The 187,812-nt window shown below is 57.7% G+C and carries 158 protein-coding genes, 1 rRNA gene, 1 pseudogene and 1 other annotated feature; of the genes and pseudogenes, 68 read left to right on the forward strand and 92 right to left on the reverse strand.

Translation table 11 applies throughout. The annotated features are described in order from the left end of the window. Positions 1-107: 107 nt before the first annotated feature. From B5F35_RS18625 to B5F35_RS01205, 4 genes are all read right to left on the reverse strand, one after another. Positions 108-983 carry a hypothetical protein gene (locus tag B5F35_RS18625; protein WP_162611287.1) on the reverse strand — a complete coding sequence of 292 codons (876 nt, stop codon included), beginning with the start codon at positions 981-983 and terminating at the stop codon, positions 108-110. A 728-nt stretch (positions 984-1,711) separates the two neighbouring features. Beyond that, on the reverse strand, positions 1,712-3,532 hold the full coding sequence (locus B5F35_RS01195) for an ABC transporter ATP-binding protein (RefSeq protein WP_087237274.1): 1,821 nt from the start codon (positions 3,530-3,532) through the stop codon (positions 1,712-1,714). Next, on the reverse strand, positions 3,522-5,348 hold the full coding sequence (locus tag B5F35_RS01200; RefSeq protein WP_087237276.1) for an ABC transporter ATP-binding protein: 1,827 nt from the start codon (positions 5,346-5,348) through the stop codon (positions 3,522-3,524). Before B5F35_RS01200 ends, B5F35_RS01195 begins: the two co-directional genes overlap by 11 nt. Before the next feature lie 315 nt (positions 5,349-5,663). After that, a complete protein-coding gene (locus B5F35_RS01205) occupies positions 5,664-5,912 on the reverse strand; it encodes an AbrB/MazE/SpoVT family DNA-binding domain-containing protein (RefSeq protein WP_087237278.1) in 249 nt (82 codons plus the stop codon). Positions 5,913-6,087: 175 nt separating this feature from the next. Here B5F35_RS01205 and B5F35_RS01210 point away from each other — a divergent pair, with 175 nt between their 5' ends. Beyond that, positions 6,088-6,420: a helix-turn-helix domain-containing protein gene (locus B5F35_RS01210; RefSeq protein ID WP_087237280.1), complete on the forward strand. Its 333-nt coding sequence runs from the start codon at positions 6,088-6,090 to the stop codon at positions 6,418-6,420. Positions 6,421-6,528: 108 nt separating this feature from the next. After that, complete coding sequence (locus B5F35_RS01215; RefSeq protein WP_087237281.1) at positions 6,529-7,170, forward strand: rhomboid family intramembrane serine protease; 642 nt, start codon at positions 6,529-6,531, stop codon at positions 7,168-7,170. 60 nt (positions 7,171-7,230) lie between these two features. Here the strand turns inward: B5F35_RS01215 and B5F35_RS01220 are convergent, their stop codons facing one another. Beyond that, positions 7,231-8,310 carry a lysylphosphatidylglycerol synthase transmembrane domain-containing protein gene (locus B5F35_RS01220; protein WP_087237283.1) on the reverse strand — a complete coding sequence of 360 codons (1,080 nt, stop codon included), beginning with the start codon at positions 8,308-8,310 and terminating at the stop codon, positions 7,231-7,233. Between the two features lie 256 nt (positions 8,311-8,566). On the opposite strand from B5F35_RS01220, the gene zapA reads away from it, so the two are divergent. The 14 genes from zapA to B5F35_RS01290 all read left to right on the forward strand — a co-directional run bounded on the left by zapA (position 8,567) and on the right by B5F35_RS01290 (position 23,555). Further along, entirely contained in the window at positions 8,567-9,082 is a 516-nt protein-coding gene (gene zapA, locus B5F35_RS01225) for a cell division protein ZapA (protein ID WP_087237285.1), read from the forward strand. An 8-nt stretch (positions 9,083-9,090) separates the two neighbouring features. After that, positions 9,091-11,163: a peptidase U32 family protein gene (locus tag B5F35_RS01230; RefSeq protein WP_087237287.1), complete on the forward strand. Its 2,073-nt coding sequence runs from the start codon at positions 9,091-9,093 to the stop codon at positions 11,161-11,163. Positions 11,164-11,188: 25 nt separating this feature from the next. Then, complete coding sequence (gene dut / locus B5F35_RS01235; protein WP_087237289.1) at positions 11,189-11,653, forward strand: dUTP diphosphatase; 465 nt, start codon at positions 11,189-11,191, stop codon at positions 11,651-11,653. Next, entirely contained in the window at positions 11,650-11,916 is a 267-nt protein-coding gene (locus B5F35_RS01240; RefSeq protein ID WP_087237291.1) for a DUF4321 domain-containing protein, read from the forward strand. The genes dut and B5F35_RS01240 overlap by 4 nt, the downstream gene beginning before the upstream one ends. Positions 11,917-11,929: 13 nt before the next feature. Continuing rightward, positions 11,930-12,505, forward strand: coding sequence for a Maf family protein (locus B5F35_RS01245; protein WP_087237293.1), 576 nt, complete (start codon positions 11,930-11,932; stop codon positions 12,503-12,505). 159 nt (positions 12,506-12,664) lie between these two features. After that, entirely contained in the window at positions 12,665-13,678 is a 1,014-nt protein-coding gene (locus tag B5F35_RS01250; protein ID WP_087237295.1) for a rod shape-determining protein, read from the forward strand. Between the two features lie 638 nt (positions 13,679-14,316). Beyond that, positions 14,317-15,303 (forward strand): rod shape-determining protein MreC, encoded by a 987-nt coding sequence (gene mreC, locus B5F35_RS01255; RefSeq protein ID WP_162611288.1) that lies wholly within the window; start codon positions 14,317-14,319, stop codon positions 15,301-15,303. Further along, complete coding sequence (locus B5F35_RS01260) at positions 15,300-15,809, forward strand: rod shape-determining protein MreD (RefSeq protein WP_087237299.1); 510 nt, start codon at positions 15,300-15,302, stop codon at positions 15,807-15,809. Before mreC ends, B5F35_RS01260 begins: the two co-directional genes overlap by 4 nt. A 13-nt stretch (positions 15,810-15,822) precedes the next feature. Further along, the gene (locus tag B5F35_RS01265) at positions 15,823-17,994 is read left to right on the forward strand and encodes a peptidoglycan D,D-transpeptidase FtsI family protein (protein ID WP_087237301.1); all 2,172 of its coding nucleotides are present in this window, start codon (positions 15,823-15,825) and stop codon (positions 17,992-17,994) included. 181 nt (positions 17,995-18,175) lie between these two features. Next, on the forward strand, positions 18,176-18,922 hold the full coding sequence (locus tag B5F35_RS01270; RefSeq protein ID WP_087237303.1) for a nucleotide-binding protein: 747 nt from the start codon (positions 18,176-18,178) through the stop codon (positions 18,920-18,922). 37 nt (positions 18,923-18,959) lie between these two features. Next, a complete protein-coding gene (mgsA, locus tag B5F35_RS01275) occupies positions 18,960-19,364 on the forward strand; it encodes a methylglyoxal synthase (protein ID WP_087237305.1) in 405 nt (134 codons plus the stop codon). Positions 19,365-19,698: 334 nt separating this feature from the next. Then, on the forward strand, positions 19,699-20,991 hold the full coding sequence (hisS, locus tag B5F35_RS01280) for a histidine--tRNA ligase (RefSeq protein ID WP_087237549.1): 1,293 nt from the start codon (positions 19,699-19,701) through the stop codon (positions 20,989-20,991). A gap of 133 nt (positions 20,992-21,124) precedes the next feature. Then, a complete protein-coding gene (gene aspS / locus B5F35_RS01285) occupies positions 21,125-22,921 on the forward strand; it encodes an aspartate--tRNA ligase (RefSeq protein WP_087237307.1) in 1,797 nt (598 codons plus the stop codon). 1 nt (position 22,922) lies between these two features. Further along, entirely contained in the window at positions 22,923-23,555 is a 633-nt protein-coding gene (locus tag B5F35_RS01290; protein ID WP_087237309.1) for an epoxyqueuosine reductase QueH, read from the forward strand. Positions 23,556-23,760: 205 nt separating this feature from the next. On the opposite strand, the gene B5F35_RS01295 is transcribed toward B5F35_RS01290, so the two are convergent. Beyond that, positions 23,761-23,967, reverse strand: a complete 207-nt coding sequence (locus B5F35_RS01295) for a helix-turn-helix domain-containing protein (protein ID WP_087237311.1) — start codon at positions 23,965-23,967, stop codon at positions 23,761-23,763. Between the two features lie 121 nt (positions 23,968-24,088). On the opposite strand from B5F35_RS01295, the gene B5F35_RS01300 reads away from it, so the two are divergent. After that, positions 24,089-24,556, forward strand: a complete 468-nt coding sequence (locus B5F35_RS01300; protein WP_087237313.1) for an SLOG family protein — start codon at positions 24,089-24,091, stop codon at positions 24,554-24,556. 74 nt (positions 24,557-24,630) lie between these two features. On the opposite strand, the gene B5F35_RS01305 is transcribed toward B5F35_RS01300, so the two are convergent. The 18 genes from B5F35_RS01305 to B5F35_RS19125 all read right to left on the reverse strand — a co-directional run bounded on the left by B5F35_RS01305 (position 24,631) and on the right by B5F35_RS19125 (position 40,387). Next, on the reverse strand, positions 24,631-25,359 hold the full coding sequence (locus tag B5F35_RS01305) for a hypothetical protein (protein ID WP_087237315.1): 729 nt from the start codon (positions 25,357-25,359) through the stop codon (positions 24,631-24,633). Then, the gene (locus B5F35_RS01310) at positions 25,356-26,540 is read right to left on the reverse strand and encodes an AAA family ATPase (protein WP_087237317.1); all 1,185 of its coding nucleotides are present in this window, start codon (positions 26,538-26,540) and stop codon (positions 25,356-25,358) included. Before B5F35_RS01310 ends, B5F35_RS01305 begins: the two co-directional genes overlap by 4 nt. A gap of 190 nt (positions 26,541-26,730) precedes the next feature. Continuing rightward, entirely contained in the window at positions 26,731-28,068 is a 1,338-nt protein-coding gene (locus B5F35_RS01315) for a S1 RNA-binding domain-containing protein (protein ID WP_242969352.1), read from the reverse strand. Positions 28,069-28,108: 40 nt separating this feature from the next. Continuing rightward, positions 28,109-28,291: a hypothetical protein gene (locus tag B5F35_RS19115; RefSeq protein ID WP_242969353.1), complete on the reverse strand. Its 183-nt coding sequence runs from the start codon at positions 28,289-28,291 to the stop codon at positions 28,109-28,111. 28 nt (positions 28,292-28,319) lie between these two features. Beyond that, positions 28,320-30,224 carry a VirD4-like conjugal transfer protein, CD1115 family gene (locus tag B5F35_RS01320; RefSeq protein ID WP_442856414.1) on the reverse strand — a complete coding sequence of 635 codons (1,905 nt, stop codon included), beginning with the start codon at positions 30,222-30,224 and terminating at the stop codon, positions 28,320-28,322. A gap of 14 nt (positions 30,225-30,238) precedes the next feature. Further along, positions 30,239-30,793, reverse strand: a complete 555-nt coding sequence (locus B5F35_RS19540; RefSeq protein ID WP_442856407.1) for a hypothetical protein — start codon at positions 30,791-30,793, stop codon at positions 30,239-30,241. A gap of 189 nt (positions 30,794-30,982) precedes the next feature. Beyond that, positions 30,983-31,237 (reverse strand): hypothetical protein, encoded by a 255-nt coding sequence (locus B5F35_RS19545; protein WP_442856408.1) that lies wholly within the window; start codon positions 31,235-31,237, stop codon positions 30,983-30,985. Positions 31,238-31,508: 271 nt separating this feature from the next. Then, positions 31,509-32,171, reverse strand: a complete 663-nt coding sequence (locus tag B5F35_RS01330; protein ID WP_087237320.1) for a DUF6100 family protein — start codon at positions 32,169-32,171, stop codon at positions 31,509-31,511. Between the two features lie 3 nt (positions 32,172-32,174). Then, the gene (locus B5F35_RS01335) at positions 32,175-32,702 is read right to left on the reverse strand and encodes a DUF5697 family protein (protein ID WP_087237321.1); all 528 of its coding nucleotides are present in this window, start codon (positions 32,700-32,702) and stop codon (positions 32,175-32,177) included. A 140-nt stretch (positions 32,703-32,842) separates the two neighbouring features. Then, positions 32,843-33,331 (reverse strand): TraG/VirB4 family ATPase, encoded by a 489-nt coding sequence (locus tag B5F35_RS19550; protein WP_442856409.1) that lies wholly within the window; start codon positions 33,329-33,331, stop codon positions 32,843-32,845. Further along, positions 33,276-35,900, reverse strand: coding sequence for a VirB4 family type IV secretion system protein (locus B5F35_RS01340; RefSeq protein WP_442856410.1), 2,625 nt, complete (start codon positions 35,898-35,900; stop codon positions 33,276-33,278). Before B5F35_RS01340 ends, B5F35_RS19550 begins: the two co-directional genes overlap by 56 nt. Positions 35,901-35,930: 30 nt before the next feature. Beyond that, a complete protein-coding gene (locus tag B5F35_RS01345; protein ID WP_087237323.1) occupies positions 35,931-36,482 on the reverse strand; it encodes a hypothetical protein in 552 nt (183 codons plus the stop codon). Continuing rightward, a complete protein-coding gene (locus B5F35_RS01350; RefSeq protein WP_087237325.1) occupies positions 36,483-37,277 on the reverse strand; it encodes a hypothetical protein in 795 nt (264 codons plus the stop codon). It lies immediately after the preceding gene. 11 nt (positions 37,278-37,288) lie between these two features. Then, positions 37,289-37,999: a hypothetical protein gene (locus B5F35_RS01355; protein ID WP_087237327.1), complete on the reverse strand. Its 711-nt coding sequence runs from the start codon at positions 37,997-37,999 to the stop codon at positions 37,289-37,291. A 37-nt stretch (positions 38,000-38,036) separates the two neighbouring features. Further along, positions 38,037-38,435 (reverse strand): fimbrial protein, encoded by a 399-nt coding sequence (locus B5F35_RS01360; RefSeq protein WP_206423990.1) that lies wholly within the window; start codon positions 38,433-38,435, stop codon positions 38,037-38,039. A gap of 256 nt (positions 38,436-38,691) precedes the next feature. After that, complete coding sequence (locus B5F35_RS01365; protein WP_087237329.1) at positions 38,692-39,243, reverse strand: hypothetical protein; 552 nt, start codon at positions 39,241-39,243, stop codon at positions 38,692-38,694. Between the two features lie 12 nt (positions 39,244-39,255). Continuing rightward, positions 39,256-39,960, reverse strand: coding sequence for a MarR family transcriptional regulator (locus B5F35_RS19120; RefSeq protein WP_242969354.1), 705 nt, complete (start codon positions 39,958-39,960; stop codon positions 39,256-39,258). Further along, positions 39,944-40,387 (reverse strand): hypothetical protein, encoded by a 444-nt coding sequence (locus B5F35_RS19125; protein WP_242969355.1) that lies wholly within the window; start codon positions 40,385-40,387, stop codon positions 39,944-39,946. The genes B5F35_RS19120 and B5F35_RS19125 overlap by 17 nt, the downstream gene beginning before the upstream one ends. Positions 40,388-40,769: 382 nt before the next feature. On the opposite strand from B5F35_RS19125, the pseudogene B5F35_RS01375 reads away from it, so the two are divergent. Then, positions 40,770-41,249, forward strand: a pseudogene (locus B5F35_RS01375) (lysine--tRNA ligase); the annotation flags it as partial. Between the two features lie 83 nt (positions 41,250-41,332). Here B5F35_RS01375 and B5F35_RS01380 read toward each other — a convergent pair. The 10 genes from B5F35_RS01380 to B5F35_RS01425 all read right to left on the reverse strand — a co-directional run bounded on the left by B5F35_RS01380 (position 41,333) and on the right by B5F35_RS01425 (position 59,261). Further along, positions 41,333-42,253 carry a type I phosphomannose isomerase catalytic subunit gene (locus B5F35_RS01380; RefSeq protein ID WP_087237333.1) on the reverse strand — a complete coding sequence of 307 codons (921 nt, stop codon included), beginning with the start codon at positions 42,251-42,253 and terminating at the stop codon, positions 41,333-41,335. A 7-nt stretch (positions 42,254-42,260) separates the two neighbouring features. After that, entirely contained in the window at positions 42,261-43,952 is a 1,692-nt protein-coding gene (locus tag B5F35_RS01385) for a phospho-sugar mutase (protein WP_087237553.1), read from the reverse strand. 545 nt (positions 43,953-44,497) lie between these two features. Continuing rightward, positions 44,498-47,101 (reverse strand): glycoside hydrolase family 3 C-terminal domain-containing protein, encoded by a 2,604-nt coding sequence (locus B5F35_RS01390; RefSeq protein ID WP_087237335.1) that lies wholly within the window; start codon positions 47,099-47,101, stop codon positions 44,498-44,500. 19 nt (positions 47,102-47,120) lie between these two features. Continuing rightward, a complete protein-coding gene (locus tag B5F35_RS01395) occupies positions 47,121-48,935 on the reverse strand; it encodes a beta-N-acetylhexosaminidase (protein WP_140401117.1) in 1,815 nt (604 codons plus the stop codon). 51 nt (positions 48,936-48,986) lie between these two features. Beyond that, on the reverse strand, positions 48,987-52,088 hold the full coding sequence (locus B5F35_RS01400) for an alpha-mannosidase (protein WP_442856411.1): 3,102 nt from the start codon (positions 52,086-52,088) through the stop codon (positions 48,987-48,989). A gap of 28 nt (positions 52,089-52,116) precedes the next feature. Continuing rightward, positions 52,117-53,106, reverse strand: a complete 990-nt coding sequence (locus tag B5F35_RS01405; RefSeq protein ID WP_087237339.1) for a glycoside hydrolase family 130 protein — start codon at positions 53,104-53,106, stop codon at positions 52,117-52,119. A 29-nt stretch (positions 53,107-53,135) separates the two neighbouring features. Continuing rightward, on the reverse strand, positions 53,136-55,538 hold the full coding sequence (locus B5F35_RS01410) for a glycoside hydrolase family 38 N-terminal domain-containing protein (RefSeq protein WP_140401118.1): 2,403 nt from the start codon (positions 55,536-55,538) through the stop codon (positions 53,136-53,138). A gap of 163 nt (positions 55,539-55,701) precedes the next feature. After that, the gene (locus tag B5F35_RS01415; RefSeq protein ID WP_087237343.1) at positions 55,702-57,246 is read right to left on the reverse strand and encodes an ABC transporter substrate-binding protein; all 1,545 of its coding nucleotides are present in this window, start codon (positions 57,244-57,246) and stop codon (positions 55,702-55,704) included. Positions 57,247-57,322: 76 nt separating this feature from the next. Then, on the reverse strand, positions 57,323-58,276 hold the full coding sequence (locus tag B5F35_RS01420; protein ID WP_087237345.1) for a carbohydrate ABC transporter permease: 954 nt from the start codon (positions 58,274-58,276) through the stop codon (positions 57,323-57,325). A 19-nt stretch (positions 58,277-58,295) separates the two neighbouring features. Beyond that, on the reverse strand, positions 58,296-59,261 hold the full coding sequence (locus tag B5F35_RS01425) for an ABC transporter permease (protein ID WP_087237347.1): 966 nt from the start codon (positions 59,259-59,261) through the stop codon (positions 58,296-58,298). A 381-nt stretch (positions 59,262-59,642) separates the two neighbouring features. Between B5F35_RS01425 and B5F35_RS01430 the strand changes: the two genes are divergently transcribed. Beyond that, a complete protein-coding gene (locus tag B5F35_RS01430; RefSeq protein WP_162611289.1) occupies positions 59,643-60,671 on the forward strand; it encodes a LacI family DNA-binding transcriptional regulator in 1,029 nt (342 codons plus the stop codon). Positions 60,672-60,734: 63 nt separating this feature from the next. Here the strand turns inward: B5F35_RS01430 and B5F35_RS01435 are convergent, their stop codons facing one another. The 4 genes from B5F35_RS01435 to B5F35_RS01450 form a co-directional block, all read right to left on the reverse strand. Then, positions 60,735-62,087, reverse strand: a complete 1,353-nt coding sequence (locus B5F35_RS01435) for a sulfatase family protein (protein WP_242969356.1) — start codon at positions 62,085-62,087, stop codon at positions 60,735-60,737. Between the two features lie 126 nt (positions 62,088-62,213). Then, positions 62,214-63,764, reverse strand: coding sequence for an extracellular solute-binding protein (locus B5F35_RS01440; RefSeq protein ID WP_087237353.1), 1,551 nt, complete (start codon positions 63,762-63,764; stop codon positions 62,214-62,216). 79 nt (positions 63,765-63,843) lie between these two features. After that, positions 63,844-64,710 (reverse strand): carbohydrate ABC transporter permease, encoded by an 867-nt coding sequence (locus B5F35_RS01445; RefSeq protein WP_162611290.1) that lies wholly within the window; start codon positions 64,708-64,710, stop codon positions 63,844-63,846. Between the two features lie 37 nt (positions 64,711-64,747). Beyond that, on the reverse strand, positions 64,748-65,695 hold the full coding sequence (locus B5F35_RS01450) for an ABC transporter permease (RefSeq protein ID WP_087237357.1): 948 nt from the start codon (positions 65,693-65,695) through the stop codon (positions 64,748-64,750). Between the two features lie 320 nt (positions 65,696-66,015). Here B5F35_RS01450 and B5F35_RS01455 point away from each other — a divergent pair, with 320 nt between their 5' ends. Beyond that, complete coding sequence (locus B5F35_RS01455; protein ID WP_087237359.1) at positions 66,016-68,175, forward strand: AraC family transcriptional regulator; 2,160 nt, start codon at positions 66,016-66,018, stop codon at positions 68,173-68,175. A gap of 60 nt (positions 68,176-68,235) precedes the next feature. Continuing rightward, positions 68,236-68,874 carry a hypothetical protein gene (locus tag B5F35_RS01460; RefSeq protein WP_087237360.1) on the forward strand — a complete coding sequence of 213 codons (639 nt, stop codon included), beginning with the start codon at positions 68,236-68,238 and terminating at the stop codon, positions 68,872-68,874. A 125-nt stretch (positions 68,875-68,999) separates the two neighbouring features. Here B5F35_RS01460 and tnpA read toward each other — a convergent pair whose 3' ends face one another. The 10 genes from tnpA to B5F35_RS01510 form a co-directional block, all read right to left on the reverse strand. Continuing rightward, complete coding sequence (gene tnpA, locus B5F35_RS01465; protein ID WP_087237362.1) at positions 69,000-69,467, reverse strand: IS200/IS605 family transposase; 468 nt, start codon at positions 69,465-69,467, stop codon at positions 69,000-69,002. Between the two features lie 204 nt (positions 69,468-69,671). Beyond that, on the reverse strand, positions 69,672-70,049 hold the full coding sequence (rplL, locus tag B5F35_RS01470) for a 50S ribosomal protein L7/L12 (RefSeq protein ID WP_087237364.1): 378 nt from the start codon (positions 70,047-70,049) through the stop codon (positions 69,672-69,674). 65 nt (positions 70,050-70,114) lie between these two features. Next, positions 70,115-70,651, reverse strand: a complete 537-nt coding sequence (gene rplJ, locus B5F35_RS01475) for a 50S ribosomal protein L10 (RefSeq protein WP_087237366.1) — start codon at positions 70,649-70,651, stop codon at positions 70,115-70,117. A 48-nt stretch (positions 70,652-70,699) separates the two neighbouring features. Further along, positions 70,700-70,846: a sequence feature (ribosomal protein L10 leader region), on the reverse strand. A gap of 43 nt (positions 70,847-70,889) precedes the next feature. Then, complete coding sequence (rplA, locus tag B5F35_RS01480) at positions 70,890-71,582, reverse strand: 50S ribosomal protein L1 (RefSeq protein ID WP_087237368.1); 693 nt, start codon at positions 71,580-71,582, stop codon at positions 70,890-70,892. A gap of 56 nt (positions 71,583-71,638) precedes the next feature. Then, positions 71,639-72,064 carry a 50S ribosomal protein L11 gene (rplK, locus tag B5F35_RS01485; RefSeq protein WP_087237370.1) on the reverse strand — a complete coding sequence of 142 codons (426 nt, stop codon included), beginning with the start codon at positions 72,062-72,064 and terminating at the stop codon, positions 71,639-71,641. Positions 72,065-72,198: 134 nt separating this feature from the next. Then, positions 72,199-72,720 (reverse strand): transcription termination/antitermination protein NusG, encoded by a 522-nt coding sequence (nusG, locus tag B5F35_RS01490; RefSeq protein ID WP_087237372.1) that lies wholly within the window; start codon positions 72,718-72,720, stop codon positions 72,199-72,201. Positions 72,721-72,757: 37 nt separating this feature from the next. After that, positions 72,758-73,030, reverse strand: coding sequence for a preprotein translocase subunit SecE (gene secE, locus B5F35_RS01495; protein WP_087237374.1), 273 nt, complete (start codon positions 73,028-73,030; stop codon positions 72,758-72,760). Positions 73,031-73,051: 21 nt separating this feature from the next. Next, positions 73,052-73,201: a 50S ribosomal protein L33 gene (rpmG, locus tag B5F35_RS01500; protein ID WP_087237376.1), complete on the reverse strand. Its 150-nt coding sequence runs from the start codon at positions 73,199-73,201 to the stop codon at positions 73,052-73,054. Positions 73,202-73,368: 167 nt separating this feature from the next. Next, positions 73,369-74,616: an MFS transporter gene (locus tag B5F35_RS01505; RefSeq protein WP_162611291.1), complete on the reverse strand. Its 1,248-nt coding sequence runs from the start codon at positions 74,614-74,616 to the stop codon at positions 73,369-73,371. Positions 74,617-75,135: 519 nt separating this feature from the next. Next, positions 75,136-75,942: a DUF7674 family protein gene (locus B5F35_RS01510; protein ID WP_087237380.1), complete on the reverse strand. Its 807-nt coding sequence runs from the start codon at positions 75,940-75,942 to the stop codon at positions 75,136-75,138. A gap of 294 nt (positions 75,943-76,236) precedes the next feature. On the opposite strand from B5F35_RS01510, the gene B5F35_RS01520 reads away from it, so the two are divergent. The 6 genes from B5F35_RS01520 (at position 76,237) to B5F35_RS01545 (ending at position 82,135) form a co-directional block, all read left to right on the forward strand. Further along, positions 76,237-77,292, forward strand: a complete 1,056-nt coding sequence (locus B5F35_RS01520; protein ID WP_087237384.1) for a D-alanine--D-alanine ligase family protein — start codon at positions 76,237-76,239, stop codon at positions 77,290-77,292. Between the two features lie 14 nt (positions 77,293-77,306). Next, positions 77,307-78,119, forward strand: coding sequence for a glutamate racemase (gene murI, locus B5F35_RS01525; RefSeq protein WP_087237386.1), 813 nt, complete (start codon positions 77,307-77,309; stop codon positions 78,117-78,119). 297 nt (positions 78,120-78,416) lie between these two features. Next, positions 78,417-78,677, forward strand: coding sequence for a hypothetical protein (locus B5F35_RS01530; RefSeq protein ID WP_087237388.1), 261 nt, complete (start codon positions 78,417-78,419; stop codon positions 78,675-78,677). A 33-nt stretch (positions 78,678-78,710) separates the two neighbouring features. After that, on the forward strand, positions 78,711-79,217 hold the full coding sequence (locus B5F35_RS01535; RefSeq protein WP_087237389.1) for a YwiB family protein: 507 nt from the start codon (positions 78,711-78,713) through the stop codon (positions 79,215-79,217). A 22-nt stretch (positions 79,218-79,239) separates the two neighbouring features. Further along, positions 79,240-80,931, forward strand: coding sequence for an arginine--tRNA ligase (gene argS, locus B5F35_RS01540; RefSeq protein WP_087237390.1), 1,692 nt, complete (start codon positions 79,240-79,242; stop codon positions 80,929-80,931). A 22-nt stretch (positions 80,932-80,953) separates the two neighbouring features. Beyond that, a complete protein-coding gene (locus B5F35_RS01545) occupies positions 80,954-82,135 on the forward strand; it encodes a homocysteine S-methyltransferase family protein (RefSeq protein ID WP_087237392.1) in 1,182 nt (393 codons plus the stop codon). 64 nt (positions 82,136-82,199) lie between these two features. On the opposite strand, the gene B5F35_RS01550 is transcribed toward B5F35_RS01545, so the two are convergent. Then, a complete protein-coding gene (locus B5F35_RS01550) occupies positions 82,200-85,280 on the reverse strand; it encodes a bifunctional diguanylate cyclase/phosphodiesterase (protein WP_162611292.1) in 3,081 nt (1,026 codons plus the stop codon). Positions 85,281-85,596: 316 nt separating this feature from the next. Here B5F35_RS01550 and B5F35_RS01560 point away from each other — a divergent pair, with 316 nt between their 5' ends. The 3 genes from B5F35_RS01560 (at position 85,597) to B5F35_RS01570 (ending at position 88,676) form a co-directional block, all read left to right on the forward strand. Then, positions 85,597-86,718, forward strand: coding sequence for an SLC13 family permease (locus B5F35_RS01560; protein ID WP_087237398.1), 1,122 nt, complete (start codon positions 85,597-85,599; stop codon positions 86,716-86,718). A 257-nt stretch (positions 86,719-86,975) separates the two neighbouring features. After that, a complete protein-coding gene (locus tag B5F35_RS01565) occupies positions 86,976-88,076 on the forward strand; it encodes an NCS2 family permease (RefSeq protein WP_242969357.1) in 1,101 nt (366 codons plus the stop codon). Positions 88,077-88,127: 51 nt separating this feature from the next. Continuing rightward, positions 88,128-88,676 carry a phosphoribosyltransferase family protein gene (locus B5F35_RS01570; protein WP_087237400.1) on the forward strand — a complete coding sequence of 183 codons (549 nt, stop codon included), beginning with the start codon at positions 88,128-88,130 and terminating at the stop codon, positions 88,674-88,676. A gap of 60 nt (positions 88,677-88,736) precedes the next feature. Here B5F35_RS01570 and B5F35_RS01575 read toward each other — a convergent pair whose 3' ends face one another. Then, positions 88,737-90,809, reverse strand: a complete 2,073-nt coding sequence (locus B5F35_RS01575; protein WP_087237402.1) for an elongation factor G — start codon at positions 90,807-90,809, stop codon at positions 88,737-88,739. 462 nt (positions 90,810-91,271) lie between these two features. Here B5F35_RS01575 and B5F35_RS01580 point away from each other — a divergent pair, with 462 nt between their 5' ends. Further along, entirely contained in the window at positions 91,272-92,579 is a 1,308-nt protein-coding gene (locus B5F35_RS01580; RefSeq protein ID WP_162611293.1) for a H(+)/Cl(-) exchange transporter ClcA, read from the forward strand. A gap of 391 nt (positions 92,580-92,970) precedes the next feature. Here the strand turns inward: B5F35_RS01580 and B5F35_RS01590 are convergent, their stop codons facing one another. The 4 genes from B5F35_RS01590 to B5F35_RS01605 form a co-directional block, all read right to left on the reverse strand. Further along, positions 92,971-95,631: an Ig-like domain-containing protein gene (locus B5F35_RS01590; RefSeq protein ID WP_087237408.1), complete on the reverse strand. Its 2,661-nt coding sequence runs from the start codon at positions 95,629-95,631 to the stop codon at positions 92,971-92,973. Positions 95,632-96,063: 432 nt separating this feature from the next. Continuing rightward, a complete protein-coding gene (fba, locus tag B5F35_RS01595; RefSeq protein ID WP_087237410.1) occupies positions 96,064-97,002 on the reverse strand; it encodes a class II fructose-1,6-bisphosphate aldolase in 939 nt (312 codons plus the stop codon). A 176-nt stretch (positions 97,003-97,178) separates the two neighbouring features. After that, complete coding sequence (locus tag B5F35_RS01600) at positions 97,179-97,964, reverse strand: DNA-3-methyladenine glycosylase family protein (protein WP_087237412.1); 786 nt, start codon at positions 97,962-97,964, stop codon at positions 97,179-97,181. Next, positions 97,961-98,671, reverse strand: a complete 711-nt coding sequence (locus B5F35_RS01605) for a DUF6062 family protein (RefSeq protein ID WP_087237414.1) — start codon at positions 98,669-98,671, stop codon at positions 97,961-97,963. Before B5F35_RS01605 ends, B5F35_RS01600 begins: the two co-directional genes overlap by 4 nt. Positions 98,672-99,242: 571 nt before the next feature. On the opposite strand from B5F35_RS01605, the gene rlmB reads away from it, so the two are divergent. Further along, entirely contained in the window at positions 99,243-100,037 is a 795-nt protein-coding gene (gene rlmB / locus B5F35_RS01610; RefSeq protein WP_087237416.1) for a 23S rRNA (guanosine(2251)-2'-O)-methyltransferase RlmB, read from the forward strand. Positions 100,038-100,069: 32 nt separating this feature from the next. After that, entirely contained in the window at positions 100,070-103,780 is a 3,711-nt protein-coding gene (locus tag B5F35_RS01615) for a hypothetical protein (RefSeq protein WP_087237417.1), read from the forward strand. A gap of 108 nt (positions 103,781-103,888) precedes the next feature. On the opposite strand, the gene B5F35_RS18360 is transcribed toward B5F35_RS01615, so the two are convergent. From B5F35_RS18360 to leuC, 4 genes are all read right to left on the reverse strand, one after another. Then, positions 103,889-105,961, reverse strand: a complete 2,073-nt coding sequence (locus tag B5F35_RS18360) for an Ig-like domain-containing protein (RefSeq protein WP_140401119.1) — start codon at positions 105,959-105,961, stop codon at positions 103,889-103,891. Between the two features lie 396 nt (positions 105,962-106,357). Next, the gene (locus tag B5F35_RS01625) at positions 106,358-108,328 is read right to left on the reverse strand and encodes an alpha-L-arabinofuranosidase family protein (protein WP_162611294.1); all 1,971 of its coding nucleotides are present in this window, start codon (positions 108,326-108,328) and stop codon (positions 106,358-106,360) included. A 160-nt stretch (positions 108,329-108,488) separates the two neighbouring features. Continuing rightward, complete coding sequence (gene leuD / locus B5F35_RS01630) at positions 108,489-108,974, reverse strand: 3-isopropylmalate dehydratase small subunit (protein WP_087237423.1); 486 nt, start codon at positions 108,972-108,974, stop codon at positions 108,489-108,491. A 12-nt stretch (positions 108,975-108,986) separates the two neighbouring features. Further along, positions 108,987-110,249 carry a 3-isopropylmalate dehydratase large subunit gene (gene leuC / locus B5F35_RS01635; RefSeq protein ID WP_087237425.1) on the reverse strand — a complete coding sequence of 421 codons (1,263 nt, stop codon included), beginning with the start codon at positions 110,247-110,249 and terminating at the stop codon, positions 108,987-108,989. A gap of 174 nt (positions 110,250-110,423) precedes the next feature. Between leuC and B5F35_RS01640 the strand changes: the two genes are divergently transcribed. Next, positions 110,424-111,038, forward strand: coding sequence for a Crp/Fnr family transcriptional regulator (locus tag B5F35_RS01640; RefSeq protein WP_162611295.1), 615 nt, complete (start codon positions 110,424-110,426; stop codon positions 111,036-111,038). A 197-nt stretch (positions 111,039-111,235) separates the two neighbouring features. On the opposite strand, the gene B5F35_RS01645 is transcribed toward B5F35_RS01640, so the two are convergent. From B5F35_RS01645 to B5F35_RS01655, 3 genes are all read right to left on the reverse strand, one after another. Continuing rightward, positions 111,236-112,003 (reverse strand): hypothetical protein, encoded by a 768-nt coding sequence (locus B5F35_RS01645; RefSeq protein ID WP_087237429.1) that lies wholly within the window; start codon positions 112,001-112,003, stop codon positions 111,236-111,238. Positions 112,004-112,082: 79 nt separating this feature from the next. After that, positions 112,083-112,739 carry an HAD hydrolase-like protein gene (locus B5F35_RS01650; RefSeq protein WP_087237430.1) on the reverse strand — a complete coding sequence of 219 codons (657 nt, stop codon included), beginning with the start codon at positions 112,737-112,739 and terminating at the stop codon, positions 112,083-112,085. Between the two features lie 5 nt (positions 112,740-112,744). Continuing rightward, positions 112,745-113,131, reverse strand: coding sequence for a thioesterase family protein (locus B5F35_RS01655; protein ID WP_087237432.1), 387 nt, complete (start codon positions 113,129-113,131; stop codon positions 112,745-112,747). Positions 113,132-113,558: 427 nt separating this feature from the next. On the opposite strand from B5F35_RS01655, the gene dusB reads away from it, so the two are divergent. From dusB to B5F35_RS01685, 5 genes are all read left to right on the forward strand, one after another. Next, on the forward strand, positions 113,559-114,566 hold the full coding sequence (gene dusB, locus B5F35_RS01665; RefSeq protein ID WP_087237436.1) for a tRNA dihydrouridine synthase DusB: 1,008 nt from the start codon (positions 113,559-113,561) through the stop codon (positions 114,564-114,566). Between the two features lie 72 nt (positions 114,567-114,638). After that, positions 114,639-116,312, forward strand: a complete 1,674-nt coding sequence (gene ilvD, locus B5F35_RS01670) for a dihydroxy-acid dehydratase (RefSeq protein WP_087237438.1) — start codon at positions 114,639-114,641, stop codon at positions 116,310-116,312. A gap of 102 nt (positions 116,313-116,414) precedes the next feature. Then, entirely contained in the window at positions 116,415-116,933 is a 519-nt protein-coding gene (locus B5F35_RS01675; RefSeq protein WP_087237440.1) for a hypothetical protein, read from the forward strand. A gap of 13 nt (positions 116,934-116,946) precedes the next feature. Continuing rightward, positions 116,947-117,564, forward strand: coding sequence for an RNA polymerase sigma factor (locus B5F35_RS01680; protein ID WP_242969358.1), 618 nt, complete (start codon positions 116,947-116,949; stop codon positions 117,562-117,564). Beyond that, positions 117,548-118,171: a hypothetical protein gene (locus tag B5F35_RS01685; protein ID WP_140401120.1), complete on the forward strand. Its 624-nt coding sequence runs from the start codon at positions 117,548-117,550 to the stop codon at positions 118,169-118,171. The genes B5F35_RS01680 and B5F35_RS01685 overlap by 17 nt, the downstream gene beginning before the upstream one ends. 271 nt (positions 118,172-118,442) lie before the next feature. On the opposite strand, the gene B5F35_RS01690 is transcribed toward B5F35_RS01685, so the two are convergent. The 6 genes from B5F35_RS01690 to B5F35_RS01715 all read right to left on the reverse strand — a co-directional run bounded on the left by B5F35_RS01690 (position 118,443) and on the right by B5F35_RS01715 (position 124,503). Next, positions 118,443-119,981 carry a DUF4340 domain-containing protein gene (locus B5F35_RS01690; RefSeq protein ID WP_087237446.1) on the reverse strand — a complete coding sequence of 513 codons (1,539 nt, stop codon included), beginning with the start codon at positions 119,979-119,981 and terminating at the stop codon, positions 118,443-118,445. After that, positions 119,982-121,622 carry a motility-associated ABC transporter substrate-binding family protein gene (locus B5F35_RS01695; protein WP_087237448.1) on the reverse strand — a complete coding sequence of 547 codons (1,641 nt, stop codon included), beginning with the start codon at positions 121,620-121,622 and terminating at the stop codon, positions 119,982-119,984. A 16-nt stretch (positions 121,623-121,638) separates the two neighbouring features. Then, a complete protein-coding gene (locus tag B5F35_RS01700; RefSeq protein ID WP_087237449.1) occupies positions 121,639-122,343 on the reverse strand; it encodes an ABC transporter permease in 705 nt (234 codons plus the stop codon). After that, positions 122,340-123,350: an ABC transporter ATP-binding protein gene (locus B5F35_RS01705; RefSeq protein WP_087237451.1), complete on the reverse strand. Its 1,011-nt coding sequence runs from the start codon at positions 123,348-123,350 to the stop codon at positions 122,340-122,342. Before B5F35_RS01705 ends, B5F35_RS01700 begins: the two co-directional genes overlap by 4 nt. A gap of 335 nt (positions 123,351-123,685) precedes the next feature. After that, positions 123,686-123,844: a rubredoxin gene (gene rd, locus B5F35_RS01710; protein WP_087237453.1), complete on the reverse strand. Its 159-nt coding sequence runs from the start codon at positions 123,842-123,844 to the stop codon at positions 123,686-123,688. 95 nt (positions 123,845-123,939) lie between these two features. After that, entirely contained in the window at positions 123,940-124,503 is a 564-nt protein-coding gene (locus B5F35_RS01715) for a phosphatase PAP2 family protein (RefSeq protein WP_087237455.1), read from the reverse strand. Between the two features lie 341 nt (positions 124,504-124,844). On the opposite strand from B5F35_RS01715, the gene B5F35_RS01720 reads away from it, so the two are divergent. The 5 genes from B5F35_RS01720 (at position 124,845) to fucO (ending at position 131,672) form a co-directional block, all read left to right on the forward strand. Then, positions 124,845-125,123 (forward strand): zinc-ribbon domain containing protein, encoded by a 279-nt coding sequence (locus tag B5F35_RS01720; protein ID WP_087237457.1) that lies wholly within the window; start codon positions 124,845-124,847, stop codon positions 125,121-125,123. Positions 125,124-125,346: 223 nt separating this feature from the next. Continuing rightward, positions 125,347-128,607, forward strand: coding sequence for a DNA translocase FtsK (locus B5F35_RS01725; protein ID WP_242969359.1), 3,261 nt, complete (start codon positions 125,347-125,349; stop codon positions 128,605-128,607). A 134-nt stretch (positions 128,608-128,741) separates the two neighbouring features. Further along, on the forward strand, positions 128,742-129,752 hold the full coding sequence (asnA, locus tag B5F35_RS01730) for an aspartate--ammonia ligase (RefSeq protein ID WP_087237458.1): 1,011 nt from the start codon (positions 128,742-128,744) through the stop codon (positions 129,750-129,752). Between the two features lie 43 nt (positions 129,753-129,795). Next, positions 129,796-130,398, forward strand: coding sequence for a TetR family transcriptional regulator (locus tag B5F35_RS01735; RefSeq protein ID WP_087237459.1), 603 nt, complete (start codon positions 129,796-129,798; stop codon positions 130,396-130,398). A 122-nt stretch (positions 130,399-130,520) separates the two neighbouring features. Next, positions 130,521-131,672, forward strand: coding sequence for a lactaldehyde reductase (fucO, locus tag B5F35_RS01740; RefSeq protein ID WP_087237461.1), 1,152 nt, complete (start codon positions 130,521-130,523; stop codon positions 131,670-131,672). A 419-nt stretch (positions 131,673-132,091) separates the two neighbouring features. Here fucO and B5F35_RS01745 read toward each other — a convergent pair whose 3' ends face one another. From B5F35_RS01745 to B5F35_RS01755, 3 genes are read right to left on the reverse strand one after another with little or no spacing between them, the layout of a single operon-like run. Further along, a complete protein-coding gene (locus B5F35_RS01745) occupies positions 132,092-133,429 on the reverse strand; it encodes a hypothetical protein (RefSeq protein ID WP_087237463.1) in 1,338 nt (445 codons plus the stop codon). Further along, positions 133,426-134,469, reverse strand: a complete 1,044-nt coding sequence (gene mnmA, locus B5F35_RS01750) for a tRNA 2-thiouridine(34) synthase MnmA (protein ID WP_524535721.1) — start codon at positions 134,467-134,469, stop codon at positions 133,426-133,428. The genes B5F35_RS01745 and mnmA overlap by 4 nt, the downstream gene beginning before the upstream one ends. Continuing rightward, positions 134,466-134,954, reverse strand: a complete 489-nt coding sequence (locus B5F35_RS01755; RefSeq protein WP_087237467.1) for a hypothetical protein — start codon at positions 134,952-134,954, stop codon at positions 134,466-134,468. The genes mnmA and B5F35_RS01755 overlap by 4 nt, the downstream gene beginning before the upstream one ends. Positions 134,955-135,212: 258 nt before the next feature. Between B5F35_RS01755 and B5F35_RS01760 the strand changes: the two genes are divergently transcribed. Next, positions 135,213-136,277 (forward strand): CpXC domain-containing protein, encoded by a 1,065-nt coding sequence (locus B5F35_RS01760; protein ID WP_087237469.1) that lies wholly within the window; start codon positions 135,213-135,215, stop codon positions 136,275-136,277. Positions 136,278-136,283: 6 nt separating this feature from the next. Continuing rightward, complete coding sequence (asnB, locus tag B5F35_RS01765) at positions 136,284-138,116, forward strand: asparagine synthase (glutamine-hydrolyzing) (protein ID WP_087237471.1); 1,833 nt, start codon at positions 136,284-136,286, stop codon at positions 138,114-138,116. A gap of 563 nt (positions 138,117-138,679) precedes the next feature. Here asnB and B5F35_RS01775 read toward each other — a convergent pair. After that, complete coding sequence (locus B5F35_RS01775) at positions 138,680-140,332, reverse strand: Na/Pi cotransporter family protein (RefSeq protein ID WP_087237475.1); 1,653 nt, start codon at positions 140,330-140,332, stop codon at positions 138,680-138,682. Between the two features lie 318 nt (positions 140,333-140,650). Here B5F35_RS01775 and B5F35_RS01780 point away from each other — a divergent pair, with 318 nt between their 5' ends. Together B5F35_RS01780 and trxA are read left to right on the forward strand one after the other, a co-directional pair. Continuing rightward, complete coding sequence (locus tag B5F35_RS01780; protein WP_087237477.1) at positions 140,651-142,177, forward strand: glycoside hydrolase family 32 protein; 1,527 nt, start codon at positions 140,651-140,653, stop codon at positions 142,175-142,177. Between the two features lie 93 nt (positions 142,178-142,270). Then, entirely contained in the window at positions 142,271-142,582 is a 312-nt protein-coding gene (trxA, locus tag B5F35_RS01785; RefSeq protein WP_087237479.1) for a thioredoxin, read from the forward strand. Between the two features lie 94 nt (positions 142,583-142,676). On the opposite strand, the gene B5F35_RS01790 is transcribed toward trxA, so the two are convergent. From B5F35_RS01790 to B5F35_RS01800, 3 genes are read right to left on the reverse strand one after another with little or no spacing between them, the layout of a single operon-like run. Further along, positions 142,677-143,930, reverse strand: coding sequence for an ABC transporter permease (locus B5F35_RS01790; RefSeq protein WP_087237481.1), 1,254 nt, complete (start codon positions 143,928-143,930; stop codon positions 142,677-142,679). Continuing rightward, positions 143,927-144,616, reverse strand: coding sequence for an ABC transporter ATP-binding protein (locus B5F35_RS01795; protein WP_087237561.1), 690 nt, complete (start codon positions 144,614-144,616; stop codon positions 143,927-143,929). The genes B5F35_RS01790 and B5F35_RS01795 overlap by 4 nt, the downstream gene beginning before the upstream one ends. A 29-nt stretch (positions 144,617-144,645) precedes the next feature. Next, a complete protein-coding gene (locus B5F35_RS01800) occupies positions 144,646-146,481 on the reverse strand; it encodes an efflux RND transporter periplasmic adaptor subunit (RefSeq protein WP_162611296.1) in 1,836 nt (611 codons plus the stop codon). A 225-nt stretch (positions 146,482-146,706) separates the two neighbouring features. On the opposite strand from B5F35_RS01800, the gene B5F35_RS01805 reads away from it, so the two are divergent. Together B5F35_RS01805 and B5F35_RS01810 are read left to right on the forward strand one after the other, a co-directional pair. Next, a complete protein-coding gene (locus B5F35_RS01805; protein ID WP_162611297.1) occupies positions 146,707-147,327 on the forward strand; it encodes a potassium channel family protein in 621 nt (206 codons plus the stop codon). Positions 147,328-147,347: 20 nt separating this feature from the next. After that, positions 147,348-148,028 (forward strand): potassium channel family protein, encoded by a 681-nt coding sequence (locus B5F35_RS01810; protein WP_087237487.1) that lies wholly within the window; start codon positions 147,348-147,350, stop codon positions 148,026-148,028. A 360-nt stretch (positions 148,029-148,388) separates the two neighbouring features. Here the strand turns inward: B5F35_RS01810 and B5F35_RS01815 are convergent, their stop codons facing one another. Then, a complete protein-coding gene (locus B5F35_RS01815) occupies positions 148,389-148,643 on the reverse strand; it encodes a helix-turn-helix domain-containing protein (RefSeq protein ID WP_087237488.1) in 255 nt (84 codons plus the stop codon). A 102-nt stretch (positions 148,644-148,745) separates the two neighbouring features. On the opposite strand from B5F35_RS01815, the gene B5F35_RS01820 reads away from it, so the two are divergent. The 7 genes from B5F35_RS01820 (at position 148,746) to B5F35_RS01850 (ending at position 155,218) form a co-directional block, all read left to right on the forward strand. Beyond that, the gene (locus B5F35_RS01820; RefSeq protein WP_087237490.1) at positions 148,746-149,099 is read left to right on the forward strand and encodes a DNA-processing protein DprA; all 354 of its coding nucleotides are present in this window, start codon (positions 148,746-148,748) and stop codon (positions 149,097-149,099) included. 62 nt (positions 149,100-149,161) lie between these two features. Further along, on the forward strand, positions 149,162-149,941 hold the full coding sequence (gene rfbF, locus B5F35_RS01825) for a glucose-1-phosphate cytidylyltransferase (RefSeq protein WP_524535722.1): 780 nt from the start codon (positions 149,162-149,164) through the stop codon (positions 149,939-149,941). Next, a complete protein-coding gene (locus B5F35_RS01830; protein WP_087237492.1) occupies positions 149,938-150,882 on the forward strand; it encodes a glycosyltransferase family 2 protein in 945 nt (314 codons plus the stop codon). Before rfbF ends, B5F35_RS01830 begins: the two co-directional genes overlap by 4 nt. Before the next feature lies 1 nt (position 150,883). Further along, complete coding sequence (locus tag B5F35_RS01835) at positions 150,884-152,086, forward strand: glycosyltransferase family 2 protein (RefSeq protein ID WP_087237494.1); 1,203 nt, start codon at positions 150,884-150,886, stop codon at positions 152,084-152,086. Continuing rightward, positions 152,083-152,907 carry a radical SAM protein gene (locus B5F35_RS01840; protein ID WP_087237496.1) on the forward strand — a complete coding sequence of 275 codons (825 nt, stop codon included), beginning with the start codon at positions 152,083-152,085 and terminating at the stop codon, positions 152,905-152,907. Before B5F35_RS01835 ends, B5F35_RS01840 begins: the two co-directional genes overlap by 4 nt. Next, entirely contained in the window at positions 152,901-153,695 is a 795-nt protein-coding gene (locus B5F35_RS01845; protein WP_087237565.1) for a radical SAM family protein, read from the forward strand. The genes B5F35_RS01840 and B5F35_RS01845 overlap by 7 nt, the downstream gene beginning before the upstream one ends. Continuing rightward, complete coding sequence (locus B5F35_RS01850; RefSeq protein WP_162611298.1) at positions 153,692-155,218, forward strand: aldo/keto reductase; 1,527 nt, start codon at positions 153,692-153,694, stop codon at positions 155,216-155,218. Before B5F35_RS01845 ends, B5F35_RS01850 begins: the two co-directional genes overlap by 4 nt. A 14-nt stretch (positions 155,219-155,232) precedes the next feature. Here B5F35_RS01850 and B5F35_RS01855 read toward each other — a convergent pair whose 3' ends face one another. From B5F35_RS01855 to B5F35_RS01880, 6 genes are all read right to left on the reverse strand, one after another. Next, complete coding sequence (locus tag B5F35_RS01855) at positions 155,233-155,484, reverse strand: fatty acid kinase subunit FakA-related protein (RefSeq protein ID WP_087237567.1); 252 nt, start codon at positions 155,482-155,484, stop codon at positions 155,233-155,235. Between the two features lie 338 nt (positions 155,485-155,822). After that, positions 155,823-156,809 carry a diaminopimelate dehydrogenase gene (locus tag B5F35_RS01860; RefSeq protein WP_087237500.1) on the reverse strand — a complete coding sequence of 329 codons (987 nt, stop codon included), beginning with the start codon at positions 156,807-156,809 and terminating at the stop codon, positions 155,823-155,825. Positions 156,810-156,853: 44 nt separating this feature from the next. Beyond that, positions 156,854-158,878, reverse strand: a complete 2,025-nt coding sequence (locus tag B5F35_RS01865) for a S1C family serine protease (protein WP_087237503.1) — start codon at positions 158,876-158,878, stop codon at positions 156,854-156,856. An 11-nt stretch (positions 158,879-158,889) separates the two neighbouring features. Further along, positions 158,890-160,419: a sensor histidine kinase gene (locus B5F35_RS01870; protein WP_087237505.1), complete on the reverse strand. Its 1,530-nt coding sequence runs from the start codon at positions 160,417-160,419 to the stop codon at positions 158,890-158,892. 2 nt (positions 160,420-160,421) lie between these two features. Continuing rightward, the gene (locus tag B5F35_RS01875; protein WP_087237506.1) at positions 160,422-161,111 is read right to left on the reverse strand and encodes a response regulator transcription factor; all 690 of its coding nucleotides are present in this window, start codon (positions 161,109-161,111) and stop codon (positions 160,422-160,424) included. Positions 161,112-161,321: 210 nt separating this feature from the next. Beyond that, the gene (locus B5F35_RS01880; protein WP_087237508.1) at positions 161,322-162,251 is read right to left on the reverse strand and encodes a PepSY domain-containing protein; all 930 of its coding nucleotides are present in this window, start codon (positions 162,249-162,251) and stop codon (positions 161,322-161,324) included. A 349-nt stretch (positions 162,252-162,600) separates the two neighbouring features. On the opposite strand from B5F35_RS01880, the gene B5F35_RS01885 reads away from it, so the two are divergent. Then, a complete protein-coding gene (locus B5F35_RS01885) occupies positions 162,601-163,467 on the forward strand; it encodes a DegV family protein (protein WP_162611299.1) in 867 nt (288 codons plus the stop codon). Between the two features lie 72 nt (positions 163,468-163,539). Here the strand turns inward: B5F35_RS01885 and B5F35_RS01890 are convergent, their stop codons facing one another. After that, positions 163,540-163,920, reverse strand: coding sequence for a helix-turn-helix domain-containing protein (locus tag B5F35_RS01890; RefSeq protein ID WP_087237512.1), 381 nt, complete (start codon positions 163,918-163,920; stop codon positions 163,540-163,542). A gap of 119 nt (positions 163,921-164,039) precedes the next feature. Between B5F35_RS01890 and B5F35_RS01895 the strand changes: the two genes are divergently transcribed. Further along, positions 164,040-164,552: an SLOG family protein gene (locus tag B5F35_RS01895; protein WP_087237514.1), complete on the forward strand. Its 513-nt coding sequence runs from the start codon at positions 164,040-164,042 to the stop codon at positions 164,550-164,552. Here B5F35_RS01895 and B5F35_RS01900 read toward each other — a convergent pair. From B5F35_RS01900 to B5F35_RS01910, 3 genes are all read right to left on the reverse strand, one after another. Next, positions 164,539-165,126 (reverse strand): GNAT family N-acetyltransferase, encoded by a 588-nt coding sequence (locus B5F35_RS01900; protein ID WP_087237516.1) that lies wholly within the window; start codon positions 165,124-165,126, stop codon positions 164,539-164,541. The genes B5F35_RS01895 and B5F35_RS01900 overlap by 14 nt on opposite strands. Positions 165,127-165,222: 96 nt before the next feature. Continuing rightward, complete coding sequence (locus B5F35_RS01905; RefSeq protein ID WP_087237518.1) at positions 165,223-165,804, reverse strand: family 43 glycosylhydrolase; 582 nt, start codon at positions 165,802-165,804, stop codon at positions 165,223-165,225. 77 nt (positions 165,805-165,881) lie between these two features. Beyond that, the gene (locus B5F35_RS01910) at positions 165,882-166,829 is read right to left on the reverse strand and encodes an L-lactate dehydrogenase (RefSeq protein ID WP_087237520.1); all 948 of its coding nucleotides are present in this window, start codon (positions 166,827-166,829) and stop codon (positions 165,882-165,884) included. A gap of 372 nt (positions 166,830-167,201) precedes the next feature. Here B5F35_RS01910 and B5F35_RS18365 point away from each other — a divergent pair, with 372 nt between their 5' ends. After that, complete coding sequence (locus B5F35_RS18365; RefSeq protein ID WP_140401122.1) at positions 167,202-167,405, forward strand: hypothetical protein; 204 nt, start codon at positions 167,202-167,204, stop codon at positions 167,403-167,405. Positions 167,406-167,599: 194 nt separating this feature from the next. Here the strand turns inward: B5F35_RS18365 and B5F35_RS01915 are convergent, their stop codons facing one another. The 3 genes from B5F35_RS01915 to carB all read right to left on the reverse strand — a co-directional run bounded on the left by B5F35_RS01915 (position 167,600) and on the right by carB (position 173,518). Continuing rightward, positions 167,600-169,411 (reverse strand): MutS family DNA mismatch repair protein, encoded by a 1,812-nt coding sequence (locus tag B5F35_RS01915; RefSeq protein ID WP_140401123.1) that lies wholly within the window; start codon positions 169,409-169,411, stop codon positions 167,600-167,602. A 118-nt stretch (positions 169,412-169,529) separates the two neighbouring features. Beyond that, positions 169,530-170,069 (reverse strand): rubrerythrin, encoded by a 540-nt coding sequence (gene rbr / locus B5F35_RS01920; protein WP_087237524.1) that lies wholly within the window; start codon positions 170,067-170,069, stop codon positions 169,530-169,532. 224 nt (positions 170,070-170,293) lie between these two features. Then, positions 170,294-173,518, reverse strand: a complete 3,225-nt coding sequence (carB, locus tag B5F35_RS01925) for a carbamoyl-phosphate synthase large subunit (RefSeq protein ID WP_087237525.1) — start codon at positions 173,516-173,518, stop codon at positions 170,294-170,296. Between the two features lie 494 nt (positions 173,519-174,012). Here carB and B5F35_RS01935 point away from each other — a divergent pair, with 494 nt between their 5' ends. Then, the gene (locus B5F35_RS01935) at positions 174,013-174,462 is read left to right on the forward strand and encodes a SpoVA/SpoVAEb family sporulation membrane protein (RefSeq protein ID WP_087237529.1); all 450 of its coding nucleotides are present in this window, start codon (positions 174,013-174,015) and stop codon (positions 174,460-174,462) included. Between the two features lie 238 nt (positions 174,463-174,700). Further along, positions 174,701-174,964 carry a hypothetical protein gene (locus tag B5F35_RS01940; RefSeq protein WP_087237531.1) on the forward strand — a complete coding sequence of 88 codons (264 nt, stop codon included), beginning with the start codon at positions 174,701-174,703 and terminating at the stop codon, positions 174,962-174,964. 3 nt (positions 174,965-174,967) lie between these two features. Here the strand turns inward: B5F35_RS01940 and B5F35_RS01945 are convergent, their stop codons facing one another. Both B5F35_RS01945 and B5F35_RS01950 read right to left on the reverse strand, forming a co-directional pair. Next, a complete protein-coding gene (locus B5F35_RS01945; protein ID WP_087237533.1) occupies positions 174,968-176,374 on the reverse strand; it encodes an MATE family efflux transporter in 1,407 nt (468 codons plus the stop codon). Positions 176,375-176,991: 617 nt separating this feature from the next. Then, the gene (locus B5F35_RS01950) at positions 176,992-177,183 is read right to left on the reverse strand and encodes a hypothetical protein (protein ID WP_087237535.1); all 192 of its coding nucleotides are present in this window, start codon (positions 177,181-177,183) and stop codon (positions 176,992-176,994) included. Positions 177,184-177,364: 181 nt separating this feature from the next. Between B5F35_RS01950 and B5F35_RS01955 the strand changes: the two genes are divergently transcribed. The 4 genes from B5F35_RS01955 to B5F35_RS01970 all read left to right on the forward strand — a co-directional run bounded on the left by B5F35_RS01955 (position 177,365) and on the right by B5F35_RS01970 (position 181,051). After that, positions 177,365-177,856 carry a tRNA (cytidine(34)-2'-O)-methyltransferase gene (locus B5F35_RS01955; RefSeq protein WP_087237537.1) on the forward strand — a complete coding sequence of 164 codons (492 nt, stop codon included), beginning with the start codon at positions 177,365-177,367 and terminating at the stop codon, positions 177,854-177,856. A 459-nt stretch (positions 177,857-178,315) separates the two neighbouring features. Further along, positions 178,316-179,872, forward strand: a complete 1,557-nt coding sequence (gene rny / locus B5F35_RS01960) for a ribonuclease Y (RefSeq protein ID WP_442856413.1) — start codon at positions 178,316-178,318, stop codon at positions 179,870-179,872. A gap of 54 nt (positions 179,873-179,926) precedes the next feature. Beyond that, positions 179,927-180,697, forward strand: a complete 771-nt coding sequence (locus B5F35_RS01965) for a TIGR00282 family metallophosphoesterase (RefSeq protein WP_087237539.1) — start codon at positions 179,927-179,929, stop codon at positions 180,695-180,697. Between the two features lie 93 nt (positions 180,698-180,790). Further along, positions 180,791-181,051: a stage V sporulation protein S gene (locus B5F35_RS01970; RefSeq protein ID WP_087237541.1), complete on the forward strand. Its 261-nt coding sequence runs from the start codon at positions 180,791-180,793 to the stop codon at positions 181,049-181,051. Between the two features lie 96 nt (positions 181,052-181,147). Here B5F35_RS01970 and B5F35_RS01975 read toward each other — a convergent pair whose 3' ends face one another. Next, the gene (locus B5F35_RS01975; RefSeq protein WP_087237543.1) at positions 181,148-181,399 is read right to left on the reverse strand and encodes a helix-turn-helix domain-containing protein; all 252 of its coding nucleotides are present in this window, start codon (positions 181,397-181,399) and stop codon (positions 181,148-181,150) included. A 213-nt stretch (positions 181,400-181,612) separates the two neighbouring features. On the opposite strand from B5F35_RS01975, the gene B5F35_RS01980 reads away from it, so the two are divergent. Beyond that, on the forward strand, positions 181,613-183,094 hold the full coding sequence (locus tag B5F35_RS01980; protein ID WP_087237545.1) for an MORN repeat-containing protein: 1,482 nt from the start codon (positions 181,613-181,615) through the stop codon (positions 183,092-183,094). A 21-nt stretch (positions 183,095-183,115) separates the two neighbouring features. Further along, positions 183,116-184,417 carry a ComEC/Rec2 family competence protein gene (locus B5F35_RS01985; protein ID WP_087237547.1) on the forward strand — a complete coding sequence of 434 codons (1,302 nt, stop codon included), beginning with the start codon at positions 183,116-183,118 and terminating at the stop codon, positions 184,415-184,417. A gap of 280 nt (positions 184,418-184,697) precedes the next feature. Here the strand turns inward: B5F35_RS01985 and B5F35_RS01990 are convergent. Then, positions 184,698-187,530: ribosomal RNA gene (locus tag B5F35_RS01990) — 23S ribosomal RNA — on the reverse strand. Positions 187,531-187,812: the final 282 nt, after the last annotated feature.

Genomic DNA, 187,812 nt, shown 5'->3' on the forward strand with positions numbered 1-187,812 from the left:
GTTTCTTTGATTTTTACCTCTAACGCTTTTCGCTCTTTGCCTTTGAAAAGCCCCTTTGTATCGGCAAGCTGCTGTTTCAACTGCGGCAGAACTTTGTCCTGCAAGGTTTAGTTGTTGCGCACGATGACGCCGGGCAGATCCCCTCCATCCTTGTTCAGCACCAGGATGCCGGTGAGAAGGGATTTGCTCTGCTGATACGCAATCGTACTGGTAACAGGGACGCCCTGCCAGGAGGAATTGGCTCCGTCGTTCATCAGGCGGGCGGGATCCTCCTCCCAGTTCGTCACCTCCAGGTTTTCCACAATAAAATGGCTCGGGTTGTCGATATGGACGACCGCCGCGTCCTCCTTCGATTCACTGGGCGCCGCGTACATCCACGGGTTGCCGTTTCCGTTGATCACCGGGTTGGGATCGGATTCGTCCCCGTAGCGCCCCAGAACGACCGGATTTTCCTGCGTTCCGGTGGGATTGATGAGATGGAGCTTTTCCCCATTCCACACGCATCCCGCCTTGAGCAGAAGCTTTCCTCCCGCCGTCAGCCGCAGGGATTCCACGTTTTGAAAGGTCCGCCACGCCTGATCGGGCGAGGTGCCGGAATTCGAGTCGTCTCCCTGCGCCGCGTCGATATAGAAGGTCTCGCCGCTCACCGTCACACCCGGCTCGGTCATGTCCATGGCCGCCATTGCCGTTTCCAGATCGCGGAGCGCCCCTGCGATTTCCTCCTGTGTGGTGTTCACGTTATCCGGGTTTGCCGTGTCCGCCAGCGCCTCACCGGCCGATACCGCCAGGCGCAGATTCTCTATCGCTTCCTGGGTGGAGCTTCCGGGAGACGACAGCATGGCCTTGGCCTGTGTCAGCTTCTCCTCCAGCGCTGTATAATCGGCGGCCGGCACAATCCGCACATCGTCCAGATAAGCCGTGCCGGTGTTGGCTGTCGCCCAGGTATACACCACGGTCTTGTCGCCGGAGCCGTTTTTCCACATGGTGAACCGTTTGGCAACGGGAATCCAGACCCCTGTCTCCTGCTGTGTGGCGACAGCCGCCTGGGGATCGCCGTTTTTCCCCTCGTTGCGCTGCACCCCACGGAGTAGGAACCGGCCTGCGTTTGATAGATTTGGGCTGTGAGCCAGTAGGACTGCCCCTCGGTGAGGGAAACCTCCTGCATCACCTGTGAGCCGTTTCCCTTGGGCGTTTCCTTCAGAAACCAGTCTCCCTCCGCCGGCAGCACATTCCCGTCGCTCTGCACAACCTCCATCACCGCGCCGCCGCTGGTGCACCAGGAGTTTTTCTGCCAGCCCGAATCCAGCACGCCGGTCTCGAAGCCTCCGTTGGAAACTCCCTCCGCCCGGCTTGCCGTTTCGGAATACGCCCGCTGGGGTACGGCGAAGATCACGGAAGTGAACGCCACCACCACCGCCAGCACACTGGCCAGTCCCTTTCTCGCGGCTGTTTTTTTCACAAAATCACCATCCTCTTTTTTTCGGCCTCCCACGCGCGGAAGGGCCGTATGATCCCTGCCGGAAGCCGTCCGCCCGCTCCAACGGGCAGGAGGCGGACGAATGGCTCTCCTTGCTCTCATTATACAGGATGGTTTTCATAAGATATATGAACAAAGGCTCTTGCTTTTGGACAGTTTATAAAATTCCGGATGCTTTTTTCATCCATGCTGATTTTTTTCCATATTTCCCCGTAAAAAGACGGGGGTACAGGCTTACGCGCCGCTTTCGCAGGCGTCATGTGTGAACTGCTGCAAATACAGGTCGCGGTAATAGCCCTTTTTGCGCAGCAGCTCCTCATGCGTGCCGCTCTCTACAATCGTCCCGTCGCGCACCACGAGAATCAGGTCGGCGCGGCGGATCGTGGAAAGGCGGTGCGCAATGAGGAAGGAGGTGCGGCCGCGCAGAAGCAGCTCCGTCGCCTTCTGGATCAGCTGCTCGGTCTGCGTGTCGATGGAGCTGGTGGCCTCGTCGAGCACAAAGATGCGCGGGTTCGCCAGCACGGCGCGGGCAAAGGAGATCAGCTGCTTTTCGCCAGTCGAAAGACGATCGCCGCCCTCGCCCACGTTGCTCTCATAGCCGTTTTCCAGCTTCGCCGCCACCTGGTCGGCGGAGACCGCCTTCGCCGCCGCGATGACCTCCTCATCCGTCGCGTCCAGACGGCCGTAGCGGATGTTCTCCATCACGGTGCCGGAGAAGAGGTGCGGGCTTTGCAGCACATAGCCGATGCTGCTGTGCAGCCACAGCTGGCTGCGCTCACGGTAATCCTTGCCGTCGATCAGCACCTGTCCGGCCGTCGGCTCAAAGAACCGGCACGCGAGGTTCACCAGCGTGCTCTTTCCCGCGCCTGTCTCGCCCACGATTGCGATCGTGGACCCGGCGGGGATTTTCAGGTTGAAGTGGCTCAGCACGTCCTCGTTGCCGTCCGGGTAGCGGAAGGAAACGTCGCGGAATTCGATCTCGCCGCGGATCGGCTCCCAGTTTTCGCGCCTGGCCTCAAAGGCCGTGCCGTAGCGCTCGATCACCTCGGGGGTATCCGTGATCAGCGGCTTTTCGTCAAGAAGGCCCATGACGCGCTCGATATTCGCCTGGAGCGACAGGATATCCGCGATATTCCGCGCGATCTGCTGGATCGGCTCAAAGATGCCCACCGCATAGGAGGTGAAGGCCGAGAGCGTGCCGATCAGCAGAAGATCGGAGAGCACCAGCGAGCCGCCGCGCGCGAGGACGATCGCCGTGGTCAGCGAGCTGAAAAACATGACCAGCGGGATATACACGGCGGACAGGCGCGCCGCCTTCACGGACGACACGCGCATGTCCTGCGTCACGGACTCAAACTCGCGGCAGTTCTGCTCCTCGATGACAAGCGTTTTCGATGTGCGCGCGCCCATGATTCCCTCGTTGTACGCGCTGGTGATCCGCGAATTCATCTTGCGCACGCGGCGGTTCCAGCGCAGGATGCGCTCCTGGAACCAGCCGGTCAGCAGCGAAATCACCGGCACGATGAGGATCACCGTCGCGGCCAGGCCGGGATTGAGGAAGAACATCGCGATGAACACGCCGAGTACATAGAAGATCGCCCACAGGATATCCACCATATTCCACGCGATCATGCCCGCGATGCGGTTGGTGTCGCTCATGATCCGGGAAAGCAGATAGCCCACCGGCGTGACGTTGTAATAGGAAAGCGAGAGCGTCTGCAAATGCACAAAGCAGGCGCGCTTCATATCCCGCCCCAGGCTCATCTCAATGCGCATGGAACGGCGTGTGAACAGGATGACCGCCAGTGTTTGCAGCACGATTACCCCGGCATATGCCGCCGCGAACCACGGCAGGCCGGCAGCGTCTCCCGTCTCAATGAACTCGTCGATCGCATACCGCTGGAACAGCGGCAGGGCAATGTCGATGCAGGCGCACACAAGGTTCAGCGCCAGCACCGCTAAAATCAGCTTGCGGTAGGGCTTCAAAAAGGGAAACAGCTTTTTCCAGGACGACCACTCAAAGGATTTGGTATATTCCTGCTCATCATACCCCATGGCTTTCGCCTCCTTCCTCCTCACGCAGCAGCTCGCGGTCGGCGGCCGCTGTCTGGATGTCGTATGTTTCGCGGTAGATCCCGCCGAGCGCCAGAAGCTCCTCGTGCGTGCCGATCTCCGCGACTCTTCCGTTTTGCAGGACCAGAATTTGATCCGCCTGCATCAGCGTGGTCACGCGGTGCGAGATCAGAATGACCGTCGCGCTGCCCTTCGCGTCGTGCAGGGAGGCGCGGATCTGCGCGTCCGTCTCCGCGTCCACGGCGGAGAGCGAATCGTCGAAAATCAGGACGGGTGCGTCCTGCATCAACGTGCGCGCAATCGCGACGCGCTGCTTCTGCCCGCCGGAAAGCGTCACGCCGCGCTCGCCCACGATCGTATCGTAGCCCTCGGCGAATTCCAGAATCGCCTCGTCCACATGGGCCGTACCCGCGTGGCGGCGCACCTCCTCGATGCTCGCGCCCGGGCGCACCGCCGCGATGTTCTCCCGGATGGTGCGCGAGAACAAAAATGGCTCCTGGAGCACCATGCCGATGTTCCGCCGCAGGTACGGGCGGCTGATTTTGGAGAGCTCCACCCCGCCGATTGTGATCTTCCCGCCATCCTGCGGCAGCTCATAGAGCCGGTCGAGCAGGTGCATCATGGTCGACTTGCCGCTTCCCGTGCCGCCGAGGATCGCGAAGGTTTTGCCCGCCGGGATCGTGAAGCTCACGTCGCGCAGGATAGGCTGCTCACCGTAGGAGAATGAAACATGGTCAAACACAATGTCCTTATCCATCGGCGGGGTCTGCGCGTCCGGCGGCTCCTGCTCCGTCTCGGAATCGAGGATGTACGCGAGACGGTCGATCGACACGCCCGCCTTACTCATCTCCGAGAGGATACGTCCCAATCCGCGCACCGGCCACACCAGTGACTGGTTGTACGACACGAACGCCAGAAATTCACCGAGCGTGATTTCCCCGTTCACCGCCTGCGTCACGCCGACGCAGATCACCGTAAGAATCTGCAATCCCGTGATGAGATCGCCGATTCCCCAGTACGCGCTCAGCAGCCGTCCCAGGCGGATCCAGAGCATCGCCCAGCGATCGTTTTTCTGGTCAAAGCGCTCCACCTCATACTTTTCCCGCCCGAACGCGCGCACCACGCGCACGCCCGTCAGGTTTTCCTGCACCGCCGCGGAAAGCTCGCCCTCGGCCTCGTCCGCCGTGAGGAACCGCTTCGCGATTTTGGAATAAAAGAATCCCGAATACAGCAGAATAACGGGCAGGAAGCCGAGCGCTATCAGCGAGGTTTTCCAGTTCATGGAGAACATCACGGCCAGCGAAAAGACCACCAGGAACACGATGCGGAACACCTCGAGCAGCTGGTTTGTCACAAAGTTGCGCACCACCTCCACGTCCGACGTGCACCGCTGGATGATTTCGCCGGTGCTGTGCTGGACGTGCCATGCGTAGGGCAGGCGCTGGATATGCCGGTACAGCCCGTCGCGCATGGATTTCACAAAGCTCTCCGAACCCTTGGCCGTGGTCATGCGGCTGCCGTAGGTGCACAGCCCGGAGAACACCGCCACCAGCAGCAGAAAGCCCGCCGCGGCGAACAGCTGCACCATCGGCTCCGCCTGTGTCAGCCCTGGAGCCAGCAGCGTCACCACCTCCGGGAACGGCTCACCGCCAAGCACACAGTCCACGGCCACGCGGACCACCTGCGGCGTCAGCGAACCCAGCACCGTGTTGCACACGGAGAACAGCAGCGTCAGCGCGAAGATCCATGCATAAGGCCGCAGAAAGCGCCAAATCAGCGCGCGTTTTGTCTCTTTCAAAAAATCCCCTCCTCTTTCGTTTCACCGGCGCTTTCCTGTGGAAAACGCAAAAAAAGCGCCTCCGGCCCGAGCCGGAGGCGCTGATCCGCACAGAATACACCCCGTTACAGCAGACGGGGGCGGCACGCGGACAGACATCTCCCAAAAAGCCCGGATCTTTTGTTGTTCCGATACGTGATACGATTCTTACCGATCATTCTGTCCGCCTCCTTTCTGTATTGTGATTTCTTTTTTGTCATAATAGCAAGACAAGGGTAGTATACCGCCTGCATTTGTGAAAGTCAAGGGGGATTTCCAAAAAAATATGCGAGCCTTTTATCTCAGCTCGCCGATGCATCTTTCACAGAGATAACATCCCGGCTTGAGCTCCCTGAGCCCCTCCTCCGACTGGCACCTCAGACACACAGGCTTCACCTTTTTCAGAATAATCTCCCCGCTGCTCTCCCGCACCGAAATCTGAAATTCCTCTCCCTTTTCGATCCCCGCCTGCTTGCGCAGCTCGATCGGAAGAACGATGCGTCCCAATTCATCCACCCGGCGGGTGACCACCACCGGTTTTTCCATACTTTTCCCTCCTTTCCGCAGGCTGCAGATACTGGGTTCTATTGTCCCATGGTATGATACTTTTTCAAAAGAGTCAACCCCTATCCAGGGATTCTTCTCCAAATAGAGCATTTTCCCTTTTTGTCACTGTTGGTATGCTATTGGGTGTAAAGGTCCCGAAATAGGGGGTGTTTGGATGGACTGCAAAAGCATGGGAAGGAAATTGAGGGCCAGCCGCGCGCAGCATGGCTGGAGCATGAAAGAATGCGCGGACCGGGCTGGAATCAGCACGCGCTACCTGGCGGATATTGAGCGCGGCGACAAGGTGCCGAAGCTGGAGACTCTCCTTCAGCTGCTCAACACCCTGGACGTCTCCGCCGACTCCGTCCTTCAGGACAGCCTGTCGGTCGGATATGAAACCAAAAGCAACGATCTGATGCGCCGTGTGAACACGCTTGACAGCGCGCACCGCAAACAAGCCATTGATTTGTTTGAGGCGATCCTGTCTGTTCTGGGAAAGCCTGTCTGAAGTTCCGTCCCGCTTGCCAAAGGGAGGCAAATCGGGTATAATCGTTTTATGATTTTTGAAGTCTTTCTGTGATGCGGCGCAGAGAGGAAAGGAGCGAAACCTTATCGTATGAACTGGATTGACCGCCTGGAGCGAAAAGCCAGAAGGCTGGCCGTTCCAAACCTGATGTTCTTCCTTTCGGGAGCCATGCTGCTGGTCTATATCCTCAGTATGTTTTTTCCCGCTTTGCCGATGCTGCTCTCGCTGGATCGGAGCTTCCTGCTGCGCGGGCAGGTGTGGAGGCTTGTCACCTTCCTGTTTCTGCCGCCCTCGTCCTCTCCGCTGTGGATCCTGTTCAACCTGTACTTTTACTGCCTGCTTGGGCGCGGGCTGGAACAGCAGTGGGGCGTGTTCCGCTTCAACCTGTTTTACCTGTGCGGCATAGTGGGCGCGATTCTCACAGCGCTCATCACCGGCTCCGGGAGCAACTATTACCTGAACCTCTCGCTCTTTCTCGCCTTCGCGGCGTTCTATCCCGACTACCGGCTGATGATTTTCTTTGTGCTGCCGATCAAGATCAAGTATCTCGCGATTCTTGACGCGGTGCTGCTGCTCGTCAGCTTTATCCTTGGCGGCTGGCCGGCCAGAATCGGCATTTTGATGTCCCTTGCGAACATTTTCCTGTTCTTCGGCGGAAGCAGCCTCAAGCGTATCAAAACCCAGATGGGCTACTGGAAAACCCGCCGTAACTTCCGCAAATATATGAGATAAAAAACAGCCCTTTTCGCGGCCGTCCGGCTGCCAAAAGGGCTGTTTTGCTGTCTTGGGAAATCAATCGCTTGCCGTGCCGTCCCCGGCGGGGGAAGCGTCCGTCTCGTGCTTCGCGTAGCGCTTGCCGCCCCACACGGAGAAGAAGCCGCCAAGCGCAATGTTCAGGTAGTACGTCAGGAGCCGCCACAGGAACATGGCCGGGACGATATCCTGCCCGAAGAATTTGCCGAAGAAGATGACAAAGGAGCCCTCCGCGCCGCCGGACGCACCCGGCAGGGGGACAAACGCGGAGACCATCGCCACAAACACCTGCGCCGCCACCATCGTGACCACGGAAACGCTCTCCGCGGGCAGCGCAAAGCTCAGGTAAATAAAATACGAGATCAAGCTGTTAATCGTGATCTGCACGGCGGTAAGCACCGCGGTGACAAAATAAAGCTTGAAGGAGCGGCCCATAATCCCGGCGCTCTTGTGGAACATGGCAAGCTGCGCATGGATCCGCTGGTAGCGCCGCACGGGATGGCGCACCAGGCGCATCCGGTACAGAAGGCGCAGGAAAAAGCGCAGGACGCGATCGGTGCCCCGTTCGCTCACGGTGAAGGTGAGCACGGCGGCGATAAAGGCGCTGTTCGAGAGCAGGCCGATCACCGTGACAAACGAGAAATTGCTGATATGGCTCTGGAAAAAGCCAAGCTGGGTGAAGACGAGCAGCAGCGAATAGAGCACCATCACCACCTGATACACGAGCGTTTTCATGGCGATAACGCTGCCCGCACGGCCGGTATCCATGCCCATCTTATTCATGGAGTAGATCTGCATCGGCTGCCCGCCGGTTGAAAACGGTGTGATGGCGCTGTAGAACAGGCCCGTCATCCCCACGGAGAACGACCGCCCGAAGCTCCACCACGGGCAGACATGGCGGCAGAACAGGTTCAGCGTGAAGCCCTCGAGCAGCAGTGTGCCGCCCGCCGCCGCGATCGCCAGCGCCAGCCATTCCCAGCGCAGGCGCATCAGGATTTGGCCCAGATTCTGCACCCCGCCGTTGGAGAGCAGAAAATACAGGACAAACCCCATCGTGATGGAAATCGTCAGGATCGGGAACAGGTTCTTTTTCAGCTTGCTTGAAAAATATAATCGCATCCCATAACCTCTTGTTTCATAAAATTCTAAGCCTCTGTTTTTCCGTCTTTCTATTGTATACCAATCCGCCCGTTTTCACAACCCCGGCGCACCGGAGCACACAGGTTTTGGAAACCGGCTTTTCTATGCTATCATCCATTTCTCAATCCTTTATCAACTTTTCCCGGAACGCTTGCCGCCCTGCCGTCTTTCGTGCTATGATAAAGGGAAACAAAACGCGCCCCCGAAAGGGGCTTTCCGGAAAGGGTGACAGGCTTTGAGTAAAAATAGAATCCGCCTTGAGATCTGCGGCGTGGAGTGCGTCATCGCAAGCGACGACAGCGAGGAGTACATCCGCGCGATCGGAGCCGAGGTGGCCCGCTCCATGAACGCCATGTGCCGTCAGAACGAACGTATTTCCATCGCCACGGCGGCTGTGTTTGCCGCGCTCAATTACTGCGACGACGCACAGAAGGCGAAGGCCGCCGCGGACAACCTGCGCGCTCAGATCAAAAATTATGTGGAGGATGCCTCCCACGCGCGCATGGAAGCGGATGAAGCCCGCCGCGAGGCCGACCGCCTGAGCCGTGAGGTGCAGCGTCTGCGCGCCCGCCTGGCTGAAGAGGAAGCGGACGAGCCGAAGCCGGAAAGCAGCTCTCACCAAGATCCAAAGGAGGAGCAGCCCGCCCCCGCCGAAGCGTCCCAGCCGCAGGAAAACACGCCGGAGGGCGTGGATCCCGACGCAGAGAAGGGCTTTATCTCCTTCTTTGAGAAGAAAACAGATGAGGAGTGACCGCCGTGATGGAAATCCTTGCCCCAGCGGGCTCCCCGGAAAGCTTGCAGGCCGCCGTGCGCGCCGGAGCGGACGCCGTTTACCTGGGCGGCGGATCGTTTTCGGCGCGCGCGTTTGCGCATAACTTTGACGACAACGCCCTGCGCGAGGCCGTGCGTTACTGTCACGCGCGCGGCGTGCGCGTTCATCTGGCTGTGAACACCCTCCTGCGCGACGAGGAGATCGAGCGCGCTGTGGAGTTTGTCCGCTTTGCCTGCACCCTGCCGGTGGACGCGGTGCTTGTGCAGGACACGGGGCTGCTGCTCCGCCTGCGCGACTGCGCGCCCTCACTTCCGCTGCACGCCTCGACCCAGATGAGCCTGCACACCCCGCAGGGCGCGGCCGCCGCCGAGGAAGCAGGCATGGCGCGCGCCGTGCTCTCCCGTGAGATGACTGCCGCTGAGATCCGCGAGACACGCGGAGCTGTATCGATTGAACTGGAAAGCTTTGTGCACGGCGCGCTGTGCATGTCCGTCTCCGGGCAGTGCTATTTCAGCGCCATGCTCGGCTCGCGCAGCGGCAACCGCGGCATGTGCGCGCAAACGTGCCGTCTGCCCTTTTCCGCGCCCGGCGGCACCGGGCATGACCTGAGCCTGAAAGACCTTTCGCTCATCCCCCGCCTGCACGAGCTGGAGGACGCGGGCGTGATGAGCGCCAAAATAGAGGGACGCATGAAGCGGCCGGAGTATGTGGCCGCCGCCGTTTCCGCCTGCCGCCGCGCCGCGGACGGTGTGGAGATCCCGCCCCGCCTGCTGGAAAATCTGGAAGCTGTGTTCTCGCGCTCCGGATTCACCTCAGGCTTTTTCGACGCGCCCTCGCGCAGCCGGACACGGCCGCTGTTCGGCACGCGCTCAAAGGAGGACGCCGCCGCCGCGACGGGAGCCGTCTTTGGGGAGCTGCACGGGCTGTACCGTGAGGAATACCCCCGCGTCGCGGTGCGCATGAAGCTGACGGCACGCGCCGGGAAACCGGTCACGCTGACCGTCACGGACGCGGAGGGCTTTTCCGCCACAGCCAAGGGCGCTCCGCCCGAAGCGGCCCGCACCCGGCCCGCCGACCCGGAGCGCTGCGCCGATCAGCTCAAAAAGACCGGCGGCACACCGTTTTACGCCGAAAAGGTAGCGTGCGATCTCGGTGAGGGGATTGCGCTGTCCGCCTCCGCGCTCAACGCCCTGCGCCGGGAAGCCCTCTCTTCGCTTCTGACACAGCGCGAGGAACGCCCTGCGATCCCCTTTTCGCCCGTTCCCTTCTCCGCCCCGGCACACCCGGCACGGGAGGGAGCGCTGCCCCTGCGCGCGCGGTTCCCCTCAGCCCGCCTGCCGAAGGAGGCTTTGCGGTGCGAACTGTGCTGCGTGCCCTGGGACACGAAGGAGGACGCGCTTTCCCGCCTGATCGAGGAGGGCTATTCCCTCGCACTGGAGCTGCCGCGCGGTCTGTTCGGCCTGGAGCGGGAAGCCGCGCGGCGGCTGGAAGCGGCGCGGCGTGCCGGCGTCACGCACTGCTGGGCCGGAAACCTCGGCGCGGTGCGGCTGGGCCGGGAGCTGGGCTTCACCGTCCATGGAGGTTTTTCTTTGAACATCACCAACACGGCGGCGCTCACGTTCTACGAGCGCTTCGGCCTTCTCGATACAGAGCTAAGCTTTGAGCTGACGCTCTCCCAGAGCGCGAAGCTCGGCGGGCTGCTGCCGCGCGGCCTGCTGGTGTATGGCCGCCAGCCGCTCATGCTGACACGCGCCTGCCCGGCGGCGAACGGCCCGCGCGGCTGTCTGAACTGCCATCAGACGGGGGAGAGCCCCGTGCTGACGGACCGGCGCGGCGTTCATTTCCCGGTGCAGTGCACGGGAGCGTGCAGCGAGGTGCTCAACAGCGTCCCGCTGGAGCTGTGCGACCGGCCGGACGAGCTGCGCTGGGCCGACTTCGGCGTGGTGCGGCTGACCTGCGAGCCCGAAACGGAGTGGGGAGAAATCCTGCGCTGCTGCTTTGCGGGTGAACCGCCCGCCGGAGAATGGACGCGCGGGCTTGCCTATCGCGGAATCGAATGAACCAGAGCGAAAGGATGCTTTTTCTATGGACGAACTGAAAATCAAACGACTGCGGGAAAATGCCGTCATCCCGACGCGCGCCACGGAAGGATCCGCCGGGCTGGATCTGAGCGCCTGTCTGGACAAGCCCATGGCCATCCCCTCCGGCGGACGGGCGCTGATTCCCACAGGGATCGCGATTGCCCTGCCCTGCCCGGCCTATGTGGCCCTGCTCTTTGCCCGGAGCAGCCTCGGCATGCGCCGGGGGCTGATGCTCTCAAACGGTGTGGGTGTCATTGACAGCGATTACCGTGGAGAAATCCTTATCGGGGTTTACAATTTCACAAACGAACCGTGCATTGTGGAAAACGGGGAGCGTCTGGCACAGCTGGTGGTGGTTCCCACGGCGCTGCTGCCGGTGTGTGAGACGCAGGATCTGGAGAACACGGCGCGCGGCGCGGGCGGCTTCGGTTCGACCGGCACAGCCGCCGTGAGGGAGGAAAGGACATGAAAAAGAACATCATCCGCACGCTTTTGCTGGTGATTCTGCTGCTGCTGGCCATTGTGCTGGGCAAGGTGATCGGAAATGTGACGGCAGGCGTGCCGTTCCTGTCCTGGCTTGGGCTTTCGGCACAGTTCGGGCTGGCTCCCGCCACGCTGGATCTCGCTGTGCTGACGGTGACGTTCGGCCTGCAGATCAGCCTGAACGTCGCGCAGGCAATTCTGCTGCTTGTGGCGATCCTTGTCTACAGCCGCATCCACATTCACGAATAAGGGAGGGGCTGTCATGCTGTATCTGGCTTCCGCGTCTCCGCGCAGGAAAGAGCTGCTCACACTGGCGGGCTATTCCTTCACCGTGCTCCCCGCCAACGCGGACGAGACAGCCCCTTTGGGCCTCTCCCCGCGGGAAACCGCCGGACTGCTGGCGCGCCGCAAGGCGGAGGCCGTGCAGGCGCTTCCCGAATTTTCGGCCCGCCAAAAGCCGGGAGATGTAATCCTCGCGGCGGATACGGTGGTGGATCTCGGCGGTAAAATCCTCGGCAAGCCAAAGGACCGCGAGGACGCGAAACGGACCCTGCTCTCCCTGTCCGGCAGGCGGCACAGCGTGCACACCGGCTTCTGTGTGCTCGCGGGCGCAAAGAAGATGTGCGGGGTGGAATCCACGGCGGTGGAATTTTACCCGCTCACGCAGGAGGAAATTGAAACCTATCTCGACACGGGCGAACCGATGGACAAGGCCGGAGCCTACGGGATCCAGGGGCGCGGCGCGCTTTTTGTGCGGCGGATCTCCGGGGATTATTACACGGTGGTCGGCCTTCCGATCGCGCGTGTTGACCGGATTCTTCGCGCTCTTTCCGTCTGAAGAACCGGCGGCTTCGGGCCGCCTCGAATTTACATTTTTTTTATTGTGTATTTCCCATCAAGGGGTTATAATAGCCTTATATTGTGTCATTATGTCAAGTTGAAAAATAAATTTAGAGGGACGGGCGCCTCTGCTGGGGCCCGGAAAGGGGATACATTCATGTTTTCCAAGGATATCGGTATTGATCTGGGCACCGCAAATACTCTGGTGTTTATGAAGGGAAAGGGCATCGTCATGCGTGAACCGTCCGTTGTGGCGGTGGACGTGCGCAGCGACACGGTGCTGGCTGTCGGCTCGGCGGCAAAGGAAATGATCGGACGCACCCCCGGCTCCATTGTGGCGGTTCGCCCGCTCAAGGACGGCGTTATCGCGGACTTTGACATCACGGCCACAATGCTCAAGCATTTCATCCGCAAGGTTGTGCGCTCCACGATGTTCTCCAAGCCGCATATTGTAGTCTGCATCCCCTCCGGCGTTACGGAAGTGGAACGGCGCGCGGTGGAGGACGCGGCGCGTCAGGCCGGTGCGTCCCAGGTGGATTTGATCGAGGAACCGATGGCGGCGGCGATCGGCGCGGGGCTTCCTGTGGCGGATCCGACCGGCAGCATGGTGGTGGACATCGGCGGCGGCACGGCCGAGGTGGCGGTGATTTCGCTGGGCGACATCGTGACCTCCTGCTCCGTTCGCGTAGCCGGAGACAAGTTTGACGAATCCATCATTTCCTATGTCAAAAAGAAATACAACCTCCTGATCGGCGAGCGCACAGCCGAGCAGATCAAGATTGCGATCGGTTCCGCGTACCCGACGGAGGACAACAACGGCACGAGCGTGGAGATTAAGGGCCGCAACCTGGTCGACGGTCTGCCGAAGAATGTAACCATCACGGCGGAGGAAGTGCGCGAAGCGCTCTCCGATCCGCTGTCGACGATTGTGGACGCAATCAAGAGCACGCTGGAAAAGACCCCTCCGGAGCTTTCCGCCGACATTATCGACCACGGTATCACGCTCACGGGCGGCGGCGCGCTGCTGCGCGGTTTGGATCAGCTTGTCGAGCGCGAGACCGGCATGCCGGTTCATGTAGCGGAAAGTCCGCTTGACTGCGTGGTGGACGGCACCGGCAAGCGCCTTGAGATCAACATGCCCAACACGTATTACAAGAACAACAGACGCTAAGCTGGCTGAGCCTGCACGCAATGGCCCGCGCGGCAGCTGTGTGAAAAAGGAAAGCCCGGCGGCGCGGGACGGTCTGGACATGCTCCCGGCATCCCGCAAGCACGGCGCAGCCGCCTAAAAGTTTTCGTCCACCTTTTTCAAAAGGGCGCCGTGTGCCAGTGGCACACAAACAAGGCGCCGACCGGAGCGGCAGCGGAGACGTGGGGTTTTAGGGGTGAAACCCCTAACCGTGCCTTTTCTTTCCCAAAATGCAGGAAGGGGAGAAAAAACAGTCCGGGGGACTGTTTTTTCGTGGGGAAACCCACATGAGGGGTTTCCCTATGTGCTGGCGTCAGCCAGTACATGATTCGCTCAGGCCTCGACGGCCCCCCATTTCTTGCCGCCAAGAAATGGGGGAAAGAACCGCGAGGGGCCTTGCCCCTTCGAACCCCGCGCTTTGTTTTCTACGTCAGTTTGCCGCCCCCTCTCCCTCAGCGCGGCCGGCCAAATTTGCGCTGACGCGCAAGACTGGCCGGCTGGTGGGGGAAAACCTCAAAATTAGCGTAGGGAATAATTTCGAGGTTTTCCGTGCGTTGGGGAACGGCTCTTCAAAAGAAAGGTTTGCAAAAACCACAAGAAAAAGAGGTGATGAACAACACATGAATCACAACGATCTGCTTCATACCCGCAGCTTCAAGATTCTCCTGACGGTGTGCGCGGCGATGCTGTGCCTGATGCTGTTCACCGCCGGGTTTGGCGGGGAAGCGCCGTCGAACCTTCTGAGCTTTTTTTCCACCCCGATGCAGCGTGTCGGCACGCTGGTGACGGCAAACGCCGCCGTCGCGGCGCGCGACGCTTCCACCTCCAAAGAAGAGCTGATGGAGGAAAACGCGCAGCTGCGCCAGCAGATCGCGGAGCTGCAAAGCCAGCTGGTGGATTATTATGACCTCAAAAAGGAAAATGCCCAGCTTTATAAATATCTGGATATGAAGGAGCTCAATCCGGATTTTCAGCTTGTCTCCGCTTCTGTCATCGGCCGGGACCCGAACCGCTTTTATACCTTCACCATCGACCGGGGCACGGCGGCGGGCGTTTCCGTCAACGATCCCGTTGTCACCGATGAGGGCGTGGTCGGCTGGGTGTCGAGCGCCAACTCGATCTCCGCGGAGGTCACGACAATCCTCTCGCCCGATACACGCATGGGCGGTTTCGCGGAAACAGGCGGCACCGACAAGGTGGCCGGCGAGAGCGGCGTGATCAGCACCGACATCAAGCTGGCGGATCAGGGCCTGATCAAGCTCGGCTACCTGACGGCGGACACCCAGGCGAAGGCCGGCGATATCGTCGTGACAAGCGGCCTTGGCAGCATTTATCCGCAGAATCTCAAAATCGGTGTGATTGAATCCATCGGCCATGAGGAATACGATGTCTCCCTGTACGCGCTGGTGCGCCCGTTTGTGGATGTGACCGAAGTGCGCGACGTGATGGTGATTACCTCCTTCCTCGGCCAGGGCGAAGCCATGACCGGCTCCGATACCTCGTCAGGCGCTTCGTCCGGCACCACTTCCGGAGACAGTGCCTCCTCGCAGGAGACTTCTTCCAGCGCTTCCTCCGCGTCATCTTCCTCTTCGGAGGACACGCCATGAACCGCTACAAGGGAATCCGTTTTTTTGCTTACGTTCTGGAAATTCTCGTTTTGTTCATGGTGCAGGAAACCCCCGGACTGCTGCCCCCCATTCTGGGCGCGCGTCCGGTGCTTTTGATCCCCGCCGCGCTCTCGATCGCGTTTTTTGAGACGGATCTGGCGGCGATGGCCTTCGGCGTGCTGTGCGGGCTCTTTCTTGATTTCGGCATGGGGACGGCCTTCGGCTTTCATGGACTGTTCCTCGGCGTGATGTGCTGGCTGCTCGGCTGCCTGGCGGCGGAATTGATCCGCACCAACCTGCTCACGGCGATTCTCGCCGGAATGCTGGGGATCGTCCTTCTCCTGTCGATTCAATGGTTTTTCTGCTACCTGCTCTACGGCTACGACTATCCGGGCTACGCCTATGTGCACCACTATCTCCCGCGCATGGGCTACACCTTAATCTTTATGCCCATCACCTACTATTTCAACCGTGCGCTTGCCCTGTTCCTGCGCGAGCGTGATTAGGAAGGAGGCTTCCATGGAAAAGCGTCCCCGCCCCGCGTGGCGGTATGTGTTCTGTGTCCTGCTGCTGATTGCCGTGTTCGGCGCGTATGTGCTGCGTCTGTATGACTGGCAGATCGTAAACGGCGATACCTGGCTGACAACAGCGGACAACTCCACGCAGTCCACCGTGAAAATGACGGCCGCCCGGGGAGAGATCCTCGACGTCAACGGCGAGCCGCTGGCTGTGAACCGCACCGGCTACGCCATTGTGCTCGACTGGGCCTACATGCGCCTGAACACAATGGCCGAGACGGTGAAGCAGGAAAACGAGACGATCCACCAGATCATCACGCTGCTGGACGAGCATGGCGAGGAGTGGACGGACGTTTTGCCGATTGTCTGGGAAAATGGCGCCTACGCCTTCACACCGGACAGCGACAAGGAGATTGAAACGCTCAAGGGACGCGATTACGCCGACGTCAATTCCTATGCCTCGGCGGATCTCTGCATGGAAAGCCTGATTGAAAAATACAGCGTGGAGGGCTACACGCCCGAGGAGACGCGCGATATCGTTTCCGTACGCTACAATATGACAAAAAATCAGTTCGGCATCTCAAACCCTTACACGATGGCGGACGACGTTTCCCTCGAGATCGTGACGATCCTGAGCGAGAACACGCAGAAGCTGCCGGGCGTCTCCATCGAGGTGACAACGGCCCGTGAATATCAGAACACCTCCCTGATTCCGCATATTGTCGGGCGTTTGGGGAAATTCTCCTCTATGGAGGACTGGCAGAACAATTACCAGGAAAAGGGCTACGCTTTCGATGACAGCATCGGCATCAGCGGCGTGGAGAGCGCGTTTGAGGAACTGCTGCGCGGCAAGGACGGCGAGAAGGTTGTCGAAATCACCAGCATGGGCTCGCTTGCCAGCGAAACCGTCACCCAGGCCCCCGTGGCGGGCGATACCATCTACCTGACCATTGACAAGCGGATTCAGGAGGTCGTCAATGCCTCTCTGGCGGAAAATATCACCGCCACACGGGCAAACGGCGAATATCTCAACTCCATCAACAAGGACAACCGTTCCCAGGATCACGGCGAGGACTGCTATTCGGGCGGAGCCGTGGTGATGGACGTGAAAACGGGAGCCATCCTGGCCGCCGGAACGTATCCCACCTACGACTCGATTTTAGCGCAGGAGGACGCGGCCTATTACGCTTCTCTGGCAAACGACACACTCGGCACCCCTCTGGTCAATAAAGCCTTCATCGGCACCTTCTCCCCCGGCTCCTGCTTCAAGCCCGCCGTGGCCTGCGCGGCGCTGGAGGAAGGGGTCATCACCAACAGCACCGTGATCCACTGCGGCCACTATTACACCCGCTTTACAAACGGCAGCACCACCGGCGCGCCGACGTGTCTCGGCTGGCACGGGGACGTTTCCCTGCGCTCAGCGCTGGCGGACTCCTGCAACATCTTTTTCTTTGAGACAGGCTACCAGCTCGGCATCACGGCCATGAATCTCTACTGCCAGCGCTTTGGCCTCGGTGTCAAGACCGGGATCGAGATCGGCGAAAGCGCGGGTGTTCTGGCGGGTCCCGGCTCGCGTGACGTGTGGTATCAGGGCGAAACGCTCAACGCCGCCATCGGCCAGTCCGACAACGCCTTCACCCCCTTGCAGCTGTGCACCTACGCCGCCACCCTCGCCAACAACGGCAACCGCCCCCGTGCAACCCTTGTCAGCAAGATCACCGACTACACCCGCGAGACAGTCAAGGACGAGATTGCGCTGGAAATCGTGGAAAATGTCGGTGTGTCACAGGAAAATCTGGACTATGTGAAGGAAGGCATGAAGGCTGTCATCACAGAGGGCAGCGCCCGCTCCTCGCTTGGCAAGTACCCGATTGCAATCGCGGGCAAAACCGGTACGGCGCAGCGCACCAGCGGTTCGGATAACGTGACCTTTATCGGCTATGCGCCCGCTGACGATCCGCAGATCGCTTTTTCCGTGGTGCTGGACCATGGTTCCACCAGTACCTACTGTCAAAACGTGGTGCGCGATATTCTGGACGCATACTTCTATGATGCACAGGTCTGCGACGACGGGCAGATCCGCACCGCTGTCGAACGAAGCGAGTATGCGCAGCAGCAGGCCGCAAGCAGCGCATCCAGCGAATCCTCCAGCAGCGCCTCCTCTGAGGGTTGATAAAGCACCCTGCCGCCTCCCTCCCGCACCTGCCGCGGAAGCTGTGGGGCGAAAGATCCACAAACGCGCTTTCCTTCCGTTGTATAACCCACATAAAAAAGTTGCTTTACGCATTATTCACGAAAAATCTTTTGACTAACCCAAAAGATTGTGATACTATGGAACTATTGAGGAGGATCGCATGGGCGCAGTAACTGTGATAACATCTGGAAAAGGCGGGGTTGGGAAATCCACTCTCGCTACAGGCCTGGGTTCCGCACTGGCGCGGCGCGGCAAGCGCGTGCTGTTGATCGACGGGGACGCCGGGCTTTCTTGTCTTGACCACATGCTTGACGTTGCGGAAGAGCGCGTCTATGATATTTCCGATGTGATTGCCGGAGGAGCCGAGCTCAATCAGGCAATTTATCCGTGCTCATGGCAGGAGGGAATGTACCTGCTGGCCGCGCCTTCGCGCGAGGAGGACATCGTGAGCCCCGGTGTGATGAAACAGCTTGTGGGCGCTCTTTCCCGTTATTACGACCATATCCTCATCGACTGCCCGGCCGGACTGGGCGCGGGCTTTGAAAGCGCTGTCGCGGCCGCACAGCGCGTGCTTCTCGTCTCCACACCGGATCCCGTCTGCCTGCGCAACGGGGCCAAAACACGCATGGCGCTGGAACGTCTCGGCCTGACACAGCATCGCCTTGTGATCAACCGCTTTTCCGGCACGGCTTTCCGAAACCAGGCGGTTTATCACAGCCTTGACGACGTCATTGACGCGGTGGGAGTCCGCCTGATCGCCGTCATCCCCGAAGACCCGGAGCTCGCAGCCGCCACGGCGGAAGCCTGTGCTTTCCCGGAACGCAGCCAGGGCGCGCTTGCCTTTGGCCGTCTCGCCGCCCGCCTGGAAGGCGAACAGGTTCCGCTTGTTTCTCTCCGTAAATTTTAGCTTTTCATCCGAACAACCAAGAAGGAGGGGTCCCACGATGAATATCGCATTGATTGCCCACGACGCCAAAAAGGAACTGATGGTTCAATTCTGCATTGCTTACTGCGGCGTGCTCAGCCGCCACAACCTCTGCGCCACCGGCACGACCGGAAAGATGGTTGCCGAATCCACCGGCCTGCGCATTCAGCGCTTCCTTGCCGGATCACAGGGCGGCGATCAGCAGATTGCCGCGCGTATCGCGTGCAACGAGGTGGATCTGCTCCTTTTGTTCCGCGATCCGCTCACGGCCAAGCCGCATGAACCGAACGACATGAATCTCCTGCGTCTGTGTGATATGCATAATATCCCTGTCGCCACCAACATCGCAACCGCCGAGGTTCTGATCCACGGCCTGGAAAGAGGCGATCTTGACTGGAGAAACATTCTGAACCCGAAGAGCTGAGCCGGATAAAGCCCGCTTTTCGGGGTTCCGTATAGAAAACCGGCGACGAACGGGAGCAGTACCCGAAGCACCGCACAGAGAAGCGCGCCATCGGCTGGAAGCGCGCCGCGATCCTGCTTCGGAGAAGGACACCCGGGAGCCGCTGCGCCCCCCTCGCAGAACACAGGGGGAAAGGAAGGAGCGCCGTTTGCCCGGCGCTTGAAAAAAGGGTGGCACCGCGAGGATCTCCCCTCGTCCCTTTTGAGGCGGCCGCAGGGCCGGCGCTCGGGGACTGGGAGATCTTTTTTCTTTTTCCGATAAATCCAATAGTTTACCATAGGAAAGGACGATGATTATGGCAATTCTGACTCAGGCGCCGCGTGGAACCGAGGATATTCTTCCCGAGGAGTCCGTTCAGTGGCAGGTACTCGAGGAGGTTATGCGGGGAGAAGCTTCCCTGCACGGCTTTGGGGAAATCCGCACCCCCGTCTTTGAGCACACCGAGCTGTTCCAGCGCAGCGTCGGAGACACCACCGACGTGGTGCAGAAGGAAATGTACACCTTCCTCGACAAGGGAGGACGCTCCATCACCCTGCGCCCGGAGGGCACCGCGGGCGCGGCGCGCGCCATGCTCGAGCACGGCGTATACAACGGCGGCCTGCCGGTGAAATTCTACTATTTCACCTCGTGCTACCGCTATGAGAAGGCACAGAAGGGCCGTCTGCGCGAATTCCACCAGTTCGGCGCGGAGATGTACGGCTCAGCCGCACCGCTCGCGGACGCCGAGGTAATCCTCATGGCCCGCTCCATTTTTGACCGCACCGGCCTTTCCGGCGTTTCGCTGGAGCTCAATTCCATCGGCTGCCCGGAATGCCGCGCCAAATACACCGAAGCGCTCAAAGCGTATTTTGGAGAGCACCGGGAGGAGCTGTGCTCCACCTGCCTCGATCGTCTGGATCGCAACCCCATGCGCATTCTCGACTGCAAGAGCCCCGAGTGCGGCCGCGTCGCGGCGGGCGCGCCCCGGATGCTCGACTACCTCTGCGACGACTGCAAAGCGCACTTTGAGAGCGTCAAGGAAGCCCTCACCGCCGCCGGTGTGGAATACACCGTAAACCCGTCCATCGTGCGCGGCCTGGACTACTACACCCGCACGGTGTTCGAGTTCGTCTGCGAGCTCGACGGCAAGCCGATCACCGTCTGCGGCGGCGGCCGGTACGACGGGCTGATTGAGGAGCTGGGCTGCCAGCCCATGCCCGCGCTCGGCTTCGCTCTCGGCATGGAGCGCCTGCTTCTCCTTCTCCGCCAGCAGAACATTGAACTGCCCAGCGAGGAGCCGTGCGAGCTGTTTATCGCATCCCTTGGCGCGCCCGCCAAGATGGCCGCGTTCCGCCTGTGCGACACGCTCTGGAAGAGCGGCGTAAAGGCTGCCTGCGACGTGAACGATCGCGGGCTCAAGGCACAGATGAAGTACGCCGATAAGATCGGCGCAAAATACAGCATTGTGCTCGGCGACGACGAGCTGGCCGCCGGAAAAGCGGACATGAAGAACATGGAAACCGGTGAAAAGAAGAAAATTTCTCTCGGGGAAAACTTCCTCGACGACTTCCTCACCATCACCACGATGGACGAGGATCTGTCATTCTGACCGGTTTTCCACACTTTCCACAATGGAATTGTGGAAAACTATAAAAAGCATTTTTCCCAGGCACACCGGGCTTTCCGCCCGTTTCGCCTGAATACGGCAACGACAAAAAACACAGGAAAAGAGAGGTTTCAACATGGCAGAAACAATGACGGGCCTCAAGCGCACGCACTATTGCGGCACGCTGCGGCCGGAGCATATCGGACAGGAGGTCATCGTGTGCGGCTGGGTACAGCGGCAGCGCGATCTCGGACAGCTCATCTTTATCGATCTGCGCGACCGCACGGGAATCGTGCAGCTTGCGTTCGACGAGAGCACCGACCGCTCCATCTTTGAGAAGGCCTTCACCACGCGCGGTGAGTTCGTTCTGGCGGCGCGCGGCAAGGTGCGCGAGCGCACCTCGAAGAACCCCGAGATCCCCACGGGCGAGATCGAGATCGAGGTGACGGAGCTGCGCGTGCTGGCCAAGTCCGAAACCCCTCCGTTTGAGATCCTCGAGGACTCGAACGTGAAGGAGGACACCCGCCTGAAATACCGCTACCTCGACCTGCGCCGCCCGAATTTGCAGCGCAACCTCATCGCCCGCCACAAGCTGGTGAAGGTGGCTCACGATTACTTTGATCGTCACGGCTTCCTCGAGATCGAGACGCCGGACCTTATCGCCTCCACGCCCGAGGGCGCGCGCGACTATCTGGTACCGTCCCGCGTGTTCCAGGGCAGCTTCTTCGCCCTGCCGCAGTCGCCGCAGCTGTACAAGCAGCTCCTCATGCTCTCCGGTTTTGACCGCTACATGCAGGTGGCCCGCTGCTTCCGCGACGAGGATCTGCGCGCCGACCGTCAGCCCGAGTTCACGCAGATTGACTTTGAGATGAGCTTCGTCGATCAGGAGGACGTGATGGCCATCGGCGAGGGCTTCATCCAGGAGGCCTACAAGGAGCTGTGCGGCGTGGATATCCCACTTCCGCTGCCCCGCCTGACATGGGATGAGGCCATGCGCCGCTTCGGCAGCGACAAGCCGGACATGCGCTTTGGTCTGGAGCTGGTGGATCTCAGCGACGCTCTGAAAAACACGGAATTCAAGGTGTTCTCCGGCGCGCTGGCGGAGGGCGGCTCCGTGCGCGGCATCTGCCTGAAGGGCGAGGCCGAGAAGCTGTCCCGCAAGGAGATCGACAAGCTTCAGGAGTGGATCAAGGCATACGGCGCGAAGGGTCTTGCGTGGACGCGTCTCGCGGAGAAAGAAACGTCCTCCTACGAGAAATTCCTCACGCCCGAGGAGTGCTCCGCCATCCGCACCGCTATGGGCGCGCAGCCGGGCGACGTGCTGTTCCTCGTTGCAAGCGACGACAATTCCGTGGTGTTTGCCTCCCTCGGCGCTCTGCGCTGCGAGCTGGCCAAGCGCTTTGGCCTGATCGACACCTCCAAGCCCTGCCTGCTGTGGGTCACGGACTTCCCGCAGTTTGAATACAGCAAGGAAGAGGACCGCTATGTGGCGATGCACCACCCCTTCACCGCTCCGCGCGACGAGGACGTGGACAAGCTGACGAGCGATCCCGGCCACGTGTACGCAAAGGCTTACGACATGGTCGCCAACGGTTACGAGCTGGGCGGCGGCTCGATCCGTATCAACGATCCGGACGTGCAGGCCAAGATGTTTGAAGCCCTCGGCTTCACCCCGGAGCAGGCGCAGGCCCGTTTCGGCTTCCTGCTCAACGCGTTCCGCTTCGGCGCTCCGCCGCACGGCGGCATGGCGTGGGGTCTCGAGCGCATCATGATGGTGCTGCTTGGCACGGACAACATCCGCGACGTGCTGGCCTTCCCGAAGGTGGCGTCCTCCGCTGAACTGATGAGCGCCGCTCCGGGCCATGTCGACCCGAAGCAGCTTGAAGAGCTGGGAATCGCCATCCTGCCCTCCGCGCAGAAGGAAGAAGCGTAACATGCTGGAAAACAGGGTGAATTATCAGCGGGAGCTGGATCGCATCCTGGCGGCGCTGCCGGAGAACGGCGCGCCGCCCACGCTCCTGCTCCATGCGTGCTGCGCGCCGTGCAGCAGCTATGTGCTGGAATATCTTTCACGGTATTTCTCTATCACGCTCCTGTTCTACAATCCGAACATTTCCCCCGCGCCGGAGTATGACCACCGGCTGGAGGAGGTGCGCCGTTTGGTGAGCGAGATGCCGCTGAAAAACTCGGTAACAGTTGAAGCCGGGCGCTATGAGCCGTCCGAGTTTACGGCGATTGCACGCGGCCTGGAACGCATCCCGGAGGGCGGCGAGCGGTGTTTCCGCTGCTACGAGCTGCGCCTGCGCGAAGCCGCTCAAATCGCAAAGGAACGCGGTTTCGACTGGTTCTGCACCACCCTTTCCATCAGCCCGCTGAAAAACGCGCAGAAGCTCAACGAAATCGGTCTGCGCCTTGCCGCCGAAACCGGCGTGCGCTGGCTTCCCTCCGATTTCAAAAAGAAGGAAGGCTTTAAGCGCTCGATCGTTCTCTCGGAGGAATATAACCTTTACCGGCAGAATTACTGCGGCTGTGTGTACAGTAAAGCGCTTGCCGGAAAATCGGTCTAATTTTAAAAAATGCACAGTGTATCAATCAACCAGAGCGGCTGCTTTACAAAGTTTTTGACTGTACAAAGTATACCAGATATAGATTTACGGGGAAAGGGCAGGACTGTGCCAATATAGGGGCAATATTTTGCCAATTCTTTTGCCGCAGGTTTCCAGTCAGTAAAAGAAAGCAGCACGGAGAAACAGCTTGTGCCATTTCTCCGTGCTACTTTTCATCAGGTTGGAATTTTACAATGTCATCCAGTTCGCAGTTAAAAAATTTGCAGAGCGTGTCCAAGGTGTTGGTGGAGACGGATTCGTTCGCCTGCATTCGGCGGATGGTCGAACTGCTGATGCCAGCTTTGGCCTGCAAGGTATATGTGGTTGCACCACACCGCTTCATGGTTTGCCACAAGGGTTCATATGAGATCATTTCTGCCGTTTCCTCCACTTCCTTCTTTACATATCTTTATTATTGCCTATAATGAAGATGTAATGTTATAGGCAATATTGCCTATAACACAGATATGTGAAGATAGGATTGGAGGATAACAATGGGGACTGAAATGAAAACTTGTTGTGTCACGGGGCACAGAGATATTACTATGGAAAAAAGAGAATATGTAGAGGCAGCACTAAGAAGAGAGGTTGAGACTGCTATTCAAGATGGATATACTTGCTTTATTTCTGGCTTTGCGGAAGGGACAGATCTTATATTTGCGGCAGCTGTTGCTGAGGCGAAAAGAAATCATGATGGCTTGTTTTTAGAAGCTGCGATCCCATACGCTGGGCGCCTGAAAACAAAGGACAAAAAGTTTCACGAACTGCTGTCTGTTTGTGATGTCGTGAAGGTAATTTCTGACCATTATGTTCCATCGTGTTATATGAATCGCAATCGCTATATGGTTTCCCAATCGCAGCGCGTGATTGCAGTATATGATGGTCGAGGAAAAGGAGGGACCTTGTTCACGCTACGCAATGCCCATATTCTGGGGCGTGAGGTTAAGCTTATAGAGATATAATTTCAAGTCCTCAACATAAAGGCCGCATGGGGTGACAGAGCCCCATGCGGCTTAAAAAAATATTGTTGAAGGAATTACACGAGAGCCAAAAGAGATTCCTCAAAATCATGTGCGCTCTGGCAAAGCTCTGTCACTTTAGACCAATTCTCGCAGATGGTAGGTACAAATTGCTCAAATATTCGGACACGCTTCTTTTGACCGGAAATTCGAATGTCGTGATAAGACTTTCCATGTGCAATGATATGTTCCCACGGCGCTTCAATCATCTCCACGCCTTCAGTCTGATCGTAAGCAGCGACGACCCAAGCTTCGGTACTATCACATGGGATGACAATGCAAGTGTCATCTGTTTCTTTGAGCCATGTGGTAAGAAGCCCTTTGAGGTGAGACATATACCCGGTCACAGAAGCATCATGACCCGAACATGGAAGAGTGATGGGACAGGCAGCTCGCCCATCAGGGGTAATGTCGCACTCCAAAGGATTCCAGTCTCCCTTGTGGTCGCATCGTGTTGCTTCGCACCAGCAATGGGCGGATTTTTCTTTCCGGGATACATCCCCGTCCATCTGAATAACCAGAAAATCCAGTGCCGGCTGAATGCCGTTCATCAATTCCTTGCGAATAGATGCATTGTCATGACACCATTTCCAGACACCTTTCCATCCGTTTCCGTATTTTCCTGTCAAGTCGTTTTCCGGCTGAAGCATGACATACGTGTTTTCTTCCCCAATAATACGGTCAATAACACCTTTCAAAATAATATAATCAGTGGGACCTTCGCAAATGATTCCTATGTGTTTCATATTAGAGTTGGTACACCTCCCAGCCGGCCATTGATCCAAAGCCGGGACAGTGGCTGGCCTTCATTGATCAGTTCCTGGGAAACTTTGACCCGCTGAATTTGGGCGTAGCCATTGGCATCACGGTCTACTGCAAATAAGCGAATGTTGTCATTATTCAGATCCAGTCCGTCCAAAATAAGCGGATTATGGGTGGTCAGGAAGACATGTTTGCCCTGTTGTAAAATCTGATCACAGAAGACTTCTATCATTTTTTTTGCCAACCGTGGGTTCAATGCGTGATCAAAGCTGTCCACTGCAAAGATGGAAGGGCCTTGCGGGTGCATCGCCAATGTAAGCATAAACAGGACATAGAGAGCCCCTTCGCTGGCATCGTATCCGGTAAACTGGGCAGTGTCCTTCATATAGCGGTCAGTGAATGCAATAACATCACGAGTGGTTGGAACATTAGCATTGATGTTACTTTTCTTTGGAGCCGTTACAGTAATATCAGCAGCCCAGTCGATCATATCAAGAATATCGTCCATATATAGATTTCCGAAAAATACATCATCATCCTCAAAGCGGATCAGCGCCTTGATTGCTTCCGCAAGGCGACCACCATTCAGCCCAATCGGTGTTGTCTGGTTCGTATCCGGTGCAGTACCACGTAAGGTAATGGTATTCGGCTGAAAAATTCCATAGGCAGAAAAATCCTCTGCGATCTTCCGGCTCACTTTCAAATCGATTGTATCATCAATGAGAAAGAACCCAATGTAATTACTGCTTTGCTTGGAAGATGCGTTGCTACGCCCCCATAACTTTTCTCCATTTTGAAAAAAGGCTTCAGAATGATATTTCCAATACTCTGTATCTGTGGGAGTTGTCAAGTGAACATCATACTGGCACATATCTGAGCTGCTGCCATCGTCCCATTCCAAAGAAAGATCAACGGTAGATTTTAACCGACCGATACTCTTGAAATTTGATTTGTAAAGATCCGGAACACTGAGACGAACTCCCTTGCGCTGGAGACTGGTAGCATCAACACGATCTGTCATAGCCGCACTCAACAAACCAATTCCTTCCAGAATAGTGGACTTACCAGATCCGTTAGCACCGATAAACACATTGATCTTTCCCGGCTCAAAAGATGCTTTATAAAGACATTTGAAGTTTCCAAAACTAATTTTTCTTAGATTCATGTGACCACCCCTTTTTATATAGCATAGCACATTTTAAAAATTAAATACATTATTTTTTGGAAAAAGTAGAATATCTAATTTGCGACGTTATTTGGGCACGAGTCAAACCTTCTATACCAAATGTATAAAAAAGCCCCGCCCCAGCAAGGTACAATTAAGTGCCGCTGGAGCGGAGCTTTACATTATAGTATCACAGGTTCTGCCGGATGATCCGCGTGATGATGCCAACGGCCACGCCACGATCCATATCCAGGCGGGTGACGGCAAAGGACACATCATCCTTCTTCCCAGGCATTCGGTAATCGTAGCAGGAATGGGCTACCGCATTGACACCGTTAGCAAGCCGGACATAGACGACGCCCTTATGGACATCGGTGACCTTGCCAGCGTACTTGCCCTGGATACAGCATTTCTGCAGATTGTCCCGGTCAGTGTTTTCAGCCGTACTCTTGATGTCGGCCCGGATGCTCAAATCCTCCAGGCTTTTACGCTGCACACTGAGAATACGGACCAGAACCTCGTCGCCTACAGAGAAACGTTCATGGGCATCGCCGATCCAGTCCCAAGCCAGATCCCGGGCCAGAATGGAACACTCAACGCCGAACACTTCCACGCGGATGACTTTCTCGGCCACAGCGATCACACGGGCCTGCACGATGCGGCCTTCGTAGACACGGTACATGCCATCGACGTCCAGATCAAAGTAGAAGATCTGGCGCTTACGCATCATCGCCTCCCGACGGCTGGCGACCACGCTGCGGGTCTTGGAGTCGATACCCCGCACCACAAAGTCAATGTCAGCCCCCAGCATATTGCCCAGGATCTTGTTCTGACGCAACATCAGGTCTGCATATTCCTGGCCGGAAGGGCTGCGGCCCAGGTTGATCATCATTTCCTTGATGGGAATGATGATGCGGAATCCCTTATAGTCCACCACGGCCACCGTCTTGCGGTTGTCCAGCTGCTCAATGCCGCCCAGCTGGCCCGTCAGAATACGGCGGGTACGGTAGGCGTTGTGGATCTCATGCCAGATGACATCCTCACGGTCTTCCGCCGTCTCTACATCCTCACGGCTGCGGATGGTCAGGATAGAGGCCTCGCGGCGCGTTTGCACATTTCGCCGGCGAGCGGGTGCCTGGGGCGCGGTAGTTTCGGGAGACTGTTCCTCCATCGGAGCGGATACATCCTCCAAAACCGGTTCACCATCCGCAGCAGCCGCATCCTCGGCCGGCGGTTCATCCATCGGAGAAGTCTCCATGTCCGTTTGCGGAATAGGGGCCTCAACCTCGGCAGAGGCATCCGCCGCCTTTTTCCTGCGGGAAGTGCGCCGGGGCTTTGCGGTGGACGATGCCTCTGTAGCTTCGGCCTCCAGGCCGGAAGCTACTTCGTCACTGACACTTTTTCCATCCGCCGGGAGCTCTCCAGCATAGCCATCCACCGCTTCATCATCCCGCACGGTGTCTGCATTTTCGTCAGAGGAAGCATCGTCGCCATTTTCGTCGCTGTTCGCAGGATCATCGCCAAACATTTCGGCTTCCGTGAGTTCCGGAAGATTGCTAGTGTTGCCATCAGAAGAGGGGGACACTGTCGGTCTGATCCATAGAAGCCAGCAGGACATTCAAGTCCTCGCTGTCAGCGGGGGTGGTGTCAGGGGTAGCCATATCCTCAGCAGGAACGGGGGCCCCTTCCAATGTGGTGGTCTCAGGAACAGAAGTCCCTTGTTCCAGCAATTCCTTTTTCTTGGTTGCCATATAAGTAAAACCTCCTTAAATTGGGAAATTACGAAAGGATTGAGTCCTTATCGGTTGAAACAATGCCCTCCGGGGCCTTTGCTCCGGTTTTCTTCTCCTCAGTAGAGGGGGCGGCAGGCTTGGGCTTTTTCCGTGCTGCCTTTTTCGGTGTAGCGGGTCGCGGGGGCTGAGCAGCAGGAACGGTCGGCTGCTCCTGCTCCAGCTGGCGCCATTCAGGGATGTGGGAGGATGCCTTGCAGGAATGGAGCTTAGACGCCTTTGGGTGTTTTGAGTAGTCCATTTTGTCAACTTTTATGACCTTCTGGCCCCGGATGATGACCAGCGCCTGCGTAATAGGCAGACGCAACACCTCATCCGGGGTGAGCACAGGCCGCTTGCCGACACCAGAGGTCTCCCTGTATTCTGGTGTGTAGTTGGAAATGCGCCAGGTGCCCAACTGCTTGGATTTGCTGGACACCGACACAGAGGCCAGACCAGTGCGTTCGGAAATGAATTCTGCTGTGAGCCCATCTGTGCATCCCAAAAAAAGTTGTGCGTCACAGTTACCCAGAATCTCCTGCCAAAGATTGAGCGGATACCGGTTCTGAAGACCCGCGAGATTTTGGAACACGCAGCTCATGGAAATGTTGCGAGAGCGGATCACACTGAGACGGCGGGACAGGTCGGGAATAGTGCCGCAAGCCGTCAGTTCTTCGCCCAGGATATGGACGGGAATTGGCAGCTTACCACCCTCACAGTTTTTGTCCGCATACCGCACCAGCTTGATGAAGCAGAAGGACAGAAACAGACTTGCCAGAAAATCAAAGGTGCTGTCCTGGTCGCTGGTTACGAGGAAGTAGGCGCACAGCTCCTGACCGAGCAGCTCCAAATCAATTTCGTCTCGGGTGGTGATTTTCTTGATCAGTTCCGATTGGAACACCTGAAGGCGGGAGCCTAGGCCAATGATGACACCACTTCGCACAGTGTCGCTGGCCTGCTTAAACAAACTGTACGGCGCTTTGGCAGGGTGAGTGGGAGGCAGAACATCGAATAGGTTGTCCAAATCGGATTCTCCGTTCAGCGTCAGCAAACGGTATACCTCGCCAATATTGCGGTTCTCCGTTGCGTAGCTCTGATCCACATAGAGAACAAGGGCTTTCAGCAGATTCATTTCGCAGCTATCCCAGAAATGATCGCCTTTGCCGGAGCTGTTCGTGTTTTTGATGATGACATCCACAAAGAGCTGGGCCATCAGCTCCTGTCCTTCCACTTCGGAAAGACAGTTCCAGCTGTCCGAGTTCTCTGGGAGCACCAGATTGAACACCTTGACGCAGTAGCCTTGATTGCGCAGGTACTCGCTGGATTTTTCGTAGAGTTCGCTTTTGGGATCTGAAATGATCAGTGACTCCCCACGGATCACCGCCTGAAGGATACGGTTCATACAGAAGGAACGGGTTTTCATGCTGCCACTGGAACCATATACGGCCAGATTTCCGTTGATTCGGGGATTTTCGGGAATACAGACCGCTTTGCCATCTAACATCCCCAGTACAACGCCTTTGTGCTTGCGAAGGTCCGGTACCAAATCAAGCACCCCGGACATTTCCTTGCGGCTCATCCAGCCGGAAGTGCCATAGGTGCCCTTAGTTGAATAAATGATATTCCGGTCAGTGTCATACTCGCCAGTATCACTGTAGCCCATCTTCATAACCATCAGCAGCAGGATCGCCAGCAGGCCGATGCAGATCAGGACACCGTACACCCCATAGGGAGGGTGCAGCACTGAGGTCAGACAGGTAAAAAAGTCGGGCGACGCCGCCACAGGGGATGTGCCGTCCCCAGGAACGCTGCCGCCCTGCTTCCAAGCTGCGTAATTGCCTAATATCTGCCCCAGAAAACCTCCCGAATAGAGAATTGCGAGGATAGTGAAGGGCGCAGCAATCAGGCCAACAATGAGTTTCTTCTTATTTATGGGAACAACCTCCTCTCAAATTTGATAAAGTCAATGGTTTGAAAGCGCACCCTGTTACCGCAGTAGCGTCGTAACACATCTGCTTGATAATCAAAACAAATGAGCGTTCCTGAGCATTCCATGAGATCAAGGGCACTATTGAAGCGTGTGATCCTTGGCAAATCGCAGAAGTAGCCAAACAGCACGGGAGTCCCATCTGCTTCAAAGGCATCATGCTCAACAGCACGGTTCACACCTTTGCTCGTAAGGCCCTGTTGTAAAATGCCATTGAGCTGCGCAGTTTTGACAGGATCGCATAGCAAGGCCAGCAACACTTCTCCCTGATGGTCGTTGGTGAGGAAGAAAAAGTGATCGTAGCTGCCATCCAGCATGAAATAGTCATGCTTGGTGCCACCAGTGCTGGTCAGCATCTGAAAAGCGAGCTCCATACTTTCTTCAAGCACCACACCCTGCACTGTGTCCGAATGATATTGCCTGGGGAGGCGCTGTTGGCACAGAACACTCCACATTAGGGTTTTTACCCGCATCTCGGACTTGTAGCGCCATTTCATTAGAGCTGTGCTGCTGTTATAGATGACAAAGATACCACTTGGGGCAAGAAGCACCCCAGTAAAACGAGAACTGCGTATCTGCGTGGTATCTATCCCCATCTCTTTGACTTCGCGGGAGCTGTAAAACGCAGGGTACTCCACCAACTCGCCAGTATAGCCCTGTGGGGCAAAGACCTTTGGCTTTTCATCCTAAAAAAGCCCGACCCCTGCATTGTCCATTGTGACATAGGTTTCTGCAAGGCGGTGGAGACGAAGCCGACGGCCAATCTCGCTTTTCAGCCGATTGGTGTCGGTGTCTCCTGTCAGATAGGGTGCAAAACGCTCAGGCCAGTTGTCCAGCAGCCTGCTTTTGGCACGGACCCCCAACCGATAACCACGGAGTTTGTCCCGGTAGTAGGTGCGGAGAAATCCACTCTTTTTCAGATCGGTTACGACTGACTCCAAATAGTAAGGACTGGCTGGGAGGCGGTTGAGCTGGCTGGTGGGGAACTCTCCAGAGATAGCAGTCAGCGCCAAAAGCCGGAAGGGAAGTGTGTCCGGCTGTGGAAATGTCCGGCTGTTTTTCCCAAGTGATCACCTCCCTCGTGAATCATGTTTTTACCGTGATGACTGAGAACTTCGGTAAAAGTCTGTTGTGGCTCAAGACTGGAACCGTTGAAAATCCAGGCTTTTTTATGGTGCTGGGGCACATCGGAAAAAGAGAGAGCCAAAACGCTCAAAAATCCGAGATGGATTTTAGGCTTGCTTTGCGCTCAGCAAGCCATTGCGGGAACCGTTGTTTTTCCATGACAAAGATCTTTGTGCAGTCCTGTTCTCCCAGCTCTGTGGTATTATAGGCATCGCACAGTAAGCCGGTGTCATCGGCCATCACAAAGGTGGACAGTAGATCCAGGAGCTGCTTTTCTTCCAGATTGTCATAGTCACGCACCCGCCTGGTGGGGAGTGCCTGGTCATACACCTGGGCAAAGCAGACAACACAATCCCGGTAATGGGGGAGAGGCCGCTCCTTTGCGTACTGCTCCAGCGCAAAATAGAGTGGGTCCAGCAGAAACTCGGAACTTTGCCGCTGCCTGCGTTTTGGCAGCAGCCCAGGAAGTGTGACTTCCAAAACCTCATTTTCATAAGTGATTGAAATGCCCTGTGCAACACTGGCGGACTGGAGATAATCGCCTTTTCGGATAGAGGTGCTGGAGTAGATCAAATGCCGCAGCCGACAAGCAATCCGTTTTGCTCGCAGTGCGGCGTCTGTAGAGAGAATTTCGTAATTGTCGGGGTAGCGTTGGATGTCTGTAGTATCCATTGCGTACAGCGCATTACTCAAACGGGATATGTCGTCGAGAATACTTCCGATCCTACGGGAAATCAGTTTGCGATCCAAAAATCATGTGCCTCCTGCTTTCTTGAAATACTGGGTTTGTCCATCTTTAGATACGGTGCAAAAACCGGATATGCCAGGACAGTCGATTTTGACAATCTGTGCTGGCGAATCGACTAGAATGATACGGCGACTTCCGCCCTTATTGCCCCGCAGGGCATGGCAGACGAGAGCCTCTTGTCCATCGGCAACGCAGGCAACTTCGTATAGTTCTCCATCAGCAAAGAACACAAGTTTAACGGGAAAATCTGCGGGAGCGTGGTAATCTGCCTGCTGAATGAAGTCAAGTAGCACCCAAACTGCCCGGACAAGCGCCTGATCCGCTCTGGCTGTCTGACCGGCGGGGAAATATCCGCCGCTATCAGTTTGAAAAATACGGCCCTGCCTTTCCAGATGGGAAAGCAGGGCCTTTGCAGATTCTTCCTTGCCAGGGTGAAAGCAAAGAAGCTGCTGCTGGCTGAGGCCAGGATACATTGTCACCGTCCGCAGCAGCGCCGCAGCCTCGTTTCCGTAGATTTCAGCCCTGGTCTTCATGGTAAAACACCTCCTTGATGTGAAGTGAAATGACGCAATCAAGACGCCATCGGGGCGTATTCCTTAATGAAACGCCCTCTGAAAGACGCCATTGAAGCGTCATCACGGCGTATTCTGGAGAAATATATAGATGGCAGGTTTTATGCAGACTCCTGTTCACAGCGCTTGCGCTCCAGAAGCTCGCGCAGTTCACGCCGGTCTGTGGTGATCAGATCTTTTTCCAACGGGCTGGCCTTAAACTCCACCATAACGTTATTGTTGTTGGTTGAGATCAGGCCATTGCCACGCTCAAAATGGGTGACCTCCATCGTTTCCGCATCGGACAGATGCAGTGTCTCCTGAACCCGTTCTGCTTCATCATCCTCCAGGTTAAGAATGATCTTGGTTTTGCTGTTGTTGATGATGCCCTTGCCAAAGCGACCTTCATCCAGATTGAAGAAATCATTGAGGTCTTGACTCGCAAAGACCGCCGAGCCGCCGTAACCACGTATGGTTTTTGCAATCTCCAAAAGAAAATCGCCTGCCAAGCGTGTACCTGTGGCGCCGGCGCCAGAAAGGAGCTGCCAGCACTCGTCAATGAAAATAGTTTTTTTCCTCTGTGCGGTCTGCCTTTGCGCGGTCCCACACAAAATCCAATGCGACGAACATACCCACTGTCAGCAAATCGCCGGTGAGAGAAGAAATGTCCAGTACGGTGTACTTGTTGTCCAACCGCACATTGGTCTGTTTATTGAAAGTGCTGGCAGAACCATGTACTAATCGGTTGAGAATATGGGCCATACGAGTGGTTTCTGGAGCGGCCTTCAAAATCTCATGCAGGTCACCCAGCACCGGCATCTCACGGTATTGGCCTGGATTGGCCGGGTCATCCAGAGAAGCATTGTCGTGGGTGATACCTTTTGCGTTATAGGTTCGGATCAGCGCCTCGTCCAAAAGTTGCCGCTCCTCATGGGACATGTCGGGAATGAGCAGGCTGAAAAAGATGTGTAACTGCTGGATTTTTGCGGCCAGTTCAGAAAGCTGAATGCCTGGGCCGTCCAACAATTCGCTGACTGACCGATCCACCTTGCGGATTTCCATTACATTGATGCAGTGCGGACTTGCCGGTGAGATTTGAATAAACTCACCGCCCACATTGGCGCAGGCTCGATGAAATTCGTGCCCTTTGAGCGGTGCAATGATGAAAATAGGAATGTTTTTGCGCCGCATTCGCAACGCCATAAGCTGCATTGTAAAGGTTTTGCCTGCGCCGCTGGTTCCCAGAATTGCAATGTTGGCATTTTTGTAAATCGCCGAGTTGAAAATATCCACAATGATAAGGGAACTGTTGTACTTATTTACTCCCAAAAGGATGCCATTGTCATCACACATCTCAAAGGAAGTAAACGGGTAGCAGCTCGCTGCGCCGCCAGTCAGCAGGTTGCGCTTGCCACGTTCAAAAAGTCCTTTCTCCATTGACACCAGAGGAAGCGCAGAAAGAAATGCCTGTTCCTCTCGAAAATGGCAGGAGCGAACATCCATATCCTGTGAAACCAGGAGCTTTTTCATCTCACTGACCTTCCATTCCAGATCTTCCTCTGTAGAAGCGGTAACAGTAATCAGCAAATTCAGATAGTAGAAATCCTCGTTGTTTGCAAGACCCTCCTTTAAGAAATAGCCACTTCGAATGGCACCATCGATGTCATCAAAGTCAGTGTTCGTGTCGCTGGCGTCTTTGAGCTTGGAGCGGTTGATGCGGAGCTGCTGTCCCACACGCTGGATAATGCGCTCTTTGGGCTGACGGGACAAAAACATATCCATATCAATCCCATCACCAGCATTGACAATTAGGCTCAGCCACCCAGCGGGAACTTGTGCCTTATACCCATCTGAAGGAATCAGCAAATAGGCGTAAAACAGCCCATCTATGCAAAGATAGCGCCCATGAGTAAAATCAATGCTCTTGGGGGCGGCGAACTCGGCTGCCGGGATGTGGTCAATCTCATTCTCTCGCCCCTTGGCCGCATACTGGGCAACAACTTCTTGCGCCCGAAGGGCAAGCGGTTTGACTGAACTTTCATTTCGGCAAAGAAGGTTGTAGAGAACATCCACGGTAAATTCATCCTCATTCTCGGAGATGATAACCTCGTTCCCACACTGACGAAGGTAATTGGAGGCTGTGTGAACAGCACTCTGGAGAGATTGGATAGCTTCCTCTTCCTGTTCTGAACGTCGGGTATTGTTCCAGGGCTCATATTCGAAAATCAGGAAGAAGCGTCGCGTAACTGCCTCACGGGCACCAACCTGCTGCACAAAATTCAGATAGTCTTCCTGCATCAAACGGCACTGCTCGTTATCCTCCTGGGCCATCTCACGGCGCACTGTATCCAAATGGCGGTTGATGTCTGCCCGGCGGGTCAATACCTTGATCTGTAGCTTGATAGGAGAAATTTTCAGGTACGACACAAAGGAGTAGATGATATTTCGCTGCTCTCTTGCGCTACGCAGCATGAAGTTGATGGGAACCACCTCGACTACCTTGACAAACCGATGATCTTTGGTGTAGATGATGCCGTTCTGGATCTTCTCAATAGGAAGATAGTCTGCCACCGGATTAAGGCAGGTGGGCTGCTGTTCTTTGATATGGGCAGGACGTTTGGGCAGCTGTGCTTTCTCATGCCGCTTTTTGGATTTTTTCTTCGCTCTTTTGGGCGGACATTCTTTCTGCGGCTTTTTTTTAGGCCGGAGCTTCTCACGAATCTCATAGCTGCGAACTTCGTCAAACTCGGCTGGAAAATCTGATTCACTGGAACGCCGGCGTTTCGGACCTCTGGACTTTTCCTTGTTCGCTGCCCGTTGCTTGGGTCGCATGGCAGTTTTTTGGGGGGATGATGCTTGGTCATTCGGCTGTTGATCGTCACCACCTACAACGCGGCGATTTCGCAAGTATTTCAAAAAGATGATCAGGAACTCAGACAGGCTTTCACCAGAAATGCCAATCAGCGCGACCAAAGCCACAGGAAGAGCAGTCAGGCACAAAATGATGATGCGGGCCGTCAACCCAAATGGAACAAATACGAAGACCGGCACCCCAATAGCAAAAGCCAGGATGCCGGCCTCAATGACATTCCGCGCACGAAACATACCGCCGAAAAACGTGCCTGCTTCAATAAAATTTGGCGGTATGATATAAATATCATGGTCGTTTTTATTGCTCATACATACCTCGTTTCCACAGCTGAAGGGCGGTTAGCCGATAATCCAAAATGGACCGCCGGCCCCCGCTCGACGGCTGGCCTCATTTAAGATGATGGACAGATCCCAAAGTTGTTCACTGCGCTTGTAGCTGGCTGGATCGGCCACCTGGTCTGCACCAGAAGATGCAAAATCTTCCTCAATCCGGGCCATTACATCATCTAATGCCTCTCCTAAGACGGTGTTGATGGTGAATGTGATGTCGTTGGCATTCTCTACAATAGCCGTTTCGCTGTTGAGAATAGGTGCTTCGGAGTCGGCCGGCGAAAAAGCATTGACCAGACCACCAAAGATGAGCCCAGGGAGCATCAGGATAAACAGCACCGGAAGCAAGAGTAGAATGATGATGACAGCGATGATCTTGCCAATATGCTTGCGCCCAGCCCAGACTGCTCCAGCCACTGCTCCATAAGGACCGCCAGCAGCGGCCCCTTTTACAGCACCAGAAATCGCCTTGCCAGCTTTGATCGCACCTTTTATGGAGTGTGCGGCAGACGCACCAGCTTCAACGGAGTCGGAGAATCCGTTCTTTTGTTCTTCGGCCATTTAGATTCTATCCTTTCTGCGGGGTGTGGGGGGAAGCTTTTTAACGATGGACTCGTTGTACGCTATCGACCCATCTGGCGCCATGTAAGGGGACTTCTCAACGGCGTCAACGGCGTATTGCTTATACCATGCCGCACCATCGGCAGAGTGAACTGTAGTGTACTGGCCCTCTGGCGCAACATACTGATCCGCATGATACATTCCAAAGGCAATTCCTTCGGGATGTTCCTCTGTAATTTCGGTGCCTGTGATGCGGCCGCCGCCAATCTCAACATTCTGATATTGCGGAATATTTTCAGCGCCAGGTTCCAAAGCCGCATGGCCCATATAAGAATGCAGAGCGTCCACAGCTTTCTCTCCGGAAATAGTACCCATCTGCGTGATGTTCCCGGTGGCAACAGAGCCAAAGCCACCGCCTTTGCCGCCTCCACCGCTTGCATTTACATGCGTAGAACTGCTGCTATGTCCACCACCGAAATGATGGCTGGAAAAGTTTTTAAATCCGCTCAACCCTTTGGCTGCAATCATAGCCTCAGCCAACATACTGCCACCAGTATGGCCCACATTGACTCCAAGGCCCGCCATAAACGAATCGATTTTCTGCGATACCTTCAAAAAGCCAATCGCACACATGAACCAAATCAGGACATTACCCGATACAGCTTCTTTGCCCACAGCGTCTACCTGTGCCTGCACTTCTTCCTCAGAAACAGCGGCAAAAGCGGGCTGACAGCACAGACAGGCAAGAACTCCAACCATAAGGGCAAAAAACAGAATTTTTCTGAGTCTTTTCATGACGCCCCTCCTTAAAGCGAGAGCGGGTTGGAGATAAAGGAACCAACCATACTCGTAAACAAGCGTAGGCACCAAGCGTTCATTATCAACAGAAAAATTTGCCCGCCCAGCATCCTACACCAAGATTTCCAGATGTTTGATGTGGTCTGACTTGCACCCATAGCAAAAGCAACTGGCGCAGTATATACCAGCACACCAAGCAGCACATAGCGTTCTGCCGCTTCAAGCAGCAATTTCAAATAGTTCCAGGCTAAAATGACGACCAGGATCAAAGTGATCAGGGCTACAGCGCCATTGGCACACACACCGATAATCACCAGCATCACTGAATTAAAGTTGGCAAAGCTAAGGGGTGGCAGTTCTGAATCCATGATCCAGTGGTATGGAGTGCCGCCGATGGTCAACACGATATTGAGGATTTCATCCGAAAAAAGCGTCAGCAAAATAAAAATAACTGAGCGGATACTCAGCTTAACAGGATCTTCCGCTTCAATACCGGCGCTCAGCCCGAAGTTCTTGAATAGCTGCCATACCCAGTTGAGCAGAATCAAGCCGACAGCTAGAGCTACAAAAATTCCGTACATCGTCTCAGCTGCGGGGAAATATCGCAGAAAAACAGACATATCGCAACCCAGCGCGCCCAAAACCGAAGTAGTCACCAGGTCAAGACCAGCCATGATTTGTTCTGCTATCCATTCAACGATGCCGTCCAGAATACCCATGATTTACGCCTCCTTCCAGCGGGTATAGAGAAAGCTGTCAGCCTGTCCACTGACCGCCGGCAAACAGCGGCGTCACATAGGCCATAATAAAGCCTAGACCATTGAGAATTGCCCATGTGATGCAGATACGCTTCAGCCATGCGCGGCTTTCATCGACTGTCCGGCCAGAGCGAGAGAAGTTCATCAACAGAAGGGCGACCGATGCGGTAACGATGGCCGCAATGGTAGAGATAGCCATAATCTGCGTGTAAACATCCTGCATGATCTCCTTAGACTTGGACCAAACATCGGTTGCAGCGAAGGCCGGCTGGCTGAAAACCAGCGACATCGTGATACACAGAAAGGCCATATAGGCGAGTTTAGCTACGGAGAAATGACGTTGAGGTGTACTGCCAACATCTTTCCGTTTCGACTGGGGAAGTTTCAGTTTCTTCAATGTTTGAGGACCTCCAATCCAAATGTGATGATCGTTGCTCAAAAAAGCAAAGGATAAGCCCGCACCTGAGTTTGCAGATGCGAGCTTATCCCCGGGCCGGGCGGCCATCTGGACAACAAAAAAGCACCTCGGAAAAAGGCACTGTTCTCTGTCCATATTCGGTTTTGGGTGCAAGTTTGAGCATATTCAGTCTAACATATTGAGATTTACGGCTCAAGGGCAGAAATACGCCAATTATCTTCCCGATATGTGCCAATTATTTGCCCTGCCTGTTTTCATTGGTCTTTAGGTCTGGAAAAAACTGCTCCAGCACATCCAGACTGTTCTTGGAGGTATATCCCCACAGCACGGAACTGAGGGCGTCAATAGCCTCCCGCCGCTTACGGTAATAGGTGCGGAAGGAAATATCCCGGATATGAGGGCGCAGGTTCTCAATGATTTCCTCCACATTTTTCAACTGCTGAGGGGAGAGGAAGGAGTAGTACAGCAGCCAGTAATATGCCTCGCCGTTCTTGTGCTTGGTACGAAGCAGATCAACTGCCGAATCCAGCAGTTTCAGCATCTTGTGGCTACGCTCAATGCACTTGGCATGGTGCTCAATATCGCTGCCGGCCAAGTCTGCGCCCGCCAGGTAGACCGAATCCAGAAAATCCTCGATGGAAGTGCCGTACTCAATCTCAAATTTCGCCCTGACATGCTGGACAGACAGCTCCAGACTCCATACCACATCACGGTATTTTTTCAGCAACGTCCAGGTATCATGGTACAAGGGGTTCTCAGTAACATTCTTTTCATCAAATTTCTTCATGGTCTTGCCTCCTTATTTGCTTTCCTCGATGGGATTGAGTGTGAGTTCAAAATTTGCAATCTGCCTATTGCCGCATAACACAGCCAGGCCCAACCGCAGCACGGTTTGCTCGCGCGCGCGGGGTAGTAAATCTTCCCCGCAGTCGTCGGATAAAGGATATAACTTGTAGTGTGAGAGAGAGCATCCAAAGCACGAAATCCCTTGTGCCATCAGGATTTGCGCCATTTTCTGCATGATGATTTCGATGTGAGATTTTGAAACGCTAGTGAGTTCATCTGAAACAATAACCTCATGCTCCAGAGAGGGATCTTCATAGTCTGCACAGCCCTCCGCAGGAAGCTCCAGACGGATATTGAGTGTCATAGCAACCTCCTCTTTGTCTACCATCACATCGGAAATTTCAAACATGGTAGACAGATAGTTTTGAAGATAAATCACGCTGCCGTGACGACCAGGGAAGGACATGAGGGAAATATAGTCCGAGGTAGCCAGCTTTTTGAGAATACGGCCAACGGTGGCCCGGGAAAGTCCCCAACGAGCGGAAAGTTCGGTATATGTGACCAAAGGATTGCCGGTGCCGTTACGGAAATAGGCCACAGGCCCGAGGCCCGATCCCTGTACTTGATCGTCGTTGTAGATGGCCGAAACCCATAAATCCAGCACAATGTCCATTTCAGAACAGCGGTCGGCACTGATCAGGTCAGTAACGATAGACACAGGCAGAAAGAGTATCTTTTTGGCAGGGAGCATTATACTCCAGTACAGTGTTGTGTCGGGCCCAGTTTTGGATTTTATAGCGGATTACATTGCCACGGCCTAGTGTCTGAAATGAAATAAGGTGCTGTTCTTGCAGTCTTTCCAAAATGGAGAGAGCCTGACATTGAAATCGGGTGCGGAACCATTGTGAGAGTTCTTTAAGTGTGCAGACCCATTCGCCAGGGTACACAGTATAGCTGATGCCATCAAGGCGACGGTAAGAGGTACGAAAGTTTGCAAAGCTGCAAAGTGCGGTATAATGAAAAAGACCAGAGCCCTTGCTTGCGCGAATGCTCCGGTCTTCCATAAGGCGGCGGATAAACTGTCGATAAATTCGACAGCGTGGATGGTCCACTACCTGTTTAATTTGTAGCTGATAGGCTGGCATATGATTCTCCTTTTTATATATAAGGTATGAAATTGAATTGGGCAACGAAAAAATCGTTGACTTGAATATTAGGGGGGCGTATGCTATAGTTATCTTTGTATGAATCCACGGAAGATTTGCACTGTTTGGGTTTATACAAAGAAATTATTTTAGCTTTGCGTGATGGTTCTATTGTTCTGTAAGTCGGCCATAACTGTGCCAGTTTTTTGCTGATTCTGTGCCACTACAACTTTTTACAACTTTTCTACAACTTTTGCATCGAAGAATATGGAGTAAGAAGCCATTGGTCGAAAACAAAATAGCCGAGAAAAGCCGTAAAAAAGTCGTTTTTGATGGGGGATGAACACCTATGAGCCATGTTGAAGAGGTCAGAAGTCATATCCCCACTATGAAGCCTCTGGACAAGAAGGAGAGCGCTGAGAGAACGGCAGCTCCCACAGCCGCTGTCAGCGAAGCCCCCGCATGGGAGCAGACGACGGAGCCGATTGACTTCTCCAAGGTGGAGATCGAGCCGCTGTTCCAGGATTTTGTCGACTTTGAGACCTTTGCGAAGTCCGACTTCCGCGCGGTGAAGGTCAAGGAGTGCACGGCGGTGCCCAAGTCGAAGAAGCTTTTAAAGTTCGTTCTCGACGACGGCACGGGAACCGATCGCGTGATTCTCAGCGGCATCCACGACACCTACGAGCCGGAGGAGCTGGTGGGCAAGACGCTGATCGCCATCACGAACCTGCCGCCCCGCAAGATGATGGGCATTGACTCCTGCGGCATGATCATCAGCGCCGTCCATCACGAGGAGGGCGTGGAAAAGCTGCATTGCCTGATGGTCGATCCGCACATCCCGGCGGGCGCCAAGCTGTATTGATTCCTCTTTACAAACAAAAAGGAGATTTCCGCAAGGCTTCGGCCTGTGCGAAAATCTCCTTTTTTATTTTATGTTTTGTTGTTTTATACGCGGGTGCAGAGCGTTTGCAGCGTGCCGGAGACGGTGAAATCGCCGCTGTTGGCCGGGATGAAAATGCTGTCGCCCTTTTTCACCGGCAGCGTCTCCCCGGCGCAGGACACCTCGCCCGCGCCGTCCACGACGAGCAGCGAGACAAAGCTGTCCGCTCCCGCCGTGCCGGAAAAGCCGTTTTCATGCACGTCGACGGTGAAGTACTCGCACTGGGCCAGATGGCCGCCGAAGTCATACGCTTTGGCTGGCTTGCACTCCGTCACCGCCAGCGCCTGGGGGATGTGCAGGGCGCGCGGCTTTCCGTCCGCGCCCACGCGGCCATAATCATACACGCGGTACGTCACGTTGGAATTCTGCTGGATCTCCGCGATGACGATCCCTTCGCAGATCGCATGCAGCGTGCCGGAGGGGATAAAGAATACATCTCCTTTGTGGACCGGCGCGGCGTTCAGCACCTCGGTCAGGGTGTTGTCCTTGATCCGGCGCTCAAATTCCTCGCGGCTGATCTCGTGATCAAACCCGTAATAGAGGAACGCACCCGGCTCACAGTCGAGAATGTACCACATTTCCGTCTTGCCGTACTGGTGTTCGTGTTCCAGCGCGTACTCGTTGGACGGATGCACCTGGATGGAAAGGTTGCCCTTTGCGTCAATCAGCTTGGTGAGGATGGGGAACTCCTCAAATTTCCGGCAATCCTCGCCCAGAACCTCTTTGCCGTGTTCTGTGAGATAAGCGGCAAGCGTCTTTCCGTCGTCCTTTCCCCCCACGATGACGGAGGGGCCGTCCGGATGGCAGGAAAGCACCCACGCCTCGGCCAGCGGATGCAGGTTGCTTTCGACGCCGAAGTCGGTGCGCAGTTTGTCGCCTCCCCAGAGATAATCCTTGCAGGCGGGCTTTAGTTTCAGCATGGACACGATGCGATCATCCTTTCATCATGGAAGCCGCGGCGGCGGCCAGTGTTTCATTGATTCCGTCGGCCTCAGCCTCGCTTGCGCCGACGGCGGACAGATAAACCTTGATCTTCGGCTCAGTGCCGGAGGGGCGCACCATGAACTTGTGACCGCCCGCCAGCGTATATTCGAGCACATCCGCCTGCGGCAGGCCGTGATAGCCGCCCTCGACGTTATAATCCACAGCCTGTTCCACGCGGTATCCGCCGATCTCGGCGGGCGGGCAATCGCGCAGCTGCTCCATCAGGCGCTGCATGGCGTGCATGCCGCTCTCGCCTTCAAAGGTGAACGAACACAGGCCGTTGCGGTAGCAGCCGAATTCGCGGTACAGCGCTTCCATCGCATCGAGCAGCGTCATGCCCTGCTGGGCGTACCATGCGGCGGCTTCGCAGATGAGCAGCGTGGCGTTGACGGCGTCCTTGTCGCGCACATGCGCGCCGGACAGGTAGCCATAGCTTTCTTCAAAGCCGAAAATGTAGCGGTCCGCGCGGCCTTCCTCCTCGAGCAACCCAATCTGCTCGCCGATGAACTTAAAGCCGGTGAGCGTGCGGCGAAGCTCCACGCCGTATTTGGCCGCGACGGGCGTGGCCATATCGGTGGAAACGATGGTCGTCACGGCGACGGGGTCCTTCGGCATGGTGCCGCGCGCCAGACGGGTGCGGCAGATGTAGTCGAGCAGCAAAATGCCCATCTCGTTGCCTGTGATCAGCCGGTAGCCGCCCTTTCCGTCCGGCACGGCGGTGCCGCAACGGTCACAGTCAGGATCCGTGCCAAGCAGCAGATCCGGGTGCACCTTCGCGCACAGCTCCAGCCCTTTCTCCATGGCTTCGCGGATCTCCGGGTTCGGGTACGGGCAGGTCGGGAAGTTTCCGTCGGGCTGCTCCTGCTCCGGCACCACGGTCAGGTGGGTGACGCCCAGCTTTGCGAGAAGCTTTTTCACACATTCGAGCCCGGAGCCGTTGAGCGGCGTATACACCAGCTTGAGCGAATCAATACCCGCGCCGTCGCCCACGCGCTGTGCGTAGACAGCATCCACAAAGCGATCAATGCAGTCCTCCCCGATGGTGACAATGCGGCCGTCCGCCGCTGCTTCGTCGTAATCGACTGTTTTCACGCCGTCAAAGATGTCTATCGACTCGATAGCGGCCAGAATCTTCTCAGCGGCTTCGAGGGTAATCTGACAGCCGTCCGCCCCGTAAACCTTGTAGCCGTTGTACTTGGCGGGGTTATGGCTGGCGGTGACGCACACACCCGCGCCGCACCCAAGATCCCTGACGGCCCACGAGAGCGCCGGGGTCGGCTCAAGGCGGGGATACAGGCAGGCGGTGATGCCGTTGGCGGCCAGTACGCGGGCCGTCTCCCGCGCGAACAGCTCGCCCTTGTTGCGGCTGTCGTGCGCAATCGCGACCTTTTTCGGCAGATCGGTGGCGTTGAGGTAGTCGGCAAGCCCCTGCGTGGCCTTGCGCACGGTGTAGAGGTTCATCCGGTTGGTTCCCGCTCCAATCACGCCGCGCAGGCCGCCGGTTCCGAAAGCCAAATCGCGGTAAAAACGGTCGTTGATGGCGTCAGCGTCGCCTTCCACAGAGCGAAGCTCGGCGGCCAGATCCTCCGGCAGGCCGGGCTGCGCCAGCCAGCGCCGGTAAAGAGTTTCTACGGAATTCATAGCGCTCACACTCCTGTTTTTTGAATTTTCAAAAAGCTGCATAAGAGCAAACTGGAAGTTTTCGCCCGCCTTTTTCAAAAGGCGGCAGGGGTGAAGGGGGTGGAACCCCCTTCAAGAAAAAGTGCGAAGCCAAAGAAAGCCAGGAAAAAGAGCGAAGCGATTTTTTCCGAACGTCTTTCACCAAGCTCGTCCAAACCATCATAGCCATCGTAGTTTTTCCATAGCGACTGCTTCTTTCAAGAAATTATCTCGCTCTGAAAACTGACTTTTTCCCGTTCCAAACAAGCCTTGCACTGACAGTAGACAAAACTGCATTTCACTCCAGCTTTGACACTCGTCCAAAGCTGCAAAATCCCCCACATCAAGCGACTTTCCGCGAATCCGACGGCGCACCGAAAGCACCCACAGTCCCGAAAAGCGCTTTCATCCACTGGGGAACATCCATAGCATATCACAAAACAGGCAGAAATCGAAGAGAAAAAACAGCGGCTTTTGCACAAAAGCCCTGCCCCCGGTGGAAAACCACCGAAGGGCGGGGCCATGTGTCAGCCGCGTACCGTCAGACCGGCGCGCAGCAGGATATTTTCCGCGTTGTCTCCCAGCTGGATTTCAAAATCGCCGGGTTCGACACGCCACACATAATCCGGGCCAAGGGTGCGCAGTGCGCGCGGCCCCACCGTCACGCTGACGCGGCGGCTTTCGCCCGGGGCCAGCTCCACGCGCGTGAAGGCGGCCAGCTGACGCTCCGGCTTGACGACGGAGCTGTAAAAGTCCCGCACATAGATCTGCGGCACGGCAACGCCCGCCTTCTCCCCGGTGTTCTCCACGGTGAAGCTGACCTCAACGGAGTCGTCGGGATCGATCTCCGCCTGATCCAGCGCGAGGTCACGGAAGGCAAAGCTGGTATAGCTCAGGCCGTAGCCGAAGGGGTACAGCGGCATCCAGTCCATCTCCACATACCGTTTCCCGCCGCCCGGACGGCGGCTGTAGTGGCAGGGCACCTGCCCGACACTGCGCGGGAAGGTAATCGGAAGCCGCCCGCTGGGGGATGCGTCGCCAAACAGAACGTCGGCGACTCCCGCGCCGCCCTGCTCGCCCGGGAACCAGGCTTCCAGAATGGCGGGCAGATGCTCGTTCTCCCAGTTTGCACTCACCGGACGGCCGCTTTGCAGCAGCAGCACCACCGGCGTGCCGGTCTCGTAGACGGCCTTGACCAGCTCGAGCTGGCGGCCCGGCAGATCGAGCGAGACGCGGTCAAAGTTTTCTCCGCTTGTCTCCTCGTTGTCGCCCATGCACAAAATGGCCACGTCGGCCTGCTTTGCGGCTTCCACCGCGGCGGCGAAGTCCTCGCGCCCGGCGCTGTAGCCGAAGATGACACGCGCTCCCCGGCCGTCGTTGGTGAACTCGATGCGCACCTGATAGCGGCGGCCCGCTTCGAAGTGGAAGTCCAGCGCCTGATCGGCGCTCTTGTCCGGCCCCCAGCCGTCGATCAGCAGCTCGCCGTCGATGTACAGCCGCATGCTGTCCTGCGTACTCAGGCCGATGCACCCGTCCATAGTGCGGGGCATGCAGACCGTGCCGGTCCACGCGGCGCTGAAGCAGTGTGCGTCCAGCTCCGGGTGCGGCAGGGCAAAAATCCAGTTAAAGTTTACCGTACGGTCATTGCGGGTCTGCACCGGGACGCCCTCGGGGCGCGGGCCGTTGTAGTACCGGCCCGTCAGGCCGGGGTTGCCGTCCTCGTCGCAGAGCATGCCGGGGTCAAACGGATGCAGCGCCTGCCCGAGGAAGTTGCAGCCGCGCGCGTGCAGCACGCGGGTACCAGACGACACAGCAGCGCGGACACCGTCAAGCACCGTGACCGCGCCGGTGCGCCCGCGCGTCTCGGAGTAATCGCCCAGCGCCGGAGTGTCCGCACCGGGGCCGATAACCGCCACGCAGGACAGATCCTTGCGCAGCGGAAGCAGTCCGTCGTTTTTCAGCAGCACGACAGACTCCCGCGCGATCCGGCGGGCCAGCTCCAGATGCTCCGGGCAGCGGAGCACCTTGTCCGCGCGATCCTCGTCGGTGAAGGGCTTCTCGAACAGGCCGAGACGGAACTTCATGCCGAGGATGCGGCGGCAGGCGGTATCCAGCACGGAAAGATCCATCTTCCCGCTCTCGATCAGATGCTCGATCGCGTTCTGCCAGACGTCGTGCGGGAAATCGTAAAGCTGCAAATCCACGCCCGCTTCCAGGCCGAGGCGGATCGCCTCCTCCGGCGTGGGCGCAATAAAATGCCAGTCATACAGGCGGGAAACCGCCGTCAGGTCGGTGCGCACAAAGCCCGGCATCCCATACTGGCCGCGCAGCACGTCGGTCAGCAGCTCGTGATCCATGGAGACGGGGATGCTGTCGATCGAGTTGTAGCTGCACATCGCGTTGCACGCGCCGCCGTCCACGAACGCGGCCTCGAACACCGGCAGGCAGTCGCTGAACACGTCGTGCCGCCCCATCGTGCAGGGCGCGCAGTTCAGGCCGCCCACAGGGTTGCCGTAGCCGACATAGTGCTTCGGCTCGGCGGCGATGGCGTCGGGGTCAGACAGGTTTTCACCCTGCATCCCGCGCACCACCTCGCGCGCGAACTCGCCGCACAGGTGCGTATCCTCGCCGTAGGATTCCTCTCCGCGTCCATAGCGTGGATCGCGGATCAGGTCCATGACGGGGCTGTAGGTTTCATGAATACCCTGCGCGCGGCTTTCCGTGCCGATGGCGCGGCCCATTTCACGGCCGAGCGCGGGGTGGAAGGTGGCGGCCAGGCCGATCTGCTGCGGGAAGCTGGTCGCTTTGCCGGTCATCAGGCCGTGCAGCGCTTCCTCGCTGAACAAAAAGGGAATACCCAGCCGCGTTTTTTCGAGCGCGTACCGCTGGACGGCGTTGGCCTGCGCGGCGTCCATGCCGCGCAGCTGGATGCTGCCCACGCTGAAACCGTTCAGCAGCTCATCCAGCCGGTTTTCATCCATCGCGGTGACGAGGCAGTTTTCGTCCTGTGTGGTGAAGTCACCCGAAAAATATTGATCCGTTTGCAGGATTTTTTCCCGCAGCGTCATGCGCGCCAGCAGATCCTCAACGCGCTCCTCCACCGGCAGCTTGGAGTCTTGATAAGGAAACATGGGAATCCACCTCCCTGCGTTACCGGCCGCGCAGCAGGTCGGCATAGCGCACGATCAGTGCCGTCAGCTTCGGCAGTCCGCTTTCCCGGCTTACCTGTCTCCACTGTGCCTGATACAGCGCGTACCAGTGTTCGAGACGGGCCGCGAGCGCGGGATCGGCGCTGCGCGGGCCGGTCAGCCACAGGCCGATCTCGTTCCACAGCGTGACGCTCTCCGCCGTGACGGATGCCAGACTGATGATCTCCTTCTTTCCGGCGGGCAGACCGGCGGAGCAGACCAGAATCCGCGCGAGAGCGGCGGCCACGTCCTCATTGGCCTTTGGCGCCTGCGTCATGTCCAGCTCCGCGAGCAGCTCGGCGCGGCGCGCGTCGTCGCCCTCGATCCAGTTGACGGCATGCTGCCAGTCGAAGATCTCATGATCGGACATGTCGGTGAGCGCACCCATCAGGCGGCCCGAGGGATCGCCGTAATAGACGCGGGAAATCGCTTCGTCCAGCTCCTCCATCCCGGCCGGCTCCGCGTTCCACGCGAAGGCCGCGCCATACAGCACGCCGGGAATGGTCAGGCGCGGGTCGTTGACATGGGAATAGTCGCCCCAGTCGGTGTTGAGGATGCCGACGGCATGGTACTTGTGAGCGTGGCCGCACATGACGCGGTTGTTGCTATAGGCATTGCGGTACAGCGGCACCCAGCGGTTCCAGCCGCACACACCCGGGCAGGCGTACTGTGTGATACCGCTCGCGGCAATATCGCGGATCTCGTTCTCGCGCTGGTTCGGCAGATAGCCCCAGTTCAGGCAGATTGTCTCCGGGGGCAGCTCGGCACAGCTCTGCGGGAAGCGCCACATAATGTCGCCCCAGAACATCGGCGTGCAGCCCTGCTCCACGAGATACTCGCACAGCGCCTTGACATGGCGGACATACAGCTCCTTCTCGCCCAGCTCATCCGCGAGCGCCTTGCTGCGGCCCTTGCCGAGGTCGAAGGTTTCGTCCGCGCAGATGTTGAACTTCTTCGAGCGGAACAGCGGACGGTACTCATCGATCAGCTTCTTGATGAAGGACAGCACGTCCGGGTTGGAAACGTTCAGCGTGTGGTGCGCCCCGGCATAGGTGAAGCTGAACGGAATCTTCTCGGAATCCGGAAGCTCGCACAGGTCGCAGCATGTCTTGGTGGACAGGATCTTATACATATGCCCGAAGGTGGACAGCGACGGCACCAGCTCAATGTGGCGCGCGGCGCAGTAATCGTCCAGCTCCAGAATGTCGTCGGCGGTCAGCGGCGTGTCGTCGCGCCATGCCTCGGACAGATCGCGGAACAGGTAGGTGTGCTCAATGTACAGCTGCCACTGGTTGATCTTGTAGCGGCACAGCAGATCCGCCATGCGCTTGAGATAGTCCAGCTTCGGCACACGCCCGCGCGAGCAGTCCAGATAGTACCCGCGGTTTTGCAGATCCGGCCAGTCCTCGACGAACAGGCCCGGCAGCACAGCGCCGCTGCGCTCGAGGAGCTGGATCAGCGTCTGCACGCCGTTGCACAAAGCTTCGTCGTCTCCGGCGGCCACCGTCACACCCTCGGGCGAAACGGTGATCGTGTAATGGCCCGCGGACTGCGCGGGATCCAGGCAAAGGGCAAAATCCCCCTTTGCCGGTTCACCGCGCCCAAGCGCGGGGCAAAGCCCCGCGTGGTCACGGACAGCGTCGCGCAGCATCTGGGCGTAGAGAAGGGCTTCCGGCGCCGTCCCGGCACACAGGACGACGCGGGTATGAGGGGTCAGGGTCAAGCCCTCGGAACGGGACTCCACCCGTTTGGGCTGCGGCAGAAAATTCATAGCCATAAAAAATTCCTCGCTGCCTTGCGGCTTGTTATTTGGGAGCGCGCACGCCAATCAGCGGATGCGCAGCGTCTTGATCTCATAGGGCTTGATGGTGAAGCGCACGCTGCCGTCCTCCACCGCGACGGGCTCGCCGTCCGGCTGCTCCAGGCAGTCGCAGCTCTCGGCGGAAGCAAACGGGAGTCCCCAGTGCAGCACCGTCTCGGTCAGGGCATTCTCGCTCTCATACATACGCACGATCACGCCGTCGCCGTCATCGGCCTGCTTGACGGTCTCCACCACCACGTTGGGCGCATCGCAGAAGGCCAGAGAGAAGCTGTCGCCCGGGACGCCGCCCGCCACAGCCAGCGCGGGCTGGTTGAGGAAGTACGCTTCACGCACCGTGCCTGCCGCGCGCCAGGTCTCGGCGTGGGGATAGATCGCATAGGTGAAGTGATGCGTCTCCTGATCGGTCGTCGGGTTCGGCTCAATGCCGGACTTGATGAGCGTCAGCGAAATGCAGCTGTCCTTCACGGAATGGCCATACTTGCAGTCGTTGAGCAGGCTCACGCCGTAATGGCCTTCGGACAGGTCGGCCCACTTCTGGCCGCAGCTCTCAAACCGCGCCTTGTCCCAGCTGGTGTTGGTGTGGGTCTTGCGGGTGAGGTTGCCGTACTGAATCTCGAAGGTTGCTTCGTCGGTGTGAACATTGATCGGGAACTGCACCTTGAGCAGATGCTGGTGCTCGTGCCAGTCCACCGTGGTCACAAAGTCGATGCGGCGGGTATCGGCATAGAAATGGATATCCTGGGCGATTGTGGAGTTGCTGAACGCGCGCTCGATGTGCAGCGTCGCACGCACGGGGCCGGTCTCCGTCCAGCGGAATTCCTTAAGATCCGTCACATCCCAGAACTTTTCCGTGTAGTAGATATCAATATCCCAGTTGTCATAGTAGATGGGCTTATCCTCAAACACGCGCAGGAGGTTTCCGGTCTTGCCGGCCTGGAGCACCTCGCGGCGGTTCTCCTTGTCGAACAGGCCGGCAATCTGGCCGTTCTCATCAAAGCGCACCGCGTAGAACGGCGTTTCCAGCGTATGGCCGTCCGCGCCCAGCACAAAGCGTTCGGCGGCAGCGGGAGCGGCGGCAGGGGCAAACGTCCTGCGTCCCTTGGCGGGCAGGCTCTCTACATAGACAACCGCGCCGTTTTCCGTCTGCTGCACCGGGTACACATGGCCCTCGCCGTCGGACAGGGCGGCGGCGGTGCACTTGCCCAGCTCCACCACGTCATTGCGCGCAAAGCCGGTGGTGTTGAACACGGTGATTCCCTCGCCCGCCGGAGTCAGAGCGGCCAGGCGCTCGTCGCGCAGCTTGCCGATCTCTTCCTCCATCTGCTCATACTCGCGCTTGGTGACCTCGTACACCTCATGGATGGAGGAGCCGGGCAGGATGTCGTGGAACTGGTTCAGGAGGATGCCGTGCCACAGGCGGTCAATCGCCTCGGCGGGATACGGCACTTCCTTCGCGGCCAGCACGCTGAGCAGCTCGAGATCCATCATGTGCAGCTCCGCCTTGCGGTTGGAGCGCTTGTTGCGCGCCATGGAGGTCAGGGTGCCGCGGTGGTACTCAAAGTACAGCTCACCCTCCCAGGTGGGCAGGCGGCGGTTGCCGCTCACGCGCTCATTGAGCTCGTCGAAGAACGTGCGGGAGAATGCCTGGCGCACCTTCGGCAGGCCCTCGATCCCCTTCTCCATGCGCAGGGAGGTTTCCAGCATGGCGCGGGTCGGTCCGCCGCCGCCGTCTCCGTAGCCGTAGGAGATCAGAATGTCGTTGTTGATGTCCTTCTGCTGGTAGCGGTGCCAGCCGCCGATGATGGCGTCGGGATGCAGCATGCCGTTGTAGGTGGTGAAGAAGTCCTTCTCATCCTGGCCGACGCCCAGCGTCGTGACGAGATGGGTGAGGATCTCCGTGCCGTCAATGCCGCGCCAGCGGAAAGTGTCATAAGGCATTTTGTCAAACTGGTTCCACGCCAGCTTCGTCGTCATGAAATAGTCGATGCCGCACTTCTTCATGATCTGCGGCAGCGCGCCGGAGTAGCCGAACACGTCGGGCAGCCACAGGATGCGGTTGTCGAGATCAAACTCCTCCTTGAAAAAGCGCTTGCCGTAGAGGAACTGGCGCACCAGGCTCTCGCCGCTCGTCAGGTTGCAGTCGGCTTCCACCCACATGCCGCCCTCGGGCTCCCAGCGGCCCTCGGCGACGCGCTTCTTCACCTGCTCATACAGCTCCGGATAGCGCTCCTTGAGGAAGAAATACAGCTGCGGCTGGCTCGACATGAACTTATAGTTCGGATATTCGTCCATCAGCTTGAGGACCGTCGCAAAGCTGCGGCAGACCTTCTCGCGTGTCTGGGCCACGGTCCACCACCACGCCACATCAATGTGCGTGTGGCCGATGCAGCTGGCGATCACCTCGTCGTTCCCGGCAAGATCCGTATACAGCGCCTTGTCGAGATAACGGCGGGCCTCGTCCACGCTGGCACAGAAGCTGTCGTTATACGGGGTGCGCAGATCCAGCAGGTTCACAGCCTCGTTGAGCACGCGCTCGAGATCATGCCGGGCCTTGCTGTCCGGATCCAATCGCGGGAACGCCTGAAGCGGCACGACCATGTCGTAATACAGCGCTGTGATCGCCGGATCCACCTCGCGCAGATCCACGATGAGGTTAAACTCCGTATGCAGGATGCCCGTGTAGGCCTGCATCTCCAGACGGTACTGCATGCCCGCCTTCGCGCAGCGATCCAGCAGCACGTCGCGGTGGTTCATGTCGATGCCCTGCGTCACCACGCCGTTGACGAACAGCAGGAACTGCGGGTTTTTCGCGTCGTCCCACTCGTCGATCTGTGTGCAGACGTGCATCCACAGCGGCTTGCCGTCCAGCTCGGGCGGAACGGTCACGTCGGCGCGGAACCAGTAGTGCTTGTCCGGGCCGTACCAGTGCATGGTGCGGCAGTCGAACGGCTCAAACGGGGCGGCATCGGCTTCCGCGTCCTCCGGGCGAAGGAAGTTGCCCGGCTTATACACCCAGCTGTCGGTCGGGAATTTCTGCTTGACGGAGAGCTTTTGCAGCTCCGTGCAGATCCCGTTGATGCGTTTATCAAGAAAGCTCATGGTCTCCATATGCTGATTCCTTTCTCCGAAATCCGGTTCAGAACGAGTTAGCCTTGATGTAATCGAGGACGCGGTCCACGGTGGTAAACGCCAGGCCGGTGACGGTGTCGGCGCAGCCGTAGTAAACGGCGATGCGGCCGGTCGGCGCGTCCGTCAGCGCCGCGCAGGGGAAGGTCACGTTCGGCACGTCGCCCACACACTCATACAGCATCTGCGGGGCGAGGATATAATCCTTTCCTCTGGCCTTGACCTTCCACGGCTCGCCGAGATCCAGCAGGGCCGCGCCCATGCGGTACACATAGCCGTTGCAGGTGTTGATGACGCCGTGGTAAATGAGCAGCCAGCCCTCGTCCGTCTCGATCGGGCTGGGGCCGGGGCCGATTTTCAGGCTCTGCCACGCGGAGGTATCGCCCGGGACGGCGCCCATCATGTAGCGGTGGCGTCCCCAGTAGACAAGATCCTCACTCTGGCTGACAAAGATATCGCCGAACGGGGTGTGGCCCGTATCGCTCGGACGGCTCATCATCATATAGCGTCCCTGGATCTTGCGCGGGAACAGGACGCCGTTGCGGTTATACGGGAGGAAAGCGTTCTCCAGCTGATGGAAGGTCTTGAAATCCTCCGTCCAGGCCAGACCGATCGTCGGGCCGTGGTAGCCGTTGCACCAGCTGACGTAGTATTTGCCCTCCATCAGGCAGACGCGCGCGTCATAGCGGTATTCGCGCTTCGTGATCTCCGGGTCGTCGCCCACGATGTGGATCGGCTCGTCGTCGATGGTCCAGTGGATGCCGTCCTTGCTGAATCCGGCGAACAGATCCATACTGATGGACAGGCTGTCGCAGCGGAACACACCCGCAAAGCCGTCCTTGTAGGGGACCACCGCGCTGTTGAACACGCTGTTGGAGCGCTTGTTGCCGTCGCGGCCGATGATGGGGTTGCCGTCAAAGCGCCACAGCGGGGTGCGCAGGGTCTCAGGCGGATCCTGCCAGGGGATGTTGGGTAATGCGTTTCCGATAATCTTTGCCATAAAGAACCTCCTTTGGGTCTCAGGAGTGGTCAGTCTTCCACGATCCGCACGACGGGCTCAAACATGCGCTCATGCAGAGCGTCCATCGCGCGCTCAGGGTCGGTTTCATCCGTCAGCCACAGGGTATAGCGGTACTCGGTAAAGCCGGACAGATCCAGCTTGAAATTGGTTTCCCAGATGTTGTTCATCAGCCAGCTCCATACCGAACGGTGATTATCCTCCGGGCGGTTTTCGCACAGACGGATCGGGTGGTGGGTAAGCTCGCCGAAATAGAACAGCGGGACGTCATGCGAAGCCAGCAGCACACCGCCGCCCTCGCCCAGCCAGGCCAGGCCGTCGTCGCTCATGCTGTACTCCATGCCGCCGCCGGGCAGCTGATCCACACCGGGGCGCATGGCCTCGCGGCCGCCCTTGCGCAGCCACAGCTCGTGGCCGGGAAGCTCCAGTGTCACCGGCACATAGACGCTCTCAATGTCGGTGGACAGCGTCTTGCCCAGCTCCACGCGCAGATCGATGCGGGGCAGCTCCTCATACAGCTTGAGCACCACATCGCAGTGGACGCTTCCTTCCATGGAGCCGCGCAGGCGCAGCGTGGTGAACACGGGGCCGCGCTCTTCGCAGATCACTTCCTCGAGCACGGCGGGGAATTGCTCCGCGTGCTGTCCGCGGACGTTGCGCCCCAGCAGGCGGCGCTCCTGCTCCGCCGGGCAGGGTCCCTCGGCGCGCACCCGCGTGCGCTCGTAAACGGGCGTGAAGAACGGCACGCCGCCCCGCATCATCAGCTCGCGCCCGGCACGCTTGTCATACAAACTGCACAGGCCGCGCCCGACTTCGTATCCGATACGGAAAAAGTGGTTTTCAAAGCCGTAGGGCAAGCGGTAGGAAACCGGGTCGTAATCGTTCACGACGTCGCGCACGCACTCCGCGCCAACGTAGCACCGGCGGGTGTTCAGGCGCTGCGCGGGGGCTTCGGCCCTGTGATACGTATACGATTTCCACTCGCCCGGCGCGAAATCGTCCACAAAGGTGATACGGCGGCCGCGCGGGTGCGGGCTGACCTGGCACGGCAGCTCCCGGCCGTCCTCCGCGCGGATAACGGCGGCGGGCAATCCCGCGGGCAGCGTCTCGATGTAAAACTCCACGGCCATCGGGCCGGAAAGCGCGGTCGGGTTCTGCACACGGATGCGGCCCTCGGTCGCGTAATAGCGCAGGATATCGCCCTGCTCCCTCGCGATCCGTCCGAGCATCCGCGCCGCGCCCTCATGCGCGCGGCTGGCGTAGCCGTTCTTGCGCATGTCGAGGTCAAGCACCATCGACTCATACGGATTCGTGATGCTGGCCGAATGGCCCCAGGTGTGCTCGGCGTAGAGCAGCAGGCTGTCCTCCGTGTCCCGCACCAGAGCACCGTCCTTCCCGTCCAGCTCCGGATCCAGGCGGCGGGCCAGCTCATAGCTGCGGCGCGCGCCGAGATAGTGCTTGACGGCATACGGGGTGGAGCCGACGCCATAGGCCCACCAGTCGTTGAGATCGCCCCGGTAAACCGGCGCGTCCTTCAGCTTTGGGACAATCTCGCCGTACAGCTCCTGCAGGCTGACCATGCGCACCCGCACCTTATCCCCATACCGCTGGTTGAAGCCCTCGATCGTGCGCAGGATCAGCGGCTCCGGCGGAGCGTTGTCGCTGAACACTCCGGACACCGACGCGGGGATGAAATCGTAGGGATAGCCGTTTTCCTCGCACTCGGTCAGGTAATCATCCAGATTCTTTGCCAGCGCTTCCACGTCGTCCTGCGGCTGCGGATCGCCGCCGAGGCGGTCGAGCATCATGAAATTGACGGTATGGTTGGGACGCAGGCCCAGTACATTTCCCAGGTTATAATGCTCGCCGTTCCAAACCAGCAGACGGCGGCCGTCCGCGTTCTCCCAGAAATAGGCGTTCTGGTTCTGCCACAGCGGATACATTCCGTGATGACAGTGAATATTAGTGTATAAAAATTCAATTCCGTTGTCAATCATCGCGTCGCGCTGGCCCATGGACAGGCCGTTGATATCGGCGCACATGGCGGTGCGAAGCGTGATGCCGGAATCGGCAAAGCGCTCCCTCCAGGTGCTCAGGCGGCGGGAATAGATCCCGCAGTCAAGCAGATCCGTGAAGTTGAGATAATTGGCTGAAAGGCCGATCCGCCCCTGTGCGGCCAGCTCCAGGAACAGGCGCTGCTCCTCGGGCGCGGCGCTTTCAAAAAACTGCTCCACGCAGTACAGCGTTTCACAGTTCCAGCGGAACTGTGCGTTTTCCGGTTCCTGCATCAGGCGCAGGGCGCTGCGGATGTAGTCGGTTTGCAGGTCGATGACATGCTCCTGCAAATCGGTGTAGCCGATATCGGTATGGGAATGGTGCACGGCATACACCGTGCGGATGGCGTGCTGCTTCATAGTGAAACCCCCGTGGATGGGAAATTGGTGAAAAAGGCCGCCGCTGGGCGGGCCGGTGAAAACGCGGATCAAGGAAACCCGCTGGCTTGTGTTTTCTCCTGCCCGCTCTCAGCGGCGGCCTTTCTGTTACAGAAAATGAATCGGAATGCTCAGACAGTTTTCCTTATCCGGCATTGCTGGCCAGGAAAGCGTCGACCTGCTCCTGGCACTGCGCGACGATCTCGTCGAAACCGGCGGCGCGCATCTCGGACATAATCTGAGGAACGATCTCATCGGTGGCACGGGTGCCGGTGAGCAGCTCGCCCTTGTAGCGCTCGTAGACAGCGACGCAGTTCGTCAGCTGATCCTTGAAGTTGGTGGTGTCAAGGCTGAAGCCCAGCAGCACGGACGGAGAAGCGTTCTCGTTGAGCTCCTTAACCTCGTCGTACTGGTTGAAATCGAAGTCGTCGGTCGGGGTGACGGCGAAGAAGCTGCCCTGGGTGTAGCCAGCCATGGTCCAGTTGACGTTGTTTCTGTGGACCCACTCCTTGGTGTCGTCGGTGTAATCCCAGTCGTCGCCCTGCACGCCGTAGTACAGCAGGTCACGGACATAGCTGTCGGTGTTGACCAGTTCCAGCAGCTGGAGAGCCTTCTCCGGGTTCGCGCAGTTGGCGGAAATGCAGCTCATGGAGCCACGCACGGTGTCGTTGGAAACGATCGTCGGGCCAAGCTTCGTGACAGCAGCCTCAACGCCCATGTTCGGGCCCCAGTTGGTGACGGCGGCGCCGGACCAGCCCTGTGCTACGCTGCACGGCTTGTAGTTGTTCTCCTCAGGCTTTGTGGCAGCATCGGAGTTGATGATGCCGGCCTGATACCACTCATGGAAGGTGTCGAGGGAAGCCTGGATGTCCTCCTGCTCCAGCACGGAAACAACCTTGGCTTCCTTGTCGTCATAGCGGACGCCGATCGGCAGCAGGCCGGTGCCCAGGTTATCATACTCGAAAGCAACCCAGGTCGCGCCGTTCTGGTTCAGCGGGAAGGAAGCCTCGCCCTTGCTGTCCTTCATGGCGGTCAGGGTCTCGGTGAGAGTGCCCAGATCCTTCATCTCGATGGACTCGGGGATGGTGAAGCCGGTGGATTCCGCCAGCTCCTTGTCCCACACCAGATACTCACTGATGGAGGAATCCTTGTAGGACGGAACGGCATACAGCTTGCCGCCCACATAGCAGGCCTCCCAGTAATCCTCGGGGATGGAAGCATACAGATCCGGGGTGGTGGTCTGAACCAGCTCGGTGATATCCTTAAACGCACCGATGGTGATGTCGTTGACATAGGTGTTCATGTTGGTGAACAGGATGTCATACTCACCGGCGGTGTTGACAATCACGCTGCGGCGGTTGTCCCAGTCGCCCCAGGAAACGATCTGCATGTCGAGGTTGACGCCGATCTTCTCCTCCAGATAGGGATTGATCTGCTCAAGCCATGCGTCATAGTTGCTCGGCTGGCCGTTGCCGACGCTGACCCACTTCAGTGTGACCACCTCGCCGGAAGCGGCGTCGCCGCCCGTGGAAGCAGTATCGCCCGTGGAAGCGGTGTCTCCGCCCGTGGAAGCGGTGTCTCCGCCCGTGGAGGCGGCGCCGGAGCTGGCGGGAGCCTGATTACAGGCGGCCACGCTCGTTGCCATGAGCGCTGCCATACTCATTGCAAGAATCTTGTTGAGCTTTTTCATGATGTTTCTCCTTTTTCTATAAAATATAGTTTGAACAGGAAAACCTTGGGAAACCAAAGGAAACAGCGGCCGGGCATCAGCCCTTGACCGCGCCGATCGTCAGACCGGAGATGAAGTACTTCTGGAAGAAGGGATATGCACAGGCAATGGGCACCACGATGACCACCGCGATAGCCATACGAACCGACTCGGACGGCATGGAGTTGCGGTACTGCTGCAGGCTCAGGCCGGCGGAGGGGTTGTTGGCGATGTAGTCCAGATTCTTCATCATGTTGTTGAGCAGGGCCTGCAGGCTGACCAGATCCGATCGGTTGATGTACAAGCTGGACTGGAACCAGTCGTTCCAGTAGCCGAAGGTCAAAAACAGGCCGATGGTAGCGAACACAGGCTTGGAAATCGGAATCACGATGCGGCCAAAAATGGTCAGCTGGGTCGCGCCGTCAATCTTGGCCGACTCGATGATCGAATCGGGAATCGTGGTGCGGAAGAAGGTTTTGCAGATGATGACATTGAAGCTCGACACCGCCAGCGGCAGGATCAAACTCCAGATGGTGTCGTTCAGATGCAGCATGTTCACCATAACCACATAGTTGGCGACCATACCGCCGTTGAAAATCATCGGGATAAAAACAACCCAGTTGAAGAAGCCGCGCAGACGGTACTGCGGACGGGACAGCACATAACCCATGCTGGTGGTCAGCAGCACGCCGAGCACCGTGCCGATCACCGTGACGGCAATGGAGACCAGAAGAGCCTGGAAAATGGTGCCGCGCTCGTTCCAGAGGAACATGTAGGCGCTGCTCGAGAAGGTCTCCGGCCACAGGGCGTAGCCGTTGAGACGGATGGATTCCTCGGAGCTGACCGAGATCATGATGACATAAAAGACCGGGAAGATGCAGATGAAAGAGAGAATGACAAAAAGGACGTTGAAAATCGCATTGGTCGCGGGCTTAATCCGGTTCAGATGCAGGATGGCCGCGCCGCTGTCCTGACTCTCCTTGCGGGCTCTGCGTTTTTCGGCATTACTCATTTTTGTTCCTCCTCTCCTCTCAGATGATGGCGCTGTCTTCGTCAACCTTCGAAACGATGAAGTTCGTGATCAGGATGGTCACACAGCAGCAGACTGCCTGGAACAGGCCGGCAGCAGCCGTCTGGCCGATGCTGATCTGGCTTTGCAGGGACTGGAAAATGAAGGTGTCGAAGGTGCTGACGGTATTGTACAGAGAAGCGGGCACTCTCTGCGTTACCTGCCAGAACAGGCCGAAATCGGAATAGAAAATCTTGCCGATGTTGAGGATGAACATGATGATGATCATCGGCTTGATGGAGGGCAGGGTGATGTATTTGGCCTGCTGCCACTTGGTGGCGCCGTCGAGAATCGCGGCTTCGTAGAGGCTTCCGTCGATGCCGGTGATGCTCGCCAGATACACGACCATGTTGTAGCCCATGGATTTCCAGGTGGACATGAACACCAGAATGAAGGGCCAGTACTGGGGAGCGGAATACCACATCACCTTTTCGCCGCCCAGGCCCATGATGATGCTGTTCGCCAGGCCCTTGTCGGGATTGAGGAACGCATAGACAAAGTAGCTGACCACGACCCACGACATGAAGTAGGGCAGGAACATCATGGTCTGGTAGCACTTGGAGGCGAACCTGGAATACAGCTGGTTGATGATAATGGCCAGCGTGACGGGAATCACCAGGTTGATGATGATGAACACCAGATTGTACAAAATGGTGTTGCGCAGCAGCAAACCAAAGGTGTTGCTTGTCAGGAAGAATTTGAAGTTGTCAAAGCCGGCCCAGTCGCTGTGGAACAGGCTGTACAGAAATCCCTGGCCGGGGGACAGTTTAAAACTCTTGAACGCGATAATCAGGCCGAACATCGGCAGATAGCAGAATACCACGAACCATATGGTGGCGGGCAGGCCGAGCAGAGTCAGCTCTGTGTCGTCTCGGGACCATCTCTTGCGCTTCGGCTGATGGGGGCTTGCGGGCTTCTCCTTATTCATAAGCGCGCTCCTTTCAACAACCTGTGCGGCTTTTGATGTTAAATGAATTTAATACGAGTTAACAAAACGAAACCGACAGTTGTTTTTATTTGTTAACCTAACATTAACACTATTTGCACAATTTGTCAACTGCAAAACCAAAGCATTTTTTAGTTCTGTTACCTATCGTGTAAAAATATTTTTTACTATTGAAAAATTCTAGTTCAATTGCTCAAATCCCTTTCTATCGAGCAAAAAACGCAAAATGACAAATGTTAACATGTGTTAACAAATATATTGCCTTTTTTCTCCCCAGGAGGTATAATAAAAATGCTCCTTTTCCCCCTCTCAAAAAGAAGGAAAAAGAGCAAGATGAAACCAATTGGACGGAGGCCGACACCCATGTGCAAACCAACCATGCAGGATATTGCAGACGCTTTGTCCACATCCCGCGTTTCCGTATGGAAAGTATTGAACAACCGCCCCGGCGTCTCGGATCTTCTGCGCCACCAGATCTGGGAAAAAGCACGGGAGCTCGGTTATCTGCCGCCCGAATCCACCACCTCCTTTGTACCCGAGACGGTCCACCGGCGCAGTGTGGCCGTGGCGGTCTGCCGCCCGGAATCCTCGCTGTTTTGGATGAAGATCATCCATCAGATGGCCAAGGATCTCTCCTCCCTGGGTGTTAACTTGATGTATACGTATTTACCCACTTCCTGGAAGGAAGGCTACTCCCTTCCCTCCAGCCTGTATGACGGCTCTGTGGAAGGGGTTGTAGTGCTCAACGTGTATTCCCCGCCCATTTTACAGCTTCTGGCCGATCTTCCGATGCCGAAGGTCTATCTGGACACCATCCCCTCCCTGCCGTTCGGAAAGCTGGACGGCGATCTTCTGCTGATCGAGGGGCGCGGCCCGATCCGCGAAATCACCGGCCGCCTGCTCGACAGAGGCTATGCCCGGCTGGGATTTCTGGGAGACGTCGGCTATGCACAGACCAACACCGACCGTTACCAGGGCTTTCTTGAAGCCTTTACCCAGCGCGGCCTGACCCCGGATCCCTCCCTGTGTCTCACCGGATCGCTGGGACTGCGCACACACTATGAGGAAATCAGCCAGTTTCTCGAAAACCTTCCCTCCCTGCCGGACGGCTTTGTCTGTGTCAGCGATTACATCGCCCACTTTATCCAGCGCTATTTTGAGGAGCACGGCAGCGATCCCGAGGGGCGCATCGTACTGACCGGCTTCGACAACAACGCCGAATATCTCAACGTGGCCAAACGCATCACCACGGTGGATGTGCGCCCCAAAACGCTGGGAGCGCGGCTGGCCAGCAAAATCCTGTTTCTGCTGGAGCATCCCGGCGTGGCGCAGGAAATCAGCTACGTGCGCTCGGACATCCTGTTCCGCGGCACGCTCGCGGACGAGGCATGAATCTGGAAACACCAAAGCCGCCGATCACGCTTTCTGCGCGTGGCCGGCGGCTTTTTTCAGGCTTTAGCTGTGCCGGATTTCAGGTGTTTCTCCTTCCTCCTCCCTGATACAGCGCAAAAGAATTTCACGCAGGCGATCCCGGACGGCGGAAAACGCAGGAGAATCCACGAGATTTTCCCGCTGGAACGGATCGCGGCTCAGAGAGTACAGGTATTTTTCCTCATAAACCGGAAAGCTGGGAAGCAGAGGATCCGTCCCGGCAGGAGCCTCCACGCAGTAAGTCCATTCCGGCGTTCTCAGAGCGCGGCCCACGCAGCTCTCGCTGATCTGCACAAACACTTCCGGATGTATCGGCTTGCCCGGATGCACCAGCAGCTGCTGCATGGGGACGCCCCGCATCTGTTTTGGCACGTCGATCCCGGCTGCTTGCAGCAGTGTGGGGGCAATGTCGATCAGGCTTGTCAGCTCGGAAACACGGTGGCCGCCGTCGAAAACGCCTCCCTTGGCGATAAAGGGGACATGCAGGCTGTCGTCATGGCAGGAACGCTTATATTCTCCATTGCGCGTACAAAAATGGCAGCCGTGGTCCGCCGTGTAGAGAATGACTGTATCGTCATAAATCCCCTGCCTTTTGAGTTCTGCGACAATCCTGCCGACGTTTTCATCCAGACTGCTGCACTGGCCGAGATAATCCGGCATCTGTTCACGCCAATCTCCTCCGGTTCCCTCCAAATCGCCGGGAACGGGAAAATCACGGAATTTCTCTTTGCTGCCCTCGGGGCCTTCAAAGCAGCTGCGGTCGTTCTGATGATGCGGCTCTATGTAAGAGACAAAAAGGAAAAACGGCGCTTTCTTTTCCCGGCGCAGATACTCAAGCGCAAAATCCGTCGTCGCGTCCGCACGGTAATGCTCAAATTCCCGTTTTCTCCCATCCTTGTCGAACAGATATCCGCCGTATCCATGCGAAGTAAACTCCAGTACATCCGCGGCAACCCAGAAATCCTTATATCCGCCCCGGTATTCTTCCGGAACAGCGGTGGTTTTGTAGTCCACGCTGTCCTCCCGCTTGGCAAAGGAATGGTGGGAAGCCAGATGCCATTTTCCCACATAGGCAGTCTCATAGCCTGCTTCGTTGAAATAATGGGCAATTCCCTTTTCGGTGAGCGGCAGCATGCGGTCGTTGACCTCGCACCCAATCACCGAAGGATATTTTCCCGTCTGGATGCAGGCGCGTGCCGGGCCGCACACCGGCTGGCAGGTCATGGCGTTCTCAAAGAGCGTCCCCTCCGCAGCCAGCTGATCCAGATTTGGTGTCAGGTGAAACCGCTCCCCCAGGGGCTGATGGTAGCAGCTTACTGTGTCATACCTCTGCTGATCGGAAAAAAGAAATACCACGTTTGGCCTGTTTTTCATCATGACATGCTTCCTCCCCGTTATGCAGCCCGCATTTTTCCGGATCGCCGCGGCACTGCCTTTACATATTATGCACGGCCCGGACGAAATTCCGGGCCGTGCGTTTTGACGCAAAGCTATCCTTGTGTTTTATTGAAGAGCCTGATAAGCTTCGTTTACCTCTTTTTCAATCTGGTCGCCGCCCATGGAGTAGAACTCATCCACATAGTCCTCCCACGCGTCAACCGGCAGGCTTCCCATCACGATTTTTGCCAGATATTCCTGGAAAAGCTTGGTGCAGGTGTCCGGGTAGTCAAGCATGGCCGGCGTCGTGCCCCAATATTTATTTTCCCGGTAGCTGTCCTGGAAAGCTTCAAAGCACTTAACCGCATCGTCCTCCACCCATCTGCGATCCACAACCTGAAGGAATCTTACGGGATTTCCCAGGCCCTTTGCGTAAATTTCATCATACGTGCTGGTCTGAATAATCTTCGAGCCGTCCTCACTCAGCGTGAAGTCCTCTCCCTCCACGCCGATGGAGCACAGATAAAATCCTCCGTTTTCGCTGTCGTCAACCGACCAGTTAAGCAGCTGGATCAGAACATCCACATCCTCACAGGAGGAGGAGATGGCGCGGATATTGCCATAACCGGGAGCCGATTCCTGTGCACCGAAATCACCATTGGGGCCCTTGATTGAACCAATGGGGGCCACCTTCGCTGTGGGGGTTGCGGCAAGCAGAGCCGCGGTTTCCGGCTGCACGGAGGAACCGGTGAAGCCGGAGCCCTCATAAATGCCGCCCTTTGAATTGGCAAATTTCTGATCCTTGAGACTGGCATCCGTTGTGAAGATATCCGGATCGATCAGCCCTTCCGCATACCATTTCTGAAGGGTGGCAAGAGCGTCCTTCGTCCCCTCCAGCGTGCTGCCCATACGCAGGCCGTCGGGAGTCTCCATCCAGAACTGCGGCTGGATGCCGTACGCGCCGAAGATCACGTCAAACACGGTGCTGTCCACGCCCAGATATCCAAACGTGTCGTCCTGTCCGTTGCCGTCAGGATCCTGCTCCTTGAAGGCTTTCATGACCTCATACATTTCATCAATTGTGGTGGGGACATCCTTGCCCACCTTATCGAGCCAATCCTGACGGATAATCAGCCCGTTGGTATTGGGCCCGTTGATTGCACCTTCCAGATAGCCGACAGGGAACGCATACAGATGCCCGTTATAGGTCACGGCATCCACCTCCGCGGGACGCATGAGGTCCTTAATGGCGGGAAGCTGATCCAGCTTGTCCTCAAGCGGGATGATCAACCCCTGGTCGGCAAAGCTTGTCAGCGTAACCATATCCACATTCATGGCATCCGGCATGGAATCGCTGGCCGCGAGCACATTGAGCTTATCATAATACTCTGTGCCGCCGATCGCCACAACCTCCCAGTCAATATTGGGCAGGCCGTACGCCTTCATCGCGTCCTTCATGATCTGGTAGCCTTCTCCTCCATCGGCGGGGTAAGTCGGCCAGGCGCCGCTGCGGTAAATGGTGAAGTGATAGCTCTCTTTCTCTGCCGGAGCCGCGTCAGGCGTGCTGCTGCCGTCCGTACCGGAGGCCGTGGACGGAGAGCTGCACGAAGCGCCGAGGGAAGCGGCCATCCCCGCCGCCAGCATACAGGCAAGAATTCTCTTCCAATACTTTTTCATAAGGTACCTCCTTACTGTTTTCCCCGGAAGCAAAAGTTCTCCTTCCGGACCTATCGCTGAAAAGGGTACGATCGCATCGTCATCCCTTTACCGAACCAATCATAACGCCTTTGACAAAATATTTTTGCAGGAACGGATAAACACACAGAATAGGAGCAACAGAAATGATAATTGTCGCGCCGATGACGGACTCCACGGCGGACTGCGCGCCCTCACCGGTGGTGCGGGCCAGCATTTGCCCATCAATCACCTGGCGGATGTAAAGCGGGAGGGTGAAATTTTCCCGGCTGTTCATGTAAATCAGCGGACCCATGAAATTGTTCCAGGAGGCCACGGCAATCCAAAGCCCCACCGTCGCCAGAACCGCCTTGGACAGCGGCATGATGATCTGAAAGAAAATCCGCAGCGGCCCCGCGCCGTCGATAAAAGCGGCTTCCTCCAGTTCGGAGGGCATGGCGGAAAAGAAATTTTTCACGATGATCGTGTTATATGGTGTGACAATCGCCATAAGAATCAGAGCCCACAGGTTATCAATCAGGTTCAGGCCTTTGACCGTCAGATAAGTGGGGATCAGGCCCCCGTTGAAGATCATGCAGAATACAACGGCAAAGGAAAGAAAACGATGTCCCGCTACCTGCTTTTTGGAAAGCCCATAGGCCAGCATTGCGGTCAGCAGCACTCCGATCCCGGTCGTGAGTACCGCTGTATAGATGCTGTTTGCGTAAGATGTCCAGATAAAAGCGTTTTTTGTGACCAGCTGATACGCCTGCATGGTAAACTCCCGCGGAAGAAGAAATACGCCTCCCCGCGTCGCTTCTGTGGCGGAGCTGAAGGACAGGCACAGTTCATGCCAGAAGGGATACAGCATAACCAGGCTGAGAACAGCGAGAATAAACGCGTTCACCATTTCAAACAGCCTTTCTCCCACTCCTTTTTTTACCTTCATAACGGAAACTCTCCTTTCTGTCTCGGTGTCCTGATCGTTACCAGATGCCATCCTGTCCCATCTTTGCGGTGACAAAGTTGGAAATACTCACCAGAATCAGGCCCACAACCGACTGGAAAAGCCCCGCCGCCGCCGCGTAGGAGAAACGCCCCTGCGCAAGACCATACCGGTACACAAAGGTATCGAGCACATCACCGACATCCATTGTGGCAGGGGTTTGCAGCACATACATCTGATCAAATCCCGCGCTCAAAATGGAACCCGTGCGAAGAATCAGCATAATGGCGATGGTTCCCGAAATAGCCGGAAGGGTAATATTCCATATTTTCTGGAATCTTGTGGCCCCGTCCACAGTGGCTGCTTCGTATAGATCCGGGCTGATGCTGGTAATGGCCGCCAGATATACGACGGTTCCCCAGCCAGCCTCCTTCCAAATATCCGAAATGACAACCAGCCACCGGAAATTTGCCGGTTCCAAAAGCGGATTTTTTGCCGCTCCGAACAGCGAGAGCACTCCCACAGAGGGAGAGAGGATCGTCATCATGATGCCGCCCACCACAACCCAGGAAATAAAGTGCGGCAGATATACTGTGGTCTGCACCACCTTTTTGTATTTCAGATGTCCCACTTCGTTGATCATCAATGCCAGAAGAATGGGAGCGGGGAAACTGAAAACAATTTTCAAAATGGATATATAAATGGTGTTGAACAGCACATTGGTAAATTCCGCATTGGAAAAGAGCATTTCAAACCATTTCAGGCCAACCCACTCACTGCCGAATATTCCATCTGCAATCCTGAAATTTTTAAAGGCTATCACAATTCCTGCCATGGGCACATACCGAAACACCAGAAGAGCGATAATACCCGGCAGCATTAACAGATAGTAATATTTATGCACCCGGAAATTTTTGCGGAACCGCTTCCAGCCGCTTTGTTTCTGTGGCTTTGGGACTGAAATTGTCCTGCCATGGATAGCATTCATAGGCTGTACCTCCTTGTCGCTGTGTCTTGCACATAATATATCGAATTGCCTATAAAATGTAAATTCAAAAGCGTGATTTTTTGCATAATGCACGGCACAATTTCAAAAAAGTAACTTTTCACCTATAAATTTGCAAAAAACTTCTTCTCTCAGGTCACTATTTTGCAATGCTGTTTTTTTACACTTTTTCTCCCTTGGGTGGGCAGGGTTGACCGGGTTATCTTTTTGCTATAAAATAATACATACAAATTCAAAAATTTCATGTATTATTGCAAATCTTTGGTTCCGCCATTCTTTTTCCACTTGGGAGGCAATGTGTTATGGTTAAAAATTCCCGCAGGATTTTCCCCCGATACATCTGGAAAATCATTGTGGCATGCACCCTTCTCGTCATCCTGCTGGGAATGGTTTCCTACCGCCATGCCAAAGAGCAGATGCAAAAAGATCTCAAAGAAAATTTGTCCTATTGCCTGACATCCTTTAACAACACTTTCAATGCCATGGCCTATGCCGGTTACACACTTGAACTGGAGCCAACGGTAAGCGGTGTGATGCATTCCCCTCTGACCGTGGATCCCTATGATTACCGCCTTACGCTGGAACGCTGTGAAGATATTCAGGCGCAGCTTTCGTCTCTCGGTGTCTCCTCCATCAATCTGTACCAGGAGCAGGCGGAGTTTGTGTTTGCCACTGGGGTTGGAAAGGTCGACGTCAAAGACTATACGGACGGCGCTTTCCTGCAAAGCCTGAAGACCTCTCCCATGCCCGCCGTCGTGCAGAGAACCAACAACAATAACCGGGTCATCACGCTTGCAACAGGATATTCCTCCAAATATTCTGCCAATACATATGGATACCTGTGCTTCAATCTGAAAAACAGCCATCTGGAAAATCAGCTTTCCAAGTTTCTTCAGGAGGGATATTCTTTTTCCTTGATCAGCCGGCAGGCCGAGGCTCCTCCTATTCTTCTGGGGGAATCAGCCGGCTATGCCTACACCGAAACCGGAATGCTCAACTCTTACTACCTGTCCCTGCAAATTTCGTATCCCCGCTCTCTTTTTCTCGAAAAATTCATCCGATCCTTTTTACAGCAATGCGTCCTGCTTGTTTTGGGAATTGCCATTGTATGTACCATCTTTCTGTGGAGCTTTCGTTCCTTCCGCAACTTTTTCGGCCCTATCCTATTCCGTCTGGTGGACTTTTACTGCCAGAGCGAGGACTCACAAAGTTTTACGGCGGATTCCCTGCAAAAAAGCTTTAATCGTTTGATTGACGACAGAAAAACCTATGAAGAGCAGCTTTTGGAAACCCACCGCTGGATGGAGGAAAAAGGGATTAATTTTCTGCTTCAGGGAATCTTTACAGAAAAAAGTGAAATTTTTTCCCTGTCATCCTCATTGGCTCAAGTACAAAACGGCACCTTTCTGGTTGCGTGCATTCACCTGATGGAAGGAGCACTGGAAAACCGCGAAAGAGTACTGCTGCGGGCCATGCTCAAAAATATTTTCACCCAGACAAGTGAACAGGAGATCTTTTCCCGCGCGGTGGATATGGATTTTGAAAGCATCGGCGTGGTATCCGTCTATCCCGCTGAGCTCTCACCGCAGGATATCAGAAAAGCATTTCTTCACAGGCTTGAAACCATGCGGAGCAGCCTGCCAAAGCTTTTGTATGAAAAGGTATTTGTATCCGTCGTCTGCCCTGTATGCGGGCTGGAGCAAATTCCTGCCGGCTACCAACGCGCCAAGGCAAATCTCATCTATCGTCATATTCTGATGGATACGCATCATTTTTTTGCAGATACCTCAGAGCCGGAGCCCGATATCCTCATTTCTCCTCTGGAGATGACACATATGATCTCCGCCATCCGTATGGATCGGCTGGATGTTCTGGAGAATTATGTAAAACAACTGCTGGACAAGGAATATACAGAAGGCGGTACAGAATGGTACAAGCTGAAATCAAAAATTTATATTATTGTAAGCATGATCTTCAATCAATCCTTTTTATCAGCAGACTCCACATTGTGGGAAAAACTGTATGAGCAGGCGCAGAGCCTTGGAAATGCCCGCAATGAAGAGGAAATTCTATTGGGAATGAAAAATCTTCTGGAAACAATCTCGCAGGAAACACTTTCCGTCATCGCCAGAAGTGAATCCGGAAGCCACTATGTATACGCGGCCTGCCGGTATATCGAGGAAAATTACGATCGGGAAATCGCCGTTGGAGATATCGCGCAAGCCCTGTCTCTCAATGTCAAATATCTTTCCCGTCTGTTCAAGCAGCACTGTGGTCAAACTATGACGCAATATATTTCCGCACTTCGCCTGAAAAAGGCAATCGCGCTTCTGGAAACCACTTCCCTGCCCATTCACTCGGTTGGAGAGCAGGTGGGATTTCATGATGTTCGCGGCTTTATCCGTCTGTTTAAGAAGCAGTACGGCATCACTCCTAGCGAATACCGTCTGGAAAAAGCCTGAAACCGGAAAGGGCCTTCCGGCAGGAAGCTTGGTTTATAAAAGCAAAGAGAGGTAGAACGCATGATCGCAATTCTTAGGCAGACAGCATCCGGCGGCAGCGCCGATTACGCTCTGGAGCGCGGCGGACAGCCCCTGTGCACCGCCCGATCCCCATTTTCGCCCACCGCTCCCGGGATCGAATTGTTCCGGCAGAACCAGCCGTGGCTTCGGATTGCGCCGAACCTGAGGGAATCCGTCAAAAGGAAGGTCGGAAACCACACCTGGCAAACGGCTCCCTGCGACATCACCGAGGCGGGCGGCCCGCCCATCGGCCGCATCGCCAAACTGCGCGAGGGCACGCTTTTTTCCTCGATTTCCTACACAGAGCTTCATCTGTACGATCGTGTATTTCATATTTATGAAATTGGTCTGGGCAAGGAGGGGATGAAATATCCCGTTTACGAGGGCAGCGTACAGATCGCCCAAATAGAAAAGGATCCGGTCGTGTACGACAATCTGGATGCTTACACCCTTTGCAGCCTGGACGATTTCGGAGAGCTCGCCGCCCTGCTGACCGCCCTGTTTCTCGATTTTCACAATTACCGAAACGCGGGGGAACGCGTGCGGGGACAGAAAAGCGTACAGTATGTCTATACCCGGAGTCAGGAGGTTCTCGCCAAATACGATCCCTCCTTCCGTGCCCGCTGTGAAACCCGCTGAAGCCATCCATACAAAAAACAAATAGGAACCCACCAGCAGAGCTGGTGGTTCTTCAGATGCGGGCAAAGCCCTAAGATACTGGCCACGCCTAAAGGCGTTGGTACGGTCTGCCACCTGCAAAAAGATTATTCCTTGCTACCCGTAAACGGGTCTATGTATTCTTTAATTGTCATCTGGTCTTCAATCTGATCTTCTTTGAGCTGGTTCTGGATATACTCCGCAATCTTTTTTGCATTCTTACCTGCTGTGTCGACGTAGTATCCGCGGCACCAAAACTGCCTGTTTCCGTATTTGTATTTCAAATTAGAATGCCTCTCAAATATGATCAGACTACTCTTTCCCTTGAGAAAACCTACGAAACTTGAAACACTCATCTTCGGTGGTATCTCTACCAGCATATGAATATGGTCGGGACACACTTCTGCCTCTACTATTTTCACCTGTTTCCAGTTGCATAATTCTCTCAGTATTTTCCCTATTTCCACCCTGTTTTCTTTGTAAAAGATTTTCCTCCGATACTTTGGCGCAAATACTATATGATATTTGCAGTTCCATGTCGTATGTGCTAAACTATTGTTGTCATTAGGCTTCATGCCTTTTGTCCTCCTTTTGATACTTTAGTGCAGTTGGCAGACCGCATCTTTATTGTATCAAAAGGAGTTTTTCTTTCCTATGGAACGCTAAAGCTCTTTTTGAACTCCCCGGCACAGCCGGGGGTTTTCGTGAAACAAAAAAATCCGCTGTCCCTTGCGGAACAGCGGATTTTTCGGGCTTTTTTGAAAAAATGGGGGGTGAACTTACTTCAGCTCAACCTCAGCGCCAGCCTCGGTCAGCTTCGCCTTCATAGCCTCGGCGTCGTCCTTGGAAACGCCTTCCTTGACCGGCTTCGGAGCCTCGTCAACAACAGCCTTGGCTTCCTTCAGGCCCAGGCCGGTCAGCTCACGGACAACCTTGATGACCTGAATCTTGTTGGCGCCGCCGGACTTCAGGATCACGTCGAACTCGGTCTTCTCCTCAGCAGCCGGAGCAGTAGCAGCGGTCGGAGCAGCAGCAACAGCAACCGGAGCAGCGGCGGAAACGCCGAACTCTTCCTCGAGAGCCTTTACGAGCTCGGAGAGCTCGAGAACGGTCAGGGACTTAACATCTTCAATCAGCTTAACAACCTTATCAGACATGGCTGGAAACCTCCGTTATTTTAAATTTTATAAAGTATGATACTTTTGTGCGGGCTGCGTAAGGCTTATGCCTGCGCGCCCTGCTTCTCTGCGATGGCGTTGAGCGCGACCACCAGGCCCTTGAGCGTGCCGTTGAGCACGGTGACAAAGCCGGTAATCGGAGCGTTCAAGCCGCCCAGAGCCTTGGCCACGAGGACCTCCTTCGGCGGGAGCTCTGCCAGCTCCTTGACGCCGTTGGCGTCGAGGACGTTACCGTCGACAAAGCCTGCCTTGAGCTCGAAGTTCTTGTTCTTCTCCGCATACTCGGAGAGGATCTTCGCGCTGGCGACATAGTCCTCCTTATTGTACGCGATGGCGGTGGTGCCCTCCAGGACATGGTCGAGGCCCATGATACCCGCATCCTCAAGCGCGCGCTTGAGCATCGTGTTCTTGACAACCTTATAGGTGCTGCCGGCTTCGCGGAGCTGCTTACGCAGCTTGGTGTCGTCCGCGACGTTGATGCCCTTGTAGTTGACAATCACGCCGGTGCAGGACTCCTTCAAAGCGGCGGACAGCTCGGCTACCTGCTGCTTTTTCTGTTCCAGAATTTTCTCGCTAGGCAATTCGTTTCACCTCCACATACAGGAATCAATCCCATCGGATTTTGGGATGACGCAATCAAAAAAGCCCTTCCCACATACCGCGGGAAGGGCGTAAGAAACCAAAGCAATGATTCTCGTCGCTCTATCCTCGGCAGGCTGGGAAAACCCGATTACGCATACTGCGCCTGCTGTCTCTGAATAAAACAGCTTGATTATTATATCACAGGCAGATGCGCCTGTCAAGGGGATCGGACGAAAATCAGCCGACCTTGCTGGGGTTGATGCGCACGCCGGGGCCCATGGTGGAGGCGACGACGCAGGAACGGATATACTGGCCCTTGCTGGCGGCGGGCTTCGCTTTCACGATAGCGCCGAGCAGAGCGTCGAAGTTCTCCTGCAGCTTCTCGGTGCCGAAGGAAACCTTGCCGATGACGCAGTGGATGATGTTGGTCTTGTCGAGACGGTACTCGATCTTACCGGCCTTCGCGTCGGCAATCGCCTTGCCGATCTCGCGGGTCACGGTGCCGGCCTTCGGGTTCGGCATCAGGCCGCGGGGACCGAGGACCTTACCGAGACGGCCAACCAGGCCCATCATGTCCGGGGTGGTGATGAGGACGTCGAAATCCATCCAGTTTTCGTTCTGGATCTTCTGGATCATGTCCTCCGCGCCGACAAACTCAGCGCCTGCGGCCTCGGCGTCCTTCGCGGCGTCGCCCTTGCAGATCGCGAGGACGCGCACCGTTTTGCCGGTGCCGTTGGGCAGGACGATAGCGCCGCGGACCTGCTGGTCAGCGTGGCGGCTGTCGACGCCCAGCTTCACATGCACCTCAACCGTCTCGTCAAACTTGGCGGTGCCGGTCTTGACGCACAGGTCGAGGGCCTCATCCACATCGTACAGCTTGCTGCGGTCGATGAGCTTTGCGCCATCGACATATTTCTTACCGTGTTTCATTGGTTTTCCTCCCTATAAGTGGTAAATCGGATTTGGTGTTCCTCCCACCCGGGTGATCAATCTACGACTTCGATGCCCATGCTGCGCGCCGTGCCGGCGATCATGCTCATCGCGGACTCGATGGTCGCGGCGTTGAGGTCGGGCATCTTCTGTTCGGCAATTTTCTTGACCTGCTCACGGGTAATCTTAGCAACCTTCGTCTTGTTCGGCGCACCGGAGCCGCTCTCAATGCCGCATGCCTTCTTGATCAGGACAGCAGCCGGAGGGGTCTTGGTGATGAACGTGAAGGAACGATCCGCGTAGACGGTAATCACCACGGGGATGATAAGTCCCGCGTCGTTCTTCGTGCGCTCGTTGAATTCCTTCGTGAACGCCATGATGTTGACGCCGTGCTGGCCGAGTGCCGGTCCAACAGGGGGCGCCGGGGTAGCTTTTCCTGCAGGTATCTGAAGCTTGATAAAGCCCGTTACCTTCTGAGCCATTTTTCTGCACCTCCAAAATTCGTGGTAGCTGGCGGAGCGGGCCGCGTAAGGATTGTACCCGTTCCTCCCACAAGGGGACAAGGCCCCTCTCTCTAATACAGCGGGTTTCCCGCGATATTATGCGAACAGTAAATTCATTCGACCGGTTCGGCCTGATCCAGCTCGAGCTCGACGGGGGTTTCCCTGCCGAACATCGACACGGTCACGCGCACACGGTTCTTTTCGGAGTCGATCTCCGTGACGGTTCCGACAAAGCCCTCAAGCGGGCCGCCGGTGATGTGGACGCTGTCTCCCACACTGTAGGAAACCTCCACCTGCTTGGTCTCCACGCCGAGCTTGGCCACTTCCTCGTCGGTCAGCGGGATCGGCTTGGAGGACGGGCCGACAAAGCCTGTGCAGCCGCGGATGTTGCGCACCACATACCAGGATTCGTCGGTCAGGATCATTTTCACCAGTACATATCCGGGGAAAATTTTCCGCTCCACTTCACGCTTCTTGTTGTCCTTAATCTCGGTGACAGTTTCCGTCGGCACCTTGATCTCCGGAATCAGATCGTGCAGGTTGCGGTTTTCCACGGTTTTTTCGAGGTTTGACGCGACCTTGTTTTCGTACCCCGAATAGGTGTGGACGACATACCACTTTGCTTCCTCAGGCATTTTCACCCCTCCGCTCTGTCTGTACGCATGCAGGCGATCAGACGTTCATGACAAGGCCGAGCAGGGCGAGGAAAATGGAGTCGAGACCGGAAATGAAAATTCCGCTGATGATGATGGCCACCAGCACGACGCCGGTATTCTTGAACACCGACTTCGGAGTGGGCCACACGATCTTTTTGATCTCGCTCTTGACATCGCGGAAAAATTTCCCGGCGTTCTTGACCGAGGCGGAGAACTTGCCGGGCTTCTTGTCCTTTTTCTCAGGGGAAGCCTTTTTCTCCGGCGCGATCTTCTTCTCAGTGTCAGCCATTCGCTTTTCCCTCCGTCCGGATTACTTCGTCTCTCTGTGAAGCGTGTGCTTTCTGCAGAAACGGCAGTACTTGTTCATTTCAAGACGGTCCGGATCGTTCTTCTTGTTCTTCTTGGTGTTGTAGTTGCGCTGTTTGCACTCTGTGCAGGCCATTACGACTTTCACTCTCATGTGACGGCACCTCCCGTTATACGGAAAAATTTTCAGGAAGCGGTTGCTTCCCGGGCTCCTCCGCGGAGCCTTCAGCCTCCCTCGAAATGGGCGCAAAAAAAGAACCCCCATCTGAGGTAGTAACATCATAGCATACCCCAGCACGCCCTGTCAAGCGATTTTCCCCGTCATTTCGCCGGTTTTTCGGCGCTTTTGCGCATGCGGGGCAGACAGAGCAAGAGGCCGCAGGCAATCAAAACAGAACAGAAAAGGAACAAAGCCGGAAGATTCATCCACCCCGCCAGCACGCCCGCCGCGGCGGAGAACACGGGGGTTGCCAGTGAGGAAACGGAGGAAAAGAGGGTGGTGGTTCGCGCCATATAGCGCTGTTCCGTGTTTTCCATCAGCTCAATCCCAAGCCCCGTTGCCAGAAATCCCGCCGCAAATCCGTATAAGAGATACGCCAGCACAAGGAGAAGGGAGAATGCGGGGCCGCGATCGCCAAAATGGCCGAACCACGCAAGAGAGCCGTACAGCACACCGAGATACAGGAAGGAAAGCAGATAAAGGAAGCGATCCCGGATCCGCGTTCTAAGAGCCGGATAGATGACGCCCCCCACAAACATCCCGACGGAGAGCGCTATGTTCAGCAGCGACAGAAAGCCCGCTTCCCGGTGAAACACCTCCACGACCGCGGCGGTTTGCAGCGAATCGAGAGGGGCCATGGCCGCGTTTGCCAGCAACGCCACGACAATCACATGCACAAGAACCGGGCTGTTTTTCATATAGAACAGGCCGTCCTTGAAGATTTGAAGGCTGTTGGACTGCCGGAGCGCGGCCGATACCTCTTCCCGGTGCCGGATCAGAAGCATCAGGCCGATGGAAATCACAAAGGATATCACATCGATCAGCAGGGCGGCGCTGACCCCCAGCCGACCAATCACAAAGCCGCCCGCGGCTGTTCCCGCTATCTCTGCGGCCGTGGACACGATGACGTTCAGCACCAGGCTGCGATCGAGCAGTTCCTTTCCGGGAAGCTGTGTGATAAAGGAATTGCTTGCCGGCATGCGGAAGGCTTCCGCTGTCGAGATCAGAAAGGTGAAGGAAAACAGGATCGGCAAAGACAGCTTTCCCGCAAGCAGGAGCCCCATCAGCGCCGCAACCAGCGCGCAGCGGATCGCATCGCAGAGAAGAATGACTTTTTTCTTTTCGTATTTCTCTACGATTGCCCCCGACAACGGAAGAAAAAAGACGGATGGGATCTTGTTGACCGCAAACACAATCGCCGCCCACATGCCTTCGCCCGTAAACGCATAGACCAGCCAGGAAAAGGCCAGCGTGTCAACGGCGTCTCCAAAGCGGTTGACCAGGTTGGAAGAAAGCAAAAACCGGTATTTCTTTTGCCGCAGTACATCGCGGTAGGTTGGGGCGTTCATGCGTCTCGCTCCTCCTGACTTTTCATTCATTTTTCTGATTTTTTCTTTTTGGCTCAGGCCGCGGAGGCCCCCCATTTCTTGCCGCCAAGAAATGGGGGAAAGAACCGCGAGGGGCTTTGCCCCTTCGAACCCCTTTGATCTCCTACGCAAGCCTTGCGCCCCCTCTCCCTGGGAGCGGCCGGCTTGCGGCACAAGGCCGCCAAACGCCGGCTGGCAACAGAACAACTCGCAATCTTCGATTGCGAAACTGTTCCTGTGCGTTGGGGTTACGGCTCTACGGAAGAATACAGGCGAAGCGTAAAAATTACACCCCAGCTGAAAATTACAGCCAACCTTCCGCGTTAATCCGTGAGAACAGCGCGGGCCGCACAGCAAGCCCCCTCTGCGACGTGAGATCGCAGAGGGGGCGATGTGTTTCCCCATGGTTCGCCGCGGGACGCGGCGTGCGCGACTTGCGTGCAGGCTCAGCCTGCCGGCGTGCGCGACTTGCGTGCAGGCTTAGCCTTGGGCTCAGCCTTGTCAGCGGGCACCCTGATTATTCTTGAGGGCTTCGGCGACGACGCGGGACTGCTTTTTGACCTTTTCGGGCTTGACCTTCTTGCCGCGCATTTTCAGACCGGCCTTGTAGCCCTTCTGCATGTCGTCGGAGAAATGCGGCACGAGCTTTTCCTTCACGGCAGTCTCGTCCAGGCCGTTAAGCAGCACCATTGTGAGGATGGCGCGCACGTCGAAATCACCGTTTTCATACAGATCGTTGCACAGCTCCGCCAGTCTCTGCACCGGCTGGCTTTCGGGCGCGCTGGAGGAAAGCGTTCCCTGCACACGCGGCAGGATGTGGGCGCGCGTGAACGCAATCGGCCGCACCGTCGCATATGTCGAACGCTCGTCAATCAGATCCATGCGCAGCTCGGGGTAAATGTTCGCGAAGCGGTTGAACATAAAGACCGGGTCGGCGTTGTTTTCCTCGTTCTTGGAACGCTTTTTCTTCGCAGTCTGCAAGGCCGCAACACGCTTCGGGCCCTCCACCGTTTCGCAGAAATCATTGATAATGCTTTCCACGTCGGCGTCCTCACCCTCCTGCGGGTCATAAAGCCAGCTTGAAATGCTCTTCCAGTTCTTGTCCGGGCCGTCATCCGTCATTGCGCATGTTTTCAGCTCAATGCGTTTCGTTTTCATCGTATACATGACGGCATAGGCGAGATTTTCTCCCGCGAAAACCTCCATCCGCACGCCGTCCTCGGGCTCGGCAGCTATGCGCTTGAATTCCTGCTTTTCCAGCGCTTCGCCCAGCTTGCTCACAATCAAATCAAATGCCTTCTGCTCCAATGGTATCATCACTCCGTGTCGTGTTATTCCGCATATCCAGCGCCCGTTCGGGCGGCCGCCGCACGTCGCGGCGCATCATTTTACCTATTATACTATAGCTTTCCCCGTTTGTCACGCAGATTCTGCGCAATGCCCTGCTTTCTTTGTGCCCGAAGCATTGCGCGCCCGCACCGTTTGTGGTAAGATAGAATTTCAGACGGAACCGCCCCGCCGCGCATCTTCGCCCGGGGGGATTCATAAAGATAAAACAGGGCGCGCACCGCGCTCAAATAACGAAATGTGAGGCTTTTCGACATGAAAAAGACCATCGCCGTCCTGTTTGGCGGCTGCTCGTCCGAGCACGAGATTTCGCGGCTCTCCGCCGCTACCGTCCTGCGCAATCTTTCCCGCGAAGCCTATGAGCCTGTGGCCGTGGGCATCACCAAGGAGGGAGCCTGGTTTTTGACCGAAGCTTCCCCCGAAGAGATCGAAAAGGGGACCTGGGAAAAGCACCCCTCCAACCGGCAGGCGTTCCTCACCCCTGACCGCACCGTGCACGGCCTGTTCCTGCCCGCTTCCGGCGACACCCTGCGCCTGGACGTGGTGATCCCCGCGCTGCACGGCAAAAACGGCGAGGACGGCACGGTACAGGGGCTTTTGCAGCTCTCCGGCATCCCGTTTGTGGGCTGCGCCGCACTGGCCTCCGCCGTGTGCATGGATAAAGCCGTCTCCCACACGCTGCTGGCTTCCGCCGGAATCGGGCAGGCGCGCTACCTGTGGTTCTACGCTTCCGACTACGAGGAGCAGCAGGCTTCCGTGCGCGAGCGCATTGCCGCCGACCTGGGCGGCTACCCCGTCTTTGTCAAGCCCGCCAACGCCGGATCCTCCGTGGGCGTGAGCCGTGTGGATCGCGGCGACGATCTTGACGCCGCCGTTGCGAAGGCCGCGCACGAGGACTGGCGCGTGGTGATCGAGGAATGTATCACCGGGCGTGAGGTGGAATGTGCCGTGCTCGGCAACGAAAAGCCCGAAGCCGCGCTGGTGGGCGAGATCGCCGCTTCCGCGACCTTTTACGATTACGATGATAAATATGTAAACGGCACTTCCCAGCTCTACATCCCCGCGCGCCTGTCGCCGCAGGTCATCGACGAGATCCGCCGCACCGCCTGCCGCGCCTACCGCCTCCTCGGCTGCGAGGGTCTGGCTCGCGTTGACTTCTTCGTGCGCAACGAAACGGAAGTCATCCTCAACGAGCTGAACACGCTGCCGGGCTTTACCTCCATCAGCATGTACCCGAAGCTGTGGGAGGCCTGCGGCCTTTCCTGCTCCGCTCTGCTTGACCGGCTGATCGCGCTCGCCTTTGAGCGGTGAAGGGAGGCGGGCGCATGGATCCCAGGCCCATCGGCGTGTTTGACTCCGGCCTCGGCGGCCTGACCGCCGTGCGCCAGCTCACCGCCGGGATGCCGAATGAAACAATCGTCTATTTCGGCGACACCGGCCGCGTGCCCTACGGCTCGCGCAGCCGCGACACCATCCGCCGCTACGCCCGGCAGGACGCGGCCTTCCTGCTCTCGCAGAACGTAAAAATGGTCATCGCGGCGTGCGGCACGGTCAGCTCCGTGGCCGCCGACCTTGGAGAGACGCTCCCCGTTCCCTTCCTCGGCGTGCTCGATCCCACAGCACGCGCGGCTGCCGCCGCCACCCGCTCCGGGAAGATCGGCGTCATCGGTACCACGGCGACCATCCGAAGCGGCTCCTACCGCCGCGCCCTCGCCGTCCTCGACCCCACCCTCCAGGTATTTGACACAGACTGCCCACTTTTTGTGCCGCTGGTGGAAAACGGCTTCCTCGCAGAGGACGATCCCATCCCGCGCCTGACGGCGGAGCGCTACCTGGCTCCGCTGATCGAAGCGGGAGTCGACACGCTGATTCTCGGCTGCACACATTACCCGCTGCTGGAACCCGTCATCCGCCGGGTGATGGGGGAAAACGTAGCCCTCATTGACTCCGGGCGCGAGACGGCGCTGGCCTGCCGTGAGTTTCTTCTCGAAAACGATCTCGCGGCTCCACGGGAACAGCAAGGCTCGCGGCGGTTCTACGTCAGTGACCGCACGGAGGGGTTTGCGGGGATTGCGACGCTGCTGCTGGGCGGGAGTCTGGATGGAACGGTGGAGCATATTGATATTGAAAGCTACTAGCTGAAAAAGAGCAAAAACTGGAAGTTTTCGCTCAAGCCTTTTTCAAAAGGCTTGCAGGGGTGAAGGGGGCGGCGCCCCCTTCAAACAACCGTGCGAAGCCACAGAAAAGCCAGGAAAAAGAGCGAAGCGATTTTTTCCGGACCTCCAGCACGAATTCCAAAACGACATCCGAACAATGTCCATTCGCAAATAAACTTGGCAATGGAATGAATACATTCCACATTTCTCCTTCTGCTTATGATAGAATAAGCCAGTTTATCCGGGAGAATTCCCCGGCTGTGAAAAGGGGGAGAAAAAGTGGAACAAAAGGACAGACAGAAACGAATCGCCAAGCTGCAATCCTTAATACAGGAGCTTTCTCCGAAAGAGCGGGACGCTGTCATCTGGCTCATTCGTCATTTCCGTGTGGCAATGGAGCTGGTGAAATCAGAGCGCATGGAGCCCGATGAATGGGAAGCCTCTCTGCACCGTGCCATTGAGTCGGACGACGCTCTTATGAAAATACTGCTTCTTTACCATAAAATCTATTGGGAAGAACAAGATGAAATAAAACCTTAGATTACGCAAAGCGCGCGGGCGCGGAGGTATCAAATGGAGGAAAATTATCTGATCTCCATCCTTGGGAGACAGGTCGTGAACGGGGAGCCGGAGGAGATCGAGGTGACGACCTTCGGCCAATACTCGGAAAAGAACGGAAAACGGTACATCATGTACCGGGAATACGAGGATTCCGTGCCATCCTCAAAGGCGCGCACTTCCATCCTCAAGGTGGAGGAAGGCCGCGTGACGCTTCTGCGATCGGGCGGGGATGAGACGCGGCTGGTGCTGGAGCACGGCAGACGGCATTTGTGCCGCTATGATACAGGCTTCGGCGCGATGACAGTGGGCGTATACACCCACGAGATGAAGAACGAGCTCGGGGACGATGGAGGCCGCCTGTCGGTGCGCTACACGCTCGACGTGAATTCGGCGCTCGCCAGCGTGAACGAGATTCTCGTCACCGTCCGCCCGGCTGGTGAAAAGCAGGATCCCGCACCCGGCCCGGAAACCCCGGACGCCGCCGCGGATTCAAAGACAGAAGAAAATCAGGAAAACTAACAGAAAGGCGTGAACCAAAACCATGTCAAAGCTGGTACAACAAGCCACCCAGGAACTCAGAACCGCGATCGAGGCCGCCATGCGCGCCGCCATCGAGGACGGCTCTCTGCCGCAGGCGGATCTGCCCGCCTTTACGCTGGAGGTCCCCGCCGACCGAAGCCACGGCGACTGGGCCTGCAACGCGGCCATGGCGGGCGCTCGCGCCTTCCGTCAGGCTCCGCGCAAAATTGCGGAGTCCATTGCCTCCCACCTCGATCTGGCCCCCACCTATTTTGACCGGTGCGAGATTGCCGGGCCGGGCTTCCTCAACTTCTTTTTGAACCCGCGCTTTTACGCCGACGTTCTGCGCGACGTGGAAGCTTTGGGCAAAGACTACGGCCGCAGCGATTACGGCAAGGGCGAAAAGGTGATGGTGGAATTTGTTTCCGCTAACCCGACCGGCCCGATGCACATGGGCAACGCGCGCGGCGGCGCGCTGGGCGACTGCCTGGCGGCTGTGCTGGACGCGGCAGGCTACGACGTGTGGCGTGAATTCTACGTCAACGACGCGGGCAACCAGATTGAGAAATTCGGTATTTCGCTGGAAGCGCGCTACCTGCAAATCCTCCAGGGCGAGGACGCGGTAGAATTTCCGGAGGACGGTTATCACGGCGACGACATCCGGGAGCATGCGCAGAATTATGTCAATGAGCACGGCGACGGCCTGCTCTCCGTGTCCCCCGAGGAGCGCCGCGCGGCGCTGGTGCAGTACGCGCTGCCGAAGAACATCGCCCGGATGCAGCGCGATCTGGAAAAGTACCGGATCCAGTATGACAAATGGTTCCTGGAAAGCACGCTGCACGAGGACGGCGAGGTGATGGAGATCGTCGACATCCTCACCAAAAAGGGCCTGACGTATGAGAAAGAGGGCGCGGTGTGGTACCGCGCGACTGATTTCGGCGCGGAGAAGGACGAGGTGCTGATCCGCCAGAACGGCAACCCGACGTATTTTACCGCCGACATCGCCTACCACCGCAACAAGTTCAACCGCGGCTTCACCCGCTGCATCGACGTGTGGGGCGCGGATCACCACGGCCATGTGGCGCGTATGAAGGGCGCGATGGACGCGGTGGGCCTGGATGGCTCGAAGCTTGACGTGGTGCTGATCCAGCTGGTGCGCCTGGTGCGCGCCGGGGAAGTGGTGCGCATGAGCAAGCGCAGCGGTAAGGCGATCCAGCTTGCGGATCTGCTCGACGAGGTGCCGATCGACGCGGCGCGCTTCCTGTTCAACATGCGCGAGGCCAACACGCAGATGGACTTCGACCTGGATCTGGCCGTGCAGGAGGATTCCCAGAACCCGGTGTACTATGTGCAGTACGCTCACGCGCGGATTTGCAGCCTGTTCCAGAAGCTGGCGGGCGAAGGGCTGACGCTACGCCCGTGCACCAGCGAGGAGCTGGCGCTGCTCAGCGCGCCGGAGGAGATCGAGCTGCTGCGGCATATCGCGTCGTACACCGACGAGATTGTGGCGGCGGCGCGCGGCTATGACCCGGCCCGTATCACGCGGTACGTCATCACGCTGGCGAACCTCTTCCACAGCTTCTACAACGCCTGCCGCATCGGCGGCGAGGAGGATTCCCTGGCGCATGCGCGCTTGCAGCTGTGCTCCGCGGTGCTCACCGTGATCCGCAACGTGCTCGGCATGTTCAAGATCACCGCGCCCGAGCGGATGTAAGCCGCGCGGGGGAGAAAAAACCATGAGAAAGCCGCCGTTTTCCCTGCCGTTCCTGCCGGACGGCGTTTCCGCCGCCCAGATGCACGATGCGGGGATGGAGGAAGGGGAGTGTCCCGCGCTCTGGGCACTGGAGCATCCCGACTTCATCCGCGCGCAGACGGAGCGTTTCCGCCGCGCGGGAGCGATGGCCCTTCTGGCCCCGACGCTCACGGCAAACCGGGAAATCCTTTCGCGGTTCGGGCTGGCCGATCGTGTGCGGGAGCTCAACGAAAGCGTCCTGCGCCTGACGGCGGAGAACGCGGGAGATTTGCCGGTGGGCGCGCGGATCGGGCCGTCCGGGATTGCGTTTTCGTATGAGGAAGCCGACCGATTCGACGACATTTTCACCCTCTACCGCGAGCAGGTGCGCGCGCTGGAGGATGCGGGGGCGTCGTTCCTGCTGGTGGAGCGGCAGACCTCACTGGCGGACATGCGGGCGGCCATGTTGGCGGCGCGGCTGACGGATCTTCCCGTCATCGTGACCATGATGCCGGATCCCTTCGGGGAGACGGTGGAATTTTTGACCGCTTTGATCATCTTGCAGGCGATGGGGGCGGATGCGTTCGGGGTGGACAACATTTCCGCCGCCGACATGGAGGAGCTTCTGCGCGAGGCTCTGGCGCATGCGGAAATTCCGCTGGCGGCGCGGCTCTCCGTGCCGCACGCGATGTCCCCGCTGGACTTTGCACGGGATACGGCGCGGCTGGCGCAGGCGGGGGCCTGCGTGCTTGGCGCGGGCTCCGGCGCACGCCCGGAATACACGGCGGCGCTTGCGTCGAGCGCCCTGTGCTTCCCCCTGCCGGATGAAAGGGAAGCGGACAGCCATGCGGCGGCATCCCCGGACGGTGTGTTTTTCCTTGGGGACGATCTGGAGCTGAGCGAACCGCTCTTGTGCACCTCGCATCTGGACGACGATCTCATTGAGCTGGAGCACGGCTCCGCCAACGCGGCCCTGGTGCGGGTGGAATCCATTGACGACGCGCTTCTGCTCGCGGAGCACGGCCCGATGGCGCGCCTGCCGCTGGCCGTGTGGGCGGACTCTCTGCCTGTTCTGGAAGCGGCTCTGCGGTATTTCCAGGGACGTCTGATTGTCGATTCCAGTTCCCCGCTGGAGGAGAATGTGCTCGCCTCGCTGGCAGCGAAATATGGTGCGCTGCTGTACTGATGTATCAAAAAAGCCCTCCGGCTCAGCCGCTATGATGCTGAGCTGGAGGGCTTTTTCTGTTTTCTCAGGCACCCTTGCTATCAGAGTCATCTCTCTTCTGATCCGCAAGCACGCCATAAAGCGCGTCGATTTCCAGAGGGTAATAATGGTAATAGCCCTGAATCATGTCACAGCCGGACTCCCTGATCAGGATGTTCTGACCCTCGGTTTCCACTCCCTCCATGCACACCTTTTTTCCAAACCGGTGGCAGGCATAGACGATGCTGTAAATAAAATTCATCTTATCCACGGATTGTGCCATTTCCTTCAGCAGCGAGCGATCCAGCTTCACGATGCTTGTCGGATACTGCAAAAGCATCCGCAGGGAGGAATAACCGCTGCCGAAATCGTCGAGAGCGATCCGGATCCCCAGACGGCTGCATGTTTCCACAAAGTGAATCAGCTTTTCGGGCTGTTCATCCATGCAGCTTTCCGTCATCTCCGCGGCCAGACGGGATCCGTCGACCTTATATTTTTGAAGCACCTCTTCCATGAAATCCGGAAAGGTTTCGTCCGTCATCTGCTGCAGGCTGACGTTAAACGTGAGATAAAAATCCGGCGAATAGGACACCAGACGCATACAGGTGCATACGGCCTGTTCAAACACCCATCTGCCCACCAGATTGATCATATTGTCCTTCTCCAGCATGGCGACAAATACATCCGGAGAAACGTCCCTGTCCCGGAACTTCCATCGGAGCAGCATTTCCCCGCCCACAATCTCCCCGGTCTGTGCGGAGACAACGGGCTGCACCACCACGCGGAAATTTTTCATACCGTGCAGCACATCATGGCTGAGCGCAAGCGCCATATTCGACATGTACCGCACCTTGGAAATATTCTCCTCGGAATATTCCACCGTCTCGCTGTTCACGTCGTGCTTGGCGATGCGCAGAAGCGAAACAAGCTGTTCCATAAAGTCGGCGGGCAGCAGGCTGGCAAGCGGATACTCCATCATCGCAAACGAACATGGCTGCGGGACAACGATCCCCATCAGGCGGTACCATTCCCCGACGATCTCCCGGATCTGCTGCACAAGCTTTTTGCGCTGTCCCTCATAGGGGAACTCCACAAGCGCCGCGCAGCGCATCCCCTCCAGCCGGTAGAACGACACCCGATCGGTCAGCTGGTCCGTCAGGCTCTCCGTGATGGTGCGCACCAGATGGTCGCTGAACACACGCCCCCTGGTGCTGTTGATCTCGGAGATATTGTTGAAGCTGAAGGCAATGACCAGCGCCTTCTGGCCGTCCCCCTTTATCTCCTCCAGGCGGCTGAACAAAGCGGCCTCCCGGGGGAAATTCGTGACGGAATCGACCACAAACTCATCATCCTGGTGCGTAATCCGCCCGGAAAAGAAGAGCGGCGTGCTCCGTTCCTCGTTCCATTTCACAATCCCGTAGCTGCGGATCCACATGTTTTTCCCGTGCACATTGCGCACCTGGTAGCGCAGATCGTGGATCCCCCGCTTTTCACTGAGGATCGCCCTCATTTCCTTCCAGTACAGATTCCTTGCCTTATCCAGGGAAATCCTCTGCGCCCAGGCCTGAATCAGCCCCGGCACAACATTGCTTTCAAATCCGAACTCGTCGCGCATGTTGTCGGAGATATAATACAGATCCTTCTGCATATCCCCAAAGAAGAAATACCCCGTGCTGTTCTGCTGTGTCATGGATTTGAAAAGCTGCTCCATGTCATGGTAGGTCGTGCCGAGGAACTGATAAAAAACGCTCCCCGTGTCCACCGTCTTTTCGATCTCCCTGCACGGCGGTATATGGCGGTTCACTTCCTGCACCCTGTAGTTGGAAGTATAGTATTTCCGCTTATCCTCATACATCACCTTATCCGCTTCTATGATCAATGCTTCCAGATCATAGGGCGGCTGGTCCGACCATACATCCCCTATCGCGATGTGATGCTTGTCGCCCTGCACGCGCTGATGCAGCCGTTTCACCTGATGAAGAAAGCTTTCCTTGTCGCAGTTCTGGAATACGGCGACAAATTCATCCCCGCCGATGCGGTACACCCAGGGGGTGTCCAGCGTGGTGTGGATCATTTCAAAGCAATATTGGATCAGCTGATCGCCGACACTGTGTCCCAATGCGTCGTTGGTCTGCTTTAATCCTGTGATATCACAGTACACAATTCCCACGGAATGCAGGTTTTGAAACGCTTCGCTGTGTTCAAACATCGCATTGCGGTTGTAAGCACCCGTGAGCGGATCATGAAAGCTGAGCGTGTTCAGGTGGCGGAGCAGATCCCGGCGGCGAAGCAGCGCCACGATGAAGTAACCGATCACCTTGATCAGCGGAGCAACCAGCATCATCATATCCTCATTCGGGTTATCCACCCCGAGGAAGCCCACCACACTGTTTTCATTGAAAATCGGCCCTGCCACCAGGCGGGAAATATCCTGCGGCTTTAAGATGGCATAGGTGGTCGGATACTGATCGCGGATATCCTCGAGCGAATAGATCGTGACGAGCTCATTTCTCTCAAAGCGCTCATACCACCAGTTCACACTTTCCATCGGAAGCTTTTGCAGAATCTCCTTCTGCTGCGACACATCGTCCGCACACCATTCATAGGTATTGCTCACAAATCCGTTCTGGGATTCAAAGATATACACGCGGTCGCACTCAAAGGTTTTGCCTATGTATTCCAGCATCATGTGCAGGGATGCTTCCGGATCCGTGGTGGAAAAAATCCGCTGCAAACACTCATTCAAAATGCTCTCACTGCGCGCGTAATAATACGGCACATTGCACACCACTTCGGAATCCACGTCAATGGCCAATTCCAGGCGGTAGCTTTTATTTTCACATTCAATCAGGCTGTCTTTGATCAGAAAGCGTTTCCCCAAAACCGGATTGCTGTGCACCCAGGAAATGAATCTTCCTTTTTCCAGGACCGAGTTGGTACAGAAGGAGCAGGGCTCGTCGCATCCCTGCAGCACCTTGTAGCACTTTTTCCCCACATACTTTTCCTGATTTTTATAGCCGAGAGATTCCCGGAGCTTTCGATTCATATAAACAATCTCATATGTTTCGGGATCGGAAACGTAAACCAGCTCATCAAATTCTTCAAAAAAATCCCAGAGAAAAGCCATCGATTTCCTCCTCCTGCGGCCGTCCATCACTGCCTTTTTTGTCTATTCAAAGTGGAAATCCATGCGTTCCACCGAAAATTTCCATCTGTTTCCATCCATCCTATACAAATTCAGTGTACTATTTGCAATCTTAAATTGCAAGCATTTTTTGTATAAAAATGTAAAATAACTTCTGCTGATAATTGTAAAAATATCAAAAACCACAAGCAGCGTCTGTTCACTTTCTCTCATCTTAAACCAAGCTGCCATCTTGAAAACAGCACCCTTTTGTGCTATAATCCTCCCCGTTGCCAAACGAGGAAAGAGGAGAATACACATGTTAAAACGCTGCATGGGAAAAGGAATCCAATTTTTCAAAGCAGACCTCGTTTTTACCATTTCGCTGCTGCTCGCACTTTTGTCCATGCTTTTTGTCCCGCCGAACCCGGGCTATTTAAATTATCTCGATTACAGCGTGCTGGCCACGCTTTTCTGCCTGATGTGCGTGGTGGCAGGCTTTCGGAAAAGCGGGCTGCTTTCCTGGATCTCCCGCCATGTCCTGCGCCTGGCGCGGCATGCGCGCACCGTTTCGCTGCTGTTTGTTCTGCTGTGCTTTTTCTGCGCGATGCTTCTGACAAACGATGTGTGCCTGACGGCTTTTGTCCCGCTCACGCTGGTGGTGCTGCACGGCTCATCGCCCCTTCGGATTGCCTGGGTCGTGGCGCTGGAGACAACCGCCGCCAACCTGGGAAGCATGCTGACTCCCATCGGAAACCCTCAGAACCTTTACTTATATGCCCACTACCAGATGGAGCCCGCCGCCTTTTTCTCCGCGGTAGCTCCGGTCTGCGCGGTCAGCTTTGTGATCCTCTTCGGCTGCGTGTTCCTCTCGGGACGCGGCAAGCCGCTGGAAGCGCCGGGAGAGGATGCCCCCCTGCAAAAGCGGCGTCTGGGCCTGCATCTGGTGCTGTTCGCCCTCTGCCTGCTCACCGTCCTGCGCGTGCTGGATTACCGGGTGAGCTTCCTTCTGGTGCTCGCGGCGCTGCTTGTTCTGGACCGGGAGATCCTTCCCGCCGTCGACTACCGGCTGCTCGGCACCTTCGCGGCCTTTTTCATCCTTGTGGGAAATCTCGGCTCGATCGGCGCGGTGCGTTCGTTCCTTGCGGAGCTGATGCAGGGCCGGGAGCTTCTCGTTTCCGTACTGGTCAGCCAGGTGACAAGCAATGTCCCGGCGGCCATTATGCTCTCCGGCTTCACGGAGAACGGGCGCGCGCTCCTGCTCGGCACGAACATCGGCGGGCTCGGTACGCTGGTGGCCTCGCTGGCCAGCCTGATCTCGTACCGTCTGTATCTTGGCGGGGAGAAGGCGCGGCCCGGTCTGTATCTGGGCATCTTCACCGCCCTGAATGTCTGCCTGCTTCTGATCCTGACGCCTTTTGCTTCCGCCGTGTGCCTTTGAGTGCGCGGCGGTTTTTTCTCCTGTTTTTATATTGCATCAGGAGACCGGTTTATTGCACGTTTTCCTCTCTTATGTGAAATTTTTCACAGAGACTGTCCCGGCTTCTTTCCTGTCCTTTTCGACGGATTTTGTCTTTTCTCTTGCTTTTTTGCTCTTTTTCCACTATCATGAGAACAGCAGAGCATCTGGGAGCGCACCCCCGGCTTTTTGCCGGTGGGGCGTTTCTTTTTGTTTGCCCTCAAAAAAGAGAAAGGGTGTTGATTTTGGAAATCCTGCAAGACATTCTCGCGGCAATCGGTGTAGTGCTCAACGGCATCCCCCAGGGCCTTCTCGCGCTGACCTACGGTTTCGCGTCCGTTCCGACGGCGATCGGCTTCGCGGTGGGCGCCGTCTCCTGCGGCGCGCTGAACTCGGTGGCCCCGATCTCCTTCCAGGCGGAAACGATCGTCATGGCCGGCAGCATGGGCAAGACGCGCCGGGAGCGTCTCTCGATGGTCATGTTCGGCGGCCTGATTATGGTCGTGCTGGGCCTGACAGGCGCGCTGTCCGCGATCACCTCCTTTGCCGGGGATGCGATTGTCCACGCCATGATGGCGGGCGTCGGCTTCGTGCTGGTGCGCACGGCCTTCGGCATGGTGAAGGAAAACCAGATCGCCGGATGGGTGTCCGTGGCCTCCGCCGTGCTCATCTATCTCGTGACCAAGTATCTGGATCCCTCCAACGCGCTGGTTTATACCATTGTCGGCTCCCTGATTATTTCCAGCGTGGCCGCGAAGATCGCAGGCCAGAAGCTGGGGGAAAACGCTGTGGCGGAGCAGATGTGCCGCCTGCGCCTGGAAAAGCCCACGATGAACCTGAACGTGGCGCGCGGCGCGCTCTCGCTGGCCTGCCTGACAATCGGCGCGAACATTGCGTTCGGCAACATCACGAGCGGCATGTCCGGCGGCGAATTGAACGTTGACCATCTCACGGTGTATTCCGGCCTTGCGGACGCGCTGAGCTCCCTCTTCGGCGGCGGCCCTGTGGAGGCCATCATCTCCGCGACGGGCGCGGCCCCGCACGCGGTGCTCTCCGGCGTCATCATGATGGCGGCTATGGCCCTGATCCTCTTCTTCGGCCTGCTGCCGAAGATCGGCAAGTTTGTGCCGAGCCAGTCCATCGCGGGCTTCCTGTTTATCCTGGGCGCGTTTGTGACAATCCCGGGAGACGGCGCGGCGGCCTTTGCCACCGGGGAAGCCGGCGGCTCCGTGATCGCTGCCGTGACCATGGCGGTCACCGCTGTGTTTGACCCGTTCTTCGGCATGCTGGCGGGCATTGTGCTCAAGCTGATCATCGGCGCGACGGGACTCGCCCTGTAAGGCGAACGTCGCCCACAACCCATACGCAATATCAGGAAAGGCGGAAAGAATATGGAACAGCAGTATTACACTCTCGAAGTGGCGGGCCTGACCCGTCAGCTTCCCATTATGCAGGTCTCCGAAAACCTGTGCATTGCCAGCTTTGTGATCCTCGGGGACTGTGAGCTGGTCACAAAGGCCGCCCCGCTGCTTGAGAAAAAGCTGCCGGAGGTCGACTACATCGTGACGGCTGAGGCCAAGGGCATCCCGCTCGTCAATGAGCTGTGCCGCCTGCGCAATCTGCCGTATTACATCGTGGCCCGCAAGAGCGTAAAGCCCTACATGAGCCACCCGATCACCGACGAGGTGGTATCCATCACCACCCAGAAGGCCCAGACGCTCTGCCTGGACGGCAAGGACGCCCTGCTGCTCAAGGGCAAGCGCGTCGCCATTGTCGACGACGTGATCTCCACGGGGGAATCCCTGCTCGCCATTGAGCGCCTGGCGGAGAAAGCGGGCGGCAACATCGTGGCCCGCGCCGCTATCCTCGCGGAGGGAGACGCCGCCAAGCGCGACGACATCCTTTTCCTCGAGCCCCTGCCGCTCTTCCCCATCGGCTGAGTCCGCACGAAAAAAGGCCTCTTGCGATACGAAATCGCAAGAGGCCTTTTTTCATCTGTTTTATTCGATTTCGCCGGCAGCCTTCGCGTCCTCGATGACCTTCTGGGCCACCATCGCGGGAGCTTCCTCGTAACGCACAAAATCAAACTGGTAGCTTCCGCGTCCCTGCGTCACCTGGCGCATGTAGGTGGAGAAGTCCGCCATCTCCGCCATGGGAACCTCGGCGTCGATCGTCTGATAGCCTTCCTTGGCAGGGTTCATGCCGAGCACACGGCCGCGGCGCTTATTGATCTCGCCCATGATATCGCCCATGTTGGCATCCGGCACCGTCGCGCTCAGCGCGCCGATGGGCTCAAGCAGCACGGGGGACGCCTGCGGCATACCGGCCTTGTAAGCCAGGGAAGCCGCCGTCTTGAACGCCATTTCAGAGGAGTCCACCGGGTGATACGAGCCGTCATACAGTGTGGCGCGCAGGCCAACCACCGGATATCCGGCCAGAGGGCCCTTCACGATGCACTCACGCAGTCCCTTCTCAACCGCCGGGAAAAAGTTCTTCGGCACGGAACCGCCGACGACGCGCTCCCCGAACTCCAGGCCCTCGCTGTCGCAGGGCTCAAACTCGATCCACACGTCACCGAACTGGCCGTGGCCGCCTGTCTGCTTCTTGTGACGGCCCTGCACCTGCACCTTCTTGCGGATCGTCTCACGGTACGGCACACGCGGCTTCTGCAGCGTCACGTCTACGCCGAACTTGCTCTTGAGCTTGGAGACAATCACATCCAGATGCTGCTCGCCCAGGCCGGAAATGACCATCTGATGCGTCTCGGCGTTTGTGGCGAACTTGATGGTCGGATCCTCTTCCACCAGACGGAAGATGCCCTGCGCCACCTTGTCCTCCTCGCCCTTGGTCTTGGGGGCGATCGCCATGGACAGCGTCGGGGACGGATAGCTGACGCCCTCGAGCGTCACCTTGCGCGTGGGAGCGCACAGCGTGTCGCCCGTGTTCGCGCCGGAGAGCTTAAGCACCGCGCCGATATCACCCGCGCCGATGAAGCCCGCGTCCTCCTGCTTCTTGCCGCGCATCACGACCACCTTGCCGATGCGCTCCGTGTTGCCCGTGCGCATGTTGACCAGCTGGGAGTCCGGCGCAACCTTGCCGGAAATGACCTTGATATAGGAAACCTTGCCCACAAAGGGGTCGGCAACGGTCTTGAACACGAGGGCGGCGGTCGCGCCGTCCGGGTTTACGGAGATCTCCACGGGATCGCCGTTGATGTCCGCGCCGATCTCGCCCGCCTTCTCCTCAGCGGAGGGCGCGAGCCACGTCAGGCCGTCCAGGAACTGCTCCATGCCGCGCATGAGGATTGCGTCGCCGCAGAACACAGGGGTGATCGCGCCGCTCTTGACGCCCTTGCTCACGCCGACGATAACCTCCTCAGGCGTAAAGGGCTCGCCGGAGAAGTATTTCTCAAACATTTCGTCGCTTGTCTCGGCCACAGCCTCATAGATAGCCGTGCGCAGGCCTTCGAGACGATCGCCCATGTCGGGCATCTTGACCTCGACGGGCTTGCCGCCGGAATAGTCGTATGCCTTATATTCCAGAATGTTCACATAGATATCGGCCTTGCCGTCCACGATGTACGGAACAACCACGGGGCAGGTGGAGGGGCCGAAATGGCTCTTGAGATCCTCAAACACACGGTAGAAGCGGGCGTCCTCGTCCGCCAGGCCGTTGACGAAGAAAATCTTCGACAGGCCGCGCGCGGAAGCCGCGTCATATGCCTTCTCGGTGCCCACGGCCACGCCGTCCTTGCCGGAAACCGCGATCAGAACGGAATCGGCGGCGCGGATGGATTCGCACAGGCCGCCCTCAAAGTCGAACAGGCCCGGCGCGTCGAGCAGGTTGATCTTGCTGTTTCTCCACTCCAGCGGAGCCACGGCGGCGGAGACGGAAGCCTTGCGGCGGATCTCCTCGGGATCGCTGTCGCAGACGGTGTTGCCCTCGCTGACCTTGCCGCGGCGATCGGTCGCTCCGGAGAGATAGAGCATCGCTTCCGCGATGGATGTCTTTCCGGAGCCGCTATGGCCTGCCAGCGCTATGTTGAAAATATTCTTGGCCGGATATTGTTTCATCTCGAAGTTCCCCTTTCAGCTTTTTGTGCTCGGACTCAGGAGCACGCCTTTCCCGCAGGCGGCGAAAAGTAAAGGGCGTCCGGACACGGGGAACCCACGGTTCTCTGCAAGCAACGGTATCTGCTGCGCCGAAGCTGCCGGGAAGCTTCCCCCGCGCTCCGTCTTGCGGCTCCTCGCTGTTTGCGAAAAATCCGTCAATGTCTCCGTTTTCAGATACGCCCTGTACAATCTATCCAATATGTAATCCGAATTTATCCCTATTATAGCGCAGAGAGACGAGAAAGGCAAGCGGCAAAGAAGAATTTTTCACAACTCCCCTCCAATTCCTTGCGCCAAATTTTATGAAGTTCCGACAAGAAGCCCTGGTTTTTGACCCAGTGCACAGGCCCTATCCCTTTTCTTGCCGCCATGCCGGAAAGAAGGTATAATAAGGAAAAAGAGCCGGACGGGGAGGAATCGGACATGAATGAGCGCGCGGGTCTATGGGCGCGGTTTACAGAAAGCAGGGCATTTCTGCCCTGCGCAGGGTTTGCGGCGGGAATTCTTGCGGGAGGCGTTTCGGTACTGTACCGCCTGAGCCTTCAGTTTGCCTCGGATACGCTGGGACACTCTCTCACGTTTATCCGGAAAAACGCGGGATGGACGGCGGTCTGGTTCCTGGTTTTGATTGCGCTGGCCGGGCTGACCTCTCTCCTGGTGCGCCGCCAGCCGCTGATCGGGGGCAGCGGGATCCCACAGCTGGAATGTGAGCTGCACGGCAAAATCAAAAGCTCCTGGCTCTCCGTGCTGCTGTGCAAGTTCGCGGGCGGCTTTCTGTGCATGCTGGGAGGGCTGTCGCTTGGCCGGGAAGGGCCGTCGATCCAGCTGGGCGCCATGGCGGGAAAAGGATTCTCCCGTTTCCTGCGGCGCGGCGGCGAGGAGGAGCGCGTCCTGATCAGCTGCGGAGCCAGCGCGGGGCTGGCGGCGGCCTTTCACGCTCCCGCGGCGGGCGTGCTGTTCTGCCTGGAGGAGCTTCATCACACCTTCACGCCCCGGCTCCTTCTGCCGCTGATGACGGCTGTGCTCTCGGCGGATCTTCTCTCCGTACAGGTGTTCGGCGTGGGGCCGGTGTTCCAGTTTGCTCCCCAGACGGATTTTACGCCGGTGCTTTATCTTCTGGTCGTGCCGCTGGGGCTTCTGCTCGGCGTGCTTGGCGCGTTCTACAACGCCGCCACGATGGCTGTGGTCCGCTTTTTGCAGGACAAGAGCGGCCTTCCGGTTTTTGTCCGCCTGCTCATCCCCTTCCTCATGGCGGGAATCCTGGCGCTGTGCGCCCCCTCTCTGCTCGGCTCCGGCCACAATCTGGTGGAACAGGCGGCGGCGGGAGACTATATGCTGGAAATCCTGCTGCTCCTGCTGGTGGGAAAATTCCTCTTTTCCCTTCTCAGCTTCGGCTCCGGCGCGCCGGGCGGGATCTTTTTCCCTCTGCTCGTCCTCGGCGCTCTGATCGGATGCTCCTACGGCGTGTGCGCGGTGGAGCTTTTCGGGCTGGAAAAAGATCTGATCGCCGCGTTCCTGCTGCTCGGTATGGCGGGCAATTTCGCGGCGATTGTCCGCGCACCCTTCACCGGGGCCATCCTTCTTTTTGAGATGACAGGCTCCGTCCACACACTGCTCCCTCTGCTCGCCGTCTCCCTCATCGCCTGCGCCACCGCCGACGCCCTGCGCAGCGCACCGATCTATGATTCCCTCGCCGCCCGGCTTAACGCCGGTCGGCGGTCTGAAGCATAATTTTGCGGGCTTCGCCCGGAAAATTACGCTTCAGCGGCTGAGTGCTATCCGCAATTCCATGTAGAGCCGTACCCCAACGCACGAGAACAGTTTCGCAATCGAAGATTGCGAGTTGTTCTGTTGCCAGCCGGCGTTTGGCGGCCTTGCGCCGCAAGCCGGCCGCTCCCAGGGAGAGGGGGCGCAAGGCTCGCGTAGGAGACCAAAGGGGTTCGAAGGGGCAAAGCCCCTCGCGGTTCTTTCCCCCATTTCTTGGCGGCAAGAAATGGGGGGCCTCCGCGGCCTGAGCGGGAAACGGGAAAAGAAAGAACAAGCCCCCACACCTTCCTTGCGGAAGATGCGGGGGCTGCCTTTTTGCGAATGAGTTTTTTCAGCGCTCTACAACCGACAAAACTTATTCACTGATATGTGCCACGGCAACCGTAAACGGCGCGCCGTTGACATAGAAGCCGCAGCCGTCGCCGGCGTTGCCGACGGCGTACACCTTGAAGAACCAGTCATTGCCGCTGTTTCCGGCATACTCCACACGGAAGGAGGAGGAACCGGCTGCCATGACAGGCTTGCTGGAAGCCGTCAGCTTGAACTGGTAGCTGCCGCCCTTCTTTACAGAGAAGGGTGCGGTGGTATCGCAGGATACGCCGCCATACACCTCGGAAGCGGTGATGGTGGACACCTTCGTGCCGTTCACCAGAACGTCGCACGTCTGGCCCACAGCGCCGATGGCGTATACCTTGAAGAAATAGTCATTTCCATTCTGCGAGGCAAACACCACGCGGAAGTTGGAATTGCTGACCGTCACGACGGGAACCTGGCCGTTGGTGGAGGTAAGCTTATACTGATAGGAACCTTTCACAGAGAAATTACCCACCGTATCGCTCACGCAGCCCTGCGGCTGAGCATTTCCGCTTGTGCCGGGGTTCGTACCCGTGCCCGGATTTGTGCCGGAGCCGGTATTCGGCATTGCCGTGCCGGTGCTGCCGTCGTTCCACGAACCGCCGGAGGAACCACCGGAGGATCCGCCGCCGGATGTGGATTTCTCGACTGTGATCGTGCAAGCTGCCGTCTTACCGCCCACCGTCGCCGTTACTGTTGCGGTGCCTGCTTTCAGGCCCTTCACGGAAGCGGTATTATCCTTGTTGTCGGTCAGAGAAAGGATCGTGGTATCCTTGGTCGCAAATACAGCCTTCTCGTTTGTTCCCTTCACCGTGGCGGTGATGGCAGCCGTTTTGCCAACCTTGATGGTATCAGAGGAAGAGGTAAGCGTAATGGTAATCTCAGGGACTGCGGTTTCTTCCACCGTGATAACCGCCTCAGCCGTGCAGGACTTTCCATCCGCATAAGCATACGACGCGGTGATGGCCGCTGTTCCCTTGGCCACCGCTGTCACGGTGCCGTTGTTCACAGCCGCAACCTTTTCATTGCTGCTTGTCCATGTGACCTTTGCGTCAGATACCGGATTCCCATCCTTCGTTACATCCGCTTTCAGGGAAACGGTCTCCCCAACCTTGATGGTAGCTTTGTCCGGTGTGACCGTGATCGCATAAACCGGATCCACCGTAATATCAAACCCTGTCACCGTGACATTCACACTGACGGAATTGTTCGAAAGTGTTCCGTTTGCGTCCTCATTCAGCTTAACCGTTGCGGTGACAGTAGCGCTACCGTTGGCGTGAGCTGTCACTTTACCCTGAGCGTTCTTGCCTTCGTAATCGCTGTCCGGCTCAGCCGTCGCTACAGCATCGTTGCCGGACTTCCAATCCACTTTATAATTGCCGGAGTCCAGAACGTCACCATTTTTATCTACAACTTGGATTTCAATAGAATCAGTCGGCTTGTCTTTGCTCAGCGAAAGATCTCCGTTGTCGGGCTTTACTGCTTTCACTTCATACTGCGTTTTGCCCGGCTCCGGCTTGGTGCCGTTCATCTGCTCTGCCGTCACATCGAAAGCAACGATGGCATATTTAGAAGCAGCCTTGGACACCTCGAAGGTAACGGAACCTTCTGCGACAGATTTCACGCCGCTGTCTACCCATGTTCCCTGCTCATTGGAGAAAACCTTGACTTCATCCGAAGCAACAGTAGTGGGAACCGTCAGCTCCACGATCATATCATCCGAAAGCTTGCTGACATCGATCGTTACCTTTTCACCCGGGATCTGATTGTCACCGAATTGATCGTTTACAATCGTAGGCATCAGATCGATTTTCTGGGAATCATCTCCCCTGGTTTCCGCAAGCAGCGCAAACGTTTGAGCGCTTTTTGCAGTAAATTTCCAGGTGTAAGAAATTTCGCCAACCTTGACCGTAATGTTCAAAGTAAAGCTGCCATCTTTGAACTTGTCATGATTGAACACGCTGGTGTCGAGCAGCAAGCTTCCGTTCTCATCGGATGCTTCCACCTGAACATATGCTTCAGCTGCGTCCACCTTGTCCAAAACAGCCTCAACAGCCGCAGCCGGAACGGTAACGGTAGCAGGATCTTCCTCAGAAACCGTCGGAATTTTGGCCGGGGTGTTCTCGCCCGTTGTTACACTTCCGGTCACATTTTTATAATACGAGATCCGCCAGGCCGGGGTGGGATCTCCTGCTGAAGAAATCTCCAGCTTGGAACCGCCTGCCATGGAGATCGGCGGGACTTCAAAGGTGATCTTCTGGTTGTCGGATTCATTTTCCGCAGGAGTATTAGGCTGCATGTCGGAAGGCATTTCCGGGACATAGACCAGGTTGTTTCCCGAATCCAAAACCTTCAGCTCATACTGTCCTTCCAAATTTTGACCGGTAACAGTAATTTGAACCTGCTCCTCAGAAGAAAGATCCACCTGTACGGCTTTTTCCGCATCCAGATCCACTTGAACTGTGTAGCCCGAATCCTGGCCCTTGCGGTACCCGGAATCGACGCTCTGTCCGCTCTCACCCTGCTGAATGGTGATGTGCCCGGAATCCGAATCCCAGGTCCGCGCATACACCTGCGGCCCCGCCGCCGAGACGATGGTAAACATCGACGTGAGCATGCAGGTCACGAGCACAAGCGAGAGGAACTGCTTAAACGCTCTCATGATACGATATCCCTCCTGTAAAATTTCCGCGCGAAAAGAAGCGGGGGACGCTTCCGGCCCGCGCGCCGCCTACGAAAAAACTGTGCTGTGTCACCCCTCCTTATGTGGATTTCCTTGCTTCTCACACCATCTGCGTCCTAAGGAGCGCGGCCACCACCTCCCCACCGAAATTCTCTTGTCCACCGCCCGCTGGGCGGATCAAACTGCTTGGAAGGCGCCCTCTTTGTTGCTTTTCCTAAACCCCTCATATTTGGGGGTCAGAATACAGCTATTCTATTTATTGGTATTAGTATAGCACGCGTTCCAGGTAAAATCAACCATAAAAAGAAAAAGAAAGGGAAACAGCATCCGCCTTCCAAAAGCGGATGCTGTTTCCCTTGCAACGAACTATTTCCAATGGATCCTTGGGATCCGGAACATAGTCTATTTTTCTCAGGCCTTGCCGGCGCAGCCAAGCACGACGTTGATCTTGTGCGCCACCATATCCTTCACAGCGGTACGGGCCGGAGCGAGGTACTGGCGGGGATCGAAGTGGCTCGGATTCTCAGCGAAATACTTGCGGATCGTAGCGGTCATGGCAAGACGGATATCGGAGTCGATGTTGATCTTGCAGACAGCCATCTTCGCAGCCTCACGGAGCATCTCCTCCGGGATGCCGATCGCGTCGGGCATCTCTCCGCCGAACTTGTTGACCATCTCAACATACTCCGGAATAACGGAGGAAGCGCCGTGCAGAACGATCGGGAAGCCGGGCAGGCGGTTGGAAACCTCCTGCAGGATGTCCAGACGCAGCTGCGGCTTCTGGCCAGGCTTGAACTTGTAAGCGCCGTGGCTGGTGCCGATGGCGATTGCCAGGGAATCGACGCCCGTGCGGGTGACGAAATCCTGCACCTCGTCGGGATCCGTGAACTGGGCCTTGTCGTCCTCAACCTTCACGTCGTCCTCGACGCCCGCGAGCTGGCCAAGCTCAGCCTCAACGGTGACATTATACTTATGAGCGTACTCCGCAACGCGGCGGGCTTCCTCGACGTTCTCCTCATAAGGCTTGGAGGAACCGTCGAACATGACGGAGGTAAAGCCGCCGTCGATGCAGTCCTTGCAGATCTCAAAGCTTGCGCCGTGATCCAGATGCAGAGCGATCGGAATGTCGGGGTTCACCTTCACGGCAGCCTCAACCAGCTTCACCAGATAGGTGTGGTTGGCGTATTTGCGGGCGCCGGCGGAAACCTGAAGAATCACAGGGGCATTGAGCTCCTGGCAGGCTTCGGTGATACCCTGAACGATTTCCATGTTGTTCACATTGAAAGCGCCGATAGCGTATCCGCCTTCATAGGCCTTCTTGAACATTTCCTTCGTATTTACCAACGGCATGGGGGTCACGCTCCTATTCTATGATTTAATCTGTCCTTATTATACAACAATCTGTCCCGTTAGGAAAGCATTATTTCCAAAATTTTTTGGCTTTTGCAATGCTTTGGCAAGCTTTTTCAGAGTTTCACAGATTTTGAGCATAAAAACCGCCGTTTTTGACAAAACTTTGACAATGTTCACTCAAACAATTCCGGATGAAGGCGGCTGTAATGAAAGACATACTGCTGTGCGATTCCCGCGAAGGGACCGAAAAAGTCCGGCGATTTCCCGGGAAACAGCGTCTGCATCGCGCGGCGCATCCACACGTCCAGGGGAAAGGCGTCGAGCCGGTGCATCCCGTACAGCAGAGCACATTCCGCCACCTTCGGGCCCACCCCGTCGATTGTCTGCAAGGCTTCGCGCGCCTCGGGAAGCGGCAGGACGGCAACCTCATCCAGCGGCAGCTCCCCGCCCGCGACGCGCCGGGCCGCGTCCAGTACATACCGCGCACGGAACCCGCAGCGCAGCGGCGCGAGATCCTCCACGGAAAGACCCGCGAGCCGCTCGGGCTCCGGAAACGAAAAGCCGCCCTCCGGCAAAGGCTCCCCGAAATTCTCACAGAGCCTGTCCACAATCCCCATGATGCGCGGGATGTTGTTGTTCTGCGAGAGGATGAACGAACACAGCGCCTCCCAGGGATCCTGCCGCAGAATCCGGATGCCGGGCGCAAACGAAGCCGCCGTCTCCAGCTCCGGGGAAAGCGCCGAAAGCTCCCGGCGGATCGCGCCGTAATCGAGATCCAGATCGAAATAGGAGCGCCAGAGCGGGTCCTCCGCCGCCTGTCCGGCCGATTCCTCCGAGACGGTGAGTGTCCGGCCGAACGCCACGCCCGAAAAGCTGCCGTCCTCACCCTCCCGCCAGCGGAAGCACTGGCCGCAGGTCAGCGTGGCCGCCAGGTCAAACGGCCCCAGCCAGTCGCTCACGCCTTGTCCTCCCCGTCCTCGCGCCCTGTGTAGAGCCGCCCTGTCAGATACGCGATGGCGCGTTCAATCGCGTCGCGGGAATTGCCCCAGTCGCCGTCCTTGTTGCGGTAGTCGAACATCCGGCAAAAATGCGTCACGTCAGCCTCCACTGTCTGCAAGTAGGACTGCGACAGCCGCCGCACCTCGGCGCAGAAGGGCTCCGCCGCTTTCTTCGGCAGCCGGGACGCGGCATCCTCCAGCAAATGCGCGTGATGCAGGCACAAGCACTCCTGCTCCGAGAACAACCGGCGGAATTCCTCTTCCTTGCCCCAGAGGTTCAGAAGGCTGTCCACCAGATGGTTCCGGTTCTTCTCCATATTTTCACAGATGAAGCACGTTTCCTTTTCTGGTGCCGCCGCGCCGCCGAACAGCTTCTTCTTTTTGGGAGCGGCCTTTGCGCTGAACGCGCGCTCCTCCACCTCCTTGAGGTGGCTTTCCAGAATCAACGCGATGGAAAGACGGCTTCCCACCTCGCAGATCCGGTCAAAATGGTGGGAACAGAACCCCAGACGGTTCGTCTCGATGCGCACATCCGGCTCCATCATGGCTGCTCCGGTGATGTATTCGGCCAACCGGCTCTCCAGCATGGCGTCCATGCGGCAGATCGGGCAGCCCTTCTTCGGCTCAAACAATTCGCTGATGGGTATGCTGCAAATATCCTCTCTCATTTTCCAAGTATCCTCCCTTAGTGCTGCACATGTATGTATTCTACCATGCTTGTCCTGCAAATGCAAAGGAGGAGCGATTACAGTTTGTACTTTCCATAAGTTTACATAATTTTTACATGGTCTTGTGGGATGTGGAAAGGTTTTACCCATTTCAAGTGGTTTTCCACATTTTCCACTGAGTTTTCCACAGACTCCACTGAGTTTTCCCCTGGCTTTTCCCGAAGGGGAAAATAAATTATGTCAACTTTTTCGATTACGCGCCGTATAAACCAGGATCCCCGCGCTTTTTGTAAACTCCTTTTGAATTTCGCGTTTTTACCCTCCTATTTTACCTTTTCCTATGCTATAATAAAGCAGCAGGCTGAGCCTGCACGCAGCGGCCCGCGCGTTGGTAAAGTGCGTAAATATCAGCCCGGCGGCGCGGGACGGTCTTAACATGCTCCCGTATTACTCTGCGGCAGCAGCGCGGGACGCTAAACACACGGAATTCTCACAGCCGGGACGGCGGAGCCGTCTTGTGCGGCTTGCCCGCCGCAGGCGCGAAAAATAAAGAAGATAAGGATTTTGTGCCATGAATTATCATAAGAACGATTCGGAAAACGGCGCCCGCTCCTCCCGTGCGGAGGGCGTGATCGCCGGAAGAAACGCTGTGACGGAGGCTTTGCGGAGCGGACGGCCGATTGACACGCTGTATGTCGCGCGCGGCTCGCTGGAAAAGGGCAGCCTCGCGGCGCTGGCTGCCAAGGCACGGCAGGCCGGGGCCAACGTCAAGGAAGCCGACCCCAAAAAGCTCGACGCGCTGTGCGGCGGAGCTGTGCACCAGGGGGTGGTGGCACTGGCCGCGGCCAAGGAATTCGCCACGCTGGACGATATCTTCCGCCTGGCGGAGGAACGGGGCGAACCTCCTTTTCTCATTTTGGCGGACGAGCTGGCCGACCCGCACAATCTGGGCGCTATCCTGCGCACAGCAGAGTGCGCGGGAGCACATGGAGTGGTAATCCCGAAGCGCCGCTCTGTGGGCCTGACCTACACCGTGGGCAAGGCTTCGGCAGGCGCGCTGGAATATGTACCCGTCGCGCGCGTGGCAAACCTGCCCTCGTGCATGGAGGAGCTCAAGCGGCGCGGTGTGTGGATCTTCGGCGCGGACATGGACGGGGCGCCCTGGTGCGAAGCCGACTTCACCGGCCCCATGGCGCTGGTCATCGGCTCTGAGGGGTTCGGCATGGGCCGCCTGGTCAAAGAAAAATGCGATTTTATCATATCTTTGCCGATGAAGGGCAAAATAACCTCACTGAACGCCTCTGTGGCGTGCGGTGTGCTGGCCTATGAGGCGGCACGCCAGCGCGCGGGTATCCGGGCGCGCTGACGCCCCGGCGGGAAAGGAGCAGAAAAGCAGCAATGTCGGATGATCGAGAGTACCGCGAGGATTTTTCTCTGGAAGAAATCCTCGCAGACGTGCGCAACAGCCGCACCAATCCTCCCAAGCCGGAGGATATCGCACAGCCTGGACTGGACTATGTGCCGTCCAGTGAAAAACAGCCCGCAGACGAGACAACGGCGGAGCCAAAGCCCGCTTCCCGCCGTGTGCCGCTGTACCCGGAAAAGGAACAGAAGAAAAAAGAACCGGTGCGCGAAGAAAGCATACGGCAGGAGGAGGACGGCGTTATCACCGCCGAAGATCTGGCAGAGGAGGAGCCGGAGGAAACCCCGGAGACTCCACGCCGCAAAAACCTGCGCGGCCTGTTCTCCTTTGGGAAGAAGGAAAAAAAGAAGAACACGTTCCTGGACATGTCCGACGACGAGGAGGAAAATCCTTATAAGGATCTCCACCTCAAAAGCCGTGAAGAATACAAGCGCGCCTACGAAAAAACCATGGATTTTGACAGCGCCCCGCGCAGCAGTGAAGATTCGCCTTATTCCTACCTTTTCCACAGCGACGGACAGGACAGCGATGATGATCTGGCCGCGCGCGCGGACAAAATGCGCGCCGAACGCCATGCCCGTCTGGCCCGTGCCATGAAAAAGGCCGGCTATGATGAAAAAAGCCAGACCGGCGGGGAAGATCTCTTCTCCATGTATCAGCGCGAGGAAGCCCAGCGCGCCGAGCGCAGCACGCACGACGCCGAGGCAGCCGCCCGTGTGCTGGAAAAAGCAGGCGGGCCGGAGCCTGAAGAGGAGCCAGCCGAACCGGAGCGGGATGAGCCTGCGAAAGCAGCGGAGCCGAGCACCCGCGAGTTTCCAAGCCTGACTGTGCTGGACACGCCCGCTGCCCCCGCACGCGGCAAAACGGCGGACGCTGGTTCCACCCAAACACGCCGCACCGGACAAACCTTCAAGGCATCGCGCGGTGCAAAACGGAAACCGACGGAAACGGAAATCCCCGTGCCGCAGGCCGATGCGGAGCAGATCCCGGAGGACAGCGTGCTTCGCGTCAACCGCCCGGCCTCGCAGACGAGAAAGAAGGCTGCCCAGCCCAGCTTCCGCCCGGCCCCGCCCCCTGTTTTCCTGACGGAGCAGGAAGAACCGAAACGGCAGGAACCCGCACAGGCAAAGACAAAACCGGCCCAGGACACGTCCGTACGGACCGCGCCGCCCACAGCGGAAACGGAACGCGAGCAGGAGCCAGCCCCGGTAAAGGAGCCTTCGCCCGCTGCCCCCACCCCCGCACGCGAGCCCGCACCCGCTCCGGTGCGTGAGCCGGAGGAAGCGCCGCAGCCCCGTGTGCTCTCCAATGCAAAAGGGAACGCAAAGAGCGGTTCCCATGAACATTCCTACCGTTCGCGCAAAAACCGTCCCGCCAAGGTGGTGACGATGGAGGAAACGCCCGGTGAGCTGCAGGAGGCCCTTGACAACGAGGCGCGCACCTATCCGCGCCCCGGCAGGCTCTCCGCCTCCGCGGAACCGGCGGAGCAGCACACACAGCAGGCAAAGCAGCCTGCCGTACATACGGACAGCACGCCGCAGGTAAAGCAGCAGCCCGCCGCCCACACAGAGGCGCCGGAGGAAGCCCTGCCGGACGCCTGGGCGGAATTTGCCCCGGCAGCCAACACAGCGGTCAAGACAAAAAAATCAGCGCGCACCGCGCCGCAGGATGAACCGGCGTCCACTCCCATTCAGCCGCAGGAAACCGCTGTCTGGGATTATGATGGATGGGAGGAAATTGAGTCCTCCTCCGGCAAGCCCCTGCGCGGGCGCACCATCCCCCTGCATCCCACCGCTTCCCCTGCTCCCGCCGAGGAGGAAGAAGGCGGGGAGGAAGCCGAGGAAACGCTCAAGCGCAAGCCCGGCCAGAAACGCCATAAGCGCTTTTCCATCCTTGGCACAGAGGAAAAGGACAACCGTCCCGAGGATGAATTCCCAGTGGATCCCGAGGAGATCGAGGACTACGAAAAGCCGGAGGACGCGGCATCCATCCTGCACGACCTTGGGGAAAAGCACCGCACCCTGCTTTTGCGGGCGGGCGTGACAGGGCTTTCCCTGTTCCTGATGCTTCTCTTCGGGCTGATCTCAGAATACAACGGGATTCTGCCTTCGTTTATTCCCTACTATCTGCTGACACAGCCGTATCTGATTCTGGAATTGATCTTCCTCCTCATTGCGGGAGCCTTTTCCTGGCCGGTTCTGCTCAACGGCCTCAAGGGTCTGATCCGCTTGCAGGCCAACAGTGACAGCGGTGTGGCGGTGGCCGTTGCGGCGTCCGCCATCCACACGGTGCTGCTTCTGTTTTCGACCGCGCGGGTAGATACAGCATCGCTGCATCTCTATGCCCCGCTGGCCGTGCTGGCTCTTTTCCTGAACACACTCGGCAAGCTGTCCATGGTCAAGCGGATCACCAAAAATTTCCGCTTTGTGGCTTCGCCGGACAAAAAAATGGCCGTCCATCTGCTGGGTGACCACAACATGGCACTGCAAATGACGCGCGGCTATGTGGAGGACTCCCCTGCCATAGCCTACCAAACAAAAACAGGCTTTTTAAAGAATTTCCTGCGAATTTCGTATCTGCCGGACGCATGCGAACAAAGCTCACAGGTCATTGCGCCGATCGGCATCGTGTCCTCTCTGCTGCTTTGTGTGGCAGCGCTCCTTCTCTCCGGTGACGCGATGGCGGCGCTCACCGCCTTCACCGCTTCCTGCTGCATCTGCACGCCGATGCTCAACCAGCTGTGTGTGAATCTGCCGCTGGCACAAGCTTCCCGCCTCGCGGGGCGGCATGGCGCCATGATCTCCGGCTATCAGGCACTGGATAAATTCAGCGATACCAACGCCATTCTGCTTGATGCCAAAGAGCTGTTCCCGAAAAACTGCGTTGTGCTCAGCGGAATCAAAACCTTTGGGGATCAGCACATCGACGATGCGATTCTTGACGCTGCCGCCCTGCTTAACCAGACCGGCGGCACGCTCAGTGAGATTTTCGACGAGGTGATCCAGAGCCGCCGCGAGCTTCTCCCAAAGGTGGAGAACTATACGTACGAGGACAACAAGGGCATTGTGGGCTGGGTGTCCGGCCACCGCCTGCTGATTGGTACCCGCGACCTGCTTCTGGCGCACCATATCACCCCGCCCTCGCGCGACTATGAAAAGAAATACGCCCTTGGCGGCAAAAAAGTGCTTTATCTGGCTTCGGGCGGGCAGCTCGTTGCGATGTTCCTTATCGCGTACAATGCCGACCGCCGCCGCACGATTGAGCTCTGCCGTCTGGAGGATAATGGTGTTGCCTTCCTGGTGCGCACCTGTGACCCGAACATCACCCCGGAGCTGATTGCGGAATGTTTCCAGCTGAACGCCCGCTCCGTCAACGTGCTCACAACCCGTCTCGGCAACGTCTATGTGAAAGCAGGCAAGAAGCCGGACGCTCCCGCCGCCGCGTGGCTGGCCACCAAGGGCCGCCCCACAGGCATGATGCGCCTGGTTTCCCTGTGCATCCGCCAGCGCGGGAACATCTCGCTTGCCGTCGCCCTGCAAAATGTGGCTGTCGGGCTTGGGTTTGTGCTCGTGGCTTTCCTGGCCTGCTATTCAGGCCTCGGCAAACTGAACACCCTGTTCCTTCTGATCTATGAGCTGTTCTGGGCGCTCGCCATCGTGCTGCTGCCCAAGCTGCGCAAGCCTTAAAATATTTTATTGCAAAACGTGGACAGCCCCCACACCTTCCGCAAAGAAGGCGTGGGGGCTGTCTTTTTTTACAAATAAGTTTTTTCAGTACTCTGCAACCGGCAAAACTTATTCACTGATATGTGCCACGGCAACCGTAAACGGCGCGCCGTTGACATAGAAGCCGCAGCCATCACCGGCATTGCCGACGGCGTATACCTTGAAGAACCAGTCATTGCCGCTGTTTCCGGCATACTCCACACGGAAGGAGGAGGAACCGGCCGTCATGGCAGGCTTGCTGGAAGCTGTCAGCTTGAACTGGTAGCTGCCGCCCTTCTTCACCGTGAAGGGCGCGGTGGTATCGCTCATCACGCCGCCATATACCTCGGAAGCGGTGATGGTGGACACTTTCACACCATTTACCAGAACGTCGCACGTCTGGCCCACAGCACCGATGGCGTATACCTTGAAGAAATAGTCATTTCCATTCTGCGAGGCAAGCACCACGCGGAAGTTGGAATTGCTGACCGTCACGACGGGAGCCTGGCCGTTGGTGGAGGTAAGCTTATACTGATAGGAGCCTTTCACAGAGAAATTACCCACCGTATCGCTCACGCAGCCCTGCGGCTGAGTGTTTCCACTTGTGCCGGGGTTCGTACCCGTGCCCGGATTTGTGCCGGAACCGGTATTCGGCATTGCCGTGCCGGTGCTGCCGCCGGAGGAAGATCCGCCGCCGCTGGAATCGGAATCTTTCTCAGTAACTTTAACGCTTATGCTAAAAGTATATAAAACAGAACCAGGCGACATACACATTGCGGTAATGGTCACTGGACCACCTTTAGATTTCCCTGTTATTGCTCCTGTAAGAACATCAATATCAACAATACTAGTATCACTGGATTTCCATGTAACTATTGCATCTGATATTTCTTTATCATGATTTTTTATTAGAGCTGTGAGTTGCGCTGTTTCCCCCTTTTGAATTTCTACGAAACCACTAATAGGTTTTGAATTGCAAAAAAACTCTATACTATAATCAGGATTTATTTGTTCCCATGTTACATCTGGAGATACTATAAAAAATCTATCAGTATAATCAGGAACAACTTTAAAAGTTACTTCATTTCCATTTTTGATTGCAAGATTTTTTTCAAGCTCCATCCATTCATGATACAATTTGTGATCATAAAAAACATTGACTATATTGGTATCAAACTTTGCTTTAACTGTTAATGTGGAGGATAAATCATTAGGAAGCCTGTTAAAATCATTTAGGTGTACTTGTATTCCTGTAATATTGCTTGGCTGCTCAGTAACCCTATCTATCCAAGTTCTTAAATTAATTTGAAAACTTTCACTGTCATTTTGATTTCTTTGAAGGATTTTTTGAGTACTATTAAAACTCCACATATAGCGACAAGAATAACCATAGCTGTCATATACAAAAATATTTAAAGAAAATCCTGGACAATTAAACTTTTCATGTTTAAAAATATCGCTATCAATTAATAAACTTCCCAAATAATCTTCTGGCTCAAAAACATTAATATATACGGCTTTCGTATCAGTTGCTATATTATTTAAAATCACTTCAACACTTGTTGATGGAATAATAGCAGATGAAGAATTTTCATTATTAGAAACAGTCTGAATTTCTACGGGATTGTTCTCGTTCGCAGTCAAACTTCCACAGATAGTGGTTTTATACGAGATCTCCCAAGCCAGCATGTCGCTTCCTGCCGGGTATACTGCCAGCGTGGAACCGCCTGCCATGGAAACCGGCGGGACGGTGAAGGTGATCTTTTGGTTGTCGGAATCTCCCGGCTGTACCTCGTCATTTGTCTCCACAGGAGAAGCGTTTTCCGGTGCATAGACCAGATTGTTTTCCGTATCCAACACCTTCAGATCAAACGATCCCGCAAGGTTTTCACCGGTAAAGATAATTGTTACATCTTCTTTTCCAGACGAAAGATCCACTTCCACACTTTCACTTAACTCTACCTTAACATACTCGGATTCCGTAACCTTAACATATGCGGAATTGACTTTGGTTCCATCGCCCTGCTGGACGAGGACATAACCGGAATCAGAACTCCAGACTCTATCCCCTACCATTGGCTCCGCTGCCGAGACAACGGTGAATATCGACGTGAGCATGCAGGTCACAAGTACAAGCGCGAGGAACTGCTTAAACGCTTTCATAATACGATATCCCTCCTGCAAAATTTCCGCGCAGAAAGAGACGAAGCACGTCCCCGGCCTGCACGCCGCCGAATGGAAAAACTTCCTTTTGCATCGATCCCTCCCTCATTTACTTCCATTTCTCTCCTATTGCTTATATTCAACGGAACGCAGCCATCACCTCCCCACTAAAATTCTCTTGTCCTGCCGCCCGCCGGGCGGATCAAACTGCTTGGAAGGCGTCTTTATGGTGCAGCATTGCTGCACCATACAAAGATGGCGCCATCTTTGTCGCTTTTCCTAAACCCCTCATATTTGGGGTCAGAATACATCTATTCTATTTATTGGTATCAGTATAGCATGCATTCCAGGTAAAATCAACTATCAATAGGAACAAATTGGAATTTTGGATCGCCGTTATGCGCGCACCGGAATTCTTGCAACTGTGAAGCTGAACGCCGGAAGCTTGAGAGAGCCCGCAAACGGCTCCTGTGCTGTTTGCAGCGTCACCACATCCGGGTTGGTGATGCAGTTGTAATCCTCCTCACATCCGGAAATGCGGGACAGCTTCACCGCCCCAGCCGGTGCATACGATTCCGCCAGACGCAGAGAAAGATCCCTGGCCCGCGCGCTGTGGTTCACAACCTTCACGATGATTTCTCCCGCCGCCTCGTCAAAGGAAGCATTTGCATAGATCTCCTGCTCACGCAGGGCTTTTTCCTGCCCCTCCATGGCAAGGGTAACGGTCCCCAGATTCTCGCCGTACAGCTTCTGAACGTAGTAGCTGGGCGTTCCATAGGCGCGCGCGTCATCAAACCAGATCATATCCGGCGACCACTGCGCGTAGCCCACACGGGCAAAAAGCGGCGCATAGGAAGCCAGCACCACCACATCCGCGTTGCGCTCCACACCGGTGAGGAAAGCCGCCTCCGCCAGCGCGCCGCCAAGCGTGTTCGCGTCCGGGCGGTTCATGCCGTTCACCGGATGCGCGGCGTACTCGCCGGAAAAGACCTTGATGTTTCTCGGGTACGCATCGTAAAAATCGGTGTGCTCGTAGAACCATTCCGGCTTGACATAATAGTGCTCGTCCACCGCGTAGACAAAGTTCTCCTTCTTCGGCGCGGCTTCCTTGTAGAAGTCCCATGCGGCCGTATAGCGCTCCGAGGTGATATCGGGGCCCGCGGAGCCAATCAGGCGCATCTCGGGATATTTTGCATGGATCGCCTGCTCAAACGCCTGATAGCGGGAGAAGAAATCCACCTTTTCCGTCTGCCACTGCTCGTTGCCGATGCCCATCATCGTCATGCCGAACGGGGCGGGATGGCCCATCTGCGCGCGCACGGCGCCCCATTTGGTTTCCGAGGAACCATTGGCAAACTCCACCAGATCGAGCGCGTCCTGCACGAACTCCGCAAAAGCGGGATCGTCCATCTCCACCAGCTCATACGACTGGTACTGGCACGCCAGGCCAACGTTCAGAACAGGCAGCGGCTGCGCGCCGATCAGCTCGCACAGCAGAAAATATTCGTAGTAGCCCAGGCCAAGCGACTGGTTATAGTGCGAATAGCAGGTGTGGAAGCCGCTCTCCTGCTTGGTGTCATGCATGGCCCAGCGGTTAAAATTGTTCCGGCGGCTCTCCGGGCGTCCGACGCTCTCCTTCCAGCGATAGCGGTTTTCCAGCGTGTTGCCCTCGATGATGCAGCCGCCGGGGAAGCGCAGGAATCCGGGGTGCAGGCCCTTGAGCAGTTCAAACAGATCCCGGCGGAACACGCCCGCCACCGCGTCCTCCGGCATGAGGGAGATAAAATCAAACTCCACCACACCCGGCTGCGTGAGGGACAGCACAAACCGCGCGCCGCGCACATCCTCTTTTGCGGTGAGCACAGCTTCGTACCGCGTCCACTTGTGCCAGGCGTTTTCCTCCTCGCTTACGCAGGTGATCTCCGCTGCCGCGTATTCCACACGCTCCTTGACAGCCGCGACGCGCAGGCCGCCCTGATACCGGACGCAGCGCGCATAAAACGAAACCCGGTAGCTTTTTCCCTGTTCCAGACGCAGGCCGTCATATGCCTTGTTCGCAAAGCCCTGTCCGGCGTAATCGACCGTAAAACGCAGGTAATGCGGATTTGCCCGGTCCAGCGGACTGCCCATGACATACTCCATACGGCCCTGGCCATACTCCTGCGTGGGCTCCCAGGCATATCCGGGATCGTGCTTCGTGTAATAGTCGCCCACCGTGCCATAGCAGTCGAGGAACTCGAATGAGCGGTTTTCAATCATCTCCGCATACAGTCCGCCGTCTGCGGCATAGTTGATGTCCTCAAAGAACAGGCCGATCATGTCTTTTTGAATCGGCACACCTTTTTTGTCTGAAAGATAAAGCTCCATTTTTTCCTCCCTCTGTCTCCAACAATTGGAAACCTTTGCTTTTATCTGCTTTTTATTATAAAAAACTTTTTTCTCTGTGTAAACCTTTTCCCGCTCTGCAAAAAGGCCCCCGCGCCCTTTCCCAACGGAAGGACGCGGAAGCCGGGAATTCTTTTGCCTTTTACTTTTCCTGAAGGCTGTTGAGCAGCCCGCCTTTGCGGATAATGTTCTGAATAAAGGGCGGGAAGGGCTGTGCCTGGAAGGTTTTTCCGGTGGTTTCATCCTGGATGACACCGGTATCGAAATCCACGGACACCTCGTCGCCCGCCTGGATTTCCGCGGCGGCCTCGGGGCATTCCAGAATCGCCAGACCGATGTTGATTGCGTTGCGGTAGAAAATGCGCGCGAAGGTCGGCGCAATCACGCAGGAAATCCCGCTGGCCTTGATGGCAATCGGCGCGTGCTCACGCGAGGAGCCGCAGCCGAAGTTCTTGCCCGCCACCATAATGTCGCCGGGCTTAACCTTCTTCACAAAATCCTTGTCGATGTCCTCCATGCAGTGAGCGGCCAGCTCGCTGTGGGAGGCTGTATTCAGATAACGGGCGGGAATGATTACGTCCGTATCCACGTTATCGCCGTAGCGGTGTACCAGTCCATGTGCGTTCATGTCGATTCCTCCTCAGTTGAGCTTGGCCGGGTCGGTCAGATAGCCCGTCACCGCGCTGGCGGCGGCAACAGCCGGGCTGGCAAGGTAAATTTCGCTCTCAATGTGGCCCATGCGGCCGACAAAGTTGCGGTTTGTTGTGGAGACAGCGCGCTCCCCCTTGCCGAGCACGCCCATGTGACCGCCCAGGCAGGGGCCGCAGGTCGGCATGCTGAAAATCGCGCCCGCGAGAATAAACGTCTCCGCCAGCCCTTCGCGGATCGCGTCGAGATAAATCTGCTGGGTGCCGGGGATGATGATGCAGCGCACCCCGTCGGCTACCTTGCGGCCCTTGAGGATGGAAGCCGCCATGCGCAGATCCTCCATGCGGCCGTTCGTGCACGAACCGATCACCGCCTGATCGATCTTCACCTCGCCCACCTCGTCGATGGTGCGCGTGTTCTCCGGCAGATGCGGGAACGACACCGTCGGGCGGAGCTTGTCGAGCTCGATGACAACCTCACGGTCATACACCGCGTCCGGGTCTGCCTCATAGACGACGGCTTCGCGGCGGAAACGGTTCTTTCCGTAGGCAAGCGTCACCTCGTCCACCGGGAAAATACCGTTCTTCGCGCCCGCTTCGATCGCCATGTTCGCAATGCACAGGCGGTCGTCCATGGACAGGCTCTTCACGCCGTCGCCGGCGAACTCGAGAGACTGATACAGCGCACCGTCCACGCCGATCTCCCCGATCAGGTGAAGAATCACGTCCTTGCCGCTGACAAATTCCGGCAGCTTGCCGCGCAGTGTGACGCGGATCGCGGACGGAACCTTAAACCACGTCTTGCCCGCGATCATACCCGCGGCCATATCCGTGGAGCCGACGCCCGTGGAGAACGCGCCCAGCGCGCCATAGGTGCAGGTGTGAGAGTCCGCGCCGATCACGCAGTCGCCCGGCACCACGATGCCCTGCTCGGGCAAAAGCGCGTGCTCAATGCCCACGCGGCCCACATCGAAGAAATTGTCAATATCATATTTGGACGCGAACTGACGCACCTGACGGCACTGCTCCGCCGCCTTGATGTCCTTGTTCGGGGTGAAGTGGTCGAGCACCAGCGCAATGCGCGACTTGTCGAACACGGAATCCGCGCCGCATTTTTCAAATTCATTGATCGCCACAGGCGAGGTGATATCATTGCCAAGCACCAGATCCAGCTTCGCTTCGATGAGCTGGCCCGGCTCCACATGGTCCAGACCGGCGTGCGCCGCCAGAATCTTCTGGGTCATGGTCATTCCCATTTTTCCTCTCTCCTTTTCCCTGCCGCCCGTTCTCCGACGGCGTCTGTGCCTTCCAGTATGCCAGATTTCTTGCAAAAAGAATGTATCATATGTTACAATAGAAAAAATTCTGCCTGACAACGGGCGAAAAACGGCATGGGACAGACGATGCACCGGGATCAGGAGGGAAACAGCATGGCACAGCACGCGGAAAATCCGTGGAAAATCTTTGAGGAAACGCAGCCGATCCGGCTTTACGCCAAAAATCAGACGGTCTATTCGCAGGAGGAAACGGCGGTGCAGTTCTATTACCTGCTGAGCGGATCCGTGAAAATCACGCTCTCCTCGCCGGACGGCGGAGAACACATCCTGCGGCTGGTCGCGCCGGGGGAGCTGTTTGGGGAAGCGTCGTTTTTTGACGGAAAAATGCGCGTTTCCTCGGCGCGCACACTGGAAAAGTCGGAGATCATTTCCGTTAACCGTCCGGCGCTGCTGCAATGCATTGCTTTGCGCCCCCAGCTTGCGATGGATCTGATGCACTCGCTGGCCGGGACGATCCGGCTGCTCTCGGCGCAGGTGGACGCGCTGGCCTTTCTGCGCGCGGATGAGCGTGTGGAACGGCTGCTGCACGGTCTGGCGGACGAGGAAGGCATGGTGCGCCTGACGCATGAGGAGATTGCCGGGCTGGCGGGTCTTTCCCGCGTGACGGTGACGCGCGTGCTCTCGCGCCTGGCGGCGCAGGGCCGGATCGAACGCGGTTACGGCGGCCTGCGGCTCCATAAACAACCAGCTTCCAAAGAGCAAACATAAAGTTTTCGCTCAAGCCTTTTTCAAAAGGCTTGCGGGGTCTGGGGCAGAGCCCCATAAAACCGTGCGAAGCCAAAGAAAGCCAGGAAAAAGAGCGAAGCGATTTTTTCCGAACGTCAGGCTCTCAGGTGCTTTCCCGCACAACAAAGCGCCCGTTCCCCACAAAGCATATGGGGAACGGGCGCTGTATTTCTGAAAGCTTACTCCGCGGCAGAGGAAGCCGCTTCGGCGGAGGAGGAAGCATCCTCGCCGCCGGCGTTGGTGGGCGTACCCGCCACAAGGTTTTCATAAAGCTCCTTGCAGCCAACATAATAATCGGGTTTTTTGTCCAGAAGATCGTCGCGGATCCAGCGCAGGGAGAATCTGTAATCACTGAAAACCTCGCCGATCTCCGTATCGGCCAACCCCTTGCACTCAGACATCGGCAGGCGCATGTTTTCATAATCATCCGCGCCCTCCTCCGGCAGAGAACCGTCCAGATAGGTGAACAGTCCCTCCTCTGTGCCGTAGGCAACAAAGCTGTCGTCGTCCGTCAGATAAATATAGGAATCGCCTGTCTGAACGTCTCCCTGGAACTTCACGATCCCGGCCATCTGCATGTTGGGATCCATCGTATTGGCAGCCTCGCCCTGCGCAATCTCAAAGACGTTCATCTGCACGACAATCTCGCCGTCTCCGTTGATATCCTCTCCGTATTTCTCCATTTCCTCCGCGAGCTGATCCGAAAGATCAGAGGGGATTGTCTGTGAGGTCAGAATCGCGATGTTATAGTCGGGGTGAACTTTCGTCACCATATCGTAGACCATGTACGCCACAAACAGCACCGCGATAGCCGCCACAATTACATGAGTCTTGTGGTAAAACCAGAAATTATTCCATTTATCCTTTTTGGTTTTCAATGTGATCTCCGCACCGGCGCGGTTGATCTCCTCCTCGCCCGCGTGCAGCAGATACCGTTCTCTAGCCACAGCCTTCCCTCCCGGCCCGATAATACTTGTCTCATTATAGCAGGATTTCCCGGGAAAAATCCATGAATATATTGTAAATTCAGGGGAGAAGCAGATACGCCCGCAGGCCCTCCGGGGACTGCGCCGCGCCCAGGCTTCCCTCACCCGTCAGCTCACCGGGAGAGCCATAGCCGTAAGCCGCTCCGACAAAGGCGGTTCCCGCTTCGCGCGCGCCGTCACGGTCATACCGGGTATCCCCGATCATGACGGCCTGCCGCGGGGGAACACCCAGACCGGTGCAGGCCGCTTCGATCAGGCCTCGCTTACCCATGCCCTTTTCATCCTCACGGTTGCCGGACAGGAAGTCGACGCGGGAGAGGATCCCAAAGCTCTCACAGACGGCATGCGCCATCTGGGCGGGCTTGGCAGTGGCAACAGCCAGCCTTGCCCCGGCGGCACGCAGATCCTCCAACAGAGGAAGGATCCCCGGATAGACGGAACATTCCAGATAGCCGCCCGCGCGGTAATGCGTGCGGTAGCGCTCCACGGCTTCCTCCGCCTGCTCCGGAGTCAGATGGCAGAAGGTGGTGTAGCTGTACCAGAGCGGCGGACCGATGAAGCGGCGCAGCGTGTCCTCCGGCGGGATGGGCAGGCCCATTTCTTCGAGGGAAAGGCGGACACAGTGCAGGATGCCGGGATGCGATTCCGTGAGAGTGCCGTCGAGGTCAAACAGGACGGCGGAAAAACGCGGACGCATCGGACTCACCGAGGCAGGCGGGCGGCCGCCTTCTCCGGGAAGGTGGCGGCTTTCACGGACACGCGCTCATGTGTGCCGGTGGCAATCACGCCCGCGTCGTCGCGCGCCTCCAGCGTAAAGCGGAACACGCGGCCCTCCTGCGCGACGAGAGTGGCCGTGGCGGTGATGTGCGCGCCCTCCGGGGAAGGAGCGTCGTGGGAAAGGGAAAGCTTCGTGCCGACGGAGGTAATGCCCTCGTCAAGGTATTTCTGCGCCAGCAGGCAGGCGGACTGCTCGAGAAGCGCCGCGACCATCGGGGTCGCCAGCACGGGCAGAGAGCCGGAGCCAACGTGGCAGGCCAGCATCTCCGGGGTTACGATGGCTTCGGTGGACAGGGTTGTGGGATTTGACATTGTAATTCCTCCGGTTCTTTTATATAATGAGTAGTCAGAAAGCAAACGAGTTTGGACGGGTTGGAAAGGCTCCCGGTTTCGCCAGGGAACGCAGGCAGGCGCGGGGGCGCGATACGAAAAAGAGCCGTGAACTATGGCGGTTTACGGGATGCTCTCAGTTTGCAAAGGCGCGCAGGGCTTGGTGCGAACGTGCCGGGCTGGTTGGGAAACGGGCTTTGGGCGGCTCGCGAGGGCGCAAAAAAGGCGCTTCGCTGTTTTTTGCTTGCACGGATGTGCTTGCGCCTGCGGCGCTTTTATAGGGGCTCTGCCCCTATCCCCGCCACCTTTTGGAAAAAGGTGGACGAAAACTTCAAGCGGCTCCGCCGTGCTTCCCGTCGGCTTTCTTAGCTTATCATATTTTATCCCATTTGTCACGGAGGAACTCCCTATGCAAATTGGTTCTGTTACCCTCAACGGCTTCGCTCTCCTCGCGCCCATGGCGGGCGTCACCGACGAAGCTTACCGCTCCCTCTGCGCCCGCTTCGGCGCAGCCGCCACCATCACCGAGATGGTCAGCGCCAAAGCGCTGCATTACCACGACAAGAAAACACCCGAGCTCATGCATCTCAGCCCCGACGAGCATCCCGCCGGGATCCAGCTTTTCGGCTATGAACCGGATATCATGGCCGAAGCCGCGAAAATCTGCATGGAGTATTCCCCGGATTTTATTGATATCAATATGGGGTGTCCCGCACCGAAGATCGCCAACAACGGCTCCGGCTCCGCGCTTATGAAAAACCCCCTCCTCTGCGGCGCGATTGTCTCCGCCGTCGTGCGCGCCGTCCCGGTTCCCGTCACGGTGAAAATCCGCAAGGGCTGGGACAAGAACAGCGTCAACGCCGTGGAAATAGCCCGCGTCTGCGAACACGCCGGGGCCTCCGCCGTCACGGTGCACGGCCGCACCCGCGATGAAATGTACGGCCCGCCCGCCGACTGGGATATCATCCGGCAGGTCAAGCAGGCCGTCTCGATTCCCGTCATCGGCAACGGCGACGTCACAAGCCCCGCCGCTGCCGCGAAAATGCTGGAAACCACCGGCTGCGATGCCGTCATGGTGGGGCGCGCCGCTCTCGGGAATCCGTGGATTTTCCAGCAGATCAACGCCTGCCTGATCGACAAAACGCAGATCATCCCCCCGCCGGGCATTTACGAGCGACTGACGGTGATGGCCAAGCATATCGAAGCCATGTGCGAGCTCAAGGGCGAAGGGCGCGCCATGAACGAGGCCAGAAAGCACGTCGGCTGGTATATGAAGGGCGTGCGCGGCGCGGCTGAGTTCCGCCGCCGCGCCGGAGAGCTCTCCACCCGTGAGGATCTGTTCAATCTCATCCGCGACGTGCTCCTTGCCCAGCAGCAGGATACGGCGGATCCCCACGATCCGGAGGATGTTTCTTGACAAATAGATGTACGACAAGTATAATGCTTGTATGATAACCTCGTGAAAAAAGGGAAAGGACGGCGATACCCCATGAAAAGCGAATCCATCATCAACGGGCTGCAAAATGCTCCCCACCGCGCGCTGTTCAATGCGCTCGGCTTCACACAGGAGGAGATGAAGCGCCCCTTAATCGGCATTGTGAGCTCGCAGAACGAGATCGTGCCGGGACATATGAACATTGACAAGATTGTGGAGGCGGTTAAGCTCGGCGTCGCGATGGCGGGCGGCACCCCGGCGGTGTTCCCGGCGATCGCGGTGTGCGACGGCATCGCCATGGGCCATTCAGGCATGAAGTATTCGCTCGTGACGCGCGATCTGATCGCGGATTCGACCGAATGCATGGCGATGGCGCACGGCTTTGACGGCCTTGTGATGGTGCCGAACTGCGACAAGAACGTGCCCGGCCTGCTCATGGCGGCGGCTCGCCTGAACCTGCCGACAATCTTCGTCAGCGGCGGCCCGATGCTGGCGGGCACGGTGGACGGCTGCAAGGTCAGCTTCTCCGCGGCCAGCGAGGCTGTGGGCGCGTTCGCGGCGGGCAAAATTACCGAGGAAAAGCTGCGCGAGTTTGAGGAAAAGACCTGCCCGACGTGCGGCTCCTGCTCCGGCATGTATACGGCGAACTCGATGAACTGCCTGACCGAGGTGCTCGGCATGGGTCTGCCCGGCAACGGCACGATCCCGGCTGTCTACTCCGAGCGCATCCGTCTCGCGAAGCACGCGGGCATGCAGATCATGGAGCTGGTGCGCCGCAACATCCGTCCGCGCGATATTATGACCGAGGGTGCGTTCCGCAACGCACTGACGATGGACATGGCGATCGGATGCAGCACAAACAGCATGCTTCACCTGCCCGCCATCGCCCATGAAGCCGGCATCGAGCTGAACATGGATATGGCCAACGACATCAGCGACCGCACGCCGAACCTGTGCCATCTGGCCCCGGCTGGCCCGCATCACATTGAGGATCTCTATGAAGCGGGCGGCGTGTACGCCGTGATGCACGAGATCAACAAGCTGGGCCTGCTTCAGACGGATCTGCTCACCTGCACGGGCAAGACGGTCGGGGAAAACATCGCGAACAGCGTGAACAAGAATCCCGAAGTCATCCGTCCGGTGGAGAACCCGTACAGCAAGACCGGCGGCATCGCGGTGCTGCGCGGCAATCTCGCGCCCGATTCCTGCGTTGTAAAGCGCTCCGCCGTTGCGCCCGAAATGCTCCAGCATTCCGGCCCGGCGCGCGTCTTTGACTGCGAGGAGGACGCCATGGCGGCCATCATGGGCGGCAAGATCGTCGACGGCGACGTGGTGGTGATCCGCTACGAAGGCCCGAAGGGCGGCCCCGGCATGCGCGAAATGCTCAACCCAACCTCGGCCATCATGGGACGCGGCCTTGGCTCCACCGTGGCGCTCATCACGGACGGACGCTTCTCCGGCGCGACGCGCGGCGCGGCCATCGGCCACGTTTCCCCGGAAGCCGCCGTGGGCGGCCCGATCGCGCTCGTGGAGGAGGGCGATATCATCGATGTGGATATCATGAACAACCAGCTGAATGTGCGCGTCTCCGATGAGGAGCTGGCCGCACGCCGCGCCAAGTGGCAGCCGCGCGCGCCGCGCATCACAACGGGATATCTTGCCCGCTACGCCTCCCTCGTGACCTCCGGCAACACCGGCGCGATTTTGAAGGCGGGCAGCGAAAAATAAATTTAAAAAAATTTCCTCTGACTGCAACAGAATCCATCTCCCAGGTGTATCTTCATTGTCATACCAAGAAGCCCCAGGGCTCAAAGAAGGGAGATTGTTTCTATGATTCGCAAGAAAATCCTCGCTGCTGTTCTGACGATGACGCTTCTGGCGGGAACAGCCGCCGCCAGCGCCTTTGCCGCAGGCGGAACGCCGCTCCCGCTCTCTTCCGCACCGCAGGAGGACGCGCCGCCGGTCTCCGGTGAAGCTCCGTCCGATCCCGGCGCTTACTCCTTACAGGTGAATGGCGTGGAGCTGGAAGAGAGCGCCTGCCTGATGATCCCTCTTTTCCCCGTGGCGCGGGAGCTTGGCTTTACCGTCACACAGCAGGAGGACGGATCGGTTCTGGTCGACACCGGCGACGTTCACACTGTGGTGATGCCGGGAGTGGATCGGTATCAGATCACAACCAGCCACACCGGGATGGTGGGAATGAGCGCGCCGTTCTCCTTCGGCATGGCTCCCTACATTTCGCAGGAAAACGTCTATGTGCCGCTGGGATTGATCGATGCGCTTCTGAACGGGCAGGGGGATTCTGTGACTGTCTCCGGCAATTCCATTGCCATTCAGGATGCAGGCTGAGAGCAAACGGGCCGTGGAAGGTTTTCCACGGCCCGTTTTGATTCGTTGCCCGCCCCCTGCCTCCCTGCTGTTAAAAGCTGTCCGGCTGCTGCTGAGCCGTCCCGCCGCTTTGCTCCTTGCGGACAGCGGTCGGACCGGCCAGGCGGAAAAGGAAGCGCGCACCGAGCAGTACCTGACGGAATTCGGCAGCAATATCCTCCGCTTTGCCTACTCTTATCTGCATAATCAGAGCGACGCGGAGGAAGTCTTGCAGGAAACCATGATCCGCTTCTGGACGTGCCAGCCTGTCTTTGAGAACGAAATCCACGCCAAAGCATGGTTTCTGCGGGTGGCGGCAAACCTGAGCAAAAACCGGCTGCGCTACAACCGGTTTCGCACCACGGACGAGCTGGGCGAGACGCTGGCGGAGGAGGAGCGCGAGGATTTGTCCTTTGTGTGGGAGGCGGTGAAGTCCCTGCCTGTCAAATACCGCGAAAGCATCCATCTGTTTTATCAGGAGGGGTATTCCACCCCGCAGATCGCACGGATTCTGGGACAGAAGGAAGCCACCGTGCGTTCCCATCTTCAGCGCGGGAGGATGCGTCTCAAAGAAATCTTAAAGGAGGAGTACGATTTTGAGGACGACATATAGGGAAATCATGGATCATCTTTCCGTCACGGAGGATCTGCGCCTGCGTATTCTGGGAGAACTCCGTCCGAAACGAGCCCCCTCCCTTTTCGGGCTCTCCATTCCCCGCGTCGTTTCGGCTGCGGCCTGCCTGCTTCTGCTGACGGCTGCTGCGGTGGGCGTCATGCACACCCGCCTGATCGCTCCTCCGTCCACGGTCTCATCCGCAGTGGGAAACCCCGTTTCCCCCACCGTGAACACCGCTTCCGCGGAGGAGCTGGCCGCCCTTGTGGGATTCGCCGTCACGGAGCCGGAAATACCCTTCGCGGCGGAAAAGACGGAATACACAGCCTTTGGAAAGGATCTGGCACAGATCGAATGGTTCGGGGAGGACGAAAGCGCCTGCTTCCGAAAAGCACGCGGCTCTCTGGATCCCTCCGGGGATTTCAGCACCTATGAAAGCGTGACGGAAATCACGGCAAACGGCGTTTGCGTTATGTTAAAGGGCGATTCCTCCGGTTATCTGCTGGCCGTCTGGGAGGGAAGCGATTTTTCTTATTCCCTTCGTCTCTCCCACGCCCGATCGGAGCAGGAATGGCTCTCCCTGCTGGAAAACTGCGATATCTCCTGAAACAGTCATATACGCCTACCGGATTTCCCCATAAAAAACAACGCAACAATGCATGCGCGACTTGTGTCAAGGCTCAGCCTTGGGGCGTGCGCGAAAACTTTCACTCAGCTAAAAATTACAGCCAACCTTCCGCGCCGCTCCGTGGCTGGGCCGCGGGCAGCATAGCAAGACCCTCTTGCGACGTCCGATCGCAAGAGGGTCGATTTCTTTTCCTAAGCCGGGCGGCGGGCCTGCCCGCCGCTTGCGCGATTTGTGTCCAGATTCAATCTGGTTAATTGGGATCGGGGACGGTTTCGCCGTTGTTGAGCAGGACAAGGTTGCTCATGGCGAGATCCACGGTGTCGGAGAGGGCAAGGCCCATCAGCTCACCGTTGGCCACGATCGCATAGCGGCGATCGGAAACCTTATAGTATTCGATCGTATCGGGATCCGAGCCGTCATAATAGGAGAAGGTGCAGGTAAACTGCGGCTCTCCGGTGGGCATTTCCCACGTATCCTCCGCGACGGTGATCGAGATGAGGGTGAGATAGAAGTGCTTGAAGTTATCCTCATAGTCCAGCACCGTACCGTCACCGTTTTTGACCGTATAATTATAGACGGTGTTGTCCTCTGTGCTTTCCTCTTCATTCTCCTCGCGATCGATGGTGAAGTGATAATCCTGGCCATTTGCCGTGAGATCCATCCCGCTTACCGTGATAATGTTCGGAAGAAGGGTGAGCGTGCTTTGCAGATAGAACGGATCCGCGTCCGCCCAGGATGTCACTGTGCTGTTGGCAATCAGGAACACCGCGTCGATGCCGTCATACACGATGTAGCGGTTCCCGTCGGCATCCGTGGCGGAAAGCTTGAGCACATAATCCTTGCCGCCCGAGGTGAATTCACACACAACAGCGGGATCCGCAAGGCCGTAGGACTCCAAATCCTCCTGAGAAGGATGCGCTTTCACCAGGCTGTCCGCGGAAAGGCTGGTGAGAGATGTCGTGATATCGGACATCTTCGTGGAATCTGCCGTCGCATGGCGAGGCTCCGTCATGAGATAGCCGTCTTCGGGATCGTACTCGATCGTCACAGCGCGCTCAAACGCCGTGCCGGAAAGATGCAGAACGTCCAGAATCGCGGACTCCGTATAGGTGCCGGTCGTCTGTGCAACGCTGGCGGCACTGGACGTATCCTCGCCGATCTCCAGCTCAAAGAGCGCGGTATCGGCCAGATCGTTGACGGAATCAAACAGAACGGAGCTGATCGAAGCAAGATACACTTCATCGGAGCCGTCCGGCTGGACATAATAATAGCCGCCGTTTTCCACACCGATGCTGTAGGAATAGGTGGAGCCGTCCTGATACACGGCCGAAACCGTCGCGGTGGGATCGGTCAGCCCGAATTCCTCGGGATTCTCCACCGTGCCAATCGATTTCTGCGCGGTCAGGGAATAGCCCGCCTTTGCAAGGGTGGAAACATTGTCGTTCAGCGCCAGGCCCTCCAGACCGTCAACCTCGTAGACTACCTCGGTCTGCGGCTCCGCGGCTTCGCTGGACGCACTCTCGCTGCCGGAGGAGGCAGCCTCCGAGGAGGTTTCAACCGTCTCCGTATGGGCGTGGATGGTGATGGTCCCCGTCTCATTTGTGACGGTGACGCTGGCCAGATCCTCGTCCGTCTTTTCAATCAGAGCAACGGTGGAGGAGGAAGAAGCGGCAGCCGAGGAGGTGGTGTCCTCCCCTGTGCCGCCCGTCAGCGTGAGGGCGGCGACAGCGCCGCCCAGCACCACGACGCAGGCCAGGGCGATAATCAGATATTTGCTGTTTTTTTTCATTTACAGATGCCTCCTGCGGAAGAACACAACGATACCGGTGATCAGGAAGGCGAGCGGAATCAGGATGGTGAACACGCCCAGGCCGATGAACATGATCTGCCCGTTGGACATCGCGATATCATACGTGACGGTCTGTGTGGGCGTGCTGTAAACCGCGGTGGAGGAACCGGTGGTTCCGGTCGCGTACTTGGAGAGGTCCGTGATATACTGACCGTTTCCATAGGTGGAAGAATTGGTAAAGGAAGCGTTGAAGAGATAGGGGCTGCCGATGACGATGACATTGGCGTTGAAATACTCACCGTCCTCGCCCTTGATCATCTTCACGCCCGCGGCGGCCAGATTGTACGAAGCGGTTTCGTCCTTCTTTTCCTCCTGCGTGGCCACATCATAGAGATAGCTCGACTCAGAGGAGGTCAGCAGCGGATAGGTGGTCACACTGTTGCGGCCTTCCCAGAGAATTTCAATCGGGTTGGTCTGCGGGCTGAGGATATAGCTGTAGCTGTCCGCGCCGTCGAGATCCAGCGAATCGGAAACGTTTGCGAGAAGCATCTCCGGGGACTGGACATAGCTGGCGGAATCGCCTTCAATGACCTCGGCGGGGGTTACGTTCATACCCCACTCGTTCAGATAGCTGTTAAGCACGGGGAGCTCTCCCTGCGCCGGATAGCACACTACCATCACGCTGCGGTCCAGAGAGGTGGTGGTATCGTTGAGGTAGGTGTTCAGCTTCTCCACCTCCGCTTCGGAAAGGTCGGTGGCGGGAACGCCCAGCACAACGATCTGCGCGGACTCGGGGATCTCCTCGGTGAGAAGGTTGAAATCCACGGTGTCGAAGTTGTTGTCGTTGAGGATCTCCTTATAGGAGGTCATATCCAGCATCTCACTGTGGCCGGTGTCAAAGGCGACAATCGGCATGGTGTCGGCGTTCACGGCGCTGATCGCGGAAGCCAGAGCGCCGTTGACGTCTGTGTAGGCGATCTGCTGGTAGGTGCTCTGATCGTACTTAACAGGGAACAGATCGGAGGAAGTAACCACGCGGTAACGCTTCTCCGTGCGCACCAGCACGCTGCCGGAGGTCAGGCCGTCATACTCGCTGAGCATGCCGGGCTCCTTGTCCGGGTTTTTGTATTCCACGGTGATGTTGGAATTGCGCTCGGCCATTTTGGCGGAAATGGAATCCACCTTCTGATAGTTGGAATTCGCCTTGGCGGTGCTCTCCTCCATCATGATGATGATCTCGGTCTTTTCGTCCACCGTGTCCACAACCTCACCGGCTTCCTCGGAGAGGCTGTTATCCGCGGATTTGGTCATATCCAGGTTCATGGACGGGAAGCGCTCGCCCAGAATGCCGACCAGCACGTTCACGAGTACAACCACCACGATGAACACCGCCGTCAAAGCGGTGGCCATGGAGCCGTGCTTGAACTTCTGGCTGGTAAACATCTGTTTCAGGGAAACCTTTTCCTTCTTCTGCTTGTTTTTCTTATTCTTGTTCTTTTCCTCGCTGCGCTTTTTGGCCTGCTCGGCGGCAGTCTGCGCCTCCTCGGAAATCTCCGGGGAGGACTCAGCGGCAGCGTTTACGTCCTCTGTGTTTTCCGGCGTGCTGTCCACGCGCGGGTTCTTCTCGTTGTCGTGATTCATCGTTTTATGCCTCCCTTTAGCTCCATCTTCTGCTTTCGAGCCTGCGGGCGGTCAGGAAATTGAACACCGCGACGACGCTCACGAAAAAGACAACGCTGGAGATATTGAAAATACCGTTGGTGAAGGGGGTATAACGCGCCTGGAAGGAGATCCAGGACACAACCGTCTGGAAAAAGGTGTTGTCCAGCATGCTGCCGAAGGAATCGATCAGCATCAGCAGGATGCTCACGCCGACCGTACCGACCAGCGCGACGATCTGGCTCTCCGTGAGGGAGGAAATGAACACGCCGATCGCGATGATGGCCGCGCCGTACAGCAGCGAAGCGACAAAGTTGCCGAAAATATGCGACCATGTGGGATCCGAGAACGCGCCGATGATGAAGGCGGGGATCAGCGTGATGGCCAGTGTGATGAGATACACGGTGAAGGCGGACAGGAATTTGCCCCAGACGATCGCCGTCACGCTCACGGGCGCGGTGATCAGGGCCTGATCCGTCTTGTTTTTGCGATCCTCACTGAGCGTTTTCATCGTCAGTGCGGGCAGGAACAGCATGCACCAGGTGAACATGATGCCGTACACCTGGCCGATGTAATAGGAGGAGCCTGTCATGACGACCTGGAAATCATACACGCCGAACAGGAACAGGACAACTCCCATGAACACATACGCGATAGGGGAATAATAATAGGAACGCAGCTCACGTCTCCAGATCGCTGTCATGCCTCATCCCCTCCTTCCTTCACTTCGGAGCTCTCCGACGGAATCACCGCGGGATGCTGAATGGATTTCGGAATATACGAATCGCTTGTCAGGCGCAGGAACACGTCCTCAAGCGAAAGATCGCTGCTCTTGAGCGCGAGAAGCGGCATGCCGCAGCGCGTGCAGCAGGCAAACAAATCGCGGCGCAGATCCTTGCCGGGAGCACCCTCGATCGAATACTCGCACACGCCCGGCTCCTTCTCTCCGAAGGATTGCAGCTCGATAACGTTCTTTACCGAGCGCAGATTTTGCAGAACCTCATGCTCCGGACCCTCGATGCGGGCGATCAGGCGGTGGTCGCTCGACAGATCATGGCTGAGCTTGTCGGGCGTGCCGTCCGCGACGATCACACCCTTGTTGATCACAAGGATTCTCTCGCACACGGCCTGCACCTCGGGCAGAATGTGGGAGCTGAGCACAACCGTGTGGTTGCGGCCCAGGTTTTTGATCAGGTTGCGGATCTCGATGATCTGCTTCGGGTCAAGGCCGACGGTCGGTTCGTCCAGGATGAGCACCGGCGGATTGCCCAGCAGGGCCTGCGCGATGCCGACGCGCTGCTTGTAGCCTTTGGACAGGTTCGCAATCAGGCGCTTGTAAACATCGTTGATCTTGACAAGATTGCAGATCTCCTTGATGTGCTTCTCCTTCGGGATCTTGACCTTCTTGAGGTCGTACATGAAATCAAGGTACTCCTTGACCGTCATGTCCATATACAGCGGCGGCATTTCCGGCAGATAGCCGATGAGCTTTTTGACCTCGGCGGGCTCGTCGAGGATGCTGTGTCCCGCCACCGTCACTTCGCCCTCGCTGGCGGAGAGGTAGCCTGTGATGATGTTCATCGTGGTGGACTTACCGGCGCCGTTCGGCCCCAGAAAGCCCAGGATAGTACCCTCCTCCACGGAGAAGCTCACATGGTCCAGAGCCACATTTGAGCCGTACCGCTTCGTGAGGTTTTTGACCTCGATCATCCTGAATTCCTCCTATATGCTTTGCCCTCTCCCCTGTGGGGGTCCTGCGCCAAAGAGCGGGGAGGGGACAGCCAAATCTCCCGATTTGTCAGTTCTCTGAATTTTGCTCCGTGCGCACGGTTCCTATTTTAGCGAAAATCCCCCATAATTGCAATCCCAAGTTTACCAGCGCCAAGTGATTATTAGGTGATAAATATATGAATAAAGTGTTAATAGTGAGCCAAAAGCGGAAATCATCCGTATTTTTTGTAGAAATAAGACAAAAAAAGAGCCTTCCTCCCATGGTACAAAACCACGGGGGAAGGCTCGAACGCTTGCTTTTGTTCCCGGAAGGCTTATTCCTCGCTGAACATATCCTTGCCGACGCCGCACAGCGGGCAGACCCAGCTGTCGGGCAGAGCCGCAAACGAGGTGCCGGGGGCAATACCGTTATCCGGATCTCCGGCGGCGGGATCATAAATATAACCACAGGCGTTGCAGATATACTTTTCCATTTTGCATACTCTCCTTTTTTATCGGCCCTTTGGACCGTTTCCTTCTGTCTCTCAGTATAGCGGCAGCAAAGGGGTTTGTCAATAGAAAACAAGAATTATTCCTGTTTTTTATTTTTCCCCATTTTCCACACGCCCAGCGGCGTTTCCGACGGAAAAAAGCGGCGCGCCAGAAAGACGCAGGCCGTCCCCACCGCAAAGCCGAGCAGCGAGCCGATCAGCACATCGCTGGGATAGTGCACAAAGAGGAACGCGCGCGAAAACGCAATCAGCGCTGCGAGAATCACGGCAGCAATTCCCCACCACCGTTTCCCGCAGAACAGCAGCACCGCCGCCGCCGCAAAGGACGAGGCCGAATGCCCGCTGGGAAACGAAAAACCGCTTGGCAGGCGAATCGGGGGGATCAGCTCCGGATGATCCACAAAGGGGCGCGGCCGCTCCACAATGTTTTTCAGAACGATATCATTCAACAAAAAGGTGATGGCAAGCGCCGCCAGCAGCAGCACTCCCACACGCCGCCAGCGCCGGACGCACAGCAGGACCACCGCGGCCGCCAGCCAGATCAGCCCCGCGTTTCCAAGAAAGCTGACAAGCGGAAAAAAGAAACGGGTAAAATCGTTATGCAGAAAATCGCGGAAAAACTCGAGGATTGCGACATCCATAAAGGAAGCTCCTTCCCCGGGCGAAGCCCGTATTCCCGGCGGACCCGGATATTCGCTTTTATTATATCCTGCCGGATCGGAAAACACAAGGGAAAACAGGCGTTAAAATTCTTTTGTCACATTAAAAACTTCGGTTTTGTGTGGAAAACCACCAAGAAATTGGAATAATTCTGTGGGGGTGTGTCAGAATGATAAGAAATTCGTCTGCTTTTCTGTTTTTTTCAGAGAAAAAACTTTCTTTTTTGGAACCTATTGACAAAAGCGAAAAGATAGCGTATAGTTATCACAGTGCCTGAGTCAGTTCGGAGCACATATTTTGAGTAAACGAGGTATAGCATCCAATGTACGAGGACAAGACTTTAATCTGCAAAGAATGTGGCGCCGAGTTCGTGTTCACCGCTGGTGAGCAGGAGTTCTACGCGGAGAAGGGCTTCACCAACGAGCCCCAGAGATGCAAGGCCTGCCGTGCCGCCCGCAAGACGGCCAGAGGCGAAGCCGGTGGTACCCGCGAGACGTTCGACGCTGTCTGCGCCGAGTGCGGAAAGCCCTGCAAGGTTCCGTTCCAGCCCAGAGAGGACCGTCCGGTCTACTGCAGCGATTGCTTTGCAGCCAGAAGATAAATCTAGTATAAACCTTATATCAGATTTTCGGTACGCCCTTCGGGGCGTACTTTTTTTGTCTCCATGGATTTGACAAACGCCGCCGCAAAGCCCTATAATATTCCTATCCTATTATATATAGCACACGATTTCCCGCCCGCGCTCCAACTGCCGGGCGGCTTTTCTTCTCACACGGAGCCCTTCGGGGCCGCAGCAAACTTATCGGGAAGGTCAGGTGACTGGGGTGCCCAGCAGACACGAAAAAAGGAAAAAAGAAGGATGGTTTTCCGCCCTCTTTGGGCGCGGACGTGAGGAGGAGCAGCGCCGGAGCACCCCGCCCCGGTCGGAGGCTCCCCGCGATCCTGTGGAGGAGCGCCGCCGCGTTTTGCGGGAATCGGGACCCGTTTCGCAGGCAAACCGATCGTTCAATATTGACATTGCGCTGGATGCGCCCATGCAAAAACCCGCCGCACAAAAGCCCGCTGTGCAGAAGCCTGCCGCACAGAAGCCCGCTGTCCGGCAGGACAGCACGCAGGCAAGCCCCTCCCCGCAGCGGCAGACAAGCGCACCGGCGGCAGCATTCCCCTCCGCACGCCCGCAAACTTCCGTCTCCCGCACACAGGCCCCCTCTTCCGCGCACACAGGGGCTCGTTCCTCCGCACCGCCGCGCCCTGCTTCCCCACCGGCAGCGCGCCGCCCCGCCGCCCAGCGCAATGTGGTGCCGGAGCCGTACCGCTCTTACTATGCGTCCCTGCCGAAAAAGCCGTATTATCCTGTGGCCGTGCCGCTCAAACCGGAGCCGCCAAAGCCCACAGTCTACCCTGTGCGGGAGATCTATGGAAAGCCCCGCCCCAATCCGCGCAGTATTGTGATTCCGGCCCGCCTGATTCCGGCGCCGCCGGTATTCTCTGCCCGTTCGCCTGACGGCCGGGCGCCCGTGTCCCGTCTGGAACCGGAGACGCCGCGCGAGCCCACCGCGCGTGAGCGCCTGATCGCTCTGGTCTCTGAATCGGCACAGCCGCCTTCCCGCCCCACCGCTCCCGTTCCGGCGGAGAAGCCTGCCGAGCCCGCAGAACCGGCTGCCGCTCCTGCCCCGGCAAGCAAACCGGCCGAACCCGCCGCCGAATCCGCTCCGGCGGACGTCTCCATCTGGGATCGGCTGGAACAGACGGTCTCCCATCCCTCCGGCCGCCCTGCCCCGCTGATGCGTCTGTCGTCCGAACCGCAGGAGGAACCGGAAGAAGAGGAGGAACCAGAGGAATCAGAGGAAACCATGGAACCGGTTCTTCCCACTCCGGAGCCGGAACCAGAACCGAAGCCAGAACCAGAACCGGAAGCGGCATCCACCGCCGCACCGGCTCTGACGGAGGAGGAGCAGGCCCAGGCACTGGCGGCGCTGCTCGATCATGCGCAGTCCGCCCCGCCGTCCTCCGAATCCCCCGCTCCCCTGACCCGCGGCCCGCTGGCCCCCGAACCGGAGCAGCCGGAGCCGGAAAAATCGGAGCCGGAGAAACCGGAACCTGCCCCAACGGCAACAGACCTTCCCCTGCCGCCTCCCGCCGGATCCGGCCATTATGTATATGTGGATAACAGCGACGACTGGGACGACGATCCCTTCTTCACCAACTGGGATATCGAGCAATTCCCCGACGAAGAGCCGGAGGAGGGGGAGGAGGCTTCCCCTGAGATTTCCCAGGAAAGCGAGACAGCACCGGCCGAGATCCTCTCGGAGGCCGCTGTCACAGAGCCGGATGGAGAAGCTTCTGCGGAAAGCACCGAGCAGAGCGAGCAGCCGGAAACACCCGCCGTCCCGGCAAGCACATCGCCCGATACTGCCGCAGTCGTAAGCGCTGCTCCGGTCAACAATGCTCCGGCGGCTGCCCCACCCATAAGCGCGGCTCCCGTGAGCAGCGCCCCCATAAACAGTACCCCCGCCAATTCTCCCGCACCGGCGGCCCAGCCTGCTTCCCAGCCTGTTTTCCAGGCTACCGTCAAACCGATCCGTCCCGCCCCCAAAACACCGACCGTCGAGGTGCCCGCTATCCCCACGTCCCTGCTGGAATACAGCCCTGAGCCGGACATGGACTCGGTGGAGGAGGAGCTGAATGCCAACGGCGAAAAGCTGATTGAGACGCTGCAAAGCTTCGGCGTACGCGCCACAATGCTGGAAGCCTGCCGGGGTCCGGCGGTGACGCGGTATGAGCTTCAGCCTGCCGCGGGCGTGAAGATCAGCAAAATCACAAATCTCTCCGACGACATCGCTCTGAACCTTGCCGCCACGGGCGTGCGCATTGAAGCTCCGATCCCCGGCAAAGCCGCCGTGGGAATCGAGGTACCGAACCGGAAGGTCAGTACGGTGCGCATGCGTGAGCTGATCGAATCCTCCGCGTTCCGGCGCGCGGAAAGCCCGCTCACCACGGTGCTCGGACGCGATATCGCGGGTGAGCTGGTGATGGCCGATCTGGCGCAGATGCCCCACCTGCTGATTGCCGGCTCCACCGGCTCCGGTAAGTCCGTGTGCATCAACTCGCTCATTGTGAGCCTGCTTTACAAGAGCACGCCGCAGGAGGTGCGCTTCCTCATGATCGACCCGAAGGTGGTCGAGCTGGGAATTTACAACGGCATCCCCCACCTCATTGTCCCCGTGGTGACAGACCCGCGCAAGGCCGCCGGAGCGCTCGGCTGGGCGGTAACGGAGATGCTGCGGCGCTACCAGCAGTTTGCCGCCAACAATGTGCGCGATCTCAACTCCTATAACCGTCTGGCACAGGAGCGCAATTATATTGATGAGCAGGGCATGCGCATGGAGCACATGCCGCAGATTGTCATTATTATTGACGAGCTGGCCGACCTCATGATGGCTGCCCCGAACGAGGTGGAGGATTCCATCTGCCGTCTCGCGCAGATGGCGCGCGCCGCCGGCATGCATCTGGTCATTGCGACGCAGCGGCCGTCCGTGGACGTCATCACCGGCATCATCAAGGCGAACATCCCCAGCCGCATCGCGTTCGCCGTGTCCTCGCAGGTGGACTCCCGCACCATCCTTGACATGGGCGGAGCCGAAAAGCTGCTGGGACGCGGAGATATGCTCTTCTCCCCCATCGGCAACAACAAGCCCACCCGTGTGCAGGGCTGCTTTATCGATGACCGTGAAATTGAAGCCGTTGTGGAGTTCATCCGCCAGGCCGCCTCCGCCGAGTATGACGAAGGCGTGATGGAGGAAATTGAACGCGGCGGCACACAGGAGCAGTCCAGCGAAAACGACACCCCGGACGGCGATCCGATGATCCCCGAGGCGGTACGCTGTGTGGTGGAGGCCGGGCAGGCGTCCACGTCTCTCTTGCAGCGCAGGCTGCGCCTGGGCTATGCCCGCGCCGGGCGGCTGGTCGACGAGATGGAGCAGATGGGCGTTGTCGGCCCGCACGAGGGCAGCAAGCCCCGCCAGGTGCTGATCACCTGGCAGCAATACCTGGAAATGGCGCAGAACCGCGGCTGGGAGAGCTGATCCCGCTTGACAGGACTTGCTTTCATGCGGTACAATAAAAATGTTATTTTGCAATTTATCAACTGGTTTCCTGCAAAAAGCGGGATTCCGCATAATTCTGCCCCGGCGCGCGCGGGGGCGAGGGAGTGATCGACATGAACCATGTTTGGATTCCGGAAGGGTACCGCTCCTGTCTCGGGCTGTACGACACGCAGAAGGCCATCGGCCTGATCAAGAACCTGTTTCAGCAGAAGCTGTGCCTTGCGCTGCATCTCAAGCGCGTCACTGCCCCGCTGTTCGTTGAGCCGTCCAGCGGCCTGAACGACGACCTTAACGGCGTGGAGCGCCCGGTGGCGTTCGACATTCCCGCCGTCGGCGGCGAGGGCGCGCAGGTCGTGCATTCGCTGGCCAAGTGGAAACGCATGGCCCTGTACCGCTACGATTTCCACCCCGGCAACGGCCTTCTGACAGACATGAACGCCATTCGCCGCGATGAGGTTCTTGACAACCTGCACTCGATCTACGTCGACCAGTGGGACTGGGAGAAGGTCATTCTTCCCGAGGATCGCAACGTGGATTATCTGAAGGAAACCGTCCGCAAAATTGCGGGTGTGATCTGCAACACACTCGAAGAGCTGCAATATTATTTCCCCCAGCTTCCCGGCGGGCTGTCCCGCGACATCACCTTTGTGACGACGCAGGAGCTGGAGGATCGCTGGCCGCATCTCTCCCCGAAGGAACGCGAGGACGCGCTGCTGGCCGAATGCCGCACCGCCTTCCTCATGCAGATCGGCGGACGCCTGCGCTCCGGTGAACGCCACGACGGACGCGCCCCGGACTACGACGACTGGACGCTCAACGGCGACCTGCTCTTCTGGGATGAGGTGCTGGATCGCTCCATTGAACTGTCCAGCATGGGCATCCGCGTGGACCCTGCGGCGATGGACCGCCAGCTTACGGAAGCGGGCTGCAACAGCCGCCGTTCCCTGACCTTCCATAAGATGCTGCTCGAAGGCAAGCTGCCGCTCACGATCGGCGGCGGCATCGGGCAGTCCCGTCTGTGCATGCTGCTGCTGCACAAGGCGCACATCGGCGAGGTGCAGGTTTCCGTGTGGGACGACGCTACCCTCGCCGCCTGCCGCGACGCGGGAATCGAGCTGCTGTAACCGGAACGCCCTTTCAGAAGGGCGAACATCAGGAGGAAACGCAATGGCACAAGAGCGCGGCGAAGCGATCCAATACAAGCTGGCGGATGCGGCGCGCCGCTGCATGCGCGATACCCCCGTGGACAGCCTGACCGTCAGCCGCATTGTCCGCGAGGCGGGTGTGGCGCGGCAGACGTTTTACCGCCATTTTGCGGATAAATACGATCTGATCAACTGGTATTTCGACAAGCTGCTTCTCGAATCCTTTGAGCACATGGGCAGCGGGCGCACCGTGCGCGAGGGATATGAACGCAAGTTTGCGTTTATCCGGCAGGAGCGCGTCTTTTTCCGCGCGGCCTTCCGCTCCAACGCGCAGAATTCCCTGCGCGACCATGATCTGGAGCTGATCCTCCGTTTCTTCACCGACCTGATCCGGAGCAAAACCGGGCAATCGCCGGACGAAAATATGGCGTTCCTTCTGGAAGCCTACTGCTGCGGAGCCATTGCGATGACGGTAAAATGGGTGCTCGGCGGGATGCCGGACAGTCCGGCCCTGCTCGCTTTCCGCATGGTGCAGGCGTTTCCCGCTCCGCTGGCGGAATTGTTCCGGCAGCATGGCCTGCTGGGGGAATCGGAGCAGCCACCCACAGAAGCTTCGGAAAAATAGACATTTCTTATCATCTGTCACTTTACTTTTTTGTCCCGTTTTTGTACCATGAAAGGGACAGAGGGCGTGCGTCCTGCTGGCGCACGCCCCTTTTTTATTTTTGACGAGGAGTGACAGAAATTATGGCAAACCGCATTATGCTCAATGAAACCTCCTACCACGGCGCCGGTGCGATCGCGGAGATCGTCACGGAAGCCAAGGCACGCGGCTTCTCGAAGGCCCTCATTTGCTCCGACCCGGATCTCATCAAGTTCGGCGTCACGGCCAAGGTCACAGATCTGCTGGACAAGGCCGGTCTGGCTTATGCCATTTACTCCGGCATCAAAGCCAACCCGACGATTGAAAACGTAAAAGACGGCGTGAAGGCGTTCCAGGACGCCGGAGCCGACTACATCATCGCCATCGGCGGCGGCTCCTCCATGGACACCTCCAAGGCGATCGGCATCATCATCAACAACCCCGAGTTTGCCGACGTGCGCAGCCTTGAGGGCGTGGCTCCCACGAAGAAGCCCTGCGTCCCGATCATCGCCGTGCCGACTACGGCCGGCACCGCCGCTGAGGTGACGATCAACTACGTCATCACCGACGTGGAGCGCAAGCGCAAGTTCGTCTGCGTTGACCCGCACGACATGCCCGTTGTGGCCATTGTCGATCCCGATATGATGTCCTCCATGCCCAAGGGCCTGACCGCCGCCACCGGCATGGACGCGCTGACCCACGCCATTGAGGGCTACATCACCAAGGGTGCCTGGGAGATGACGGACATGTTCCATCTCAAGGCTATCGAGATCATTTCCCGCTCCCTGCGCGGCGCGGTGGAGAACACCAAGGAAGGCCGCGAAGGCATGGCTCTCGCCCAGTATATCGCGGGCATGGGCTTCTCGAACGTTGGCCTTGGCATCGCGCACTCCATGGCGCACACCCTCGGCGCTGTTTACGACACGCCCCACGGCGTGGCCTGCGCCATGATGCTCCCCATCGTGATGGAGTATAACGCCGAATGCACCGGCGAGAAGTACCGCGAGATCGCGCGCGCCATGGGTGTTCCCGGTGTGGACGCGATGAGCCAGGCCGAGTACCGCAAGGCCGCTGTCGATGCCGTCGCGAAGCTCTCCGCCGACGTGGGCATCCCCGCCACCCTGCCCGCCCTCAAGGAAGAGGATCTCACCTTCCTCGCGGAATCCGCCTATGCCGACGCCTGCCGTCCCGGCAACCCGAAGGACACCAACGTCGAGGACCTCAAGTCCCTCTTCCTCCGCCTCAAGGCAGACTGAGTCTGCACGCAAGTCGCGCACGCCGCGTCCCGCGGCGAACCATAGCAAAACACATCGACCCCCTTGCGATCTCACGTCGCAAGGGGGTCTTGCTTTGCGGCCCGCGTTGTTCACACGGATTAACGCGGAAGGTTGGCTGCAATTTTCAGCTGGGGTGCTGATTGACGCGCACAGCTTCCCGCAAGCCCGTACCCCAACCCACGGAATCTCCCCAAATTATTCCCCACGCTAATTTGGGGAGATTCCCCCACCAGCCGCCCAGTCTTGCGCGTCAGCGCAAATTTGGCCGGCCGTGACGGGGGAAAGGGGGCGGTAAACGAACGTAGGAAACAAAGCGTGGGGTTCGAAGGGGCAAAGCCCCTCGCGGTTCTTTCCCCCATTTCTTGGCGTCAAGAAATGGGGGGCCATGCGGCCTGAGCTTATTCTACACGAAGCTGATTGAAGCAGGCATTAACGGCTGCTTCATACTCCTCCGACCACACGGGCGGTTCAAACTGCGTGTAGGTCACTCGGCCTATCGTATCACCATAAAAAAATGAACGTATCGTATAGACATAACCATAATCAGACTGCACACTGACCTGCATATATAAAATCCCGTCCTGCGTCTCGTCAATGGTCATTTGGGGAACATCACCCTCATTTGATCCGACCAATCTCCCGATCGCATCCAGCGCCTCATCCTTGTCAAAGCTCTCGAACCGGCTGTCCGTGCTCCACTCGATGCTGTAAGCATATGTATTGCCACCGGAACCAAACAGTTCCCGATAGGATTCCTCCTCATATAACTCCATATCAGACGGCATTGGGATCGCGAGATCCGTGTCCGGGATAGCGGCCACACTCCACTCCAAAGGCTTTTCCTCTGCCGCTGATTCCTCCGGCAGCGGCTCCTCCGCTTCCTCCACGCCCCATTCGGGCGCCACCGTGTCACCGGGATCCGGTTCGGGAGCTTCGGACACCACGCTGATCTCCTCCGGCCACAGCTCGGAGGACTCGGATTCCTTCTGGTATGAGGAAATGCTGAACGTCAGCAGCATCACGCTTCCCAGTGCACACAGAATGAAAAACAGGAACAGCATGGTCCCACCCAGCGTGCGCGGGGCCTTCGCGGAAAACACCACATCGCTCGGGATGCCGGCAGTCGCGGCTTTCAGCCGGTGATAGGAAAGCACACCCACAAGCCCCAGCGCGGAAAATATCAGAAGCGGGGCCACAAAGCAGGCGGTCCCTCCTCCAATCCCCCAGAACCCGGAGGTAAACAGCAGGAGGATGGCTATCACCATAGCCGCAATCGCCCCGGCGCGGTTTCGTTTCAGATAGGCAAATGCCAGCACAAACAGCACCAGCGCCGCACCGGACGGCACGGCGGAATACAGCCACACAAGCTCCTTAAAACTCCAGAAATAGACCTCGCGTATTTCCGGCAGCAGAAACAGTGCTCCCAGCGCCAGAAACAGCAGCGCATAGCACGCAAGGCCGACAGCCCCCAGATTCGACAGGCGGCGCGCCGTGCGGAACTGGCTCACCAGCTCCGCCTGCGTGGAAGCCTGTTTTGTGGCGGGGCCGCTCCTCTGCCGCACATTGGGAGGCGGGATCTCATAAGCCTGCTTCGTCTCTTTTTTTGTGGATCGTTTGTTTTCCTGTCGGTTCACCCATTGGGACCCGGCAGAGGATGTTTTTTCTTCTTCCGTTTGATTCAAGGGCCTGTCCGGCAGCTCCCATGGTTCGAGATCCCGGTTGCTGTTCCAGCTCATGGGGTATCCTCCTTTATGTCACTGTCAATAAAGCCGCCGCCCAGCACCAGCGCGCCGTCGTAAAACACAGCGGACTGGCCCGGCGTCACGGAGCGCTGCGGCTCGTCAAAACGCACGGCGGCACGCCCGCCGGGAAGCGGCGTCACTTCGCACGGCGCGGCGGGGGCATGGTACCGGATTTTCGCGCGGCAGCGGATCGGCCCGGCGGGCGCGTCAAACGGGATCCAGTTCACCCCGGAAACTGTCAGATCCGCGCGGTACTGGCTGCCCTCTTCCCCCAGCACCACACGGTTGCGGGCAGCATCGAGCGCGGTGACGTACATCGGCTTTCCAAACGATCCCAGCCCCTTGCGCTGGCCCACGGTATACCGCGCCAGCCCCTGATGGCGGCCCAGCACGTTCCCCGCGGCGTCGACAAAATCGCCCGGCGTGAACGGCTCGTTTGCGTACCGCGCCAGAAACGCGGCATAATCGCCGTCCGGCACAAAGCAGATATCCTGGCTGTCCGGCTTCGACGCCACGGCAAGCCCCGCCTCGCGCGCGACCTCGCGCACCTGCTCCTTTTCGAGCGAGCCGATCGGAAACACAATCCGCGCGAGCTGCTCCTGCGAAAGCGCGTACAGCATATAGGACTGATCCTTTTTTGACGCCACAGCCTCAAGCAGAAAGCGCCCGTTTTCCTCGCGGATCTTCGCGTAATGCCCGGTTGCCACACCGTCGAAGCCATTGTCGAGCGCATAGCGGAGCATGGCGCCGAATTTCACGGCGCGGTTGCACAGCACACAGGGATTCGGTGTGCGCCCCGCGCGGTATTCGGCGGCAAACACGTCCATCACCTCGCGGCGGAATGTGTCCCGCAGCTCCACCGTGCGGTGCGGGATCCCCAGAACAGCGGCCGCACGGGCGGCGTCCCCTGCGCCGTCCGCGTTTCCCTCAAGCAGAAGGGTCGCGCCCTCCACTTCATAGCCCTGCCGCCGCAGGAAAACAGCGGCGGCGGCGCTGTCCACGCCGCCACTCATACCGAGAAGGATCCGCTTCACAGCCAGATCCCACTGTCGTCCGCCGCCGCTTCCTCGTCCGGATCGTCCGGCAAAACGACAAAGCGTCTGCGTCCCGTAAAGAAATCCGAGAGAACGCCCGGGGCAGGCTCCTCATGCTCCTGGGGAGCACAGTCCCTCTGTGGATCGCAGCAGGGGCAGGAATTGCAGCTTTCACCGCAGCCGTCGCAGGGATCGTCCTGCGGCTCCGCCTGCGAGGCAATCTCCTCCATCTTCTCAAAGGCGCGGCGCATCCGCGCTGTGCTCTCCTCCACCGAGCGGCACAGGCGCTCCGTCTCCTCGTTCTGCGGATCGCGCAGATTCTCAAAATAGTATTTGCCCAGCGCCACATAGGCACGTGCCGTGTTTTCGCGCTCATTGCGGATCACAATGCGCAGGCGATTGATCACGGACGCACGGTGATTCTTCTCCACCACGGAATCTATGACTCTGGCAATCCCGTTTCCCAGGTTCTCCAAAAAACTCATCTGAAAACTCCTCCTTTTCGGGGTTCTTTTTTTCATTATATCGCATTCCAGACCGGAATAACAGTATTATTTGTGTAATCTTTTTTTCCATACCTTTTTTCTTTTCCCGTGATATTTCCCGCCGTGCTCTCCATACTAAAAACCGGAAGTATTCCTTTTTAAATTCTGGTATGCTATAATAGGAGCAGTTATGCCGCCGGGCGGAAAGCTCCGCCGCGGGCGCAACCAGGGAGATTTGAAAGAGGTATCTATATAACTATGTCGACAGAGATTAAAAAGGAAGTGAAATGCCCCGGCTGCGGCGCGATGTCGCAGGCGAGAATGTGGTCCGGAATCAACGCGGAGGTCAACCCGAACCTTCGCCTGAGCGTGCTGGAGGAATCCCTTTTTGACTGGACCTGTCCGCACTGCGGGTATCAGGCGATGCTCGCTTACCCATGCCTGTACCACGACAAAAGCCGGCGCTTCATGATCTACATTCTGCCCGGAGAGCCGGATCCCAAAAAAGCCGCCGGTATTTCGGCGCAGTTTCCGCAGCTGCGCGGCGTGCGCAAGCGTGTCACGGGCTCGCTGGCCACGCTCAAGGAAAAAATCCTTCTCTTTGAGGACGGGCTGGATGACCGCGCCGCCGAGCTGGTCAAGCTTCTTCTGGCTCTGGTGCTGGCAAACAGCACGGGCAAGCGCGTGGAACAGGGCTTTTACTGCACCTGCGACGAGGAAAAGGATCGCATCGGCTTTTCCTTCTTTGTGGAAGGCGAGGAGGAGCCGGTGCGCCGCATGACCTCTTTTGCCGCATACCGGCAGGCGCTTGCCATCGCGGAATCCATACTTCCGCCCGACGGCGACGATTTCCTTCTCGTCAACGAAACCTTTGCGCGCGCTCTGCTGTACCGCTATCGCCACGGCGGCGAAATGCCCGAGCCCGCCCAGCCGCAGGCAGAGCAGCAGGCCCCGGCGGCGCCCGCTCCGCAAACCACCCCGCCGGAACCGGAAAAGGAGCAGCAGACAGCTCCGGCCGCCGAACCGGAACCGTCCGAACCGGAGCAGCCCGAGACGCCGGAACAGACGGAAACATCCCCGGCAGAAACTGCCCAGCCAGCGGATGAAGCCGTCCCGCAGTCTCAGCCCCGGACGGAGCAGATCCTCGGGCCAGCCGCCGATCCGGTCGCGAAGCCGGTGGCCGAATGGGTAGCCAAACCGGTCGCGGAAACCATCGCGGAAGCAATTGACGAACCGGAGGACACGCAGGAAACCCCAGTGGATTTTTCAATACTCGAAACACCAACCGGCGAGGAACCGCCTGAAAATAAGATGGGAGAGTAACAGCCAATGTGCGGAGTTTGTGGTTTTACAGGAGAGATCGTGGACAGAGACGCTGCCTTGCGCCGCATGACGGATGTGATCACGCACCGCGGCCCGGACAGCAGCGGCTTTCACCTCGGCCCCGGAATCGCGATGGGGTTCCGCCGTCTGAGTATCATTGACGTGGGCGAGGGCGGCGATCAGCCGATCTACAACGAGGACAAAACCCTCGTGCTCACCTTCAACGGCGAGATTTACAATTACCAGAGCCTGCGCGCGGAGCTTCTGAAAAAAGGCCATGTGTTCACGACGAAAACCGATTCCGAGGTGCTGGTGCACGGCTTTGAGGAGTGGGGTCCCGATCTGCTCCCCCGCCTGCGCGGCATGTTCGGCTTTGCGATCTGGAACACAAAGGACGAGAGCCTGTTCCTCGCGCGTGACTATTTCGGCATCAAGCCGCTGCACTACTGCGTGCAGGACGGCCATTTCCTCTATGGCTCCGAGATCAAAAGCCTGCTCGAATTCCCGGGCTTTCACAAGGAATTCAACGAGCGCGCGCTCGACAGCTATATTTCCTTTGAATATGTCGTCCCGCCCGAGACCTTTTTCAAAGGCGTGTACGCCCTCCTGCCGTCGCATTACCTGTGGTACCGCAACGGCAAGGTGGAAACGCACCGGTACTGGGAGCCGAAATTCCAGCCTGACGAGAGCATGACGGAGGAGGAAGCCGTCTCCGCCATCGAGAAGGTGTTTGAGGAATCCGTGGCGGCACACAAGATCAGCGACGTGGAGGTGGGCTGTTTCCTCTCCTCCGGCGTGGATTCCAGCTATGTCTCGACCTATTTCAAGGGCCAGAAAACCTTCACCGTGGGCTTTGACTACGGCGATCGCTACAACGAGATTGATTTCGCCAAAAATCTGAGTGAAAAAATCGGGCTGGAACACCATTACAAGGTGATCTCCGCCGACGAATACTGGGACGCCGTTCCGAAGGTGCAGTACCACATGGATCAGCCGCTCGCGGACGCTTCCTGCGTCGCGCTGTATTTCGTCTCGAAGATCGCGAGCGAGTACGTCAAGGTTGTGCTCTCCGGCGAGGGCGCGGACGAGCTGTTCGGCGGGTACAACATCTATCACGAGCCGGACGATCTGGCAGGCTATCAGCGGCTCCCGCTGTTTTTGCGCCGCACGGCGGCGGCCGTGGCAAAGGCGCTGCCCTTCTCCTTCCGGGGAAAAAGCTTCCTCATCCGCGGCGCGCTCCCGATCGAGGAAAACTTCATCGGCAACTGCTCCATGTTCACCATGGACGAAAAGCGCCGCCTGCTGCGCGACGGCCTGCCGTGCACCCGTCCGCAGACGCTCACCAAGCCGATCTACGAGCGTGTGCAGGGTCTCGATGACGTGACCAAGATGCAGTATCTCGACATCAACGTGTGGCTGGTGGGCGATATTCTTCTCAAAGCCGACCGCATGAGCATGGCCAACTCTCTCGAGCTGCGCGTCCCCTTCCTGGACAAGGAGGTGTTCGCCGTCGCCTCGCGCCTGCCGCGCCGCCTGCGCGTCAACAAGGAGAACACCAAGTATGCCATGCGCAAGGCCGCCATGCGCCATCTGCCGCAGGCCACGGCGCAGAAAAAGAAGCTTGGATTCCCCGTGCCCACGCGCGTCTGGCTGCGCGAGGAAAAATATTACCGCATTGTGCGCGAAGCCTTCGAGAGCGAGACGGCCCGCAAATTCTTCAACACCTCCGCGCTTGTTGCCCTGCTCGACGACCACTATCACGGCAAGCACGACAACAACCGCAAAATCTGGACCATCTACGTCTTCCTTGTCTGGTACAACCTCTACTTCGCAGGCTGAGCCCAAGGCTGAGCCTTGAAGCAAGTCGCGCAAGCGGCGGGCTTGCCCGCCGCCCGGTTCGCAGAAACACGCCGACCCCTCTGCGATCTCACGCCGCAGAGGGGTCTTGCTGTGCGGCCCGCGGCCCAGCCACGGAGCGGTGCGGGAGGTGGGCTGTGATTTTCAGCGTGGTGCTAATTGACACGCTTCAGCGGCCCGGTGCTATCCGCAAACCCGCGTAGAGCCGTTCCCCCACCCACGGAATCTTCCAAAATTATTTCCCACGCTAATTTTGGGAGATTCCCCTCACCAGCCGGCCAGTCTTGCGCGTCAGCGCAAATTTGGCCGGCCGTGACGGGGGAGAGGGGGCGCAAGCCTAACGTAGAAAACAAAGCGCGGGGTTCGAAGGGGCCAGGCCCCTCGCGGTTCTTTCCCCCATTTCTTGACGGCAAGAAATGGGGGGCCTCCGCGGCCTGAGCGGAAAAGAAGCACTCCGCCGCAGGCGGAGCATAAGGCGGAAACAAAAAAACACAGCCGGTTGGCTGTGTTTTTTCAATGTGCGCATCATTTGCCCAATATTTCATTTATACGCTGGCACTGACAGCGGCGGCGCGCTGCTCGGCAATATTCAGCACATGGTCGCCGATACGCTCAAAGTCGGTGAGCAGCTCGCTGAAGATGATGCCGCCCTCGTCGGAGCATGTGCCCCGGCGCATGCGATCCAGCTGGCTGTCGCGGAATTCGCTCGTCATATCGTCGATCTTCTGCTCAAAGGAAGCGGCGCGTTCCAGCCAGCGGTCGACGTCGACGCCCGGCTCGGACTCCAGCACGTCAATCGCTTCCAGGCAGACATTCTGCATCTTGAGCAGCTCGGCCCGGGCATCCTCCGAAAAGCGGATATTCTTTCTCTTGAGAAGCTGGGTGTATTCGCAGATATTGATGGCATGGTCGCCGATGCGCTCAATGTTGCCGGAAATCAGATAATACGCACTGACGGCGGCGGAATCCTTCTCGTTCGTCTCATTCACGATAACATCCGAAATGTACCGGCAGATCTCCTTGTTCAGGAAATCAATATATTCTTCCGTTTCCTCGGCCTGTTCCAGGCGGCGGGGATCCACGGCCAAAACAGCCTCAAAAGCGAGATCCACATTCTGACGCGCCATGCCAAGCATGCGGCTGATCTCCTGCCGGAGCTGGTTGACATACATGGCGGAGAAGCCGATCGGGTGCTCCTGGCGTGTGAGTGCCGGGCCGGGCACCAGATAGGCCAGGTGCATGCCTTCCTTCTCGTTCTCATTGCGATCCGGCAGGACGCGCATGGCAACCTTGACCAGCATGGTGCCGAACGGCAGAAGGATCAGCGTGGTGACAACATTAAACAGCGTGTGCATGTTGGCGATCTGGGAATCCGGGCTTCCGGGGGTAAAGGAGGCTAAGAGATCCGTCAAAGGAGTCGTCATGCAGACGATCGTAAACAGCACAGTGCCGAACAGGTTGAACATCAGGTGAATGATGGTCGTGCGCTTCGCGTTGCGGGAGGTACCGAAGGAAGCCAGCACTGCCGTGATGCAGGTGCCGATGTTCTGGCCGAACAGGACGTATACCGCCGAATCCAGCCCGACAATCCCGCCGACCGCCATCGCCTGCAAAATGCCGACGGAAGCCGAGGACGACTGGATGACAGCCGTGAACAGCGCGCCCGCCAGAATACCCACAAGCGGGTTCGAGAAGGTGCTCACCATCTCCACAAAGGCAGGCCACTCGCGCAGCGGCTCCATGGACGAGCTCATCATCTCCATGCCGATGAACAGCACGCCGAGTCCCGCGAGAATGTTGCCGTAGTGGTGAATCTGGGGTTTCTTGAAGAATACGACCATCGCCACGCCCACAAACGCAAAAAGCGGGGCCAGCTGGCCGATATCAAGCGCAATCAGCTGACCGGTGATCGTGGTGCCGATATTCGCGCCCATGATGATCCACACTGCCTGCCGCAGCGTCATCATACCGGAGTTGACAAAGCCGACGACCATGACGGTCGTGGCGGAGGAGGACTGAATGGCGGCAGTGATGCCCGCGCCGACCAGCACTCCGAGAAAACGATTTGCCGTGAGTTTTTCCAGGATCCGCTTCATCCGGTTGCCGGCCGCAGCCTCAAGACCGGAGCTCATCATCTGCATGCCGTACAGGAACAGCGCCAGACCGCCGAGGAGCCCAAGGACAATGCTCACATCCACAATATTCCCTCCGTTTTTCCGGCGGCCCCGCAGATTTCACCTCTTTCCCGCCTCCGTCCCGGCGCGGGCTGCGCTCCGCCTTTACCTTATCTTTACACATTCTTTTCTTACTCATTTAGTATATCCAATTTCAAAAGAAAGCGTCAACGGACTTTACGAGAACTTTACAAATACTTTTCCCCCCTTTGACAATTTGCGACGCATGCCGCGCCGTTTCGCCCGCCCAAAATCGCATTGACGCGGCGTGTGAGCACTGCTATACTGGAAAAGGGCCGTTTCCCGGAACCCTTTCCGGACGGCCAAAGGAGGAATCTTTCCATGCTGACCCTTTCCATTTCGCAGAATTATCTGCTGATCCCCGTGAAGCTGGGAGCGGAAAAGCAGCTTCTCACCCTCTTTTCCTCACAGGACAGGGAAAAGAAGCTTTATGAGTTTGAAGTTCCCTTCCCGCGCGGCGGGGAAACACCGGACTGGTTCGCCGCCATCCCGATGCGCCGCCACCGGGGCGAGACGCTGCTGCTGTGCGCCCCCATCCCCGACGAGGAGCTTTCGGCTGTGCGTCAGGCGGATCACCGCCCGGAACCCGTGTCCGGCCGCCCGCTGATCCACTTTGCTCCCGAGCACGGCTGGATGAACGATCCCAACGGCCTGGTCCGGCTGGCCGACGGCACAGCGCGCCTGTATTACCAGTATTCCCCCTTCGGCATCGAGTGGGGGATGATGCACTGGGGCTCCGCCAAAAGCCGCGATCTTCTGCACTGGGAGGCGGGAGATATCGCGCTTTTCCCGGATGAAGCCGGCACCATGTTCTCCGGGTGCGGCTGGCGCGACGCGGAAAACGCCGCCGGGTTCGGCCCGGACGCGCTGCTGTTCTACTACACCAGTGCGGGCGGCACCGAGGCTCCCTGGTCGCGCGACGGCGTGTTCACCCAGCGGCTGGCCGTGAGCACGGACGGCGGGGAAACGCTCAAAAAGCAGCCCGGCCTGCTCCTGCCGAATCTGGCCCACGCGAACCGCGATCCCAAGGTGTTTTATCATGCGCCGTCGGGAGCGTACTGCATGGCGCTGTATCTTTCGGAGAACAATTTTGCCCTCTTCCGCTCGCCGGATCTGATCCACTGGGAGCAGACGCAGTTCCTCACCCTGCCCGAGATGTGGGAATGTCCCGATCTGTTCCCGCTCTTCGTGGACGGGGAGGAAAAATGGGTGTTCTGGAGCGCGGACGGCTACTATGCCGTAGGCTCCTTTGACGGATGGCGCTTCACCCCCGAGCAGCCGGTACGCATGGCTTACGGCAACCGGATTCCCTACGCGGCGCAGACCTTCCCGCGCGAGGAAGGGCGCGTGCTCTCCGTCGCGTGGCTGCGCCTGCCGAACGCCGGACGCTGCTACACAGGCGTGATGGCTCTCCCCGCCGAACTGGGCCTTGTGCGCGACGGCGTGGGCTGGGCTCTGCGCCTGCACCCCTGCCGGGAGCTGTTCTCCGCCCTGCGCGAGCAGCCCGAAGGGGAGGCACCGGACGCGCCGTGGCTCCTGCGCTCCACCATCCCGGCGGACGCGGGCCGCGCGCGGCTCTCGTTCCCCGGCGGGGAGATTGTTATGGACATGGACGCGGGTACGGGACACTTCGGAGAAACCGATCTGGCCTTCCCGCCAAAACAGCCGCTCTCCCTCTTTCTGCTGGCCGACCGCGCCGTTTTTGAGCTGACGCTGGCAGATGGGGCCTTCTGGGCGCCGGAGCAGAACCTCTCCTCCACGCTTGCCGGAAAACCGGAGCTGACCGCCGGAAACGGCGCGCCGATTCCCTTCACGCTCTGTGTGGTGGAATCATCTGCCGCACTGTGAGTTTATCACGGAACTTTTTTAAAAAAACGGCTATACTAACAGCACAATCCAAAAACACCCCGACACAACAACAACGCAGGAGGTAACGATACAATGGCAGTCATCACTTTGACAAAAGATAATTTTCAGGCGGAGGTTCTTTCCTCCAATGTTCCGGTACTTGTGGACTTCTGGGCTTCCTGGTGCGGCCCGTGCCGCATGGTCTCCCCGATCGTCGATGAGGTTGCGGAGGAGTCCGACGGCAGCTACAAGGTCGGCAAGGTGAACGTCGACGAGCAGCCCGAGCTGGCCGCCCAGTACGGCGTTATGAGCATCCCGACACTCCTTGTGGTCGAGAACGGCAAGATCAAAACCTCGTCCGTGGGCGCCCGTCCGAAGAACGCGATTCTCGACATGCTTCGCTGATAACAACTGTTCCCTGAAAGAGCTTTCCCATATAAGGAAAAAGGCCCGCACAGAACCAGTTTTCCGGTTCCATGCGGGCCTTTTCCATTCTGTTTTATTCGTACCGCAGCGCCTCAATCGGATCCAGCTTTGCGGCCTTGTTCGCCGGGTAATAGCCGAAGAATACGCCGATCAGCATCGAGAACGTCACGGCCACCACAATCGCCGTGATGGAAGGCGGCGCGGGCTGTTCCAGCAGCATCCCGCCGAGCGCGCCCAGTCCTGCTCCCACAAGAATTCCCAGCGCGCCGCCGATGATGCAGATGATCGTCGACTCCACAATGAACTGCATGCGGATTGCGCTGTCCCGCGCGCCGAGCGCCTTGCGGATGCCGATCTCGCGCGTGCGCTCCGTGACGGACACCAGCATAATATTCATCACCCCGATGCCGCCGACGAGCAGCGAGATCCCCGCGATGACGGCAATCGCGATCGAAAGCGTGCTCATCATCGAGTTGACCTGATCGAGCATGGAATCCATGCTCTGCGTCATACACTGCATATTCGGATTGTCGGCATAATACCGCTCGTTGAAAAAGTCCTGCGTGCGCACGGAGAAATCGCGGTAATCCACACCCTCCTTCGCCGCCACGGTGAATTGCAGGTAACCGGAGGGGTAATAGTCCTTATACTCATACGCCGCCGTCAGCGGTACATACGCCTCGGTGGCCAGCCCCGTGCCGAACATCATCATGCTCTCCTGCTGCTCGGGCGAGTCGTACACCCCCACAATGCGCAGCGTCTCCATGCCGTTCGGCAGCTCCACGCGCAGATCCTTTCCCACCGCCGTTTCGTTTGGGAACAGATCGTTCGCCAGCTTTTCGGAGATGACGATCACGCTTCCGCCGCGCGCCACATCCTGATCCGTGATGAAGCGCCCCTGAAGCATGTCAATCGTGCCGGTGCTGCTGGCCAGCTCAAAGCCCGCGTTTACGCCGGTGACGTTCACCTGATAGGAACGGTAGCGCTTTGTCACGGTGCCGCTGCCCACAGACTCACTCAGCGAGATTGCCTCGATCTCCGAAGCAAACCGCTCCTGGTAGACCTCCAGCATTTCCTCGGTGAACATATCCTCCTGCGTATAAACCGCGCCTGCGGTGAAATCCTTTGGATAGACCATGACGGACACCTTGTTGACGCCGATGCCGGAGAGCGTCCCGCTCACGGCTCCTGTCATCGCGTCGCCCACGCTCATGATCGCGATAACCGACCCGATGCCGATGATGATACCGAGCATCGTGAGCAGGGAGCGCATCTTGTTGCTGACAAGGCCCGCGAGAGCCTGCCGCACGCTTTCCATGAAATTCACGGCTGCACCATCCCCTTTCCGGCCCGCTCCCCGACGATGTTCCCGTCGCGCAGGGTGAGGATCCGCTCCGTCTCCTCGGCCAGCTCGTTGTTGTGGGTGATGAGGACGATCGTTTTCCCCTGCTCCCGGTGGAGACGGTGGAAAATATCCATCACCAGCCGTCCGGTGGAGGAATCGAGCGCGCCCGTCGGCTCGTCCGCGAGGATGATGGCCGGGTCGTTCGCCATGGCGCGGGCGATGGCCACACGCTGCTTCTGGCCGCCGGACAGCTCGTTGGGGCGGTGCTTCGCGCGATCGCCCATGCCCACCAGCTCCAGAAGCTCCATGGCCCGGCGGGAGCGCACGGCACGCGGCACGCCCGCGTACATCATCGGCAGCTCCACGTTGCCGAGCGCCGTGGAGCGCGGGATCAGGTTAAAGGTCTGGAATACAAAGCCAATCTTCTCGTTGCGGATCTCGGACAGGCGGTTGCTGCTCATTTCCGTCATAGGCACGCCGTCGAGCGTATATTCCCCCGCCGTCTGGTGATCGAGCGCGCCGATGATATTCATGAGCGTCGATTTGCCCGAACCGGACGCGCCGACGATCGACACAAACTCACCCTCGCGGATCGTCAGGTTAATCCCGTGCAGGATTTCCAGCTCATTCGGCGTGCCGAGATAAAAGGATTTCACGATCCCGCGCATCTCGATGACGGGCTCTCCCCTCGCCGCGCTCACAGTCCGGCCCCCATCATCTGATCCATCAGCTCGCCGGAGGCTGTCCCCTCACTTGCACCGTCCCCAAACAAGGGCACAATCCGCTGCCCCGGCACAGCGCCGTCGGCGTTCGAGAGAATCACCGTCCCGGCGGTCAATCCCTCGCCGGACACCTCGACGGTGAGATCGCTTTCCAGCCCCAACGTTACGGGGATCTCCTGCACAAGGTATGTACCGTCTCCCTGATCCACGGCGGCATACACCACGTCCTCCCCGCTGACGCTCACGCCGAGCGCTTCATACGGCACGGCGAGCACGTCTTTTCTTTCCTCCACCACAATATCTGTCTTCGCGGACATGCCGATCCGCAGAGGGGTGTCCGTCCCGTCCACCGACACCGTGGCGGCATACTCCACGTTCCCGCTGCCTGTGGACCCGGACGATGCCACGGTGGTGGCCGCCGGAGCGATCGACGTCAGCTCCCCGGAAAAGCTCTGGTCCTCGAGTGCGTCGGCCCGCACCCCGGCCTTCATGCCTTCCCCGACGATCCCCACATCGTATTCCTTGATCGAAATATCAACCTCCAGACGCGATGTGTCCTCGATGACAAAGAGCACACCTGCGGGCGTGCCGCCCTCGGAGACATTCACCGCCGTGACGGTGCCGGAGACCGGAGCGGTCACGGTGCAGTCGAGGATCTGATCCTCGAGCGACTGGATTTCCAGCTCCTGCACGCGCGTATCGGAGGACGCGCGGTTCGCGTTCAGCGCGGCGCGCTGATCCTCCAGGCCCTGGCGCACGCTGGTCTCGGCGGCCTGCTGGCTCACCAGGGCGTTGTCGTAAGCAATCTGCGCTTCCTCCAGCGCCGTGGAATACTGGGCAAGCTGATCATCAACCGCGGCCTGCGCCAGTTCCAGCGACTTCTGCGCGGAGTCGCGGCTGGTGCAGGCGTCCTCATACGCCTCGCGGATGGAAAGCAGCGACTGTCCGCCGTAGGCGGTCGAGCTGTCCGTCTCATAGCTTTGCAGATCCGACAAAGCAAAATCATAGCTCTGCTGAATCCCCTGAAGCTCTATTTTCGCAAGCTCCAGCTTCGTTTTCAGCTCCTGATTCTGCGGATCCTTCGCAAGCTGATCCGTCAGCGAATTGACCGTGTTCTGGGCCGCGTCGCGCTCCTTTTTCAGGTTGCTCGCGCTCAGGCGCAGCTCGCGGTAGGTATCTCCCACCTCCTGCTTGGCCTTATCGTATGTCTCCTGTGCGCGCTGGACGCGCAGGTTTGCCTGCTCCAGCGCTTCCTCAGCCTGCACCAGCTGGCTGTTCATGCCGTCGTCAATGTCGGCACGGGCGCTGTCGTAATCCGACTTCGCCTTTTCCAGCGCACGCAGGGCGCTTTCCGTCGCGGAGCGGGCGGTGTTGACGGTGCTGTTCAGGCCGTTGTCCAGATTATTCACCGCGTCCTGATACTGCTTCTCACTCGCGGAAATGCTCTGCGCCGAACTGTTTTGCGAGACGGAAAGCGAAACCTTCTGCTTTTCCAGCGATTCCTCCAGCGTCTCACTATCAAGCTGGCATAAAATCGCGCCCGCTTCCACATAATCGCCCACCTCGACGTGAAGATCTTTCACCACACAGCCGTTCACATTGGTATACACGTTCGTTGTGGAAGCACTTTTCACGGTGCCGGAGGCCGTCACGGTACTTTGCAGTGTGGTGGGTTCCAGCGTCAGGCACGAAACCGAAACAGGCACCGTGCTTTTTCGCGCCGCGGAGATCGCCTGTAATCCCGCCAGGCAAATCGCCAGCACCAGCACGCACGAAATCACCGCCACAGTCCCTTTTTTCTTTTTTTTCATATTCCCCATTCCTCTTTTCCAGCCGCAGGATACGGCAAACAATTACAGATCATTCTTTATTATAAATGCCGGTTTTCCAAAAAGTATGAACCATTTGCGAACAGACACGGAAAAACTCCTGTCAAAACCGCTGTTCCGCTCCTTGTATTGCACGGATCAATGTGCTATAATGCGATTAATATTCTCCAGACGGCGACAAGCCGCCCGGATCGGAGGAGGATTTGTGTGAACGTTTTGGTCATCGGCAGCGGCCGCCTGGGACGTTACCTGGCGAACATGCTGGACCGGGAAGGACATGACGTTGCAATCATCGACGAGAACGCCGACAACTTCCGGCAGCTCGACAAGGATTTCAGCGGCATCACGGTGGAGGGCGTCCCCATGGACATGGAGGTGCTCAAGGAAGCCGGGATCGAAAGCTGCGACGCTGTTGCCGCCGCCACGCCGGACGACAATCTGAATATCACCGTTTCCCAGATCTCGCGCGAGTTCTTCGGTGTGAAGAATGTCGTTGCCCGTATCAGCGACCCGGCGCGCGAACAGGTGTTCAAAAAGCTCGGCCTCAAGAGCATCTGCCACACGAAATGGGCGGGCGAGGCCATGTTCAACGCACTGGTGCGCCCATGGGATGACCGCCACCTGACCATTGAAACGGCCACAATGGGCTTTAGAAGCTATCTGGTGGAAAAGCGCGACTGGAACTGCACCGTGGACGAGATTCCCCAGAAACCGGAGGAAGTCCCCTTCGCCATCATCCACCGGGACGGCTCCACTGAATTCTGCTATCATCATCTCACCCTCCTCACAGAGGGCGACAAGGTCATCTTTTCCCGCATTGAGGACTGAGAGAGGAAGGAAAACCGATTATGAGGATCGTTATCACGGGCGGCGGAAAGCTGGGCGCGCATCTGGCGGAAAACATGCTGGAGAGCAAGCACACCGTCCACCTGATTGAGCGGGATAAATACCGCTGCCGCCGTCTGGCAAACAAGCTGGACGCGGAAATCATCTGCGGTGACGGCACCGAGCTGGAAACGCTCATGGACGCGGAAACGGAGGACACCGACTGCTTCATCGCCGTGACCGGCAGCGATCAGGACAACCTGGTTGCCTGCCAGCTGGCCAAAAAGCAGTTCCGTGCCAAGAAGGTCATCGCCCGCGTCAACAATCCGCGCAACTCCGAGGCCATGCGCGCCTTCGGCGCGGACATTGCCGTGAGCAGCACGGAGGTCATCACCAACCTGATTGAGCAGGAGGTGGACGTGGCGGAGCTGCACCTGCTCGCCACGCTGAACAAGGGCCGCGCCGGGATCTGCGCCATCACGCTGCCGGACGACACCGCCCTGCGCCGCCGCACGCTCAACGAAATCTCCCTTCCCGAAGGGACGCTGATCATCTCGATCGTGCGCAACGACACGCTGATCATCCCGAACGGCTCGACCACCATGGAACCGCGCGACGAGGTTGTGGCGGTATGCACCGCCGGATCGCAGAAGGAGCTTCTGCGGATTCTTTCCGGACGCTCACCGCGAGCGGGGAAGGATTAAGGAAAGCAGCAGCTGACCAAGAGCAAACATGAAGTTTTCGCTCAAGCCTTTTTCAAAAGGGCGCCGTGTGCCGGTGGCACACAAACAAGGCGCCGACCGGAGCGGGAGCGGAGACTTTGCAGGGTTTGGGGGCGCGGTGCGCCAGTGGCGCACGAATTAGCGCCGACCGAGCCGGCAGGCGAGACCCAGAGCCCCAACAATTCCGCGCGAAGCCCAAGAAAGGCAGGAAAAAGAGCAAAGCGATTTTTTCCGGACGTCTTTCTCCGGGACAATTTCCCGCACAAACAATGCAAAAACCGGGACCATTTTGAGTGCCTATCGCTCAAAACGGTCCCGGTTTATTTTTTCAAAATTCTTTGTCTATTGATTTTCCTTATCCCGGCCGAAAAGCGTGTCCAGCGGCACGTCCAACACTCTGGAAATTGCGTCAATCTCAATGTCTGTCACAGCGCGCCGCCCCGTCTCAATGCGGGAAATCGAACCCCGGCAGGTGTACACCGCCAGCAGCTCCAGCCGATCGGAGAGCTGCTTCTGGCTCAGCCCCGCGCGCTTTCGCGCTTCGCGGATCTGCGGGCCGATGATATTCAGCTTTTCCGAGTCCAGAATCCGTTTCATTGCTGCACCTCTGGATATTTTCCACTTTTTTCTCTTTGCAGTTTAGTGTATAATGGAAAACAGTAATTTATGTCCTATGAGTAGGACAACGAGGTGAGAATTATGCGGATTGCAGTCATTGGTTCCAGAAACCTTACCGTTTCAGATTTAGGAAAATATCTTCCTGACACGGTAACGGAAATTGTTTCTGGTGGCGCAAAAGGAATTGATTTATGCGCAAAAGAATATGCCCTTGCACACAACATTACACTGAAAGAATTTTTGCCAGATTACAAAAAATACGGCCGAAGCGCACCTCTGCATCGTAATCTCGAAATCATCCAATATGCAGATATGGTGATCGCTTTTTGGGACGGAACTTCACACGGCACAAAATATGTTATCCAAGAATGCAAAAAAATGCAGAAGCCGCTTCGTCTTTTTCTCTGGAAGGCTCCCGACTTTTCGAATGAATGATTTCCCCCCCGCATAAGCATGAAAGAAAACATGCAAAAGCGGGGGGATCTCCTTTGAAGGTGATGATATTGGCGGGCGGCTTCGGGACGCGGATCGGAGAGGAAAGCCGCCTGCGTCCCAAGCCGATGATTGAGGTCGGCGGCGAACCGGTGCTGTGGCACCTGATGCGCTATTTTTCCGCCTACGGGCATCGGGAATTTATCGTGTGCTGCGGGTATCTCGGCCATGTGATCAAGGAATATTTCCTGCACTACCGAATGCACCGATCGAGCGTGACCTTTGACTTTGCCCGCGAGGGGGAAATGACGCTGCACGGCTGCGCGGCGGAGCCGTGGCGTGTGACACTGGCTGAAACCGGTACCGGCACGCTCACGGGAAGCCGTGTGCGCAAGGCTGCCGCGTTCACGGACGGCGAGCCGTTTTTCCTCACCTACGGGGACGGGCTCGCGGACGTGGATTTAAACGCCCTGCTCGCTTTCCACCGCCTGTCCGGAGCGGAAGTGACGCTCACAGCGGTACAGCCGGGCGGGCGCTTCGGCGCGCTCGAGATCGACGACAACCGCCGCGTGCGCGCCTTCCGCGAAAAAGCCCCGGAGGACGGCGGCTGGATCAACGGCGGTTTTCTCGTGGTGGAGCCGGAATTTCTGCGCCGCATCCCGGAGGGGGACGACTGCTCGCTCGAGCGCGGGCCGCTCACGGAGCTGAGCCGCGAGGGAAAGCTGGCCGCTTACCTGCACCGCGGCTTCTGGCACTGCATGGACACGCAGAGGGATCGGGAATCGCTCGAACGGCTGTGGCAGAGCGGCGCGGCCCCGTGGAGCATCGGGAGGGACGGACTATGAAAGCAAGCGTCATTGTTCTCACCTGTGACCGCGAGCACTGGATCGGGCGGTCAATTCGCAGCATCCTGCGGCAGGATTTCCCGGATTTTGAATTGATTGTGGTGGACAACGGCTCACGCGACGCTTCCGGACTGATCGCTGCCGAATACGCGCGCCGGGATCCGCGCGTGCGCGTCCTGCGCCGGGAACGGGGTACGATCAGCGCTGGGCGCAACGCCGGTCTGGACGCGGCGCGCGGCGAATGGATCGCCTTTTTTGACGACGATGATACCGCCGAGCCGGATTTTCTCTCGTTCCTCGTCGCCCTCGCGGAGGAAACGGGCGCGGACGCCGCCGCGTGCGGCTCGTGGAAGGAAGTCGACGGCAGGCGTCTGCCGAATTTCATCGAGGATCGCCGCCTGCTTTTGACGCCGGAACAGGCCGTGCTGGAGCTTCTTCTGCGCCGCCGCTGCAATGCCGCCACGCCGACCAAGCTGTTTCGCCGCTCGCTCTTTTCGGAGCACCGCTTTCCCGAGCGCGCACGGTATGACGATATTGCCGTGGTGTACCGGCTCTTCGCGTCCGCGCGCCGCGTTGCCTTCCATAACCTGCCGAAATACTGCTTCACGCGCCACGGGGGAAACTCCTCGGCCTTCACGACAAACGATCGGCTTTTGTCCCCCGCCCAGCTGCGGGAATATTTCACGGCGTTTCACGAGCGCACACGCTGGCTCTCCGACCGTCTGCCGCGCCTTTCCGCGTTCGCGCGGTACGCGGAATACTCTTACTATCTCTCGATGTTCGCCAAGCTGACGCGCACCCATCTGCCGGACTGCGAATCGGAACGCCTCTGGCTGGCGGACACCCTGCGGGAAGCGCTGCCGTGGCTCGAGCCGTGCCCGTGGCTTCAGGACTTCGAGCGGGCGCGGCTGTGCCTGCTTCCCCGGAAAGGAGGGCGGTGACATGGCAAGAACCGCTTTTCTCACGCGGGCATACAACGCCGCCCCGTTTCTCCCGGAGGCCGTGGAGAGCGTGCTGCACCAGACGGACGGCGACTTTGTGTATTTCCTCTGCGACAACGGCTCCACGGACGGCACGGGCTCGCTGGTGCGCTCCTTCGCCGCGCGCGACCCCCGCATTGTGCCGATCCCATGGGAGAAAAACTCCCCGCTGGAAAGTATGAACCTGCTTCTACAGCGAGTATACGAAAGCGGATGCGAATACTTTGCCGTGCTGGACGCGGACGATCTTTACGAGCCGGAATTTCTGCGCACAGGGATCGCGCGGCTGGAAGAAACCGGCGCGGATCTCTTTTTCTGCGGCTCCCGCTTTTTCTCGCAGGACGGCCCGCGCGGGCAGCGCGCCCTCCCGGAGCCGGTGACAATCGACCGGGCGGAGTTCGGCGCGCGGTTCCCGCCGCTGCACACACACCTGCGCGCGTACTGGGCAAAGCTGTTCCGGCTTTCGGTGCTGCTCCATCCGCCGCTTTTCGTGGACAACAGCCTGTTTTACGGGAGCGACACGGTGTTTCTGCTGGACGCCTTCGCCCGCTGCCGCCGCGTGACCGGCACGCCGGAACTGCTGCACCGCTACCGATTGCATGGTTCCTCAGACTCACACCGCCTGCTGCCCGGCCGTTTTGAGGACGACAAGCGTCAGCACGCGCGCACTGTCGCGGTCCTGCGGGAAAACGGCTGGCTGACGGACGAAAACCGCCTGTTTCTGGCCCGTGTGTTTCTCAACGCCTGCGCCGACACCGCTTTTTTAGCTATGCATCAGAGGGAACTTTCCACGCGCGCGGCTGTGCTGGGAGAGGTCTTTTCCTCACCGGAGCTGCGCGCGGCCTGGGAGCGTCTGCTCCGGGAAGCGCCGCAGGCCCCGGAGCATGACCGGATCCGTTCCACCGCGCAGGCCAGCTTTGTCTCCCTGCGCGCGCCGCTGGTTCCCGGGCCGGGCGAGGAACCGCCGCCGGACAAGGACGCTCTGCGCGCCGCTCTCGTTCTGCGGGACGCCGCGCCCTACTGCGAAAGCCGCCTGCATCACGCCGAAGCGCTTCTGCTGCTCTCCGTCTACGCCCGCCGCGCGGGAGACGACCGGGTTTCCCGCCTGGCCGCGCGCGAACTGGCCGAGAGCGGCGATCTGCCGGATAAGGAGGGATTGTTTTGACCACCGCGAAAATTCTGGAATTCTTTTTGACCACCCGCTGCACGCTCAACTGTAAAATGTGCCTGTGCGCCATCCCGTACCAGCCCGTCAAGCGCGACACGCCCAAGGAGGAATTGTTCCGCCACTTCGCGCTCGCGTTCCCGCTGTACGACGAAATCGGCCGTGTGGAGCTGATCGGGGGCGAACCGATGCTGCACCCGGACTTGCCGGAAATCGTGCTCGAGCTTCTCAAATACCGCGACAAATTCAAAAAGATCCGCATCACTACAAACGGGACGATTGTTCCCTCCCCGGCGCTGATCGACGCTGTGCATCAGGCACAGGCCGCGGGGCTGGAATTTGATTTTCTCGTGGACGATTACGGCCCCCTGTCCCACAAGCTTTCGGAAATCCGGGACGTTCTCGCCCGCGAACACATCGATTGCCGCGTGGACTGCTACACCGGGGACGACCAGCGCGGCAACGGCTGGCTGTGCTACGGCGACTTCACCCTGCGCGAACACGAGACGGAGCAGCAGCTGTGGGAAAAATTCTCCCACTGCCTTTGCCCGAAGCTGCAATTCCACGACACGCACGACGGCGTGATCTATAGCTGCGTTTACGCGATGACGGGCGTATTGCTCGGGAAATTTTCGCTGCGGGACGGGGAATTCGTGGATCTCAAGGATTCCTCGAAATCCGACGCGGAGAAAAAGCGGATCCTCGAAACCTTCCTGAAGCATCCGACCGAGGCCTGCCGCTACTGCGACAGCTTCCGCGAGGATTCCCCGCGCTTTCCCGCCGCCGAGCAGCTTCCGCGAGGGGAGGGATCCGCATGCTGACGCTCCGCCGCCTGGCCGTCATCCCGACGCTGCGGTGCACGCTCCGCTGCCGCCTGTGCTGCAACAGCGTCCCGCTCTACGTCGACCCGCCTTTCCTGCCGGAGCGCGAGGTCGCTTCCGACATTCACGCCGCCTTTTCCCTTGTGGATCGGATCGAGTGGATCCAGCTCGTGGGCGGTGAAATCTTCCTGTACCCTAAGCTTGCGTATCTGATCGACGCGATCCGCGAGCACCGCGCCCAGTTTGACCGCCTGATTCTCATGACAAACGGCACACTCCTGCCGCCGCCCGGCGTGCTCGACGCACTGGTTGCCCTCGGCCCGGACTGCGAGGTGCAGATCAGCGACTATGGCCCACTCTCCCGGCGCGTGCGCGAACTGGAAATGCTTCTGGCCGCCCACGGGATCCCCTCGCAGACCAAGGTGTTTTACGGCGATATGCAGCATTACGGCGGCTGGGTCGACAACACCAGCTACGACGACCGCCACTGGTCCAATGAGCAGATCGAGGACATTTTCGGAAACTGCTGGCAGATCAAAATGCGCAATTACCACATGTACCAGGGCAAACTGCACGCATGCATCCGTTCCCTGTTCGGGCTGGATCTCGGCAAGATCCCCGTGCCGCCGGAGGAGTATGTGGACGTGCGCGATCTCTCGCAGAGCCGGGAGGAAAAGCGGGCCGCGCTCGCGCGGCTGGCGGATCGCCCGCTGACGGCCTGCCGGTACTGCGGCGGCTTCGACACGCTCCGCGCCGAGCGGTTCCCGGCGGCGGAGCAGCTTCCATGATTGCACAGCGCCCGCTCGGGCAGACGGGGATTTCCCTCTCCGTGCTCGGCGCGGGGACGACGCGCTTTCTCTCCGCCGACCTGCGCGACAGCGAGGGGCTGGACCGCTGCGCGGCCCTGCTGGCCCGGGCGGTGCGGTATGGGGTGAACTACATCGACAACGCATTCAGCTACGCCGAGGGGCACAGCGAGGAGATTGTGGCGCGGCTTCTGCGTCTCGTTCCTCGGGAGAGCGTGCACCTTGCCGTCAAATCGAACTCCGGCTCCGACCCCACGGCGGACGATGTGCTCCGGCGCGTGGAGAGCGGTCTGCGCCGCACCGGTGCGGAATATTTCGATTTTCTCTACCTGTGGAGTGTACTGGACGCGGAGCAGCTTGCTTTTCTCCTGCGCCCCAGCGGGCCGTATGAAGGCGCGCTGGAAGCGAAAAAACGGGGCTGGGTGCGCCATCTGCTGGTTTCCAGCCACGCCCCCGCGCGCGACGCGGCGCAGATTGTGGACTGCGGCGCGTTTGAGGGGATTCTGCTCTCTTACAATCTGATGAGCCGCGCGGAGACGGGGCCTGTCATCGACCGGGCGGCGGCGCGCGGAATGGGCGTGCTCATCATGAACCCGCTGGGCGGCGGTATTCTCCCGCAAAATGAAACGCTCTTTTCCGGGGCTCGTCTGCCGGGGGACGCCTCCACGGCGGAAGCGGCGCTGCGCTTTGCGGCAAGCCGCGCCGGGGTGACGTGCGTGCTCGCGGGGCTTGCTGGCACGCGGGATCTCGATCAGGCGATCCACGCCTTCGACGGCTGGGAACCGGACGACGCGGAGCGAAACGCGCGCGAAAAAGCCGCATCGAGTGCCGCGTCCCTTCCGGGACTCTGCACAGGATGCGGCTACTGCCGTCCGGTCTGTCCGCTCGGGCTTCCCATTCCCGAGTGGATACAGTCGTATCATCAAAAGCTTCTGCGCCTGCCGCGCGAGCTGTACGGGCTGACGGAGCCGGAGGAGATCGAACGCGCCGCCGTGCTTGGGCGGCTGATTCAGGGGTTCTCTCTCCTTCCCGCGTCCGGGGAAAGCCCGTGCATCGGGTGCGGCAAATGCGCGTCGGTGTGCACGCAGCACCTGCCGATCCCGCAGCGGATCGCGGAGCTGTACACCATGATCCGCACAGCGCACGCCAGCGAAGCGGATCGCCGGGAACGCCTTTCCACCCTTCTGCGCGGACACGGCTTCCGGCGCGTCGCGTTCTGGCCCGCCTCGGGCACAACGTCCTTTGTTCTGCGGGAATACCGGCGGTTCTTCGGGGAACCGGACTTTGAGCCGCTGTTTTTCGACTCCTCGCCCGCCGCCGGAACGCTTGACGGCCAGCCCGTTTACGGCCCTGCCGACCTCACCCGCCTGCGGCCCGACTGCGTGCTTGTGGCAAGCTTCCGGTTCCGCAAGGTCATCCGCGAAGCGGTGGAACCGCTCCTGCGCCCGCTGGGAATCCCGCTGCTGTGTCTGCATCAGGACGGCGACGCACCGTGGGTGTTTTAGGCTTTGGCGGGCTCTTACCCCTTCAGCCCGTGCTCCTGACGCTCCATATTCTCCACCACCACATCGAAAATATCGCCCTTGGAAGCGCAGTATTCGAGCACCTTCCACGGTGTATTGGTGTGGAAATGAATCTTGATCAACTCCTCGTCCCCGGCGGCAATGAGACAGTCGCCGGGGATGTTTTGCTGAATGTAATCGTGGATCTCGTCCTCGTCGAGGTTTTCTCCTTCGATCAAAAGCTGCGTATCAAATTGAAATTCCAGCATCTTCGTTTCCTCCCTGTCCATCACACCGCTTCCCGCCAGCACCATGCTCTCACTGAAACCGCGAAGCGCTTGAAGTTTTTTTGCCCGGCATTCTCTCAGCCGGCGGCAAGCGTCTCAAAAGGGTTCGCGCCGCTTCCCGTCAGCATCGTGCTCACACTGAAAATGCGGAGCGCTTGAAGATTTTTTGCCCGGTGTTCTCTCAGCCTGTGGCAAGCGTCTCAAAAGGGTTCGCGCCGCTTCCCGCCAGCATCGTGCTCACACTGAAAACGCGGAGCGCTTGAAGTTTTTTTGCCCAGCTTTTTTACAAAAAAAGCTGGTGAAGTTTTTTTGCCCGACTTTTACAGGAAAAGCTGGCGGAGGGTTTCGGGAGACTCGGGGCAGAGAAGGGCGGGGGGAATGTCAAAGACAGTCTTGCAGCCGGCATCGCCCTGCGCGGCGAGACGCGCGACGGCGCGGGCATACGCGACAAGGACGGAGGACGTAAACTCCGGGTTGGAATCGAGGCGCAGGCTGTACTCGATGACGTGGGTGTTTTCGCCGTTCCAGCCGGTCTTGCCGCTGCGCAGGACAAAGCCGCCGTGCGGGATTCCGGCATGGTCGCGCTGAAGCTCCTCCTCGGAGATAAAGTGCACCGTCGTGTCGTAATCCGCAAAATAGTTCGGCATGGTCTTGATCTCGCGCTCAATGCGCTCCTTGTCCGCACCGTCCTCGGCCACGACAAAGCACTCGCGGGTGTGCTTCTCGCGGGTGGTCAGCTCGGGGGCCTCGCCATTGCGTACACGCTCCAGCGCGCTCTCCACGGGGATCGTATACTGGCGCGCGTCCTTCACGCCCTCAATGCGGCGGATCGCGTCGGAATGGCCCTGGCTTACGCCCTTGCCCCAGAAGGTGTAGCCCGCGCCCTGCGGGAGAATCGCGTGGGCATAGAGACGGTTGAGCGAAAACAGACCCGGATCCCAGCCGCAGGAGATGAGGGCGGTGTGCCCGCTGGTTTTCGCGGCGGCATCCACGGCGGCAAAATGCTCCGGGATTTTCGCGTGCGTGTCAAAGCTGTCCACCACGTTGAACAGGGCGGCGCAGCGGGGCGTCTGCTCGGGGAGATCCGTCGCGCTGCCGCCGCAGAGGATCAGCACGTCCAGTTCATCCTTCCACTGCGGAAGATCGTCCGCCGGGTGCACACGCACGCCGGGCGTGAGAACGGAAACGGTAGACGGATCGCGGCGGGTAAACACCGCGTGCAGCTCCATGTCCGGATTCTGCCGGATGGCGCACTCCACGCCGCGGCCCAGATTGCCATATCCCAAAATACCAATTCGAATTGCCATATACTGTTCTTCCTTCCTTTTACAAAACGGCATGTTACTGCCTTTTACTGCTGTGTTTCTCCCGTATCCTCAAGCAGAACAATGGTATACTGCTTTTCGCTGCTCGGCGTTTCCGAGCTGCCGGGGCTGTAGACCGTCACAGTGATGCTCTCACCGCCGCTGTGTGTGCGCAAGACGGCATAGAGATCCTCCAGCGAGGAAATTTTCTGCCCCGCGGCTTCGGTAATGATATCGCCCGTGAACGCAATCCCTTTGAGGGGGCTGTCGTCGTTGACGGAGACAATCAGCACGCCCACGGGGATGCCGGAAGCATCCGCCTGGATCTCCGTCACGGTGCGCGCTGTGATGCCAAGACGGCTGCGGCCCGATACATAGCCGCGCGTCATCAGATCGCTGATGATATTCGACGCATCGCTGATGGGAATGGCGAAGCCGATCCCCTCATAATAGGTCGACACAACTTTGTTGGAGTTGATGCCCACCACCTGGCCATATTCGTTGACGAGCGCACCGCCGGAGTTGCCGGGGTTGATCGCCGCGTCCGTCTGAATGTAGGTCAGGCCGTTGGCCGCGCTCTGATCCAGCTCACGGTTGAGACCGGAGACAAAGCCGCCTGTCAGCGTGCTGCCGTACCGCTCGCCGCCGGGATTGCCGATGGCATAAACACGCTCCCCGACCTGAAGCTGGGAAGCGTCGCCAAATTCGGCGGCCTGAAGGTTCGCGGCGTCCACACGCAGGACGGCAATATCCGCATTTCTTTCATACCCGATCACCACGGCGGGATACTGCGTACCGTCGTGCAGCTTCACGGTGACGGTGCTCTCATTCGTGTCCAGCACGACATGGGAATTGGTGACAATATACCCGTCGGCGCTCAGGACGATGCCGGAGCCTTCGGAAATGTCGCCGTTCCACTCCGCGTTCACACTGACGACGGAATCGACACAGCGCTGGTATACCTCCACAGAGGACAGCGGACCGCCGGAGGGCTTGGGCTGGATCACGATGCCGCTCTCGCCGTAGACGATCTCCGGAAGCGTCAGGCTGTCGAAGGGATCTCCCCAGCCGCTGGGCTCCTCGGGCGACGAGGGGGTTTCGTTTGGTTCCGTGGGCTGCGTGGGATCCTCCGGCAGGAAGGGGTTCTGCTGCTGCCACTGTACAGGGAAATCATCGGGGCTCATGCCCGTGATGGAGCGATCCACTGCCGCGATGCCAAGCCCCACAAGCGAACCTATCACAATCAGGCCAAGCAGCACGATAAACACGCGCGCACCCGTACCGGCCGGCTTACGCGGCGGTTTGGGAGGACGGATGCTGTACTGGCCATAGGGGCTGTAGGAAGCGCCATACGGAGGACTCGGCGGCATGGCGCCGAAACCGGGCTGCTGCCACGGGTGCGGCTGTCCCGCCTGTCCGGGGTATGGCTGCTGGTATGCTCCCGGCTGCTGGTATGCTCCCGGCTGCTGGTACGCGCCGGGCTGCTGATACGCCCCTGGCTGCTGGTACGCTCCCGGCTGCTGATATGCCCCTGGCTGCTGATACGCTCCCGGCTGCTGGTATGCCCCTGGCTGCTGATACGCTCCCGGCTGCTGGTATGCACGCGGGGGCGTCTGCCAGGCGCGGGTGTGCGGCGGTTCTTCCGGGAACGGCGCTGCGGGCACTTCCGGTGCAGGCGGTGCGGGCGGCGCGTCGGAAACAGTGGGCTGCTCCGGCGCGGCGGTTTCTTCCGGGACAGCGGAAGCGTCCGAATTTTCCGGCATCCCCACCGCATGCGGCGTGTCCCAATCATCCTGCGGCCACACCAGCGCGGTTTCTTCGGGCATGGCTTCTGTCTGCGTGTCCTGTGCACCCTGCTGCTCCGGCTGTGCGGCGGAAGCTTCTTCGGGTTCCCCGCTGGAATCCTCCTTCGGCGGCTCGGCCGTTACAGGCTCCGGCGCGGAGAGCTCCGGCGCATCAGGCGTTTCTTCGTTCACAGGGATTGCCGCGTCCTGTGCGTCTGTTTCTCCGGCGGCTGTCTCAGACGGCTCGCCGGACAGAGGGGATTCGCCCCATTTTTTTTCTTGCTCCATTGCGTTCTCCCTCAATTCTTCTTGTCTTTGCCGGGCTTTTCCTTCCCCGGCTTGTCTTTTCCGACTGTCTCCGGGACAGCGGGCTGCGCTTCCCCAAGCTTCGGCAGCCAGAATTCAAACTGGCAGTATTCATTCTCCACGCTGCTGGCGGTAATCTCTCCGCCGTGCAGGCGGATGATCGTCCGCACAATGTACAGGCCCAGTCCCATTCCCGTCTTGTCCTTGCTGCGGGATTTGTCGGTTTTATAGAAACGGTCGAAGATCAGCGACACCTCATCCGCCGGGATGCCGGGGCCGCTGTTGCGCACGCGCACGAAGGTGCGATCCTCGCAGTCCGTCACGGCGATATGAATATAGCCGCCCTCATTTGTGAATTTCACGGCGTTCTCGATCAGATTGTACATCACCTGATGAATCATATCCGGGTCGCCGTCCACAAACAGGCTTTCCGCGTCCTCCAGACCCCGGATCTCAAGGCGCTTATCTTCGATCGGCTTTTCAAAGGAGAGCAGGGCGGAAAAAATCGTCTGGGTGATATCAAAGCGGGCGGGGCGCAGATGCAGCTCGCCGCTGTCGATCCGTGACAGATCGAGCATGGTGCGCACCAGACGCGAGAGCCGCTTGACCTCGTCCGACACAATCTGCAAATAATGGCGCTGCTTTTCCGGCGGGATTGTGCCGTCCAGAATCCCGTCGATAAAGCCCGCGATGGTGGTCATCGGCGTTTTCAACTCGTGGGAAACGTTCGCGATGAAATTGCGCCGCACGCTCTCACTTGTGGAAAGCGAGCTGGCCATGTTGTTGAACGCGATCGCAAGCTGGCCGATTTCGTCGTTTCCCGTGACAGGCACGCGGCGGGTGAAGTTGCCGTCTCCGAAGCTCCGGGCCGCGGACGCCATATCCCGCAGAGGCCGCACGAGACTGTACGAATACAGCCACACGATGCAGAACGACACCATAAACGACGCGACCGCCGCCAGCAGGAACATCTGCATGAGATTCGCGCGGTAATCGGAAAAGGCCCGGAAGTTGCACGAGGCAAACACCGCGCCCACCGAAATCTGGTCTCCCTCCTCGGGGACATAGGTGATCGGCACGCCCACCACATAGCACGGCGAGGGGTACATGCCGTCCATCGTCGTCTGGCCGATGTACTGGTTGTTCACGGCGCGGGACACCAGCTCCTGGGAGATATCCTGCGAAGCGGGCTGCATGCCGCTTCCGTAGGCCGATGCGATCACCGAGCCGGACAGATCCGTGATGAAAATATCGGAATCAATGTTTTCCGCGAAGGCCGACATAAACGTTTGCAGCTTATCCCCCTGCTCCCGCGTGATGACATATTCCCCATCCGACACCTTGATCATGCTTTTGGCCGCGATGGAGGAAACGCTGTCCGCGTTGCGCTGCAAAAGAGCCTGCTTTTCCTCCTGCCAGTTGCTCGTGCTGAACGCGAGCATCACCAGCCCCAGCAGGAAAAAGCTGATGAGGATGGTGAAGGAGGTGATTTTCAGGTATTTGCGGAACAGTGATTTCTGCATGGTTATTCCTTCACTTCAAATTTATAGCCAACGCCCCACACGGTCTTAAGTGCCCACTTGTCGGACACGCCCTCCAGCTTTTCACGCAGGCGCTTGACATGCACGTCCACGGTGCGGCTGTCGCCGTAATAGTCGAAGCCCCACACCTCGTCAAGCAGCTGATCGCGTGTGAACACGCGGTTCGGGTTGCTGGCCAGATGGTAGATCAGCTCCATCTCCTTCGGCGGCGTGTCCACCACCTTTCCATCCACCTTGAGCTCGTAGTTTGTCAGGTTGATGGAGAGCTTGTCATAGTGAACCTCCTTCACCAGATCGTCGCCGTTTTTCCCGAAGCGCCGCAGAACAGCTTTGATCCGGGCCACGACCTCTTTAGCTTCAAACGGCTTGACCACGTAATCATCCGCGCCCAGCTCCAGACCGAGGACTTTGTCAAACACCTCGCCCTTTGCCGTGAGCATGATGATCGGGCACTGCGATTTTTTGCGGATCTCGCGGCAGACCTGCCAGCCGTCGAGCTCCGGCAGCATGATATCGAGCATGATCAGATCCGGCTTTTCGGAGTCGAACAGATCGAGCGCCTGCCGCCCGTCGTTCGCAATCACCACATCAAAGCCTTCTTTTTCAATATAGAGCCTGAGCAGCTCGCAGATATTTCTGTCATCATCCACAACCAATATTTTTCCAGACGCCATAGGGCATCCTCCTTCCCGGCCTCTCCCCGGGCCGATGGTTTCTGTGTATCCAGTTTTTATTATACGGGAGCGGCCCTTTCAAGTGGTGAATATTTCATGAAAATTTGCTTCCCTTTCAGCCGCTTTGCACGCAAAAAGCGGCCGCGGACATAATGTCCGCGGCCGCCCGGCGAATGAGGATAGAGTTTTGTTATCGCGTTGGAGCGCCGATTAGTCGTCGTATTCCTTCTCGGTGAACAGGATGCTGCCGTTGGAAGCGTCGATCACGAACTTGTACTCCCAGTAGTAGCCTTCCTTCACTTCCACCTCGTACACAGCGCGGCCGTGCTCGTACTCATACTCCACGTCGGTGACGCGGCCGTTCGGCACCTGAGCCTGCGCAATCTCTCTGGCTTTGTCCATCGTGATGGAGCCGGTCGTCTGCGTGGGCTTGCTCACCTGCGGAGTGGAGGGGGTGCTGGCAGCCGGAGGAGTTGTCGTGGTGGAGGAAGTTCCCTTGTCGGGCAGGGTCGCAACAGTCTGCGCGCCCGCCAGATTCTTGGTGTAGTAGGAAGCGTCGGACTCCTTCTCCCAGCCGGAGCGGAGGACCGTGCCGTTGTCGGCGTCGATCACAATGGTATACTCGGCGTCGTTCAGCCAAACCTCGGCGTCATACACCACACCGTCATTCCAGCGGCTCTCGAGCGTGAGCTTGGAGACAAAACCGCCCTTGACCTGGCCCAGAGCCACCTCGGCGGCCTTCTCATAGGTAATGTAGCTGCCGGCGGGGATGGCCTCGTCGCGCTCGATGGTGTCCTGCTTGTTCTGGTAGATGGTGCCATCCGTGGCGCTGAACTCGAGATCGTATTCCTTGTTGTTGTAATGAATTTCAGCCTTGTAGCGCAGGGAGCCGTTGTCCTCGATGTCAAACTCGATGCTCTTGAGCACGCCGGGGACTTCCTTGAGCGCCAGATCCATCGCGCCCTTCATGGACAGGAAGGTGACGGAGGAGGTCTGTGCGGCGGGAGCCGCTGTCGTGGTGGAGGTGTTGGTGGTGTAGGAAACAACCAGACGGTCATTAGCTGCCGCGAAGGCGGGGACGGACGCGGATACGGCCAGGACAAGCGCTGCTGCGATGGAAATCATCTTCGTTCTTTTCATAAAAATTTTCTCTCCTTTTGTTTTGTATCAAAATTTGTGGGGGTGGGACGCCGCGACTGCCGCGGCGCTGTGTTTTGTTTTCTGTCTGTATATTGCATGAGGCGTTCACTTTATTGCAGGGGGCTGAAAAAAATTTTTTCATGTGGGCCGCGCGGCCTCGGAAAATTCTTTCGTTGTCTGTATATTGCACGGGCGGTTTGTTTTATTGCAGGATTGAAAAATTTTTTGAAAAAATTTTTTCCGCGGCTTTTCATTCCCCTTCGGGGATGCTATAATGATGTTTACATTTAGTATTCAAAACCATATGATCAGCCGGGCTTCCGCCCGTAAAGTGGAGAGGTGTTACCCCATGGTTAAAATCATTGTTGACAGTACCTCCGATATCCCGCGCGAGGAAGCCGAACGGCTCGGTATTATTGTCGTACCCCTGACGGTGCGTTTCGGGGAGGAGGAATTCCGGGACGGCGTGGATCTGCTGCCGCCCGAATTTTTTGCCCGGCTGGCCCTGTGCCGTGATCTTCCCACGACAAGCCAGGTCAGCTCCGGCGTTTTTATGGACACCTTCCGGGACGCGCTCACGGACAAGGATGACGAGATCGTGGGGCTTTTCCTCACACACCGGCTCAGCGGAACCTATCAGTCCGCCTGCATCGCGCGCAATTCCTTCCCCCGCCGGAAGATTTACGTCATTGACTCCGGCACCGGCTCCTATGGCCTGTGGCCGCTTGTGCAGGAGGCTGTGCGGATGCGCGACGAAGGCCGCTCCGGCGCGGAGATCGCCGCGCGCATCGACGAGATCAAGGGCCGCGTGATGCTCCGCATTGCGCTGGAAACCCTCAAATTCGTCCAGAAGGGCGGGCGCATCCCGATGACCGCCGCCGTTGTGGGCTCGCTCCTCCATGTCAAGCCCATCCTGCGGATTCAGGACGGAAAGATCGAGATCGAGAAAAAGGTGCGCGGCAATCAGGCTGCCTATGATTTTATGGCCAAAGCCATGGACGCGGAATGGGATCGCTCCTGCCCGCCCAGCCTCGCCTCCGCCCAGTGCCCCGATCTTCTCGCGGCCTTTGTGCGCCGCCTGCGCTCCGAAACCGGGATGGAGGAATACGACCACCACGAGCTGGGAACCGTTATCGGCACCTATTCCGGCCCCGGCGCGGTGGGCGTTGCCTATCTTTTGCGCGAGGATGCCGCGCCCGGCTCTGAAATGCTCTAATCACCACAAAACGGAAAGGCCCTCCGCGATTTTAATCGCAGAGGGCCTTTTTCTGTGTACCTTTATCCATGCTTACCCGGCAGGCTTTGCTTTGGACGGAGTATCACTGTATTTTTTCTCCATGGCAGCAATCAATTCCAACTGCTTTTGAAGTAAGTTCTCTATCAGAGGAATCCATTGTTCATCCACATGGGATAACCTTTCCGAAAATGAAACAGCGGAGTCTTCTTTTTTCCAGAGAAGCCGGTCAGCAGAAATCCCCAGAATTTCGCAAATCTTTTTCAGACTGGTCAAAGATACTCCCACAAATCCCAGCTCCACATCTGCCACAAAGCGGGGTGTCACACCCATCAGCTCCGCCAGCCGTTCCCGACTCATCCCGCTCTTGTCACGATAAAGCCGTATCTGCTCCCCTATCAGAACATTGATCTCTTTTTTCTCCTTTGCTCTCAAAGCTGTTCCCCCATTTATACCGTCTAATAAACGTATTTTATATGTAGGTATTAATAGACAAAATGGAGTATTAGACGTATAATATATACGCCTAATAATTCAAAAGGGAGAGAAATTTGTTGAACAGGGAAAAAACAGTTTGTTTCACAGGCCATAGAGAAATCCGAAAAAGCGACCGCTTTCTTTCCATCACGTTATACCATATTGTTGAAGAGCTTATTTTGAACGGTTTTACATTTTTTTGCTCAGGCGGAGCCAGAGGATTTGACACATTAGCTGCACAAACTGTATTGCAACTGAAAGAAAAATATCCTCATATACATTTAATTTTGATTCTTCCCTTCCGTAATCCATATACACAGGAATCCGGCTGGAAAAAAGAAGATGTCCAGTTTTATCTGGACATCAAAGAAAAAGCTACGAAAACATTTTATGTTCAGCAGGAATATAAGAGAGGATGCTACTATAAACGGGATCGATGGCTGGTCGACTCATCGTGGATTTGCGTCTGTTATCAATATCGAAATACAGGTGGAACAGCCTATACCACACAATATGCCCAAAAGGAAGGAATTCAGATCATTAACTGTATTGACACAAATCCGGAATCTTTCCATTTTATAAAAGAGTAAATTTCTCCCTTATCTCCGGAAACGGGAGAAATGGGGCGGGCGGAGTGAGAGGCGTACCGATGGCCTTTCCCATCCAGACCATATCATACCAGCGGTCGAATTTGAAAGCGCACCGCTCAGCGTGACCCCAGGTGCGAAAGCCCAGCTTTTCATGAAACAGCAGGCTTGCGCGCGTGAGATGGGGATCCTCCTCTTCGCGCGGGCAGGCGATGCAGGCGTTCAGACTCTGCACCCGCTGGGCAGTAAGGATTTTTTCCAGCTCGTCATACAGCCGCCTTCCCACACCCTGCCCGTGACAGTCCGGAGCCAGATAGATCGACGCTTCCGCCGACCACGCATACGCCGCGCGGGGATGCAGGGGTGAAGCGTAGGCATAACCGATCACCCGATCGCCCTGCCGCACCGCCAGCCACGGGAAGCGGCGCAGCGTTGTTTCGATCCGGCCCCGGAATTCTTCCAGAGAGGGTGGGGTCAGCTCAAAGCTGACGGCGGTGCGCTCCACATACGGCGCATAGATGGCAAGCATGGCCTGCGCGTCCTGTGGAGAAGCGACGCAAATTTGTATGGGTTCCATGTGAGAATTCTCCTTTCTGTGCGGGCGGCTTTGGCTCGCCCATACGCCAAAAAACGCCGCGGCGGAACGGCGCGCGGCGTTTGGCAGGGCAAACCTTTACAGCAGGCGGATCGTGCCGCCCTCGTCGGAGATGGGAAGGAACACCGGGCGCTCCTTCGGATTCTCGTTCGGCGTGTGCAGCACCAGGCGCAGAATACCGTCGAAGCCCCGGAAGATCATGCCATGGCCGCCGTCCTTGCCGAAGATCGGCTCCGGCGAGGGCTTCCAGTTTCCGGTGATTTCGCCGTTGTCCGGGTACGCCGCGCCCTGGGCGTAGCCCTCATAGCCCCCGGTCGACCACAGCATGAGCAGGCGGCCATCCGGGCAGCGGTGCATCCAGGGGCCGTCCGTCACATAGCAGTCGCCGTTGTCCCCGCCGCCCTTCGACCACGGAGCATCCGACGCATGGAACAGCACGCGCGGTTCACCCGCGGCGGCGGTGAGGTCGGGCGTGAGCGGCATGGCGCACATTTCGCCGTCCTTCACCTGAAGCCATTCATGGCAGAACACCAGGTACGGCGTGCCATCCGCCGCGACGTAGAGCGTACCGTCAAGGCACTCCCAGTCCGCGGGAGTCACGGGGCCGTCACTGAGGGGAACAAACGGGTCACGGATATTGATTTCACTCGTTTTTTTCATGGAACACTCTCCTCCCAAAAAGCGCTTTCTCGTTCCCTATTGTAACGCAAACGGGAGAAAAGATCCATCCGGGATTTTTACGACAGCCCGAGGGTACGGATCACCTCGTGCAGCTGAGCGGCAGACTCGTGCAGGGCGGCGGATTCCTCCGGGCTGAGCGGGATTTCCAGCACCTTCTCCACGCCCTCATGCCCCACGACGGTGGGCAGGCTGAGCGCGATATTTTCCAGCCCATACTCGCCGCGCGGCAGGACGGAAATCGGAAGCACGGCGTGCTCATCGCGCACGATGCACTCGGAAATGCGGGCGACGGCCATCGCGATGCCGTAATACGTCGCGCCCTTGCGCTCAATGATCTCATACGCGCTGCCGCGCACGGCCTCATAGATGCGCTGCATCGAATTTTCATGGTCGAAATGACCGCGCAGTTCGCAGAAATGGTTCAGGTCGATGCCGGAGACGTTCGCTCCGCTCCACACGGCCAATTCGCTGTCGCCGTGCTCGCCGATGATGACGGCATGAATGCTGCGGCTGTCCACGGCGAGATGGCGGCCCAGCTCATATTTCAGGCGGGCGGTATCCAGCACGGTACCGGAGCCGATCACGCGCTCGGCGGGATAGCCGGAAATGCGCTGGGCGGCATAGGTAAGCACGTCCACCGGGTTGGAAACGATCATCAGGATTCCGGAAAAGCCCGTGGCGGTCAGGTTCGGCAGGATGCTTTTGAGGATCGCCACATTCTTGTCGATCAGATCGAGACGCGTTTCGCCGGGCTTCTGGTTCGCGCCCGCCGTCACGATGACGAGGGAACAGTCGGCGGCGTCGCGGTAATCGCCCGCGTAGATTTCCATGGACGCGGTATAGGGCAGGCCGTGGCTGAGGTCCATGGCTTCGCCCTCGGCCTTTTTATGATTCGCGTCGATGAGGACGAGCTCGGAGAAGAGGCTGCGCTGCATCAGGCTGAACGCGATGGACGCGCCGACGAAGCCACAGCCGACAATAGCGGCTTTTCTGGGATTTGGCATAGAAAAAACCTCCTTTAATAAAATCATGTTTTCTGATTTTCTCTTTGTCGCTTCTTTTCCGCACTTAGCCGCTGAACTTTGATTTTCCGGTTCGCAAGAACCGCAAAATTGAAGTTCAGTCTGCGAACCGCCGCAGGCGGGGCGCAAGTTGCTCAGGCCGCATGGCCCCCCATTTCTTGCCGCCAAGAAATGGGGAAAAGAACCGCGAGGGGCCTTGCCCCTTCGAACCCCACGCTTTCTTTTCTACGTCAGTTTGCCGCCCCTTCTCCCTCAGCGCGGCCGGCCAAATTTGCGCTGACGCGCAAGACTGGCCGGCTGGTGGGGGAATCTCCCCAAATTAGCGTGGGGAATAATTTGGGGAGATTCCGTGCGTTGGGGTTACGGCTCTACAAAGGATTGCAGATAGCACCTAGGGCTTGTTTGAAAATAGAGAAAATGCCGGATTTTTTCCCAGAGCGAGGTGATTTCCAGGAAAAAAGCGCAGGAATCCTTGCCGGATTCCGAGCATTTTTGACGCAGAAAGCAGCCGCTGTTGGGGAAAAAGACGATGTTTATGATTTTTCAAACAAGCCCTAGCTGCTGAACTTTGATTTTTCGGGCAAAGCCCGCAAAATTGAAGTTCAGACCGCGAAGCGCCGTAGGTGCTTTGCGCGTTTTCCGTGGGTTGGAGCTACGGCTCTACAGGGGGTTGCGGATACCACCCAGCCGCTGAAGCGTAATTTTCCGGGCGAAGCCCGCAAAATTATGCTTCAGACCGCAAACTGACGCAGTCAGTTTGCGAGAATCCCCACCTTGCGCAGCAGGAACTGGCCGTTGGTGGTCTGGGAGGGGCCTTCGCGGCGTTTGTAGTCGAAGAAAATTTCGCCGTCGCGGTACGTTTCGCAGAAGCAGCAGTTTACCACACGTGGCCGCTCGTCCGCGAGACGGCAGATTTCCAGATCGTGCGTCGTGATCATGCCGGACACGCCCAATTCCTCCAGACGGCGCAGGACAGCTTCCGCGCCCACCAAACGGTCAACGGAGTTTGTACCACGGAAAATCTCGTCGATGAGGAACAGCACGCTTTTATCCTGTGCCGCCGCGTCGAGAATCGTCTTGATGCGCTGAAGCTCCGCGTAAAACGTGGAGATCCGCCCGGACAGGTCATCGGACAAACGCATGGACGTCATGACGCGCATGGGCGAAAATGTCAGCGATTCCGCGCAGGCAAAGCCGCCCGCGCAGGCCAGCACCATATTGATTCCCACCGTGCGCAGAAACGTTGTCTTGCCCGCCATATTCGAGCCGGACACAATGTGAATCCCCCTGCCAAGCGTGAAATCGTTGCAGACGCGGGAGTCGTTCGGCAGGAGCGGATGCCCCAGCGCCCGCGCGGTGAACACGCCCGTGCCCTCCGCCGGCTCCGGCACGCACGACCCGGCACAGCAGCGCGGCAGGTTCGCAAGGCTCAGCAAGCTTTCCGTCTCGCCCAGCGCAGAGAACCAATCCGTGGATTTTTCTCCCCACTTCTGCTTCCAGCTGTCGAGCGAAGCGGCATTCCAGAGATCCCACAGGAACAGGCCATTTAAAATGAACGCAAGAATGGAGCTGTTGCCCAAACCGATCCGCCGCGAAAGCCCGGCAAGGCGGCGCAGGGGCTCGCGCGCCCCGCCGAGCACCGCAGCCAGCTCCCGCAGCTTTTCGCTCTCAAACGGCTCCTGCGCAAACGTGTCCACCGGCTCTCCGCACACGCTCAGCCGATGGGAGGCGGCAGCCATCGCGGCAAGGAACGGACGGATCTGCGGCGAGCTCAGCCCCCAGATCGCAAGCTGGGCAAGGAACAGCACGCTGAACATCACTCCGGGCACAACGGCCATCGACTCGGGCAGCAGCAGCATCAGCAGGCCGGAACCGCACGTGAGCACGCGCAGCACCCAGAACAGGGCGCGCACCGCTCCGCTTTGCAGGCGGCGCTTGCCGTCCGCGAGACGCTCCGCCGCCTGTGGCAGGCTCTCCTCCACGCCGACGCGACCCAGCAAAAGCTCCATCCGGCAGCAGAATTCCGGCTTTCCCGCCAGCTCCGCCACAGCCCGCTGGCGCTCGCGGATCTCCTTCCCGCTGTAGCGCGGGCAGAGCAGATCCTCCGCGAACCGCGCGCGCCCGAAGGAGGTGCCGGTGCTGTTCAGAAGCTGAAAGAGTGAGCGCTTTCCCACGATATCGAGATCGCGGGCATATTCATGCTCCGATCCGGCCAGCTCCTCGCCCGTATCCTTGAAGTCTCCCCAGCGGCCCTCGAGACGATCCAGATGCTTCTGCACCAATTCGGCCATGCCGCTCTCAAAGCGCATGCGGGCATTGAGCTTCGCTTGCACGATGCCCGCCGCCACAAAAATCACCGCCTGTATGGCTGTGAGCGTGATCCCCAGCGTGGGATTGCCTCTCAGCCAGATAAAATAGACGGTGAGAAACACGGTGATGAGCAGCGCAAGCTTGGTCAGGCCGAAGATCAGCGAAAGACGGTTCCACTTCTTTTCCCCGGCGCGGTGCTTTTCCAGAAGCTCCTGCCACTGAGAAGCCGTTGTGTGTATTTGTTCCTGTTGCATGTGTGTTCCCCCGTTTGCTTTGCTTTTATCTTTTTCAGTATAGCACACAGGTATACAAAATTAAAAGAAAAAAGACGCTTCCCGGTACACAATCCTCCGGGAAGCGTCCTGTTATACCTTAATAGTTTTCCGCTCTGCGCTCAAAGTAGGCCTGCGGGTGCTTGCACGCCGGGCAGACAGTCGGGGCGCTCTTGCCGATGTGGATGTATCCGCAGTTGCGGCAGACCCACACGGTCTCCTCGCCGGCCTTGAACACGATATCCTGCTCCAGGTTCTGGAGGAGCTTGCGGTAGCGCTCCTCGTGGGACTTCTCAATCCCGGCGACAAGGCGCATCGTCGCGGCGATCTCCGTGAAGCCCTCTTCCTCGGCCACATCCGCGAACTCCTTGTACATCTCGGTCCACTCGTAGTTCTCGCCGGCGGCCGCGTCCTTCAGGTTCTCCGTGGTGGCCGGGATGCCGCCGTCATGCAGAAGCTTGAACCACAGCTTCGCGTGCTCCTTCTCATTGTTCGCCGTTTCCTCGAAGATAGCCGCGATCTGCTCGTAGCCATCCTTCTTCGCCTTGGAGGCATAGTAGGTGTACTTATTTCTCGCCTGAGACTCGCCCGCAAACGCCGCGAGCAGATTGGCTTCGGTTCTGCTTCCCTTGAGTTCCATTTTCATTTCCTCCTTATTTTGGTGACTGTTGCAGGTTTATTTCGCTCCGTTGGTTAGTGTATCCTTATTGTACCCGATTTATTTCCAATAATCAAGAGGTTTTCACATAAAAATAAGAATTATTCTTAAATTTATCCGAATTCCCCTATCTTACGGCACCTGGAGGCAAAAAAAGCCCCGAAGCGCGGGAAAGCGATCCGGGGCGAACGATACAAGATGAAATGTTATTCGGCGTCCGTGATGGCTGCGTGGAACTCCTGCAGGGACTTCACGCCGCGCGTCTCGGGATCCTTCGCGGCCTTGATGCCCTCGACAGTCGCCTTCGCGGCGGCCATGGTGGTGACATACGGCACACGGCCCTTGATAGCGGCCTTGCGGATATAGCTGTCGTCGGTCGCGCCCTTCTTGCCCAGCGGCGTGTTGACGATCAGCGTGACCTCGCCGTTGGTGATGCGGTCGAGCACGTTCGGACGGCCCTCGTTGATCTTCGCCACACGCTCGGACTCAATGCCCGCCGCGCTCAGCGCGTCATGCGTGCCGGCAGTCGCGATCAGCCGGAAGCCGCAGGACAGGAACCCGCGCGCCACTTCGGCAAGCTCCGCCTTGTCGCGGTCGTTGACGCTGATGAGCACCGTGCCGGAGAGCGGCAGCTTTGTCTGCGTGGCTTCCTCGGCCTTGAAGAAGGCTTCGCCCACGGTGGCGGCAAGGCCAAGCACCTCGCCGGTGGAGCGCATCTCCGGCCCGAGGACGGGGTCCACCTCCTGGAACATGTTGAACGGGAACACAGCTTCCTTCACACCGTAATGCGGGATCTTCTTCTCCTTGAGACCCGGCACCGGGGACGGACGGCCCGTCAGCTGGGAGGTCATGATATCGGTGGCAAGGCGCACCATCTTGATGTTGCACACCTTGGACACGAGCGGCACGGTACGGGACGCGCGCGGGTTGGCCTCGAGCACGAACACGCGGCCATCCTCAATGGCGTACTGCATGTTCATCAGGCCGACCACGTGCATTTCCTTGGCAATCCGCTTGGTGTAATCCTTGATCGTGGCAACCTGCTCGTCGGTCAGGGCGCGCGAGGGCAGGATGCATGCCGAGTCGCCGGAATGAACGCCCGCAAGCTCGATGTGCTCCATCACGGCGGGAACGAACACATTCTCGCCGTCGCTGATGGCGTCAGCCTCGCACTCCGTCGCGTGGTGCAGGAAGCGGTCAATGAGGATCGGGCGGTCCGGCGTCACGCCGACAGCCGCGTTCATATAGAAGGCCATGGCCTCATCGTCATAGACAACTTCCATCCCGCGTCCGCCGAGGACGTAGGACGGGCGCACCATGACGGGATAGCCGATGCGGTTCGCGATCGCGATGGCTTCCTCGGCCGTTGTGGCCATACCGGACTCCGGCATCGGGATGCCGAGCTTGTCCATCATGGCGCGGAACAGATCGCGGTCCTCCGCCATGTCGATCGTCTCCGGCGTGGTGCCGAGGATGTTCACGCCTGCCTTCTTGAGGTCGGCGGCAAGGTTCAGCGGGGTCTGGCCGCCGAACTGCGCAATCACGCCCACAGGCTTCTCCTTCTCGTGGATGCTCAGCACGTCCTCAAGAGTGAGCGGCTCAAAGTACAGCTTGTCCGAGGTATCATAGTCGGTGGACACCGTCTCCGGGTTGCAGTTGACGATGATTGTCTCGAAGCCCAGCTCCTTGAGCGCGATCGCCGCGTGCACACAGCAATAGTCAAACTCGATGCCCTGGCCGATGCGGTTCGGGCCGCCGCCGAGGATCATGATCTTCGGGCGGTCGTGATCGGTGGGAGCGTCGTTCTGAATATGATAGCTGGAATAATAGTAGGCCGCGTCCTTCGTGCTGCTGACGTGCACACCCTCCCAAGCCTCGTTGATGCCGTACTTCGCGCGGGCAGAGCGGATCTCCGTCTCCGGCACGGCCAGGATCTGGCTGAGGTACTTGTCGGAGAAGCCGTCGAGCTTCGCGGTGCGCAGGGCCGTCTCGTCCGGCACCTGGCCCTTGTGCTGAAGCAGCGCTTCCTCCTCCTCGACCAGCTCCTTCATCTGCTCGATGAAGTAATGCTTGATCTTCGTGAGGTTCCACAGCTCCTCAACCGTCGCGCCCTTGCGCAGGGCCTCATACATGATGAACTGGCGCTCGCTCGTCGGGTTCGCGAGCAGGGTGAGCAGCTCGTCCTTTGTCTTGTCGTGGAAATCCTTCGCCCAACCCAGACCGTAACGGCCGTTCTCCAGACTGCGGATCGCCTTCTGGAAGGCTTCCTTATAGGTCTTGCCGATGCTCATGACCTCGCCGACGGCGCGCATCTGCGTGCCCAGCTTGTCCTCGGCTCCCTTGAACTTCTCAAAGGCCCAGCGCGCGAACTTAATCACAACGTAGTCGCCGCCCGGAACGTACTTATCCAGCGTGCCGTGCTTGCCGCAGGGGATCTCGTCGAGCGTCAGCCCGCTGGCAAGCATCGCGGAAACCAGGGCGATCGGGAAGCCGGTAGCCTTGGAGGCGAGAGCGGAGGAACGGGAGGTGCGGGGGTTGATCTCGATAACGATGATGCGGCCGCTCTTGGGATCGTGGGCAAACTGCACGTTGGTGCCGCCGATCACGCCGACCTTCTCCACGATCTTATACGCCTGCCGCTGCAGCTCCTTCTGCACGTCCTCGCTGATGGTGAGCATCGGGGCGGAGCAGAAGGAATCGCCGGTGTGCACACCGAGGGGATCGATATTCTCGATGAAGCAGACGGTGATCATGTTATTCTTCGCGTCGCGCACGACCTCGAGCTCAAGCTCCTCCCAGCCGAGGATGGATTCCTCGACCAGAACCTGGCCGACGAGGCTGGCCTGCAAACCGCGCGCGCAGACGGTGCGCAGCTCGTCCACATTATAGACAAGGCCGCCGCCCGCGCCGCCCATCGTGTAGGCGGGACGCAGCACCACGGGATATCCCAGCTTTTCCGCGATGGCGAGGGCGTCGTCGACGGAATAGGCCACTTCGCTGCGGGCCATCTCGATCCCCAGCTCGTTCATGGTGTTCTTGAACTCGATGCGGTCCTCGCCGCGCTCGATGGCATCGACATTGACACCGATCACCTTCACATTGTATTTCTCGAGGATGCCGGCCTTGTTCAGCTCCGAGCACAGGTTCAGGCCGGACTGTCCGCCGAGGTTCGGCAGCAAAGCGTCGGGACGCTCCTTTGCGATGATCTGCTCCAGACGCTCCACATTCAGGGGCTCGATGTAGGTGATGTCCGCCGTCTCGGGGTCGGTCATGATGGTGGCCGGATTCGAGTTGACGAGCACAATCTGATATCCGAGCTGCCGCAGGGCTTTGCATGCCTGCGTGCCGGAGTAGTCAAACTCGCAGGCCTGGCCGATGATGATGGGACCGGAGCCGATGATCAGGACCTTGTGAATATCATTTCTCTTCATAAATATCCCTCGCCTCGCCTTTCTTTTGTCAGTCTATATCCTTATTAGTTTACTGGAAAACCGAAAAAATGACAACTGTTTTTTTAGAAGCATTTTTGCATATTTTTACAGGAGAAACTGATAAAAACGACAAAAAGCGCATGGCCCGGAAGCAATCCGTCCGCCATGCGCATATTGTGTCCCACACAGGGCAATCTAACCAAACGTGAAGTTTTCGGTCAAGCCTTTTTCAAAAGGGCGCCGTGTGCCGGTGGCACACAAATAAGGCGCCGACCGGAGCGGGAGCGGAGACGCGGGGGATGGGGGCGCGGTGCGCCAGTGGCGCACGAATTAGCGCCGACCGAGCCGGCAGGCGAGACCCAGAGCCCCATCAATCGCGCGAAGCCGCAAAGAAGGCAGAAAAAAGAGCGAAGCGATTTTTTTCGGACCTTTACCGCAAAGCAAAAAGCGGAGTGCTAAGCCTCGAGCAAGAAGGCGCAAAAGGAGGAATTTTTATGCCGCAAAAGCTCACAGAACAGGAATATCAAAAAATGGCGGAGCGGGCAGCGCCTGGATCGCCTGTGGTGAAAAACGTACTCCTCGCCTATGTTTCCGGCGGGGCCATCTGCTGCCTGGGACAAGCCCTGTTTCTGGCGTTTTCCGCGCTGGGACTGCCCGAAACACAGGCGCGCGGCTTTGTCTCCGTGACGCTGATCGGCCTTTCCGCCGCGCTCACCGCCCTTGGCGTATACGATAACATCGCGCGCCACTGCGGAGCGGGCACGCTGGTGCCGATCACCGGTTTTGCCAACGCTGTCGTGTCCCCCGCCATCGAATTCAAGACCGAAAAGATCATCACCGGCACCTGCGCAAAGCTGTTCACCATCGCGGGCCCGGTGATCACCGCGGGCGTGTCTGCCAGTATTGTATATGGACTTATTTTGTGGATTTTCGGCATTGTTTAAAGACTGTTTAAATGTTGAAAATTTTCCTTGCGAGCGCAACCACAAAACAGGGGAAATCTGTTTTGCCTGAGTCAATCTGTCGTCTCTTTTTTTCGCCGTCACAGAATGTGAAAAATATTCACCTATCGGAACCGTCTTTTTACCTATTGACCCGCTCCCGGCCTGTGTGTAAGATAGAAATCGTGATTGTGAACAAAAGGTGAACACGTAAATTTTTGGGAGATGAGGTGCAGGATGTATGACGAGGACGGTAGGACAGGCGAGCTGGAATGGCGTAAGGCTGGAATACCTGGTGGCACAGGACGACGCGGGAAGCGTTGGCGTGGAAATCCGGGAAACGGTCACACGAAGCGTGTTTGCGTCTCTATTTCCGGCTGGGCCGGGGAATTTTGAAAAGGCGGAAGAGTTTGCCAAGCGACTGGCGGACGGCCTCGTCTTTGCAGATAACCTGCCGGAACTCGCGGAGGATTTCCGCATGGAGCAAAGCTTTACGGGTGCGTGAATTTTATTCACGCACCCCTTTTTTCTGTCTGGGCGGCTCCGGTGCAAAGCCTGCCTTGCGGATGCTGCGGCGCAGCCAGCCTCCCTGCAAATAATAAATGATGAAAAGCACGCTCGTCAGCGCCCAGGAGATCGGATAACCCCAGACGAGCATCTCGATCGTGTGGTACTGCGGCACGACAAAGAGGATCCACAGGATTCTTCCCACGCACACGCCGAAGCAGGTGATGATCATCGGCCAGAAGGAATCGCCCGCGCCGCGCACCGTGCCGGAGATGACTTCCACGCAGACATAAGTAAAATAGAACGGGGCCAACGCGTGGATGATCTGCATGCCGCTCTCGATCACGCCCTCGTCGGAGGTGAAGATCCGGAAAATCAGCGGGCCAAAAACCAGCACCACCGTGCTGATCAGCGCCGCCGCCCCAAAGGCCATCAGCCCGCACACACGCACACAGCGCCGGATCCGGTCGTATTTCTGCGCACCGAAATTCTGCCCGGAGAAGGTGGTGGTCGCCGTGCCAAACGCGCCCATGATCATCCAGAAGATACCGTCGATCTTGCCGTTTGCCGTCCAGGCGGCAATCACATTCGTGTCGAAGCTGTTGATCGTGGCCTGCACAATGATATTGGAGACATTATAAATGACGCTTTGCAGGCCCGCCGGCAGGCCGATGCGCACAATGTCGCGCAGGATCGGCAGCGAAAAGCGGATATCCCGCAGACGCACGCGGTACACGTCATCCGAGCGCATGAGGATATACATCACCAGCACGGCGCTCACCGCCTGGCAGAGAATCGTCGCGATCGCCGCGCCGTTGACGCCGAGGTTCAGCGCCACAACAAACAGCAGATCCAGCACCACATTCAGGAGTGTGCTGAAAATCAGGAAATACAGCGGACGCTTGGAATCGCCCACGGCGCGCAGAATACCCGCGCCCATGTTATACACGAGGTTGAACACCATTCCCAGGAAATAAATGCGGATGTAGGAAAGCGCATGATCGAAAATATCCGCGGGCGTGCTCATAATCGTGAGCGCCAGCGGCGACACGATCAGCCCCACGACCATGAACACCACGCCGCCCGCAATGCCCAGCGCCGTCGCGGTGTGCACCGCAAGGCTCGTCTCCGCCGGGCGGTACGCCCCGTAATACTGCGAAATGATAACCGTCGCACCCGAGGACAGGCCGACGAAAAAGCCGACCAGCAGATTGATCAGCGTTCCCGTGGAGCCGCCCACGGCCGCCAGAGCCTCCTTGCCCACATACTGTCCCACGATAACGGCGTCCACGGTGTTGTACAGCTGCTGAAAAAATGTCCCCAGCATGATGGGGAAGAAAAAGATCAGAAGCTGCTTCCAGATCACGCCCTCTGTGATGCCGTTTATCCGGCCTCTCTCCGATGCCATGGATCCATGCCCCTCCCGTTTTTGGCAAAAAATCAGGCGGGCACAAGCCCGCTTTCCCACAGCATAGCACCTTTCTGCGGCTTTGTCCAGATGACGGAGAGGGTTTGTGCAGGCTTTCTTTTTCCTTCTGTTGACAATGTGGAGAATCCAGCTTATAATAAAAGTGTGGAAACCCGGACGGTTGCCACAGCATACATAAAACTTAATGAATCTGTGAAGCTTTCACTTCACGCAATCCATGAGCCGTTCTGTTGCAGCAGACGGCTCACTTCTTTTTGTTATGGAACTTGTCCCATGCCTGAAGAAAAATCCAGCCAATCGAGACAATCCAAAAAACTTCCTGAAGCGTTATGTATATCACCCCTTTTGAGAAAAATTTCCCGCGAGGGCTCTATACATGCCTTCCTTTCCGCTCCCGCGGGATGGTCAGGCAACCGTCTTTTTCACCGTACACCGTCTACAAAATGGCTAAAACTCAACTGCGGACGGTGGGTTTCCACAGATACCATTATATCGAGCGAGTTTCTTCTGTCAATACAAACGCAAAACATCCCGAACGCCTGCGCGTCCGGGATGTTTTGCGTTCGGGCTTCTTTCAGGATTTGCTGGGAAACGCTTCAGTGCATCATGGAGCTGACATTGCCCATCATATCGCCGGCAGCCTGTCCGACAGCGTTCATGGCACGCTGCACACTGCGGCGCAGATGCTTGTTATCCTTCATCATTTTCGCGCCGATCGCCGTCACAGCAGCCGCCGCGGCCATGCCGATACCGATTCCCTTGACCAAACCCATGGTTTCACGATACATTTGCACCAACCTCCAAGCTTGATAAATTTGTTTTGCGGAACGTAGTCCCTGCATTATCCTTCCCTCCGTTCCCGTGTTTTATGGCTCTCAGTTTTTGACAATCCCGTTTTCCGGGCCGTTGCGCTTTTTCCGCCGGTGTGCTACGATAAAAAGAAATCTGAATGAAAAGGGAGATCGTTTCATGCCCTCTTTGCATATCGTCCTTGTCGAGCCGGAGATTCCCCAGAACACCGGCAACGTCGTACGCACCTGCGCGGCCACCGGCGCACATCTGCATCTGGTGGGGCCGATGGGCTTTTCCATCGACGACCGAAAGCTCAAGCGCGCCGGTCTCGACTATTGGCGCCTGCTCGACATCACCCTCTATGACAGTCTTTCCGATTTCTTTTCCCGCAACCAGGGAAATTTTTTCTATTTCTCTTCAAAAGCCGGACGCACGCACACCGATCCTGTTTACCCGGACAACTGCTATCTGGTGTTCGGCAAGGAGACGGCCGGGCTGCCGGAGGATCTGCTGTGCGCCCATTATGAATCGTGCGTACGCATTCCCATGATCCCCGACAACCGCGCCCGCTGCCTGAACCTGTCCAACAGCGTCGCCGTCGGCGTATATGAGGTTCTTCGGCAGTGGGGGTTTCCCGAAATGCTGTGTGAAGGCAGCCTTTCCGAATAAAACCCGTCCCAGCCTGAAAAAGTGCACAAAAGCCTGTTTTCCCCGTCCTCATGCGGAAAAAGAAAGCATGTCCCCGTTTTCCGTCCGTTTTTTTGCCTTTTTCCGAAACGGCTTTTATTTATCTGTACAGTTTTGCATGGAATGAAGCCAAAATTCTTGACATGGCACAGGAAAAAAGGCTACAATAAGAAGCAGAATGGCGTTATCCGCCGTTCTGCGGATTGCTGGGCGTGACGCACCCGGACTCTGTTTATTGTTTCCATGAATCTTGAAAAAAATGAATTTTTTAAGGTGATTCCGTACAATTCCGCGCGCCTTATGGGCGCAGGAGATTTTTTGATATAATCACATTTCTTTCACCCCGGCTGGCAGGCGTTCGTGCGCCCAAAGCCGGACGCGCGGATTGACGCCTCCGAGCGGGCGGCATTGCCTTGAAGGACAAGGAGGTGTCCAAACAACTTGATACCTATCGTAGCAGCCGTGATCATTGCGGTCGTCTGCGCTGTGGCCGCTGGCGTGGTCTGTTTCTTTATCGGAATTGCACACCGGAAAAAGCAGGCTGAGCTGGCCATGGGCTCCGCAGAGCAGGAGGCCAAGCGTATTGTGAGCGAAGCCATCAAGACAGCGGAGGCGAAAAAGAAGGAAGCCGTCCTCGAGGGGAAAGACGAAATTCACCGCCTGCGCAATGAAAGCGAAAAAGAACTCAGCGACCGCCGCAAGGAGGTCCAGCGCCAGGAACGCAGAATCCAACAGAAGGAAGAAACGCTCGATAAGAAGATCGAGAGTCTGGAAAGCAAGGATGAAATTCTGAACGGCAAGATCCGGCAGGCCGAGGAACGCCTGGAGGAAGCCGAGGCCGTGAAAAAGAGCCAGTTCGAAATGCTGGAGCGTATCTCCGGCTTTACCATGGAGCAGGCCAAGGATTACCTGCTGAAAAATCTGGAAGATGAGCTGACCCACGACAAGGCCGTCAAGCTCATGGAGTTTGAACAGCAAACACGCGACGAGGCGGAGAAATCCGCCCGCGAGATTATATCCATGGCAATTCAGCGCTGCGCCGCTGATCATGTGGCGGAAGCCACGATCTCCGTCGTGCCGCTGCCCAACGACGAAATGAAGGGCCGCATTATCGGACGCGAGGGCCGCAACATCCGCGCCATCGAGACGATGACGGGCGTTGATCTCATTATCGACGACACACCCGAGGCCATCACCCTTTCCTGCTTTGAGCCGGTGCGCCGGGAAATTGCGCGCATCGCGCTTGAGCGCCTGATCTCCGACGGACGCATCCATCCCGCCCGCATTGAGGAAACCATCGAGAAGGCCCGCCGCGAGGTTGAGGCCACCATCAAGCAGGAGGGCGAACGCGCCGTCATCGAGGCGGGCGTCAACGGAGTGCATCCCGAACTCGTCAAGCTGCTGGGGCGTCTGCGTTACCGCACCAGCTACGGACAGAATGTGCTCAACCATTCGCTGGAGGTTTCCTTCCTCGCAGGCATTATGGCCTCCGAGCTGGGCCTCGACCCCACCATCGCACGCCGCGCCGGTCTGCTGCATGACATCGGCAAGGCACTTGACCATGAGATTGAAGGCTCCCATGTCGATATCGGCGTGGATGTGGCCCGCAAGTATAAGGAAAGCGAGACGGTTGTGCACGCCATCCAGGCACACCACGGCGACGTGGAAGCCAAAACCGTCATCGCCTGTCTTGTGCAGGCCGCCGACGCGATCTCCGCCGCACGCCCCGGCGCGCGCCGTGAGAATCTGGAAAACTATGTCAAGCGTCTGGAAAAGCTGGAGGAAGTTGCCTCCTCCTTCGAGGGTGTTGACCGCTGCTTCGCCATTCAGGCGGGCCGCGAGATCCGCATTATGGTCAAGCCCGAGATCATCACCGACGATCGCATGGTGCTGCTGGCCCGCCAGATCTGCACCAAGATCGAAAGCGATCTCGAATATCCCGGCCAGATTAAGGTGAATATCATCCGCGAGAGCCGCGCGATTGAATACGCCAAATAAAAAGTCCAAAAGGCCGCCGCATTTGCGGCGGCTTTCGTTTATTCGGAGGTACCCATGAATATTCTTGCCATCGGCGACGTGGTCGGCAGCGTCGGCTGCCGTTTCCTGCGCGCCCATCTTCCCACCCTGAAAAAGCTCAAGGGTGTTGACCTCGTCATCTGCAACGGTGAAAACTCCGCGGACGGCAACGGCATCACCCCCGTCAGCGCCGAATATCTCTTTCAGAGCGGCGTGGACGTAATCACCACCGGAAACCATGCGTTCCGCCGCCGGGAAATGTACACCGTCTTTGATTCCTGCGAAACGATCCTGCGTCCGGCGAACTTCCCCGAGGGCGGCGCGCCCGGGCGCGGCTGGCTGGTGTACGACATGGGCCGCATCCAGGTGGGCGTCATCAACCTGATGGGTGTGGTGTACATGGAGCCGCTTGACAATCCTTTCGATGCCGCCGACCGTATTCTCGCCGCCGGATTGCCGAAAATCACGCTTGTCGATTTTCACGCTGAGGCCACAGGGGAAAAGAAAAGCCTTGCCTATTATCTGGATGGCCGGGTGTCCGCTGTTTTTGGCACACACACGCATGTGCAGACCGCCGATGAACAGATCCTGCCGAACGGCACAGGCTACCTTTCCGATCTCGGCATGACAGGGCCGATCCACTCTGTGCTCGGCGTCAAACCGGAGCTGACCATCGAGAAAATGCACCGTCATATGCCTGTGCGCTTTGACTTGGCCAGCGATCCCTGTGAGATGGACTGCGCCCTTTTCACCATTGACGACAAAACCGGAAGATCGTTATCTGTAGAACGATTTATTATAAAATAGGCAAAATATCGCAAATTTTGACAGGAAAACTTGCTTTTTTTCGCATAATGCCGTATATTTATATCGAAACATCTCTGATCTGGAGGCGGCTTTATGGAAATTCTCAAGGTATCGTCAAAATCAGCGCCCAATTCCGTGGCGGGCGCCATCGCAGGAGTCATTCGGGAATCCGGATCCGCCGAATTGCAGGCTGTGGGGGCGGGAGCCGCCAATCAGGCCATCAAGGCTGTTGCCATTGCGCGCGGCTATCTGGCTCCTTCCGGAATTGATCTCATCTGCGTGCCTGCTTTTGTCAGCGTCGAAATTGACGGCGAAGAGCGCACCGCTATGCGTCTCATCGTCGAACCCCGTTAAGCTTCCGGTTTTCTCCGTGGCAGCGGCGCAAGACACCAAAAACGGCGTCTCTGTAATCGAAATCACAGGGGACGCCGTTTTCTTTTTCAAGATTTTTTATTTTGCGGGCTGTTCATATTCCAGAAGATCGCTGATCTCACAATCCAACACATAGCAGAGCTTTGCTAAAACATCCAGATCCACTCGCTCTACTCCTTCTCCTTTATAATAGCGATCGATTACATCATACTTCACACCGGTAAGAGTGCGCAGACGGTTGCGCGTAATGCCGCGGTCCTTTAACAGCTCCGCCAGCTTCATTTTTATCGTGCCATATTCTTCTGTGTGATAATGAACAATGCTTTTCAAGCCTCCGCACCCCCTTTTTATTTTAGCAATCGTTGTCGGAATTTGCAAAGAGTTTTTGCTGCAATGGAACAGCTTTTCAGCCTCAGCTGACCCTCTGCATCCTTGAAAGAAAAACGAGGGTATGTTATAATGATAAGAAAAGGTTTGCGCCTGCGGCGGGCAAGTCGCGTAAGACGGCGCCATTAGGGAGATTAAAGGGAGATTGGGAAGGAAATGCAAGACAACAGGATTTGCGCCGTACTGCTGACCGACTATGACGGCGCACCGCAGAACAAAGCGGTTTTCTGCCGCCTGCTGCGGGAATGGTACGGCGGCAAACGCCGCCAGAGCGGGCGGGAACGCGCTGTGGAAAACGGGAAAGAAATCTCCTATGTTTACCGCCTGACAAAGCGCGATCTGCGCTGGGAAAAGCGCTGCGGTTCCCTGATGCTGGAGGAAGCCGAACCCGAGGAATACGGCTGGAGCATTGTGACGCGCAGCTTTGAGGGCGATGTCGTGTCCAAAATCCGTTTGGATCATGATTACCATTGGCTGCAAACCGCTTATTTTGACAACGGCTTTACCGGCCGCACCTCCGTCTGCCTGCGTCCAGCGCAGAATGAGAAACTGGAGCTTGTTCGCTGGGATGCGGAAAGCGATGCGTATGTGACGGAGCTTCTCACCGCCTGCGAATTGCCGCAGGGAGGTTTGTCCAGCCTGGTAAATGCCGAAGCGGGAGAACCGCCTGTTCTCGCGGAGTTGGTCAACGGCCGTGTGGGCTACTGCCCGCTTGAGCAGGCCACACGCCGTGCCGCCGTCCTTGAGCAGGAAAAGGATCACCCCTTGTCGATGGAGGTTCCCACAGAAGCGCAGAACGACGATGCGCTGGATCGGTTTGAGGTCATTGACAACACTGTGCACCCTGTGCTTCCTGTGAAGAAAAAGCCGAAAGAAGAGATTGCCGCGCCCAAGGAAAGCGACTATGCCGTTAACCGTGAGATTGGTTTCTTTGAGGAGGAACCGATCATCGAAACAACTCCGCGTCCGGTTGAACGGATCCGGATTGACGACAGCGTGAACGCCAATGCGGTCAGCGCTTTGCTGGACGAGGTTTCCAACGCGCGCAAGGGAGAAGGCAAGCCCCCCCGCTACACGGTAGCGGCGCGCGGCAGCGCGGGAACCGTGCAGTCTGCTTTGAAGGAGAAAAAACCGGAAGGCCTTCCGCCCGAGCAGGAGCCGATCCTGCTGCCGTCTCTCAAGGCGGTGAAGCAGATCGTTGTGAGCGCGGAGGAAAGCTATCTGTATTTCGGCGGCTTACAGGACGGCAAACGCACCGGCCGGGGCCGCACCCAGATGGAAAATGGGTGTACTGCCTATGAAGGGGACTATCAGAACGATCGCCGGGATGGTTTCGGCGTATACTACTATAAAAGCGGAAAGCTCTGCTATGCGGGCCATTGGAAGCAAAATGCGCGCGAGGGCGCGGGTGTGGCCTTCAGCTCACGCGACGGCTCTCTCTTCGCGGGACGCTGGAAGAACAACGTTCCCACCGGTTTGGGGGCGGCCTTTGATCCGGATGGCAATCTGATCTATACCGGTGAATGGAAGGACGGCAAACGCCACGGTCACGGCACAGAATACCGCGACGGGAAAATCCTTTTCACCGGAGAATGGGAAGCCGGCCGCCCTGTGAAGGGTTTCCGGCGTATTGACTGACACAACAGGAGGCGTTCCCTGATGGAGTATGTAGAGCTTTACAACGTGGAATACGGCGAGTGTGTGGTTCTCGGCGGAGCCCACCACAATATTTTGATGGTGGACTGCGGAAGCATGAACCGCAGCCGCAAGGAGGACGGCCGTGAACTGACTCTCTGCGTAAGCGAAGAGATTTTTGAGCGTTACCGCAAGGCATCCTCCCGCACGTTTCTGCTCTCACACTGCCACAGGGACCATCTCTCCGGCTTCTGGAACCTGCTGGGTAAGGAACCGAAATATTTCAATCAGATTTATCTCCCTGCCAGCCCGTGTGACCGCAACGGCCGCGCGCTGCTGTTGGAATTTGCCCTTTTTGTCTTTGTATTTCTGCGGGATCAGACCGATTATTCCCGCGCGAACATCGCTTCCCTGCGCCTGTTTGAGCGCACGGCACGCGCTTCCGGGCCGGAAACCGTGCGCGGATTGGGAGCGGGGGATACCTTCTCCTTTGACGGCGTAACCTACGACGTACTGTGGCCGCCGCGCGAGAATTATCCTTTCTCCGACCTGTTTGCAGGCGCGGTGGAGGAATTGAACATTGAGCTGTCCTCTCCGTTTTTGCCGGAATGTGCGCGCACGTTCCAGGCGCTGAAAAATGAATTCTGCCGGACCTACTGCCGGGCTGCGTCCGGTGCGCCCTTAGACGGACAAATGATTGCGGAATGTACCTCTCTGCTGGTGCGCATTGACGAGCTGGCCGCGGAACTGAATCTCCTTCCGCCCGCGCCCGATATCCGCGAAATTCTGAACCGCCCTGTCACACGCACGGCTTATGCGGACGCATTGAATGCTGCAAGCGTTGTGTTTCACAATCACCGCACACAGGAAGCCAGTCTGAACGACATTCTCATGACGGGCGACGCCGCGCCGGAAACCTTTGACGCCATCGCGGACAAGCTCTATGCCGGGTATTACATTCTGAAAACACCGCATCACGGCACCGCCAGCCATTGGAGCCATATTTTCTTTGAACTCTCTGCCGAGCATTTGCTGATCAGCAGCGGAGGCTATGATAAGGGCGGAAAAATTGCGCAGGAGTATGTGGACTTTCCCGCCGTCAAACACTGCACCAACAGCGAACCCTGCCAATGGTATCAGGCCAGCGGCTGTTCCTGCGGGCGCATGGCAGTCTGTTATGACATGGAATGCGGCCCTGCTCTGACGATCAAATGCCCCTTTGTGAGGGGAGAGGCGAAGGAAGCCGCATGCCGGATCTATGTGGTTGGTTCTTCCGGACGACGCTCATGCCTGTGTGACAATCTCTCTGCGGCTCCACCAATGTAAACAGCAAACAAAACAGCGCCTCGCCGTTAATGCAACGGTAAAGGCGCTGTTTTTTGTGGGCAAGAGAAAACACTGAACAGCAGCTTTGTATGGTGGAAGAGAAAACGCCGGGCACAGTATTTTCCAGACCAGGCAATAGAAAACAGCGCAGGCGATTGCCTGCGCTGTCATGTTCAAACTGCATTTTCCAGCTCCCTGTGAGCGGAAGTGTCACTCTCAAAACTGGACAAAGATTTGAAACGAAGAGGTCTTGCTGTAAAATCAGACTGACCAAGAAGTGATGGTCAAGCCCTCGGCCTATTAGTACTGCCAAGCTACATGCATTACTGCACTTCCACACGCAGCCTATCAACCTTGTAGTCTTCAAGGGGCCTTACTGGCTTACGCCATGGGATATCTTATCTTGGAGTTGGCTTCACGCTTAGATGCTTTCAGCGTTTATCCAATCCGCACATAGTTGCCCAGCTGTGCCATTGGCATGACAACTGGTGCGCCAGAGGTGCGTCCATCCCGGTCCTCTCGTACTAAGGACAGCTCTCCTCAAATATCCTGCGCCCACGACAGATAGGGACCGAACTGTCTCACGACGTTCTGAACCCAGCTCGCGTACCACTTTAATCGGCGAACAGCCGAACCCTTGGGACCGAATACAGCCCCAGGATGTGATGAGCCGACATCGAGGTGCCAAACCTCCCCGTCGATGTGGACTCTTGGGGGAGATCAGCCTGTTATCCCCAGGGTAGCTTTTATCCGTTGAGCGACGGCAATTCCACTCTCATACCGCCGGATCACTAACTCCAACTTTCGTTACTGCTCGGACCGTCATCCTCGCAGTTAGGCTGGCTTATGCGTTTACACTCAGAGGCACGGTTTCCGTCCGTGCTGAGCCAACCTTTGAGCGCCTCCGTTACCTTTTTGGAGGCGACCGCCCCAGTCAAACTGCCCGTCTAACAATGTCCCCCGGCCGGATTCACGGCCGCAGGTTAGAATTTCAGCAACTTAAGAGTGGTATCCCAAGGACGACTCCGCAAACACTGGCGTGCTTGTTTCTCCGTCTCCCACCTATCCTGTACATAAACTACCGAAACCCAATATTAAACTGCAGTAAAGCTCCATGGGGTCTTTCCGTCTTGTCGCGGGTAACCGGCATCTTCACCGGTACTACAATTTCGCCGGGCGGGTAATTGAGACAGTGCCCAGATCGTTACACCATTCGTGCGGGTCGGAACTTACCCGACAAGGAATTTCGCTACCTTAGGACCGTTATAGTTACGGCCGCCGTTTACTGGGGCTTCAATTCAATGCTTGCACATCTCCTCTTAACCTTCCAGCACCGGGCAGGTGTCAGCTCCTATACTTCATCTTTCGATTTGGCAGAAACCTGTGTTTTTGCTAAACAGTCGCCTGGGCCTATTCACTGCGGCCACGTCTCCGTGGCACCCCTTATCCCTAAGTTACGGGGTCAATTTGCCGAGTTCCTTAACTACCCTTCTCCCGTTGGCCTTAGAATCCTCATCCTGTCTACCTGTGTCGGTTTGCGGTACGGGCGCCTCAGATATACACAGAGCTTTTCTCGCCCTGAGCCAAGCATGCTTCCCTACTCTAATTTCGGTCCCTTACGCCCGGGTCAACCAACGCCCGGGTCATGCCCTTTTCAGATGTCCCTCTGCTTAAATCTTTTGGCGGCTACGGAATGTCCACCGTATGTGCATCGGCTACGCCTCTCGGCCTCACCTTAGCTCCCGGCTTACTTGGAGCGGACGAACCTTCCTCCAAAAACCTTAGACTTTCGGCCAATATGATTCTCACATATTTCGCGCTACTCATTCCGGCATTCTCACTTGTGTAAAGTCCACCAGCGCTTCCGCTCTGACTTCGCCCCTTACACAACGCTCTCCTACCATTCCTTACGGAATCCCAAGCTTCGGTGTATGATTTAGCCCCGTTAAATTTTCGGCGCAGGGTCACTCGACCAGTGAGCTATTACGCACTCTTTTAATGAGTGGCTGCTTCTAAGCCAACATCCTGGTTGTCTGTGCAACCCCACATCCTTTTCCACTTAACCATACTTTGGGACCTTAGCTGTGGGTCTGGGCTGTTTCCCTTTTGACAATGAAACTTATCTCACACTGTCTGACTCCCGTACATCGATTATCCGGCATTCTGAGTTTGATAGGGTTCAGTAACCTTTCGGCCCCTAGCCCATTCAGTGCTTTACCTCCGGTAATCTAATACGAGGCTAGCCCTAAAGCTATTTCGGAGAGAACCAGCTATCTCCGGGTTCGATTGGAATTTCTCCGCTATCCACACCTCATCCGCTACCATTTCAACGGGAGTCGGTTCGGTCCTCCATGGAGTTTTACCTCCACTTCAACCTGGACATGGATAGGTCACCCGGTTTCGGGTCGAATACGACTGACTTCATACGCCCTGTTCAGACTCGCTCTCGCTGCGGCTCCGGACCTCAAGTCCTTAACCTTGCCAGTCACATTCACTCGCCGGACCATTCTACAAAAGGTACCCGATCACCCATTGACGGGCTCTCGGTGCTTGTAAGCACAAGGTTTCAGGTTCTTTTTCACTCCCCTCCCGGGGTGCTTTTCACCTTTCCTTCACAGTACTCTACACTATCGGTCACTGAGTAGTATTTAGGCTTGGAGGGTGGTCCCCCCATCTTCCCACCGGGTTTCACGTGTCCGGCGGTACTCTGGATACAGCTGGCCGCTTTGTCCTTTCGCATACGTGACTCTCACACTGTTTCGTTGGCCTTCCCATGCCATTCTGCTAGAACTCTGCATACCGTGCGCTGTCCAAAACCCCAAAGGTATTGCTACCTCTGGTTTGGCCTCTTCCGCGTTCGCTCGCCACTACTAGCGGAATCTCGGTTGATTTCTCTTCCTCGCCCTACTTAGATGTTTCAGTTCAGGCGGTTCCCCACGTACACCTATGGATTCAGTGCACGTTGACTGGACATGACTCCAGCCGGATTGCTCCATTCGGAAATCTCCGGATCAATGCCCACTTACGGCTCCCCGAAGCTTATCGCAGTTAGTCGCGTCCTTCATCGGCTCTCAGTGCCAAGGCATTCCCCTTGCGCTCTTTGTAGCTTGACCATGTGATCTTCTTGGTTCTTTCGAGTTAAAAACTCATTCAATGAATAAGTTTTCCTTTGAAATTGTAGATTTCACAATATCATAAATCTAGTTTCCTAGCTTTACTTCTCGCAATATCTGCTTCATTTCATCTTTATCCAGTTTTCAAAGTGCACCAGCTCCGCTGGAGGGACGCTCGCTGCGGCGACTTCGCGCCTTGCTCGTTCCCACTTGGGCAGCTGCTCCCATTCGGGAGATATTCGCTCTCTTTCGGGAGCTTGTGGTGGGCTTAGGTGGACTCGA

This window comes from Anaeromassilibacillus sp. An200 (assembly GCF_002160025.1).
Lineage (GTDB): Bacteria > Bacillota > Clostridia > Oscillospirales > Acutalibacteraceae > Caccousia > Caccousia stercoris.

What these genes read in the sequence shown, in the direction of transcription:
- B5F35_RS18625 (WP_162611287.1), bottom strand. Translation starts at nt 983, where the DNA reads ATGTGGAAAAACGGCTCCGGCGACAAGACCGTGGTGTATACCTGGGCG.
- B5F35_RS01195 (WP_087237274.1), bottom strand. Translation starts at nt 3,532, where the DNA reads ATGGGGTATGATGAGCAGGAATATACCAAATCCTTTGAGTGGTCGTCC.
- B5F35_RS01205 (WP_087237278.1), bottom strand. Translation starts at nt 5,912, where the DNA reads ATGGAAAAACCGGTGGTGGTCACCCGCCGGGTGGATGAATTGGGACGC.
- B5F35_RS01210 (WP_087237280.1), top strand. Translation starts at nt 6,088, where the DNA reads ATGGACTGCAAAAGCATGGGAAGGAAATTGAGGGCCAGCCGCGCGCAG.
- B5F35_RS01215 (WP_087237281.1), top strand. Translation starts at nt 6,529, where the DNA reads ATGAACTGGATTGACCGCCTGGAGCGAAAAGCCAGAAGGCTGGCCGTT.
- B5F35_RS01220 (WP_087237283.1), bottom strand. Translation starts at nt 8,310, where the DNA reads ATGCGATTATATTTTTCAAGCAAGCTGAAAAAGAACCTGTTCCCGATC.
- B5F35_RS01230 (WP_087237287.1), top strand. Translation starts at nt 9,091, where the DNA reads ATGGAAATCCTTGCCCCAGCGGGCTCCCCGGAAAGCTTGCAGGCCGCC.
- dut (WP_087237289.1), top strand. Translation starts at nt 11,189, where the DNA reads ATGGACGAACTGAAAATCAAACGACTGCGGGAAAATGCCGTCATCCCG.
- B5F35_RS01240 (WP_087237291.1), top strand. Translation starts at nt 11,650, where the DNA reads ATGAAAAAGAACATCATCCGCACGCTTTTGCTGGTGATTCTGCTGCTG.
- B5F35_RS01245 (WP_087237293.1), top strand. Translation starts at nt 11,930, where the DNA reads ATGCTGTATCTGGCTTCCGCGTCTCCGCGCAGGAAAGAGCTGCTCACA.
- B5F35_RS01250 (WP_087237295.1), top strand. Translation starts at nt 12,665, where the DNA reads ATGTTTTCCAAGGATATCGGTATTGATCTGGGCACCGCAAATACTCTG.
- mreC (WP_162611288.1), top strand. Translation starts at nt 14,317, where the DNA reads ATGAATCACAACGATCTGCTTCATACCCGCAGCTTCAAGATTCTCCTG.
- B5F35_RS01260 (WP_087237299.1), top strand. Translation starts at nt 15,300, where the DNA reads ATGAACCGCTACAAGGGAATCCGTTTTTTTGCTTACGTTCTGGAAATT.
- B5F35_RS01265 (WP_087237301.1), top strand. Translation starts at nt 15,823, where the DNA reads ATGGAAAAGCGTCCCCGCCCCGCGTGGCGGTATGTGTTCTGTGTCCTG.
- B5F35_RS01270 (WP_087237303.1), top strand. Translation starts at nt 18,176, where the DNA reads ATGGGCGCAGTAACTGTGATAACATCTGGAAAAGGCGGGGTTGGGAAA.
- mgsA (WP_087237305.1), top strand. Translation starts at nt 18,960, where the DNA reads ATGAATATCGCATTGATTGCCCACGACGCCAAAAAGGAACTGATGGTT.
- hisS (WP_087237549.1), top strand. Translation starts at nt 19,699, where the DNA reads ATGGCAATTCTGACTCAGGCGCCGCGTGGAACCGAGGATATTCTTCCC.
- aspS (WP_087237307.1), top strand. Translation starts at nt 21,125, where the DNA reads ATGGCAGAAACAATGACGGGCCTCAAGCGCACGCACTATTGCGGCACG.
- B5F35_RS01290 (WP_087237309.1), top strand. Translation starts at nt 22,923, where the DNA reads ATGCTGGAAAACAGGGTGAATTATCAGCGGGAGCTGGATCGCATCCTG.
- B5F35_RS01295 (WP_087237311.1), bottom strand. Translation starts at nt 23,967, where the DNA reads ATGATCTCATATGAACCCTTGTGGCAAACCATGAAGCGGTGTGGTGCA.
- B5F35_RS01300 (WP_087237313.1), top strand. Translation starts at nt 24,089, where the DNA reads ATGGGGACTGAAATGAAAACTTGTTGTGTCACGGGGCACAGAGATATT.
- B5F35_RS01305 (WP_087237315.1), bottom strand. Translation starts at nt 25,359, where the DNA reads ATGAAACACATAGGAATCATTTGCGAAGGTCCCACTGATTATATTATT.
- B5F35_RS01310 (WP_087237317.1), bottom strand. Translation starts at nt 26,540, where the DNA reads ATGAATCTAAGAAAAATTAGTTTTGGAAACTTCAAATGTCTTTATAAA.
- B5F35_RS01315 (WP_242969352.1), bottom strand. Translation starts at nt 28,068, where the DNA reads ATGTTTGGCGATGATCCTGCGAACAGCGACGAAAATGGCGACGATGCT.
- B5F35_RS19115 (WP_242969353.1), bottom strand. Translation starts at nt 28,291, where the DNA reads ATGGCAACCAAGAAAAAGGAATTGCTGGAACAAGGGACTTCTGTTCCT.
- B5F35_RS19540 (WP_442856407.1), bottom strand. Translation starts at nt 30,793, where the DNA reads ATGAAATGGCGCTACAAGTCCGAGATGCGGGTAAAAACCCTAATGTGG.
- B5F35_RS01335 (WP_087237321.1), bottom strand. Translation starts at nt 32,702, where the DNA reads ATGAAGACCAGGGCTGAAATCTACGGAAACGAGGCTGCGGCGCTGCTG.
- B5F35_RS01340 (WP_442856410.1), bottom strand. Translation starts at nt 35,900, where the DNA reads ATGAGCAATAAAAACGACCATGATATTTATATCATACCGCCAAATTTT.
- B5F35_RS01345 (WP_087237323.1), bottom strand. Translation starts at nt 36,482, where the DNA reads ATGGCCGAAGAACAAAAGAACGGATTCTCCGACTCCGTTGAAGCTGGT.
- B5F35_RS01350 (WP_087237325.1), bottom strand. Translation starts at nt 37,277, where the DNA reads ATGAAAAGACTCAGAAAAATTCTGTTTTTTGCCCTTATGGTTGGAGTT.
- B5F35_RS01355 (WP_087237327.1), bottom strand. Translation starts at nt 37,999, where the DNA reads ATGGGTATTCTGGACGGCATCGTTGAATGGATAGCAGAACAAATCATG.
- B5F35_RS01365 (WP_087237329.1), bottom strand. Translation starts at nt 39,243, where the DNA reads ATGAAGAAATTTGATGAAAAGAATGTTACTGAGAACCCCTTGTACCAT.
- B5F35_RS19125 (WP_242969355.1), bottom strand. Translation starts at nt 40,387, where the DNA reads ATGCCAGCCTATCAGCTACAAATTAAACAGGTAGTGGACCATCCACGC.
- B5F35_RS01385 (WP_087237553.1), bottom strand. Translation starts at nt 43,952, where the DNA reads ATGAATTCCGTAGAAACTCTTTACCGGCGCTGGCTGGCGCAGCCCGGC.
- B5F35_RS01390 (WP_087237335.1), bottom strand. Translation starts at nt 47,101, where the DNA reads ATGTTTCCTTATCAAGACTCCAAGCTGCCGGTGGAGGAGCGCGTTGAG.
- B5F35_RS01395 (WP_140401117.1), bottom strand. Translation starts at nt 48,935, where the DNA reads ATGGCTATGAATTTTCTGCCGCAGCCCAAACGGGTGGAGTCCCGTTCC.
- B5F35_RS01400 (WP_442856411.1), bottom strand. Translation starts at nt 52,088, where the DNA reads ATGGAGACCATGAGCTTTCTTGATAAACGCATCAACGGGATCTGCACG.
- B5F35_RS01405 (WP_087237339.1), bottom strand. Translation starts at nt 53,106, where the DNA reads ATGGCAAAGATTATCGGAAACGCATTACCCAACATCCCCTGGCAGGAT.
- B5F35_RS01410 (WP_140401118.1), bottom strand. Translation starts at nt 55,538, where the DNA reads ATGAAGCAGCACGCCATCCGCACGGTGTATGCCGTGCACCATTCCCAT.
- B5F35_RS01415 (WP_087237343.1), bottom strand. Translation starts at nt 57,246, where the DNA reads ATGAAAAAGCTCAACAAGATTCTTGCAATGAGTATGGCAGCGCTCATG.
- B5F35_RS01420 (WP_087237345.1), bottom strand. Translation starts at nt 58,276, where the DNA reads ATGAGTAATGCCGAAAAACGCAGAGCCCGCAAGGAGAGTCAGGACAGC.
- B5F35_RS01425 (WP_087237347.1), bottom strand. Translation starts at nt 59,261, where the DNA reads ATGAATAAGGAGAAGCCCGCAAGCCCCCATCAGCCGAAGCGCAAGAGA.
- B5F35_RS01430 (WP_162611289.1), top strand. Translation starts at nt 59,643, where the DNA reads ATGTGCAAACCAACCATGCAGGATATTGCAGACGCTTTGTCCACATCC.
- B5F35_RS01435 (WP_242969356.1), bottom strand. Translation starts at nt 62,087, where the DNA reads ATGATGAAAAACAGGCCAAACGTGGTATTTCTTTTTTCCGATCAGCAG.
- B5F35_RS01440 (WP_087237353.1), bottom strand. Translation starts at nt 63,764, where the DNA reads ATGAAAAAGTATTGGAAGAGAATTCTTGCCTGTATGCTGGCGGCGGGG.
- B5F35_RS01445 (WP_162611290.1), bottom strand. Translation starts at nt 64,710, where the DNA reads ATGAAGGTAAAAAAAGGAGTGGGAGAAAGGCTGTTTGAAATGGTGAAC.
- B5F35_RS01450 (WP_087237357.1), bottom strand. Translation starts at nt 65,695, where the DNA reads ATGAATGCTATCCATGGCAGGACAATTTCAGTCCCAAAGCCACAGAAA.
- B5F35_RS01455 (WP_087237359.1), top strand. Translation starts at nt 66,016, where the DNA reads ATGGTTAAAAATTCCCGCAGGATTTTCCCCCGATACATCTGGAAAATC.
- B5F35_RS01460 (WP_087237360.1), top strand. Translation starts at nt 68,236, where the DNA reads ATGATCGCAATTCTTAGGCAGACAGCATCCGGCGGCAGCGCCGATTAC.
- tnpA (WP_087237362.1), bottom strand. Translation starts at nt 69,467, where the DNA reads ATGAAGCCTAATGACAACAATAGTTTAGCACATACGACATGGAACTGC.
- rplL (WP_087237364.1), bottom strand. Translation starts at nt 70,049, where the DNA reads ATGTCTGATAAGGTTGTTAAGCTGATTGAAGATGTTAAGTCCCTGACC.
- rplA (WP_087237368.1), bottom strand. Translation starts at nt 71,582, where the DNA reads ATGAAACACGGTAAGAAATATGTCGATGGCGCAAAGCTCATCGACCGC.
- rplK (WP_087237370.1), bottom strand. Translation starts at nt 72,064, where the DNA reads ATGGCTCAGAAGGTAACGGGCTTTATCAAGCTTCAGATACCTGCAGGA.
- nusG (WP_087237372.1), bottom strand. Translation starts at nt 72,720, where the DNA reads ATGCCTGAGGAAGCAAAGTGGTATGTCGTCCACACCTATTCGGGGTAC.
- secE (WP_087237374.1), bottom strand. Translation starts at nt 73,030, where the DNA reads ATGGCTGACACTGAGAAGAAGATCGCGCCGGAGAAAAAGGCTTCCCCT.
- rpmG (WP_087237376.1), bottom strand. Translation starts at nt 73,201, where the DNA reads ATGAGAGTGAAAGTCGTAATGGCCTGCACAGAGTGCAAACAGCGCAAC.
- B5F35_RS01505 (WP_162611291.1), bottom strand. Translation starts at nt 74,616, where the DNA reads ATGAACGCCCCAACCTACCGCGATGTACTGCGGCAAAAGAAATACCGG.
- B5F35_RS01520 (WP_087237384.1), top strand. Translation starts at nt 76,237, where the DNA reads ATGAAAAAGACCATCGCCGTCCTGTTTGGCGGCTGCTCGTCCGAGCAC.
- murI (WP_087237386.1), top strand. Translation starts at nt 77,307, where the DNA reads ATGGATCCCAGGCCCATCGGCGTGTTTGACTCCGGCCTCGGCGGCCTG.
- B5F35_RS01535 (WP_087237389.1), top strand. Translation starts at nt 78,711, where the DNA reads ATGGAGGAAAATTATCTGATCTCCATCCTTGGGAGACAGGTCGTGAAC.
- argS (WP_087237390.1), top strand. Translation starts at nt 79,240, where the DNA reads ATGTCAAAGCTGGTACAACAAGCCACCCAGGAACTCAGAACCGCGATC.
- B5F35_RS01545 (WP_087237392.1), top strand. Translation starts at nt 80,954, where the DNA reads ATGAGAAAGCCGCCGTTTTCCCTGCCGTTCCTGCCGGACGGCGTTTCC.
- B5F35_RS01550 (WP_162611292.1), bottom strand. Translation starts at nt 85,280, where the DNA reads ATGGCTTTTCTCTGGGATTTTTTTGAAGAATTTGATGAGCTGGTTTAC.
- B5F35_RS01560 (WP_087237398.1), top strand. Translation starts at nt 85,597, where the DNA reads ATGTTAAAACGCTGCATGGGAAAAGGAATCCAATTTTTCAAAGCAGAC.
- B5F35_RS01570 (WP_087237400.1), top strand. Translation starts at nt 88,128, where the DNA reads ATGGAACAGCAGTATTACACTCTCGAAGTGGCGGGCCTGACCCGTCAG.
- B5F35_RS01575 (WP_087237402.1), bottom strand. Translation starts at nt 90,809, where the DNA reads ATGAAACAATATCCGGCCAAGAATATTTTCAACATAGCGCTGGCAGGC.
- B5F35_RS01580 (WP_162611293.1), top strand. Translation starts at nt 91,272, where the DNA reads ATGAATGAGCGCGCGGGTCTATGGGCGCGGTTTACAGAAAGCAGGGCA.
- B5F35_RS01590 (WP_087237408.1), bottom strand. Translation starts at nt 95,631, where the DNA reads ATGAGAGCGTTTAAGCAGTTCCTCTCGCTTGTGCTCGTGACCTGCATG.
- fba (WP_087237410.1), bottom strand. Translation starts at nt 97,002, where the DNA reads ATGCCGTTGGTAAATACGAAGGAAATGTTCAAGAAGGCCTATGAAGGC.
- B5F35_RS01605 (WP_087237414.1), bottom strand. Translation starts at nt 98,671, where the DNA reads ATGAGAGAGGATATTTGCAGCATACCCATCAGCGAATTGTTTGAGCCG.
- rlmB (WP_087237416.1), top strand. Translation starts at nt 99,243, where the DNA reads ATGAATTATCATAAGAACGATTCGGAAAACGGCGCCCGCTCCTCCCGT.
- B5F35_RS01615 (WP_087237417.1), top strand. Translation starts at nt 100,070, where the DNA reads ATGTCGGATGATCGAGAGTACCGCGAGGATTTTTCTCTGGAAGAAATC.
- B5F35_RS18360 (WP_140401119.1), bottom strand. Translation starts at nt 105,961, where the DNA reads ATGAAAGCGTTTAAGCAGTTCCTCGCGCTTGTACTTGTGACCTGCATG.
- B5F35_RS01625 (WP_162611294.1), bottom strand. Translation starts at nt 108,328, where the DNA reads ATGGAGCTTTATCTTTCAGACAAAAAAGGTGTGCCGATTCAAAAAGAC.
- leuD (WP_087237423.1), bottom strand. Translation starts at nt 108,974, where the DNA reads ATGAACGCACATGGACTGGTACACCGCTACGGCGATAACGTGGATACG.
- leuC (WP_087237425.1), bottom strand. Translation starts at nt 110,249, where the DNA reads ATGGGAATGACCATGACCCAGAAGATTCTGGCGGCGCACGCCGGTCTG.
- B5F35_RS01640 (WP_162611295.1), top strand. Translation starts at nt 110,424, where the DNA reads ATGGCACAGCACGCGGAAAATCCGTGGAAAATCTTTGAGGAAACGCAG.
- B5F35_RS01650 (WP_087237430.1), bottom strand. Translation starts at nt 112,739, where the DNA reads ATGCGTCCGCGTTTTTCCGCCGTCCTGTTTGACCTCGACGGCACTCTC.
- B5F35_RS01655 (WP_087237432.1), bottom strand. Translation starts at nt 113,131, where the DNA reads ATGTCAAATCCCACAACCCTGTCCACCGAAGCCATCGTAACCCCGGAG.
- dusB (WP_087237436.1), top strand. Translation starts at nt 113,559, where the DNA reads ATGCAAATTGGTTCTGTTACCCTCAACGGCTTCGCTCTCCTCGCGCCC.
- ilvD (WP_087237438.1), top strand. Translation starts at nt 114,639, where the DNA reads ATGAAAAGCGAATCCATCATCAACGGGCTGCAAAATGCTCCCCACCGC.
- B5F35_RS01675 (WP_087237440.1), top strand. Translation starts at nt 116,415, where the DNA reads ATGATTCGCAAGAAAATCCTCGCTGCTGTTCTGACGATGACGCTTCTG.
- B5F35_RS01690 (WP_087237446.1), bottom strand. Translation starts at nt 119,981, where the DNA reads ATGAAAAAAAACAGCAAATATCTGATTATCGCCCTGGCCTGCGTCGTG.
- B5F35_RS01695 (WP_087237448.1), bottom strand. Translation starts at nt 121,622, where the DNA reads ATGAATCACGACAACGAGAAGAACCCGCGCGTGGACAGCACGCCGGAA.
- B5F35_RS01700 (WP_087237449.1), bottom strand. Translation starts at nt 122,343, where the DNA reads ATGACAGCGATCTGGAGACGTGAGCTGCGTTCCTATTATTATTCCCCT.
- B5F35_RS01705 (WP_087237451.1), bottom strand. Translation starts at nt 123,350, where the DNA reads ATGATCGAGGTCAAAAACCTCACGAAGCGGTACGGCTCAAATGTGGCT.
- rd (WP_087237453.1), bottom strand. Translation starts at nt 123,844, where the DNA reads ATGGAAAAGTATATCTGCAACGCCTGTGGTTATATTTATGATCCCGCC.
- B5F35_RS01715 (WP_087237455.1), bottom strand. Translation starts at nt 124,503, where the DNA reads ATGGATGTCGCAATCCTCGAGTTTTTCCGCGATTTTCTGCATAACGAT.
- B5F35_RS01720 (WP_087237457.1), top strand. Translation starts at nt 124,845, where the DNA reads ATGTACGAGGACAAGACTTTAATCTGCAAAGAATGTGGCGCCGAGTTC.
- asnA (WP_087237458.1), top strand. Translation starts at nt 128,742, where the DNA reads ATGAACCATGTTTGGATTCCGGAAGGGTACCGCTCCTGTCTCGGGCTG.
- B5F35_RS01735 (WP_087237459.1), top strand. Translation starts at nt 129,796, where the DNA reads ATGGCACAAGAGCGCGGCGAAGCGATCCAATACAAGCTGGCGGATGCG.
- fucO (WP_087237461.1), top strand. Translation starts at nt 130,521, where the DNA reads ATGGCAAACCGCATTATGCTCAATGAAACCTCCTACCACGGCGCCGGT.
- B5F35_RS01745 (WP_087237463.1), bottom strand. Translation starts at nt 133,429, where the DNA reads ATGAGCTGGAACAGCAACCGGGATCTCGAACCATGGGAGCTGCCGGAC.
- B5F35_RS01755 (WP_087237467.1), bottom strand. Translation starts at nt 134,954, where the DNA reads ATGAGTTTTTTGGAGAACCTGGGAAACGGGATTGCCAGAGTCATAGAT.
- B5F35_RS01760 (WP_087237469.1), top strand. Translation starts at nt 135,213, where the DNA reads ATGTCGACAGAGATTAAAAAGGAAGTGAAATGCCCCGGCTGCGGCGCG.
- asnB (WP_087237471.1), top strand. Translation starts at nt 136,284, where the DNA reads ATGTGCGGAGTTTGTGGTTTTACAGGAGAGATCGTGGACAGAGACGCT.
- B5F35_RS01780 (WP_087237477.1), top strand. Translation starts at nt 140,651, where the DNA reads ATGCTGACCCTTTCCATTTCGCAGAATTATCTGCTGATCCCCGTGAAG.
- trxA (WP_087237479.1), top strand. Translation starts at nt 142,271, where the DNA reads ATGGCAGTCATCACTTTGACAAAAGATAATTTTCAGGCGGAGGTTCTT.
- B5F35_RS01795 (WP_087237561.1), bottom strand. Translation starts at nt 144,616, where the DNA reads ATGCGCGGGATCGTGAAATCCTTTTATCTCGGCACGCCGAATGAGCTG.
- B5F35_RS01800 (WP_162611296.1), bottom strand. Translation starts at nt 146,481, where the DNA reads ATGAAAAAAAAGAAAAAAGGGACTGTGGCGGTGATTTCGTGCGTGCTG.
- B5F35_RS01810 (WP_087237487.1), top strand. Translation starts at nt 147,348, where the DNA reads ATGAGGATCGTTATCACGGGCGGCGGAAAGCTGGGCGCGCATCTGGCG.
- B5F35_RS01815 (WP_087237488.1), bottom strand. Translation starts at nt 148,643, where the DNA reads ATGAAACGGATTCTGGACTCGGAAAAGCTGAATATCATCGGCCCGCAG.
- B5F35_RS01820 (WP_087237490.1), top strand. Translation starts at nt 148,746, where the DNA reads ATGCGGATTGCAGTCATTGGTTCCAGAAACCTTACCGTTTCAGATTTA.
- rfbF (WP_524535722.1), top strand. Translation starts at nt 149,162, where the DNA reads ATGATATTGGCGGGCGGCTTCGGGACGCGGATCGGAGAGGAAAGCCGC.
- B5F35_RS01830 (WP_087237492.1), top strand. Translation starts at nt 149,938, where the DNA reads ATGAAAGCAAGCGTCATTGTTCTCACCTGTGACCGCGAGCACTGGATC.
- B5F35_RS01835 (WP_087237494.1), top strand. Translation starts at nt 150,884, where the DNA reads ATGGCAAGAACCGCTTTTCTCACGCGGGCATACAACGCCGCCCCGTTT.
- B5F35_RS01845 (WP_087237565.1), top strand. Translation starts at nt 152,901, where the DNA reads ATGCTGACGCTCCGCCGCCTGGCCGTCATCCCGACGCTGCGGTGCACG.
- B5F35_RS01850 (WP_162611298.1), top strand. Translation starts at nt 153,692, where the DNA reads ATGATTGCACAGCGCCCGCTCGGGCAGACGGGGATTTCCCTCTCCGTG.
- B5F35_RS01855 (WP_087237567.1), bottom strand. Translation starts at nt 155,484, where the DNA reads ATGCTGGAATTTCAATTTGATACGCAGCTTTTGATCGAAGGAGAAAAC.
- B5F35_RS01860 (WP_087237500.1), bottom strand. Translation starts at nt 156,809, where the DNA reads ATGGCAATTCGAATTGGTATTTTGGGATATGGCAATCTGGGCCGCGGC.
- B5F35_RS01865 (WP_087237503.1), bottom strand. Translation starts at nt 158,878, where the DNA reads ATGGAGCAAGAAAAAAAATGGGGCGAATCCCCTCTGTCCGGCGAGCCG.
- B5F35_RS01870 (WP_087237505.1), bottom strand. Translation starts at nt 160,419, where the DNA reads ATGCAGAAATCACTGTTCCGCAAATACCTGAAAATCACCTCCTTCACC.
- B5F35_RS01875 (WP_087237506.1), bottom strand. Translation starts at nt 161,111, where the DNA reads ATGGCGTCTGGAAAAATATTGGTTGTGGATGATGACAGAAATATCTGC.
- B5F35_RS01880 (WP_087237508.1), bottom strand. Translation starts at nt 162,251, where the DNA reads ATGAAAAGAACGAAGATGATTTCCATCGCAGCAGCGCTTGTCCTGGCC.
- B5F35_RS01885 (WP_162611299.1), top strand. Translation starts at nt 162,601, where the DNA reads ATGGTTAAAATCATTGTTGACAGTACCTCCGATATCCCGCGCGAGGAA.
- B5F35_RS01900 (WP_087237516.1), bottom strand. Translation starts at nt 165,126, where the DNA reads ATGGAACCCATACAAATTTGCGTCGCTTCTCCACAGGACGCGCAGGCC.
- B5F35_RS01905 (WP_087237518.1), bottom strand. Translation starts at nt 165,804, where the DNA reads ATGAAAAAAACGAGTGAAATCAATATCCGTGACCCGTTTGTTCCCCTC.
- B5F35_RS01910 (WP_087237520.1), bottom strand. Translation starts at nt 166,829, where the DNA reads ATGCCAAATCCCAGAAAAGCCGCTATTGTCGGCTGTGGCTTCGTCGGC.
- B5F35_RS01915 (WP_140401123.1), bottom strand. Translation starts at nt 169,411, where the DNA reads ATGCAACAGGAACAAATACACACAACGGCTTCTCAGTGGCAGGAGCTT.
- rbr (WP_087237524.1), bottom strand. Translation starts at nt 170,069, where the DNA reads ATGGAACTCAAGGGAAGCAGAACCGAAGCCAATCTGCTCGCGGCGTTT.
- carB (WP_087237525.1), bottom strand. Translation starts at nt 173,518, where the DNA reads ATGAAGAGAAATGATATTCACAAGGTCCTGATCATCGGCTCCGGTCCC.
- B5F35_RS01935 (WP_087237529.1), top strand. Translation starts at nt 174,013, where the DNA reads ATGCCGCAAAAGCTCACAGAACAGGAATATCAAAAAATGGCGGAGCGG.
- B5F35_RS01940 (WP_087237531.1), top strand. Translation starts at nt 174,701, where the DNA reads ATGACGAGGACGGTAGGACAGGCGAGCTGGAATGGCGTAAGGCTGGAA.
- B5F35_RS01945 (WP_087237533.1), bottom strand. Translation starts at nt 176,374, where the DNA reads ATGGCATCGGAGAGAGGCCGGATAAACGGCATCACAGAGGGCGTGATC.
- B5F35_RS01950 (WP_087237535.1), bottom strand. Translation starts at nt 177,183, where the DNA reads ATGTATCGTGAAACCATGGGTTTGGTCAAGGGAATCGGTATCGGCATG.
- B5F35_RS01955 (WP_087237537.1), top strand. Translation starts at nt 177,365, where the DNA reads ATGCCCTCTTTGCATATCGTCCTTGTCGAGCCGGAGATTCCCCAGAAC.
- B5F35_RS01965 (WP_087237539.1), top strand. Translation starts at nt 179,927, where the DNA reads ATGAATATTCTTGCCATCGGCGACGTGGTCGGCAGCGTCGGCTGCCGT.
- B5F35_RS01970 (WP_087237541.1), top strand. Translation starts at nt 180,791, where the DNA reads ATGGAAATTCTCAAGGTATCGTCAAAATCAGCGCCCAATTCCGTGGCG.
- B5F35_RS01980 (WP_087237545.1), top strand. Translation starts at nt 181,613, where the DNA reads ATGCAAGACAACAGGATTTGCGCCGTACTGCTGACCGACTATGACGGC.
- B5F35_RS01985 (WP_087237547.1), top strand. Translation starts at nt 183,116, where the DNA reads ATGGAGTATGTAGAGCTTTACAACGTGGAATACGGCGAGTGTGTGGTT.